At 41.1% G+C, this 230,686-nt stretch carries 217 protein-coding genes, 18 tRNA genes, 12 rRNA genes, 1 other RNA gene and 3 other annotated features (2 of these 251 only partly in view); of the genes, 185 read left to right on the top strand and 63 right to left on the bottom strand.

Annotation, left to right across the window (positions count from 1 at the left end):
* From QF028_RS28290 to QF028_RS28265, 6 genes are all read right to left on the bottom strand, one after another.
* Positions 1 to 239, bottom strand: partial view of an AMP-binding protein gene (locus QF028_RS28290; RefSeq protein ID WP_429470721.1) — the start only. 1,228 nt of this gene lie to the left of the window's left edge; the window shows 239 of its 1,467 coding nt (coding positions 1-239); the start codon lies at positions 237 to 239; its stop codon lies beyond the left edge, outside the window.
* Between the two features lie 49 nt (positions 240 to 288).
* Positions 289 to 867 carry a biotin transporter BioY gene (locus QF028_RS28285; protein WP_429470719.1) on the bottom strand — a complete coding sequence of 193 codons (579 nt, stop codon included), beginning with the start codon at positions 865 to 867 and terminating at the stop codon, positions 289 to 291.
* A gap of 264 nt (positions 868 to 1,131) precedes the next feature.
* On the bottom strand, positions 1,132 to 2,265 hold the full coding sequence (locus QF028_RS28280) for a glycerate kinase (protein WP_429470717.1): 1,134 nt from the start codon (positions 2,263 to 2,265) through the stop codon (positions 1,132 to 1,134).
* A 27-nt stretch (positions 2,266 to 2,292) separates the two neighbouring features.
* Positions 2,293 to 3,567 carry a GntP family permease gene (locus QF028_RS28275; protein WP_429470715.1) on the bottom strand — a complete coding sequence of 425 codons (1,275 nt, stop codon included), beginning with the start codon at positions 3,565 to 3,567 and terminating at the stop codon, positions 2,293 to 2,295.
* A gap of 119 nt (positions 3,568 to 3,686) precedes the next feature.
* The gene (locus QF028_RS28270; protein ID WP_429470713.1) at positions 3,687 to 4,808 is read right to left on the bottom strand and encodes a sugar diacid recognition domain-containing protein; all 1,122 of its coding nucleotides are present in this window, start codon (positions 4,806 to 4,808) and stop codon (positions 3,687 to 3,689) included.
* A gap of 411 nt (positions 4,809 to 5,219) precedes the next feature.
* Positions 5,220 to 6,188, bottom strand: coding sequence for an SIS domain-containing protein (locus QF028_RS28265; RefSeq protein WP_429470711.1), 969 nt, complete (start codon positions 6,186 to 6,188; stop codon positions 5,220 to 5,222).
* A 225-nt stretch (positions 6,189 to 6,413) separates the two neighbouring features.
* Here QF028_RS28265 and QF028_RS28260 point away from each other — a divergent pair, with 225 nt between their 5' ends.
* On the top strand, positions 6,414 to 7,142 hold the full coding sequence (locus QF028_RS28260) for a UTRA domain-containing protein (protein ID WP_429470709.1): 729 nt from the start codon (positions 6,414 to 6,416) through the stop codon (positions 7,140 to 7,142).
* A 220-nt stretch (positions 7,143 to 7,362) separates the two neighbouring features.
* On the opposite strand, the gene QF028_RS28255 is transcribed toward QF028_RS28260, so the two are convergent.
* The 6 genes from QF028_RS28255 to QF028_RS28230 form a co-directional block, all read right to left on the bottom strand.
* Positions 7,363 to 8,208, bottom strand: a complete 846-nt coding sequence (locus QF028_RS28255; RefSeq protein WP_429470707.1) for a fructoselysine 6-kinase — start codon at positions 8,206 to 8,208, stop codon at positions 7,363 to 7,365.
* An 11-nt stretch (positions 8,209 to 8,219) separates the two neighbouring features.
* The gene (locus QF028_RS28250) at positions 8,220 to 8,942 is read right to left on the bottom strand and encodes an amino acid ABC transporter ATP-binding protein (RefSeq protein WP_429470705.1); all 723 of its coding nucleotides are present in this window, start codon (positions 8,940 to 8,942) and stop codon (positions 8,220 to 8,222) included.
* Entirely contained in the window at positions 8,929 to 9,591 is a 663-nt protein-coding gene (locus QF028_RS28245) for an amino acid ABC transporter permease (RefSeq protein ID WP_429470703.1), read from the bottom strand. Before QF028_RS28245 ends, QF028_RS28250 begins: the two co-directional genes overlap by 14 nt.
* Positions 9,592 to 9,702: 111 nt before the next feature.
* On the bottom strand, positions 9,703 to 10,512 hold the full coding sequence (locus tag QF028_RS28240) for a transporter substrate-binding domain-containing protein (protein WP_429470701.1): 810 nt from the start codon (positions 10,510 to 10,512) through the stop codon (positions 9,703 to 9,705).
* Between the two features lie 395 nt (positions 10,513 to 10,907).
* The gene (locus QF028_RS28235) at positions 10,908 to 12,374 is read right to left on the bottom strand and encodes a tagaturonate reductase (protein WP_429470699.1); all 1,467 of its coding nucleotides are present in this window, start codon (positions 12,372 to 12,374) and stop codon (positions 10,908 to 10,910) included.
* Between the two features lie 175 nt (positions 12,375 to 12,549).
* Positions 12,550 to 13,428 carry an AraC family transcriptional regulator gene (locus tag QF028_RS28230; RefSeq protein ID WP_429470697.1) on the bottom strand — a complete coding sequence of 293 codons (879 nt, stop codon included), beginning with the start codon at positions 13,426 to 13,428 and terminating at the stop codon, positions 12,550 to 12,552.
* A 185-nt stretch (positions 13,429 to 13,613) separates the two neighbouring features.
* Here QF028_RS28230 and QF028_RS28225 point away from each other — a divergent pair, with 185 nt between their 5' ends.
* The 3 genes from QF028_RS28225 (at position 13,614) to QF028_RS28215 (ending at position 17,626) form a co-directional block, all read left to right on the top strand.
* Positions 13,614 to 15,119 carry a UxaA family hydrolase gene (locus tag QF028_RS28225; RefSeq protein ID WP_429470696.1) on the top strand — a complete coding sequence of 502 codons (1,506 nt, stop codon included), beginning with the start codon at positions 13,614 to 13,616 and terminating at the stop codon, positions 15,117 to 15,119.
* Positions 15,120 to 15,193: 74 nt separating this feature from the next.
* The gene (locus QF028_RS28220; protein ID WP_429470694.1) at positions 15,194 to 16,207 is read left to right on the top strand and encodes a zinc-binding alcohol dehydrogenase family protein; all 1,014 of its coding nucleotides are present in this window, start codon (positions 15,194 to 15,196) and stop codon (positions 16,205 to 16,207) included.
* A gap of 153 nt (positions 16,208 to 16,360) precedes the next feature.
* Positions 16,361 to 17,626, top strand: coding sequence for an MFS transporter (locus QF028_RS28215; protein WP_429472577.1), 1,266 nt, complete (start codon positions 16,361 to 16,363; stop codon positions 17,624 to 17,626).
* Positions 17,627 to 17,701: 75 nt separating this feature from the next.
* Here the strand turns inward: QF028_RS28215 and QF028_RS28210 are convergent, their stop codons facing one another.
* From QF028_RS28210 to QF028_RS28180, 7 genes are all read right to left on the bottom strand, one after another.
* Positions 17,702 to 18,451, bottom strand: coding sequence for a GntR family transcriptional regulator (locus QF028_RS28210; RefSeq protein ID WP_429470692.1), 750 nt, complete (start codon positions 18,449 to 18,451; stop codon positions 17,702 to 17,704).
* 186 nt (positions 18,452 to 18,637) lie between these two features.
* Positions 18,638 to 19,651, bottom strand: coding sequence for a PfkB family carbohydrate kinase (locus tag QF028_RS28205; RefSeq protein WP_429470690.1), 1,014 nt, complete (start codon positions 19,649 to 19,651; stop codon positions 18,638 to 18,640).
* Positions 19,651 to 20,301 carry a bifunctional 4-hydroxy-2-oxoglutarate aldolase/2-dehydro-3-deoxy-phosphogluconate aldolase gene (locus tag QF028_RS28200; protein ID WP_429470688.1) on the bottom strand — a complete coding sequence of 217 codons (651 nt, stop codon included), beginning with the start codon at positions 20,299 to 20,301 and terminating at the stop codon, positions 19,651 to 19,653. The genes QF028_RS28205 and QF028_RS28200 overlap by 1 nt, the downstream gene beginning before the upstream one ends.
* 91 nt (positions 20,302 to 20,392) lie before the next feature.
* Positions 20,393 to 22,030, bottom strand: coding sequence for a mannitol dehydrogenase family protein (locus QF028_RS28195; RefSeq protein ID WP_429470686.1), 1,638 nt, complete (start codon positions 22,028 to 22,030; stop codon positions 20,393 to 20,395).
* Positions 21,996 to 23,108 carry a mannonate dehydratase gene (gene uxuA / locus QF028_RS28190; RefSeq protein WP_429470684.1) on the bottom strand — a complete coding sequence of 371 codons (1,113 nt, stop codon included), beginning with the start codon at positions 23,106 to 23,108 and terminating at the stop codon, positions 21,996 to 21,998. Before uxuA ends, QF028_RS28195 begins: the two co-directional genes overlap by 35 nt.
* Before the next feature lie 21 nt (positions 23,109 to 23,129).
* Positions 23,130 to 24,152 carry a zinc-binding alcohol dehydrogenase family protein gene (locus tag QF028_RS28185; RefSeq protein ID WP_429470682.1) on the bottom strand — a complete coding sequence of 341 codons (1,023 nt, stop codon included), beginning with the start codon at positions 24,150 to 24,152 and terminating at the stop codon, positions 23,130 to 23,132.
* A 166-nt stretch (positions 24,153 to 24,318) separates the two neighbouring features.
* Positions 24,319 to 25,581, bottom strand: a complete 1,263-nt coding sequence (locus QF028_RS28180) for an MFS transporter (RefSeq protein ID WP_410886959.1) — start codon at positions 25,579 to 25,581, stop codon at positions 24,319 to 24,321.
* An 817-nt stretch (positions 25,582 to 26,398) separates the two neighbouring features.
* On the opposite strand from QF028_RS28180, the gene QF028_RS28175 reads away from it, so the two are divergent.
* Entirely contained in the window at positions 26,399 to 27,370 is a 972-nt protein-coding gene (locus QF028_RS28175; protein WP_429470679.1) for an SMP-30/gluconolactonase/LRE family protein, read from the top strand.
* Positions 27,371 to 27,589: 219 nt separating this feature from the next.
* Here the strand turns inward: QF028_RS28175 and rlmH are convergent, their stop codons facing one another.
* The 14 genes from rlmH to QF028_RS28105 all read right to left on the bottom strand — a co-directional run bounded on the left by rlmH (position 27,590) and on the right by QF028_RS28105 (position 39,346).
* Entirely contained in the window at positions 27,590 to 28,069 is a 480-nt protein-coding gene (gene rlmH, locus QF028_RS28170; RefSeq protein ID WP_214997475.1) for a 23S rRNA (pseudouridine(1915)-N(3))-methyltransferase RlmH, read from the bottom strand.
* 101 nt (positions 28,070 to 28,170) lie between these two features.
* On the bottom strand, positions 28,171 to 28,329 hold the full coding sequence (locus QF028_RS28165; RefSeq protein WP_214997474.1) for a CxxH/CxxC protein: 159 nt from the start codon (positions 28,327 to 28,329) through the stop codon (positions 28,171 to 28,173).
* Positions 28,330 to 28,479: 150 nt separating this feature from the next.
* Complete coding sequence (locus tag QF028_RS28160) at positions 28,480 to 29,724, bottom strand: S1C family serine protease (protein ID WP_429470677.1); 1,245 nt, start codon at positions 29,722 to 29,724, stop codon at positions 28,480 to 28,482.
* A 292-nt stretch (positions 29,725 to 30,016) separates the two neighbouring features.
* Positions 30,017 to 30,811: an MBL fold metallo-hydrolase gene (locus QF028_RS28155; RefSeq protein WP_429470675.1), complete on the bottom strand. Its 795-nt coding sequence runs from the start codon at positions 30,809 to 30,811 to the stop codon at positions 30,017 to 30,019.
* Between the two features lie 6 nt (positions 30,812 to 30,817).
* The gene (locus QF028_RS28150) at positions 30,818 to 31,618 is read right to left on the bottom strand and encodes a two-component system regulatory protein YycI (protein ID WP_429470673.1); all 801 of its coding nucleotides are present in this window, start codon (positions 31,616 to 31,618) and stop codon (positions 30,818 to 30,820) included.
* On the bottom strand, positions 31,605 to 32,927 hold the full coding sequence (locus tag QF028_RS28145; protein WP_429470671.1) for a YycH family regulatory protein: 1,323 nt from the start codon (positions 32,925 to 32,927) through the stop codon (positions 31,605 to 31,607). The genes QF028_RS28150 and QF028_RS28145 overlap by 14 nt, the downstream gene beginning before the upstream one ends.
* On the bottom strand, positions 32,924 to 34,750 hold the full coding sequence (gene walK / locus QF028_RS28140) for a cell wall metabolism sensor histidine kinase WalK (RefSeq protein ID WP_168241411.1): 1,827 nt from the start codon (positions 34,748 to 34,750) through the stop codon (positions 32,924 to 32,926). Before walK ends, QF028_RS28145 begins: the two co-directional genes overlap by 4 nt.
* A 5-nt stretch (positions 34,751 to 34,755) precedes the next feature.
* Positions 34,756 to 35,466 carry a response regulator YycF gene (gene yycF / locus QF028_RS28135; protein WP_098934353.1) on the bottom strand — a complete coding sequence of 237 codons (711 nt, stop codon included), beginning with the start codon at positions 35,464 to 35,466 and terminating at the stop codon, positions 34,756 to 34,758.
* Between the two features lie 195 nt (positions 35,467 to 35,661).
* Entirely contained in the window at positions 35,662 to 37,083 is a 1,422-nt protein-coding gene (locus QF028_RS28130; RefSeq protein WP_429470668.1) for a peptidoglycan DD-metalloendopeptidase family protein, read from the bottom strand.
* Between the two features lie 393 nt (positions 37,084 to 37,476).
* Positions 37,477 to 37,549, bottom strand: a tRNA-Phe gene (locus QF028_RS28125).
* Between the two features lie 7 nt (positions 37,550 to 37,556).
* A tRNA-Asp gene (locus QF028_RS28120) sits at positions 37,557 to 37,633 on the bottom strand.
* 65 nt (positions 37,634 to 37,698) lie between these two features.
* A tRNA-Glu gene (locus tag QF028_RS28115) sits at positions 37,699 to 37,770 on the bottom strand.
* Positions 37,771 to 37,806: 36 nt separating this feature from the next.
* A tRNA-Lys gene (locus tag QF028_RS28110) sits at positions 37,807 to 37,882 on the bottom strand.
* Between the two features lie 171 nt (positions 37,883 to 38,053).
* Positions 38,054 to 39,346, bottom strand: a complete 1,293-nt coding sequence (locus tag QF028_RS28105) for an adenylosuccinate synthase (protein WP_429470667.1) — start codon at positions 39,344 to 39,346, stop codon at positions 38,054 to 38,056.
* 223 nt (positions 39,347 to 39,569) lie between these two features.
* On the opposite strand from QF028_RS28105, the gene QF028_RS28100 reads away from it, so the two are divergent.
* Positions 39,570 to 39,833, top strand: a complete 264-nt coding sequence (locus tag QF028_RS28100) for a nuclease-related domain-containing protein (protein WP_429470665.1) — start codon at positions 39,570 to 39,572, stop codon at positions 39,831 to 39,833.
* A gap of 73 nt (positions 39,834 to 39,906) precedes the next feature.
* On the opposite strand, the gene dnaB is transcribed toward QF028_RS28100, so the two are convergent.
* The 8 genes from dnaB to ychF form a co-directional block, all read right to left on the bottom strand.
* Positions 39,907 to 41,262 carry a replicative DNA helicase gene (dnaB, locus tag QF028_RS28095; RefSeq protein ID WP_088084864.1) on the bottom strand — a complete coding sequence of 452 codons (1,356 nt, stop codon included), beginning with the start codon at positions 41,260 to 41,262 and terminating at the stop codon, positions 39,907 to 39,909.
* A gap of 190 nt (positions 41,263 to 41,452) precedes the next feature.
* Complete coding sequence (gene rplI, locus QF028_RS28090; protein ID WP_214997465.1) at positions 41,453 to 41,902, bottom strand: 50S ribosomal protein L9; 450 nt, start codon at positions 41,900 to 41,902, stop codon at positions 41,453 to 41,455.
* Positions 41,899 to 43,872 carry a DHH family phosphoesterase gene (locus QF028_RS28085; RefSeq protein WP_429470662.1) on the bottom strand — a complete coding sequence of 658 codons (1,974 nt, stop codon included), beginning with the start codon at positions 43,870 to 43,872 and terminating at the stop codon, positions 41,899 to 41,901. Before QF028_RS28085 ends, rplI begins: the two co-directional genes overlap by 4 nt.
* Positions 43,873 to 43,897: 25 nt before the next feature.
* Positions 43,898 to 44,842, bottom strand: a complete 945-nt coding sequence (locus QF028_RS28080) for a YybS family protein (RefSeq protein WP_429470660.1) — start codon at positions 44,840 to 44,842, stop codon at positions 43,898 to 43,900.
* Positions 44,843 to 44,966: 124 nt separating this feature from the next.
* Positions 44,967 to 45,206, bottom strand: a complete 240-nt coding sequence (rpsR, locus tag QF028_RS28075) for a 30S ribosomal protein S18 (protein ID WP_088084868.1) — start codon at positions 45,204 to 45,206, stop codon at positions 44,967 to 44,969.
* 49 nt (positions 45,207 to 45,255) lie between these two features.
* On the bottom strand, positions 45,256 to 45,774 hold the full coding sequence (ssb, locus tag QF028_RS28070) for a single-stranded DNA-binding protein (protein ID WP_168241417.1): 519 nt from the start codon (positions 45,772 to 45,774) through the stop codon (positions 45,256 to 45,258).
* A 59-nt stretch (positions 45,775 to 45,833) separates the two neighbouring features.
* Positions 45,834 to 46,121 carry a 30S ribosomal protein S6 gene (gene rpsF / locus QF028_RS28065; protein WP_088084870.1) on the bottom strand — a complete coding sequence of 96 codons (288 nt, stop codon included), beginning with the start codon at positions 46,119 to 46,121 and terminating at the stop codon, positions 45,834 to 45,836.
* Positions 46,122 to 46,459: 338 nt separating this feature from the next.
* Positions 46,460 to 47,560, bottom strand: a complete 1,101-nt coding sequence (ychF, locus tag QF028_RS28060; protein ID WP_088084871.1) for a redox-regulated ATPase YchF — start codon at positions 47,558 to 47,560, stop codon at positions 46,460 to 46,462.
* Positions 47,561 to 47,887: 327 nt separating this feature from the next.
* On the opposite strand from ychF, the gene QF028_RS28055 reads away from it, so the two are divergent.
* Together QF028_RS28055 and QF028_RS28050 are read left to right on the top strand one after the other, a co-directional pair.
* Positions 47,888 to 49,645: an SH3 domain-containing protein gene (locus tag QF028_RS28055; RefSeq protein ID WP_429470656.1), complete on the top strand. Its 1,758-nt coding sequence runs from the start codon at positions 47,888 to 47,890 to the stop codon at positions 49,643 to 49,645.
* On the top strand, positions 49,590 to 50,177 hold the full coding sequence (locus QF028_RS28050) for an N-acetylglucosaminidase (RefSeq protein WP_429470654.1): 588 nt from the start codon (positions 49,590 to 49,592) through the stop codon (positions 50,175 to 50,177). The genes QF028_RS28055 and QF028_RS28050 overlap by 56 nt, the downstream gene beginning before the upstream one ends.
* A gap of 51 nt (positions 50,178 to 50,228) precedes the next feature.
* On the opposite strand, the gene QF028_RS28045 is transcribed toward QF028_RS28050, so the two are convergent.
* From QF028_RS28045 to QF028_RS28035, 3 genes are all read right to left on the bottom strand, one after another.
* On the bottom strand, positions 50,229 to 52,235 hold the full coding sequence (locus tag QF028_RS28045; protein WP_429470652.1) for a molybdopterin-dependent oxidoreductase: 2,007 nt from the start codon (positions 52,233 to 52,235) through the stop codon (positions 50,229 to 50,231).
* Positions 52,236 to 52,318: 83 nt separating this feature from the next.
* Positions 52,319 to 52,516 (bottom strand): DUF951 domain-containing protein, encoded by a 198-nt coding sequence (locus QF028_RS28040; RefSeq protein ID WP_026568062.1) that lies wholly within the window; start codon positions 52,514 to 52,516, stop codon positions 52,319 to 52,321.
* A gap of 14 nt (positions 52,517 to 52,530) precedes the next feature.
* Positions 52,531 to 53,397 (bottom strand): mechanosensitive ion channel family protein, encoded by an 867-nt coding sequence (locus QF028_RS28035; protein WP_429470650.1) that lies wholly within the window; start codon positions 53,395 to 53,397, stop codon positions 52,531 to 52,533.
* Positions 53,398 to 53,557: 160 nt separating this feature from the next.
* Between QF028_RS28035 and yyaC the strand changes: the two genes are divergently transcribed.
* A complete protein-coding gene (gene yyaC / locus QF028_RS28030) occupies positions 53,558 to 54,178 on the top strand; it encodes a spore protease YyaC (protein WP_410886900.1) in 621 nt (206 codons plus the stop codon).
* 45 nt (positions 54,179 to 54,223) lie between these two features.
* Here the strand turns inward: yyaC and QF028_RS28025 are convergent, their stop codons facing one another.
* The 11 genes from QF028_RS28025 to rpmH all read right to left on the bottom strand — a co-directional run bounded on the left by QF028_RS28025 (position 54,224) and on the right by rpmH (position 64,364).
* Positions 54,224 to 54,940 (bottom strand): DUF554 domain-containing protein, encoded by a 717-nt coding sequence (locus tag QF028_RS28025; protein WP_429470647.1) that lies wholly within the window; start codon positions 54,938 to 54,940, stop codon positions 54,224 to 54,226.
* Between the two features lie 87 nt (positions 54,941 to 55,027).
* Positions 55,028 to 55,876: a ParB/RepB/Spo0J family partition protein gene (locus QF028_RS28020; protein ID WP_214997457.1), complete on the bottom strand. Its 849-nt coding sequence runs from the start codon at positions 55,874 to 55,876 to the stop codon at positions 55,028 to 55,030.
* Positions 55,869 to 56,630: a ParA family protein gene (locus QF028_RS28015; RefSeq protein ID WP_214997456.1), complete on the bottom strand. Its 762-nt coding sequence runs from the start codon at positions 56,628 to 56,630 to the stop codon at positions 55,869 to 55,871. The genes QF028_RS28020 and QF028_RS28015 overlap by 8 nt, the downstream gene beginning before the upstream one ends.
* 306 nt (positions 56,631 to 56,936) lie before the next feature.
* Complete coding sequence (gene noc / locus QF028_RS28010; RefSeq protein WP_429470645.1) at positions 56,937 to 57,800, bottom strand: nucleoid occlusion protein; 864 nt, start codon at positions 57,798 to 57,800, stop codon at positions 56,937 to 56,939.
* 148 nt (positions 57,801 to 57,948) lie between these two features.
* Positions 57,949 to 58,665: a 16S rRNA (guanine(527)-N(7))-methyltransferase RsmG gene (gene rsmG, locus QF028_RS28005; RefSeq protein ID WP_410886893.1), complete on the bottom strand. Its 717-nt coding sequence runs from the start codon at positions 58,663 to 58,665 to the stop codon at positions 57,949 to 57,951.
* 21 nt (positions 58,666 to 58,686) lie between these two features.
* Positions 58,687 to 60,576, bottom strand: coding sequence for a tRNA uridine-5-carboxymethylaminomethyl(34) synthesis enzyme MnmG (gene mnmG / locus QF028_RS28000; RefSeq protein WP_429470642.1), 1,890 nt, complete (start codon positions 60,574 to 60,576; stop codon positions 58,687 to 58,689).
* Between the two features lie 16 nt (positions 60,577 to 60,592).
* Positions 60,593 to 61,978 carry a tRNA uridine-5-carboxymethylaminomethyl(34) synthesis GTPase MnmE gene (mnmE, locus tag QF028_RS27995; protein ID WP_088084882.1) on the bottom strand — a complete coding sequence of 462 codons (1,386 nt, stop codon included), beginning with the start codon at positions 61,976 to 61,978 and terminating at the stop codon, positions 60,593 to 60,595.
* Between the two features lie 295 nt (positions 61,979 to 62,273).
* A complete protein-coding gene (jag, locus tag QF028_RS27990) occupies positions 62,274 to 62,900 on the bottom strand; it encodes an RNA-binding cell elongation regulator Jag/EloR (RefSeq protein ID WP_429470640.1) in 627 nt (208 codons plus the stop codon).
* Positions 62,897 to 63,673 carry a YidC family membrane integrase SpoIIIJ gene (spoIIIJ, locus tag QF028_RS27985; RefSeq protein WP_214997451.1) on the bottom strand — a complete coding sequence of 259 codons (777 nt, stop codon included), beginning with the start codon at positions 63,671 to 63,673 and terminating at the stop codon, positions 62,897 to 62,899. Before spoIIIJ ends, jag begins: the two co-directional genes overlap by 4 nt.
* A gap of 164 nt (positions 63,674 to 63,837) precedes the next feature.
* Positions 63,838 to 64,179, bottom strand: coding sequence for a ribonuclease P protein component (rnpA, locus tag QF028_RS27980; protein ID WP_214997450.1), 342 nt, complete (start codon positions 64,177 to 64,179; stop codon positions 63,838 to 63,840).
* Positions 64,180 to 64,229: 50 nt separating this feature from the next.
* Positions 64,230 to 64,364, bottom strand: a complete 135-nt coding sequence (gene rpmH, locus QF028_RS27975) for a 50S ribosomal protein L34 (protein ID WP_035446353.1) — start codon at positions 64,362 to 64,364, stop codon at positions 64,230 to 64,232.
* Between the two features lie 666 nt (positions 64,365 to 65,030).
* Here rpmH and dnaA point away from each other — a divergent pair.
* The 12 genes from dnaA (at position 65,031) to rrf (QF028_RS27915) (ending at position 79,489) form a co-directional block, all read left to right on the top strand.
* A complete protein-coding gene (dnaA, locus tag QF028_RS27970; RefSeq protein ID WP_214997449.1) occupies positions 65,031 to 66,377 on the top strand; it encodes a chromosomal replication initiator protein DnaA in 1,347 nt (448 codons plus the stop codon).
* Between the two features lie 210 nt (positions 66,378 to 66,587).
* Positions 66,588 to 67,724: a DNA polymerase III subunit beta gene (gene dnaN / locus QF028_RS27965; protein WP_214997448.1), complete on the top strand. Its 1,137-nt coding sequence runs from the start codon at positions 66,588 to 66,590 to the stop codon at positions 67,722 to 67,724.
* A 124-nt stretch (positions 67,725 to 67,848) separates the two neighbouring features.
* Positions 67,849 to 68,064: a S4 domain-containing protein YaaA gene (gene yaaA, locus QF028_RS27960; protein WP_098934341.1), complete on the top strand. Its 216-nt coding sequence runs from the start codon at positions 67,849 to 67,851 to the stop codon at positions 68,062 to 68,064.
* Between the two features lie 46 nt (positions 68,065 to 68,110).
* Positions 68,111 to 69,229: a DNA replication/repair protein RecF gene (gene recF / locus QF028_RS27955; protein ID WP_429470636.1), complete on the top strand. Its 1,119-nt coding sequence runs from the start codon at positions 68,111 to 68,113 to the stop codon at positions 69,227 to 69,229.
* An 8-nt stretch (positions 69,230 to 69,237) separates the two neighbouring features.
* On the top strand, positions 69,238 to 69,486 hold the full coding sequence (gene remB / locus QF028_RS27950; RefSeq protein WP_088084890.1) for an extracellular matrix regulator RemB: 249 nt from the start codon (positions 69,238 to 69,240) through the stop codon (positions 69,484 to 69,486).
* Between the two features lie 67 nt (positions 69,487 to 69,553).
* Complete coding sequence (gene gyrB / locus QF028_RS27945; protein ID WP_429470634.1) at positions 69,554 to 71,479, top strand: DNA topoisomerase (ATP-hydrolyzing) subunit B; 1,926 nt, start codon at positions 69,554 to 69,556, stop codon at positions 71,477 to 71,479.
* Positions 71,480 to 71,505: 26 nt separating this feature from the next.
* Positions 71,506 to 74,040, top strand: coding sequence for a DNA gyrase subunit A (gyrA, locus tag QF028_RS27940; RefSeq protein WP_429470632.1), 2,535 nt, complete (start codon positions 71,506 to 71,508; stop codon positions 74,038 to 74,040).
* 279 nt (positions 74,041 to 74,319) lie between these two features.
* A 16S ribosomal RNA gene (locus tag QF028_RS27935) occupies positions 74,320 to 75,869 on the top strand.
* Positions 75,870 to 75,972: 103 nt separating this feature from the next.
* Positions 75,973 to 76,049: transfer RNA gene (locus QF028_RS27930), tRNA-Ile, on the top strand.
* Between the two features lie 10 nt (positions 76,050 to 76,059).
* A tRNA-Ala gene (locus QF028_RS27925) sits at positions 76,060 to 76,135 on the top strand.
* Between the two features lie 228 nt (positions 76,136 to 76,363).
* A 23S ribosomal RNA gene (locus QF028_RS27920) occupies positions 76,364 to 79,298 on the top strand.
* Positions 79,299 to 79,372: 74 nt separating this feature from the next.
* Positions 79,373 to 79,489 (top strand): 5S ribosomal RNA (rrf, locus tag QF028_RS27915).
* Together the 16S, 23S and 5S rRNA genes with 2 tRNA genes alongside form the textbook arrangement of a ribosomal RNA operon.
* Positions 79,490 to 80,170: 681 nt before the next feature.
* Here rrf (QF028_RS27915) and QF028_RS27910 read toward each other — a convergent pair.
* Entirely contained in the window at positions 80,171 to 81,112 is a 942-nt protein-coding gene (locus QF028_RS27910) for a YaaC family protein (RefSeq protein ID WP_335439161.1), read from the bottom strand.
* A gap of 106 nt (positions 81,113 to 81,218) precedes the next feature.
* Between QF028_RS27910 and guaB the strand changes: the two genes are divergently transcribed.
* The 6 genes from guaB to QF028_RS27880 all read left to right on the top strand — a co-directional run bounded on the left by guaB (position 81,219) and on the right by QF028_RS27880 (position 87,927).
* On the top strand, positions 81,219 to 82,688 hold the full coding sequence (gene guaB, locus QF028_RS27905) for an IMP dehydrogenase (protein WP_215007930.1): 1,470 nt from the start codon (positions 81,219 to 81,221) through the stop codon (positions 82,686 to 82,688).
* Positions 82,689 to 82,902: 214 nt separating this feature from the next.
* The gene (locus QF028_RS27900) at positions 82,903 to 84,219 is read left to right on the top strand and encodes a serine hydrolase (RefSeq protein ID WP_429472575.1); all 1,317 of its coding nucleotides are present in this window, start codon (positions 82,903 to 82,905) and stop codon (positions 84,217 to 84,219) included.
* A gap of 199 nt (positions 84,220 to 84,418) precedes the next feature.
* On the top strand, positions 84,419 to 85,300 hold the full coding sequence (pdxS, locus tag QF028_RS27895) for a pyridoxal 5'-phosphate synthase lyase subunit PdxS (protein ID WP_215007932.1): 882 nt from the start codon (positions 84,419 to 84,421) through the stop codon (positions 85,298 to 85,300).
* A gap of 1 nt (position 85,301) precedes the next feature.
* Positions 85,302 to 85,892 (top strand): pyridoxal 5'-phosphate synthase glutaminase subunit PdxT, encoded by a 591-nt coding sequence (gene pdxT / locus QF028_RS27890; RefSeq protein ID WP_429470629.1) that lies wholly within the window; start codon positions 85,302 to 85,304, stop codon positions 85,890 to 85,892.
* Between the two features lie 57 nt (positions 85,893 to 85,949).
* Positions 85,950 to 86,173 (top strand) — a binding site (T-box leader).
* Between the two features lie 91 nt (positions 86,174 to 86,264).
* Positions 86,265 to 87,545: a serine--tRNA ligase gene (gene serS, locus QF028_RS27885; RefSeq protein WP_429470628.1), complete on the top strand. Its 1,281-nt coding sequence runs from the start codon at positions 86,265 to 86,267 to the stop codon at positions 87,543 to 87,545.
* Positions 87,546 to 87,834: 289 nt separating this feature from the next.
* Positions 87,835 to 87,927, top strand: a tRNA-Ser gene (locus tag QF028_RS27880).
* Positions 87,928 to 88,039: 112 nt separating this feature from the next.
* Here the strand turns inward: QF028_RS27880 and QF028_RS27875 are convergent.
* The 3 genes from QF028_RS27875 to QF028_RS27865 form a co-directional block, all read right to left on the bottom strand.
* On the bottom strand, positions 88,040 to 88,735 hold the full coding sequence (locus QF028_RS27875; protein WP_374193784.1) for a deoxynucleoside kinase: 696 nt from the start codon (positions 88,733 to 88,735) through the stop codon (positions 88,040 to 88,042).
* Positions 88,736 to 88,750: 15 nt separating this feature from the next.
* Positions 88,751 to 89,398, bottom strand: a complete 648-nt coding sequence (locus QF028_RS27870) for a deoxynucleoside kinase (RefSeq protein WP_215007943.1) — start codon at positions 89,396 to 89,398, stop codon at positions 88,751 to 88,753.
* Between the two features lie 198 nt (positions 89,399 to 89,596).
* Positions 89,597 to 90,883 (bottom strand): glycosyl hydrolase family 18 protein, encoded by a 1,287-nt coding sequence (locus QF028_RS27865; protein WP_429470625.1) that lies wholly within the window; start codon positions 90,881 to 90,883, stop codon positions 89,597 to 89,599.
* A gap of 257 nt (positions 90,884 to 91,140) precedes the next feature.
* Here QF028_RS27865 and tadA point away from each other — a divergent pair, with 257 nt between their 5' ends.
* The 22 genes from tadA (at position 91,141) to rsmI (ending at position 108,174) form a co-directional block, all read left to right on the top strand.
* On the top strand, positions 91,141 to 91,656 hold the full coding sequence (gene tadA, locus QF028_RS27860) for a tRNA adenosine(34) deaminase TadA (RefSeq protein WP_429472573.1): 516 nt from the start codon (positions 91,141 to 91,143) through the stop codon (positions 91,654 to 91,656).
* Positions 91,657 to 91,732: 76 nt separating this feature from the next.
* Positions 91,733 to 91,997, top strand: an RNA gene (gene ffs, locus QF028_RS27855) — signal recognition particle sRNA large type.
* A gap of 145 nt (positions 91,998 to 92,142) precedes the next feature.
* Complete coding sequence (dnaX, locus tag QF028_RS27850) at positions 92,143 to 93,831, top strand: DNA polymerase III subunit gamma/tau (protein ID WP_429470623.1); 1,689 nt, start codon at positions 92,143 to 92,145, stop codon at positions 93,829 to 93,831.
* Between the two features lie 31 nt (positions 93,832 to 93,862).
* On the top strand, positions 93,863 to 94,183 hold the full coding sequence (locus QF028_RS27845; protein ID WP_168245863.1) for a YbaB/EbfC family nucleoid-associated protein: 321 nt from the start codon (positions 93,863 to 93,865) through the stop codon (positions 94,181 to 94,183).
* Positions 94,184 to 94,200: 17 nt separating this feature from the next.
* Entirely contained in the window at positions 94,201 to 94,797 is a 597-nt protein-coding gene (gene recR, locus QF028_RS27840; protein WP_088084902.1) for a recombination mediator RecR, read from the top strand.
* 21 nt (positions 94,798 to 94,818) lie between these two features.
* Positions 94,819 to 95,037: a YaaL family protein gene (locus QF028_RS27835; protein WP_066249193.1), complete on the top strand. Its 219-nt coding sequence runs from the start codon at positions 94,819 to 94,821 to the stop codon at positions 95,035 to 95,037.
* Between the two features lie 87 nt (positions 95,038 to 95,124).
* The gene (locus tag QF028_RS27830) at positions 95,125 to 95,388 is read left to right on the top strand and encodes a pro-sigmaK processing inhibitor BofA family protein (RefSeq protein WP_088084904.1); all 264 of its coding nucleotides are present in this window, start codon (positions 95,125 to 95,127) and stop codon (positions 95,386 to 95,388) included.
* Positions 95,389 to 95,681: 293 nt separating this feature from the next.
* A 16S ribosomal RNA gene (locus QF028_RS27825) occupies positions 95,682 to 97,231 on the top strand.
* 103 nt (positions 97,232 to 97,334) lie between these two features.
* Positions 97,335 to 97,411: transfer RNA gene (locus QF028_RS27820), tRNA-Ile, on the top strand.
* Between the two features lie 10 nt (positions 97,412 to 97,421).
* Positions 97,422 to 97,497, top strand: a tRNA-Ala gene (locus QF028_RS27815).
* Between the two features lie 228 nt (positions 97,498 to 97,725).
* Positions 97,726 to 100,660, top strand: a 23S ribosomal RNA gene (locus QF028_RS27810).
* Between the two features lie 76 nt (positions 100,661 to 100,736).
* Positions 100,737 to 100,853, top strand: a 5S ribosomal RNA gene (rrf, locus tag QF028_RS27805).
* Positions 100,854 to 101,077: 224 nt separating this feature from the next.
* Entirely contained in the window at positions 101,078 to 101,281 is a 204-nt protein-coding gene (locus QF028_RS27800) for a sigma factor G inhibitor Gin (protein WP_168241442.1), read from the top strand.
* Positions 101,282 to 101,425: 144 nt separating this feature from the next.
* Entirely contained in the window at positions 101,426 to 102,865 is a 1,440-nt protein-coding gene (locus QF028_RS27795) for an aminotransferase class I/II-fold pyridoxal phosphate-dependent enzyme (protein ID WP_429470621.1), read from the top strand.
* A gap of 32 nt (positions 102,866 to 102,897) precedes the next feature.
* Positions 102,898 to 103,533: a dTMP kinase gene (tmk, locus tag QF028_RS27790; RefSeq protein WP_429470619.1), complete on the top strand. Its 636-nt coding sequence runs from the start codon at positions 102,898 to 102,900 to the stop codon at positions 103,531 to 103,533.
* A 127-nt stretch (positions 103,534 to 103,660) separates the two neighbouring features.
* Positions 103,661 to 103,990, top strand: a complete 330-nt coding sequence (locus tag QF028_RS27785; RefSeq protein ID WP_088084908.1) for a cyclic-di-AMP receptor — start codon at positions 103,661 to 103,663, stop codon at positions 103,988 to 103,990.
* Between the two features lie 46 nt (positions 103,991 to 104,036).
* A complete protein-coding gene (gene holB / locus QF028_RS27780) occupies positions 104,037 to 105,044 on the top strand; it encodes a DNA polymerase III subunit delta' (protein ID WP_429470617.1) in 1,008 nt (335 codons plus the stop codon).
* Positions 105,037 to 105,864: a PSP1 domain-containing protein gene (locus QF028_RS27775; protein ID WP_088084910.1), complete on the top strand. Its 828-nt coding sequence runs from the start codon at positions 105,037 to 105,039 to the stop codon at positions 105,862 to 105,864. Before holB ends, QF028_RS27775 begins: the two co-directional genes overlap by 8 nt.
* Before the next feature lie 13 nt (positions 105,865 to 105,877).
* On the top strand, positions 105,878 to 106,249 hold the full coding sequence (gene yabA / locus QF028_RS27770; RefSeq protein ID WP_168241447.1) for a DNA replication initiation control protein YabA: 372 nt from the start codon (positions 105,878 to 105,880) through the stop codon (positions 106,247 to 106,249).
* A 48-nt stretch (positions 106,250 to 106,297) separates the two neighbouring features.
* Positions 106,298 to 107,047 (top strand): tRNA1(Val) (adenine(37)-N6)-methyltransferase, encoded by a 750-nt coding sequence (locus QF028_RS27765; protein ID WP_429470614.1) that lies wholly within the window; start codon positions 106,298 to 106,300, stop codon positions 107,045 to 107,047.
* On the top strand, positions 107,037 to 107,324 hold the full coding sequence (locus tag QF028_RS27760; protein ID WP_429470612.1) for a GIY-YIG nuclease family protein: 288 nt from the start codon (positions 107,037 to 107,039) through the stop codon (positions 107,322 to 107,324). Before QF028_RS27765 ends, QF028_RS27760 begins: the two co-directional genes overlap by 11 nt.
* Positions 107,302 to 108,174, top strand: a complete 873-nt coding sequence (gene rsmI, locus QF028_RS27755) for a 16S rRNA (cytidine(1402)-2'-O)-methyltransferase (protein WP_215000067.1) — start codon at positions 107,302 to 107,304, stop codon at positions 108,172 to 108,174. Before QF028_RS27760 ends, rsmI begins: the two co-directional genes overlap by 23 nt.
* Positions 108,175 to 108,266: 92 nt before the next feature.
* Here rsmI and QF028_RS27750 read toward each other — a convergent pair whose 3' ends face one another.
* The gene (locus QF028_RS27750; protein WP_176525588.1) at positions 108,267 to 108,557 is read right to left on the bottom strand and encodes an AbrB/MazE/SpoVT family DNA-binding domain-containing protein; all 291 of its coding nucleotides are present in this window, start codon (positions 108,555 to 108,557) and stop codon (positions 108,267 to 108,269) included.
* Between the two features lie 478 nt (positions 108,558 to 109,035).
* On the opposite strand from QF028_RS27750, the gene metG reads away from it, so the two are divergent.
* The 124 genes from metG (at position 109,036) to rpsI (ending at position 217,038) form a co-directional block, all read left to right on the top strand.
* A complete protein-coding gene (metG, locus tag QF028_RS27745) occupies positions 109,036 to 111,003 on the top strand; it encodes a methionine--tRNA ligase (RefSeq protein WP_215000065.1) in 1,968 nt (655 codons plus the stop codon).
* 185 nt (positions 111,004 to 111,188) lie between these two features.
* Complete coding sequence (locus QF028_RS27740; protein WP_429470610.1) at positions 111,189 to 111,956, top strand: TatD family hydrolase; 768 nt, start codon at positions 111,189 to 111,191, stop codon at positions 111,954 to 111,956.
* Between the two features lie 235 nt (positions 111,957 to 112,191).
* Positions 112,192 to 113,373 carry a ubiquitin-like domain-containing protein gene (locus QF028_RS27735; protein WP_429470608.1) on the top strand — a complete coding sequence of 394 codons (1,182 nt, stop codon included), beginning with the start codon at positions 112,192 to 112,194 and terminating at the stop codon, positions 113,371 to 113,373.
* 211 nt (positions 113,374 to 113,584) lie between these two features.
* Positions 113,585 to 114,145, top strand: a complete 561-nt coding sequence (rnmV, locus tag QF028_RS27730; protein ID WP_215000059.1) for a ribonuclease M5 — start codon at positions 113,585 to 113,587, stop codon at positions 114,143 to 114,145.
* The gene (gene rsmA, locus QF028_RS27725) at positions 114,138 to 115,016 is read left to right on the top strand and encodes a 16S rRNA (adenine(1518)-N(6)/adenine(1519)-N(6))-dimethyltransferase RsmA (RefSeq protein WP_429470606.1); all 879 of its coding nucleotides are present in this window, start codon (positions 114,138 to 114,140) and stop codon (positions 115,014 to 115,016) included. The genes rnmV and rsmA overlap by 8 nt, the downstream gene beginning before the upstream one ends.
* Before the next feature lie 109 nt (positions 115,017 to 115,125).
* Entirely contained in the window at positions 115,126 to 116,010 is an 885-nt protein-coding gene (yabG, locus tag QF028_RS27720; protein ID WP_429472570.1) for a sporulation peptidase YabG, read from the top strand.
* Positions 116,011 to 116,218: 208 nt separating this feature from the next.
* Positions 116,219 to 116,482, top strand: coding sequence for a biofilm formation stimulator Veg (gene veg, locus QF028_RS27715; protein ID WP_066249244.1), 264 nt, complete (start codon positions 116,219 to 116,221; stop codon positions 116,480 to 116,482).
* A gap of 122 nt (positions 116,483 to 116,604) precedes the next feature.
* Positions 116,605 to 116,790 (top strand): small, acid-soluble spore protein, alpha/beta type, encoded by a 186-nt coding sequence (locus QF028_RS27710; protein ID WP_410889028.1) that lies wholly within the window; start codon positions 116,605 to 116,607, stop codon positions 116,788 to 116,790.
* Positions 116,791 to 117,065: 275 nt separating this feature from the next.
* Positions 117,066 to 117,935: a 4-(cytidine 5'-diphospho)-2-C-methyl-D-erythritol kinase gene (gene ispE / locus QF028_RS27705; protein ID WP_410889030.1), complete on the top strand. Its 870-nt coding sequence runs from the start codon at positions 117,066 to 117,068 to the stop codon at positions 117,933 to 117,935.
* A 56-nt stretch (positions 117,936 to 117,991) separates the two neighbouring features.
* Positions 117,992 to 118,819: a pur operon repressor gene (gene purR, locus QF028_RS27700; protein ID WP_429470603.1), complete on the top strand. Its 828-nt coding sequence runs from the start codon at positions 117,992 to 117,994 to the stop codon at positions 118,817 to 118,819.
* A 199-nt stretch (positions 118,820 to 119,018) separates the two neighbouring features.
* A complete protein-coding gene (locus QF028_RS27695) occupies positions 119,019 to 119,393 on the top strand; it encodes a RidA family protein (protein ID WP_168241459.1) in 375 nt (124 codons plus the stop codon).
* 153 nt (positions 119,394 to 119,546) lie between these two features.
* Complete coding sequence (gene spoVG, locus QF028_RS27690) at positions 119,547 to 119,837, top strand: septation regulator SpoVG (protein ID WP_003347151.1); 291 nt, start codon at positions 119,547 to 119,549, stop codon at positions 119,835 to 119,837.
* A 206-nt stretch (positions 119,838 to 120,043) separates the two neighbouring features.
* Complete coding sequence (glmU, locus tag QF028_RS27685; RefSeq protein WP_429470600.1) at positions 120,044 to 121,417, top strand: bifunctional UDP-N-acetylglucosamine diphosphorylase/glucosamine-1-phosphate N-acetyltransferase GlmU; 1,374 nt, start codon at positions 120,044 to 120,046, stop codon at positions 121,415 to 121,417.
* 23 nt (positions 121,418 to 121,440) lie between these two features.
* Entirely contained in the window at positions 121,441 to 122,397 is a 957-nt protein-coding gene (locus QF028_RS27680; RefSeq protein ID WP_214717310.1) for a ribose-phosphate diphosphokinase, read from the top strand.
* Between the two features lie 159 nt (positions 122,398 to 122,556).
* Entirely contained in the window at positions 122,557 to 123,186 is a 630-nt protein-coding gene (locus QF028_RS27675; protein ID WP_429470598.1) for a 50S ribosomal protein L25/general stress protein Ctc, read from the top strand.
* A 174-nt stretch (positions 123,187 to 123,360) separates the two neighbouring features.
* Positions 123,361 to 123,921 (top strand): aminoacyl-tRNA hydrolase, encoded by a 561-nt coding sequence (gene pth / locus QF028_RS27670; RefSeq protein WP_098933560.1) that lies wholly within the window; start codon positions 123,361 to 123,363, stop codon positions 123,919 to 123,921.
* A 145-nt stretch (positions 123,922 to 124,066) separates the two neighbouring features.
* Positions 124,067 to 124,297, top strand: a complete 231-nt coding sequence (locus tag QF028_RS27665; protein WP_168241463.1) for an anti-sigma-F factor Fin family protein — start codon at positions 124,067 to 124,069, stop codon at positions 124,295 to 124,297.
* A 96-nt stretch (positions 124,298 to 124,393) separates the two neighbouring features.
* Complete coding sequence (mfd, locus tag QF028_RS27660; protein ID WP_429470595.1) at positions 124,394 to 127,939, top strand: transcription-repair coupling factor; 3,546 nt, start codon at positions 124,394 to 124,396, stop codon at positions 127,937 to 127,939.
* 239 nt (positions 127,940 to 128,178) lie between these two features.
* A complete protein-coding gene (gene spoVT, locus QF028_RS27655; RefSeq protein WP_214717308.1) occupies positions 128,179 to 128,715 on the top strand; it encodes a stage V sporulation protein T in 537 nt (178 codons plus the stop codon).
* A gap of 162 nt (positions 128,716 to 128,877) precedes the next feature.
* Entirely contained in the window at positions 128,878 to 130,488 is a 1,611-nt protein-coding gene (locus tag QF028_RS27650; RefSeq protein ID WP_429470593.1) for a putative polysaccharide biosynthesis protein, read from the top strand.
* A gap of 2 nt (positions 130,489 to 130,490) precedes the next feature.
* Positions 130,491 to 131,957, top strand: coding sequence for a nucleoside triphosphate pyrophosphohydrolase (gene mazG / locus QF028_RS27645; RefSeq protein ID WP_429470591.1), 1,467 nt, complete (start codon positions 130,491 to 130,493; stop codon positions 131,955 to 131,957).
* 18 nt (positions 131,958 to 131,975) lie between these two features.
* A complete protein-coding gene (locus tag QF028_RS27640) occupies positions 131,976 to 132,251 on the top strand; it encodes an RNA-binding S4 domain-containing protein (protein ID WP_088084933.1) in 276 nt (91 codons plus the stop codon).
* A 76-nt stretch (positions 132,252 to 132,327) separates the two neighbouring features.
* A complete protein-coding gene (yabP, locus tag QF028_RS27635; protein ID WP_168241468.1) occupies positions 132,328 to 132,630 on the top strand; it encodes a sporulation protein YabP in 303 nt (100 codons plus the stop codon).
* Positions 132,627 to 133,259, top strand: coding sequence for a spore cortex biosynthesis protein YabQ (gene yabQ / locus QF028_RS27630; RefSeq protein WP_429470588.1), 633 nt, complete (start codon positions 132,627 to 132,629; stop codon positions 133,257 to 133,259). Before yabP ends, yabQ begins: the two co-directional genes overlap by 4 nt.
* 13 nt (positions 133,260 to 133,272) lie before the next feature.
* Positions 133,273 to 133,656 (top strand): FtsB family cell division protein, encoded by a 384-nt coding sequence (locus tag QF028_RS27625; protein WP_429470586.1) that lies wholly within the window; start codon positions 133,273 to 133,275, stop codon positions 133,654 to 133,656.
* A 95-nt stretch (positions 133,657 to 133,751) separates the two neighbouring features.
* Positions 133,752 to 134,189 (top strand): S1 domain-containing RNA-binding protein, encoded by a 438-nt coding sequence (locus tag QF028_RS27620; protein WP_215000039.1) that lies wholly within the window; start codon positions 133,752 to 133,754, stop codon positions 134,187 to 134,189.
* Positions 134,190 to 134,633: 444 nt separating this feature from the next.
* Positions 134,634 to 137,108 carry a stage II sporulation protein E gene (gene spoIIE / locus QF028_RS27615; protein WP_429470584.1) on the top strand — a complete coding sequence of 825 codons (2,475 nt, stop codon included), beginning with the start codon at positions 134,634 to 134,636 and terminating at the stop codon, positions 137,106 to 137,108.
* Positions 137,109 to 137,202: 94 nt separating this feature from the next.
* Positions 137,203 to 137,940 (top strand): VWA domain-containing protein, encoded by a 738-nt coding sequence (locus QF028_RS27610; RefSeq protein ID WP_429470582.1) that lies wholly within the window; start codon positions 137,203 to 137,205, stop codon positions 137,938 to 137,940.
* Positions 137,909 to 138,922: a serine/threonine protein kinase gene (locus QF028_RS27605; RefSeq protein ID WP_429472568.1), complete on the top strand. Its 1,014-nt coding sequence runs from the start codon at positions 137,909 to 137,911 to the stop codon at positions 138,920 to 138,922. The genes QF028_RS27610 and QF028_RS27605 overlap by 32 nt, the downstream gene beginning before the upstream one ends.
* 199 nt (positions 138,923 to 139,121) lie before the next feature.
* On the top strand, positions 139,122 to 140,507 hold the full coding sequence (gene tilS / locus QF028_RS27600) for a tRNA lysidine(34) synthetase TilS (RefSeq protein ID WP_429470580.1): 1,386 nt from the start codon (positions 139,122 to 139,124) through the stop codon (positions 140,505 to 140,507).
* 25 nt (positions 140,508 to 140,532) lie between these two features.
* Entirely contained in the window at positions 140,533 to 141,078 is a 546-nt protein-coding gene (gene hpt / locus QF028_RS27595) for a hypoxanthine phosphoribosyltransferase (RefSeq protein WP_168241473.1), read from the top strand.
* A gap of 125 nt (positions 141,079 to 141,203) precedes the next feature.
* A complete protein-coding gene (ftsH, locus tag QF028_RS27590; RefSeq protein ID WP_410889046.1) occupies positions 141,204 to 143,144 on the top strand; it encodes an ATP-dependent zinc metalloprotease FtsH in 1,941 nt (646 codons plus the stop codon).
* A 110-nt stretch (positions 143,145 to 143,254) separates the two neighbouring features.
* Positions 143,255 to 144,040: a type III pantothenate kinase gene (locus QF028_RS27585; RefSeq protein WP_410889047.1), complete on the top strand. Its 786-nt coding sequence runs from the start codon at positions 143,255 to 143,257 to the stop codon at positions 144,038 to 144,040.
* Between the two features lie 14 nt (positions 144,041 to 144,054).
* Positions 144,055 to 144,933: an Hsp33 family molecular chaperone HslO gene (gene hslO / locus QF028_RS27580; protein ID WP_429470577.1), complete on the top strand. Its 879-nt coding sequence runs from the start codon at positions 144,055 to 144,057 to the stop codon at positions 144,931 to 144,933.
* A 33-nt stretch (positions 144,934 to 144,966) separates the two neighbouring features.
* Complete coding sequence (locus QF028_RS27575; protein WP_429470575.1) at positions 144,967 to 145,860, top strand: peptidyl-prolyl cis-trans isomerase; 894 nt, start codon at positions 144,967 to 144,969, stop codon at positions 145,858 to 145,860.
* Positions 145,861 to 146,008: 148 nt separating this feature from the next.
* The gene (gene cysK / locus QF028_RS27570) at positions 146,009 to 146,938 is read left to right on the top strand and encodes a cysteine synthase A (protein WP_215000024.1); all 930 of its coding nucleotides are present in this window, start codon (positions 146,009 to 146,011) and stop codon (positions 146,936 to 146,938) included.
* 145 nt (positions 146,939 to 147,083) lie between these two features.
* A complete protein-coding gene (gene folP, locus QF028_RS27565) occupies positions 147,084 to 147,926 on the top strand; it encodes a dihydropteroate synthase (RefSeq protein WP_410889053.1) in 843 nt (280 codons plus the stop codon).
* Positions 147,919 to 148,278 (top strand): dihydroneopterin aldolase, encoded by a 360-nt coding sequence (gene folB, locus QF028_RS27560; protein ID WP_214717294.1) that lies wholly within the window; start codon positions 147,919 to 147,921, stop codon positions 148,276 to 148,278. Before folP ends, folB begins: the two co-directional genes overlap by 8 nt.
* Positions 148,279 to 148,280: 2 nt before the next feature.
* Positions 148,281 to 148,808 (top strand): 2-amino-4-hydroxy-6-hydroxymethyldihydropteridine diphosphokinase, encoded by a 528-nt coding sequence (folK, locus tag QF028_RS27555; RefSeq protein WP_429470572.1) that lies wholly within the window; start codon positions 148,281 to 148,283, stop codon positions 148,806 to 148,808.
* Entirely contained in the window at positions 148,760 to 148,966 is a 207-nt protein-coding gene (locus QF028_RS27550; RefSeq protein ID WP_429470570.1) for a helix-turn-helix domain-containing protein, read from the top strand. The genes folK and QF028_RS27550 overlap by 49 nt, the downstream gene beginning before the upstream one ends.
* A 27-nt stretch (positions 148,967 to 148,993) precedes the next feature.
* The gene (gene dusB / locus QF028_RS27545) at positions 148,994 to 149,995 is read left to right on the top strand and encodes a tRNA dihydrouridine synthase DusB (protein ID WP_429470568.1); all 1,002 of its coding nucleotides are present in this window, start codon (positions 148,994 to 148,996) and stop codon (positions 149,993 to 149,995) included.
* 190 nt (positions 149,996 to 150,185) lie between these two features.
* The gene (lysS, locus tag QF028_RS27540) at positions 150,186 to 151,670 is read left to right on the top strand and encodes a lysine--tRNA ligase (RefSeq protein ID WP_429470566.1); all 1,485 of its coding nucleotides are present in this window, start codon (positions 150,186 to 150,188) and stop codon (positions 151,668 to 151,670) included.
* A gap of 350 nt (positions 151,671 to 152,020) precedes the next feature.
* Positions 152,021 to 153,570, top strand: a 16S ribosomal RNA gene (locus tag QF028_RS27535).
* 204 nt (positions 153,571 to 153,774) lie between these two features.
* A 23S ribosomal RNA gene (locus tag QF028_RS27530) occupies positions 153,775 to 156,709 on the top strand.
* A gap of 74 nt (positions 156,710 to 156,783) precedes the next feature.
* Positions 156,784 to 156,900 (top strand): 5S ribosomal RNA (gene rrf, locus QF028_RS27525).
* Between the two features lie 9 nt (positions 156,901 to 156,909).
* A tRNA-Val gene (locus QF028_RS27520) sits at positions 156,910 to 156,985 on the top strand.
* 174 nt (positions 156,986 to 157,159) lie between these two features.
* Positions 157,160 to 157,235: transfer RNA gene (locus tag QF028_RS27515), tRNA-Thr, on the top strand.
* Between the two features lie 156 nt (positions 157,236 to 157,391).
* A tRNA-Lys gene (locus QF028_RS27510) sits at positions 157,392 to 157,467 on the top strand.
* Between the two features lie 14 nt (positions 157,468 to 157,481).
* Positions 157,482 to 157,566, top strand: a tRNA-Leu gene (locus tag QF028_RS27505).
* Between the two features lie 14 nt (positions 157,567 to 157,580).
* Positions 157,581 to 157,655: transfer RNA gene (locus QF028_RS27500), tRNA-Gly, on the top strand.
* A 9-nt stretch (positions 157,656 to 157,664) separates the two neighbouring features.
* Positions 157,665 to 157,753 (top strand) — tRNA-Leu (locus tag QF028_RS27495).
* 22 nt (positions 157,754 to 157,775) lie between these two features.
* A tRNA-Arg gene (locus QF028_RS27490) sits at positions 157,776 to 157,849 on the top strand.
* A 5-nt stretch (positions 157,850 to 157,854) separates the two neighbouring features.
* A tRNA-Pro gene (locus tag QF028_RS27485) sits at positions 157,855 to 157,931 on the top strand.
* A gap of 20 nt (positions 157,932 to 157,951) precedes the next feature.
* Positions 157,952 to 158,027: transfer RNA gene (locus QF028_RS27480), tRNA-Ala, on the top strand.
* 184 nt (positions 158,028 to 158,211) lie between these two features.
* Positions 158,212 to 159,761, top strand: a 16S ribosomal RNA gene (locus tag QF028_RS27475).
* A gap of 203 nt (positions 159,762 to 159,964) precedes the next feature.
* Positions 159,965 to 162,899: ribosomal RNA gene (locus tag QF028_RS27470) — 23S ribosomal RNA — on the top strand.
* 74 nt (positions 162,900 to 162,973) lie between these two features.
* Positions 162,974 to 163,090: ribosomal RNA gene (gene rrf / locus QF028_RS27465) — 5S ribosomal RNA — on the top strand.
* Between the two features lie 517 nt (positions 163,091 to 163,607).
* On the top strand, positions 163,608 to 164,069 hold the full coding sequence (locus QF028_RS27460; protein WP_088084955.1) for a CtsR family transcriptional regulator: 462 nt from the start codon (positions 163,608 to 163,610) through the stop codon (positions 164,067 to 164,069).
* A gap of 27 nt (positions 164,070 to 164,096) precedes the next feature.
* Positions 164,097 to 164,645, top strand: coding sequence for a UvrB/UvrC motif-containing protein (locus tag QF028_RS27455; protein WP_215000181.1), 549 nt, complete (start codon positions 164,097 to 164,099; stop codon positions 164,643 to 164,645).
* A 1-nt stretch (position 164,646) separates the two neighbouring features.
* On the top strand, positions 164,647 to 165,717 hold the full coding sequence (locus tag QF028_RS27450; RefSeq protein WP_168241487.1) for a protein arginine kinase: 1,071 nt from the start codon (positions 164,647 to 164,649) through the stop codon (positions 165,715 to 165,717).
* A 17-nt stretch (positions 165,718 to 165,734) separates the two neighbouring features.
* Positions 165,735 to 168,176 (top strand): ATP-dependent protease ATP-binding subunit ClpC, encoded by a 2,442-nt coding sequence (gene clpC, locus QF028_RS27445; RefSeq protein ID WP_429470563.1) that lies wholly within the window; start codon positions 165,735 to 165,737, stop codon positions 168,174 to 168,176.
* A gap of 104 nt (positions 168,177 to 168,280) precedes the next feature.
* On the top strand, positions 168,281 to 169,663 hold the full coding sequence (gene radA, locus QF028_RS27440; RefSeq protein WP_429470561.1) for a DNA repair protein RadA: 1,383 nt from the start codon (positions 168,281 to 168,283) through the stop codon (positions 169,661 to 169,663).
* Between the two features lie 3 nt (positions 169,664 to 169,666).
* Positions 169,667 to 170,740: a DNA integrity scanning diadenylate cyclase DisA gene (disA, locus tag QF028_RS27435; protein WP_215000177.1), complete on the top strand. Its 1,074-nt coding sequence runs from the start codon at positions 169,667 to 169,669 to the stop codon at positions 170,738 to 170,740.
* A gap of 206 nt (positions 170,741 to 170,946) precedes the next feature.
* Complete coding sequence (locus QF028_RS27430) at positions 170,947 to 172,035, top strand: PIN/TRAM domain-containing protein (RefSeq protein ID WP_215000175.1); 1,089 nt, start codon at positions 170,947 to 170,949, stop codon at positions 172,033 to 172,035.
* 211 nt (positions 172,036 to 172,246) lie between these two features.
* Positions 172,247 to 172,930, top strand: coding sequence for a 2-C-methyl-D-erythritol 4-phosphate cytidylyltransferase (gene ispD / locus QF028_RS27425; RefSeq protein WP_429470558.1), 684 nt, complete (start codon positions 172,247 to 172,249; stop codon positions 172,928 to 172,930).
* A gap of 2 nt (positions 172,931 to 172,932) precedes the next feature.
* Positions 172,933 to 173,415, top strand: coding sequence for a 2-C-methyl-D-erythritol 2,4-cyclodiphosphate synthase (ispF, locus tag QF028_RS27420; protein WP_088084963.1), 483 nt, complete (start codon positions 172,933 to 172,935; stop codon positions 173,413 to 173,415).
* Positions 173,416 to 173,529: 114 nt separating this feature from the next.
* On the top strand, positions 173,530 to 174,987 hold the full coding sequence (gene gltX / locus QF028_RS27415) for a glutamate--tRNA ligase (RefSeq protein WP_429470556.1): 1,458 nt from the start codon (positions 173,530 to 173,532) through the stop codon (positions 174,985 to 174,987).
* A 46-nt stretch (positions 174,988 to 175,033) separates the two neighbouring features.
* Positions 175,034 to 175,283 (top strand) — a binding site (T-box leader).
* Positions 175,284 to 175,511: 228 nt separating this feature from the next.
* Positions 175,512 to 176,180, top strand: a complete 669-nt coding sequence (gene cysE / locus QF028_RS27410; protein WP_214716660.1) for a serine O-acetyltransferase — start codon at positions 175,512 to 175,514, stop codon at positions 176,178 to 176,180.
* Positions 176,161 to 177,558: a cysteine--tRNA ligase gene (gene cysS / locus QF028_RS27405; RefSeq protein ID WP_429470554.1), complete on the top strand. Its 1,398-nt coding sequence runs from the start codon at positions 176,161 to 176,163 to the stop codon at positions 177,556 to 177,558. Before cysE ends, cysS begins: the two co-directional genes overlap by 20 nt.
* A 3-nt stretch (positions 177,559 to 177,561) precedes the next feature.
* Positions 177,562 to 177,981, top strand: a complete 420-nt coding sequence (locus QF028_RS27400; RefSeq protein WP_429470552.1) for a Mini-ribonuclease 3 — start codon at positions 177,562 to 177,564, stop codon at positions 177,979 to 177,981.
* 1 nt (position 177,982) lies between these two features.
* Positions 177,983 to 178,729 (top strand): 23S rRNA (guanosine(2251)-2'-O)-methyltransferase RlmB, encoded by a 747-nt coding sequence (gene rlmB / locus QF028_RS27395; RefSeq protein ID WP_088084968.1) that lies wholly within the window; start codon positions 177,983 to 177,985, stop codon positions 178,727 to 178,729.
* Between the two features lie 2 nt (positions 178,730 to 178,731).
* Positions 178,732 to 179,241, top strand: a complete 510-nt coding sequence (locus QF028_RS27390; protein WP_214716663.1) for an NYN domain-containing protein — start codon at positions 178,732 to 178,734, stop codon at positions 179,239 to 179,241.
* A gap of 69 nt (positions 179,242 to 179,310) precedes the next feature.
* A complete protein-coding gene (sigH, locus tag QF028_RS27385; protein WP_429470550.1) occupies positions 179,311 to 179,961 on the top strand; it encodes an RNA polymerase sporulation sigma factor SigH in 651 nt (216 codons plus the stop codon).
* 109 nt (positions 179,962 to 180,070) lie between these two features.
* Positions 180,071 to 180,217 carry a 50S ribosomal protein L33 gene (gene rpmG, locus QF028_RS27380; protein WP_215000161.1) on the top strand — a complete coding sequence of 49 codons (147 nt, stop codon included), beginning with the start codon at positions 180,071 to 180,073 and terminating at the stop codon, positions 180,215 to 180,217.
* Positions 180,218 to 180,264: 47 nt separating this feature from the next.
* The gene (secE, locus tag QF028_RS27375) at positions 180,265 to 180,447 is read left to right on the top strand and encodes a preprotein translocase subunit SecE (RefSeq protein WP_088084972.1); all 183 of its coding nucleotides are present in this window, start codon (positions 180,265 to 180,267) and stop codon (positions 180,445 to 180,447) included.
* Positions 180,448 to 180,582: 135 nt separating this feature from the next.
* A complete protein-coding gene (nusG, locus tag QF028_RS27370; protein WP_429470547.1) occupies positions 180,583 to 181,119 on the top strand; it encodes a transcription termination/antitermination protein NusG in 537 nt (178 codons plus the stop codon).
* Between the two features lie 234 nt (positions 181,120 to 181,353).
* Complete coding sequence (gene rplK, locus QF028_RS27365) at positions 181,354 to 181,779, top strand: 50S ribosomal protein L11 (RefSeq protein WP_007085303.1); 426 nt, start codon at positions 181,354 to 181,356, stop codon at positions 181,777 to 181,779.
* A gap of 102 nt (positions 181,780 to 181,881) precedes the next feature.
* Positions 181,882 to 182,580 (top strand): 50S ribosomal protein L1, encoded by a 699-nt coding sequence (gene rplA / locus QF028_RS27360; RefSeq protein WP_088084974.1) that lies wholly within the window; start codon positions 181,882 to 181,884, stop codon positions 182,578 to 182,580.
* Between the two features lie 53 nt (positions 182,581 to 182,633).
* Positions 182,634 to 182,781, top strand: a sequence feature (ribosomal protein L10 leader region).
* Between the two features lie 33 nt (positions 182,782 to 182,814).
* Positions 182,815 to 183,315 carry a 50S ribosomal protein L10 gene (gene rplJ / locus QF028_RS27355; RefSeq protein WP_098933847.1) on the top strand — a complete coding sequence of 167 codons (501 nt, stop codon included), beginning with the start codon at positions 182,815 to 182,817 and terminating at the stop codon, positions 183,313 to 183,315.
* A gap of 58 nt (positions 183,316 to 183,373) precedes the next feature.
* Positions 183,374 to 183,733 carry a 50S ribosomal protein L7/L12 gene (gene rplL / locus QF028_RS27350; RefSeq protein WP_098933846.1) on the top strand — a complete coding sequence of 120 codons (360 nt, stop codon included), beginning with the start codon at positions 183,374 to 183,376 and terminating at the stop codon, positions 183,731 to 183,733.
* Between the two features lie 105 nt (positions 183,734 to 183,838).
* On the top strand, positions 183,839 to 184,441 hold the full coding sequence (locus tag QF028_RS27345; RefSeq protein ID WP_429470544.1) for a class I SAM-dependent methyltransferase: 603 nt from the start codon (positions 183,839 to 183,841) through the stop codon (positions 184,439 to 184,441).
* A gap of 252 nt (positions 184,442 to 184,693) precedes the next feature.
* Positions 184,694 to 188,251, top strand: coding sequence for a DNA-directed RNA polymerase subunit beta (rpoB, locus tag QF028_RS27340; RefSeq protein ID WP_429470542.1), 3,558 nt, complete (start codon positions 184,694 to 184,696; stop codon positions 188,249 to 188,251).
* Positions 188,252 to 188,467: 216 nt separating this feature from the next.
* Complete coding sequence (gene rpoC, locus QF028_RS27335; protein WP_429470540.1) at positions 188,468 to 192,067, top strand: DNA-directed RNA polymerase subunit beta'; 3,600 nt, start codon at positions 188,468 to 188,470, stop codon at positions 192,065 to 192,067.
* Between the two features lie 246 nt (positions 192,068 to 192,313).
* The gene (locus tag QF028_RS27330) at positions 192,314 to 192,562 is read left to right on the top strand and encodes a 50S ribosomal protein L7ae-like protein (RefSeq protein ID WP_429470538.1); all 249 of its coding nucleotides are present in this window, start codon (positions 192,314 to 192,316) and stop codon (positions 192,560 to 192,562) included.
* Positions 192,563 to 192,663: 101 nt separating this feature from the next.
* Positions 192,664 to 193,086: a 30S ribosomal protein S12 gene (rpsL, locus tag QF028_RS27325; protein WP_026565517.1), complete on the top strand. Its 423-nt coding sequence runs from the start codon at positions 192,664 to 192,666 to the stop codon at positions 193,084 to 193,086.
* Between the two features lie 40 nt (positions 193,087 to 193,126).
* Positions 193,127 to 193,597, top strand: coding sequence for a 30S ribosomal protein S7 (gene rpsG / locus QF028_RS27320; RefSeq protein ID WP_098933842.1), 471 nt, complete (start codon positions 193,127 to 193,129; stop codon positions 193,595 to 193,597).
* A gap of 48 nt (positions 193,598 to 193,645) precedes the next feature.
* The gene (fusA, locus tag QF028_RS27315; RefSeq protein WP_214716671.1) at positions 193,646 to 195,724 is read left to right on the top strand and encodes an elongation factor G; all 2,079 of its coding nucleotides are present in this window, start codon (positions 193,646 to 193,648) and stop codon (positions 195,722 to 195,724) included.
* A 131-nt stretch (positions 195,725 to 195,855) separates the two neighbouring features.
* The gene (gene tuf / locus QF028_RS27310; protein WP_088084983.1) at positions 195,856 to 197,043 is read left to right on the top strand and encodes an elongation factor Tu; all 1,188 of its coding nucleotides are present in this window, start codon (positions 195,856 to 195,858) and stop codon (positions 197,041 to 197,043) included.
* Between the two features lie 432 nt (positions 197,044 to 197,475).
* The gene (gene rpsJ / locus QF028_RS27305; protein ID WP_066094693.1) at positions 197,476 to 197,784 is read left to right on the top strand and encodes a 30S ribosomal protein S10; all 309 of its coding nucleotides are present in this window, start codon (positions 197,476 to 197,478) and stop codon (positions 197,782 to 197,784) included.
* Positions 197,785 to 197,823: 39 nt separating this feature from the next.
* Positions 197,824 to 198,450: a 50S ribosomal protein L3 gene (gene rplC / locus QF028_RS27300; RefSeq protein ID WP_429470534.1), complete on the top strand. Its 627-nt coding sequence runs from the start codon at positions 197,824 to 197,826 to the stop codon at positions 198,448 to 198,450.
* Between the two features lie 29 nt (positions 198,451 to 198,479).
* Positions 198,480 to 199,103 (top strand): 50S ribosomal protein L4, encoded by a 624-nt coding sequence (gene rplD, locus QF028_RS27295; protein WP_168241503.1) that lies wholly within the window; start codon positions 198,480 to 198,482, stop codon positions 199,101 to 199,103.
* Complete coding sequence (rplW, locus tag QF028_RS27290) at positions 199,103 to 199,387, top strand: 50S ribosomal protein L23 (RefSeq protein WP_066249400.1); 285 nt, start codon at positions 199,103 to 199,105, stop codon at positions 199,385 to 199,387. Before rplD ends, rplW begins: the two co-directional genes overlap by 1 nt.
* 29 nt (positions 199,388 to 199,416) lie before the next feature.
* Positions 199,417 to 200,247, top strand: coding sequence for a 50S ribosomal protein L2 (gene rplB, locus QF028_RS27285; protein ID WP_088084986.1), 831 nt, complete (start codon positions 199,417 to 199,419; stop codon positions 200,245 to 200,247).
* Positions 200,248 to 200,307: 60 nt separating this feature from the next.
* Positions 200,308 to 200,586: a 30S ribosomal protein S19 gene (rpsS, locus tag QF028_RS27280; protein WP_026565526.1), complete on the top strand. Its 279-nt coding sequence runs from the start codon at positions 200,308 to 200,310 to the stop codon at positions 200,584 to 200,586.
* A 17-nt stretch (positions 200,587 to 200,603) separates the two neighbouring features.
* On the top strand, positions 200,604 to 200,945 hold the full coding sequence (gene rplV / locus QF028_RS27275; protein ID WP_088084987.1) for a 50S ribosomal protein L22: 342 nt from the start codon (positions 200,604 to 200,606) through the stop codon (positions 200,943 to 200,945).
* Positions 200,946 to 200,948: 3 nt separating this feature from the next.
* Positions 200,949 to 201,605: a 30S ribosomal protein S3 gene (rpsC, locus tag QF028_RS27270; RefSeq protein ID WP_214716672.1), complete on the top strand. Its 657-nt coding sequence runs from the start codon at positions 200,949 to 200,951 to the stop codon at positions 201,603 to 201,605.
* A gap of 2 nt (positions 201,606 to 201,607) precedes the next feature.
* The gene (rplP, locus tag QF028_RS27265; RefSeq protein WP_026565529.1) at positions 201,608 to 202,042 is read left to right on the top strand and encodes a 50S ribosomal protein L16; all 435 of its coding nucleotides are present in this window, start codon (positions 201,608 to 201,610) and stop codon (positions 202,040 to 202,042) included.
* A complete protein-coding gene (rpmC, locus tag QF028_RS27260) occupies positions 202,032 to 202,232 on the top strand; it encodes a 50S ribosomal protein L29 (RefSeq protein ID WP_007085282.1) in 201 nt (66 codons plus the stop codon). The genes rplP and rpmC overlap by 11 nt, the downstream gene beginning before the upstream one ends.
* Positions 202,233 to 202,254: 22 nt before the next feature.
* Positions 202,255 to 202,518 (top strand): 30S ribosomal protein S17, encoded by a 264-nt coding sequence (gene rpsQ / locus QF028_RS27255; RefSeq protein ID WP_088084990.1) that lies wholly within the window; start codon positions 202,255 to 202,257, stop codon positions 202,516 to 202,518.
* Positions 202,519 to 202,558: 40 nt separating this feature from the next.
* Positions 202,559 to 202,927 (top strand): 50S ribosomal protein L14, encoded by a 369-nt coding sequence (gene rplN / locus QF028_RS27250; RefSeq protein ID WP_026565532.1) that lies wholly within the window; start codon positions 202,559 to 202,561, stop codon positions 202,925 to 202,927.
* A gap of 35 nt (positions 202,928 to 202,962) precedes the next feature.
* Entirely contained in the window at positions 202,963 to 203,271 is a 309-nt protein-coding gene (gene rplX / locus QF028_RS27245) for a 50S ribosomal protein L24 (protein WP_168245868.1), read from the top strand.
* 28 nt (positions 203,272 to 203,299) lie between these two features.
* A complete protein-coding gene (gene rplE, locus QF028_RS27240; protein ID WP_088084992.1) occupies positions 203,300 to 203,839 on the top strand; it encodes a 50S ribosomal protein L5 in 540 nt (179 codons plus the stop codon).
* Between the two features lie 24 nt (positions 203,840 to 203,863).
* Positions 203,864 to 204,049 carry a type Z 30S ribosomal protein S14 gene (locus tag QF028_RS27235; RefSeq protein ID WP_034676107.1) on the top strand — a complete coding sequence of 62 codons (186 nt, stop codon included), beginning with the start codon at positions 203,864 to 203,866 and terminating at the stop codon, positions 204,047 to 204,049.
* A 29-nt stretch (positions 204,050 to 204,078) separates the two neighbouring features.
* A complete protein-coding gene (rpsH, locus tag QF028_RS27230; protein ID WP_168241507.1) occupies positions 204,079 to 204,477 on the top strand; it encodes a 30S ribosomal protein S8 in 399 nt (132 codons plus the stop codon).
* Positions 204,478 to 204,508: 31 nt separating this feature from the next.
* The gene (gene rplF / locus QF028_RS27225) at positions 204,509 to 205,045 is read left to right on the top strand and encodes a 50S ribosomal protein L6 (protein ID WP_215000142.1); all 537 of its coding nucleotides are present in this window, start codon (positions 204,509 to 204,511) and stop codon (positions 205,043 to 205,045) included.
* Positions 205,046 to 205,077: 32 nt separating this feature from the next.
* Positions 205,078 to 205,440 (top strand): 50S ribosomal protein L18, encoded by a 363-nt coding sequence (gene rplR / locus QF028_RS27220; protein WP_098262320.1) that lies wholly within the window; start codon positions 205,078 to 205,080, stop codon positions 205,438 to 205,440.
* 24 nt (positions 205,441 to 205,464) lie between these two features.
* Positions 205,465 to 205,977: a 30S ribosomal protein S5 gene (gene rpsE, locus QF028_RS27215; protein ID WP_088084996.1), complete on the top strand. Its 513-nt coding sequence runs from the start codon at positions 205,465 to 205,467 to the stop codon at positions 205,975 to 205,977.
* Between the two features lies 1 nt (position 205,978).
* On the top strand, positions 205,979 to 206,161 hold the full coding sequence (gene rpmD, locus QF028_RS27210) for a 50S ribosomal protein L30 (RefSeq protein ID WP_088084997.1): 183 nt from the start codon (positions 205,979 to 205,981) through the stop codon (positions 206,159 to 206,161).
* A gap of 32 nt (positions 206,162 to 206,193) precedes the next feature.
* Positions 206,194 to 206,634 carry a 50S ribosomal protein L15 gene (gene rplO / locus QF028_RS27205; protein WP_168241509.1) on the top strand — a complete coding sequence of 147 codons (441 nt, stop codon included), beginning with the start codon at positions 206,194 to 206,196 and terminating at the stop codon, positions 206,632 to 206,634.
* Positions 206,634 to 207,929, top strand: coding sequence for a preprotein translocase subunit SecY (gene secY, locus QF028_RS27200; protein WP_215000140.1), 1,296 nt, complete (start codon positions 206,634 to 206,636; stop codon positions 207,927 to 207,929). The genes rplO and secY overlap by 1 nt, the downstream gene beginning before the upstream one ends.
* Positions 207,930 to 207,986: 57 nt before the next feature.
* Positions 207,987 to 208,634: an adenylate kinase gene (locus QF028_RS27195; protein WP_215000138.1), complete on the top strand. Its 648-nt coding sequence runs from the start codon at positions 207,987 to 207,989 to the stop codon at positions 208,632 to 208,634.
* On the top strand, positions 208,634 to 209,380 hold the full coding sequence (map, locus tag QF028_RS27190; protein WP_429470525.1) for a type I methionyl aminopeptidase: 747 nt from the start codon (positions 208,634 to 208,636) through the stop codon (positions 209,378 to 209,380). Before QF028_RS27195 ends, map begins: the two co-directional genes overlap by 1 nt.
* Before the next feature lie 192 nt (positions 209,381 to 209,572).
* Positions 209,573 to 209,791 carry a translation initiation factor IF-1 gene (infA, locus tag QF028_RS27185; protein ID WP_007085268.1) on the top strand — a complete coding sequence of 73 codons (219 nt, stop codon included), beginning with the start codon at positions 209,573 to 209,575 and terminating at the stop codon, positions 209,789 to 209,791.
* Positions 209,792 to 209,829: 38 nt separating this feature from the next.
* Positions 209,830 to 209,943 carry a 50S ribosomal protein L36 gene (rpmJ, locus tag QF028_RS27180; RefSeq protein ID WP_000868344.1) on the top strand — a complete coding sequence of 38 codons (114 nt, stop codon included), beginning with the start codon at positions 209,830 to 209,832 and terminating at the stop codon, positions 209,941 to 209,943.
* Between the two features lie 24 nt (positions 209,944 to 209,967).
* Positions 209,968 to 210,333 (top strand): 30S ribosomal protein S13, encoded by a 366-nt coding sequence (gene rpsM / locus QF028_RS27175; RefSeq protein ID WP_026565543.1) that lies wholly within the window; start codon positions 209,968 to 209,970, stop codon positions 210,331 to 210,333.
* A gap of 22 nt (positions 210,334 to 210,355) precedes the next feature.
* Entirely contained in the window at positions 210,356 to 210,745 is a 390-nt protein-coding gene (gene rpsK / locus QF028_RS27170) for a 30S ribosomal protein S11 (protein ID WP_075689916.1), read from the top strand.
* 176 nt (positions 210,746 to 210,921) lie between these two features.
* The gene (locus QF028_RS27165) at positions 210,922 to 211,866 is read left to right on the top strand and encodes a DNA-directed RNA polymerase subunit alpha (RefSeq protein WP_088085002.1); all 945 of its coding nucleotides are present in this window, start codon (positions 210,922 to 210,924) and stop codon (positions 211,864 to 211,866) included.
* Between the two features lie 64 nt (positions 211,867 to 211,930).
* Positions 211,931 to 212,293 (top strand): 50S ribosomal protein L17, encoded by a 363-nt coding sequence (gene rplQ, locus QF028_RS27160; protein WP_168241513.1) that lies wholly within the window; start codon positions 211,931 to 211,933, stop codon positions 212,291 to 212,293.
* A 408-nt stretch (positions 212,294 to 212,701) separates the two neighbouring features.
* The gene (locus QF028_RS27155) at positions 212,702 to 213,541 is read left to right on the top strand and encodes an energy-coupling factor ABC transporter ATP-binding protein (protein WP_429470520.1); all 840 of its coding nucleotides are present in this window, start codon (positions 212,702 to 212,704) and stop codon (positions 213,539 to 213,541) included.
* Positions 213,517 to 214,386: an energy-coupling factor ABC transporter ATP-binding protein gene (locus QF028_RS27150; RefSeq protein WP_429470518.1), complete on the top strand. Its 870-nt coding sequence runs from the start codon at positions 213,517 to 213,519 to the stop codon at positions 214,384 to 214,386. Before QF028_RS27155 ends, QF028_RS27150 begins: the two co-directional genes overlap by 25 nt.
* On the top strand, positions 214,383 to 215,180 hold the full coding sequence (locus QF028_RS27145; RefSeq protein WP_429470516.1) for an energy-coupling factor transporter transmembrane component T family protein: 798 nt from the start codon (positions 214,383 to 214,385) through the stop codon (positions 215,178 to 215,180). Before QF028_RS27150 ends, QF028_RS27145 begins: the two co-directional genes overlap by 4 nt.
* A gap of 12 nt (positions 215,181 to 215,192) precedes the next feature.
* Positions 215,193 to 215,933: a tRNA pseudouridine(38-40) synthase TruA gene (gene truA / locus QF028_RS27140; protein WP_429470514.1), complete on the top strand. Its 741-nt coding sequence runs from the start codon at positions 215,193 to 215,195 to the stop codon at positions 215,931 to 215,933.
* Between the two features lie 254 nt (positions 215,934 to 216,187).
* Positions 216,188 to 216,625 carry a 50S ribosomal protein L13 gene (rplM, locus tag QF028_RS27135; RefSeq protein ID WP_088085008.1) on the top strand — a complete coding sequence of 146 codons (438 nt, stop codon included), beginning with the start codon at positions 216,188 to 216,190 and terminating at the stop codon, positions 216,623 to 216,625.
* A 20-nt stretch (positions 216,626 to 216,645) separates the two neighbouring features.
* Positions 216,646 to 217,038, top strand: coding sequence for a 30S ribosomal protein S9 (gene rpsI, locus QF028_RS27130; protein ID WP_215000111.1), 393 nt, complete (start codon positions 216,646 to 216,648; stop codon positions 217,036 to 217,038).
* Positions 217,039 to 217,143: 105 nt separating this feature from the next.
* Here rpsI and QF028_RS27125 read toward each other — a convergent pair whose 3' ends face one another.
* Positions 217,144 to 217,605 carry a hypothetical protein gene (locus QF028_RS27125; protein WP_429470512.1) on the bottom strand — a complete coding sequence of 154 codons (462 nt, stop codon included), beginning with the start codon at positions 217,603 to 217,605 and terminating at the stop codon, positions 217,144 to 217,146.
* A 258-nt stretch (positions 217,606 to 217,863) separates the two neighbouring features.
* On the opposite strand from QF028_RS27125, the gene QF028_RS27120 reads away from it, so the two are divergent.
* The 8 genes from QF028_RS27120 to QF028_RS27085 all read left to right on the top strand — a co-directional run bounded on the left by QF028_RS27120 (position 217,864) and on the right by QF028_RS27085 (position 225,303).
* On the top strand, positions 217,864 to 219,846 hold the full coding sequence (locus QF028_RS27120) for a PQQ-binding-like beta-propeller repeat protein (protein WP_429470510.1): 1,983 nt from the start codon (positions 217,864 to 217,866) through the stop codon (positions 219,844 to 219,846).
* Between the two features lie 229 nt (positions 219,847 to 220,075).
* Positions 220,076 to 220,168, top strand: a complete 93-nt coding sequence (gene pqqA, locus QF028_RS27115; RefSeq protein ID WP_429470508.1) for a pyrroloquinoline quinone precursor peptide PqqA — start codon at positions 220,076 to 220,078, stop codon at positions 220,166 to 220,168.
* A 56-nt stretch (positions 220,169 to 220,224) separates the two neighbouring features.
* Positions 220,225 to 220,464, top strand: a complete 240-nt coding sequence (locus QF028_RS27110) for a hypothetical protein (RefSeq protein WP_429470506.1) — start codon at positions 220,225 to 220,227, stop codon at positions 220,462 to 220,464.
* Positions 220,454 to 221,386, top strand: coding sequence for a pyrroloquinoline quinone biosynthesis protein PqqB (pqqB, locus tag QF028_RS27105; protein WP_429472565.1), 933 nt, complete (start codon positions 220,454 to 220,456; stop codon positions 221,384 to 221,386). The genes QF028_RS27110 and pqqB overlap by 11 nt, the downstream gene beginning before the upstream one ends.
* A complete protein-coding gene (gene pqqC, locus QF028_RS27100; RefSeq protein ID WP_429470504.1) occupies positions 221,386 to 222,126 on the top strand; it encodes a pyrroloquinoline-quinone synthase PqqC in 741 nt (246 codons plus the stop codon). The genes pqqB and pqqC overlap by 1 nt, the downstream gene beginning before the upstream one ends.
* A 21-nt stretch (positions 222,127 to 222,147) precedes the next feature.
* A complete protein-coding gene (gene pqqD / locus QF028_RS27095; protein WP_429472563.1) occupies positions 222,148 to 222,486 on the top strand; it encodes a pyrroloquinoline quinone biosynthesis peptide chaperone PqqD in 339 nt (112 codons plus the stop codon).
* Entirely contained in the window at positions 222,467 to 223,609 is a 1,143-nt protein-coding gene (gene pqqE, locus QF028_RS27090; protein WP_429470502.1) for a pyrroloquinoline quinone biosynthesis protein PqqE, read from the top strand. Before pqqD ends, pqqE begins: the two co-directional genes overlap by 20 nt.
* 497 nt (positions 223,610 to 224,106) lie before the next feature.
* Positions 224,107 to 225,303, top strand: coding sequence for an MFS transporter (locus QF028_RS27085; protein ID WP_429470500.1), 1,197 nt, complete (start codon positions 224,107 to 224,109; stop codon positions 225,301 to 225,303).
* 180 nt (positions 225,304 to 225,483) lie between these two features.
* On the opposite strand, the gene QF028_RS27080 is transcribed toward QF028_RS27085, so the two are convergent.
* Entirely contained in the window at positions 225,484 to 225,918 is a 435-nt protein-coding gene (locus QF028_RS27080; protein ID WP_215009951.1) for a CBS domain-containing protein, read from the bottom strand.
* Positions 225,919 to 226,248: 330 nt separating this feature from the next.
* On the opposite strand from QF028_RS27080, the gene QF028_RS27075 reads away from it, so the two are divergent.
* The 4 genes from QF028_RS27075 (at position 226,249) to QF028_RS27060 (ending at position 230,159) form a co-directional block, all read left to right on the top strand.
* Positions 226,249 to 226,530, top strand: a complete 282-nt coding sequence (locus QF028_RS27075; RefSeq protein WP_429470498.1) for a hypothetical protein — start codon at positions 226,249 to 226,251, stop codon at positions 226,528 to 226,530.
* Positions 226,531 to 226,977: 447 nt separating this feature from the next.
* Positions 226,978 to 227,766: a glucose-1-phosphate cytidylyltransferase gene (gene rfbF / locus QF028_RS27070; protein ID WP_429470496.1), complete on the top strand. Its 789-nt coding sequence runs from the start codon at positions 226,978 to 226,980 to the stop codon at positions 227,764 to 227,766.
* 42 nt (positions 227,767 to 227,808) lie between these two features.
* Positions 227,809 to 228,909 carry an NAD-dependent epimerase/dehydratase family protein gene (locus QF028_RS27065; RefSeq protein ID WP_429470494.1) on the top strand — a complete coding sequence of 367 codons (1,101 nt, stop codon included), beginning with the start codon at positions 227,809 to 227,811 and terminating at the stop codon, positions 228,907 to 228,909.
* Entirely contained in the window at positions 228,906 to 230,159 is a 1,254-nt protein-coding gene (locus QF028_RS27060; RefSeq protein WP_429470493.1) for a UDP-glucose dehydrogenase family protein, read from the top strand. Before QF028_RS27065 ends, QF028_RS27060 begins: the two co-directional genes overlap by 4 nt.
* A gap of 128 nt (positions 230,160 to 230,287) precedes the next feature.
* Here QF028_RS27060 and QF028_RS27055 read toward each other — a convergent pair whose 3' ends face one another.
* Positions 230,288 to 230,686, bottom strand: the 3' portion of a protein-coding gene (locus QF028_RS27055) for a serine/threonine protein kinase (RefSeq protein ID WP_215009954.1). Its footprint extends 171 nt past the window's final position; only the last 399 of its 570 coding nucleotides appear in the window; the start codon falls outside the window, past its right edge; its stop codon occupies positions 230,288 to 230,290.

Here is a 230,686-nt window from a genome sequence, read left to right as displayed (position 1 = left end):
GGAACAGCAATCCAACCTGCCTTGGAAGCTCCTGCAAAGAGCTGTAGGAAAGGGATACCGTTTGGCAAAAGGATTCCTATTGTTTTATTTTCTAAATGAAGAGAATGAAGCCAGTTCGCTGTTTGATTAATTAATTCATACCATTCTTGATAACTGATTTGTTGATGATTCGTATGGATTGCGATTTTGTTTGGGGATATTTTTTCGAAAGTCTTATATGATTCTGTAATATTTCCCATGATATATCTCCTCTATAAAAAAGAGACACATTCTAGTGCCTCTTAAGATTTAGATATTTTTAGATAAATGATTGGAATAACTTGTTGCTAATGAGCGTGAAAAAAATGGGTGTTTTCTTAGTCTGTAAACTAAAATGGAAGCTAGTATGGCTTTTAAGACATCCCCTGGGATATAAATTAAACTTAACTGAACAGCTTTTAAAAGAGGAATGTCCATCATAAATGCTTGGACAGGAATTCCAATTAAATAGATTAATAGAATTCCAACTGTCAGATTAATAAATAAAATATGTTGTATTTTTAAAGTTTGAAAACGTGATAGTAGATAACCAATACAGAAAGCCGTAATAGGCCATGAAATTATATAACCAACACTTGGTCCGACAAATACACTTAGCCCACCTCTTCCTCCAGATAGAAGAGGCACTCCAGCTGCGAGAAGTAATAAAAAGATCGTTTGGCTCATCGCCCCTAATCTTGCTCCCAATACGCCTCCCGCAAGAAGGACACCTAGAGTTTGTAATGTAATGGGAACTGGTGTAAAAGAAAGCATAATAGGCGGAACTACTCCTAGAGCACCCATGACAGCGGCAAACACTGCTACAAAGGTAATTTCCTTAATTTTCATTCTTATATCTCCTTAAAATCAATATGTACTATTTACAACTATGATACTAATGAATCTCAAATTAAATGTCAACCGAATTTTGAATCCAGTTAACACTTAAAACATTATTATTCAAAATAGTATGGATTTTTTATTGATAGTAAATTTACAGGCAAGGAAATTCAGTATTTATGTAAAAAATCACGGCATCATATTAAATACGGTTTACCCAATTAAAAAAGCAGCTATACTCAGCTGCTTTTTACTACTTATTTAAAATTCCATTTATTTTTTCATTTTAAAAACAGCAGCTATATTCGACGCGGTTGTCTCGACGTATTCTTCTGCATGTTTAAAGGCATCTTCTAATAATATCACCCCAGGGACAATGCTGAATATCGCATCAATACCATATTCATGAACAACATAACTATCCTTCGAAACGTTTCCGGCGATTCCGACAACAGGGACTCCATATTTTTTAGCTGTTTTAGCAACCCCAATTGGAGTTTTGCCAAAGATGGTTTGTCCGTCAATCTTCCCTTCTCCAGTGATAACCAAATCGGCGTCCTTGACGATGTGGGATAAACCAGTGGCTTCGATAACAATTTCGACGCCCAGCTTCAATTCTGAAGGTAGAAAGGCCAATAGTCCTCCGCCAAGGCCGCCAGCAGCACCCGCACCAGGTACGTCGTTAATTTTTTTACCAAGATCTCGTTCGACAACAGCAGCAAAATGACCAAGATTTTTATCCAGTTCTGCTATCATTTCTAGAGTAGCTCCTTTTTGTGGCCCGAAGATAGCAGAAGCTCCCTTTTCGCCCGTTAGCGGATTATCTACATCACATGCTACCTCGATTTTAATCGGTGCTAAGCGCGGGTCAAATTCTGACAGATTAATAGAGGCTAAGTGGTAAAGAGCGCCGCCTCCTTCTCCAATTTCCATTCCATTCTTATCAAGCAGACGTGCTCCAAGGGCTTTTGCCATTCCGGCACCACCGTCGTTTGTCGCACTCCCGCCGATCCCAATAATGATATGGTTAACACCATGATCAAGAGCAGCAGCAATTAATTCACCTGTCCCCTTAGTCGTTGTTACAAGGGGATTTCGTTTCTCAGCTGGTACTAGGTGTAAACCAGAAGCGGCAGCCATCTCAATTACAGCCGTCGTTTTATTGCCAAGGATTCCAAAGAAGGCATCTACTGGATCTCCCAGTGGTCCCGTTACAGTTTTAGAAATAATTTCACCGCGAGTTGCATCTACTAAAGACTGGACCGTGCCTTCTCCTCCGTCGGCCATTGGTACTTTTATATATTCAGCATTAGGAATAACCCGTTTAAAACCTTTTTCAATCGATTCCGCTGCCTCAAGTGCGGATAAACTTTCTTTAAATGAATCCGGCGCAATGACAATCTTCATCTTTTTCCCTCTCCTGTCTATTTGATGTTATCCAAACAAATGAAATACACCATAAATTAAGGTAGAAATAATAGCTAACGTTAAACCAACTAGTGTTTCATATGGAATTACTTTTAGGCGTTCTTTAATTTCCATGTTGACACTTCCGCCTGTAGCATGGAAGAAGCTGCCGTGTGGTAAGTGGTCTAAAACGGTTGCACCTGCATGAATCATAGCAGCACCTGCAATAGCGGAAACACCCATTCCTAAGATCGTCGAACTAAATACTTGGCTGGCTACAGCTGTACCAGCAGTTGTAGAAGCAGTTGCAGCTGACATAAAGATACCGGATACCGGTGCAAGAACATAACCTGGGAGGCCAAGTGCATTTAATCCTTCGATTAAAACATCTTTTAATCCAGAATTAGCGATAATACCTGCAAGAGTACCTGTTCCAAGGAGCATGATTGCCACACCGGTCATTTTCCCCAAGCCTGAAATAGCATACTCGTTTACCTTTCTTCCTCTGCCCATCACGATTGCACCAACAATACCTCCAACAGGTAAAGCAATCATCGGGTCAATACTAATATCGAACAGTGGTCTTAAGGCTAATAAAATAATCGTCACAATTGGCGCAATTAGGGCCGGTAAAAAAGAAGGCAGCGGCCCGCCGTTATGAGATTGAATTTCTTGTGCTTGAACGGTCGAACCCTTTTTCACCAGTTTTTTAGCAAGGAAATACGTGACAACAAGCCCGAAAATTGCAGGAATGATTCCAGCAGCCATAATGGATGTTAATGGAACTTTAAAAGCATCCGAGGCAGCAATAGCATTTGGGTTTGGTGACATAATGTTTCCGGCTTTTCCTCCACCAATCATTGCTAATAAAATAGCGGTTTTCGAAATGCCAGCCCTCTTGGCAATCGCAAGAGCAATGGGAGAAACTGTAATAACAGCAACATCAATGAAAACACCTACTGCTGTTAAAATCATCGTTGCTATAGCTAAAGCAAGTAACGCTCTCGTTTCACCTAGTTTTTTAACAATTGTTTCCGCAATAACAGCGGCAGACCCAGACTCGATGAGAACGCCAGCTAAAACACCCGCTGCCAAAATTCTTAATACGGCTGGAATAATACCTTTAGCCCCTTCCATCATTAAGGTTACGGTATCGGTAATATCTACTCCGCCAACAAGACCACCAACTAACGCACCGGCAATCATCCCATAGACAGGAGAAACTTTCTTTAAAATTAAAATGATGGCAATAACTAATGCTACAACTGCACCTAAAGCGCTTACTTGAATATGTCCATCCACTTATTTATACCCCCTTGTTGTTTGTACCACCATTGTAAGCGTTCTCCAAGTCACTTACATTGTTCCTCCAATCAAAAAAAGACCTAGTTTTGCTAGGCCTTTTTGTGCATTTGCACAATTTATTTCACTTGATTTTGTAAAAAAGATAGATAAAGCTCAAGTAAATCCTTTACTTTACGCGGATCCTTGTTTGTCAGTTCTGTAATACGGTCCAAACGGTATCTGAGCGTGTTACGATGTATAAATAACCGTCCAACCACTTTATGGTTGTCTCCATTCTCCTCAACATAAACCTTTAACGTATCAAGTAGTTCTCCTTTTTTATCATGCTGTTTCAATTGTTCAATATAAGGACCAATCTCGTCGCTAATACCATATTGATTGACCCGTGCTAGGAAAACAGGCAGTTTATAATCCTCGTAAAAATAAATTTTTTTATTTGGGTCCAGTTTTCCACCAACACTCGAAGTATATATTGCCTTCCGATAAGACTTAGCTATTCCATCAATGGTTGGATGATAACTGCCAACCGAAATGTTACAGTCTAATTTTTGATATTTTTCTAAGCCCTCAGCCCATTTTTCCATTTGTTGTAAAGTTTTGACTGATTCCCACTCTGATTCTTTTATGCTTACTTTTTTTAATAGAACCATATAATCCGGTTGCATTACATATAAGTCAGCTTTATCCAGTTTATCTCGGATCCATTTGTATCCTTTTGAATTATTTCCAAATGTTAGAAGAATTGCAACGCATGGAATGTCTAAATCTATTCCAAGCCGCTTTATCCTTTCAAAATAAAGGGAATTTAACTGATCCACTCCGTGCAGCAGCTGACCAGTAAGTTCTTCTTTTAATCGTTCATCCCACTGCATTTCATCGATTAATACTGCTTGTTCAAGGATCATTTCTGCTGCCATTTTTACTAATTCCCCGTAGCTACGGATTTCATCAGGTGCTCCCGTAATTCCAATGACACCCACCACCTTGCCACGGAACTTAATAGGAAGGTTAATTCCTGCCCTGACACCGTGAAGTTGTTCCGTTTCGTCTTCACTGATTTCAAATTCTGTTTGGGTTTCTATAACTCTTACAGCACCTTCATGAATAGTATCTATCCTTCTCTTATCACCTGATCCAATAATAACCCCTTTCTCATTCATGACATTAATATTTCGGTTGATGATTTTCATCGTTCGATTTACAATTTCCTGAGCCAAGGATTGATCTAAAAATCTCATATAAAACCCTCTTTTAAAGGGGGGCAAGTACCCCACACTGCATTAAAGTATTAAGGAACAAAAAAATACGGTTGGTAAAATCATAAAATGTTTGATAACTATCAAGTAATATTTAACCAATCCTCTGTGGGGATAGCAAGGATTCATTTGATATTTTAATCATTTATAGCTTCAGGAGTTTTTCTTATTCGATTTAGGAATCTAAGTAAAGCTATGAAAAGACGTGATGGAATCTTTGGGAGTATAATACACAGATATTTCGTTAATTAAGTAGAAAAGGATCAAAGCTCTTGATAAATCAAGTCTCTCCTTTTAGGTTATAAAAAAGAGATCCATTCATAAAAAAATATAAAAACTGGTATTAAATATTAATACCAGTTTTTTGAAAAAAAATATAACAAATACGTCAGGTTAGTATTCTAACTTCCACATGTATCTTCTTTTTGTAAGTGGATGATTTCTAACTATAGCTAATTGTTCTGCATACACACGTAATACACCTGAGATTAACATTGGGTTAAAGTAATCAACTACTTCTTTTGCAATGGCAGATCCTAGGCCAAAGTCTTTTGCATCTACGACAGTTGTTTTAGCATCGAATCTATTTAGGAACTCAAGTGCGCGTGAATCCATATCCCTTGTTCTGCCATCATTCATCAATAGTAGGAATGGTACATCTTTGTCTACGATTTCGAATGGCCCGTGGAAGAATTCCCCATCGTGGAATGTTCCTGAGTTGATCCATTGCATTTCCATTAGTAAGCAGATCGAGAAAGAGTATGCTACTTCATGAGTTGCACCGCTGCTCATTACATAAATGGTTTGATCATCTTTGTAAGCATCTGCAAATGCCTTTGCTTGTGGAAGCACAGATGATACGGCATTTTCGATTAAGTCATAGATTTTAGAAAATCCATCTTGCATTTTGCTGTAGTGCTCATAGCCTTCAAATTGATTCAGGATTTCAGCTGCTAGACCTAATACCTTGGTCATCTTCTCCATTTTCGCTGCATAATTAGCTGCCCAGCCATGGTAAACAACATAATCCGCATCTTTTGTAATCGCAGAACCTTCTTCATATGTAACAGCAATTACATGTGCGCCTAATTCTTTTGCTTTTGTCGTAGCTGCAACAGTTTCTGGAGTAGATCCACCTAGAGAACAAGTAATAACAATGCTGGTGTCATCCACAGATACTGGAGTCGCATAATTGAATTCATTTGCTGTGAATAAGCTGACACGAAGTTGTTTGGAATTAGCCTCTAGGAAATACTTTGCAGGATATAATTCTGCTTTAGAAGCACCGCAGCCTACAAAATGAACACTCTTTATTTCCGGTTGTTTTTCCTTAATTTCTGAGATGATATAATTTAATTCCATTTTTTCTCCTCCAATTAAGTTCTATTATATATTATAACGTTATATAACATTATATTAATACTCAAGTGTAAAAATGTCAACTATAATTCTGAAAATTAGTAATATAAAATTCAAACGGTCATAAAAGTTAATGTATTTTAAGAATATTAAAACAATATATACATTAAAGTCACTTTTGTTATATAATATTATATAACGACTTATTGTTTGAAAGGAACATATACAATGAAATTAAACAATTCTATTTCAACACCTTTATATGACCAATTAAAACAAATCATTAAGGATTCGATTCTGCAAGGAATTTATAAACAAGGTGAGAGGCTCCCTAACGAAGCAGAATTATGTGAGATCTATGGTGTCAGCCGAATAACAGTTAGGAGAGCCATTCAGGAGTTGACCGAGGAAGGTCTTCTAGAACGCAAACAAGGAAAAGGTACATTTGTCATGCGGACTAAACTCGCAAGGGAATTAGTTTCAGTTGATGGTTTTACTGACTTTAACAAACAGTTAAGAAAAAGTCCTTCAAAGCGGATTCTTGTTTGCGAGGAAATTAAAGCTTCTCCTGAAATAGCGGAATCTCTTCGAATTGCCATTAACGCACCTGTATTAAGGCTCGTCCGACTAATGTTTATGGATGACTACCCTTTTACCCTTGATGAAACTCATTACTCCTTAGAGCGCTTCCCTGATTTAGCCAGTCACTTCCTTGAAAATATATCAACCTATGATGTTTTAAAAAACATTTATAACGTTAACATGAATTCCAGTTCTGCCCATAAAATCATTACGGTTGTCCCGGCTACAAGTCTAGAAGCTGAATATTTAGATTGTGATATTGGTGATACAGTATTTAATATCGATAAAATCATATACGATGAAAGCAAAATCCCGATTCATACTTCTAACTTTAAAACACGAACTGAATTAATTGCTTTAACGATCACAACTTAAATGGATCTGTAAACTTCTCTGTCAATGGCAGAGAAGTTTCCTTATTCCATTCAACAAAACAGGTATCGTTTATAACGATACCTGTTTTGTTGAAGATTTATAGATTAATATTCTAGTTTCCACATATATTTCTCCTTAATTTGTCCCACGATATAATTTAGTTCCACTTGTTTCTCCTCCCATAATCTTTATTTTTATAAAACCTTTAATTAATGGGTCCTTACTCATATTCCTTTCCGTAACCAAAGGAGCCGTCAACCAGGCATTGCTGGGATGAGAAATCGGCTGCTTTCTCCAGGCTCTTTGTAATGATTTGGTCTTGATCAAAAATGCCTTCTTTGATTTGGCCTATGTAGTTCACCATAAAGCAAGTAATGAAAGAATCGCCTGCTCCCATTGTGTCGGTTGCTTTAACAAGCTTTGGTTCCTGCACGTAGAATTTGGCACCGTCGAATAATAGAGCCCCTTTTTCCCCCATGGTGCATAGCACCAATTTACAGCCCATTTTTGTCACCTTTAACATCAGATTAAGCATCTCATCTATCCTTAAATGACTGCAGGAAAAATAAGCATAATCTACAAATGGAACAATTTCATTCACTTGATTTTCTGTAAAATCGGATGAAAAGTCGAAGCCGATGGGGACACCCAATTCTTTAAGCTTCTGCAATTCCGGTTCTGTAAATCCATAAAGGCCTGTGTGGACTAAATCAAATTCTTTGATATAGTTCAAATCAGCAGCGGTTAAATTTAATCCATGTTCCCGTAATACACCGCAGCGGTTGCTTCCTAAAAACACCCGGTCTCCGTCTTTTAAGGTAACTCTTGCACAGCCATTCTCTCCGTCATAAACCTTACAATGACTGATATCCAATCCAATTTGCTGGATACTTTCCTGTACATGTGCTGCTTCTCGGTCTGTTCCAAATGCACCTAGAAAGGCTGCATCCACTTCAAGCCTTTTGGCGTAGACGGCAAAATTCAGTGCATTTCCTCCTGGATACATGGTACGAATGTGTTCATATTTATCTACGACATTGTCACCTAATCCAATTACTTTCATCATTAAAACCTCACTTATAACACCTTTGATAAGAAATCAATAGTTCTTGGGTGCGTTGGATTTTCGAAAAACTCCTTCGGGTTATTTTCTTCCATAATCTTCCCTTGATCAATGAACAGAATTCGATCGCCCACTTCTTTTGCAAATCCCATTTCATGTGTGACAACGACCATGGTCATTCCTTCTTTGGCAAGGTCTTTCATTACAGCCAAAACCTCTCCAACCATTTCAGGATCTAAAGCAGATGTAGGTTCATCAAATAACATGACCTCAGGCTTCATCGCAAGCGCTCTTGCGATGGCAATTCGCTGCTGCTGGCCGCCGGACAAGGAGGATGGATAAGCGTCTATCTTTTCCAATAGGCCAACCTTTTTTAATAGCTCTACCGCTAGGTTCTTTGCTTCTGCAGGCTTCATTTTTTTTACTTTAATGGGAGCGTGGCAGATATTTTGACAAACCGTTTTATGAGGAAATAAATTAAACTGCTGGAATACCATTCCCATTTTTTCCCTCACTTTGTCAATACTGACATTCTTTGCTGTAATATCTTGTCCATTCACCAGAATGCTTCCGCCTGTTGGAGTCTCCAATAGGTTGAGACATCTTAGGAACGTACTTTTACCTGAGCCTGAAGGACCAATGACAACCACTACTTCACCCTTTTTGATCGTGACATCGATTCCTCTTAAAACTTCATTTTTTCCAAAACTCTTATGTAAATCCTTAACGGTTATCACTAGTCTTCAACCTCCTTTCAACAATCCCCAGTAATCTCGACAAAGTAAATGTCAGTACTAGGTAGCCAAGAGAGGCTACGAGGATTGGTTCCAATCCTAATGCCGTATTTCCTCTAACGATGGTTGTTTTATACATCAGCTCAGCCACACCGATAACAGAGACGATAGAAGAATCCTTGATGCTTCCGATAAACTGATTACCCAGGGCTGGTAAAATGTTTTTAAATGCTTGAGGCATAATAATATCGAACATCGCTTGTCCTTGATTCATCCCCAAACTTCTTGCAGCTTCCATTTGACCCTTGCTAACAGCTTCAATACCGGAGCGAATTGTTTCAGAAATATAGGCAGCAGCATTAAGCGATAAGGCGATTGCACCTACCGCCAAATCCGGAATATCACTTCCATTAAAAAGAGCAGGTACTCCAACATAAATAATATAAATTTGAGCAAGAAGCGGTGTACCTCTTACAAATTCAACATAAATGTCCCCAATTAACTTAACGATTTTATATCTGGAACGTCTTAAAAGGGTTAAGGCAACACCAAGAATACTTCCTAATACCACCGCAATTACAGCTAGGATGATGGTTATATAGATCCCTGTTAAAAAAAATTGATAATAGGTTCCAAGAAATGAAAAATTCAATTGACTCCCCCCTTTTAAAATGGTTTTTACGAGCTCATCAAACCGATATGATACAAAGGTAAGAAATAAACTTTCTTTTGTATCATATCGGGGCAATTATTTGGAACACCGTTAATTTTGTTTTACTTTTGACATTGCGTCTGTTAACCACTTTTCATATTCAGGTTTTGTTCTTTCAATCGTCTTATTAATCTGATCCATAACTTCTTTATCTGTACCATTAGGCATGGCAATAGCCGCCCCTGCTGTATCGTCATCAAATAGTAGTTCAGTTAATGCTATACTAGGGTTGCTTTTAACAAGAAGTTTAGCAGTTGGGCGATCCACCAGTACTGCGTCTACTTTGTTAGCTGCCAAATCCATAGCTAATTCAGTAGATTTCCCTAATAATTTTAACCCCGCATTTGGAAATTCTTTTTCTACTATTTGTTCTTGTACAGAAGATTTAATCGCAGCAATTCTTGCTTTCCTCAAATCGTCATTTGATGTAAACTTGTCCAATTCTTTTTTACGGACTACCATTACGTGTCTATCTTTATAGTACACATTAGTGAAGTCTGCATTTTTTTCTCTTTCCTCTGTTGGACTGATAGCTGAAACAATCATGTCAATTTTTCCGGCTTGAAGAGCTACTAATAAACCATCGAAATCCATATCTTTAATTTCATATTTAACACCTAAATCTTTTGTTACTTCATCGATTAACTTAATATCAGAACCAATAATTTTATCTTTTCCACCGTCAACGGCGTGAAACTCATATGGAGGTGTAGCGGCCATCATACCAACAACAATTTTCCCTTTTTCCTTTATTCCGTCCTTTGCTTCAGCCTTTTCAGATGTTCCACAACCTGCTAATGAAATAGTGAGAAGAGCACTTAATGCAATCCCAGTTACTGATTTTAAAATTCCCTTTTTCATTTTTTCCATCCTCCTTAGTATTTCTCTTCAATTTTTTTACTATTATAGAATATTAATACAATTCATAAAAATCAATAACGTTATATAACATTATATTAATAACTTAGTCGAACAATGTCAACAATTATTCTGAAAATTATTAATTAAAAGTCTTGTAAGCGTTTTGTTTTTAAGTATTATCTCCTAAAAAATACCACAATGACCAAAAAAACTTTCAATTTTGTGGGATCATCTTATATTTTTCCGATATAGAGAATATATTAGTAAATATATTAATTCTCACTACAATGATATAATCTCCCGTTATCTATGTTTCTATTTTTGAAAAAACCTTTTAACAAAGACAAAAAGCCTCCCTGCATTCAACCATAGGGGGCTAGTTAGATATCAATTTATTATGTGGCATTCAATTTAGTAACCTCTTTAATAGCTTCTTTCATCCCATCATTTTCAATTTTAATGAGATAATTCGTCACAGCTTCTGTTAACATTGGCACATTATTTAGGTCCATACCCCAAACTTTTTCATATGCAAGTACAGACGTAACAATTTGTTTTAGACCACTCTCTGTATTGCCATAGTTTTCCCATAAGGATTTATATAAATCTAAAATATCTTGATCATCCTGCAGTTGTATTTCTTCACCCCCTCTTTTTCCCTTGTAGTAACTGATTAAGGCGCTAAGGGAGAAGGTTAATTTTTTGGGAAGTTCCTTCTTCTTGTCCAGATATTCAAGCAATGACGGTAAATCTCTTGTTTTAAACTTAGACATCGAGTTTAAGGCAATGCTGCTCAAATAGTGATTTACAAATGGATTCATAAACCTTTCAAGCACAGCTTCTGCAAAAAGCTTCAATTCTTGTTCCGGCAAATCTAAAACAGGAATAATTTCTTCATAAATTAACTCTTCCACAAACTTCTTGGTTATTTCATTTGTAACGGCTTCACCCACTGTGTCTAATCCGTATAAATAAGCGACAGGAGTCATGGCAGAATGGGCACCATTTAGAATTCTGACTTTACTTGTCCGATATGGAGCCATATCGCTGACAAATTTAACATTAAGACCTGCTTTATCAGTTGGAAATTCCTCTTTAATCCAATCTGGACCTTCAATGACCCATAAGTAGAATTGTTCTCCTACGACAACAAGATCATCTTGATATCCTAATTCTTCCGTGATTTCATTAATGGTGTCACTTGGATAACCAGGAACAATTCGATCGACAAGGCTGCAACAGAATGTATTGGCTTCAAGGACCCAATGAACAAATTCTTCTCCCAAATTCCAAGCGTGCGCATGTTGAAGGACGATTTTCTTCAGTTTTTCGCCATTTCGATCAATTAACTCACAAGGAATAATGATAAATCCTTTGTTTTTTTCTCCTTCGAATGCTTTAAAGCGGTGGTATAAAAGAGCTGTTAATCTACCCGGATAACTTTTCTGCGGTTGATCGTCCAATTTATCATTTTCCTCAAAATAAATTCCAGCCTCGGTTGTGTTGGAAATGATAAATCTTAATTCAGGGTTTTCTGCCAGCTCTAAATACTGGGAGTAATCTGTATAAGTGTTAATTCCCCTGCTGATACAATTGATCACGCTATGCTCTCTAACCGCTTGCTTGTTCTTGATTCCTTGCAGGTAAAGTGTGTATAACCCGTCTTGTTCATTTAATTTATGAACCGTTCCATGATCTCTTGGCTGAACGACTACTACACTGCCATTAAAATTTGCTTCTTTATTCATTTTGTCGATTTTCCAATCAACAAAGGCCCTTAAAAAATTTCCCTCACCAAACTGTATGACCTTTTCTGGATATTCCCTGTAATCAGCCCATGTTTCCTTTGTTAATTTTTGCATTTACTTAATCCACTCTTTTCATTAAAATCTGAAAGCGTTAACAATATATGATTATATTTTATCATCAATAAAAGGAATAAAAATGACAGGTTTTGCTGTGTTTATATCCGATTTTGATATGAAGGAACAAAAAAAAAACACAGGTGATGATCCTGTGTTTTTTTCCGCTAAAGTGCTAATGAGCGCGGACTATTTTATGCTCTTTTCGAAAACTTGCTGGAGTTATATTGATATATTTCTTAAAGATTCTATGAAAATGGGTCATGCTTTCGAAGCCGCATATTTCTGCGATATACGATACAGAATGATTGGTTTCTAATAAAAGTTCTTTGGCTTTAATGATTCTTTTGGAATTCAAATACACCGTCAATCCCATCCCGGTTGTTTGTTTAAATACTCGGCTGAAATGAGAGGTACTGACAAGAGCCTGGCTCGCTAGTTCGGTTAGGTTTAAGGGCTGGCTTATATTGCTATTAATATAGACTAAAATTTCTTTGACCCACTCAGGTCCGTAGGTGTTCCTTTCGATTAAGTGCTGTTTATTATCCGTGTGGGCACGAAATAAATCAAGAATAATCTGATGAACAATCAGTAAAGAAGCATGCTTATTACCCAGTTGGTTATTTTCCATTTCTTGATAAATTTTTAAGAGCTGCTCTTCCATCTTTTTTTGATTGTCCTGTGGAAGAGCTATGTTAAAATTTTTCACCTTTTTTGCCCTCTCAAACAAATTTAAAAAAGAAAAAGCATCATCTATTAAAATATTATAAATTAACGTCGGGCTGAAAAAAATGATGGTAGATGTAACTGGTTCATCCTTATCAGGCATTGCACGATGAATCGTATCGTTTGGGATAAGAAATACATCACCTTGCCGCATGTCATAGAAATTGTCATCAATGAAAAAAGTCCCTTTTCCGCTATAGACATAAACAATTTCATAGTAGTCGTGAATATGATCAGACAATTCCTTCTGCGGGCTTTTCGTATCTCGGTAAATAAAAGAAAAAGGAAACAGTATATTGTTGTTTGAAACTTTTTGAACAGTTCTCATATAGCTCATCACCCAAAGTTATCTTATATCAAAAAATGGTACAAATAAAGCAAAACATGTAATTTATATTTCGATTCTTGTTGATTAAGATAAAAGGAAGCAAATGATAGAGATAAGCATACCTAAAAATGAAAGGGTTTTCTTCTCTTCGTTTACAAAATTTTTAAAGGCTGGGAGGAAAATGAATGAGTACAGTAGTGCAATTGCATTCCAAAGACGACGTTGTCATTTCCTTGCATGAGATCCATCAGGGCGAGAATCTTCAGATTCAAACCGAAAAAAACGGCATAATCAATATTACTATTCAAGAGGATATCCCAAAAGGGCATAAAATTTTAGTCCGCCCTGTAATTAAAGGGGAGGATGTTCTCAAGTTTGGTTATTCAATTGGTAAGGCAAAGAGGGACATTTCTGTTGGGGAATGGGTACATATCCACAATCTGGAGACTGGTTTAAAGGGAATCTTGGATTATACCTATCAACCTATCAGCCAACAGGAAGTCAAAAAAGAATCGGAGCATACATTCCAGGGATATCTTCGTGAAAACGGAGAAGCCGGAATCAGAAATGAAATCTGGATTATCAATACGGTAGGCTGCATTAATAAAACATGTGAAGTACTTGCTAAAATGGCGAGTGAAAAGTTTAAGGATCGCGGAATTGATGGAATCTATCATTTCTCCCATCCTTTTGGTTGTTCCCAATTAGGGGATGATTTGTCTAATACACAAAAGCTGTTAGCAGCTTTGGCCCAACATCCAAATGCAGCCAGTGTCTTGATTGTTGGGCTGGGGTGCGAAAATAACCAAATTGAATCTTTTAAAGAGGTGATTGGTGAATATCCTCCAAATCGAATGAAATTCATGAAGTCCCAAGAAGTCGAAAATGAATTAGAGACTGGTTTAAGTTTAATGGAAGAATTAGTGGAGTATGCAGAACAATTTAAACGCCAGCCGGTACCTGTTTCAAAGCTGAAAATAGGATTGAAATGCGGCGGCTCTGATGGTTTTTCTGGTATTACAGCAAATCCGTTAGTAGGAGCGGTATCTGACTTAATTGTTGCAGATGGTGGAACAACGATTTTGACAGAAGTTCCTGAGATGTTTGGAGCAGAAACAATCCTGATGAATCGGGCGGAAAATGAGGAGATCTTTAATAAGATTGTTCACTTGGTGAATGATTTTAAACAATATTTTATTCGTCATGATCAGGAGATTTATGAAAACCCTTCACCTGGAAATAAAGCAGGCGGGATCAGCACACTGGAGGAAAAATCCCTTGGCTGCACACAAAAAGGGGGACACGCTGTCGTTGTTGATGTAAGTTCATATGGTGAACGCGTAATAAAACCTGGATTGAATTTAATCAACGCACCAGGAAATGATCTTGTCTCTGTTACCGCATTAGCAGCTGCTGGAGCTCATATCGTATTATTCACGACTGGACGGGGAACACCATTTGGCGGACCGGTACCAACTGTGAAGATAGCTACAAATTCTGATTTAGCCAACCGCAAAAAGAATTGGATTGACTATAATGCAGGACAGTTGATCGAGGGAAAAACCATAGATGAACTGAAAATTGATTTATTCCAATATATCCTTGATCTTGCATCAGGAGAAAAGAAGACCAATAATGAAAAGTTTGGTTTTAAAGAAATTAGTATTTTCAAAGACGGTGTAATTTTATAAGATAAATAAATTTCCAAAATTGGGAAGTATGATAGGTTTGAATTATCTGAAAAGTTAAAGGAGTGTCATTCCAAATGAAAAGTATTGTTTGTGAACAACCGAATCAATTTAAAATGGTTGAAGTTGAACGGCCAGAGCTTAAAACGGGAGAAGCTTTAGTCCGCATCCGCCGCATTGGTATTTGCGGAACTGATTACCATGCGTACAGAGGAAACCAGCCTTTTTTCAGCTATCCCCGTACACTCGGTCATGAACTTTCTGGTGAAATTGAATCGATCGATGAAAACCCTGCTGGCTTAAAGGCAGGGGATCAAGTATCAGTCATTCCGTACATGGAATGTGGTGAATGTATTGCCTGCAGAAATGGAAAAACGAATTGCTGTACAGATATGAAAGTCTTGGGTGTCCACATTGAAGGCGGAATGAGTGAATGGATCACAGTCCCTTACAATCATTTAGTCAAAACAGAAGGGCTGACACTGGACCAGTCTGCGATGATAGAACCTTTAAGTATTGGAGCACATGCCATTAGACGTTCTGAACTCAAGCAGGGAGCGTTCGTTTTAGTAATCGGTGCAGGTCCTATTGGTTTAGGTGTCATGGCTTTTGCTAAGCATGAAGGGGCAAAAGTGATCGCAATGGATGTAAACGAAGAACGTCTAGCGTTTTGCCGTGAATGGGCCCGTGTGGATTATACTGTGAACGCTTTGGATAACCCGGTGGAGAATTTGATGGAGATCACAAAGGGAGAAATGCCTACTGTTGTATTTGATGCGACAGGAAATATTAAATCCATGACCGATGCATTCAACTATCCTGCACATGGCGGGAAATTAATCTATGTTGGTTTAACTAAGGGTAATATTTTGTTCGATGACCCTGATTTCCATAAAAAAGAACTTACCTTAATGGGAAGCCGCAATGCTACTCGGAAAGATTTTGAATATGTAGTGAATGCCGTTCGAAGTGGTGGAGTTGATATCGAATCGTATATTACACATCGTGCAAGCTTTGATGAAATGATCAATCAATTTGAAGAGTGGTTAACCCCAGAGGCCAAGGTAATTAAGGCGATTGTCGAAGTGTAAAAAGTGATATGGGGGTGCAAATGATTCCCTTAAAGAATCATTTGCACATGATCAAGGAAATTAGAAAGTCATTTAAAAGAACAATTGGGATGATTTAGATATTATAAGAAAGCGCTGACAAAATTTTAGGGGGGTAAATAAATGTTATCAAAAATGTTCACAAAAGATAAACTACCTGTAATGATCTTATTATTCATAGCTGGTGTAATCAATTATTTAGACCGTTCTGCATTGTCCATTGGTGCTCCATTTATTAAGGAAGATTTATCATTATCAGCAACACAAATGGGAATCATTTTTAGTAGTTTTTCTGTTGGATATGCCATTTTCAACTTTATTGGCGGAATGGCCTCTGATAAATACGGTGCGAAACTTACTTTGTTTGTTGCGATGATCGTTTGGTCATTATTTAGCGGTGCAATTGCACTAGCCGTTGGATTTACAAGTTTAATTGTCATTCGTGTTTTATTTGGAATGGGTGAGGGCCCGCTTTCGGCAACAATCAGTAAAATGGTCAATAACTGGTTCCCAGCTGACCAACGTGCGTCTGCTGTTGGTTTAACGAATAGTGGCACACCTCTTGGTGGAGCCATTTCAGGACCAATTGTAGGCTTTATCGCCATTACATTCAGCTGGAAGATATCCTTTCTTTTTATTATGGTTTTAGGTCTTGTTTGGGCAATATTTTGGTGGAAATTTGTTAAAGAAAAACCTGCTGCATCTGCGGAAAAGTCAACTGTTGTAAAAAACAACAAGGTTCCACAGGAAAAACGTCCATTAACCTTTTATTTGAAACAGAAAACAGTATTATTCACAGCATTTGCATTCTTTTCCTATAACTACATTTTATTCTTCTTCTTAACTTGGTTTCCAAGTTATTTGGTAGATGCTCGTCACATGGATGTTAAGGAAATGAGTGTTATAACCATGATTCCATGGATTGTCGGATTTATCGGACTAGCCTCTGGCGGATTTGTTTCAGATTTTGTTTTCAAAAAATTTACAAATAAAGGTGTATTGTTCTCAAGAAAAGTTGTACTTGTAACTTGTCTATTTATTTCAGCTGTTTGTATCGGAGGGGCTGGTCTTGTAACAACAACAGTCAGTGCGGTAACATTGGTCGCGTTTTCAGTATTCTTCCTATATTTGACAGGTGCAATATACTGGGCAATTGTCCAGGATGTTGTTGAGCAAAGCAGTGTTGGATCTGTAGGTGGATTTATGCACTTTTTAGCGAACACAGCTGGAATTATAGGACCGGCTTTAACTGGATACCTTGTTGATAGATCTGGTTCATTTACATCTGCGTTTTTACTTGCAGGCGGATTGGCAATCTTTGCTTCCTTATCTGTAATCCGTTTTGTTCGTCCCATTAAGTATCCCAGCACTAACACGAAATCCGTAAAAATAACAGTATAACATTTAACGAAAAAATCGACAGGTGCAGCCCTGTCGATTTTTTCGTTAAATGATTAGGTACCCTATGAGGTCTAGTTAAGAAGTAAAATAGTCAGAATGCATTTCTATTACTTCTGGTAATTCGTCTTTTTTATGGCTAAAATGGTACTGCAATAATTTCTCTGTTTCCTCCTCGTTATTGGAAAAAACGGCTTTAAGAATACTTTGATGTTGACTTACCACATTTTCCATATGGTTTGGTGTCTTTAACTCTAAGTATCGCATCCGATTCAAATGACCTCTCATTTGTGACACAACAGAAATTAATGTTTGGTTTTCAACTAGTTCTAAAAAAAGTTGATGAAATATCTCATCCAACTGCAGGAATTCTATACTTTCTCCCTTTAAAGCGGCTTTTTGTTGTTTTTTAATTAATTCAATCGCTTTTGCTTCAATACCTTTTTGACGTAAATCATCGGAATTCCAGTTTCTGGCTACTGATTTGAAAGCACTTATTTCCAAACTTTCTCTTACAAACCTGGCTTCTTCCACTTTCTTTACTGATATTAAAGCAACTCGTGCACCTCGCTGTGGAATTATTTCAAGTAATTCTTCTTGCAGAAGCATTAAAAAGGCTTCGCGAACAGGCGTACGACTTACTCCTAAAGTAGCAGCCAGTTCACTTTCCGATAACATTTGCCCAGGCCTAAAGTTTAACGTAATAATTTCTTCCCGGATTTTAGTATAGGCTTTTTTTCCAAGTGTTTTTCTGTCATTTGTGGTGATACTTTTAAGACTCAATATGAAACCCCTTATTCTTTTGTTATTTAGTATTCTTTTATACAAAATTTTACTTCTGCAAGTTACTGAAGTCAACAGAACAACAGAACTCTTACCTAATAAATGATTTTGCATTTAATGCGATAGTAAACTATTTAATTGACGCATTGGATAACATAAATAAATAACCTACTCCACCAAAAGCGGTGAAATAGGCATTTCGATAGTCCCTCGATCAATTGATTTCAACTTTTAGCGGACAATTTTCCCTGGACCATTGTTTGCAAAAGCAGCAACCTCATCTACTGAAAATACATTGCAATCACCATGTACTGAATGCTTTAAGACAGATGCTGCGGTTGCAAACGAAACAAGTTCCTGGGGAGGGACATTTTCTAGAATTCCATGTAAAATACCTGCTGCAAAAGCATCACCGCCGCCTACCCGATCAACGATGTGATCAATCTGGAAGATCTTTGATTGGTATAACTCCCCGCCAGTGAAATAGTTTCCTTGCAGCGTATTGGTTGAAGCAGAAATAATAGTTCGGAACGTTGAACTGATCGACCGAATGTTTGGATACAATTCGATCATTTTTGAATAATAATATTTCAACTTATCCTCTTTGGACAAGGAATGATCAGCTTGATCTAGGCCGAGAATATAAACGGCATCCAATTCGCCGAAGGAGCATATCTCAACAAATGGAAGTAATGTTTTAAACGTATCTGCTGCTTCTCGCTGGCTCCAAAGTTTTGCCCGGTAATTAAAATCAAAGCTGGTAAGTACCCCTTTTTCCTTCGCTTTTTTAAGCGCAAGCAACGTAAGTTCCTTTAAGCCTGGGGATAGTGCCGGGGTAATTCCGGTAACATGAAAGAGTACAGCCCCTGAAAAAACTTCATCAAAATCGATTTCATCTGGTCTAAGCATCGAAAAACTGGAGTACTTCCTGTCATACGTCACTTGGGAATTTCTTTGTCCTACTCCAGTTTCCAGATAGTAGGAACCTAACCGTTCCCCGCCTTTAATCAGATAGTCAGTATGGACATCGTAAGATTTCAATTGTTTCTCAACAGCTATTCCCAATGGATTTTCCGGTACTTTACTAACAAAATAGACGTCATGTCCAAAGTTTGAAAGTGAAACGGCTACATTTGCTTCTGCACCGCCATAATGCATCCTAAGCTGTTCAGCTTGAAAAAGCCGTTTACCGTTATCTACGGAAAGGCGAAGCATAATTTCTCCAAGTGTAACTATTTTTTTCATCAGTAGTTCCCTCTTGCTTCTTGTACTTTTTGGACATATTGCTTTGCATTTTCAGTAATTTTGTCATAATTCCCTTGTTTGGCTGGTGCCACTAAATTTCCACCCACACCGACAGCCACACAGCCATTTTTTATCCATCTATCCACATTATCTAGGTTGACTCCGCCAGTCGGCATAATGTTCACATGTGGAAGAGGAGCTTTTACAGCTGTGACAAAGTCAGGACCGAATGCATTTCCAGGAAATAGCTTAACAATATCGACCCCAGCTTCTAACGCATGCTTCATTTCGGTAATAGTCATGCAGCCCGGCATATACGGTATTTGATAGAGATTACATAGTTTTGCTGTATCTGCATCAAATGCCGGACTAACGACAAACTGTGCACCGGCAAGAATCGCGATCCTTGCTGTCGTTGCATCAAGAACCGTTCCGGCTCCAATGACGACATCATGATTTTCACCATAAATAGAAACTAATTCTTTGATTACTTCATCAGCACCTTGTACAGTGAAGGTAACCTCAATCCCTTGAATGCCGCCTTCTACACATGCTTCTGATATTTTAATGGCTTCTTCCTTGGAATCTGCTCTTACAACAGCTACTACCCCACATTCGGATATTCTCGATAATACGTTTAGCTTTTTCATTATTTTCCCCACCTTTAATTTATTCCTTTTCCAACGGCAGATATTAATAATAGGAAATGGGCATGAGAAACTTCTCATAGCCCATCCGCTCCTAACCAACCGTGATTTTTTTCTTATCTGAAAGACAATACCTCTCCAAAGTACGGCGGACGGCACCGGTACCTGCAAGCATGTCATAAAACATGGACTCAATCTTTTCGCCCAACCCTATCTCATACAAATTAACTCCAAAGATAGCTTCATTGGACAGAATTAAATTTATGTTAGATGTTCGGTCACCCAAAGCAACACCCCGAAGAGCCGCTTTCAGGGTCTCAAGCTGTGGGTCAGGACTTAGAGTAAAGGGCTTTCCTTCATCATCAATACCGAGGAGATAGCGGCACCACGTTGCAATTGCAAGCGGGATAGCTTTCAAATCGGCCGGATTCAGGTCCTCACTTTCTACATAGGACTTCAAAGTTTCACCGAAGCGGATTCCTACTTTTAGGGATGTGTCGCACGCGATGCGCTGCGGCGTATCCGGGATATAAGGGTTGGAAAAGCGTTCGTTCAAAACTTCATCCAGGAAGGCTTTCGGGCTGATAATTTCAGGGTTGACCACTACCTTCAATCCTTCTTGATAACCGATCATTTCTACAAATTTTCTCAGTGTTTCGTCTTTCATTTCATCTGCAATCAAAGTATAGCCAAGCAGGCAGCCGGAAACAGCCAATGCTGTATGAAGCGGATTCAGGCAAGTGGTTACCTTCATCGTTTCAATTTTGTTCACCGTTTCCCTGTCTGTAAAAATAATTCCCGCCTGCTCCATGGCTGGACGGCCATTCGTGAATTTGTCTTCTATGACAAGATATTCACTTACTTCTGCATTGACGAAAGGCGCCGTATACGTATTTTTCGGTGTGACTATGATGTCCATGCCGATAATCCCTTGGTCAAGAAGAGCTTCTTTCACCTTTTCAGATGGCCTTGGCGTAATTTTATCAATCATGGTGAAAGGGAAGGTGATCTTGCCTTCATCCTCGAGATAAGCAATAAAGCCTTCCTCCACATATCCCCTTTGGAACCATTCCTTTGCGATCGTTAAGACGGCAGCTTTGAGCTTGTCGCCATTATGTGAACAGTTATCCATACTGACGAAAGTCATCGGATATTGGCCTTTCAAATATCTGCGGTAGACAAGCGATGTTACAATGCTCATGGCATGGACCGGGTTATCCAATCCAGTTTCAAAATCTTTCTCAACCATGCCTATGAACTCTCCGGATGGATTCGTCAAGGTATAGCCTTTTTCCGTAATCGTAAAGCTGGCCATCTGCAGACTTGGATTTTCAAAAATCCCGACAAGTCGCTTAAATTCATCTTTCCTGTTAAAATCAGCTGCAATAGTGTCGACAATGCTGTTAATGACGGTCTTCTCAAAAGAGCCGTTTGCTTTCATGGTCACAAGCAGGGTCAGGTTATCATACGGCTTATTTAATCGGTCGATCATTTCAAAATCATACGTTTTCACTGCGATAATTCCGGTCTCGGCTTGTCCTTTGTTTAACAGTTTTTGATGAGCATTGGCAACAAAGCCCCTAAAAATATTTCCGGCACCAAAGTGGACCCACTGCGGCTTTTCTATCGTATTTTTGGCAACCTGGTTAAAATCAAATTGCGGAAGTTCGACTCCGATTTCTTTCCATGCTTCAGCTTCATTTACTATACTGCTTCTCTTTAACTGTAGCACTTAGCTCTCTTCCTTTCTCTTTTTCCAGGCTGTCCCAAACACCCAGCATGTACATGATTCCAAGCGCTCTGTCATACAGCCCATAACCAGGTCTGCAGTGTTTCTCTTCGCCCCAAAGGTGACGACCGTGGTCCGGACGAACATAACCTGTAAATCCATTTTCATGGTACGCTTTGATGACTTCAGCGACATCGACGCTTCCATCCTGCCCGCGGTGAGAGACTTCAATAAAATCGCCATTTTCAAACACTTTCACATTTCGGATATGTGCAAAGTGAATTCGATCATGGAATTCGCGAATCATGGCAGGTAAATCGTTCTCTGTATTAGATCCCAATGAGCCTGTGCAGAAGGTTAACCCATTGTATGGACTATCTACAAGATTAAGGAATCTTCTGATATAATCTCGATTGCGAATAATACGCGGCAATCCGAAAATCGGCCAAGCTGGATCATCCGGGTGGATCGCCATTTTCACATCATATTCTTCACATACAGGGATCACTCGTTCTAGGAAGTATTTCAAGTTGTCGAAAAGAATGTCTTCTGTCACACGCTCATAGGCTTTAAACAAGTCATCCAGCTTGGCTAAACGCTCCGGTTCCCAGCCAGGCAAGGTAAAATTACCGGCACCCTCGAGGATTTTTTTAACCATATCTTTTGGATCATCGGTAATCGCAGCTTTTTCATAAAACAGGGCATTGGAACCGTCAGGTAACTCCTTATATAGATCCGTTCTTGTCCAGTCAAAAACCGGCATAAAATTATAGCAAATCACTTTAACTCCGACTTTAGAAAGCTTTTTAATGGTATCGATATAAATATCGATATACTTATCCCTGGTAGGCAATCCGATTTTGATATCATCATGAATGTTTACGCTTTCTACTACAGCCGGGCTGAATCCTTTACTCCGAATTTGGTCCGCAACTTCTTGAATTCTTTCCATTTCCCATTCTTCCCCTGCAACCTTATCATGCAGAGACCAAACGGCTCCCATTACACCCGGAATTTGCCGAATATGGTCAAGTGTAATCGAGTCGTTCCCTTCACCATACCATCTCCATGTCATTTGCATCGATATCCACTCCTTCTAATTTTATCGTGAAAAATCTAAATGAACCTTTCTTACTGCATTTGGATTTGTTTCAATTAATTGGATCGCTTCTTTCACTTGCTCGAAAGGAAACGTATGCGTTACAAAGCTATTTATATCTATTTTTCTATTATTAAAAAGATCGATTACTTCTGGAAACTGATTCGTTTGCAATCTGGATCCACTGACTGTCAGTTCTTTTTTTGTAATCTCCAGCTGCGGAATCCCTGACTTTTCTTCACTAAATCCTAATACAACAATTCTTCCAGCAACCGATGCAAGTTGGACAGCTTGTTCGAATGTTTTTGTTGTACATACGGCATCGATGACAACATTCGCTCCCATTCCCTCGGTTAATTCATTTACTTTTTGAAAAATATCTTCTTTCAACGGATTGATCGTAAAATCGGCACCAAGGCTTTGGGCATAGGACAGCTTTTCTTCACTTAAATCTGAAATAATACATGTTGCCCCTCTATACTTTGCAACCTGCAAGGCACAAATCCCAATCGGGCCGGCGCCCATGATAAACACAACATCTCCCTGCCTGACATCCCCCCGCCAATTGGCTTGTGCCCCAATTGTAAAGGGTTCCACTAAAACCGATTCTTTCCAATCTAATGTTGGGTCAACTTTGTGAGCCATTTTTTCAGGGACAACTACATACTCCTGATAACCACCATCAATGTGGACTCCAAAAACCTTTAAATTTTGACAGACATTTTGCCGTCCAGATCGGCACGCATAGCATTCTCCACAAGTGAGAATCGGTTCGATGACAACATGATCATCTACCTTAAGGGAGGTAACGTCTTCACCAGTCTTTACTACTTGGCCAGTGACTTCATGTCCGATTACTCGCGGATAGGTAGCGACTGGTGAGGTTCCATGATAGATATGGACATCTGAACCACAGATACCAGCCATCTTCACTTGAATCAGAACCTCATTTTCATGCTGAATCTGTGGCATTTCTTTTTCAATTATTTCAAGATGCCCTGGTTTAACCACTTGTATCGCTTTCATTAATTCATACTCCTCAATACCCTTTTTCTTTTAAATACTAGTATACAAGGATAGAGATAAAAATTGAGTATACTAGTATACAAGATAGGGCATAAAATTTGATTCATTTGGAATAGCTTGATAATACTATATTTGTATACTAGCATACAAGTTATCTAACACGCTATTACATCGCTTTCTCTGTCAACTCAGCCTTATATTTTTTAGTAATAGGTTTAACAAACTTAATTACTGACAACGAAGCAAAAACCGCTAACCCTCCGGCTAATAAAAATGCGGCGGTGTAGGTGCCGGATTTCTCCACAAGGAAACCAGTTAATGTAGGACCAATGATTCCAGCGGTATTAGCCAAAAAGTGCATGAATCCTCCAACAGATCCCACGTTCTTTTGGTCGACAACGTCTTGGACGATCGCCCAATAAATCGCACCTGTCAAATATAAGAAGAAAACTGATAATGCTACTAAACTTACAGCAGCCACTGTGGTAGTAACAAGACCGGCAATCCCAATACAAACTGCAGATGTAAACAGACAAGATACCAATACTACTTTACGAGCAAATAATGCTTTTCCTACTTTTTTATACACAAAATCAGAAACCATACCGCCTGAAGCTAAACCAATGAAACCCAACACCCAAGGAATAACGGTTACGACACTCATTTCTTTAATACTTAGGCCGCGTGCATCGGTTAAGTAACTTGGGAACCAAGTTAAGAAGAAAAATAGAATATAGTTATACGCAAAGAACGCAAAAGCAGTAAATAACACCGTTTTTTGTTTTAAATAGTAAGTCAAAGGTATTTTTTCACCTGACTGATTTTGACCTGGCTTTGCAGAGCCATTATTTTCGTTACTTTCCCCAGCAGGTTTATCTTTAATAAAAATCCACCAGCATGCTGCCCAAACTATTCCAATAATCATAATGAGGACGAAAGAGATTTTCCAGCCATAATTCAAGGCAATTATCCCAACGATAGGACCGGCGATCGCTCCCCCTAGTGGTGTACCGCTATTAGCAAGCCCAATCGCAGTGGCCCGTTTATCTGAAGGGAACCAGTTGTTTATCATTTTATTGATAGTTGCCGATAACGGGCCTTCGCCCATTCCAAAAAGTACCCGAATAACAATCAAGCTGGCAAGGCTGAATACTAGCGCAATCGCACCGCTGAATAGAGACCAAACAACCATGGCTACGAACAAAGTAAGTTTTGCCCCGTATTTATCAGACGCCATTCCGCCAATAAAGTTGAAAATGGCATACCCAACAGAGAAGCTACTAAAGACGATTCCCAATTGTGTCGGTGATAAATGTAAATCTTCGGTAATAAAAGGTGCCGCTATAGAGAGAGCAGATCTGTCTAGGTAGTTCACCACGCCTGCCAAGAAAAGCATTACTAATACAACAGTTTTTCCTTTTGAAAACATACTTTAACCCCCTTATTATGTTTTTGGCTCAAATGCAACCGTTTACTTTTAATTATAAAAAAATATTAATTTTGTATATTTTAGTTTATCACTCCTTTTAATTATTAAATGTAAGCCCATTCAAAAGGTCTACATAGAGATATTAACACATCCATATACTAGTATACTAGTATCTTTTGAATTTTATTTTTGCCTTTTTTTGATATAAGCACTTTAACGGAAAATTAACAGTCAAATGCTAACCAAAATAAATTCTTACTCAACAATCCCAAGCTTTATAACAGGATGTCTGATGTATACAACATGCAATTGGCCTCATTGGTTTAGGACCTGGTAGTGAAGCAGACGCAGGCGTGAAGAGAAAGTATAAACAAAAAGAGATTAATAGAATTTAAAAAGGGATTCAAACGATTGGGTTTGAATCCCTGCCAGCTTGCTTATTTTCGGTCATCGTTTATTTACGTAGGTGCCATCCTGTATTTACAATGGTTTTACAACTGTAAAAAACCGCCTCTATTTATGGTACGGTTCACCGCACCATTTATACCTGCGGTTAATTAGGAATTATCCAACAACAAAGCAATATACAATTCCATCCAGTAGTACAATCTAAAACTCTTAGTCTAACAAAATACACATTAATTAAATAGAAGAAAAACTTACTTATTTTTTAATAATTTCAGATATTTATTTATATTGTTTATATTCGCAATATTGTGATAAGTTAAAACGATATACAGGCTCCCTGTGTAAGCAAACTGAGAGATGAATAAATAAAAGTTTAACCTTTATAGGTTAACAAGGAGGAATGTATAAAATGAAAAAAAGGGCATTAGCACTAACCGTATTAATCATACTCTCCCTTATTACTGTTACAGTCGTTGGAGCAAAGTCGTTATATGTAACAAAACCAGTGCCAAAAGGGGAAAGACATTCCATTTCAGAAATTGTCCATCCTAGTAGTAAATGGGAAAAGGTAGCTGCCGGAAGCGGATTTATGGAGGGCATTAATTTCGACCGTAGCGGAAATATTTGGATGGTTAGTCCGCCTACAGGCGAAATTATTAAGGTCGAAGACAATAAGCTTTCAATCATAGAAAAATATGCAGGGCTCCTCCCTGTAGGGGCAAAGTTTCACAAGGATGGACGCCTTTTTATCACGGATGTTACTGGAACACTCTATGCCTATGACCCTACTACTGGAGATCGCACGACCATTGTTGATTCTTACAATGGCAGCCCTTTAAAAGGACTAAATGACCTCGTGTTTGACCAAGATGGAGGACTTTACTTCACAGAGCCAATGGGTTCAAGTGCAACGAAACCAACAGGACGTGTCTTCTACTTGCCTCCGAATAGTAAAGAACCAGTACTCTTTCAAGAAGGGATTGCTTATCCAAATGGGATTGCGGTTTCAGCAGACGGTCAACGTATTTATATCTCTGAGTTCGCAACAAACCGAATTATCTCTGTACCTTCAAAGAATGCTAAAGACGCGCGTGAAACGCCGTTTGTCTTCGGCCAATTTGAAGGCGGAATCGGTCCAGATGGTTTAGCCGTCGATACGGAGGGCAATCTTTATGTAGCCCATTTCCAGGCTGGTGAAATTGTCGTACTTGATGCAAGTGGATTTAAATACGGTACCATTCGCCTGCCTAAGGATGAGGGGACTTTTACCACCAATCTGACTTTTCATAATGGATACCTTTATGTAACAGAGTCATCGAAAAATGAAGTCTGGCGTATTGAGGTCAAAAAGGAAGGTTTGCAGCCTTACGGATTACAATAGAACTAACAATGATAGAGGTTTTTATGGATAATTTATAGACAAAAAATAATAGTTTCTCCCTTCTACAAAAATCTCTCGGGTTTTCTAGGGCTGCCACAAAACATTATTGTGACAGCCCCTTTTTTTGTTGTATCAAGAAAAGAAACGTAATCAAGCACTATAATTGGGTGTTAGAAGTGATAGAATTCTATGCAAATAATTTGAAATGTAAAACTGCCTCTATTTATGGTAAGGTTCCCCCCGATTAATCCGAAACGCTCTATATATCTGCTCAACGAGTATGAGCCTCATCAATTGGTGGGGGAAGGTCATCCGCGAAAAAGAAAGCTGCTCATTCGATCTTTTTATGACTTCCTCACTTAAGCCCAATGACCCGCCGATCACAAAGGCAATCTTACTTTTTCCATAGGTAGCTAGCTTGTCTAGTGAATCAGCAAGTTCCTCGGATGAGCTTAATTTTCCCTGAATCGCTAAGGCAATTACATATGTATCCTGGCTAATCTTTGCTAAAATTCTTTCGCCTTCTTTTTGCTTTACTTGCACCATTTCCAACTCACTTAATATTTCAGGTGCTTTTTCATCGGCAACTTCAATGACATCAACTTTTGCATAGGCAGTCAGTCGTTTTAAATACTCCTCAATACCCTGTTTTAAATATTTCTCTTTCAATTTACCAACCGTAACAATCGAGATATTCACAATCCACAACCCTTTTCAACTTGATTACAAACAGCTTACAAACAAGATATCCACAGAGGTTATCCACATATTCACAATTTTTATCCACATCTTGTATGGAATCATTTGTTCGCCACCATATATACAGCTTGTTTTTCACAATATTCACAGCCTGTTGATGACTTATCCACAGGTATTTGTGATAATACTGGATATGTTTGATATTGGTCCACAATATCATCTAAGGCAATCTCCACATGTTCCTCACAGCTATAAATCATTTTTCACTTCAACCTTTCTTACACTTCATAATTAATTTTATTGTTTACTGTAAAACGTCCTGACATACGAACTGCCTCAATAACTAATACATCATAACACAAATAAAAACAGGAAAGTGAACGGTTCACTGTCCTGTTATGCCCACGCTTTTATTGAGTTGTTTCTGCTGCTAATCTTAATGTCGTTTTCTTCAACTTACCTTCACGGTAATATTTAATCTCCAATTGCTCGCCAATTTTCTTTTTCTGGTACAAATGTTTCCGAAGATCGATGACGTCGTTAATTTTTTGCCCATCCATCTCTACGATGACATCCAACTCTTGCAAGCCTGCTTGAGCGGCTGGCGAATTGGGTACGACTTGTCGTAAGGCTACACCATAATTGATTGATCGAGGCAATTTCAACGCTTCTTCTTGATAGTAGGCTGGAATTTCAGAGACTGATTTTAAATCCACTCCCATATATGGACGTTTAACCGTTCCAAACTTTTCAAGATCATCGATAATTGGCCGGGCCGAATTGATTGGGATGGATAATCCAATTCCTTCAACTGCATTTTGCGCAATTTTCATGGAGTTAATTCCGATTAGCTGGCCGGTAATATTAATTAAGGCCCCGCCGCTGTTTCCAGGATTAATGGCCGCATCGGTTTGCAGTACTTCTGCATTCCAGTCGATTAATCCATCCTGATTAATATCAACCGGAATCGTCCGCTTAAGTCCAGAGATAATTCCTTGTGTGACCGACCCTGAAAAGGTTGCGCCAAGCGGGTTCCCGATCGCGATAACGGGTTCACCCATTTTTAAACTATCGGAATCACCAAATTCAGCAACCTTTTTTATCTTGTCCGCATCGATCTCGAGGACAGCCAAATCAGTCCAGACATCACTGCCGAGCAGCTTAGCAGGGATCTTTGTCCCGTCGATCAAACTTACTTCCAGCTTTGTCGCCCCTTCAACCACATGATGGTTTGTGACAACGAAAGCTTTACCTCCAGCCTTTTTATAGACAACTCCAGAGCCAGTTCCAGCGGCTTCTTCCTCTGAATTGGCTTGATCATCTGACCAAAAGCTGGTGGACTGGATATTATTGATTCCGACAACCGCATCAGCTGCTTTTTCAACAGCCTTCGTTGTATTTGTGTTCACATCATAGGCAACCTGTTTTTGGATGATATTCTGATCATTATTATTGTTATTAGTTGATTCTACTGCATTGTTTTCATTTGTATCAATTTGGTAGGGGAGGAACCCACGATTGGATAAGGCTGGAATAGCAATGATTACTAAAATTGCCCCAAGGATCGCACCAACTACGCTGGCTAGGAAAACTCCACCCCTGTTTCCTTTCTGTTCCCTGAAGCGGTTTTGTGAATGATCATCATAATAACCCACTTTACATCATTCCTCACTTTCCGAAAAGATTGCTACCGTTTATTTTGGCTTATAATTACAATTATACTCGTTCATCTCTAAATTACTAAATAATTACCTTGTATTAATAAAAACTTACGACTTTGTTCATAGTTTTTTCATAAATAATGGACTGTTGATTTGCGCTCCAGGCGCTTCGCCTTCCGCTCCAATCAACTGAGTGTGTAAAATCAACATTTAGCTTTAAACAAAGCCTAACAAATAAAAAAAGAATGAAGTGCCTATAAAAAGGCTCTTCATTCTTTTAAAATATCTAGACAGCCGTTAAGGCTGTCGGTGTTTTCGGGTCTGTATCGTAAAGGCCAAATTGTTCGCCAACAATCAGCCCACGCTCCTGAAGGGTCTGTGTTACCGCCATTTTTGCTAAGTCCTTCATGTTATTATCCATGCTTAAATGAGCAAGATAAATTCGCTTGGTTTGATCGCCAACCACATCACTCATCGCAAAGGCTGCGTCCTCATTAGAAACGTGGCCCACATCACTTAAAATTCTTCGTTTAATATTCCATGGGTATCTGCCCATCCGAAGCATTTGAACATCATGGTTGGATTCAAAAATATACACATCTGCATTGGAGATGGTCCCCTTCATCCTGTCACTGACATAGCCTGTATCCGTGATTAAGACAAGTTTTTTTCCTCCATGATGAAAAACATAAAACATGGGTTCTGCAGCATCATGTGATACCCCGAATGATTCAATATCAACAGCACCAAAGCTCTTCACTGTTTCCATATTGAAAACAAACTTTTGCTCCGTTGGAATCGCGCCGACCGAGTGTTCCATCGCCCGCCAAGTTTTTTCATTCGCGTATACAGGCAACTGATATTTACGGGCGAGAACTCCAATTCCTTTAATATGGTCACTGTGTTCATGCGTGACAAATATTCCGGAAAGTTTACTAATATCACGGTCAATTTGCCCAAACAGTGCCTCCATTTGCTTACCGCTAAACCCAGCATCAACTAGAAACGAATGTTCATCAGACTCCACATAAAGGGCGTTCCCTGTACTCCCGCTTGCAAGAATGCTATAACTTAAAGACATGCTATTTCACTCCAATTTACTATTTTCATCGCTGTTAAATTGAATAATCTGCCCTTCAAATGCGTTCACAAACAGGCTCTCCTTACCATCGACCTCAAAGCGCCAAGTTGGTGCTAATACTTGTGAAGCAGCCAACTGGATGAGTGTGGAGTAGCCAAGCTCTACCCTGGTAATTTTACTCTTCGACTTCAACATCCCTTTCTGGTGCAAGGTTTCAATCGCCTTTAACGGCTTAAGAATTTCTTCTTTTGCTGTTAAAGTTTCCATTTCCTCCAGGAAGGTCTGTTCATAAGATACAATTTGATCAGCTTCATTCACTTTAAATGTGATCATCCCATTAATATTCTTAAACAACGGGAAATTCTCCGATCGTTGATAGTAGGTGATCGTTTGATCTTTGTTACTTTTCTCTCCAAATTGATAATCTTCTCCAAAAAGCACATTATCCGTTAAAAAGGTAGAAAGCTCTGCCGGTTCAAACTTATTAGTTAACTGGAGTGGTTTCTCTAATTTGGCATGGAGAGAGGTTGTCCCGATTCCGCTTAGAATAACAGTCTGTCCCTTAAGTTTTTTAATATCTTCTTGATTAAACATCTTAGGCTTTGCACTGAGGTATTGAGCCTTAATAGGATCCTTGGGAAGGTCCACAAATTTGATTTCATCCGCTTTCAGTTTTTCTTCAAACGAGGCCTCAGTAATCACCTCATATTTATTGGCATCACGGACTTTCATGAATTGAAATAAGAGATAAACATCTAAAATTAAGAACGTTATAATAAAAATTGTTTTAATCTTACTCCAATCCATGCTGCAATCCTCCTAGGTCTTCCATCGTAATCTGTCCCCATGTTTTATCATAGCGATAGAACCAGGCGGGTTCTAAAAGGATTAGCTTATTCTCGTCTGAATCCCTTTCCATCCGATAGCCCAAGATCATTTCTTCAAGAAGACTTGGCTTAAAGTTCTTTTTGTTTTGTAAAAATTTCAGTGCATCATGCCCCGATGGGCGTGTGACCTTTTTCATTTCCGTTGTAAGGGGAAGCTCCAAAGAAATATTTGGCCGAATATATTGATTGATTTCATCTCGGCCCCAAACCTCACTAATTTCAGCAATCCCGTTTCCGTTAAAGACAGGATAGCCTTCGATGCTGTATAAACGAAAGGTTACGGAGTGATTAAGTTCATTTTTATCAACATAGCGATAAGGGTCTGTCCAGCCGCCATGTTCATTCACAAAGTCAATACTCCGTTTGACTAAATCATAAGAGCTATTAACAAAATTCTCTTCTACGGTTGGATTGACATAGCGAAGGACGTTACTTTCGAAATTCAACGTCATTTTACTAGAATCGTTCGTATATTCCTCCCCTGAAGGGACGAAGCTTTTTTGCACAAAACTAGGGTCGTTGAAAAGTGCTTCTTTAAATTCCTCAGAATCAAGATTAACAGGCAAATATTTATAGGTTGTCATTTCTGTTTCATTTTCTGGAAGAAAAATCGTCCGCCATTCAGAAGCTTCATAGGCGAAATGACGTGGGAACTGCGCTGCATTTTTATAAATATTACGATTAAATTCACTTAAATGAGCAGAAGAAATATGACTTATATATACTTGCTGATGTTCAGTGGAAACAAAATAAACAATCCCATTTTCCTTTTCTGAATTCTCAACATTGACAATGATTCGATTGAAGGTGAAAGAAGGTATTTTTTTACCCTCAATATTTAAGACACTGCGATATAACTCAATCGGGACTTCTCCTGGAAATATAATTTCCGCATTGCCGCTGCCATGGATTAATTCCTTAATGTTTTTCACTTCGTTTGTATATTTTTTTACATCAAAAAAGGCCCAACTGCTTAATTGTTTAAGAACCTTTTCGATCTCTTCTGTGTTATTGGTTCCATAATGCTGACCCTTAACGTGAAAAAACACCTGGTCAGGCCTGACGATCTTTTGGACCTCTTGTTTTTCACTTAAGGTGACTTCAGCTACCGTTTTACTCTTTTCCATCGTTTCGTAATTAGGCTGGTAGGTCCAAAGATTCCATGTTAAAAGAATACTAACCAGAACTAAAAAGGTTAAAATTCCTGATTTAATATTTTCGTATCTCATGACCATTCATCCTCTTCAGAACGTTCATATGGGAGTGAAAAGGAAATCTTTGTTCCTTTCCCTTCCTCACTTGTTGCCCAGATTGCCCCACCATGAGCATTAACCATTTCCTTTGCAATCGCCAGACCTAGGCCCGTACCGCCTAGTTTCCGAGTTCTCGCTTTATCGACACGATAAAAACGATCAAAAATCTTTCCAATATTCTCTTTCGGAATCCCCATGCCTTGGTCTGTTACGCTGACAATAATTTTATCGTCCATCTCTTTAATCGAAAATGTAACGTTTCCGCCTTCAGGTGAATACTTTAAGGCATTTGAAATAATATTGTATAAGACCTGTGTCATTTTATCTTCATCAATTTCAACAAATATCACATGATTCGGGAGTTTTCTTTTAAAGGTGACGTTTTGTTCCTTCGACATTTCAAACCTGTCAATGATGCGGTGGAAGAAGTCGACAAAGTTTACCCATTCGATTTTCAGCCTGTAATCCGTACTATCCATTTTTGAAAGCTGGAGCAAGTCATTGACCAAGCGAATCATTCTTTCTGTTTCGGTCCGCGTCACTTCTAAAAATTCCGGAGCAATCTCCTCATCCCGCCAGGCACCATCTGCAAGAGCTTCTAAATAACTCCTCATTGTCGTTAGCGGTGTCCTAAGTTCATGGGATACATTGGCGACAAACTCTCTTCGTTCGGCGTCAATTTTTTCTTGATCCGTGATATCATGCAAAACCGCAATTAATCCATTGACAAAGCCCGTCTCTTTTTGAATCACAGAGAAATTGGCACGCAGGAAATAACGCTCGGTTTTTGTACTGTAATCTAAAATGATCGAATCCTTTTCCTCCAATAAGTCTTCGAAGGAATTGGTATCATCTAAATCTAATAACGAGACAATTGGCTGGGTCAGCACTGTTTCACGTGAAACATTCAGCATTTCTGCCGCTGGTTCATTGATTAAAATAACCCGGCCTTTCCTGTCGGTAGCAATGACACCATCCGTCATATAGGACAAAACAGATGACAGCTTCCGACGTTCCCCTTCGGTCATGGCCTGTGCTTCCTGGAGCTTTTTCGTTAAATTATTAAACGTAACGGCCAGTGTCCCGATTTCATCATTGCCATATACTTTTACTTTCCGTGAAAAATTACCCTTGGTCATCGCTAAGGCCTGCTTCTTCATATCAGCAATCGGTCTTGTGATGGTTTGGGCTAATAATATCCCTAATATAGCTGTAATCGATAAGGCAATCGCTGTCCCTGTAGCAAAAATCCCATTAATAGTTTTCATTTGTTCAAAGACATTTTCTATTTTTGCGACAAGGTAGATCGCACCAATTACTTTTTTACCAGACATAATTGGAGTAGAGAGGACCCAAATCCGATGACCTGTTTGGGGGTCGATTAATATTGCGCTTTGATCCTCTTCTAAAACCATTGATTGTTTGATTCGAAGCTCTGTTGTCCTTTGTCCAACCACCCCTTGGTTACTGGGATGTGAGGTACCAAGAATTTTAAGGGATCTGTTTTCAATCACCCGAACTTCCGAAATATCACCTGCATCAAAGTCTCTGAGGATTTTTTTGATATCCTCTTCGAGTGTTGGATCTTCAGGCGTTCTCTCTTTCTCCATTTCCTCAACCAGATTGTAGGCAAGCAAATCAACACGTTGCTTTATCGAAGTCTGGAAGTTTGTCCGTAATGTTTCTTCAAGCTGTTTGACAAAATAAACGCCGATAATTTGCATGGCTACTAAAATAAGGAGGACATAGATGATAACGAATTTTACGTTTATAGAGCGAAAGAAACCAACCTTTCTCATTCATCTTACTCCTGTTCAGGATTCCGCAAATAGTATCCAACTCCGCGGCGAGTGACAATCCACGTTGGATGACTCGGGCTGTCCTCAATTTTTTCCCGCAATCTTCTAACCGTTACATCAACGGTCCGCACGTCTCCGTAGTAATCGTAACCCCAAACCGTTTGCAGGAGGTGTTCCCTTGTCATCACTTGACCGATATGTTTAGCCAAATAGTAAAGCAATTCAAATTCACGGTGTGTAAGCTCGATTGTCTCACCGCGTTTTGAAACAACATAAGCATCAGGGTGGATAATAAGTGAACCAATCTCAATTTCATTGGTTTCGTTCTCTGCATCTGGCTGCGTCAGAATTTGCTGGTGACGGCGCAAGTTAGCTTTTACGCGCGCAATCAATTCTCTTGTACTAAACGGTTTGGTTACATAATCATCCGCACCGAGTTCAAGACCTAAGACTTTGTCAATTTCAGAGTCTTTGGCAGTCAACATAATAATCGGCATTTCATACTTCTTGCGGACTTCACGGCAAACTTCCATCCCGTCTCGTAATGGAAGCATAATATCTAAGAGGATTAAGTCAGGTTCAATTTCATCAACCAACTGGAGTGCTTCGTTTCCGTCATAAGCACAATAGACAACGTAACCTTCTTTTTTTAAGTTAAACTGTAAGATATCAGCAATTGGCTTTTCATCATCAACTACAAGAATTTTCTTTTCCATACCATATCTCCTTATCATTTAGTCGATCTAATCTATTTAACAAATGCTCTAGAAGTCATAACTATACTAGATTACTGTATCATGTTATTGGCATAAATTCACCTATAAGTACTATTTGGAAAGATCTGGGTCGTGGAGCCAGACAATTCTCTAAGAATAAAGAAAAGCCTCTAGTGCCAACTAGAGACTTACCTTTTATCTTAAATAGGAAAGTGGATTTACTAGGCTGCCATTCTTATACACTTCAAAATGCAAGTGTACACCTGTTGCATCTCCAGTAGCTCCCATTACACCTATACTAGTACCCTTTGAAACCGTCTGGCCTACCCTAACTTTGAGCGACGACATGTGTCCATATAGGGTACGGTAACCATTTTGATGGTCTATGACAATTTTATTCCCATAACCGCCGCCCCAGCCAGCAGAAACAACGACGCCATTATCGGCTGCCTTTATTGTTCTGTTGCTTGGTCTGGCAATATCAATACCTTTGTGCATTCTGCCCCATCTAGGCCCTTGTTTACTGGATACATACCCACCTACAGTCGGCCAGGCAAAGTTTCCTTCCCCACGAGACGGAATGACTTTTGTTCCTTTGATAACAATCTGATTCACAGGCTGTTCAAGGACTGTCGCATTTGACTCCACTTTCTGCACTGCTACACCATTTTTTTCAGTAATTTTATAGGTAACAGACCGTGAGCCACTTTTACCCTCTTGTTTTACCTTATTCTCACCTTTTAGCAAGGAAGAGTCTTCAACAACTGTATTTTTAAATGGAATTTCTTCCTTTTTATTTACTTCTTTATCAATAATCACTTCGATAAATGGTTTTGGAACGGTAATATTAATTTTTTCGCCAATCTTTAAGAGCGTATCCCCTTTTAGTCCGGGATTCACTGCTAAGATCTCCGCCAGTGTCAAGTCGTGGTCTTGTGCAATCATTTCGAGCACATCGCCTTCTTTAATCACATATTTCTGTTCTTCTAATGTACCTTTTTGTAAAAAGGCAACTGCTTCTTCAGCTGACATCATTTTTTGTGGAACAATATTTTCTACTGAAAAGGAAACATTTTTTGATAATCGAACGTCTAATAGACGAGACTCATTTTCTTTTAATGCTGGTAATGTCGAATTGACGGAAGCTTTTCTGGCCTTAAGTTCGGTTAATTGATCCTCCGGCACGTATTGTTGGATTAGCTTCTTCATAACTTCTTCAGCTGTATTTTGATTATCTACGTAAACAACGGGCTTACCATCAATAATAATCGCAGAGGCCTCTGTTTGAAGTTGGAATATACTCTTAATAGTTCGGACTGTTTCTTGCTTGTTTGCAGCAGAAGGAAATACTTGATATGGAATGTTTTGCACCTGTTGATCGATTTTGTTACTGTCATCGACTTTTGCAGCAATTATTTTATTTACAACAGCCTTATCTGCAATATTTCCAATATATGTACCATCCAGATATACGTCATAATCCTTGGTTGATTTTGATGTATCTGCAAAAGCAACCGGTCCGTTACTAAATGCAATCAGCGATGAAGCGATTGTAGTAGCAATCGTTATCTTAAGAAATAACTTTTTTGTTTTTGATACCTTATTGAAAAGCAGCATTTTTCCTCCCTAAACCACGGTAAAACCCTCTTAATCTAGTGTTTACCCACAAAAGAATTCCCCAGTATTTTAGACCTTCTATACTTTAACATAATTTTTTGTAAATAGATTAATAGTCTTTATACTGTAACAAAAATGTATAATTACTGACATTCACCTACATTTACGTGAAATATTCTAATTAGATTTCCGTGTTTTTCTTTTTAAAAAGCAGGGGAAAGTCCCTATTAAATAAGGGTTTTTCTAGTTCTGAAGGAGGAGGATATAATTATTACAATAATCGACAAAAACTCATGGTTCTTTTGTAAAAAAGAGGTGGTTTTATTACACTGGGATTACAATTTCAATTTTTAACTAAAAAAAGAAGCCTGCAAATGCAAGCTTCTCTTTTTATGGCTCAGGACGGAATCGAACCGCCGACACAAGGATTTTCAGTCCTTTGCTCTACCGACTGAGCTACTGAGCCACTTATATGGCGGTCTGGACGGGACTCGAACCCGCGACCTCCTGCGTGACAGGCAGGCATTCTAACCAACTGAACTACCAGACCAATATTTAATTGATTGTCAGCAAGGAAACCGTCCTTGCCAGCCTCTTACTGACAATCAAAAGCCATGACCCCTACGGGACTCGAACCCGTGTTACCTCCGTGAAAGGGAGGTGTCTTAACCGCTTGACCAAGGGGCCATATATTGAAAGTTATTTTGCAAAAGCAAAAAACTTTGGTGAGCCATGAAGGACTCGAACCTTCGACCCTCTGATTAAAAGTCAGATGCTCTACCAACTGAGCTAATGGCTCGTACTAAAAATAATTCTCTAATCATTAACTTCGTTTCAAAAACTTTGTCGTATTGTGACGACGCTTTTTATAATAGCACGGACTATCTATTCAACGCAATACTTTTTTTAAAAAAACTTTTTAAAAGATTTGAAGCCCTCTAATTAGAGGGCTCCATTAGTTAAGTAACAATTAAATTTGTCTCCATGGGCTGCGGACTACATTTGTTTGATTTCGATCTGGTCCAACAGAGAACGTAGTTAACGGAATTCCTGTAAGCTGTGTTACACGTTCCACGTAATGACGTGCATTTTCAGGTAATTCATCTAAAGTTTTAACTCCAGTAATATCCTCACTCCAGCCAGGTAATTCTTCATAGACAGGTTCGCACTGTGATAAAACCTTTAGGCTAGCAGGATATTCTGTAATCAATTCATCTTTATAACGATATGCAGTACAAATCTTCAATGTCTCAATACCCGATAGTACATCAATCGAGTTGAGGGACAGGTCGGTTAAGCCACTTACACGGCGAGCATGGCGAACTACCACACTGTCAAACCAGCCAATTCGACGAGGACGCCCAGTTGTTGTGCCATATTCACGACCAACTTCGCGGATGCGATCGCCGATTTCATCATTTAGTTCAGTAGGGAAAGGTCCATCACCAACTCGAGAAGTGTATGCCTTACACACTCCAACCACATGAGTGATTTTAGATGGTCCGACACCAGATCCAATCGTCACTCCGCCGGCTACTGGGTTAGATGAGGTCACGAATGGGTATGTACCTTGGTCAATATCAAGCATGACACCCTGTGCGCCTTCAAAAAGAACCCGTTTGCCTTCATCTAAGGCATCATTCAATACAACTGATGTATCACAAACATATTGTTTAATTTGCTGACCATATTCATAATACTCTTCTAAGATTTCTTCCTTCGTAAATCCTGTAGTCTCATAAATACGTTCGAACAAACGATTTTTCTCTTGTAAATTACGATCAAGCTTTTCTTCAAATACATCGTGTTCGAGCAGGTCAGCGATTCTAATCCCCACGCGAGCTGCCTTATCCATATAGGCAGGTCCAATCCCTTTTTTAGTCGTTCCAATTTTATTAGCGCCCTTACTTTCCTCTTCCACTGCATCTAGTTTTAAATGATATGGAAGGATGACATGGGCACGGTTACTGATACGAAGATTATCGGTTGTAACGCCCTTTTCATGTAAGTAGGCAAGTTCGGTTACAAGTGCCTTTGGATCAACAACCATACCATTACCAATTACACAAATTTTTTCCTTATAAAATATTCCTGATGGAATTAGATGTAATTTGTATGTTTCTCCACTGAACTTAATGGTATGGCCTGCATTATTTCCTCCCTGGTAACGGGCAATTGCCTCGGCATTTTCTGAAAGGAAATCGGTAATTTTACCCTTTCCTTCATCTCCCCATTGCGTCCCAACCACTACTACTGATGACATATAAGGCACCTCCAAATTAAATACGATTTTCTATTTTCCATACACAAGTTTACCAACTTTCATGGCTAAAAGCAAACAAAACACGAACGTTTTATATAAGGGTATATTATTATGTTCGTAAAATATTAATTTAGGAATCTATCAATATCGCATCCTGCAGATTTGGATATTTCTCAAATAAAATAGAATTATAGTTTCGTAAAATAATAAAAGGATGTGAAATATGATTATTAAACATCGGCAAGAGCAATCGGAAATAATAATTTTAAGATCATTAAATGTTCGAATGAGTTTATCAGATAAGGAAATAACTAACTATTTAAGTCTTAAAAAAGGATACGAAGGGGAGCAAAAGAGTGATGTCTGGTTAGAAGGGCTTTCCGAGGATTGGCTTATTATCCATGATTTATTACTTGAGTATAACAATTCTAAATTTCAAATTGATACCTTACTTATTTTGCAGGACACCATTTACCCCATTATCTAAGCCTCCACGACCAATATTCGCTATTAATCTACACACAAAAAAGGCTAGCCAAAAAAACTTGGCTAGCCTTAATCTATGCACCCGGCGGATCATTATACCGTGTCTCGAGGTTGACGAACTTATTATATTCCTTAACAAAGGCTAACGACACTGTTCCGGTCGGGCCGTTACGCTGCTTGGCAATAATAATCTCGATAATATTCTTATTCTCTGATTCTTTATCATAGTAGTCATCACGATACAAGAACGCCACGATATCGGCATCCTGCTCAATACTTCCGGATTCACGGATATCGGACATCATCGGGCGTTTATCTTGACGCTGCTCGACACCACGGGAGAGCTGAGAAAGAGCAATAACAGGAACCTTCAATTCACGTGCTAATTGCTTTAGGGAACGTGAAATCTCAGAAACTTCCTGCTGACGGTTTTCACCAGATCGTCCGCTTCCTAAGATCAGCTGCAAGTAATCAATTAATATCATGCCTAAACCATGCTCCTGCTGGAGACGGCGGCATTTGGAACGGATGTCACTGATTCGGACCCCTGGAGTATCATCGATAAAAATCCCTGAACTCGACAGGCTGCCCATCGCCATCGTCAGCTTACCCCAGTCTTCATCCGTCAGGGAACCTGTACGAAGCCTTTGCGCATCGATATTCCCCTCAGAACAAAGCATACGCATAACCAGCTGTTCGGCACCCATCTCCAGACTAAAAATCGCGACATTTTCATTCGTTTTCGTCGCCACATTGGCTGCAATATTCAAGGCAAATGCTGTTTTACCCACGGAAGGACGGGCGCCAACAATAATTAAGTCATTACGCTGGAATCCTGCTGTCATTCGGTCCAGTTCCGCAAATCCTGTTGAAATACCCGTAATGTCCCCAACACGGTTATGCATTTCCTCAATATTGTCATACGTACGCACAAGTACATCCTTGATATTATGGAAAGCACCGGCATTCTTTCGCTGCGCCACTTCCATAATACTTTTCTCCGCTTCACTTAAGAGAGCTTCCACTTCATCTTCGCGGGAATATCCATCCGAAGCAATGCTTGTTGCGGTACGAATTAATCTTCTAAGTAATGACTTTTCTTCTACTATTCTTGCATAATACTCAATATTTGCTGCTGTCGGAACAGAGGCAGCCAATTCCCCTAAATAACTAACCCCGCCTGTATCTTCAATCAGTTTGGCAGCTGAAAGCTCCTCAGTTACCGTAACTAAGTCAACTGCTTTCCCTTGATCATTTAGACTAAGCATGACATTAAATATTTTTTGGTGGGAAGCACGATAAAAATCCTCAGGAATTAATATTTCTGAAGCTAAAATCAAAGAGGCAGGTTCTAAAAAAATCGCCCCTAACACAGCCTGCTCGGCCTCTATATTTTGCGGCGGCATCCTGTCCGCATATAAGTCATTCATCTATCAAAAACCTCCTATCATGAAGAGGATGATTTATATAAAAATAGCATAAGCTCAGCAATTATCAAAGTTCTAAACTATCATATCCTATCCAAAAAAGAAAAAAGTGACCAGTTAAGACCGATCACAAGGCGTTGATTACATTTTATATTCTATCATGTTCCGCAGCGATTTCGCACTGGGAAAATTTTTATTTTACTTCGGTAACAGAAACGGTTAACGTTGCGACGACTTCATGATGGAGCTTCACCGGAACCTTTGTGTGGCCAAGCGTACGAATCGCATCCGCTAATTCCATTTTGCGTTTATCGATTTTAATACCATGTTTCTTTTGTAATTCTTCAGCAATCTGCTTCGTGGTAATCGAGCCAAATAAGCGGCCGCCTTCACCAGCTTTAGCAGTTAATTCCACCGTAATTTGATCCAATACCTCTTTTAATTTTTGTGCTTCCGCTAATTCTTCAGCTGCTTCTTTTTCTTCCTTCTTCTTAAGTGCATCCAGCGTACTGATATTCGCGTTATTGGCTTCCTTTGCTAAACCTTGTTTAATTAAAAAGTTATGGGCATAACCATCAGCTACATTCTTGACTTCGCCCTTTTTCCCTTTACCTTTCACGTCTTTTAAGAAAATTACTTTCATTCTTTTTTCACTCCTTCAAAATATTCATCAATTGCTAGCTTTAATTTACTTTCTGTTTCTGCGATCGATAAGCCACTCAGCTGTGTGGCGGCGTTAGTCAGGTGCCCTCCGCCTTTTAAGGCTTCCATAATTACTTGGACATTGATGTTTCCGAGTGACCTTGCACTGATGCCAATGACCCCTTCGCTGCGCTCGGAGATAACAAAGGAAGCAAGCACTCCGTCCATTGTTAACAATGTATCCGCTGCTTGGGCAATAATCACTTGGTCATTAAAGTCATTTGCAGTTCCTTTTGCAATGGCAATCCCATCGCGGTAAAAGGTAACAGACTCAATTAACTTGGCGCGTTTGATATATGTATCAACATCTTCTTTTAAAAACTTTTGAACGAGGATCGTATCAGCTCCATGTGCTCTTAGATAGGAGGCAGCATCAAACGTTCTTGAGCCTGTTCGTAACGTAAAACTTTTTGTATCGACGATGATTCCTGCTAACAGGGCGGTCGCTTCAATCATTTCAATTTTACCCCGTTTTGGCTGATATTCAAGAAACTCAGTCACAAGTTCTGATGTCGATGAAGCATAAGGTTCCATGTAAACAAGTAAAGGATTAGCAATAAAATCCTCACCGCGGCGATGATGGTCAATCACAACGACATGATCAATTTTATTAAGAAGCCGTTCTTCCATGACCATGGAAGGTTTATGGGTATCGACGACGACGAGCAGGGTTTTATCAGAAGCGATTTCAAGCGCCTCTTCTGGACCAATGAAATGTGAAAATAATTGCTCTTGATTGCGGATTTCCGACATGAGCCGTTTGACACCATTATCGATTTCCTGCATGTTAACAACGATATAAGCATCTTTCTGATTCATTTGGGCTACTTTATAAATGCCAATGCTAGCGCCAATCGAATCCATATCCGGATGTTTATGGCCCATGATGATCACTTTATCACTTGCCATAATTAAATCCCTTAAGGCATGCGAAATGACCCGCGCTCTAACTCTGGTTCTCTTTTCGATTGGATTCGTTTTACCGCCATAGAATTTCACCTTGCCACTTGCCAATTTAATGGCCACTTGATCGCCGCCTCTGCCTAAGGCTAAGTCCAAGCTGGATTGGGCTAAAACTCCCAATTCTGGCAGGGAAGAGACGCCTGTTCCGACGCCAATACTTAAGGTAAACGAGACGTTTTGTTTGGAAGTCATTTCTCTTACTTCATCTAGAATCGTAAATTTACCTTTTTCCAACTTCTGAAGTATTCCTTCACTAAACACAGCCATAAATCGTTCAGATGAAATTCTTTTTAAAAAGATCCCATTATCCTGCGCCCATTTATTCAGGATTGACGTCACCAAATTATTGATGCTGCCACGCATCTGGTCATCCATCCCTTGAGTAAGATCATCATAATTGTCTAAAAAGATGATCGAAATGACAGTTCGGTCATTTTGATACATTTTTTCGATTTCCTTTTGTTCCGTCACATCGAAAAAGTATAAAAGCCGTTCTTCCCGTTTATGAATCACACGGAATTTTCGTTCATGGAGCGTAATGATTTCTGTTTCTACTTCCTGTTTAATTAACGGAATCAGCGTATCTGCGACATCATAAAGTGATCTTCCGACCAAGGTATCCTCATCGAAACAAGAGGCAAGAAATGGATTGGTCCATTCGATATAATACTCATCATTAATAAGCATAATCCCGATGGGCATTTCCATCAATGCTTCTTCGCCCACTCTTTTAACCCGGTAAGAAAGGGTCGCGATATACTCTTCCATTTCTTTTCTTTGGCGGCGGTCCACAACAAACATATAGTAGAGCGGGAAGAGCATGATAAACAGCCCGGCTGCACTAATGGTCCAATTATAGAAAGACAGGGCAATGATCAATACCACTGTAACGCCTATTAACCCATAAAAAGGGTAACGAATCGACCGCTTTTCTAAAAATGCAGGCAATATTTTCAGCTCCTAGTCGTGAATCTTACTCTTTCATTTCAAATCGCTTTCGAAAATCAAAGCCTAAATCAGTAATGCCTAATAACATTATTATATAACGGACTATCGGAATCATGAAAGTAAGAATTACAACTAACACAGCAAGTCCCTTTGCAACTGACTTTTGGTGGAAAATAAAAAATAAAAGAGCCAGACCCTGAAGCATGATAAATGTCTCTAATATGTACCTGGCGTTAATTAAAACAGAATATAAGTAAGTTCCCTCATGCGGATGAAAGAGCAGCATTATCCCCAAGGCAATTAAATAATACCATAAAAGGCTTTTAGGCAGGACAAGATTGCGAAAACTGCCCCATGGCTGTACGTTCACCCCAAACCTCTTTGCAATTGGAAAGCAAATCCATTGAGTAATAAAAGAGGAAAGGATGGAAGCGAAAATCAGTGCACCTGGTGCAAGCGTTACGATTTGCTTAAGCATTAAGGCATTTTGCTTTTTTAAGAGTTCAACTTGGTCTTCTCTTCCCATTGCTTTAAGCATTGCCTCAGAGCTTTTAACTGATTCATTTAACGCTGCAGTAAGTTCATGGATAATATCGATTTTCATAAAAGCAACCATGACGACATATGAAATCACAAGGCCAGCCATAAATGTAAGGGAACTAGCAATTAATATGAACGTCCGGCTCTTGCCCTTTTGGAGCAGATAGCCAATAACAGCACCTACCGAACCATAAATCAACATTAAGCCAACTCCCATTAAAGAGCCTGCAATAAATGCAATAAATATGGCTGCTACTAAAAAGGCGGCAATCAGTTTCAGATTATTTTTAACAGAAAACATGATAAATGGCAGCGGCAGTACCAGGTTTAGGATTGATCCAACGACAGGCACATAAATCGTTATTAATAATAGCGCAGCAAAGGCCGCCAAAAGAACAGCACCCTCTGTAAGCTTGCGTACATCTTTCACTACTTCACCCCTAATTTTACAAAGCTATTCTTTAATTTTAGCGATATAAGGTGTTCTATTCAACTCTAGAGTATAACAAAAAGGCAGCAGGGATAACCCTAACTGCCTTTTTACTTATCTATTTTTATTCACCTGCAACAAATGGAAGTAATGCCATTTGACGTGAACGTTTGATTGCAACTGTTAATTTACGTTGGTATTTAGCGCTAGTACCAGTTACACGACGTGGTAAAATCTTTCCACGCTCAGAGATAAATTTCTTAAGTAAATCCACATCTTTATAATCGATGCGAGAGATACCGTTTGCTGTGAAATAACATACTTTACGGCGTTTTGCGCGACCGCCTTTACGTCCTCCTGCCATGAAAATTCCCTCCTTTATCAATTTTAGTTTATCGTTCATTTAAGGTTGTTTAGAATGGAAGGTCGTCATCGGAAATATCAATTTGACCATTACCTGCAAACGGATCCTCGTCCATTCTTTGGAAACCTTTATTCGTGTTTTGGTTTTGACGTTGTTGATTCTGATTGCCGCCGCCATAAGGATTCCCTTGAGGTTCCCTTGGTGGAGCACCGAATTGATTGTTGTCGTTTCTACCATTGCCGCCTGAAGAACCCCTAGGTTCAAGAAATTGAACATTATCTGCTACAATCTCAGTAAAATACTGACGTTTTCCATCCTGCTCGTAAGTACGAACTTGAATTCGACCATCAACACCTGCCAAGCTGCCCTTTTTCAAGAAGTTGGCAACATTTTCAGCAGCCTTACGCCAAACTACACAGTTAAGAAAGTCTGCTTCACGTTCCCCTTGGGGATTTGAAAATTGACGATTTACTGCAAGAGTAAATGTAGCAACCGCAATGCCATTTGGTGTATATTTCAGTTCAGGGTCTTTGGTTAAACGGCCAACAAGAACAACACGATTTATCATCAGAATCAACTCCTTTTTTTTCAGAAAATGTTTCACATGAAACATTTTCAAATCTATTATTAAGCTTCTTCTCTAATTACTAGATGGCGAATGATATCTTCGCTGATTTTTGCAAGACGAGAAAATTCTTGTACTGCAGCAGCTGAAGATGTTGTTTTAGTGATTTCGTAGTATCCGTCGCGGAAATCGTTGATTTCATATGCTAAACGACGCTTACCCCAATCCTTTGTTTCAGCAGTTTCCGCACCGTTATCAAGAAGAATTGTATTAAAACGCTCTACAAGAGCCTTTTTAGCTTCATCTTCAATATTTGGGCGGATGATGTACATGATTTCGTACTTATTCATCACAGTCACCTCCTTTTGGTCTAAACGGCCCATTTGGGCAAGGAGCAATTATTCATTACTCACAAGTTAAAATTATAGCATAGTTATTTAACAAAAGCAATCTCATTCACAGGATTGAGATAATTTCCAATTGTTTCAGTTTAAATTGCCTGTTGATTTCCACTCCAGGCGCTTCGCTTTCCGCGGGCGGTCCGGGGAGCCTCCTCGGCGCTTAAGCGCCTGCGGGGTCTCCCCTGTCCCGTCCTCCCGCAGGAGTCTCGCGCCTTCCGCTCCAATCAACAACAATGAGGTTTAACACAATTAAAAAAAGCTCTACAAATTCTGCAGAGCTTGAAATATTATACGTTGAAACGGAAATGGATGACGTCGCCGTCTTTTACTTCATATTCTTTACCTTCTAAACGGACCTTGCCCGCTTCTTTTGCTGCGGTATGACTGCCAGCGGCTAATAAATCTTCATAAGAAACGGTTTCGGCGCGAATAAAGCCGCGTTCAAAATCAGAGTGAATAACTCCTGCACATTGCGGTGCCTTCATTCCTTTTCTGAAGGTCCAGGCCCGAACTTCTTGAACACCTGCTGTGAAATAGGTCGCTAAGCCAAGCAAGTGATAGGCCGCACGGATTAATTGGTCAAGGCCGGATTCTTCAATGCCTAACTCCGATAGGAACATTTGCTTTTCTTCACCTTCGAGTTCAGCAATTTCCTCTTCAATCTTTGCACAAATCACGATCACTTCTGCATTATCTGCAGCAGCAAATTCGCGGACCTTTTGAACATATTCATTGTCAGAAGGATCGGCAATATCATCTTCACTCACGTTGGCTACATAAAGAACAGGCTTGATTGTTAACAGATGCAGTCCTTTAACAAGTTTCATTTGTTCTTCCGTAAAATCAACGGTACGAGCTGGTTTCTCTGCTTCAAACGCATCACGAAGCATGGAGAGGACTTCGAATTCAGCCGCTGCTTCCTTATCTTTTTGCTTAGCCAATTTTTCAACACGGTTAATCCGCTTTTCAACCGATTCCATGTCAGCAAGAATTAACTCCAAGTTAATGACTTCAATATCATCGATTGGATCGACTTTACCAGATACATGGGTAATGTTATCGTCTGCAAAACAGCGGACTACTTGGCAAATCGCATCCACTTGGCGAATATGTGAGAGGAACTTATTTCCGAGTCCTTCACCTTTACTTGCACCTTTAACAATCCCGGCAATATCGGTAAATTCAAAAGCGGTGGGAACCGTCTTTTTTGGTTGAACAAGTTCAGTTAATTTTTGCAGACGGGCGTCAGGTACTTCAACGATTCCGACGTTCGGGTCAATCGTACAGAAAGGGTAATTGGCCGATTCTGCCCCTGCCTGGGTAATTGCGTTAAATAAAGTAGACTTACCAACGTTCGGCAAACCTACGATACCAGCTGTTAATGCCATTTATTTCACTCCTCAAAAAAATAAGATCTATTTTAAATAAAATTAGTTCTGATAATAAAAAGACAAGTCTTTCACAATTATAGGCATTTCAATGTAAAAAGACAAGAATGATTAATGGTAACAACAATTAAAGAAAGCAGGTACGAAGATTTGGTTTTATGCCAATAAATGCTAAATAAAGATAAAAGGAGATCGAAATTTCAAACTAATTCCACCTCTTTCTACAAATTTTCCTATATTATTTAGTAAATATGGTAAAATTTAACACAAACTTTACTTGGTAGTTTTACTAGAATAATAGATTAATAGATATATGGAGAAGGAGTAATGAAAAAAACAAACACACAACAAGTACCTAAAAAGTCAGATGGACCCTGGATTTCAGGAAGTATTGTAAAAAAAGCCTTACTTCCGAGTTTTTGTTTTGCAGTGCTGTCTACCGTTGCTTTTGAGGAAACAATTTTTGCAGAAAAAACAAGTTCTACACAAATCAGTAGTAATAGTGTTCAGACTACCAAGTATGTAAATGTAACCAGCGGCACATTAAATTTGCGGAAAAGTACTTCGATGAGTTCAGCTATCGTCACAACTCTATCAAAAGGGATGACTGTAACCGTCTATTCTGAAACAAAGGGATGGGCCAAGGTAAGCGTGAACGGTAAAAATGGCTATGTCAGCTCGGGCTTTCTTTCATCCAAAAGTCCGACCAATATCCCCTCATCATCGACGACAACCGCCAAAACTAAATACGTAAATGTAAAAAGTGGCACGTTAAATATGCGGAATGGTACTTCAACAAGTGCATCGATTATTGTAAAACTTGCAAAAGGGACGGCGGTAATGGTTTATTCTGAAGCGAGTGGCTGGGCGAAAATTAAGGTTTATGGAAAAACGGGCTATGTAAGTTCTGCTTTTCTATCTGGTACGAGCCCAAGCAAAAATTCTAATACGAGTACATCAGCCTCTACCCCTGTGAAAACCACAAAAAAGGTTGTAAATTTTGGTGCTAGCTCTACCTTGAACCTAAGGAAAGGTCCATCAACCAGTTCAACAGTTCTTGAAAAATTAAAAAATGGAACTGAAGTAGCGGTCTATTCCGAGTCAAAGGGCTGGGCTAAAGTAAAATTCAATGGGAAAGAGGGGTATGTAAGTTCTGGATATCTTTCTACTACGAAAGTAAGTTCTACTCCTGTGAACGAAATACCGGATAAACAAACGACCATAAACAAATATGTAAATATCAACCTAGGCTCCACTCTAAATATGCGCAAAAGTGCCTCATTGAATGCATCCATTTTGATTAAATTAGCTCGTGGGGTGAAAGTCATCGTTCATTCTGAAGCAAAGGGCTGGGCTAAAATAGAAGCATATGGGCAAACGGGATATGTCCAAGCTCACTATTTATCTGAAAAAACTCCCCCTGTTGGATCGGATGCTGCGAACAATAATCATTCGGAACCGAGTAAAGAAACTACGAAGACAAAATATGTTGATGTTATTTATGGTTCCAGCTTAAATATGCGTTCTAGTGCTGCTGGGAGCGCCTCTATCGTAACAAAGTTATCAAGAGGAACCCTTGTCACCATTCTTTCCGAAGGAAATGGTTGGGCTAAAGTAGCGGCCAATGGGAAAACGGGATATGTCAGCACGCAATACTTATCACTAACTCCGCCCTTTAATCCCAATACCACTAGTGGAACCATTGATAAGGTTATTGAAAGCTATGACATTCCCTTATCTGATTTGGTACAAAAGCAGATGGCAGTTAAACCACAAACAGACAAGTCATATGATACGTACATCAGAGCTGATGGCTTAACATTAACTAGTGAAACAAGCGGGACAGTCAATGGATCGGGTTGGAATGTAAGAGGTGGTGCTGGTCCTGCCTATTGGGTAGTCGGCCAAGTGAAGAAGCAGGATACTCTACAAATTCTTGGTAAACTAAAGGGGACAGATGGGTATGATTGGTACCAAGTAAAATTTAATAAAACCTGGGTTAATGCGAGTCCGGAAGATGTTACCTATTATGTGGATCCTAATAATTTTCAAAAGAATACGGATCGATTCCCTGCAATTTCTTAAACTGTCAGTGACAGCCAATATAAGTGGTAAAGAGGTTAATGAAAGAATTCTGTCTGGAAAAGGTAGTTTGCAAGGATTAGCATCCACCTTTATTAAGGCTGGAAATACATATGGAATAAATGAACTTTACTTAATATCCCATGCTTTATTAGAAACAAATAAAGGTAAATCACAACTGGCTCAAGGCGTCCAAATTAATGGAAAAACTGTTTATAATATGTTCGGAATTGGTGCTTATGATCAAACTGCGGTCACCAGTGGGGCCCAATTTGCTTATAATGCTGGTTGGTTTACTCCTGAGAAGGCTATTCTCGGCGGTGCTCAATTTATTTCCAACGGATATATTAACGCAGGGCAGGATACACTCTATAAAATGAGATGGAATCCAGGTTCAACAGTAACAAGCGGTCGTGCAACACATCATTATGCGTCAGATATCGGCTGGGCTGCCAAGCAAGTCCACCAAATATACAATTTATATAATTTAATAGATTCTTATAAACTAGTACTAGAGATCCCGAAATATAAATAAGTCTAGTTATGAGAAAGGGGGCCGCTCTGCAGCCCCCTTTTCTCATATAAATTAATGGACCTTTTCAATATTCACGAGACAATCATATAAGGTGCTCCCAAGACCATTATCAGATGCACCGCTCGAGGTCAGGTGATTAACAGACCCACCAAACTGCATCCAAATTCCTTCATCGATATTAATGGTGTTCGGATGGGCAGCCGCTGCTATCGAAATATAGCCCTTTACTTCCCCGCGGTCATTCCAGACCCTTACAAAATCATCCTTTTGCAAACCGAGAACATCAGCAATATTTTGGGCAACCTCTACCTTCACTTTTGGTGTCACTGGGTAAAGGTGATAGTTCTGCGAGTGATTGGAGCGCATCGGATGAATGGTCAGCAGACTGTATGGATATTTTTCAGCAAGCTTCGGATTTTCCCATTTAGACTCTGCGGGTACAGCTAAGGTTAACCGTCCATCGCTGCCGTTACGTTGACCTAACTGTGCCGTGAATTCAAACTTTCCGGATGGTGTTTTAAACTTTCGGTCCTGCCATGGGATGGCGAGTACCGGCAATTCTAATGTATGCTTATCCATTAAAGTTTCTAGAGATGCACCCTTTTCTTCTAATGCTTGAAAAGCCATTCTTAGGAATTGCTGTCTTGTAAAATCAAATTCCTCACCAAAGCCAAGTCTTTTCGCTAATTCAGTCCAGATCCATAAATCCGGTTTGGCTTCACCCGGTGCTTCTACAATCTTAGGGCCATAATTCACATAATGATGATACATCGAAGAATAATAAATATCCTCTTCCTCAAAGGCAGTTGTAGTCGGTAACACATAATCGGCAAGCTGTGCGGTGTCCGTCATAAATTGCTCAATCACTACCAGCGTCGCTACGGAAGAGAAGGCTTTTTCAACCACTTGGGTGTCAGGCACCTGGGTCAAGGGATTCCCACACGTCACTACAATCATCTGAATTTCTGGGTCTATTGCCTTTAACACTTCTTCTGCCTGCTTCATAATTGAAAATTGGCGCAGCTTTTGTTTGCGAGTTGGCAGGGTCAACTCTTCAAACACGAAGCTCTGCCCAACTTGAAGGTTGGCATAATTGGCGCCGCCGCCCGCAATGCCAATATTCCCGCTGCATGCAACAAGGGCATCAATGAAGCGAATCGTATTGCCGCCATTTTTATAGCGTTGTAAGCCAAGCCCCATAAAGGTAGAAGTTGGTTTGTCCGCATAAACATGAGCTAATTTAGTGATCACTTCACGAGGGACTTCCGTCATTTCACTAATTTTTTCGATCGAGATGCTGTTAAGGAGCTGTTCAACCTCATCAAAGCCAGCGGTAAATTGCTCAATAAAGCTGCGGTCTTCTACTCCTAAACGGAGCATTTCCTTGATAATTCCCGCCGCTAATAGTCCGTCCATCCCAGGTTTAATCGATATATAGTCATCGGCAATTTTCGCCGTTGCATTAAAGATAGGGTCAATAACCACTAGTTTCGCGCCACGTTTTTTCGCTTCTAAAAGCTTTTCGTAAAAGTGCATATTTGTCCGGGCGACATTTCGTCCCCAGACAATAATATTTTTGCTGTTGTAAAGATCATCTGGTTTGTGGCTGTAAGCATCGCCAAAATCCCACTTTTGTGCTTCTATTCCTGCTCCCCAGCAGAGCGAGCCGTAAAGCTCGGTCACACCGCCATAGCAATTAAAGAAACGCTGGTCGAGGTTTTTCAATAAGCCATTATTCGCGTAGTCATGGCTGTGTAAAACAGCGGTAGAACCGTACTGTTCTTTTATTTGTTTTAATTTATCAGCAATCTCATTGAGTGCCTGTTCCCAGGAAATTTGCACAAATTGACCGTTTATCTTTTTTAATGGATGCAACAACCGTTGCGAGGAGTTTGTCCTTGTTTCGAGCATCCGTCCCCGACCGCAAATTTTCCCTTGTGTGATTGGATGGGAGGGATCTCCTTCTACTTTAGTGACCCGGTCATTTTCGACTGTTACATTAAAACCGCAGCTATCCCAGCAATTTAACGGACATGCTGCCTGATGTATTTGTGCCAATTTCCTCACCCCCTATGTGCAAAATTCTATTTCTACTTTTCTAATAAGAATAATATAATTTGGCAAAAAAAAGAAGCATAAGACTACTCCTCATGCTTCACCAAAATTTTCTTCATTTTCCTTGAAAATTCTCTCCTTGGTATGAGGACACTGTGACCACAGCCCTCACATTTGATCCGAACGTCCATCCCCATGCGGATCACCTTCCAACGATTTGTTCCACAGGGATGCTGTTTCTTCATCTCGACAACATCATTTAAGGCAAATTCTTTTTCTTCCATTGCAAAATCTCCCCTTATTTAGGTTGTTCAGACCCATACATGACCACTCTTGGATTTGGAGCTTTAATGCCATTCTCGTCTAATTGAAGCTTGATATCCCTGCGAATATTTCGAGAAACGGCCGCTTGCTTCATTGGCTGTGTTTCTGCGACAACCCGTAATACAACCTCGGTTGCACCCATTGTTTGAATTCCTAATAGCTCAGGGGCTTTAACTAACTCTTCATATTGGGCAGGCATAAACTGAATGGTATCCTCAATTACCTTTTCCGCCTTCGCTATGTCCTCACCATAGGCGATGGCAATATCAACAACGGCGATACTATTATTTATAGAGAAATTGGTTACTTCGATGATACTGCCATTTGGTAAAATATGCAGTTCCCCGGTCCAGCTTTTAATTTTTGTGGTTCTTAGTCCTATAGTTTCGACATTACCTTCATATTGTCCTATGCGAACATGATCACCGACTGAAAATTGATCCTCAAAAATAATAAAAAAGCCAGAAATAATATCCTTCACTAAACTTTGTGCACCAAAACCGACGGCTAAACCAACAACCCCAGCCCCAGCAATCAGTGCTTTTACATCAATTCCTAACACAGAAAGGATCATCATAAAGGCGATAAAATAAACCACATAAGAAAGGACATTATCCAGGAGCCTTGAGAGCGTTTCTTCACGCCGATCTGATGTATTAAGCGGAGAGAGGTTTCTAATTTTAAAAATGTTATGGATCATCAATTTTCCAATTCGAATCAAGATATTGGTAATGATTAAAATCGCAAGGATTTTTAGAAGGGCTTCCCCCATATTTAACCATGTATCTTCATTTTGAAATTTATCGATTAATTTTTGCATTCCCTTTTGTGTGAGACTCATTCAGACACCATCCTCTAATAACTTCATATTCCACATCTATTTTAGCAATTATTCTGCGCAGTTAATAGCATAATGAATTTTCCTTTTTCTCCCCAGTCCATGTATAGATTTACTGAAAATTCCGTATACTAATAAGACTTAAGGGTGAGGGAGTGACTTAATGAATCTGAAGACCAGTTTTTTTGACAGGAGGGCTAAGATGCGAATCAGCCACGATGATTTGCATGCGGCTGAAAATCTAGCTGAAGAGTTACTTGCTATGATTCCCAGTCTGACAAACCGCTCAATTGTCTTTGTATGTATTGGTACCGACCGCTCCACAGGGGATTCATTAGGACCACTTGTTGGGACACTGCTGGAAGAAAAGGGCATGAGGTCGTTTTATGTGTACGGAACATTAGATGAACCGATTCATGCTGTCAATCTTTCTGAAAAGCTAAAGGAAATCCATGCAAAACATGATGACCCCTATATTATTGGGATTGATGCTTGTTTGGGCAGGACTAAAAATGTCGGAGTCATTCAATTAGGAAATGGTCCTGTCAAACCAGGAGCCGGAGTAAACAAAGAACTTCCAGAGGTCGGAGATATACATATCACCGGCATCGTCAATGTCAGCGGGTTTATGGAGTTTTTTGTTTTACAAAACACCCGCTTAAATCTTGTCATGAGAATGGCAAAAACGATTGCCAATGGGATCCATCAAGCAAGCCTGTTATACCCTAAACAAACCTGGACGGAATTAAACTTAAATTGGCTCGAAGAAGAGAAAACAAATTAAAAGAGCAAACGGTGTTATATCCGATTGCTCTTTTATTTCCATTGATTATAAATAGTGATGATAATTATAAAGAATGGTTACGATCAGTCCCGTTACGACAATGCCAGGCAGCAGATTGGCTACTTTAATTTTCACCATTCCGGTTAAATTTAGGCCAATCGCCAAAATCATGATCCCACCCGTGGACGTCATTTCAACAATAAACTGATCCATTAATGCTTGGGGAACAAACCGGTCAATCTGGGTAGCAAACAGGGCGATCAACCCTTCATAAAGGACAACCGGAATCGCAGAAAAAATAACGCCTATCCCTAAAGTTGTCGTTAAGATTAACGCAGTAAATCCATCGATCAATGATTTGGTGTACAAAACAGCATGATCACCGCGGATGCCGCTATCAAGTGCACCAATAATCGCCATCGCCCCAATCACGAAGATGAGTGTAGCAGTGACAAACCCTTCTGAGATACTCCCTTTTCCATTGTTAGAGCCGACTTTCTGCTCAAGCCATATACCTAAGTCATTTAATTTATCCTCTAATTTGAGAGCCTCGCCGGCTACAGCTCCAACCACCAAACTAATAATAACAATGAGAAAGTTTTCACTCTTCAAGCCCATTTGCAGCCCTAAAACCATGACGGACAACCCGATGGCATACATGACTGTAACCTTCATTCCTTCTGGGATGCGATTTAACAACTTCCCAAGAAGCGTTCCAATGACTATTAACAGCCCATTTACAAGTGTTCCTAATAAAAACATCCTATTTCACCTTTTTCTTCGACCTTCGAAATATATACCTAATAAACTATCATATTTACCCAAAAAAATAAACCATCGAAAGGATGGTTATAAGGATTCATTTTGATCAAGCATTTCCAGAATTCGTTCAAGATCATCTTGTGAGAAAAATTCAATTTCAATTTTTCCTTTATTTTTATTCTGCTTAATGTTTACAGTGGTTCCAAACCGTTCACGAAGGGTGTGTTCACGTTCCTGGATAAACACATCCTTCTTCTGTTCTGGCTTTTTTGTTTCACGTGAAACATTTTCATTTAAGTGCTGAATCAGTTTTTCTAACTGACGGACACTGAGCGCTTCCTTGATGATCTTTTCCACCAATGCAGGAACTTTTGCCTTTTCCCTGAGTCCTAACAAGGCACGGCCATGTCCCATTGATATCTTAGCAGTGGATATTAACTCTTGAATGTTCGGAGGGAGGGAAAGCAGACGAACATGGTTCGCTACATGCGGCCGGCTTTTGCCTAATCGCTTCGCTACCTCTTCTTGGGTTAGCTTTAACTTTTCCATTAATGTTTGATACGCTAAACCCTCTTCGATGGGATTTAAATCTTCTCGCTGCAGATTTTCAAGAACGGCCAATTCCATCATTTGCTGCTCTGAAAGGTCGCGGACAACAGCTGGGACTGTTTCAAGCTTTGCTTCCCTTGCAGCCCGAAAACGCCGTTCACCGACAACAATTTCATACCCTCTAAGGCTTTTTCTAACGACGATTGGCTGTAAGATTCCATGTTCTAAAATAGAATCTTTTAATTCATCAATTGCCTCTTGTTGGAAGTTTTTCCGCGGCTGGTAAGGGTTGGGACGCAGTTCCTTAAGCTTGATTTCTTGAACTGTTTCTTCCTTGCCAACATCCGTAAAAATTGCGTTTAATCCCTTTCCTAAACCTTTAGCCATTTGAGACCACTTCCTTCGCTAAATCTAAATACACCTCAGCACCACGGGATTTCGAATCATAAGTAATGATTGGTTCCCCATGGCTTGGTGCTTCACTTAGGCGGACATTTCTTGGAATAATGGTTTTATACACTTTATCTTGAAAATACTTTTTTACTTCTTCAATTACTTGAAGGCCGAGATTGGTTCGAGCATCAAGCATCGTTAATAATACGCCTTCAATTTTCAAATCCTGGTTCAAATGCTTTTGAACAAGTCTGACTGTACTTAATAATTGGCTTAAGCCTTCTAACGCATAGTACTCACATTGAACAGGAATTAAGACAGCATCAGAGGCCGTTAACGCATTGATCGTCAATAAGCCTAACGATGGCGGACAGTCGATAATAATATAATCAAATTGTTCTTTGACTTCTCCAAGTGCACGTTTCAGACGAACTTCTCTTGAAATAGTCGGAACCAATTCAATTTCTGCCCCAGCCAGCTGAATTGTTGCTGGTATCACATACAAATTTTCCACCGATGTTTGTTTAATAACATCCTTTGCTTCTACATCATCTACTAAAACATCATATATGCATTGGTCAACTTCTGCCTTTTCAATACCAATCCCGCTTGTTGCGTTTCCCTGCGGGTCCGTGTCGACTAGCAGGACACGTTTCCCAATATATGCTAAGCAGGCCCCTAGGTTGACAGAGGTAGTCGTTTTACCGACTCCGCCTTTTTGATTCGCGATTGCAAGAACTTTGCCCACGATGTCACCTACCCTTTTATTCTCTCAAAGTTTTATTCTATGTTTCTATTAAATTTTATTAAAATACTAGTCATTTGGCTAATCTAAACTGAATTTATGATAGGAAAATTCCATTCCTTTATTTTAGCATGAAACAGAAAGGTTGTTGGATTTTTTCTAAAAATATTCCAAACTTCCAATTCGTTGATGTTCTTAATTTAGCGGTCAAGGGATGTATTTCATCAAACATTATAATAAAAAATTAAGTCAAAAAAAGAACCAAACTTGTGATTTCGTTTGGTTCTAGCATCTATTATTCTATTGATCTTACTTTTTCTTTGGTATGCGAATCGTAAATTGGTAGAATTCATCAAATTCTTCTTCTTCAGCATCGAGGTTAATCCCGCTGTCCGTTACCATTGTTAATGATTGACGAATGGTATTTACGGCGATTCTCATATCTTTACTGAAAGCCTTCCGTTTCGGCTTTGGCTTTTCGCTTTTTTGTTCAAGCAGTTTGACCACACGTTCCTCTGTCTGCTTGACATTAAAATTCTTATCAATAATTTCAGCCAATAGCACCACTTGTTTTTCTGGATCCTTGAGAGGGATCAGTGCACGAGCGTGGCGCTCTGTAATCATTTTATTTAACAATGCCTCTTGAATGGGCTGCGGTAATTTAAGAAGACGAAGCTTGTTAGCAACGGTTGACTGCCCTTTCCCAAGGCGTTGTGCTAATGCTTCTTGGGTTAAATTGTGCAATTCCAGCAATTTACCATACGCCATCGCTTCTTCAATCGGCGACAGCTCTTCCCGTTGTAAATTCTCAATTAAAGCAACAGAGGCCGTTTCAGTATCTGATAAATTTTTTATAATGGCTGGTGCTTCGGTCCAACCGAGCTTTTTCATCGCACGAAAACGGCGTTCCCCAGCAATAATTTCATATTGGTCAATGGAAAACTCTCTAACGACAATCGGTTGAATGATCCCATGAATGTGAATTGTTCGCGCTAATTCTTCAATTTTCTCTTCATCAAAAACCGTACGAGGCTGAAATCGGTTTGCAACAATATGGTCAATTGGAATCTTTTTTATTTCCTCGTTTTTTTCTACAATTAGCTCTTTTTCAAGCGCAACCTCTTGTTCTCCCTTATCGCCGAGGCCAAAAAAGCGTGTAAACGATTGCTTCATCCCCAACACCACCTTTACGAAACTCCCTATTACTTATTCTCTGAATACAGACATTCTTCCTGCCTAGAATAACATGTTTATTGAAAAATTGTTAGCACTCCAAATCCATTTTTATTACAATACACCACGCAAAGGAAGCGTGCTTTTCTTATTCAATCGGTGTCTTTCCCGGTGTCCCGGGCTTGCGCGGGTATTTCTTTGGCGTTTGTTTTTCCTTCTTAATGATTAAAATATTCCGCTCGCTTTCTTCCATTGGCAGTGTAAAGGTGTGCATATCTTCCAACCTTCCGCCAAGAGTGGTAATTGCCTTTTGACCCATCTCTAATTCATCTTTCGCATGGGCAGCCTTCATGGCAATAAAGTGTCCGCCTACTTTAACAAGCGGCAGGCAAAGTTCACTCAACACAGACATTCTTGCCACGGCCCTTGCCGTTACAACTTCAAAATTTTCGCGGAAATTTGGATTTACTCCAAAGGTTTCGGCGCGATCATGAATAAAATGAACATTTTCCAATTTTAATTCCTTCGCGAGATGATTTAAAAACGAAATGCGCTTGTTTAGCGAATCAACAATCGTCACTTCAATATGTGGGAAAACAATTTTTAGCGGAATACTAGGGAACCCCGCCCCCGCCCCCACATCACAAAGATGGAAAGGCTTTGTAAAATCAAAATAGAATGAAGCCGTAATCGAATCATAAAAATGCTTTAGATACACTTCAGCTTTATCGGTAATGGCGGTTAAATTCATTTTTTCATTCCACTCGACCAATGTCTCAAAGTACATTTCAAATTGGCCGAGCTGTTCACTTGAAAGGGAGATCCCTTTTTCCCTTAGGTTTGCTGCAAATTGTTCAATGATCATTCAATAATCTTCCTCACATAATTATTCATTTGAAACTCTAGCTATTTTGCCTTGTTCTAGGTACACAAGCAGGATCGAAACATCCGCTGGATTCACCCCTGAAATCCGGGATGCCTGAGCAATTGATAGCGGTTTGACTAGTTTTAGCTTCTGTCTGGCTTCTGTCGCAAGGCCTGACACCGTGTCATAATCAATATTCTCAGGAATTTTCTTATCTTCCATTTTCTTTAAGCGGTCAACCTGTTGTAGTGACTTGGTAATATAGCCCTCATATTTTAACTGGATTTCAACCTGTTCCTTCACATCTTCATCAAGGCTGACATCACTAGGAAAAATGGTTTCAAGCAGATCATAGTTCATCTCTGGTCTTTTTAATAAATCAGAAGCGCGGATTCCATCCTTTAATTCACTGCCGCCAATGCTTCGAATCAGCTCTTGAACCTCAGCAGTCGGTTTTAAGAACGTTGACTCTAAACGCTGCTTTTCAGCCTCAATTGCGTCTTTCTTTGCTAAAAATCGTGCGTATCGGTCGTCACGAATCAGTCCAATTTGATGGCCTATTTCAGTTAAGCGCAAATCAGCATTATCATGTCGTAACAGTAGGCGATACTCTGCTCTTGACGTTAACAATCGGTAGGGCTCATTTGTCCCTTTAGTGATCAAATCATCAATTAAAACTCCAATATACGCATCGGAACGACTTAAAATTAACTGGTCACGGCCAATCGCTTTTAGTCCTGCATTGATACCAGCCATGATTCCTTGTCCTGCTGCTTCTTCATAGCCGGATGTTCCATTAATTTGACCCGCTGTATACAGTCCTTCAACCACTTTAGTTTCCAGGGTTGGCCATAACTGTGTTGGCACAATCGCATCGTATTCAATCGCATATCCAGCTCTCATCATTTGCACATTTTCAAGTCCTGGAACGGTTTTAAGAATTTCCTGCTGTACATCTTCCGGTAAGCTCGTGGATAGACCCTGTACATAGACTTCCTTTGTGTGTCTTCCTTCAGGCTCAAGGAAAATCTGATGGCGCGGCTTATCATTAAAGCGGACGACCTTATCTTCAATCGATGGACAATACCTTGGTCCTGTTCCTTTAATCATTCCGGAATACATTGGAGAACGATGTAGATTGGCATCAATTAACTGATGGGTGCGTTCATTTGTATAGGTCAACCAGCATGGCAGTTGGTCCGTAATATATTTCGTTGTTTCATAGGAAAAGGATCGTGGAACTTCGTCGCCAGGCTGGATTTCTGTTTTACTATAATCAATCGTATTGCTATTAACACGCGGCGGGGTTCCAGTCTTAAAACGAACAAGGTCGAAACCAAGCTCCTCTAAATGTTCAGAAAGCTTAATCGATGGCTGCTGATTATTTGGACCACTTGAATATTTCAACTCACCAAGGATAATTTCCCCACGCAAATAGGTTCCCGTTGTAATGACGACCGTTTTTGAGCGGTAGACCGCCCCTGTCTTTGTGATAACCCCTTTAGAAACTCCTTCCTCAACAATCAGTTCCTCGACCATACCCTGCAGTAAGGTTAGATTAGGTTCTTCTTCTAGTGTTTTTTTCATTTCATGCTGGTAAGCAAATTTATCAGCCTGCGCTCTTAACGCGCGGACAGCTGGACCTTTTCCCGTGTTCAGCATTCTCATTTGGATATAGGTTTTATCAATATTTCGACCCATTTCCCCGCCCAGAGCATCTATTTCACGAACGACGATCCCCTTAGCTGGTCCGCCAACGGATGGGTTACATGGCATAAAGGCAACCATATCAAGATTGATGGTAATCATTAATGTTTTTGCGCCAAGTCTCGCAGCCGCAAGGCCCGCTTCACAGCCGGCATGGCCTGCTCCAACGACAATGACGTCATAATTTCCTGCTTCGTATTGCATGTTGTCACTCCTCTTTCTATTTCCCTAAGCAAAACTGTGAAAAAAGTTGGTCGATCAGGCTTTCGTGGACACTCTCACCGATGATTTCGCCAAGTAATTCCCACGTTCTTGTTAAATCTATTTGAACAATATCAATAGGGGTACCCATTTCGACCCCATCAATTGCTTCCTCGATTGTCTTTAAACTTTGGTGCAATAGTGCAATATGACGACTGTTTGAAACATAGGTCATATCGCCAGCATCAATCGAGCCTGCAAAGAATAACGAAGCAATCGCTTCCTCTAACTCATCGACGCCACGGTCCTCAAGGAGTGAAGTAGTGACAATCTTATGCTCTTTTGCTAACTCATTCACTTTCTCCAGGTCAATTTGCTGCGGCAAATCCGTTTTATTGACGATAACGATAACATCCATCCCTTTGACCACTTCAAAAAGCTGCTCATCTTCCATGCTTAACTTGTCAGCGTAATTTAAAACAAGCAAAATCAAATCCGCGTCTTGTAAAACTTGACGGGAACGCTCCACTCCAATTCGTTCGACAATATCCTCAGTTTCCCTAATTCCCGCCGTGTCCAACAGTCGCAATGGGACACCGCGAACATTCACGTATTCTTCAATTACATCCCTTGTGGTTCCAGGAATATCTGTCACAATCGCCTTGTTTTCGTGAACTAGACTGTTTAATAACGAGGATTTTCCTACATTCGGACGGCCAACAATCGCAGTAGACAGACCTTCTCGTAAAATTTTCCCCTGTTCCGACGTTTGCAATAGCTTTTTGATCTCTTCCCGAACAAAATGGGCCTTCTCTGCTAACATCTTATGAGTCATTTCTTCGACATCGTCATATTCTGGATAATCTATATTCACTTCCACATGGGCAAGGATTTCTAAAATCTCCTGCCGTAGTCGTCGAATTAATTTCGACAGGCGCCCTTCCATTTGTCCCAAGGCAACGTTCATCGCGCGGTCCGTTTTTGCCCTGATTAAATCCATTACCGCTTCCGCTTGGGATAAATCGATCCGTCCATTTAAAAACGCCCTTTTTGTAAACTCTCCCGGTTCCGCGAGTCTCGCTCCATTCGTTAACACCTGCTGAAGAACTCTATTCACAGAAACAATCCCGCCATGGCAGTTTATTTCAACAACATCCTCTTTTGTAAAAGTTTTTGGACCTTTCATGACAGACACCATAACTTCTTCAACCACTTGCCCCGTATTAGGGTCTATCAAGTGTCCATAGTGGATCGTATGGGTTGCTGCTTCAGTCAGCCTTTTCCCACCGATACTCCTAAATAGCTTGTCTGCTATCGGGAATGCTTCATCCCCACTCAAACGCACAATCGCAATCGCCCCCTCGCCCATCGGAGTCGATATTGCCGCAATCGTATCAGATTCCATTTCCTTCACCTCACATTAAAAAATCGGTTCATCTATATAAAAAAGATTTTTTCTCCAAAACAATAGAATACCACATCATTTTCTGTGGAAAAAGTAAACCCTCTTCCAAATAATTAATCCACAGTTCACTTCTATCTCATTATTATTTTAACTTATCCACATGTGAATAACAATAAAACGAAAAATGTGAAAAAATTCAATGTTATCAACAGGCTTACTTTTTTTAAATTCGACAAAAAAAGACACCCTATTATTCAATAGGATGCCTTTGTGATTTTGTTTTTAAGTTAAATCCTTATCTTTTTGATGCTGGAGTAATCACAATAAAGCGATGTGGCTCCGATCCATCAGAGAGTGTTTTGACGCGTTTATTATCAGATAATGCAGCATGAATCACTTTTCGCTCATAGGAAGGCATCGGTTCTAAGGTTACATCTTTTCCTGACTTAATCACCTTTTGGGCGAGACGATGTGCTAATTGAATAAGCGTTTCATTTCTTCTTTTTCGGTAATCCTCCGCGTCCAAGATCACAGTTAAATACTGATTCGAAAAACGATTTAGCACTAATTGCGTCAAATATTGAAGCGAATTTAATGTTTGACCTCTTTTGCCAATTAATAACGCAATCTTTTCACCAGTCATAATAAAATGAACATGTTTACCGTCGCGTTTGATCTCTATTTCTGCGGGCGCTCCCATCTGTTCACTTACTTGAGTTAGAAATTTCTTTGCTTCTTCAATGGGATCAATGATGACGGTTACCTTCACAATAGCGGGACGGGAACCAAAAATACCGAAAATCCCTTTTTTCCCTTGATCAATAATGTCAATATCTGTGCGGTCTTTGCTGGTTTGTAATTGAGCTAAAGCTGATTTTACTGCTTCTTCGACAGTTTGTCCTGTAGCAGTTACCTGTTTCACTTTTTTGCTCCTCCCGCATTACCGGATGCTTTTGCCATTTTCAAATCCGGTCCTTTAATAAAATAGGTCTGCACAATCATAAAAATATTTCCTACTACCCAGTACAACGAAAGCGCGGCAGGGAAACTAAAAGCAAAAACAACAATCATGATTGGCATCATCCAAAGCATCATCGCCATTTGTGGATTCTGAGCTTGTCCAGCCATCATAATTTTTTGCTGAATAAACGTGGTTATACCCGCCACTATCGGCAAAATATAGTAAGGATCTTTATCACCAAGGTCAAACCATAAGAAATTATCGTTGGCAATTTCCCTTGTTCGTGAGATGGCATGGTAGAAACCAATTAAGATTGGCATTTGTACGATTAATGGAAAACAGCCAGCCATTGGATTTACACCATGTTTTGAAAAAAGTGCCATGGTTTCCTGTTGCAGCTTTTGCTGTGTTTTTTGATCTTTAGAACTATATTTCTTTTTAAGTTCGGCCATTTCTGGCTGCAATGCCTGCATCGCTTTTGAACTTCTTGTCTGTTTGATCATTAGCGGCAAAATCGCAAGGCGGATCAGGATGGTTACGACAATAATCGATAACCCAAAACTGCCTCCGAGAATATGCGCCCCTTCTTTGATCAACCAGGATAAAGGATAGACAATGTACTCATTCCAAAAGCCTGAACTCTCCGATGTGATTGGCTTCTTAATTTCACTGCATCCTGTCAGGAACATAAATACAGAAAGTAAACCAATACCTAGTAATATTCGCTTTTTCAACCAAATTTTCCTCCTTACAATAAAGATAATGAACAATCTAGAATCAAATCTATGTACAATTTATTTTGGATGATTTCAAAGGTATTTTATCATTTCGGCAAAGGAATTGTCTTCAATATGATGCAAATATTCAACGAATTCCTTTGCAAATTATATCCTTAAAGTCACTTTTTCAAAACCTTTCCAACCTTAAGTACATGGGTCAAACTTTTTTTCACCTCAAAAAAATCCATTTCAGCTGCAGGTTTCCTGGCAATAATCACATAATCATTCCCTGGTGTTAGCTGTTCGTTCAGTTCAAAAATGGATTGTCTTACATACCTTTTAATTCTGTTCCTTGTCACCGCATTTCCAATCTTCTTACTAACTGACAGGCCAATGCGAAAATAGTCTTGTCCCTCTTTTTTTAATGAATAGATGACAAACTGCCTATTTGCAAATGAGTGGCCCTTTTGAAATGCCGCTTGAAATTCTTTATTTTTTTTAATACGCAGCTCTTTTTTCATAAAAACACCTTCAGTCGGATTAGAAAAAAGACCACTGACTTTGCAGTGGTCTATGCTGATAATACTTTTCTTCCCTTTAGACGACGACGGGCTAGAACCTTACGGCCATTAGCTGAGCTCATACGACTACGGAAGCCATGAACTTTACTGTGTTTACGGCTATTTGGTTGATATGTTCTTTTCATTATATGACACCTCCCTGAGGAATAGCTATCAAGTTTAAATGACAGTCTTACTTATTATAAAGACCTCACCATAAAATTGTCAACTACTCTTCACTATTGTTTCCATTTCCAAATTTTATTGAACATGAATTTGCTAATTTCCAGAAATTCTATATCTATAAGAAATGATCTGAACCATAAAAGCGGAATTGTTAATTTTAACTCCAAAAATTCATCCAGCCCTTTCCCCAGGAAGGTACGAATATCCTGTGGATAAATTTTCGACATTTTTTTCACATTCTACACAAGATATTGACAGGTTTTGCACAAAACATCTACTTGTGGACAATTACTGTGCACATATTGTTACAGTTGTGGATAAACTGCGAAAAGGCATTGCATATCAAGCAATTATTTGATATTATATTTGTGTTTTCACTCTGAATAACTTTATCCACAATAATACGTTATCCACAAATTGTGGATATCATGTGGATAGTTTATCCGAGGGTACTGCAGAAAGTTGTCCACAAGAGGTGGATATTGTCGAAACTCCATTTTACTTCCTTATTATTTATTATCCACATTCACTATTTCGTATATTTATAAATTAATAGGTTGTACTGACGGTATAATTAAGAAAAGCGCGTTATTTTATAAAAAAAAACAACAAAGGAGGGATATTATTTGGAGAATATTGCGGATCTTTGGCATGCTGTATTAGGCAATATAGAAAAAAAAATAAGCAAACCAAGCTTTGATACCTGGCTTAAGTCCACCAAGGCCCATTCCCTTCAAGGCGATTTGCTAATCATCACTGCTCCCAATGAGTTTGCTCGTGATTGGCTGGAAGAACGTTATTCGCAGCTAATCTCTGGGATCCTCTATGAAATTACCGGAGAAGAGCTTTCTGTTAAGTTTATCATTCCGCAAAATCAAAACGAGGGAGAAAGTGATGTCCTGCTGCCACCAAAAAAGGTAAAAAAGGACGATGACCATGGGGAATTTCCTCAGGGTATTTTAAATCAGAAATACACTTTTGATACGTTTGTTATTGGCTCAGGCAACCGTTTTGCCCACGCTGCATCACTGGCAGTTGCCGAAGCACCAGCCAAAGCATACAATCCCCTCTTTATTTATGGAGGAGTTGGATTAGGAAAAACGCACTTAATGCATGCGATTGGCCATTATGTCTTAGATCATAACCCTGCAGCAAAAGTGGTTTATTTATCATCAGAAAAATTTACAAATGAATTTATTAACTCGATTCGTGATAATAAAGCAGAGAGTTTCCGCAATAAATATCGAAATGTCGATATTTTACTTATAGATGATATTCAATTTTTAGCTGGAAAAGAATCAACACAAGAAGAATTTTTTCATACCTTCAATGCTCTCCATGAGGAAAGCAAACAGATTATTATCTCCAGCGACCGGCCGCCTAGAGAAATTCCAACGTTAGAGGACCGGCTCAGGTCACGGTTTGAATGGGGATTGATTACAGATATTACACCGCCCGATTTGGAAACAAGAATTGCTATTCTTCGCAAAAAGGCTAGAGCTGAAGGATTAGATATACCTAACGAGGTAATGCTTTATATCGCCAATCAAATTGATACAAACATCCGGGAGCTAGAAGGAGCACTGATCCGAGTGGTCGCCTATTCTTCCTTAATCAATAAAGATATTAATGCTAATTTAGCAGCAGAGGCATTAAAAGATATTATTCCAAGTTCAAAGCCTAAAGTAATAACCATTCTGGATATTCAGAAGACTGTCGGGGAACTCTTTAGTATAAAACTCGAGGACTTTAAGGCAAAAAAGCGGACAAAGTCGCTTGCCTTTCCTAGACAAATTGCGATGTACCTATCACGGGAATTAACCGATTATTCTTTGCCAAAAATAGGAGAAGAATTTGGGGGCCGCGATCATACGACTGTCATACATGCTCATGAGAAAATTTCCAAACTTCTTCAGACCGATGCCCAGCTGCAAAGGCAAATGAAAGAACTGCATGAACTATTAAAAGTTTAGGCAGTTATTGGTGTTTTTTTCTTTCAAATATGTGAATAACTTCTTTGCATTTACACACAGTCTGTCCACATGTGGATAGGCTGTGTTTCCGTTGAAATAATTCAGTTATCCACATATCAACAGGCCCTACTAGTACTTCTACTCTTTTTTTAAAAAAATATATTATGTTATTGCTATAAAAAATATGCTTAAAACGGAGGATTACATGCGATGAAATTTATCATCCAAAGAGATCGGTTAGTTCAGAGTGTTCAAGACGTTATGAAGGCTGTCACTACAAGAACAACAATCCCTATCTTAACCGGAATTAAAATCACAGCTACATCAGAGGGTGTTACCCTAACAGGAAGTGATTCCGATATTTCCATTGAATCTTTTATTCCAAAAGAGGATGCCGGTGATGAAATTATTGAATTGAGACAAGCAGGAGCCATCGTTCTCCAAGCAAAAGTATTTAGTGAAATTGTCAAAAAGCTCCCGACTGATTCGGTTGAAATTGAAGTCTTAGGCTCTCTTCAAACGGTCATTCGTTCTGGAAAATCTGAATTTAACTTGATTGGCCTGGATGCTGAAGAGTATCCTCACCTTCCACAGATCGAAGAAAATAATAAATTTCATATTGCAACAGATCTTTTAAAAGCGATGATTCGCCAAACTCATTTTGCAGTGTCCACCTCAGAAACACGCCCCATCTTGACAGGTGTAAACTGGAAGGTTGAAAACGGGGAACTAAACTGTATTGCAACAGATAGCCACCGTCTCGCGCTTCGAAAGGCGAAGATCGAAATAGCGAACAATGAAAATTATAATGTGGTCATTCCAGGGAAAAGCTTGAATGAGTTGAGTAAAATTATTGATGACAGCCATGACTTAATTGATATTGTTATTACCGAGAATCAAATATTATTTAAAGCGAAGCACTTATTATTTTTCTCAAGATTGTTAGAAGGAAATTATCCGGATACCTCTCGTTTAATTCCCAATGAAAGTAAAACGGATGTGACGGTAAATACAAAGGAATTTTTACATGCGATTGATCGGGCCTCCTTATTAGCAAGAGAAGGAAGAAACAATGTTGTCAAATTTTCGATAATTGAAGGCGGAATTATTGAAATTTCTTCAAACACTCCTGAGGTTGGGAAGGTAGTAGAGGAAATTCAAAGCGAAGCCATCGAGGGTGAAGAATTAAAGATTTCTTTTAGTGCTAAATATATGATGGATGCATTAAAGGCACTTGAAGGAACAGATGTAAAGGTAAGCTTTACTGGAGCCATGCGCCCGTTCGTCATTCGCCCGCTTCATGATGAAACGATTTTGCAATTAATATTACCCGTTCGAACATACTAAATTTAAAGAGCCTAAATCCATATGCCACCACACATTGGTGGCTTTCTTTTAGTTTCCTTTGTATCTCTGTGAAATATTTAGTAAAATAAAGTATTGAGACCATTTTAGAAACGAGGGTGACGATTTGCCTGAAAAAATTAAGATCGATACTGAATTTATTACGCTGGGTCAATTTCTTAAATTGGCTGAAGTAATACAATCAGGCGGCATGGCAAAATGGTTTTTAAGTGAACATGATATATTGATTAATGGCGAACAAGATCAAAGAAGAGGAAGAAAGCTGCGCACCGGTGACAAAATCCAAATTGCTGGTTTTGGGGAGTTTGTAATTACCGAGTAATTATCAAAATAATTACCGAGTAGCAAGGCTAAAGGATGTCGTTTGCATGTATATCGAAAAATTAGCGCTAACAAATTATCGAAACTACGAAGAATTGTTCGTAGAATTTGAAAATAAAGTAAATGTCATCCTGGGTGAAAACGCCCAAGGTAAAACAAACGTCATGGAATCTATTTATGTCTTGGCCATGGCGAAGTCGCACCGGACCTCCAATGATAAAGAACTTATTCGCTGGGACCAAGAGTATGCTAAAATAGAGGGTAGGGTTCAAAAACAACACAGCTCATTGCCGCTGCAATTAATTATTTCTAAAAAGGGCAAAAAAGCAAAATGCAATCATATTGAGCAGCAAAAATTAAGTCAATATGTAGGCAATATGAATGTGGTTATGTTTGCTCCTGAGGACCTTAACTTAGTAAAAGGCAGCCCGCAGGTCCGAAGGCGATTTATTGATATGGAAATTGGACAGGTATCGCCCATTTATTTACATGATATGAGTCAATATCAAAAAATTCTCCAGCAGCGTAATCATTTTTTGAAAATGTTACAGATCAGAAAACAGACCGATCAGACCATGCTTGAGATATTAACGGAACAATTTATCCAGATGGCTGTGAAAATTGTGGCGAAAAGGTTTGAATTCCTGCGCTTACTTCAGAATTGGGCAAAACCGATTCATCAAGGGATTTCAAGAGGCTTGGAAACGCTCGAAATTACCTATAAACCGTCAGTAGAGGTATTAGAAGATCAAAATTTGTCGAAGATGATAGCATGCTTTGAAGAAAAATTCAGCAAGGTTAGAACAAGGGAAATTGAGCGAGGTACTACGCTTTTCGGTCCCCATCGTGATGATCTGCTTTTTTATGTGAACGGTAGAGACGTTCAAACATTTGGATCACAAGGTCAGCAGCGTACCACAGCACTTTCAGTAAAGCTTGCTGAAATTGAATTGATTTCTGCTGAAATTGGTGAATATCCCATTTTACTGCTAGATGATGTTTTATCGGAATTAGATGACTATCGGCAGTCTCACTTGCTTAATACCATCCAAGGAAGGGTTCAAACCTTCGTGACTACCACAAGTGTCGAGGGAATTGACCATCAAACATTAAGGGAAGCTTCCACATTTATTGTTGAAGCTGGTGTCATAAAGAAAATTCATTGAGGTGAACCATGTATATCCATATCGGGGAAGATATTAATATTAGGGCAAGAGATATTATTTCTATCTTGGATAAAGAGAGTGCAAACAACTCGCCGCTTGTAGAGGAGTTCATCAGTCAACGTAAAGAAAAGGTAATCAATCTATCGAAAAACCCCTTTAAATCAGTCATTATTACATATGACAATGTATACTTATCCCCGATTTCTTCAGGAACTTTAAAGAAACGATCAACTCAAATGAATATACATGAATTTTGATATTTATTATTTATTTTTTAATTAACGATATAGATATACTTTTGTCAGAAGGTGCAGGTGAACAAGCATGACTTTGGAACAAAAAGCAGTCGAAGAAGCATATGGTGCGGATCAGATACAGGTTCTTGAAGGACTTGAAGCTGTTCGAAAAAGACCCGGTATGTATATTGGTTCAACAAGTGGTAAAGGTCTTCATCATCTTGTTTGGGAAATTGTTGATAACAGTATTGACGAGGCGCTGGCTGGTTTCTGTGATGAAATCAATGTCATTATTGAAGAAGACAACAGCATCACGGTAAAGGATAATGGCCGTGGAATCCCAGTTGGAATTCAGGAAAAAATGGGTAGACCAGCGGTTGAAGTCATTATGACTGTGCTTCACGCCGGCGGTAAATTCGGCGGCGGAGGATATAAGGTATCCGGAGGGCTGCATGGTGTAGGTGCGTCAGTAGTTAATGCCCTCTCCACGGAACTTGAAGTATATGTACACAGAGATGGTCAAATTTACTCAATCAAATTTGAACGCGGCGCGGTAGTTCAAGAATTAGAGGTCATTGGAACGACTGATATCACGGGTACAGTTACGCACTTTAAACCAGATGGTGAGATTTTTACAGAAACATTAGTATATGAATATGACATTCTAGCCACTAGACTTCGTGAACTTGCTTTCCTTAACAGGGGAATAAAAATCACGATTGAAGATAAGCGTGTTGAAAATAAACGCAATGAATACTACTACGAAGGCGGAATTAAATCGTATGTTGAGCATTTAAACCGCACAAAAGAAGTGGTTCATGAAGAACCGATTTACATGGAAGGAGAGCGTGACGGCATTAGTGTTGAAGTCGCACTCCAATATAACGAGGGGTATACAGATAACATTTACTCTTTCGCAAATAATATCCACACCTATGAAGGTGGAACGCATGAATCCGGTTTTAAGACTGCGTTAACAAGGGTTATAAATGATTACGCACGGAAAAATGGCTTAATCAAAGAGAATGATACCAATCTTTCTGGGGAAGATGTTCGTGAAGGTATCACGGCGATCGTCTCGATTAAACATCCTGATCCCCAATTTGAAGGACAAACAAAGACTAAATTAGGGAATTCTGAAGTGAGAACGATCACTGATACCGTTTTTGCAAGTACCTTTGATAAGTTCATGTTGGAAAATCCATCAGTTGCTAAAAAAATTGTCGAAAAAGGCTTAATGGCAGCACGTGCAAGGCTTGCTGCAAAGAAAGCTAGGGAATTAACACGCCGAAAAAGTGCTTTAGAGGTTTCTAGTTTACCTGGGAAATTGGCTGACTGTTCTTCGAAGGATCCGGCTGAAAGTGAAATGTATATCGTAGAGGGTGATTCCGCTGGCGGATCGGCAAAGCAAGGTCGTGATCGCCATTTCCAAGCGATACTGCCACTTCGAGGGAAAATTCTTAATGTAGAAAAGGCCCGGCTCGATAGAATCCTTTCTAACAATGAAGTTAGGGCGATGATTACGGCGATTGGAACAGGCATTGGTGAAGATTTTGATATTGCTAAAGCCCGTTATCATAAAATTGTCATTATGACCGATGCTGATGTGGATGGTGCCCATATTCGGACGCTTCTCTTAACGTTCTTTTACCGTTTTATGAGAAAAATCTTAGAAGCCGGTTATATTTATATTGCCCAGCCACCGCTTTATAAGGTTCAACAAGGTAAACGAATTGAGTACGCCTATAATGATAAAGAACTTGAACGGATATTTGCCATGCTCCCAGCTACTCCAAAACCGAATATCCAACGGTATAAAGGTTTAGGTGAGATGAATCCTGAACAATTATGGGAAACAACAATGGATCCTGAAAATAGAAGTATGCTGCAGGTAAGTCTTGAAGATGCGATCGAAGCTGACGAAACCTTTGATATGTTAATGGGTGAAAAAGTAGAACCACGTCGTAATTTCATTGAGGCGAATGCTCAATACGTGAAGAATTTAGATATATAAAGAAAAGGTGAAAGGAGGAAATAAGTATGGCTGAAACCCCAAATTCTCATGTTACAGAGATTAATATTAGTAAAGAAATGAAAGCTTCCTTTCTTGACTATGCGATGAGCGTTATCGTTTCTCGTGCCCTTCCAGATGTTCGGGATGGGTTGAAACCAGTTCATCGCCGGATTCTATATGCTATGCATGATCTTGGTATGCATTCAGATAAACCATATAAAAAGTCAGCCCGTATCGTTGGGGATGTTATCGGTAAGTATCACCCGCATGGTGACTCTGCCGTTTATGAAACAATGGTTCGGATGGCACAGGACTTCAACTATCGGTATATGCTTGTAGATGGACATGGAAACTTCGGTTCTGTCGATGGTGACTCAGCGGCAGCAATGCGTTATACAGAATCAAGGATGTCTAAAATCTCGATGGAATTATTAAGAGATATAAACAAAGATACCATTGATTATCAAGACAACTATGATGGCGAAGAAAGAGAGCCTGTTGTATTACCGGCCAGGTTCCCTAACCTTTTAGTCAATGGGTCGACCGGGATTGCCGTTGGTATGGCGACCAATATCCCTCCGCACCAGCTTGGCGAAGTGATTGATGCTGTGTTAGCGCTTAGTCGTGACCCTGAAATTTCGACGCAGGAGCTTATGGAAATTATCCCAGGTCCAGATTTCCCAACAGGTGGAATCATCTTAGGCCGGAGCGGTATTCGTAAAGCGTATGAAACGGGCAGAGGATCCATAACAGTTCGTGCAAAAGTAGTAATCGAACAAAAGGCAAATGGTAAAGAAGTTATCATTGTTAATGAATTACCATACCAAGTGAACAAAGCGAGATTGGTTGAAAAAATCGCTGAATTAGCCCGCGATAAAAAAATTGAAGGCATTACCGACCTAAGAGATGAATCCGATCGTAAAGGAATGCGGATTGTTATTGAGGTTCGTAAAGATGCGAATGCCAACGTCCTTTTAAATAATTTATATAAACATACAGCACTTCAAACCAGCTTTGGAATTAACACCTTAGCCCTAGTTAATGGACATCCAAAGGTGTTGACTCTTAAGCAATGCCTAGTGCATTACTTAGATCATCAAGTAGTAGTCATTCGTAGAAGGACCGAGTTTGAATTACGTAAAGCGGAAGCACGTGCCCACATCTTAGATGGTTTAAGAATTGCTTTGGATCATCTTGATGAAGTTATTAGTTTAATCCGCAGCTCACAAACGACAGACATCGCTCGTGAAGGCTTAATGACTACCTTTAATCTTTCTGAAAAGCAAGCTCAGGCCATTCTGGATATGCGCCTGCAGCGTTTAACTGGTTTGGAAAGAGAAAAGATTGAAGAAGAATATCAAAACCTTGTGAAGCTAATCGCTGAATTAAAGGCAATTTTAGCGGATGAGGAAAAGGTTTTTGAAATTATCCGCGAAGAAATGACTGAAATCAAAGAGCGTTTTAATGATAAGCGCCGGACAGAAATCGTAACTGGGGGAATTGAAAATATTGAGGATGAAGATCTAATTCCTCGTGAGAATATCGTCATTTCTTTAACCCATAACGGTTATGTTAAACGTCTTCCTGTTTCCACCTATCGTGCCCAAAGACGAGGCGGACGGGGAATCCAAGGAATGGGTACAAACGAGGATGACTTTGTTGAACACTTGATCACTACTTCAACACATGATACGATCCTTTTCTTTACAAATAAAGGGAAGGTATATCGTTCTAAAGGCTACGAAATCCCTGAATACAGCCGAACAGCGAAAGGGATACCAATTATCAATCTCCTTGGTGTCGAAAAAGGAGAATGGGTCAATGCAATCATTCCCGTTGAGGAATTTGTAGATGATTGGTTCTTATTCTTTACGACCAAAGAAGGGATTTCAAAACGGTCTCCGTTAACATCGTTTGCACATATCCGCAACAACGGACTAATTGCTCTAAGTTTACGTGAAGGGGATGAACTAATCTCTGTCCGCTTAACTGATGGCACAAAGCATATGATTATCGGTACGAAGAAGGGTATGCTGATTCGTTTCCCGGAAACGGATGTTCGATCAATGGGACGAACAGCCACTGGCGTGAAAGGCATTACGCTCGATAGTGACGATGAAGTTGTCGGAATGGAAGTATTAGAGGAAACGAATGATGTGTTAATTGTAACGAAAAATGGTTATGGTAAACGTACCAAAGCGGAAGAATACCGGATCCAAGGCAGAGGCGGTAAAGGGATTAAAACCTGCCACGTTACAGAAAAAAATGGCGACCTTGTTTCGATGCGTGCGGTGACAGGTGAAGAGGACCTGATGCTTATTACCACAGGTGGTGTCCTCATCCGAATGGATGTAGGCAGTATTTCTAAAATGGGACGTAATACTCAAGGTGTAAAGCTCATTAGTATGAAGGAAAGCGAAGATGAATTTGTTGCCACTGTGGCAAAAGTAGAGAAAGAAGAAGAAGAAGAAGAAGAAATCCTTGAAAATGATCCCAATGAAGCTGAAGGAGTCTCTCTTGAAGAAAATCATGAGGTTGAAACAAATGAGGATGTAGAATAAAAAAGTAGAAGGGGCACACAATAAATGTGCTCCTTTTCTTATGTGCATGAATTATAAAATAGAGATGTAATAGTAAGAAAGAGTTATTATATTGTTCATAGTAAAAAAGATAGAAAAACTGTTGACTTTAATTTCATCAGATGGTATATTAATTAAGTCGCTTACGGGCGATAGAGAAATTGTCCTTTGAAAACTAAACAAACAAAATCGTGCAAACAAACAAAATTTTTAGTTTCAATTAAGAAACTAAGCCAACGTAACAAAATGAGCTAATCAACTTTCTTGGAGAGTTTGATCCTGGCTCAGGACGAACGCTGGCGGCGTGCCTAATACATGCAAGTCGAGCGAACCTGCAGGAGCTTGCTCCTGTTGGTTAGCGGCGGACGGGTGAGTAACACGTGGGCAACCTGCCTGTAAGACTGGGATAACACCGGGAAACCGGTGCTAATACCGGATAATCCTTTTCCTCTCATGAGGAAAAGCTGAAAGTCGGTTTCGGCTGACACTTACAGATGGGCCCGCGGCGCATTAGCTAGTTGGTGAGGTAACGGCTCACCAAGGCGACGATGCGTAGCCGACCTGAGAGGGTGATCGGCCACACTGGGACTGAGACACGGCCCAGACTCCTACGGGAGGCAGCAGTAGGGAATCTTCCACAATGGACGAAAGTCTGATGGAGCAACGCCGCGTGAGCGATGAAGGCCTTCGGGTCGTAAAGCTCTGTTGTTAGGGAAGAACAAGTACCGGAGTAACTGCCGGTACCTTGACGGTACCTAACCAGAAAGCCACGGCTAACTACGTGCCAGCAGCCGCGGTAATACGTAGGTGGCAAGCGTTGTCCGGAATTATTGGGCGTAAAGCGCGCGCAGGCGGTCCTTTAAGTCTGATGTGAAAGCCCACGGCTCAACCGTGGAGGGTCATTGGAAACTGGGGGACTTGAGTGCAGAAGAGGAAAGCGGAATTCCACGTGTAGCGGTGAAATGCGTAGAGATGTGGAGGAACACCAGTGGCGAAGGCGGCTTTCTGGTCTGTAACTGACGCTGAGGCGCGAAAGCGTGGGGAGCAAACAGGATTAGATACCCTGGTAGTCCACGCCGTAAACGATGAGTGCTAAGTGTTAGGGGGTTTCCGCCCCTTAGTGCTGCAGCTAACGCATTAAGCACTCCGCCTGGGGAGTACGGCCGCAAGGCTGAAACTCAAAGGAATTGACGGGGGCCCGCACAAGCGGTGGAGCATGTGGTTTAATTCGAAGCAACGCGAAGAACCTTACCAGGTCTTGACATCCTCTGACACTCCTAGAGATAGGAATTTCCCCTTCGGGGGACAGAGTGACAGGTGGTGCATGGTTGTCGTCAGCTCGTGTCGTGAGATGTTGGGTTAAGTCCCGCAACGAGCGCAACCCTTGATCTTAGTTGCCAGCATTCAGTTGGGCACTCTAAGGTGACTGCCGGTGACAAACCGGAGGAAGGTGGGGATGACGTCAAATCATCATGCCCCTTATGACCTGGGCTACACACGTGCTACAATGGATGGTACAAAGGGCTGCAAGACCGCGAGGTTTAGCCAATCCCATAAAACCATTCTCAGTTCGGATTGCAGGCTGCAACTCGCCTGCATGAAGCCGGAATCGCTAGTAATCGCGGATCAGCATGCCGCGGTGAATACGTTCCCGGGCCTTGTACACACCGCCCGTCACACCACGAGAGTTTGTAACACCCGAAGTCGGTGGGGTAACCGCAAGGAGCCAGCCGCCTAAGGTGGGACAGATGATTGGGGTGAAGTCGTAACAAGGTAGCCGTATCGGAAGGTGCGGCTGGATCACCTCCTTTCTAAGGATAAAGCTGGACTTGTGAGCCAGACAAAACAGTTTGTGACACGATCTTTGTTTGTTTAGTTTTGAGAGTATAATCTCTCTTTATATTTCCGTTGTGGGGGCCTATAGCTCAGCTGGTTAGAGCGCACGCCTGATAAGCGTGAGGTCGATGGTTCGAGTCCATTTAGGCCCACCATCTTCATAACGGGGCCTTAGCTCAGCTGGGAGAGCGCCTGCTTTGCACGCAGGAGGTCAGCGGTTCGATCCCGCTAGGCTCCACCAAAATCGTTCTTTGAAAACTAGATAATCGTAATGAAGAAGTCAATGTAAGAACCGAGTCAATGCCATTTTAGTTTTCTCTCTTATGTAAGTAAGAGAATAACCAAGACAAATTAGCAGCGAGAAGGTCGAGGAAGCAAGCGAGCGAAGACCGGAGCGTACCCTAATGTACGTGAGGATCTGAGAGAGCGCGGCTGACGAAGAGATTCGAAGCTGATCATTTGTCGATCAGGTTAAGTTAGAAAGGGCGCACGGTGAATGCCTTGGCACTAGGAGCCGATGAAGGACGGGACTAACACCGATATGCTTCGGGGAGCTGTAAGTAAGCTTTGATCCGGAGATTTCCGAATGGGGGAACCCACTGTTCGTAATGGAACAGTATCTTTACCTGAATACATAGGGTATGGAAGGCATACCCGGGGAACTGAAACATCTAAGTACCCGGAGGAAGAGAAAGCAAACGCGATTCCCTGAGTAGCGGCGAGCGAAACGGGACATAGCCCAAACCAAGAGGCTTGCCTCTTGGGGTTGTAGGACACTCAACATGGAGTTACAAAGGAACGGGGTAGATGAAGCGACCTGGAAAGGTCCGTCATAGAAGGTAAAAACCCTGTAGTCGAAACTTCGTTCCCTCCTGAGTGGATCCTGAGTACGGCCGGACACGAGAAATCCGGTCGGAAGCAGGGAGGACCATCTCCCAAGGCTAAATACTCCCTAGTGACCGATAGTGAACCAGTACCGTGAGGGAAAGGTGAAAAGCACCCCGGAAGGGGAGTGAAATAGTTCCTGAAACCGTGTGCCTACAAGTAGTTAGAGCCCGTTAATGGGTGATAGCGTGCCTTTTGTAGAATGAACCGGCGAGTTACGATCCCATGCAAGGTTAAGTTGAAGAGACGGAGCCGCAGCGAAAGCGAGTCTGAATAGGGCGTATGAGTATGTGGTCGTAGACCCGAAACCAGGTGATCTACCCATGTCCAGGGTGAAGTCCAGGTAACACTGGATGGAGGCCCGAACCCACGCACGTTGAAAAGTGCGGGGATGAGGTGTGGGTAGCGGAGAAATTCCAATCGAACTTGGAGATAGCTGGTTCTCTCCGAAATAGCTTTAGGGCTAGCCTCACGTAGTAAGAGTCTTGGAGGTAGAGCACTGTTTGGACTAGGGGCCCTCATCGGGTTACCGAATTCAGACAAACTCCGAATGCCAAAGACTTATCCGTGGGAGTCAGACTGCGAGTGATAAGATCCGTAGTCAAAAGGGAAACAGCCCAGACCACCAGCTAAGGTCCCAAAGTATACGTTAAGTGGAAAAGGATGTGGAGTTGTTTAGACAACCAGGATGTTGGCTTAGAAGCAGCCACCATTTAAAGAGTGCGTAATAGCTCACTGGTCGAATGACTCTGCGCCGAAAATGTACCGGGGCTAAACGTATCACCGAAGCTGTGGATTGACATCTTAGATGTCAGTGGTAGGAGAGCGTTCTAAGGGCGTTGAAGCTAGACCGTAAGGACTGGTGGAGCGCTTAGAAGTGAGAATGCCGGTATGAGTAGCGAAAGATGAGTGAGAATCTCATCCACCGAATGCCTAAGGTTTCCTGAGGAAGGCTCGTCCGCTCAGGGTTAGTCGGGACCTAAGCCGAGGCCGAAAGGCGTAGGCGATGGACAACAGGTTGATATTCCTGTACCACCTCTTTATCGTTTGAGCAATGGGGGGACGCAGGAGGATAGGGTAAGCGCGCTGTTGGATATGCGCGTCTAAGCAGTTAGGCTGAGAAGTAGGCAAATCCGCTTCTCGCGAAGGCTGAGCTGTGATAGCGAGGGAAATTTAGTACCGAAGTTCCTGATTCCACACTGCCAAGAAAAGCCTCTAGCGAGATAAAAGGTGCCCGTACCGCAAACCGACACAGGTAGGCGAGGAGAGAATCCTAAGGTGAGCGAGAGAACTCTCGTTAAGGAACTCGGCAAAATGACCCCGTAACTTCGGGAGAAGGGGTGCTTTTTGAGGTGAATAGCCTCGAAGAGCCGCAGTGAATAGGCCCAGGCGACTGTTTAGCAAAAACACAGGTCTCTGCGAAGCCGCAAGGCGAAGTATAGGGGCTGACGCCTGCCCGGTGCTGGAAGGTTAAGAGGAGGGGTTAGCTCACGCGAAGCTCTGAATCGAAGCCCCAGTAAACGGCGGCCGTAACTATAACGGTCCTAAGGTAGCGAAATTCCTTGTCGGGTAAGTTCCGACCCGCACGAAAGGCGTAACGATCTGGGCACTGTCTCAACGAGAGACTCGGTGAAATTATAGTACCTGTGAAGATGCAGGTTACCCGCGACAGGACGGAAAGACCCCGTGGAGCTTTACTGTAGCCTGATATTGAATTTTGGTACAGCTTGTACAGGATAGGTAGGAGCCTGAGAAGCCGGAGCGCTAGCTTCGGTGGAGGCGTCGGTGGGATACTACCCTGGCTGTATTGAAATTCTAACCCGCACCCCTGATCGGGGTGGGAGACAGTGTCAGGTGGGCAGTTTGACTGGGGCGGTCGCCTCCTAAAGAGTAACGGAGGCGCCCAAAGGTTCCCTCAGAATGGTTGGAAATCATTCGCAGAGTGTAAAGGCACAAGGGAGCTTGACTGCGAGACCTACAAGTCGAGCAGGGACGAAAGTCGGGCTTAGTGATCCGGTGGTTCCGCATGGAAGGGCCATCGCTCAACGGATAAAAGCTACCCCGGGGATAACAGGCTTATCTCCCCCAAGAGTCCACATCGACGGGGAGGTTTGGCACCTCGATGTCGGCTCATCGCATCCTGGGGCTGTAGTCGGTCCCAAGGGTTGGGCTGTTCGCCCATTAAAGCGGTACGCGAGCTGGGTTCAGAACGTCGTGAGACAGTTCGGTCCCTATCCGTCGTGGGCGCAGGAAATTTGAGAGGAGCTGTCCTTAGTACGAGAGGACCGGGATGGACGCACCGCTGGTGTACCAGTTGTTCTGCCAAGGGCATCGCTGGGTAGCTATGTGCGGACGGGATAAGTGCTGAAAGCATCTAAGCATGAAGCCCCCCTCAAGATGAGATTTCCCATAGCGCAAGCTAGTAAGAACCCTGAAAGATGATCAGGTTGATAGGTCAGAGGTGGAAGCGTGGTAACATGTGGAGCTGACTGATACTAATCGTTCGAGGACTTAACCAATTTTTAAGGCATACTCATTTTACAACTTCTTCTGCATTATCTAGTTTTGAGGGAATGATTCCTCAATTAAATAGTCTGGCAGCAATGGCGAGAAGGTCACACCCGTTCCCATACCGAACACGGAAGTTAAGCTTCTCAGCGCCGATGGTAGTTGGGACACGCGTCCCTGTGAGAGTAGGACGTTGCCAGGCACATCTAAGAACAACTCATTTTTGGGTTGTTCTTTTTGTAATGTGGAGAAACTTGTTTAGTGTTAGAAGATTAGGGTTTTTACCATGCCCGTTAATGAGTAAAATGTCCATCGGAGGGGTTCCGAAGGACAAAATCCCACCAGTGGACAGGAAAAATGTCTATCGGAGGGGTCACGAAGGACAAAACCCCACAAGTGAACAAGAAAAATGTCTATCGGAGGGGTTCCGAAGGACAAAGCCCCACAAGTGGACAGGAAAAATGTCTATCGGGAGGGGTTCCGAAGGACAAAACCCCACAAGTAAACATGGAAAATGTCTATCGGAGGGGTTCCGAAGGACAAAGCCCCACAAGTGAACAGGAAAAATGTCTATCGGAAGGGTTCCGAAGGACAAAGCCCCACCAGTGGACAGGAAAAATGTCTATCGTAAAGGTTCCGAAGGACAAAACCCCACAAGTGAACAGGAAAAATGTCCATCGGAGGGGTTCCGAAGGACAATGCCCCACAAGTGGACAGGAAAAATGTCTATCGGAGGGGTTCCGAAGGACAAAGCCCCACAAGTGGACAGGAAAAATGTCTATCGGGAGGGGTTCCGAAGGACAAAACCCAGATAAAAACACCTAAAAGAGGATGTCCAAAGGCGGGGCTTTATTTGACAACCTCTTTTTTTATATAAATTATACTATCCCATCAAATACTGATAAATCAAAAAGGGTCCTTTCTGCATGGTGACATCAAGAAAAGAACATATGAATGGATAATCCTGATTGGGCATCATTTTGGTCAACTCACTCCACCATTCCGTTTCATAGCGGGCGATCATACTTAAATTGTAAAGCAATAAATAATGGACCAATAGTTCTGGGAAATTGAAATAGTTCTCTTTATTCAGAGGCAATGCAAAGGTTTCATTCTCAATATTATATTTAAGTGGAGAATTTCCAAAAAGAGAAGTCGTGTTCATCGAAAATGCCAGACCATCATTTGAAAATTCCACTCCTTTTTCAAACTTAGATGTCAAAAATTCCTTAAACCGATTTTCTGTCATATGAAAATGATCTAATACGGTTTCAGGTACAAAAAACTGTTTTTGATCCGTTTGTAACTTAATAAATGTCCTTTTCCCTTCAAGTAAAAAGAATAAATCATCCAGTTCTGGTATTAGCTGTAGTAATTCCTCCATAATGACTTTCTCCCCTTCCAATTGTTTCATGTGAAACAATTTTTCAGAGATGAAGGGGAAAAGTCCATTTTTTTGAAATTTAACTTCGTCTTGAAAGAAATGATAATTCTGCTTCTTCCTTTTCCTTGTCGAAACTCCGTGTGCTAAAACCGCCGTTGTTTCTGGATAAGCAGGATCAATGGTTAATATACATGCTTTAATTAAATGGACGAGACCATAAAAAAGTAAAATTGGTTTTATAATAAGAGGAGAGCTTTCTGCTTGTTGATAATAAATTTGTCCGTGTTCAAGATAATAAAGAAAGGCATAACAATTTTCATAGCTTTTTTGTTCAGGATTCTCGATCTGACGCTTTTGGTAACAACCTTTTAAAAAGCGTTGGCAGTATTCTGCCGAAAAGAAGCAAGAGTAGCTTTTCCAATCTTTATATTCAATACCCAAGACTATATCACCTTTTTCAGAAGAATCAGACTAATACTTATTCCTTGACAGTATTTTATCCAATTGATAACCTACAAATAATATTTTTTTCCTGGGGGCCATAAAAATGTGGGAAAGTAAATTTTCAAAAGAAGGTTTAACGTTTGATGATGTATTATTAATTCCTGGTAAATCTGAGGTATTGCCAAGAGATGTAAACATGCAAGTGGAATTATCACCAAGTGTAAAGCTGAACATTCCAATCATAAGTGCTGGGATGGATACAGTAACAGAATCAGAAATGGCTATATCAATGGCTCGCCAAGGCGGTTTAGGGATCATTCATAAAAATATGACCATTGATCAGCAAGCGGAGCAGGTTGAAAAGGTAAAGAGATCGGAAAGCGGGGTTATTACTGATCCATTTTTCCTAACACCAGAGCACCAAGTGTTTGACGCGGAGCATTTAATGGGAAAATATCGTATTTCCGGAGTACCAATCGTAAATAACTTTGAAGAACAAAAGCTTATCGGTATTATCACCAATAGGGATCTTCGCTTTATTCAAGACCAAGATTATTCATTTAAAATTTCTGACGTAATGACCAAAGAGAAACTTGTCACAGCCCCAGTCGGAACGACGTTAAAAGAGGCAGAGAAGATTCTGCAGCGCTACAAAATTGAAAAACTTCCGCTTGTAAATGAGCAGGGTGTTTTAAAAGGGCTAATAACAATTAAAGATATCGAAAAGGTTATTGAATTTCCAAACTCCGCTAAGGATAGCCAAGGACGTTTATTAGCCGGAGCTGCGGTCGGTGTAACAAGCGACACAATGAAACGTGTGGATATGCTGGTAAAAGCGAATGTCGATGTGATTGTCCTCGATACAGCCCATGGACATTCAAAAGGTGTCCTCGATATGGTAAAGGAAATCAGAACTGCGTATCCTGACCTAACCATTATTGCTGGAAACGTGGCAACAGCTGAAGGAACCAAAGCCTTAATTGAGGCAGGAGCAGATGTGGTAAAAGTAGGAATTGGACCTGGTTCTATTTGTACGACAAGGGTTGTAGCAGGTGTTGGTGTTCCGCAAATTACCGCTGTTTATGATTGTGCATCAGAAGCGCTCAAGCATGGTAAAACGATTATTGCTGATGGCGGCATCAAATACTCTGGTGACATCGTGAAAGCCCTGGCAGCTGGTGGACATGCTGTTATGCTTGGCAGTCTATTGGCTGGGGTAACAGAGAGTCCAGGTGAGACAGAGATCTTCCAAGGACGACGTTTTAAGGTATATCGTGGCATGGGTTCCGTTGCAGCGATGGAAAAAGGTTCTAAAGACCGCTATTTCCAAGAAGATAATAAAAAGTTCGTTCCAGAAGGAATTGAAGGACGGATTCCATATAAAGGGCCGTTAGCAGAAACCATTTATCAGCTGATCGGCGGCCTCAGGTCAGGAATGGGCTATTGTGGAACTAAAGACCTTGAGGAATTAAGGATGAAGGCACAATTTATTAAAATGACCGGTGCGGGTCTTAGAGAGAGTCATCCACATGATGTCCAAATCACAAAAGAGGCTCCAAATTACTCGCTATAATCATTAAAACAGAGAAGCGTGACTTCTCTGTTTTTTTTATGTAAAAAGGCCTAGGAATGTTTGCGAAACTTTCAAAAATAGCCATAAGATGGTTCATAGCTCCGTCTATGATTTGCCATAGAGTTATGTTAAAATAACCAAAGTGTATAAATTCTTGGAGGGCGTTAAAGTGAACAAACATTTTTATAGGAAATGTATTGCCAGTGCTATGGCAATGATTATGTTTTTTGGACTATTTGCTGGTGTTGATATAGCGAAGGCAGACGCAGCATTAAATGTGAATGCAGATGGAGCTATTTTGGTTGATGGAGAAACGGGCAAGATTTTATATGAAAAGAATGCTGACAGTCCATTAGGAATTGCCAGTATGACGAAAATGATGACTGAGTATCTTTTACTCGATGCTGTAAAACATGGAAAGGTGAAATGGGATCAGGAATATACAGTAAGTGATCTTGTTTATAAAATCTCACAGCCGACTGGTTTATCTAATGTCCCATTGCGCCTTGGTGAAAAATATAATGTTCGAGAATTATATGAAGCAATGGCTATTTATTCTGCAAATGGAACAACCATTGCTCTAGCAGAAGTCATTGGCGGTACGGAAACCAATTTTGTGAAAATGATGAATGACAAGGCAAAAAAATTAGGATTGAAAAATAGTAAATTTGTAAACTCCACCGGTTTGAATAATAAAGATTATAACGGTGATCAACCAGAAGGAACAGGAGCAGATGAAGAAAACGTTATGTCCCCTCATGACGTGGCGACATTAGCTTTTCATCTCATTAATGATTATCCAGATGTTCTAAAAACGGCTAGTACGCCTAAAAAGGTATTCCGAGAAGGAACAGAAGATAGAATAGAAATGCAAAACTGGAACTGGATGCTGCCATCATTGGTTTATGGTTATCAAGGCATGGATGGGCTAAAAACAGGTACCACTGATTTTGCAGGCTACTGTTTTACAGGGACAGCAAGCCGTGATGGTAAACGATTTATAACTGTTGTTCAAAATGCTAAGGATATTAGCGGCAAAAACGATGGTTATAAGGCACGCTTTAGTGAAACGAAAAAAATGCTGGATTATGCTTTCAGCAATTATACGAAGGAAAAGCTTGTTCCTAAACATTATCAAGTAAAAGATCAGAAAACCGTTCCTGTTGTTAAAGGAAAAGAGGATCAAGTAAAAATCTATACGAAATCAGCTATAAATATGATGATTCAGAATGGCGGAAAAAAAGATTATAAACCAGTCCTTGTACTGGATAAAAAGAAACTGAATAAAAACGGTGAGCTAACCGCACCAATTAAAAAAGGTGAAACGGTTGGTTACTTAACAGTTGCACCAAAAAATGGAGGAAAAGTTAAGTTCTTAACAGCAGCAGGTCAACAAAAGGTCAATGTTGATGTGATTGCTGCAAATGATGTAGAAAAGTCAAACTGGTTTGTGTTAATGATGAGAGGCATCGGTAGTTTTTTTGGTGATGTCTGGCATGGAATTTCTACTGCTGTTAAAGGATGGTTTTAATTTAATTTAAACAGTAGAACCTCTAGGTGGTAATAATAGGATGTACGCAAAATGGATTCTTGTCTTGACAGGAATCCTTTTTTGTTGCTTTAATGTTTTTATGGGGTTAAAATAATTCCGACTAAATTAATAAAGATTTCTGAAAAATTATGAGAAAATTTTTCTTAATATTAAAAGAAATAATTAGGGGGATTTAGAAATGATAACAGGTACTGATCTCGTAAAACGTGGTATGGCTGAAATGCAAAAGGGCGGCGTCATCATGGATGTTGTTAATGCAGAGCAGGCGAAAATTGCTGAAGAAGCAGGAGCAGTAGCAGTAATGGCTTTAGAGCGTGTTCCTTCAGATATCCGCGCGGCTGGCGGTGTGGCAAGAATGGCAGACCCTAGAATCATTGAAGCAGTTATGGGTGCTGTGACGATCCCTGTAATGGCTAAAGGAAGAATTGGACATATTGTAGAAGCGCGCATTCTTGAAGCAATGGGTGTTGACTATATCGATGAGAGTGAAGTTTTAACACCTGCTGATGAAGAATACCATTTAAATAAAAGAGATTATACTGTACCGTTTGTATGCGGCTGTCGTGACCTTGGTGAGGCTGCCCGCAGGATTGGTGAAGGAGCATCTATGCTTCGTACAAAAGGCGAACCAGGAACAGGTAATATTGTTGAAGCAGTCCGCCATATCCGTAAGGTAAATGCTCAAGTCCGTAAAGTTGTTGCAATGAATGAGGACGAGCTTATGACAGAAGCAAAGCTATTAGGTGCACCATATGAAATCCTCTTAGAAATTAAACGCATTGGCAAGCTGCCAGTTGTTAACTTTGCTGCTGGAGGTGTGGCAACACCTGCTGATGCTGCGTTAATGATGCAATTAGGAGCGGACGGTGTATTTGTTGGTTCTGGTATCTTTAAATCAGAAAACCCAGCGAAATTTGCTAGAGCGATTGTTGAAGCAACTACACATTATCAAGACTATAAATTAATTGCTGAACTTTCAAAGGATCTTGGAACACCAATGAAAGGGATCGAAATTTCATCACTAGCACCTGAAGCACGCATGCAGGAGCGTGGATGGTAAGATGATTAGAATCGGCGTTCTTGCTCTACAAGGGGCGGTCCGTGAACATATGAGCTCGATAGAAGCATGTGGTGTAGAGGCCGTCGCAATCAAAAGAAAAGAAGAACTACAAGAAGTGGATGGCCTCATTCTTCCTGGCGGAGAAAGTACAGCAATGCGACGTTTAATTGACAAATATGATTTTATGGATGCCCTTAAAGAATTTGCTCAAGAAGGGAAACCTATGTTCGGAACCTGTGCGGGGCTCATTTTATTAGCCAAAGATCTTGTTGGCTATAACGAGTCACACATCGGTGTAATGGACATTAAGGTGGAACGTAACTCGTTTGGACGCCAAGTTGACAGCTTTGAGGCGGACCTTGCGATTAAAGACGTCGCTGAAAGCTTCCCAGCAGTATTTATTCGTGCACCGCACATCGTTGAGGCGGGAGAGAATGTTGAAATTCTGTCCAAGCATAATGACCGCATCGTGGCCGCACGGGAAGGACAATTTCTAGGCTGTTCCTTCCATCCTGAGTTGACGAATAATCATGGCCTTACGGCGTACTTCGTCGAGATGGTGAAGGAAGCTAAGGCTAAACATCTGGTATAATTGGGTTGCATTTGGTTTATAATTATAGTAATTTAAAATTACAAAATCTAAATAAAGATTAAAGCAATGAGAGGAACTAGTAACAGGAGATTCATTCTCTAGAGAGCCGGTGGTTGGTGTGAACCGGTGGATGAAGCTTGTGAATCCCTCCTCGAGCAAGGTGCGGAACACCTCCTCATGAGGTTAGTAAGTACTTTCGGTAGAAACCGTTAACGTTTTTTCGAGGTGGACAGTTTTTTCTGTCAACCAGGGTGGTATCGCGAGTAACTCTCGTCCCTGTATTAGGGGCGGGAGTTTTTTTATTTTTAAGCGGATGCGCCCGTGAAGCAAGTCTAATCTAAAATATTTTTATAAAAAAGGAGCGCTGTTATTATGCTAGATATTAAAGTGTTAAGAGCTGATTTTGAAGATGTAAAAGCAAAACTTCAAAAGCGTGGAGAAGATTTATCTGCTCTCGACCAATTTGAAGAACTCGACCAAAGAAGACGCGAATTGATTGTGGAAACAGAAAAGTTAAAAAGCCGCCGAAATGAGGTTTCCCAGCAGGTTGCTTCTTTAAAGCGTGAAAAGCAGGATGCCGATCACTTAATTAAAGAAATGCGTGAGGTTGGTGACCAGATCAAAACGTTTGATGATGAATTACGAGTGGTTGAAGAGTCATTAGAGCTTTTGATGTTGAGCATTCCGAATATCCCGCATGAAAGTGTTCCAGTTGGTGAAACTGAGGATGATAATATTGAAATTAGACAGTGGGGCAAGGTGCGTGAGTTTGAGTTTGAAGTCAAGCCTCACTGGGATGTTGCTGATCAACTAGGTATTCTGGATTTTGAACGAGCTGGTAAAGTAACTGGAAGCCGTTTTGTCTTTTATAAAGGGTTAGGAGCTCGTTTAGAACGTGCATTAATGAGCTTCATGTTAGACCTCCATGTTGATGAGCATGGCTATACAGAGATATTACCGCCGTATTTAGTCAACCGGGCAAGCATGACGGGAACTGGCCAGCTTCCTAAGTTCGAAGAAGATGCGTTTTTGATTGAAAATGAAGATTACTTCTTGATTCCAACAGCAGAGGTACCTGTTACCAATCTTCATCGAGATGAGATTTTAAGCGGCGAGGAATTGCCGATCCGCTTCGCCGCATACAGTGCGTGTTTCCGCTCTGAGGCTGGCTCTGCGGGCCGTGATACACGAGGCTTGATTCGTCAGCATCAATTTAACAAAGTTGAACTTGTAAAGTTTGTTAAGCCTGAAGATTCTTATCAGGAACTGGAAAAGCTGACAAATGACGCTGAACGGGTATTACAATTACTTGAACTGCCATACCGTGTGTTAAGCATGTGTACAGCTGACCTTGGCTTTACCGCAGCAAAAAAATTTGACATTGAAGTTTGGATTCCAAGCTATGGAACTTACCGAGAAATTTCTTCTTGCAGTAATTTTGAGGCCTTCCAGGCAAGGCGGGCAAATATTCGCTTCCGTCGTGAACCAAAGGCTAAACCAGAGCATGTACACACCTTAAATGGTTCTGGCCTCGCGATTGGCCGCACGGTGGCTGCCATTTTAGAAAATTACCAGCAAGCCGATGGCAGTGTCGTGATTCCTACGGTTTTACGTCCATATATGGGCAACCGCGAAGTCATTAAGCCAATGTGAAATTAAAGCTGTGTTAAAGCTAAATGTTGATTTTACACACTCTGTTGGTTGGAGTGGAATGTGCGAGACTCCTGCGGGAGTACGGGACAGGGGAGACCCCACAGGCGCGAAGCGCCGAGGAGGCTCCCCGGAACGCCCGCGGAAAGCGAAGCACATGGAACGGAAATCAACAGGCAAGTTTAACAAAGCTAAAATTACAAAAACTGAACAGACCAAAAAATTGTCCAGTTTTTTTATTTAGTATGTTGACATAGTAAAAACAATATGGTAAATTAGTTTTTGTTGATACGGAGGAATACCCAAGTTTGGCTGAAGGGATCGGTCTTGAAAACCGACAGGCGGGTCATACCGCGCGGGGGTTCGAATCCCTCTTCCTCCTCCATTAATATTTTACAATCGCGCATAAAAACTGGAGATAATGGTTCGTTACAGTACATGTAACGGATTTTTTTTATGCTCCGAAAAATAAAGGACATAAAAAAACACATACTGGATTACCCAATATGTGCTGTTCTCATATTTAATATTTCTTGTAGTTTATCTTCAACCGCACGGCAGACCTTAGTGGCATCTTCTTCACTTTTTACGACGTCTGTCGTATCCATATCAATCACTAATACTTCACTTGCTGCATACTGATTCATGACCCACTCATCATAACCCTTCCAAACCTCGAAGTAGTATTCCTTCAGCTCAGGGTTTATTTCAAAGCTTCGACCGCGCGCCATAATCCGATCAATTACCGTATCGAACGAACCTTTAAGGTAAACCATTAAATCTGGCGCTTTCCTTGGAAGTTCATTTAGTTCTTCAAGCATATTTTCAACTAGGTCTTCGTAAATTTTAAATTCCAAATCTGATATTCTGCCTAATGATTTATTTACATAAGCAAAATACCAATCTTCATATATGGAACGGTCCTGAATGGTGTAAACAGGCTCTCTCCAACTGACGCACTCCTTAACCGTTTTAAAGCGTTTATTTAAGAAGAATAATTGAAGAAGGAAAGGAATTCTTCTTGCATCTAACTCTTCAGGTGTCAGTTCGTAATAGAGCGGTAGAATCGGATTGTCATCCACCGATTCATAAAACACTTTACTATCTATTCCTCTATTTTGAAAGTGTGCATTCAATGTGTCTGCAACACTTGTTTTTCCAAGACCTATCATACCACCAATTACGATACTCACTAACATTCCCCTGTTCTATAGTGTTTTAGTCCAGCTGCTTTTTTTTAATGCTAATGATAACTGACCAATAATATGGTTTAAATCATGTTCATTTTTTACAAAATCCAATTCATCTCCACTGAAACGAAGAACTGGTATTTCAGGATGTTCTTTTTCAAAGATCATCATTGTTTCTTCATAGTCAAGCGATAACTGCTCTAAATATAAGGGGCTGATATTTTTTTCGACTTCACGCCCTCTTACTTTGATGCGTTTTAACAACGTGTCTAGGCTTGCATTCAGATAAATAATCACGTTAGGCTTCGGCATATCCTCGGTAAGGATTTGATAAATTTTATAGTATTTTTGATACTCGTTCCTGCTTAATGAACGCTTAGCAAAAATTAAATTCTTGAAGATATGATAATCCGCTACGACGGATTGCTTTTGGCTTAAGAAATGGGTATTGATATCCCCTAATTGCTTAAAGCGATTGCAGAGGAAAAACATTTCCGTTTGAAAACTCCACTCCTCAATATTTTCATAGAATTTCCCTAGAAATGGATTTTCATCAACAATCTCTTTTAGTAATGCAAATTCGAATTGCGCTGAAATGGCTTTAGCGAGAGATGTTTTGCCAACACCTATCGGCCCTTCAACGGTAATAAAGGGTGTATCCCCCATTGCAAGTCCTCCTTCTCCAACTGCCTACACTCTATGTTTCACCAGATAAACTGGTTATTTAGTACCGTAAAACAGGCAAAGACTATTTTATCATAATCTCACTCAGGAAGGGATAAGGAATATTTAGAAGTAATCCGTTTTATGTCGAATATATGAAAAAACTGCCGAATGAGGGCAGTTTTTGTAGAATAAAAATAGTTAAGTCCCACGTTTGGTGACATTGAAATTGTCCACGATCAACAGCCAGTTTTGCGGGAAAGCTAGCCCAAGCTTCCAATAGCTCATTCCCCTAATATTTAACTCTTTAATTAAGTCAAACTTTGCCTGGATCGAGCGGGCATCCTCGAACCAAACCTCATGCTGCTTCCCGGCATCGGTATATCTAAAAAATGGGGCCTGGGCTTTGGTGTCATATTGTATCGGGACATTGTGGCTTGCGGCCAGCTGTATCGCCTGCTGTGGGCTCACTGCCTTCGCCACTGACCCCGGCACGAATGGCAGTGTCCAATCATAGCCATACAGGTTCTGTCCCATCATAATTTTATTTGCTGGAATATCAGTTATCGCATACTCCAATACTCTTCTTACTTGATCAATGGGCGAAACAGCCATCGCAGGGCCGCCGCTATAACCCCATTCATAGGTCATAATGACGACAAAGTCAGCAATTTCCCCGTGGGCCTTATAATCATGCCCCTCATACCATTTCCCTTTTTGGGTTGCACTAGTCTTTGGGGCAAGGGCGGTTGACATGAGCCAGCCTTGACGCGAGAATCTTTGTTTTGCTTTTCGTAAAAAGCGATTATAGGCCTCGCGGTCAGCAGGGCGTAAAAACTCAAAGTCAAAGTGAATATCACGGAAGCCATACTTATTGGCAGTGGTGACAATATTGTTAAGAAATTTATCTTGAATGGCTGTATCATTCAAAAGAATCCGACCGAGTTCATCGTTAAACTGGTCATTTTCTTGATTGTTAATAACCATCATTAAGACATTTCGATTGGCTTTAGCGATGGCAGGAAAGTTATTAAGTAATGGTTCTTTCAAGGTACCATCGCGCCGCGCTTGAAAGCTAAAGGGGGCTAAATACGTGAGATAGGGTGCGGCCTCACGGGCACTGGTTTCTAGGATAGGGGCTACAGTGGTGCCGCGCGGTTCAACGTACGCGTTAAACTCTGCGTTTCTTTTTTTACCTTGAGGTATATAGAGACGAAAGCCTACATTAAGTGGTTGATTTACATTAATCCGATTGATGGTGGCCAGCTGTTGATAGGGGACGCCAACCTTTCTTGATATGGAGAATAAGGAATCACCTGGCTGCACGAAGTAAAAGTGACCGATGATTGGAATGACAAGCGACTGTCCGATAACTAGATTGTTTGGATTGGGTAAATCATTGGCCTCAACGATATCTTGAACAGTTGTATGATAAGTCCTAGCGATTGTAGTTAAGGATTCATTCCTTTTTATCACATGGATTTGCATCCTAATACCTCCTTGGCAAATATGCGTTGCAACTATTTTATGAGGGAGGGAGCGGATAAATGATATAATGCTGATAAATTACATCTGTACTAGGGTGCATCCTTGCCTTTAAGACATTCTCTATCATCGTTAAGGCGTACTGATAAGTCAATAATTTTATGTAAATCAGCCTGCCAAAAATTATAATGGTCGTTAATTAAGATGACCGGCAATTTTTTTTCGTTAAATTGAGTTTTTAAAGGGGAAATATGATGACAATTGAGCGCATGCAAGATGAAGATTTTATGAGAGAAGCAATAAAGGAAGCTGAAAAAGCAGAAGAGCTGAAAGAGGTGCCGATTGGAGCCGTTATTGTAATAGAAGGAAAGGTTGTTGCTCGGGCCCACAATTTACGCGAGAACGAGCAAAATGCCATCGCCCATGCTGAACTATTAGCGATTGATCAAGCCTGCAAGGAACTGCGCTCATGGCGCCTTGAAGAGGCTGTCCTTTATGTAACGTTAGAGCCTTGCCCAATGTGCGCAGGGGCAATCATGTTATCAAGGGTTAAACGAGTCGTTTATGGTGCGGCTGACCCTAAGGGCGGCTGTGCGGGTACACTTATGAACCTCTTGGAGGATGAGCGCTTCAACCATCAGAGTGAGGTTATCGGCGGTGTATTAGAAAAAGAGTGCGGGCAAATACTCTCCGACTTTTTTCGAAAAATAAGAGAGCGGAAAAAGCTCGAGAAAAAAGTGCAAAAGGATGAACTTACAAAAACTGACAGTGAATAGTCATTGCTTTTTTCCAAGAATATTTGTATACTAAGAAAGCGTCATAGAGACGCACTAAACTTTGGTATCAACTTTGCCGTGCTAGGTGGGGAGGTAGCGGTGCCCTGTACCCGCAATCCGCTCTAGCGGGACTGAATCCCTTCCCGAGGCTAACGACCTGTAGGGTCTGCCTTAAGTAAGTGGTGTTGACGCCCGGGTCCTGCGCAATGGGAATCCATGAACCATGTCAGGTCCGGAAGGAAGCAGCATTAAGTGGACGCTCCCATGTGCCGCAGGGTTGCCTGGGCCGAGCTAACTGCTTAAGTAACGCTTATGGGCGTTAGTCGACGGAAGGTGCACGGCTGTTATATTACATAAATTAACTCATCTCAGAATTGGGATGAGTTTTTTTGTACATTCAACTAGATTCATTTTGTAAAAACCAAAATGGTTAAGGTATAATAAGAAAAGTAGAAAGCTGAAAAATTTGAAGGGGGCGATTGTCAATTGGCTTATCAGGCTTTATACCGTGTTTGGCGGCCTCAAACATTTATTGATGTAGTAGGACAAGAACATGTAACCAAGACATTGCAAAACGCCCTGCTTCAACAAAAGATCTCTCATGCATATCTTTTTTCAGGACCGAGAGGAACAGGGAAAACAAGTGCGGCTAAAATATTAGCAAAGGCGATTAATTGTGAACGTTCGCCGGTTTCAGAGCCATGTAATGAGTGTGCTGCCTGTCTCGGAATCACCAATGGGACAATATCGGATGTGCTGGAATTTGACGCTGCTTCGAACTCACGTGTGGAGGAAATGCGTGATGTTCTTGATAAGGTCAAATTTGCACCTACTTCGGTTAATTATAAGGTCTATATTATTGATGAAGTACATATGCTATCCATTAGCGCATTCAATGCATTGTTAAAAACATTAGAAGAACCGCCAAAGCATGTGATTTTTATTTTGGCAACGACAGAACCTCATAAAATCCCCTTAACCATTATTTCAAGATGTCAGCGCTTTGACTTTAGAAGAATTACTGCTGGAGCAATCGTCAAACGGATGAAATTAATCGTTGAGGAAACTGGGGTTAATTGTGATGAGCGAGCCCTGCAATTGATTGCCCGGGCAGCAGATGGCGGGATGCGTGATGCGCTCAGTTTATTAGATCAGGCCATATCGTATAGCCAGGACCAGGTGTCCATTGAGGATGCCTTAACTGTAACCGGATCAGTATCGCAGGGGTTTTTGAATAAGCTGGCCCTAGCCTTTCGGGAAAAGGATGTTGCGAGCGGGTTAGAAGCACTGGATGAACTTTTATTTCATGGAAAAGACCCAATGCGCTTTATTGAGGATTTTATTTTATTTTATCGTGATATGCTGCTTTATAAAACAGCACCAAACCTTGAAGAATCCCTTGAAAGAGTGATGCTTGATGATGATTTTCGAATCATGGCTGAAACCATCTCAATGGAGCAGATTTATCAGCTCATCGATCTCTTGAATAAAACTCAACAAGAAATGCGCTGGACCAACCATCCAAGAATTTTCCTTGAAGTAGCAATCGTTAAGTTATGTCAAATGGAAGTTAAACACACAGAGCAAGCAAATCCAGCACAAATTGAACAATTAATAACAAGAATCGGCCAGCTTGAGACAGAACTGCAGCATTTAAAGGAAACTGGTGTGGCGGCAGTCCCGCAAGATACAGCAACACAAGCGCAGAAGTCTGCGCCAAGGTCTTCTAAAAAGACATTTCAACCTGCAGTTGGAAAAATCAATGAAGTATTAAAGCAGGCAACGAAAAGCGATCTAAATGTCATCAAAGCCAATTGGGGCGAATTGCGGGCAAGTCTTTTAAAATCACAAGCCGCCCTGTTAAACGATGCAGAGCCAATTGCAGCGTCCTCAACTGCTTTTATTATAAAATTCAAGCATGAGATGATTTGTCAAATGGCAATGAATCGTGCGGATTTTCTTGATGCTGTGATCGCCGCATTATATAAATTAACCGGCAAAAGATTCATCCTTTTAGGTGTTCCTGAAGACCAGTGGCTGCCAATTCGCGAAAACTTTTTGAATAGTCATGAGGGTGCTGAAGGAGAAACCAGCGAAGCACCTAAGGAAGAAGAACCACATATTGCCGAGGCGAAAAAAATATTTGGCGAAGAATTTGTGGAAATTATTGATTAAATAACTAATTAAATGGAGGTAGATGGTAATGATGCGTGGTGGCGGAATGGGAAATATGCAAAATATGATGAAACAAATGCAAAAGATGCAAAAGGAAATGGCGAAAGCACAAGAAGAATTAGGTGAAAAGAAGATTGAAGGATCTGCTGGCGGCGGGATGGTCACAGTAGTGGTAACCGGTCATAAGGAAGTTGTCGATGTAATTATCAAACCAGAGGCAGTCGATCCGGATGATATCGAAATGCTTCAAGACCTTGTTTTAGCTGCAACAAATGATGCTCTTAAAAAGGTAGAAGAGTTAACAAACAGTACGATGGGGCAATTTACAAAAGGAATGAACCTTCCTTTTTAGGAGTGGAATAGCAAAAGATGCATTATCCTGAACCAATATCTAAGCTGATTGACAGCTTTATGAAGCTGCCAGGTATCGGCCCAAAAACGGCCGGTCGTCTGGCTTTTTTTGTCCTAAGTATGAAAGAGGATACGGTGCTTGATTTTGCTAAAGCACTAGTGAATGCCAAACGAAATCTAACCTATTGTTCTGTCTGTGGTCATATCACGGATCAGGATCCATGTTATATTTGTGAGGACCAACGACGGGATAGAAGTATCATTTGTGTCGTCCAAGATCCTAAAGATGTGATAGCGATGGAAAAAATGAAGGAATTCAACGGTTTGTACCATGTTCTGCATGGGGCGATTTCCCCGATGGATGGGATAGGTCCTGAGGATATCAATATCCCTGACCTCTTAAAACGTCTTCAGGATGAAACAGTTACTGAAGTGATCCTAGCGACTAACCCTAATATCGAAGGGGAAGCAACCGCGATGTACATTTCACGTTTGTTAAGGCCATCAGGGATTAAAACGACAAGAATTGCGCATGGGCTTCCTGTTGGCGGGGACCTTGAATATGCGGATGAGGTAACCTTATCTAAAGCGATTGAAGGCCGGAGAGAATTTTAAAAAGACGCGGAGGAATCAGTCATGTTTTTTCAGCGTAAAGGTCGGCTGCGTAAGGAGTATAATGAAAAGCTCTTAATGCAGTTGAATAGATATAAAGAACATTGGCAGCAAGAAAAGCTGCTGTTGGAAAAAAGTTTTGATCCTTCCGAAGAGGTGATTTGCCAAACAAAAATTGCTGAGGCAAAATATATCTTTCTATTAAGAGAAGCAAAGCAGCGGAATGTTACCTTAATGAGATAAAAACTAAGCTATTTCTTTTTTTAGGTCTATCTTTATCAACTTGTACATAAGTTGAAACAAAGTGACTTAAGAAGGGGGATAGCTTTTTTGGAACCAATTATCGTAATATCCATCCTCGGAGGGCTCATACTTATCCTTTTATTTACGGGTGCTCCTTTTAAGCCCGCTCGATTGGTTGGACAGGCTGCTATTAAATTAGTCATTGGAGCGCTATTTTTATTCTTCTTAAATGCTGCGGGTAACCGCTATGGAATTCATGTGCCGATTAATTTTGCTACATCGGCTATTTCAGGATTTTTAGGAATCCCGGGTCTAATCGCTTTAGCTGCTATTCAACATTGGGTACTCTAGTCCTAAAACCGCTGAAAAAAAGCGGTTTTTCTTTTTGAAAAACAAATTTATAAAAAAGTATTGACCAATCCTTTTATATGCTGTAATATATGAAAAGTCGTCACAGAGACGATGAAATGAAAATGAAAAAAGTTGTTGACTTCTGGTTGATAACTTGATAAGATAATAAAGTCGCTTTTAGGCGATAGAGAAATTGTTCTTTGAAAACTAAACAAACAAAATCGTGCAAACAAACAAAAATTTTAGTTTCAATTAAGAAACTAAGCCAACGTAACAAAATGAGCTAATCAACTTTCTTGGAGAGTTTGATCCTGGCTCAGGACGAACGCTGGCGGCGTGCCTAATACATGCAAGTCGAGCGAATCAACAGGAGCTTGCTCCTGTTGATTAGCGGCGGACGGGTGAGTAACACGTGGGCAACCTGCCTGTAAGACTGGGATAACACCGGGAAACCGGTGCTAATACCGGATAATCCTTTTCCTCTCATGAGGAAAAGCTGAAAGTCGGTTTCGGCTGACACTTACAGATGGGCCCGCGGCGCATTAGCTAGTTGGTGAGGTAACGGCTCACCAAGGCGACGATGCGTAGCCGACCTGAGAGGGTGATCGGCCACACTGGGACTGAGACACGGCCCAGACTCCTACGGGAGGCAGCAGTAGGGAATCTTCCACAATGGACGAAAGTCTGATGGAGCAACGCCGCGTGAGCGATGAAGGCCTTCGGGTCGTAAAGCTCTGTTGTTAGGGAAGAACAAGTACCGGAGTAACTGCCGGTACCTTGACGGTACCTAACCAGAAAGCCACGGCTAACTACGTGCCAGCAGCCGCGGTAATACGTAGGTGGCAAGCGTTGTCCGGAATTATTGGGCGTAAAGCGCGCGCAGGCGGTCCTTTAAGTCTGATGTGAAAGCCCACGGCTCAACCGTGGAGGGTCATTGGAAACTGGGGGACTTGAGTGCAGAAGAGGAAAGCGGAATTCCACGTGTAGCGGTGAAATGCGTAGAGATGTGGAGGAACACCAGTGGCGAAGGCGGCTTTCTGGTCTGTAACTGACGCTGAGGCGCGAAAGCGTGGGGAGCAAACAGGATTAGATACCCTGGTAGTCCACGCCGTAAACGATGAGTGCTAAGTGTTAGGGGGTTTCCGCCCCTTAGTGCTGCAGCTAACGCATTAAGCACTCCGCCTGGGGAGTACGGCCGCAAGGCTGAAACTCAAAGGAATTGACGGGGGCCCGCACAAGCGGTGGAGCATGTGGTTTAATTCGAAGCAACGCGAAGAACCTTACCAGGTCTTGACATCCTCTGACACTCCTAGAGATAGGATTTTCCCCTTCGGGGGACAGAGTGACAGGTGGTGCATGGTTGTCGTCAGCTCGTGTCGTGAGATGTTGGGTTAAGTCCCGCAACGAGCGCAACCCTTGATCTTAGTTGCCAGCATTCAGTTGGGCACTCTAAGGTGACTGCCGGTGACAAACCGGAGGAAGGTGGGGATGACGTCAAATCATCATGCCCCTTATGACCTGGGCTACACACGTGCTACAATGGATGGTACAAAGGGCTGCAAGACCGCGAGGTTTAGCCAATCCCATAAAACCATTCTCAGTTCGGATTGCAGGCTGCAACTCGCCTGCATGAAGCCGGAATCGCTAGTAATCGCGGATCAGCATGCCGCGGTGAATACGTTCCCGGGCCTTGTACACACCGCCCGTCACACCACGAGAGTTTGTAACACCCGAAGTCGGTGGGGTAACCGCAAGGAGCCAGCTGCCTAAGGTGGGACAGATGATTGGGGTGAAGTCGTAACAAGGTAGCCGTATCGGAAGGTGCGGCTGGATCACCTCCTTTCTAAGGATAAAGCTGGACCTGTGAGCCAGACAAAACAGTTTGTGACACGATCTTTGTTTGTTTGGTTTTGAGAGTATAATCTCTCTTTATATTTCCGTTGTGGGGGCCTATAGCTCAGCTGGTTAGAGCGCACGCCTGATAAGCGTGAGGTCGATGGTTCGAGTCCATTTAGGCCCACCATCTTCATAACGGGGCCTTAGCTCAGCTGGGAGAGCGCCTGCTTTGCACGCAGGAGGTCAGCGGTTCGATCCCGCTAGGCTCCACCAAAATCGTTCTTTGAAAACTAGATAATCGTAATGAAGAAGTCAATGTAAGAACCGAGTCAATGCCATTTTAGTTTTCTCTCTTATGTAAGTAAGAGAATAACCAAGACAAATTAGCAGCGAGAAGGTCGAGGAAGCAAGCGAGCGAAGACCGGAGCGTACCCTAATGTACGTGAGGATCTGAGAGAGCGCGGCTGACGAAGAGATTCGAAGCTGATCATTTGTCGATCAGGTTAAGTTAGAAAGGGCGCACGGTGAATGCCTTGGCACTAGGAGCCGATGAAGGACGGGACTAACACCGATATGCTTCGGGGAGCTGTAAGTAAGCTTTGATCCGGAGATTTCCGAATGGGGGAACCCACTGTTCGTAATGGAACAGTATCTTTACCTGAATACATAGGGTATGGAAGGCATACCCGGGGAACTGAAACATCTAAGTACCCGGAGGAAGAGAAAGCAAACGCGATTCCCTGAGTAGCGGCGAGCGAAACGGGACATAGCCCAAACCAAGAGGCTTGCCTCTTGGGGTTGTAGGACACTCAACATGGAGTTACAAAGGAACGGGGTAGATGAAGCGATCTGGAAAGGTCCGTCATAGAAGGTAAAAACCCTGTAGTCGAAACTTCGTTCCCTCCTGAGTGGATCCTGAGTACGGCCGAACACGAGAAATCCGGTCGGAAGCAGGGAGGACCATCTCCCAAGGCTAAATACTCCCTAGTGACCGATAGTGAACCAGTACCGTGAGGGAAAGGTGAAAAGCACCCCGGAAGGGGAGTGAAATAGTTCCTGAAACCGTGTGCCTACAAGTAGTTAGAGCCCGTTAATGGGTGATAGCGTGCCTTTTGTAGAATGAACCGGCGAGTTACGATCCCATGCAAGGTTAAGTTGAAGAGACGGAGCCGCAGCGAAAGCGAGTCTGAATAGGGCGTATGAGTATGTGGTCGTAGACCCGAAACCAGGTGATCTACCCATGTCCAGGGTGAAGTCCAGGTAACACTGGATGGAGGCCCGAACCCACGCACGTTGAAAAGTGCGGGGATGAGGTGTGGGTAGCGGAGAAATTCCAATCGAACTTGGAGATAGCTGGTTCTCTCCGAAATAGCTTTAGGGCTAGCCTCACGTAGTAAGAGTCTTGGAGGTAGAGCACTGTTTGGACTAGGGGCCCTCATCGGGTTACCGAATTCAGACAAACTCCGAATGCCAAAGACTTATCCGTGGGAGTCAGACTGCGAGTGATAAGATCCGTAGTCAAAAGGGAAACAGCCCAGACCACCAGCTAAGGTCCCAAAGTATACGTTAAGTGGAAAAGGATGTGGAGTTGTTTAGACAACCAGGATGTTGGCTTAGAAGCAGCCACCATTTAAAGAGTGCGTAATAGCTCACTGGTCGAATGACTCTGCGCCGAAAATGTACCGGGGCTAAACGTATCACCGAAGCTGTGGATTGACATCTTAGATGTCAGTGGTAGGAGAGCGTTCTAAGGGCGTTGAAGCTAGACCGTAAGGACTGGTGGAGCGCTTAGAAGTGAGAATGCCGGTATGAGTAGCGAAAGATGAGTGAGAATCTCATCCACCGAATGCCTAAGGTTTCCTGAGGAAGGCTCGTCCGCTCAGGGTTAGTCGGGACCTAAGCCGAGGCCGAAAGGCGTAGGCGATGGACAACAGGTTGATATTCCTGTACCACCTCTTTATCGTTTGAGCAATGGGGGGACGCAGGAGGATAGGGTAAGCGCGCTGTTGGATATGCGCGTCTAAGCAGTTAGGCTGAGAAGTAGGCAAATCCGCTTCTCGCGAAGGCTGAGCTGTGATAGCGAGGGAAATTTAGTACCGAAGTTCCTGATTCCACACTGCCAAGAAAAGCCTCTAGCGAGATAAAAGGTGCCCGTACCGCAAACCGACACAGGTAGGCGAGGAGAGAATCCTAAGGTGAGCGAGAGAACTCTCGTTAAGGAACTCGGCAAAATGACCCCGTAACTTCGGGAGAAGGGGTGCTTTTTGAGGTGAATAGCCTCGAAGAGCCGCAGTGAATAGGCCCAGGCGACTGTTTAGCAAAAACACAGGTCTCTGCGAAGCCGCAAGGCGAAGTATAGGGGCTGACGCCTGCCCGGTGCTGGAAGGTTAAGAGGAGGGGTTAGCGCAAGCAAAGCTCTGAATCGAAGCCCCAGTAAACGGCGGCCGTAACTATAACGGTCCTAAGGTAGCGAAATTCCTTGTCGGGTAAGTTCCGACCCGCACGAAAGGCGTAACGATCTGGGCACTGTCTCAACGAGAGACTCGGTGAAATTATAGTACCTGTGAAGATGCAGGTTACCCGCGACAGGACGGAAAGACCCCGTGGAGCTTTACTGTAGCCTGATATTGAATTTTGGTACAGCTTGTACAGGATAGGTAGGAGCCTGAGAAGCCGGAGCGCTAGCTTCGGTGGAGGCGTCGGTGGGATACTACCCTGGCTGTATTGAAATTCTAACCCGCACCCCTGATCGGGGTGGGAGACAGTGTCAGGTGGGCAGTTTGACTGGGGCGGTCGCCTCCTAAAGAGTAACGGAGGCGCCCAAAGGTTCCCTCAGAATGGTTGGAAATCATTCGCAGAGTGTAAAGGCACAAGGGAGCTTGACTGCGAGACCTACAAGTCGAGCAGGGACGAAAGTCGGGCTTAGTGATCCGGTGGTTCCGCATGGAAGGGCCATCGCTCAACGGATAAAAGCTACCCCGGGGATAACAGGCTTATCTCCCCCAAGAGTCCACATCGACGGGGAGGTTTGGCACCTCGATGTCGGCTCATCGCATCCTGGGGCTGTAGTCGGTCCCAAGGGTTGGGCTGTTCGCCCATTAAAGCGGTACGCGAGCTGGGTTCAGAACGTCGTGAGACAGTTCGGTCCCTATCCGTCGTGGGCGCAGGAAATTTGAGAGGAGCTGTCCTTAGTACGAGAGGACCGGGATGGACGCACCGCTGGTGTACCAGTTGTTCTGCCAAGGGCATCGCTGGGTAGCTATGTGCGGACGGGATAAGTGCTGAAAGCATCTAAGCATGAAGCCCCCCTCAAGATGAGATTTCCCATAGCGCAAGCTAGTAAGAACCCTGAAAGATGATCAGGTTGATAGGTCAGAGGTGGAAGCGTGGTAACATGTGGAGCTGACTGATACTAATCGTTCGAGGACTTAACCAATTTATAAGGCATACTCATTTTTACAAACTTCTTCTGCATTATCTAGTTTTGAGGGAATGATTCCTCAATTAAATAGTCTGGCAGCAATGGCGAGAAGGTCACACCCGTTCCCATACCGAACACGGAAGTTAAGCTTCTCAGCGCCGATGGTAGTTGGGACACGCGTCCCTGTGAGAGTAGGACGTTGCCAGGCACATCTAAGACAACCTGAAAAGGTTGTTTTTTTGTTTGTCATCTGTAAGGACAATGACAATAGTAAAAAAGTACGAAGTGTTTTCAAAGAAATTACAAATAGACATACACCCAATTGCTAATTGTTACATAATATATTAATTAAGATGACGGGGAAAAGATTATTCGAAAAATTGTATACAAATAGGCGCGTAAGGGCAGAATGGATGTATGGAGGTGGAGGGATTGAGTTCATTATTAGCACAGAAGTATCATGAGGAAACGTGCGTTATTTGTGAAAATCAAAAACCAAGAGGCATACATCTATACACTTCATTTATTTGTACAGAATGCGAAAATGATTTAATACAAACAGATACAAAGGATCCAAAATATAAATACTTTCTCAAACAACTGAAAAAAATAACCACACCAGAAATTTTTTCATAAAAGTCCATTATGGGCTTATTTTTTTGCATTCATATGAGATTGGGCACTGATTTTTTGTTAGAATGAAGTGAAACTTCCAGCAATGGGGGGTTCTTGCCTGCTAATATGGCTGGATAAACGAAGCTCTTAGAAGGAAGTAAACAAATGAATAATCAATTAAAAACACCTTTGTATGATGTATTAATCGACCATGTCAAAAAGAACCCTATTTCCTTTCATGTCCCTGGACATAAATATGGTACTATAAATCAACCAGAAGCAAATCGCTATTTTAAGCAGATTTTACAAATTGATGCGACGGAGTTATCGGGTTTAGACGATCTGCATTCGCCAGAAGGGGCAATATTAGAGGCTGAATCACTATTAGCTAGCCTATATCAAACCAAAAAGAGTTATTTCCTTGTGAATGGCTCAACCGTAGGGAATCTAGCAATGATTATGGCATCCTGCTCAGAAGGAACAAACGTTCTTGTTCAAAGAAATTGCCATAAATCCATTTTAAATGGACTTAGCTTGGCAAAAGCTGACCCCGTGTTTCTCGAGCCTGAATTTGACCAGGAGTGGAAAGTCCCTTCTGGTATACGTATAGATACGGTTAAAGAAGCTATTAACTTATATCCGGATGCAAAAGCACTCATTTTGAGTTATCCGAACTACTATGGAATGGGATATGATTTACAAGAAATAATCAAAGAAGCACATCTGCATGATATCCCTGTGTTAGTGGATGAGGCACATGGACCACATTTTATCCTGGGAGCTCCTTTCCCGCCCTCAGCCCTTCAATTGGGTGCAGATGTTGTGGTTCAATCAGCACATAAGACGCTCCCCGCGATGACGATGGGATCCTTTTTACATGTGAATAGCCAGTTGATTAATGGCAATAAGGTAAAGGAATACTTAGCCATGTTCCAATCAAGCAGCCCGTCCTATCCGATTATGGCATCCTTGGACCTGTCCAGAAATTATTTAGCTACATATAAACCAAACGATTTAACCTTTCTTTTGAATGAAGTTCAACGCTTTAAAGAGATGTTGGCGGAAATTCCGGCAATCCGGGTGTTAGAATACCCAAATGATAACGGCGATCCTTTAAAATTAACTATCCAGTCCCGCTCAGGGTTAAATGGCTTTGAGCTCCAAAGAAGATTAGAAGAGGTATCCATTTATACAGAATTAGCCGATCCAAATAATGTGCTCTTTATTCTTCCTTTATTAAAAGAAGGACAAAGCTTTCCTTTGGAAGAAGCGGTCCTGAAAATTAAGAAGGCGCTAGCTGGTTTACCTTTAAATGATGCTGAAGAGGTGTTTGAGGTGGCTAGTCAAAAAATCTCAACGTTAGCGATCCCATTTAAAGAAATGGGTAATTTAATGGTAAAAGAGGTAGATATAACTGCAGTGATAGGTGAGGTATGCGCCGAAACGATTATTCCATACCCCCCGGGTATTCCCTTGCTGATGAAGGGTGAAAGGATAACAAAAGATAAACTCAGTCAACTCGCCAGCCTGTTAAAATCTGGAGCTAGATTTCAAGGCGGCGCACGATTAAAAGATGGTCTTATAAAGACCTTTTACACAGCTTAAGAGATAGATACAGTTTTGGAGGTTTTATTTAAATGGATAAAGGAATATTTATAACATTTGAGGGCCCGGATGGCGCGGGAAAGTCAACAATTATTAACATGGTAGCCCAGCAGCTTGAAAACGTACTCCTAACGCGAGAACCAGGCGGGATTGATATCGCTGAACAGATTCGTGCAGTGATTTTAGATAAAGAAAATACTGCGATGGACCCGCGGACAGAAGCCTTACTCTATGCTGCTGCAAGAAGGCAGCATTTGATAGAAAAGGTGAAACCAGCCTTAGCAGAGGGGAAAATCGTGTTGTGTGACCGGTTTGTTGATAGTTCTTTGGCTTACCAAGGCTATGCACGCGGGTTAGGAATTGATGAAGTTTTTGCAATCAACCAATTTGCGATTGAAAATTTGATGCCTGAGTTAACCATCTACTTTGATATCAAACCAGAGTTAGGCTTAAAGCGGATCAACAAAAATAAAGGCAGAGAGATTAATCGATTGGATTTAGAAAACCTGGAATTCCACCAAAAGGTTAGCACAGGATATCATCTATTAATCGAACGCTTTCCAGATAGAATTCAGTCTATTGATGCTTCCGGCACAGTGGAAGAGGTTTTTCAAGAAACCCTAAAAATAATAGTAGAAAAATTAGCAAAAAGGAAGCCTTCCCTGTAAGGCTTTTTTTTATCCTAAAATAAATATGTAGCCTTCCCTGCCATTACGAATGTAAGGAACTCTGTTACCTGTTATAATATAGGAAACAACAAAACTAGAATGGGATAAAAAAGAGAGGGTGGTTCGGATGAAACTGATCATAGCTGTTGTACAGGACCAGGATAGCAATCGGTTATCAAAGGCACTAGTAGATAACAATTTTAGGGCAACAAAACTAGCGAGTACAGGTGGATTTCTGAAGTCAGGTAACACGACCTTTATGATTGGTACTGAGGATATTCGCGTGGACCGAGCCCTCCAAATTATTAAGGACAACTGCAGATCCAGAGAACAGTTAGTTGCCCCTGTTTCACCGATGGGTGGAAATGCAGACTCGTATGTCCCATATCCCGTTGAAGTTGAGGTTGGCGGGGCAACCGTATTTGTCCTTCCAATTGAGCAATACATGCATTTTTAATCATAGTGAATGTCGGTTAATTTTATAAAGTAAGAGAGTGATGAGCTTGGTAAAATCATGGGAACAGCTAGAAGAGCTTCAGCCAACTGTGTTAAACATGTTAAAAAACAGTTTAGTGAAAAATCGAGTGGCCCATGCGTACCTTCTTGAGGGTATTAGAGGGACAGGTAAGCGGGAAATTGCGTTGTTACTAACGAAGTCCCTATTTTGCGAGTCCATCATTGATCGTTATAAACCTTGTGAAGAATGCAATAATTGTCGTCGAATCAATCATAGCAACCATCCTGATGTTCATATTGTGGAGCCGGATGGATTATCCATTAAGGTTGACCAAATCAGAAGCCTGCAGGTTGAGTTTTCCAAAAAGGGATTAGAATCTTTGAAAAAGGTTTATTTGCTTATCCATGCAGATAAAATGAGTGTCAGTGCATCCAATAGTTTACTGAAATTTTTAGAAGAACCTAATCCCGGGACAGTTGCCTTTCTATTAACAGAACAGCCGCAGAAAATTCTACCAACGATCCTTTCGAGGTGCCAAATACTAACAATTCATCCATTATCACCTTTAGTTATGATTAAACAATTGGTGGAAAACGGCGTAGAACCGCTAAAGGCTCCGTTACTTGCTCAATTGACCAATAGCTTGGATGAGGCACATAAATTAAATGTCGATGAATGGTTTGCACAAGCTCAAAAAATAGTGGTAAAATTATATGAGGTGTTGAAAAAAAATCCGTTGGAGGCTATGGTAACGCTTCAGACTGAATGGTTTCCACACTTTAAAGATAAAGAACAAATTCACCGTGGTTTAGACCTTTTACTTCTTATTTTTAAGGATTTACTATATATACAATTAGATAGGCAGGAGCAAATTGTTTTTCGAGAGGAAAATGAACGGCTGCAACAATTTGCACTGCAAACATCTGGACGGCGCATATCGGATCAAATGTCAGCTATTCTTGATGCAAAAAGAAAGCTTGAGAGGAATATGAATCCTCAGCTGATGATGGAACAGCTTGTGTTAAAATTGCAGGAGGGATCTTCATTTGTATGATGTTGTAGGAGTACGCTTTAAAAAGGCGGGGAAAATCTATTATTTTGATCCAGGGGACCTCTCTATAGAAAAAGATGACTTTGTGATTGTCGAAACAGTTCGTGGAGTTGAGTATGGTAAAGCAGTCATCGCTCGCAAACAGGTGGAGGAGCATGATGTTGTCCTTCCACTAAAAAAAGTGGTGAGAATTGCCGACCCGAAGGATCGAATGATTGTTGAAGAGAATAAGCAAGCCGCAAAGGAAGCTTATGAAGTTTGTAATGAAAAAGTGAATGAGCATCAACTGGATATGAAACTAGTCGATGTTGAATATACATTTGATCGAAATAAAGTCATCTTCTACTTTACGGCTGATGGAAGAGTTGATTTCCGTGAGCTTGTGAAGGATTTAGCAGCTATTTTTAGGACGAGAATTGAATTACGCCAGATTGGTGTCCGCGATGAAGCGAAGATGCTTGGTGGTATCGGTCCCTGTGGGAGAATGTTATGCTGTTCGACCTTTTTAGGGGATTTCGATCCAGTTTCGATAAAAATGGCGAAGGATCAAAACCTTTCACTGAATCCTACAAAAATATCTGGATTATGCGGCAGGCTGATGTGTTGTTTAAAATATGAAAATGATGAATATGAATCTGCTAAAGCATTGCTGCCGGATTTAGGGGAATTCATTGAAACACCACAGGGTAGAGGAAAAGTAGTAGGATTAAATATATTAGAGCGGGTACTGCAGGTTGAACTAAAGGAACAGGATCGAGTTCTGGAGTATACCTTGGAGGAAATCAATAAAGAAGGTGCCTTTTCTATACAATCCACAGATTAACGAGGTGGAAGACGTGGATAAAAAAGAAATATTTGAATCAGTAAGTAATATGGAAACACAAATTGGCCATCTTTACCAGCAGCTGGGGGAATTAAAGCAGCATTTAGCCGAAATACTAGAAGAGAATCATTATTTAAAGCTTGAAAATGAACATTTGAGACGCCGTTTAGATGTAACGACTGAAGCGGAAAAAAAGGTAACAGAGAATAAAAAGGGGGCAGTCCTGCCCGAGTCTCCGGGGGTAAAGCCATTTGATGTTGGGGAAGGATATGATAACCTCGCCCGACTCTATCAAGAAGGGTTTCATATCTGTAACCTTCATTTTGGAAGTTTACGCAAGGAAGGCGATTGTTTATTCTGTCTTTCCTTTCTTAATAAGAAATAACCTTAAGAGGCTGACAAAAATCAGCCTCTATTTTCATACATTTAGGGGATGGATAATTTGGTTAACTTGAAGGAAGATGAACGGTTAGATTATTTATTAGCGGAAAACTTAAGGATTATCCAAAGTCCGTCTGTTTTTGCCTTTTCCCTTGATGCCGTTTTACTTGCAAGATTTGTATATGTTCCGATTCAAAAAGGGAACTTAATTGACCTCTGCAGCGGGAATGGTGTCATCCCTTTATTTTTAAGTACACGAACAAAGGGCCAGATTACTGGTGTTGAAATACAGGAACGGCTTTACGATATGGCGGTAAGAAGCATTGAATATAATGGACTAGAACCCCGACTGCAAATGATTCATGGTGATATCAAGGATATGCCAAAACAGCTGGGCCATGGGCAATTTGATGTCGTCACTTGCAATCCCCCGTATTTTACAACGCCGTCAAAGGAAGAGATGAATCCCAATGAACATCTAGCGATTGCCCGTCATGAAATTCTTTGTACACTAGAGGATGCGGTCAAGGCTTCAAGTCAATTGGCTAAACAAGGCGGCAAGGTGGCTTTTGTACACCGACCGGGGCGACTGCTGGATATCATTACATTGATGAGACAATATCGGCTTGAACCCAAACGGATTCAATTTGTCTATCCGAAGAAGGGGAAAGAGGCTAATACGCTTTTAATTGAGGCAATTAAGGATGGCAGTCCGGATATAAAAATTTCTCCCCCGTTATTTGTTTATAATGATGACAATGAATATACACCAGAAATTAGAGAGATTTTATATGGAGAATAGCGATCACTATTTTTATGTTCTTACCTGTAAGGACGGTAGTTTATATGGTGGATATACGAATAATCTTGAACGCCGGATTAAGCTACATAATGAAGGAAAAGGGGCAAAATATACGCGGGGCAGAGGTCCGGTCGAACTTACATACTATAGAAGCTATGAAAATAAAGGGGACGCGCTGAGGGCAGAATACTCCTTTAAGCAATTAAGCAGGAAGAAAAAAGATGAATTTTTAATGAAAGAAACAGGTGATGTGCATGTGGCAGCAAAAAAGCTTTGAGAATGAAGCTACGAAAGGGATCTTATATCTTATTCCCACACCAATTGGCAATTTAGAAGATATGAGCTTCCGTGCGATTCGACTATTAAAAGAGGCAGACTTAATTGCTGCAGAAGATACAAGAAATACAAAGAAGCTTTGTAATTACTTTGAAATTGGAACACCTGTTGTAAGTTATCACGAACACAATAAAGATACGAGCGGCGATAAATTGATTCAAAAAGTAAAGGAAGGGTTAAAGATTGCGCTGGTAAGTGATGCGGGTATGCCTGCCATTTCAGATCCAGGTTATGAGCTGGTCGCAGCGGCCATAGAAGAAAAGGTAACAGTCGTTCCGTTACCAGGTGCAAATGCTGCCCTAACATCATTAATTGCTTCCGGTTTAGTGTGCCAGCCCTTTTACTTTTTTGGTTTTTTGAATCGAAACAAGAAAGAAAAGCGGGCGGAGTTAGAACACTTAAAGTGGCAGTCAGCTACGTTAATCTTTTATGAATCACCACATCGCCTAAAAGAAACGCTTTCGATTATGTCAGATGTCCTCGGTAACCGGAAGATCGCAATTTGCAGGGAGTTAACAAAAAAGTATGAGGAATTTATTCGCGGATCGATCGAAGAAGTAATCGCTTGGACCACGCAGGATGAAATCCGCGGAGAGTTTTGCTTGATTGTTGAGGGGACGGATCAGCAACAAGAGGAAGAACCAAGCTGGTGGCACAATTTAACGCTTGAAGAACATGTAAATCATTATATTTCTGAAAAAAATATCCCTTCGAAGGAAGCGATCAAACTAACAGCGAAAGATCGTGACATAAATAAAAGAGAAGTGTATCAGGCCTATCATGTCGAATAGATAGAGCTTAAGTGGGATACACCGCTGAACGTTTGTTTCCGCTTTTCAAAGAAAAAAAGCTCCAGCACTAATTGAAGTGCCGGAGCTTTCTATTATTTTACTAATTCAAAGTTGTTTTGGATTTCTTGTAATAACTGTTCTGCACCTTCACGGCTAAGAATCAATTTACCGCCAGCAAGAGTTAAATTATCATCAGATACTTCTCCTGTAACTTGGCAAGTCATATTTGGCTTGTATTTCTTTAGGATAATACGCTCATCATCAACGTAAATTTCAAGAGCATCTTTTTCAGCGATACCAAGAGTACGTCTTAATTCGATTGGAATAACCACACGGCCTAGCTCATCAACTTTACGAACAATACCAGTAGATTTCATTTTTATGATCTCCTCTCACATTTGCACTTATTTTTCTCTATCTATTTATTCGTCATTATTCGACAAAATTTTCATAACTTAATAATACAAGAAATTCCCATATCCGTCAATAATTTTTATTTTGAAAAATAATAGTAAATTTATTCAATTAAGGTGATCGTTGATTTAACAACGTTTTTTCTGAAAATTACCTATATTTAGCAGTGGATAATGCTATTGGATTGTTGATAAAACAACTGTTCAATTCGATATTTCTTCGACAAACTTCAACATAAATTGATGCGATTGAACTATATATCCTTCGCAGGAATTGAAGCCTTTATGGGTGTAATAGGAAAATATGAAAAAATAAAGGAATCAGGTAAAAGAGCGCCTCCTTGCACAAAAGTTGGTTTTTCGGTATATTTTGAGGATAGAAGCGGGAAAAAAGAGGCAATAATGGTTAAATAGAGCTTTGGACTCGCAAACTAGCGGAGGGATTAAGATGGAGAATAAATTAAAGACTTTTTACCTAACGACACCGATTTACTATCCAAGCGGTAATTTACATATTGGGCATGCTTATACAACTGTTGCAGGTGATGCAATGGCCCGTTATAAGCGGATGCGCGGCTATGATGTTATGTACTTAACTGGAACGGATGAGCATGGGCAGAAAATTCAAAGGAAAGCTGAAGAAGCAGGGATTACTCCGCAGCAGTATGTCGATGAAATTGTCGATGGAATTAAAGAATTATGGAAAAGACTCGATATTTCTTATGATGATTTTATCCGAACAACGGATGAAAGACATAAACAAGTCGTTGAAAAGATGTTTGCGAGACTGCTTGAACAAGGTGATATTTATCTCGATCAGTATGAAGGCTGGTACTGTACACCATGTGAATCCTTTTATACCGACCGTCAGCTAACGAATGGAAATTGTCCGGATTGTGGCCGTCCGGTGGAAAAGGTTAAAGAAGAATCATACTTTTTTAGAATGAGTAAATATGTAGATCGTCTTTTGCAGTACTACGAGGAAAATCCCGATTTCATCCAACCGGAATCTCGAAAAAATGAAATGATTAATAACTTTATCAAACCTGGCCTAGAGGATCTTGCTGTTTCAAGGACAACGTTTGATTGGGGGATCAAGGTGCCGGGGAATCCAAGGCATGTTATTTATGTTTGGATTGATGCCCTTTCCAACTATATTACGGCACTTGGTTATGGAACAGATAATGATGCAAAATATTTAAATTACTGGCCAGCTGATGTTCACTTAATGAGTAAGGAAATTGTACGTTTCCACACCATCTATTGGCCAATTATGCTAATGGCATTAGATATTCCACTGCCCAAAAAGGTATTTGCCCATGGCTGGCTGTTGATGAAGGATGGAAAAATGTCCAAATCGAAAGGGAATGTGGTTGACCCTGTCACCTTAATTGATCGCTATGGTCTAGATGCGCTCCGCTATTATTTATTAAGAGAAGTTCCGTTTGGGGCGGATGGCGTCTTTACACCGGAAGGATTTGTCGAAAGAATCAATTTCGACCTAGCCAATGATTTAGGTAATCTTTTAAATCGTACGGTCGCAATGATTGAAAAATATTTCAACGGTGTTATACCTGATTATTCCGGCTCTATTGGGGAATTTGATGCATCACTGCTGCAAGTTAACCAGGATACAGTAAATGTATACGAAGATGTAATGGAGAAGATGGAGTTTTCAGTAGCGTTATCTACAATTTGGCTGCTAGTCAGCCGTACCAATAAATATATTGATGAAACAAAACCATGGGCTTTAGCGAAGGATGAGGCGAATCGCGAGGTACTTGCTAGTGTAATGGCTCATCTGGCCGAATCCTTACGAAGAATTGCGATTTTACTGCAGCCATTCCTAACACGTACACCGAATTCCATCTTTACGCAGTTGGGTATTCAGGATGAGAGCCTTAAAACATGGGAAAGCCTCACTGATTTTGGTGTCATACCAAGCGGAACAAAGGTAGAAAAGGATGCACCGATATTTCCAAGACTTGAAATTGCTGAGGAAGTAGAATTTATTAAGACGAAAATGCAGGGTTCTGCTCCAGCAGTTGAAGAAGAGAAAGAAGTAAAGCCAGAAGAAAAACCTGAAGAAATCGACGAAATTGCGATTGACGATTTTATGAAAATTGATTTGAGGGTAGCCGAAGTTGTTCAAGCAGAGCCTATTAAAAAGGCGGATAAATTGCTTAAGCTTCAGCTTGATTTAGGGTATGAAAAGCGTCAGGTCGTTTCTGGAATTGCCCAATATTATAAGCCGGAAGAATTAGTTGGTCGAAAGGTCATTTGTATTACCAACCTAAAACCAGTTAAACTTCGTGGTGAACTTTCACAGGGAATGATCCTAGCAGGTTCAAAAGATGGTCAACTTTCGCTTGCAACCGTCGATCAAACATTACCGAATGGTTCCAAGGTGAAATAAAGGTTAATAACTTTACAAGAAAAGCGCCTGCACAAGGCGCTTTTCAATGTTACACGTGGAACATTTTTCGAGACATTTCTTTTTATTACTTGGTTATTGTTGAATATTGGCATTTCTAACGCGAATAAGAAAATGTTAGCGAAAAATAAAATTCTTTTTGAAAAAAATGGTGAAGGAGCAAAACTATGCTATTTGATACCCATGTACATTTAAATGATGACCAATATAACGAAGATTTAGATGAAGTAATCTCTAGGGCTCAAAGTGAGGGAGTCACTAATATGGTTGTGGTCGGGTTTGACCGCAAGACCATTCAAAAGGCGATGGAATTAGCTGATAGCTATGATTTTATCTTTGCCTGCATTGGGTGGCATCCCGTTGATGCGATCGACATGACCGAGGCGGATTTACGATGGATAGAGGAATTAACTGCCCATCCAAAGGTAGTTGCGATCGGTGAAATGGGCTTGGATTATCATTGGGACAAATCTCCAAAGGATATTCAGAAGGAAGTTTTTCGAAAACAAATCAGACTTGCTAAAAAGGTTATTCTTCCAATCGTGATTCATAATCGCGAAGCAACAGCTGATATTGTGGAAATTTTAAAGGAAGAAGGAGCGGAAGAAGTAGGCGGGATTATGCATTGCTTTAGCGGCAGCCCTGAAGTAGCGAAGGAATGTGTGAAAATGAACTTTTATATTTCTCTTGGAGGCCCTGTAACCTTCAAAAATGCCAAAAAGCCGAAAGAAGTAGCTGCTGAAATTCCACTCGATAAACTATTAATAGAAACAGATTGCCCATATTTGGCTCCCCATCCCTACCGAGGGAAAAGAAATGAGCCTAGTTATGTAAAATTAGTAGCTGAACAAATTGCCGAAATAAAAGGATTGACAATCGAAGAAGTGGCGGAAGCAACGACACGAAATGCTAAAAAATTATTCGCCATAAAATGATAGGGGATTTTGTCGAAGCTGGTGGAAGCTTGTCTTATATTTTAGCGATAACAAAAAGTTCTACATGTCTCCTTTTCTACATAGGATAACCGTGTCGATAAGTTTATCTTTGCAATTTTCTCAACTTTGTGCATAATTAGAAATACCTTCGTACAGTATGCAAAGATTAACAGCCGACAGCATGGTTCATTAATCTCTCTAAGAAAAGGAGGCGTTTTTCATCGTATTCAAAAACATGAAAAACCTGTTTTCCAAGTCTTTGAGCCGGAAGACATTGACCATTGCTTTTGCTAGTTTCGTAGTTTTGCTAACAACTCTTGGTATTCTTTTTTACGAAGGATCAAAGAAAACTGTTGCCATCACTCTTAACGATCAGCAAAAGGTCGTGAAAACACATGCAGATACCATCAAAGAATTATTAGATGAATTGGATGTATCCACCCGCTCACAAGACTATTTGCAACCTAAGGCGAATGCAAAGGTGAAGGACCACCTGAAAGTCGTATGGAAGCAAGCTAACCAGGTTCACATTGTCAAGGACAACGAGAAAAAAACGATCTGGACGACAGCTGATACAGTGGCTGAACTCCTAAAAGAGCAGAAAATTGTTTTGAGCAAACATGACCAAATCTCACCAAGACCGCAAGCGGCAATACAAGATAAGATGAAGATTGGAATAAAAGAAGCATTTCATCTTACATATGTTGACGGCGGTAAAAAGCAACTAGTTTGGGCCACTTCGGCTACGGTCGCTGACTTTTTATCACAACAGGGAATTCAGTTAAACACACTAGACCGAGTTGAACCGTCATTAACAGAAACCATCTCAGAGAATGGTGTTGTTAACGTCATTCGAGTAGAAAAAGTCACCGATGTAGTGGAAGAACCTGTTCAATTTGCTGTAGTAACCAAAAAGGATGAAAGTTTAGAAAAAGGCAAAGAAAAGACGATTACCGAAGGCAAGCACGGTCGCGTTTCTAAACAATATGAAGTCCTAATTGAAAATGGCAAAGAAGTAACTAGAAAATTAATTAGTGAGCAGAAGATTGCAGAAAAGCAAGATAAAGTTGTGGCTGTCGGAACGAAGGATTTATCGTTACAAGTTTCACGTGGTGCAGATGAGTCGGGACAGGAGTTCTACGTTACTGCAACTGCTTATACAGCGTATTGTAATGGCTGTTCAGGTAGAACAGCAACGGGACTTAATCTCCGTGCTAACCCGAACATGAAGGTAATTGCCGTTGACCCAAGGGTTATTCCGCTGGGGACAAAGGTGTATGTTGAAGGCTACGGCTATGCTGTAGCAGCTGACACCGGAGGGGCAATTAAAGGATATATCGTTGATTTATTCATGCCATCCAATCAGGATTGCTACCGCTGGGGACGCAAAAAAGTAAAGATTAAAATTTTAAATTAGTTTACAATTTGCAGAGGGTCCTATCCTCTGCATTTTGCTTTTTTCATAAATTTCTTTATACTAACATCGAATACATATTGATAAAATGCTTCATCTTTATTTTACTTTATTGTATGAATGGATTCAATAATATAGACGATGTACATTACAAAAATGTTTCAAGTTTTTTTCATTTTTTATTTTTTTTATTACGGAGGCTCACACTTTTAAAATGAAGATTAAAGAAATTATAGTTGTGGAAGGTAAAGACGATACTACAGCGATTAAACGGGCAATCAATGCAGATACAATTGAAACAAATGGTTCAGCTGTAAATGAAACCACCATTGAAAAAGTAAGGCGTGCTCAACAGTCCCGAGGAGTAATTATTTTTACGGATCCTGATTTTCCTGGTGAAAAAATTAGAAAGACGATCGCTGAGGCTGTTCCTGGTTGTAAACACGCATTTTTAACGAAGGAAGCAGCTATGGGAAAAGCAGGGGAAAGCCTCGGTGTGGAACATGCCAGTCCTGAAGCCATCCAAGAGGCGCTTAAGGATGCCCAGACCATGCATGAAACGTTTACAGAGGAAATAACGCAAGAGGATCTACTTACAGCTGGCCTTATCGGTGGTGAAGGGGCTAAAGAAAGAAGAATCATGTTGGGGAAAATTTTAAAAATTGGTTATACCAATGGAAAACAGCTTCATAAGCGCTTAAATGTATTCCAAATCAGTAAGCAGGAATTCTCTGAAGCACTAAGGGTTGTAAGTCAGGAGGAACTACATGAATAAAGATATAGCTACACCGGTAAGGACAAAAGATATTCTTAAAAAATACGGATTTTCATTTAAAAAGAGCCTTGGTCAAAACTTTTTAATTGATACAAATATCTTGAAAAAGATTGTTAGCTTTGCGAATTTAACAGAAGATTCTGGTGCGATTGAAATCGGACCAGGAATTGGTGCGCTTACTGAGCAGTTGGCCCGCACAAGTAAAAAGGTCGTCGCTTTCGAGATCGATCAACGTTTATTACCAATCTTAAATGATACCCTATCACCCTATCCCAATGTAAAAATTATACATAACGATGTATTAGAGGCAGATGTGGCTGAAGTCATTAGAGAAGAATTTAATGATATGGACGATATCATGGTGGTTGCTAATTTACCTTATTATGTTACAACGCCGATTATCATGAAGCTTCTTGAAGAACATTTGCCTATTCGCGGGATCGTGTGTATGCTCCAAAAAGAGGTGGCAGACAGGATTTCTGCACGGCCAGGGACGAAGGACTATGGCTCTCTTTCAATCGCTGTTCAGTATTATACAGAGGCAGAAACAGTGATGATCGTTCCAAAAACGGTTTTTGTGCCGCAGCCGAATGTGGATTCTGCCGTCATCAGATTAACCAGGAGGGAGAATCCCGCTGTTACGGTTACAGATGAAACATTCTTTTTTCAAGTGACCAGGGCCAGCTTTGCACAACGAAGAAAAACCCTGCTTAATAACTTAACAAGCCAGCTGCCCGAGGGAAAGCAAAAGAAAGAAGACATCCTCCACGCCTTAAGTGCAAGCGGAATCGATCCTGCTAGAAGAGGAGAGACCCTTTCCTTAGAGGAATTTGGCCGCTTAAGCGAAGAATTATATCCGTTTTTCCAATAGACCCTTTTTAAAGGGTCTATTTTTTTTCACAATAAAGCAAAGGTTTGCATAGCCTATGAGAGAAACTTTATTTAAAGGCCCTTTTGCTGGTCTTATTGGAGTGACGGCAGTGGATATAAAATTAATGGATATTGTCGGCAGGCGTTCGTATAATTGTGACATTCTATTTCGCGTGATAGATGTTCGAAAAATAAACGACCAGAAATTTGCAGTCCTATACGGAGAAGACTTTCGCCTTGTGGCAGACGCACCATACGAAGATTTGGTCGTCATCGACGATAATCAAAGAGTCAGATTGAAGAATGAATACCGGACGCTAGAGGAACAGTCTTTTAAGCTGTTTAAACAGGATGTTGAATTAATCAAGAACCGTCAGGAATATGAAGCGACCGGAGGATATGTAAAACCAAGTAATTATTTTCAAATGCCTGGGAAGGTTCTCCATCTGGATGGTGATTCATCCTATTTGAAGAAATGTATGACACTGTATGAAAAAGTGGGAATCCCTGTTTTAGGTATACACTGTAATGAAAAAGAGATGCCAGAAAAAATAGGGGAATTGATTGATTTATATCGCCCAGATATTCTTGTTATTACTGGACATGACGCGTATTCAAAGGCAAAAGGAAAAATGACGGATATTAATGCATATCGCCATTCCAAACATTTTGTCCAAACGGTCAAGGAAGCACGAAAAAAGATTCCCCACTTAGATCAGTTGGTTATTTTTGCAGGAGCATGTCAATCGCACTTTGAATCATTGATTCATGCTGGGGCAAATTATGCCAGTTCGCCCTCAAGAATTAACATCCACGCCCTCGACCCAGTCTATATTGTCGCCAAAATCAGTTTTACACCTTTTATGGAAAGAATTAATGTCTGGGACGTGTTAAAGAACACATTAACAGGTGAAAAGGGACTTGGAGGAATTGAAACAAGAGGAGTGTTACGAACGGGAATGCCTTATCGGCCAATCCAAGAAGAGAATGAATAAGCCTTTGCTGTCCGATAAGGCTTATTTTTTTTATTTCTGAGCCGATACATATTCCCATGCAAATAAGGTAACGATAAAAATGTTGAAATTTAGAAGAAAAAGTAGAATAAAAAATATTGACAATCTTTTTGTTTGACTGATATAATTTATGTTTTTGTTTGACATGACTATGTCAGTGTGTTATACTTTACACAGTGAGGTGGACCGAATGCCAAAAACCTTAGCCGATATTAAAAAGGCTCTTGACACAAATTTAGGGAAAAGATTACTGCTTAAAGCCAACGGAGGACGCAGAAAGACGATTGAACGTTCCGGTGTTTTAGCTGAAACTTATCCATCTGTTTTTGTTATTGAATTAGATCAGGATGAAAACTCATTTGAACGTGTTTCTTACAGCTATGCAGATGTATTAACAGAAACAGTTCAAATTACTTTCTACGAAGATGCATCAGGACATTTAGCCTTAAATTAGAATATAAGCAATACACAGCAGTAAACATTTGTTTACTGCTTTTTGCTATTTTAAAACAGTTTCATGAAAACTCTATATCTATCCCATACTAACAATGCTGTAGTATGAAGGGGGTTGTTTAGATGGGCAGAAGAAGAGGGATTATGTCCAGTCACTTTAAAGAGGAGCTTGCGAAAGAGCTTGGCTTTTATGATGTCGTTCAAAAAGAAGGATGGGGCGGCATCAAGGCAAAGGATGCAGGGAATATGGTTAAGCGTGCCGTTGAACTTGCACAAGAACATTTGGCTAATCAGGGTCCTAGAGTTTAACTTATAAATAAGTCACTTCCGCTTTTGATATTAATCAATCACATACTTCAGCGAGACCAGAGGACAATCTCCTCTGGCTTTCTTTTTCTCCAATTTATGACCCTTTTCTTATAAATCTAATAATAAAATATGAAATTTGATAGGATTTATCATATCTCACGTCTTAGTTTTATCATTTTGTGGTAAAATAGGACAAAATGTGGATTTCCGGACTAAGAAAAGTGGAAGCGCCCGTTTAGCGCTGGAACTGGACAATAAAGAAGTAGGTGGACGTAGTGAAGCTTTTAGTAAAAGCCCCGGCCAAAATAAATTTAGCATTAGATGTTTTACACAAACGATCAGACGGTTTTCATGAGGTGGAGATGATTATGACCACAATTGATTTGGCTGACCGGGTTGAATTATCGTTATTAAACGATGATAAAATACATATTCATTCTCACAATCGCTATGTCCCTGATGACCAGCGTAACTTAGCCTTTCAAGCTGCACAGCTCTTGAAGGATCGATTTAATGTAAAAAAAGGTGTGCTGATTTCGATTGAAAAAACGATTCCCGTTGCGGCTGGACTTGCGGGGGGAAGCAGTGATGCTGCTGCCACTTTAAGAGGTTTAAATAAACTCTGGAATCTCGGTTTAACAATGGATGAATTGGCCGAACTAGGAAGCGAAATTGGATCAGATGTTTCATTTTGTGTCTATGGAGGTACTGCCTTGGCAAAGGGCAGAGGGGAAATGATTACCGAATTACCTGCCTCGCCGACATGTTGGGTGATCCTTGCGAAGCCCTTTATTGGGGTTTCAACAGCTGAAGTATACCGAAGACTAGATACCAATAAAATGACCCATCCAAACATTCGGGGAATGATTGAAGCGATAAATGAACATGATTACCAAAAGGTATGTACAAACGTGGGGAATGTTTTAGAAGATGTTACCTTAAATCTTCACCCTGAAGTTGCGTTAATAAAAGAACAAATGAAGCGTTTTGGTGCAGATGCCGTATTAATGAGCGGCAGCGGTCCAACTGTTTTTGGAATTGTTCAGCATGATTCAAGAATGCATCGAATTTATAATGGATTAAGAGGATTCTGTGACCAAGTATTTGCGGTCCGCATGTTAGGGGAACGGCACTCACTTGATTAAAAACGTACGAAAATGGTATTCTATAATTAGAATATTCGTGTTTTTGGGGGCATGTTATGAAATTTCGCCGCAGTGAACGTTTGATTGATATGACAAATTATTTACTAGATCATCCTCGGCAACTAGTTCCGCTAACTTTTTTTGCAGATCGTTATTCATCTGCGAAATCATCGATTAGTGAAGATTTGGGTATTATCAAAGAGACGTTTGAAAAAAGAGGAATTGGGACCATACAAACAGTGCCAGGGGCTTCAGGCGGGGTAAAGTTCTTTGTAAAAGTAAGTCAAGAAGCAGCAGCACCTTTTATCAATGAATTGTGTGAATTAATTGCTAAACCTGACAGGCTCTTACCTGGTGGATATTTATATTTAACTGATATATTAGGGGATCCTCAAGTAGTGCAAAACGCGGGCCGCATTATTGCCTCTGCCTATACAGATGCAAAAATTGACGTGGTCATGACCGTTGCTACAAAAGGAATTCCTCTTGCCTATGCTGTAGCAAGTCAGTTGAATGTTCCAGTTGTCATCGTCCGAAGAGATAGTAAAGTAACGGAGGGACCGACAGTAAGTATTAATTATGTGTCCGGTTCAACCAAAAGAATCCAAACCATGGTCCTTTCAAAACGGAGCATGAAACAGGATTCACGGGTCCTTATTGTCGATGATTTTATGAAGGCTGGCGGAACAGTCATGGGAATGATCAGCATGCTTGAAGAATTTAATGGGCATCTGGCTGGAATTGCAGTTTTAGTAGAGGCAGAAAAAATTCAGGAGCGTCTAGTCGATGAATATATTTCCCTCGTCCAGTTATCTGATGTAAATGTGAAAGAAAAAAAGATTAATGTTCAAGCTGGAAATTACTTTACTAAATGGCTGTGTTAGTAATTATTGTTGATTTTCTAACCCTGTTGATTGGAGCGGAAGGCACGAGACTCCTGCGGGACTAGCAGGTCAGGGTGAGACCCCACAGGCGCGAATGCGCCGAGGAGGCTCACCGACCGCCCGCGGAAAGCGAAGTGCCTGGAGCGGAAATCAACAGGCAAGTTTAACACAGCCTAATAAATAGATGGAGGGAATTAGGATGAAAACAGTTCAAACAAATCAAGCACCGGCGGCTATTGGCCCATACTCGCAAGGAATTACCGTAAATAATATGTTCTATAGCTCAGGGCAAATTCCATTAACAGCTGATGGAGCCTTGGTAACAGGCGATATTAAAGAACAAGCTCACCAAGTTTTTCAAAATTTACAGGCAGTTTTAACAGCTGCTGGTGCGTCTTTTGAAACAGTCGTTAAGACAACTGTATTTATTAAAAATATGGATGATTTCGCTTCACTAAACGAGGTATATGGTGAATATTTCTCGATCCATAAACCCGCTCGTTCGTGTGTCGAGGTTGCCCGCTTACCAAAAGATGTTTTAGTTGAAATTGAAGTTGTCGCACTGGTTAAATAATTTAGTTAATTTCTGTTAATTTACTCCTGTGTTTACAATTGTTCACTATTTTGCCCTAAATTTTCTAAAATATTTTGAATATAAAGAAGGATTTCTGAAAAAGTTGTTGAATTTAATTACTTAGCTTTTTATATCAGAAAAGGGTGTGAGCACATGGAAGTAACTGACGTAAGATTACGCCGAGTTAATACGGATGGACGCATGAGAGCGATTGCATCAATCACTTTGGACAATGAGTTTGTTGTTCATGACATTCGTGTTATTGACGGGAACAACGGTTTATTTGTAGCTATGCCAAGCAAACGTACTCCAGATGGAGAATTTCGTGACATTGCGCATCCAATTAATTCAGGAACGCGCGGTAAAATCCAAGAAGCTGTTTTGGCTGAGTACCACCGTCTAGGTGAATTAGAAGTAGAATTTGAAGAAGCCGGAGCTTCCTAAGGATTTTTACAACTAGGGCCTTTCTTCTATGAAGGCTCTTTTTATTGTTTTTAGTTAATCCCCTCCCCTTTATTCCCTCCATTCTTATTTACTCATAAATTAACTCATTATTACAAAATTAGACTATTCCCTCACATACCTTGAAAAGAGCGCCCATTTACGTTAATATTTTTAATGGATAAAAAGGTTAATTGGAGGACTTGAACATGCATAATCGTTATGCTGTGATTTTGGCTGCAGGGCAAGGAACGCGGATGAAGTCAAAGCTTTATAAAGTATTACACCCGGTATGCGGAAAACCAATGGTACAACACGTGGTTGACCAAGTAATGAAGCTTAATATACAAGAAGTTGTCACAATTATTGGTCATGGGGCAGAAATGGTGCAAGCACAGCTGGGCGATAGCAGTCGGTATGCTCTACAAGATCAGCAGTTAGGTACTGCCCATGCTGTTAGTCAGGCACAGAGCCTGCTCGAAGGGAAAGCAGGAGTGACGATTGTTGTTTGTGGGGATACTCCTCTAATCAAAGCTGAAACGATGGAGTCTCTGTTTAAACATCATGAAGAGTTAGCTGCAAAAGCTACCATCCTCACAGCGAGAATTGAAGACCCAACAGGATACGGCCGAATCATTCGTAATAAAAAAGGCTTAGTTGAAAAAATTGTTGAGCATAAAGACGCCTCTGAAGAGGAAAGAAAGATTAATGAAATCAATACTGGTACTTATTGCTTCGATAATCTTGCATTATTTGAAGCCTTAAAGAACGTTTCAAATGAAAATGTTCAAGGGGAATATTATTTACCAGATGTGATAGAAATTCTAAAAAATCAAGGGGAAGTTGTCACAGCTTTCCAAACAGATGAATTTGAAGAAACATTAGGTGTGAATGACCGCGTGGCTTTAGCGGAAGCAGAACGAATTATGCGTGGCCGTACGAATGCAGCACATATGCGGAATGGGGTAACGATTATTGATCCGGCGAACACCTATATAGAAACAGAGGTTGAAATAGGGCAGGATACAGTTATCTATCCAGGAACGATGATCAAAGGCAAAACAGTGATTGGAGCAGAATGTCAGATTGGACCAAACGCTGAAATCGTTTCGTGTGAAATTGGCGCTGAAACGGTAATCCGTCAATCAGTTGCCCATAATAGCTCGATCGGTGCTCAAGTCAACATTGGGCCATTTGCCCATATTCGTCCAGAATCAGCGATTCAGGATGAAGTGAAGATTGGCAATTTTGTCGAAATTAAAAAGGCTGTCTTTGGAAAAGGAAGCAAAGCCTCCCATCTAAGCTATATTGGTGATGCTGAAGTAGGTTCCAATGTAAACATTGGCTGTGGCTCGATTACAGTGAATTATGACGGTAAAAATAAATTCTTAACAAAAATAGAAGATGGAGTCTTTATTGGCTGCAATTCAAATCTAGTTGCTCCTGTTACGATTAAGAAGGGTGCATATGTGGCCGCTGGTTCAACGATTACAAAAGATGTACCAAGTGAGGCCTTATCGATTGCCCGGGCAAAGCAAGTGAATAAGGAAAATTACGTTCAAAAGCTTAATCTAAAGAAATAGGCTAAGAAATTTAGGAGGCTATTATGTCGAATCAATATTTAGACCCAAATCTTAAGGTATTTAGTTTAAATTCCAATCGTCCCCTTGCAAGAGAAATTGCTAAAGTCATCGGTGTAGAATTAGGTAAATGTTCTGTCACCAGATTTAGTGATGGAGAAATCCAAATCAATATTGAAGAAAGTATTCGTGGTGGTGACGTTTATGTCATCCAGTCGACTAGCCAACCTGTTAATGAAAATATTATGGAATTATTAATCATGATTGATGCATTAAAAAGGGCCTCTGCTAAAACGATTAATATTGTGATGCCATACTATGGCTATGCACGTCAGGATCGTAAGGCACGTGCTCGTGAGCCGATTACAGCTAAATTAGTGGCAACCCTGCTTGAAACGGCAGGAGCCACTCGTGTGATCTGTCTTGATCTGCACGCACCACAAATTCAAGGATTCTTTGATATTCCTACGGATCATTTAATGGGTGTACCTATTTTAGCTGACTATTTTAAAACTAGAGAATTCAATGGCGATATTGTCATCGTTTCTCCAGACCATGGCGGGGTAACAAGAGCTCGGAAATTAGCGGAACGGATGAAAGCTCCAATTGCTATTATCGATAAACGCCGCCCAAGACCAAATGTCGCTGAAGTAATGAATATCGTAGGTAACATTGAAGGGAAAACGGCGATTTTAATTGATGATATTATCGATACAGCTGGAACCATTACACTCGCTGCGAACGCTTTAATTGAAAACGGCGCATCAGAAGTTTATGCTTGCTGTACCCATCCGGTCTTATCGGGTCCTGCAATCGAAAGAATTCAAAATTCAAAAATTAAAGAATTAGTGATCACTAATTCCATTGCACTTCCAGAAGAGAAAAAGATTGATAAGATTATTAACTTATCTGTAGCACCACTGCTTGGTGAAGCGATTATTCGTGTTCATGAGGAACAATCAGTAAGTACTTTGTTTGATTGATGATAAGAATGAAGGGTCTGGCCTCTTTGGTCAGATCCTACTTTTGCTTATGTATAGTTACCTATTTTGGAACAAACAGTTCAAAAAAATGTTTAGACCGCCCTCTTTTGGGGCATTTTTATATAGACAGTTTTTGATAAAATAGGAGGGTAATTAAACATGAGTACTGTACTACAGGCAAAAGAACGGAAGGAATTCCGTCATTCCGCACTAAAGAAAATTAGAACCAGTGGAAATATACCCGCTATTATTTATGGTAACAAGATGGACAATAAGCCGGTTTTTGTTAGTTCAGCTGACTTAACAAAAACAATCCGCCAAGTGGGAAGAAATGGAGTTATTTCGTTAGATGTGGAAGGCAGCAAACAAGACGTTATCTTAACTGAATATCAAGAGGATTCGTTTAAAAAAGAGATACTTCACGTTGATTTCTTAGCAGTTGATAAATCCTCAAAGATTAATGTAGATGTAAGACTTGTTCTAGTGGGTGAGGCTGCAGGTGTAAAAGATGGCGGTGTCTTACAGCAGCCAATTCACCAAATATCGATTACTTCGACTCCAGATAATATTCCGCAGCAAATTGAAGTGGATATTGCTAACCTGCAAGTTGGCGAAACCGTAACTATGGGTGATATTCCTTCAGCAGGTGCATTTACGATCAACCATGAGGACGATGAAGTTGTCGCATCTATCCTTCCACCAAAGCAAGAAGAGGAAATTAATGCAGGTGAACAACAAGCACCGGGACATCCTGATAATGAAGAAGGAAGAGAGACCACTCCGGAATAGAAAAGCAATCGCGCTTGGGCTAGACAATGTTCCAAGCACAATGTAAATTAAGAGTTGGAAGGCGTAATCTTCTTCAGGTTACGTCTTTTATCGCATTAAATATTTATGGGAGAAAAATCTATGTTTCGTAAAATATTTAAAAGGTTGGCTAAGCCAGAAGAGGTGGGACCCCAGATGAAGTTAATCGTTGGTTTAGGTAACCCAGGAAAACAATATGACCAGACGAGGCACAATATTGGTTTTGAAGTCATTGATGCTCTATCGAGTAAATTTGCGATCCCACTTAACCAGTCCAAATTTAAAGGACTATATGGGATTGGTTTTTATAGTGGTGAAAAAGTAATTTTATTAAAACCGCTTACTTATATGAATTTATCTGGAGAATCAATCAGAGCTGTGATGGATTATTATGATATTGACATAGAAGATCTGCTTGTAATTTATGATGATCTTGATTTGCCGGTCGGAAAGATTAGACTTCGACAAAAAGGGAGCCCTGGCGGACATAATGGGATTAAGTCCACAGTAGCCCATCTTGGAACACAGCAGTTCAACAGAATAAGGATTGGAATTGACCGCCCTCAACCTGGAATGAGTGTGCCTGATTATGTTCTAGGACGTTTTCATCCGGACGAAAAGGCTCCAACTGAGGATGCAGTGAAGAAAAGTGCAGAAGCCTGCTCGGCATGGCTGGAAAAGCCCTTCTTACAGGTCATGAATGAATATAATCAGTAAATTGTTCATGACACAAGCCATTGTTTCATACAATAAAGCATTAAAACGAAATGGAAGGATCATCATACGAGCGGTTAATCTAATGAATAAGTTCCTCCTAGTAGGTTAATACTAATAAGGAATCCTAGATTAGGGAGGGACAGGCGTGGCTATCCATTACCATTGTCGTCATTGTGGTACCAAACTTGGTTCAATTGATAAAGCATCGATTCACAGCGAAAGCCTCGGTCTTCATAAATTAACAGATCAAGAAAGACTGGAAATGGTTGCGTATGACTCGTCCGGCGATATTCACATCACAGCCATTTGTGAAGACTGTCAGGAAGCTTTAGAGCGGAATCCAGATTACCATCAATACGATTTCCTTATTCATTAACCAGCTTTGGAGTACCGTCCAAAGCGTTTTTCTATTTATAATTTACTAACATAAGAACGTTTTAATATGAATTTTGTTGAGGAGGGAGGAGAAACCTTGAAAGCTTTAAAATCGTTATTTCTAAAGCAGGAAGATGTCCATTCCGTGATCGCGGGAGTGGAAGAGGGATTAAAGGAACAGTTGATTGCAGGGTTATCGGGTTCGTCAAGAACAGTTTTAACCGCTTCTATCTACGAACAAACGCAAAGGCCGATCATGCTCGTCACCCACAATCTATTACAAGCACAAAAACTCTATGATGATATTGTCAATCTATTAAGTGAGAAAGATGTTTTTCTTTTTCCAGCCAATGAGTTAATTGCTGCTGAGATGAGCATTGCCAGCCCGGAATTAAAAGCCCAAAGAATTGAAGCTTTAAACTACTGGAGCAAGCATAATAAAGGAATATTAATTGTCCCAATTGCAGGGTTAAAGAAGATCGTACCTCCTAAGTCTTTATGGAAAGAATACCAGCTCTCGTTAAAATTAGGGGAAGATATAACAATCGAGAAAACCTTAAATACTTTTGTAAAAATGGGTTATATCCGAGCGGAAATGGTCACAACTCCAGGGGAATTTAGTGTAAGAGGCGGGATCATTGATATTTATCCGCTTACCGAAGCAAATCCGCTGCGAATTGAATTATTCGATACTGAAATTGACTCGATTCGTTATTTCTCGCTTGATGATCAACGTTCAAAAGAGAAGGTTTCAGAGGTTCATATTGGACCAGCAACAGAAGTAGTGTTAGAGGCAGACAATTATAGCCGCATTATTGATCATCTTGAAACCGGATTAGGTAAAAGTCTTCGAAAACTAAAAGATGATAAAGCAAAAATGCAGCTATCGCAAAATATAAGTTTTGAATTGGAGCAGTTAAAAAACGGTCAAAAGCCTGACCAAGTCTTTAAATACCTTTCACTAGCCTACGATAGGGCTGCTAGTTTACTAGACTATCTGCCAAGCAATGGCCTTGTGTTTATTGACGAAATAAGCCGAGTTCAAGAGATGAATGATTCCTTAGTAAAAGAAGAGGCAGAATGGTATACAAGCTTACTTGGCACAGGCCAGATTATCCATGATTTACATATTTCCCATGACCTTTCAGTTCTGCTGCAAAAAAGAGAATTACCGATTGTTTATATGTCCTTGTTTCTGCGTCATGTCGCCAATACAAGTCCGCAAAATATTATTAATGTCTCCTGTAAGCAAATGCAAAACTTTCATGGGCAAATGCATTTATTAAAGGCAGAGATCGACAGGTGGAAGAAAAGCAATTATTCTATTTTATTTCTAGGACCGGATGAAGAGCGGGTAAAAAAATTAGAGCGTGTACTAGAGGACTATGAAATTACTGCAAGTTTGACGAAGGGTGAACAGCAGCTGTTACCTGGCCGGGTTCAGATTATGAAAGGAAACCTGCAAACGGGCTTTGAACTGTCGATCCAGAAAATAGCTGTGATTACCGAAGAAGAATTATTTAATAAACGGGTCAAAAAATCTACTAACCGTCAAAAACTATCAAATGCTGAAAGAATTAAGAGTTACTCAGAGCTTAAAATCGGTGATTATGTTGTTCACGTGAACCATGGAATCGGTAAGTATTTAGGAATTGAAACGCTGGTCATTAATGGAATTCATAAGGATTATCTCCATCTCCGTTATCAGGGGACAGATAAACTTTATGTTCCAGTTGAACAAATTGACCTGGTCATGAAGTATGTCGGTTCAGAAGGAAAAGAGCCAAAAATTTATAAACTGGGCGGAACGGACTGGAAAAAGGTTAAGAAGAAGGTTCAATCCTCTGTTCAAGATATTGCCGACGATTTAATCAAATTATATGCGGAGCGGGAAGCTGCTGTGGGTTATGCCTATTCGCCTGATGGCGATATGCAAAGAGATTTTGAAACATCGTTTGCTTACCAAGAAACAGATGATCAGTTACGCTCGATTCATGAGATTAAGAAGGACATGGAAAGACCACGTCCGATGGACCGCCTTCTTTGCGGCGATGTAGGTTATGGAAAAACAGAGGTAGCTATTCGCGCGGCCTTCAAGGCAATCGCAGATGGGAAGCAAGTCGCCTTTCTTGTGCCCACAACCATTTTGGCTCAGCAGCATCATGAAACATTAAGGGAGAGATTTCAAGATTATCCGATTAATATTGGCCTATTAAGCCGTTTCCGCTCGAAAAAACAGCAGACGGATACCATTAAAGGTTTAAAAGCAGGTACGATTGATATTGTCGTAGGAACACACCGCCTGCTTTCAAAAGATATTGTTTATCGTGATTTAGGGTTGCTGATTATTGATGAAGAGCAGCGGTTTGGAGTTACCCATAAGGAAAAAATTAAGAAATTAAAAACGAATGTCGATGTGTTAACTTTGACAGCAACGCCAATCCCTAGAACTCTTCACATGTCGATGCTCGGAGTCCGAGATTTATCGGTTATCGAAACACCGCCTGAAAATCGTTTTCCTGTCCAAACCTATGTGATGGAATATAATGGATCTCTGGTGCGGGAAGCGATTGAAAGGGAACTAGCCCGCGACGGACAAGTCTACTTTTTATATAACCGAGTGGAAGACATTGAACGCAAAGCTGAGGAAATATCGATGCTTGTCCCCGATGCGCGCGTGGCCTTTGCCCATGGTCAGATGACAGAAAATGAATTAGAAGCGGTGATGATTGGCTTTTTAGCTGGCGAATTTGATGTTCTTGTTAGTACGACCATTATTGAAACAGGTGTGGATATTCCGAATGTTAATACATTAATAGTCTTTGATGCGGATCGCATGGGGCTCTCTCAGCTGTATCAGCTCCGTGGCCGTGTGGGAAGGTCCAATCGTGTTGCCTACGCCTATTTCACCTATCGAAAAGATAAAGTATTAACAGAAGTCGCTGAAAAACGCCTTCAAGCGATCAAGGAATTTACTGAATTAGGTTCAGGATTTAAAATTGCGATGCGCGATTTATCGATAAGAGGGGCAGGAAATTTACTAGGGGCCCAGCAGCATGGATTTATAGACTCCGTCGGTTTTGATCTTTATTCGCAAATGTTGAAAGAAGCGATTGAAGAGCGAAAGGTTAACATCGGCGTGCCTGGAGCAGCTGTAAAAAAATCAGTAGAAATTGACCTTGAAATTGATGCCTACATTCCGGATACATATATTAAGGATGGGCATCAAAAAATAGAGATGTACAAACGTTTTAGAGGGGCCGAGACTCTTGCAGATATTGAAGAGCTTGAAGCGGAAATGTTGGACCGGTTTGGTGAATATCCGGATGAGGTTTCCTGCCTATTCCAAATCGCTGAAATGAAGGTTTATGCCCTTTTAAATGGGGTGGAACAAATTAAGCAGCTAAAACAGGAAATAACCATTTTAGTGAATGAACAGGTTACCAACACGATTGATGGAAGTAAGATTTTTCATATTGGAAGCCAATTTGGCCGAAATGTTACCCCTGGAATGGAAGGTCCTAGGCTGAAAATTGTGATCAAGGTCAAGGATTATAAAACCTCACAATGGCTGAATATTGCCTTTGAAATGGTTAAGGGACTGTCCCAAGCAAAAAAGGGTCATGAAAATCCAGTAAATTAACTGGATTCCTCTAAACATTGGTAGAAAGTGGCCCGCTTGTTGGTTTGCCCGAGCAATTCACTGGAATCCTGCTTTATCCAATTTCGGATAATTGTTATATATTTGAAAAATTATAACGTTTATGTATAGAACTTTCCAGATGAAAGATACTAAGTTCAAAGTTGGTGATGATTACAATAAAAGGAAAAACCGTCATCGCCAAGTTGAATAATCATCAGATGAAAGTGAGGCAACATTGGATGAAAGCAACTGGAATAGTTCGTCGAATCGATGATTTGGGTCGTGTTGTCATTCCTAAAGAAATACGCAGAACTTTGCGTATCCGCGAAGGGGATCCGTTAGAGATTTTCGTTGATCGAGACGGAGAAGTCATCTTAAAAAAGTATTCACCTATAAGTGAATTAGGTGATTTTGCCAAAGAATATGCGGAAGCACTTTTTGATAGCCTCGGGAACCCTGTGTTAATTTGTGATAGAGATACCGTTATTGCAATGGCAGGCGGTTCTAAGAAAGAGTACTTAAATAAAAATATTAGTGATGTAGTTGAAAAAACAATGGAAGAACGAAATTCATTGCTGTTCACTCAAAAGGGTGATATCGCCTTAGTGGATGGAAATGAAGAAGCAATAACTTCATATACGATCGGCCCTATTATTGCAAATGGTGATCCAATCGGGGCAGTTATCATTTTTTCTAAAGAAGGAACTCTTGGCGAAGTGGAGCAGAAGGCTGTTGAAACAGCAGCTGGTTTCTTAGCTCGACAAATGGAGTCATAAAAGAACTAATCCTATTTAACAAATTTTAAAAAGACAGCCATTGCTGTCTTTTTTATTTAGTTTAAAAGGGAACTCCCCATGATATAATTACCTTCGAGTTTGTATTTTCTGTCTAGCTCCAGCGCTAAACGGGCGCTTGCGCTTTTCTTAGTAGGTGAATGAATGAAGTCTGTAAATCAATCAAAGGCTCTGTTTAGAGGAGCCTTTATTCTAATGCTTGCGGCCCTTATTACAAAAATTTTAAGTGCCTTTTATCGAATTCCTTTTCAAAACATTGTCGGAGATATTGGCTTTTACATATATCAGCAAGTATATCCGTTTTATGGGATAGCCATTGTCCTTTCGACGACAGGCTTCCCAGTCGTCATTTCAAAGCTCTATGCGGAGCAGAAACAAAAAGGTGATGACGAAAAATCCCGCCTGCTTCTTTTTGTATCCTTTATTTATTTGCAATTATTTGGTTTTATCTGTTTCCTTATTCTTTACTTTGGTGCAAAAGCAATCGCTGTTTGGATGAATGACCCCCATCTCTCGATTCTATTAAGGGTCGTCTCGATTGTGTTTCTGTTGTTCCCAATGATGTCGATTCTGAGAGGCTATTACCAAGGGATTGGGGACATGGTCCCAACGGCACTATCACAGGTGGGGGAACAAACCACACGAGTATTGACGATTCTCTTTTTGGCCTCTCTTTTTATAGAAAAGGGTTATTCCCTCTATCTTGTCGGCGGTGGGGCCATGTTTGGTTCGATTACCGGCAGTATGATCTCAGGAATTATCTTGTTTATGTTTCTATGGATACGTAAAGAATGGAAGGTAGTAGCACCAAGGCAAGGAATGTTTCAAAGATATGCAAACGATGCAAAAAAGATCTTTAAGGCCCTTGTCTATCAGGGTCTCACGATTTGTATTAGCGGAATGCTCATGATATTTATCCAATTAGCCGATGCTTTGAATCTCTACTCCCTGCTGGTTGGAAGCGGGATTGATAGAGACGTGGCTAAAAGTCTTAAGGGGATATTTGACCGTGGACAGCCATTAATCCAGTTAGGAACCATTGCTGCCACCTCCATGTCTTTAACCCTTGTTCCCTTAATCACTAGAGAGCGGTTGGCTGACAAACCTGAATTTTTACAACACAAAATTCAAGTAGCTCTTAAAGTGAGTATCATTTTCGGTTTAGGTGCCTCTTCAGGTCTATGGGCGATCATTAAACCGACTAACACGATGCTGTTTGAAAATGAAGCTGGTTCAGCGGTGTTAGGGGTATTGAGTTTTGTGATCTTGTTTACGTCGCTAACCGCAACGATTATCGCCATTATGCAGGGCATGGGTGTGCTGCTATTTCCTGCCATCGCAGTTGCATGTATATTTCCGTTAAAATATATCCTAAATGTTTATTTGGTACCCTTATATGGAACAATGGGTGCTGCCATTTCATCACTTATTTCGCTGGGAATGGTCACAGCACTGCTATTCATTCAATTTAAAAAAGTTGTTCGGATCTCGCTATTCTCCCTTCACTTTTGGAGAACGATCATAATGGCCACCGCATCGATGGTCCTCTTTTTAAAGGTTTATTTATATATGTTCGGCTCGGATGATTATGGTCGAATCGAAGCTGTCTTTCAATCGTTAAGCGCGGTAATCGTTGGTGGTTTCCTCTTTTTATTGATTATTATAAGAGGCAAAGTCTTTCGTGAGGAAGAATTGGCGCTATTTCCATTTGGAAGTACATTAATAAAATTATTGGCCCGAAAGGATAGGAATTAACAATGGTAAGAAGGATTGAAATTCTAGGTTTAGGTGCAGGAGATTTGGAACAACTTCCTGTTGGTGTATATAAGAAGTTACTTAAATCAAACTCGTTATTTTTGCGGACGAAGGAACATCCGGTGGTCTCTGATTTGGAGAAAGAAGGATTAAGGTATACTTCATTTGATTCAATCTATGAAAAACACGATCAATTCGAGGAAGTATATGAAGAAATTGTCGAGACGCTGTTGCAAAAGGCAGAAAGCGAGACGATTGTTTATGCCGTCCCAGGACATCCACTAGTAGCAGAGCGGGCTGTGCAGCTTCTTTTGGCGTATGGTCCAACAAGGGATATTGAAATAAGCATTGGCGGCGGACAAAGTTTTATTGATGCCTTATTTACCTCGTTAAAGATTGACCCGATTGAAGGGTTTCAGTTACTTGATGGGACATTACTCAACGCAGCACAACTGCAAATTGACCAACATATGATTGTGAGCCAAGTATATGACCAATTTGTTTCCTCTAACGTTAAATTAACCTTAATGGAAAAATTACCAGATGATTATCAGGTTTATATCGTTACAGCGGCAGGGAGCAGTCAAGAAATAATCGAAAAAGTTCCATTGTTTGAATTGGACCGAAATGTATCGATTAACAATCTGACGTCCGTTTATATTCCGCCAGTGAAAGAGGAACAAATCCTATTGAAGAATTTTTCAAAATTAAGGGAAATTATTGCTGAACTTAGGAGTCCAACTGGCTGCCCGTGGGATAGAGAGCAAACCCATGAATCCTTAAAAAAATATTTAATAGAAGAAACCTACGAAGTAATTGACGCAATTAACCATGAAGATATTGACCATTTAATCGAAGAACTGGGCGATGTACTGCTTCAGGTCATGCTCCATGCCCAAATCGGTGAAGATGATGGTTATTTTTCGATTGATGACATTATTGAAGGTTTATCAGCGAAAATGATTCGCCGCCATCCCCATGTGTTTGGAAATGGTCAGGCGGATAATGCCGAGGAAGTAGTAAGAAACTGGCAAGAAATTAAGAAGTTAGAAAAGGGTGAAGTACCTGCTTCGTTACTTGAAGGAGTGTCAATGGCCCTGCCGAATTTGTTAAGAGCGTATGAATTGCAAAAGAAAGCGGCAAAGGCTGGCTTTGATTGGCAGGAAATCACACCTGCGTTAGAGAAAGTGAAAGAAGAACTCGAAGAATTTGTGAATGAATTAGACGGAACAGACGAGGGCATGGCACGGGCTAAGGGGGAATTTGGCGATTTACTATTTGCGTTTGTCAATGTTGCCAGGTTCTTAAAGATCCATCCAGAAGAAGCATTGTTCGAAACGAATGAAAAGTTTACACGCCGTTTTCAATTTGTCGAGGAAAAAGTAAAGGACAGTGGCAGGACTTTTGAAGAACATACACTGGAACAACTCGACCTATACTGGGACGAAGCAAAATTATTAGGACTTTAGAAAAAGGGGAGTTTACGCATGCGTCTAGATAAATTTTTGAAAGTATCGCGATTAATCAAAAGAAGGACTTTAGCAAAAGAGGTGTCTGATCAAGGGAGAATCGAAATTAATGGGAAAGAGGCCAAGGCTTCTTCAACAGTTAAAGTCGGGGATGAATTAACAATCCGACTGGGGCAAAGAAAAGTTACCGCAAGGATTGACCGGATCCAGGATACCACCCGCAAAGAGGAAGCAGCAGAGATGTATACGATTATCAATGAAGAAAGAATTGGCTCCACAGAATTCCCAATGTAGTAACCGAGTTCTAATTTTCAAATCCTTCACATAAATTGTATCAAAAAGGTTGTACAAATGATTGTGAGGGATGTTAATGAGCCAGTATTATGATAATAATCCAACAAAGAGCAGTGTTCCAGACCATGACGTCATCATGAGAGGCAGAAAACTTCTTGAGATTACCGGTGTCAAGCAAGTGGAGAGTTTTGATAATGAAGAGTTTTTATTAGAAACATCGATGGGATTTTTAGCAATCAAAGGACAAAATTTGCAAATGAAAAATCTCGATGTAGAAAAGGGGATTGTTTCGATTAAGGGGAAAATTTTTGATTTAGTTTACCTTGACGAACAGCACGGGGAGAAAGCTAAAGGGTTCTTTAGTAAGTTATTCCGATGACCCTCTCGACTCAATTTATTACGTTGCTTTCAATGATTGGAATGGGCTCGTTATTCGGCGCCATGTTCGATACCTATCAGCGGTTTTTAAATCGGCCGAAAAGGAAGCAGTGGATTGTATTCTTTAATGATTTATTATTTTGGATGATCCAAGCGGTGATCATATTTTACACGTTATTTTTAGTGAATAATGGGGAATTAAGATTTTATATCTTCCTCGCGCTTGTTTGTGGATTTGCCGCCTACCAGAGTTTATTTAAAGGAATTTACCTTCACTTGCTTGAGGTATCGATTAAAACAACGATAGCTGTCATCCGCTTTATAAAAAAGGCTTTCCATCTCCTGATTTATAAACCAATCTTGGGTCTTATTCAGCTAATTATTATCATTATCATTTCAATTGGCAGGGGGCTTTTAACTCTTGTTAGATTTATGGGTAAGGTTTTACTATTTATCCTAAAGATTATTTTTGTACCGTTCCAAAAAATTATGTTAATTTTTTGGAAACTTTTGCCGAAAGGTCTTAAAAAATCCGTCGAGAAGTTATATAATAAAACGGCAGGAAATTTTCACAAAATCAGGAATTATATAAGTAAGATGATAAATAGATGGAAAAAACCAAAAGAGTAAGGCGGTGAGGGAAATGGGAGCAGAACAAAAGAAAAGTGTGTCAAAGATCCAGACAACGTATGTTAAACAGCAGGAGTATGCAGAAATTGCCTCAGCTAGGAAAAAGAAATTATTAGCAAGGCGGCTGTCGATGTTTTTGGTTTTGGCCAGTATTCTCTCTTATGTAATGATTTCCAGCACCATTTCCCAAACTGCTAAACTCAAGGCAAAGATTGCTCAAAAGAAGGAACTTAATCACCAATTAACAGACTTAAAGAATCAACAGGATATTCTCAATGAAAATATTATTAAATTAAATGATGATGATTATATTGCAAAGTTAGCTAGAAAAGAATATTTCTTCTCTGAGAAAAATGAAATTATTTTTACGATCCCTGATGAAAAAAAGGGGAAATGAACCAATTTGTAGCCATATTGACACTGATTTTTTTCTTTTTGTATAATATAGAGTAAGATTGATTTTTTATACTTTTAAGGAGGAACATTCTTTTTATGTCAATTGAAGTAGGCAGCAAGTTACAGGGGAAGGTAACAGGAATTACTAATTTTGGAGCGTTTGTGGAGCTGCCGGGTGGCTCAACAGGACTCGTACACATCAGCGAGGTTGCGGACAACTATGTGAAAGATATTAATGATCATTTAAAGGTTGGCGACCAAGTTGAGGTAAAAGTCCTCAATGTTGAGAAGGATGGGAAAATTGGACTGTCGATTAAGAAAGCGAAGGATCGACCAGAGACGCAGCAAAGGTCCCATTCAAACTCACAATCACAACGTCCTCGTCAGGGTAGAAACAACGATCGCAATACTGCTAAGCCGGAAAATTTTGAAACCAAAATGGCAAAATTTTTAAAAGATAGTGAGGATCGTTTATCTTCCTTAAAACGGCACACGGAGTCCAAGCGTGGAGGAAGAGGAGCTAAGCGGGGGTAAACTTGCTGTTAACTTTTATTAGAATAAGAGTGGCCTTACTCAATATCTATAAATCTAAGACAGGACTAAATGGCCTGTCTTTTTTTGTTTTTCAAAAATAATGGCTGTGTTAACTTGGCTGTTGATTTCCGCTCCAGGCGCTTCGCTTTCCGCGGGCGGTCCGGGTAGCCTCCTCGGCGCTAAGCGCCTGTGGGTCTCCCCTGCCCCGTCCTCCCGCAGGAGTCTTCGCGCCTTCCGCTCCAATCAACTTGGCTAAAAAAATCAACAATGACCTTAAATACAGCCAAAATAAAAAAGACACCCAACGACACTAATTACTATTATTTGAATGATAATAGTGAAAACAGTCGAACGATTCTTTTTGCTTGTTCACTAATTTGACAAACTTTTCTGACTATTAATTTTATAATTATCTGAACGATGAAAGAATAGGGAGTGTGATTTATGGAAAAGACAAATGCTAGTTTCATAGAACCAGTCAGAGAAGTTAATCTTCATTCATCGAAATGGGCTTTGCAGAGTGGAATGAAAAAAGTTCAACTAATGCTAGAGTCCTTTTTCATAAAAAAGGGGTACCTGTTATTAATGGTGGGTTTTTTGCTGGGACGGGCCTTGATTTTGGCAAAGTTGACTCCGTTTTGCCTTCCCTTTTTTGCCTCTGTTTATTTAATTAAACGAGATCGGGCACCGCTTGCCTTGATCGGATTGATTATCGGTGCAGTGACCATTTCGCTAACAAATGCGGCTTTTACCTTCGTAGTTACGCTCAGCTACATGGTAGTTTTCCGAATATGTAAGAAATGGTTAAGGAATGAAATGAAATCGACACCTTTTATTGTCGGTATTGTGCTTGGGCTGGGGAAACTGGCTGAAGCGTTTATACTTTCACAGCAATTGACACTATATGATTTAATGATGGTCGGAGTTCAAACAAGTCTTGCTTTTATTTTGACGTTAATTTTTTTACAAAGTATCCCATTGCTAACCTTTAATAAAAGGAGACAATTGTTAAAAACGGAAGAAATCGTTTGTCTAATCATTATGCTCGCTTCGATTATGACGGGGACAATTGGCTGGAAGGTTTATGACCTATCGGTTGAGCATATTATGTCGAGATACCTAGTATTAGTGTTTTCTTTTATAGCTGGTGCAACAGTCGGTTCGACAGTGGGGGTCGTCACTGGGTTAATTTTTAGTCTTGCTAGCGTATCTAGTTTTTACCATATGAGTTTACTTGCTTTTTCAGGTGTCTTGGGAGGCTTGATGAAGGAAGGTAAAAAAATAGGTGTTTCAATTGGATTATTTATCGCTACGCTCCTAATTGGCATGTATGGGGAAGGCGGAGGGTCCATCCTGCTTACTGTATTGGAGTCAGCAGCGGCCATCTTCTTATTCCTCTTAACACCTCAGGTATTAACTTCTCGATTAGCAAAGTATATCCCTGGTACACCGGAGTACACAGCAGAGCAGCAAAAATATATGCGTAAGATGCGCGATGTTACGGCACAGCGGGTTTCACAATTCTCTAATGTCTTCCATGCCTTGTCCAAAAGCTTTTCACAAATGGAGATCCAACCAAAAGAAGAGCAAAATGAACGTGAAATGGATTACTTTATGAGTAACGTAACCGAAAAAACTTGCCAAACATGCTTTAAGAAGGATCAATGCTGGGCGAACAATTTTAATACAACCTATGCCTATATGGAAGAAATTATTCATGAAATGGATCAAAACGACGGGAATATTTCTACTAAACTATCGCGAGAATGGGAAAAGATTTGTACACGATCAAAAAGAGTGTATGAATCGATTGGGCAAGAATTAACGTTTTTTCAAGCCAATCAAAAGTTGAAAAAGCAGGTTCAGGAAAGCCGCAGACTTGTTGCGGATCAATTGTTAGGTGTGTCTGAAGTGATGGATAATTTCGCGAAAGAGATCCAACGGGAAAGAGAAAACCACCACAAGCAGGAAGAACAAATTATGGAGGCCATGCAATCGTTCGGAATCCATATAGAACAAGTGGAAATCTATAGCCTCGAGCAAGGAAATGTCGATATTGAGATGTCTTTGCCATTTTGCGATGGCCATGGTGAATGTGACAAATTAATAGCACCGATGTTATCAGATATTCTCGGGGAAACCATTGTCGTTAATAAGGAAGAATGTGCAACCGTACCGAATGACCTTTGCCGTGTGACATTTAGATCATCAAAGGCGTTTACGGTAGAAACAGGAGTCGCCCATGCTGCCAAGGATGGGGGCCTTGTATCGGGAGACAGCTATTCGACCATTGAACTCGGATTAGGAAAATATGCGATAGCCATTAGTGATGGAATGGGAAATGGCGAGAGAGCCCATTACGAGAGTAAAGAAACACTGCTCCTATTACAAAAAATCCTCCAATCAGGAATCGAGGAGAAAGTAGCGATTAAATCTGTTAACTCGATCCTATCGCTCCGGACGCAGGATGAAATTTTTTCTACATTAGATTTAGCGATGATTGATCTGCAAAATGCTTCAGCCAAGTTCCTTAAGATTGGATCTACACCAAGCTTTATTAAAAGAGGGAGTAAGATTATTAAAATTCAGGCAAGCAATCTGCCAATAGGGATGATTCAAGAATTTGAAGTGGATGTGGTCAGTGAACAACTAAAAGCTGGAGATTTACTAATTATGATGAGCGATGGGGTGTTTGAAGGTCCCTTGCATGTAGAAAATTATGATTTATGGATGAAAAGAAAATTACAAGGATTAGAGACAGATAATCCGCAGGAGATAGCTGATTTAATTCTCGAGGAAGTCATTCGATCGAGATCTGAAATCATCCATGATGATATGACTGTGACCGTAGCGAAAATAAAACATAATACACCGAAATGGGCCTCCATTCCTGTTCCCAAATTGAAACGGCAGGCCTAATAGAGTATTTTACACCGTCTCTCATTAAAATATGTATAAATCATTTAGATCCCGTCGAAAATGGTACCAATACATGTTGTGAAGGGAGAAGGTTATGTATACAGGGAAAATTCGCCAAATTTTACTAATTACCGATGGATGTTCCAATCAAGGGGACGATCCAATTGCCATGGCTGCACTAGCGAAAGAACAAGGAATCACTGTTAATGTCATCGGTGTGATGGAGCAGGATACCATTGATGAAAAAGGAATGACCGAAATTGATGGGATCGCGATGTCAGGCGGGGGAGTCAGTCAGATTGTCTATGCCCAGCAGCTCTCACAAACGGTGCAAATGGTAACCCGTAAGGCGATGAACCAAACCATTCAGGGTGTGGTTAACCGTGAATTGCAACAAATTTTGGGACGTTCGCAAACAATGGAAGACCTCCCGCCTGAAAAACGGGGGGAAGTGATGGAGGTTGTCGATGAATTAGGGGAAACTGTCGAATTAGAAGTGTTGATTCTTGTCGATACAAGCGCAAGTATGAAACACAAACTCCCGACAGTTAAAGAAGCCCTGCTTGACCTTTCTCTAAGCTTGAACGCTCGAACAGGAGATAATCAATTTTCGGTATATGTATTTCCCGGGAAAAAGAAAGATGTCGAAAAATTGCTGGATTGGACACCTAAACTGCAAACTCTGACAAGTGTATTCTCCCAGTTGTCCACTGGAGGAGTAACACCGACAGGACCAGCGTTACGGACAGCGCTATCCTCTTTCGAAGAAAAACAATCCCTAAGGAGCCTGCTTTCACGTGATGATGAATCATACTTTGAAGAGTCAATGTAAGGTAAGCCAAGGGACAATCATTTCAGGGAAATGGCATTTAAAAAAGTATAAAATTATTAAGGAACTTGGATTTGGAGCAAACGGGGTGGTCTACCTTGCTGAGCATAATAGCACTCAAGTCGCTTTAAAAATGAGTGATAATGGTATGTCAATCACTTCTGAGGTAAATGTTTTAAAATCCTTAGCAAAGGTCCAGGGACCCCCAACCCTTGGACCTTCTTTGCTTGATGTCGATGATTGGCAGAGTAATAACGGACGCATTTCCTTTTATGTGATGGAATATATCCAAGGACCAGACTTTTTAACTTTTTTACAACAAAAGGGGAAATCCTGGACAAGTGTTTTATTTTTGCAGCTTTTAAATGATTTAGACAAGCTTCATGAAAATGGCTGGGTATTCGGGGACCTAAAGCCAGAAAACTTAATCGTCACAGGTCCTCCTCCAAAAATAAGATGCATTGATGTTGGCGGCACGACCATTCAAGGAAGAGCGATTAAGGAATTCACGGAGTTCTATGACCGCGGTTATTGGGGACTAGGGTCTAGGAAAGCTGAGCCTTCCTATGACCTGTTTGCAGTGGCAATGATTATGATTAATACCGCCTATCCCAAAAGATTAACGAAAACCAGTGGAGGAATATCGCAATTAAGAGATGCGATCCGACAGAAGCCGGAACTGCTAGCGTGGGAAAAGGTCATCCTAAAAGCACTTCAAGGCCATTATAGCAGCGCTAAACAAATGAGAGCAGACTTATTAGATCTTATGGTCGATAAAAAAGTGCCCGATCCGCTATTAAAGCCCATTGGTCCGACCAAACCTTCCCAAAAACAGCCGCCCCGGCCAGATTCAAAAGGGAACCAGCCTGTAACAAGGCAGCACTATCGGAAAAAGAAAAAAAAGAGTGGCTGGATGGAATTTTGGTTAATAGCGATCGTGTTAGGTCTTTTATATGGATGGTACACATTTAATAAATTGCTGTAATTGTTGAAACTATTCTCAAGGTCATTCGTATAAGAAGAAAGGTTATTTAATACGTAGTTCTTTAAGAGGATAAATAGGAAAAATTTCTAAGGATTTTGTAATGCCAATGCTTTGATAGTTTATTCGAAAAAGTGGTAGACTAATGTTATTCTAAACGTTTTAATGCTTTAAACTTTGTTTTAAGAAAGAGTGCAATCATATGTTGGAATCTAAGGTCAAGGCCTTTCTTAGTCACCAGGGATTCAGATTAGAATCCAAAAAGATTGTCATTGGTGTTTCGGGAGGCCCGGATTCGCTAGCGCTGCTTTACTTTTTGCTCGCGGAAAAAGAGAAACAAAACCTTTCCCTAGTTGTAGCCCATGTAGACCATATGTTTCGTGGTCAGGAGTCCTATGAGGATGCGCTGTTCGTCAAAGCATTTTGTGAACAGAATAATCTTCCGTTTGAGATGACTCGCGTCAATGTCCCAGAAATTATGGAAAGCACAGGAAAAAGTTCGCAAATCGCCGCAAGAGATGTAAGGTATGAGTTTTTTTCGAAGATTATGGAAAAGTATCAGTATCGATTTTTAGCCCTTGCACATCATGGTGATGATCAAATCGAAACCATGCTAATGAGATTAACAAGAGGCAGTGCGGGACTGGCTCGAGCGGGTATTCCTTTTTCGAGGCCATTTGAACAGGGAACCATTTTTCGTCCATTTTTAGGATTGGAAAGGGCTGATATTCAGGAATATTGCCTAAATCATAACCTAAGCCCGCGAATAGATCCGAGTAACGAGAAAGGGATCTATAGTAGAAATCGCTTTCGAAAAGAAGTTGTCCCTTTTTTAAAAAAGGAAAATCCACATGTGCATGAACATTTTCAACGGTTTAGCGAGGAATTAAAAAGTGATGAAACCTTTCTTCTGGAGTTAACTGTCCAACGAATGAATACAGTTATGACAAAAAAGGAAGAAAGTGAAATTACCATTGACATTAAACGCTTTCTTGAAGTGCCTATACCTTTACAAAGGCGAGGGATTCAACTAATATTAAACTATCTTTACAAAGAAATACCAGCTTCATTATCTGCCGTACATATCGATCAAGTATTTTTCATAATTAATCATCCTCACCCATCAGGTCAACTTGATTTGCCCAATGGTTTAAAAGTTTCCCGTTCCTATCATTCCCTTTCCTTCCAATTTCAACCGACCGAGGTTGAGTCATATCATTTTGAAATGACAGAGCCTGGAACGATTTTATTGCCAAATGGCGGGGAAATTAGCAGCAAATATATGGAGGGGGGCATTCCAACGGTAAGTCCATACACTGCCGTGTTTCATACAAGCAGTATTCAGTGGCCGATTATCATTCGTTCAAGGAAAATGGGTGATCGGATGACAATTAAGGGAATGCAAGGATCGAAAAAGTTAAAAGCCATATTTATTGATCAGAAAGTACCAGTTCATGATCGAAATATGTGGCCTGTACTCACCGACAAAGAAGGTTCTATTATCTGGCTTCCAGGTTTAAAAAAATCTTCTCTTGAAGGCATAGATTACTCAGCTAAACAATATATACTATTCAAATATCAAAAGTAACGATCTTCTAGGGGGCACATTTAGAATGAAACAGGATATTGAAAAGGTCTTAGTAACAGAAGAAGAGATTCAAATTAAAATCCGGGAGTTAGCGGGACAGTTAACGGAAGAGTATCAGGATCGATTCCCGCTTGCCATAGGTGTTCTAAAAGGTGCAATGCCGTTTATGGCTGATTTATTAAAACGGATGGATTGCTACCTTGAAATGGACTTTATGGATGTTTCCAGCTACGGAACTGGGCTTGTTTCTTCCGGAGAAGTAAAAATCCTCAAGGACCTAGATACATCTGTAGAAGGCAGAGACATTCTAATTATCGAGGATATAATCGATAGCGGTCTCACACTTAGTTATTTGGTTGACCTATTTAAATATCGGAAAGCAAAATCGATCAAGATTGTAACATTGCTCGATAAACCAACTGGTAGAAAAAGTGCAATTAAAGCTGATTATGTTGGTTTTATTGTGCCAGATGAATTTGTTGTTGGATATGGCTTGGATTATATTGAAAAATATCGAAACCTTCCATATATCGGTGTCTTAAAACCTGAAGTATACAGCAATAATCTTTAAGATACTTATTAGCTCATTCCTAAAGCAACATATAAAGCTTTAAGCATGAGGGTAATTCCTTGAATTAGTAATATTTTCTATGATACCATTTAGTATAGTTTGCCTATCGTGGGAGGAGGTAAGAGATGAATCGGATTTTCCGTAATACCATCTTTTATTTATTGATATTTTTAGTCATTATTGGTGTGGTGAGTTTCTTTAATGGAAGCAATGAACAAACAGATCATATTTCATATGATAAGTTTGTAACGCAATTAGAAAATGGCGAAGTGAAATCATTTTCAATGCAGCCTGAACGAGGCGTTTATGAAGTTCGTGGTGAGTTAGAAGCGAAAAGTAAAAAATTCATAACCTATATTCCAAACAGCGAAAAGATTCTTGACCGAATTGATAAAGCTGATTCTAAAGTGGAAGTAATGCCTGCCAAGGAAACAAGCGGATGGGTGACTTTCTTTACATCGATTATTCCGTTTGTGATTATCTTTATTTTATTTTTCTTCTTACTAAACCAAGCCCAAGGCGGCGGCAGCCGTGTGATGAACTTTGGTAAATCTAAGGCGAAGCTTTATAATGATGATAAGAAAAAGGTTCGTTTTAGAGATGTAGCTGGTGCGGATGAAGAAAAAGCAGAATTAGTTGAAGTGGTAGAATTCTTAAAGGATCCGCGGAAATATGCCGAACTGGGTGCCCGTATTCCAAAAGGAGTGCTTCTAGTAGGCCCTCCGGGTACTGGTAAAACATTGCTTGCTAGAGCCACTGCAGGAGAAGCTGGCGTTCCGTTTTTCTCGATAAGCGGTTCAGATTTCGTTGAAATGTTTGTCGGGGTCGGAGCTTCCCGTGTTCGTGATCTATTTGAAAATGCCAAGAAAAATGCACCTTGTATTATTTTTATTGATGAAATTGATGCAGTTGGACGTCAACGTGGCGCTGGACTAGGCGGCGGACATGATGAACGTGAGCAAACCTTGAACCAATTGCTTGTTGAGATGGATGGTTTTGGGGCAAATGAAGGAATTATCATTATTGCTGCTACAAACCGTGCCGATATTTTGGATCCAGCCCTTTTACGTCCTGGTCGTTTCGACCGACAAATTACCGTGGACCGTCCGGATGTGATCGGACGTGAAGCAGTACTTAAAGTACATGCACGTAATAAACCGTTAGATGAATCTGTAAACTTAAAGAATATTGCGATGCGTACACCAGGCTTTTCTGGTGCTGACTTAGAAAACTTATTGAATGAGGCGGCATTAGTTGCAGCCCGAAGCAGTAAGAAGAAAATCGATATGGAAGATATTGATGAAGCGACCGACCGGGTAATTGCTGGGCCTGCTAAAAAGAGCAGGGTTATTTCCCAAAAAGAACGTAATATCGTTGCATTCCATGAGGGCGGCCATACGGTAATTGGTTTGGTGCTAGATGAAGCCGACATGGTCCACAAAGTTACCATCGTTCCTCGTGGGCAGGCAGGCGGATATGCTGTCATGCTGCCTAGAGAAGACCGTTACTTTATGACGAAGCCTGAGTTGCTTGATAAAATTGTTGGTTTACTCGGTGGGCGTGTGGCGGAAGAGATTGTCTTTGGTGAAGTAAGTACTGGAGCCCACAACGATTTCCAACGCGCTACGGGAATTGCTCGTAAGATGGTAACTGAATATGGGATGAGTGATAAGCTTGGGCCGCTTCAGTTTGGTCAAGGTTCAGGCGGTCAGGTATTCTTAGGCCGTGACATTCATAATGAGCAAAATTATTCCGATGCGATTGCTTATGAAATTGACTTGGAAGTGCAAAGAATTATCAAGGAATGCTACGCTCGAGCTAAAGTCATTCTCACTGAAAATCGTGACAAGCTTGATCTCATTGCAAAGACACTTCTTGAAGTTGAAACCCTTGTTGCTGAACAAATTAAATATTTAGTTGACCATGGTCATATGCCAGCGCCTAATGTCGCTTTAGAAGCCGTTAAAATCGGTCCGAAAAAAGTAGAAGACGTGAAGGTTAATATCAATACGAAAAAGGATGAGGTTGAGCCGCTTAACCCTCCTAATGAAACAGATAATAAATAAATAGTCGAAAGAGTGCTTCATTGAAGCGCTCTTTTTTTTTATCAAAAAACATATTTATGTTATTATGTTTTCAGTATAGAAGAGAATAATCTGAAAAGTGAGTGATAGATGTGATTTTCGTATTTGATGTAGGGAATACCAATATTGTTCTGGGTGTTTATGATCGTGAGGAACTTAAATATCATTGGCGTGTAGAAACAAATAGAAATCGTACGGAAGATGAGTTTGGAATGAACATTAAAGCATTGTTTGATCATGTTGGCCTCTCTTTTTCAGATATTGATGGCATTATTATTTCCTCTGTTGTTCCACCAATTATGTTTGCGCTGGAAAGAATGTGTCAAAAGTATTTTCATGTGAAGCCGTTCGTTGTTGGACCAGGGATTAAAACGGGTTTAAATATTAAATATGAAAATCCAAGAGAAGTTGGGGCGGACAGAATTGTTAATGCTGTTGCCGCTATCCACGAATATGGCAGTCCCTTGATTATTGTCGATTTTGGAACCGCAACAACTTATTGTTATGTGAATGAGGAACGCCAATATATGGGTGGTGCGATTGCCCCGGGAGTGGGTATTTCAACAGAGGCCCTTTATTCGAGAGCGTCAAAATTGCCGAGAATTGAAATAGCCCGCCCTGAAGGGGTAATCGGCAAAAATACCGTGGCGGCGATGCAGGCTGGTATTGTCTACGGGTATGTAGGACAGGTAGAGGGCATCGTAAAGAGGATGATGGAGCAAAGCGAGAAGAAGCCAACGGTGATTGCGACAGGCGGACTAGCTAATTTAATTGCCCAAGAATCAACCATTATTGATATTGTTGATCCATTTTTAACTTTAAAAGGTTTACAGCTTATCTATAAGAGAAACGTGGATATCCTAAAGAATAACAGCTAGAAGGGGGTTTATAAATGAAGGATTATCTAGTAAAAGCACTTGCCTATGATGGCAATATTAGAGCCTATGCCGTTCGTACAACAGAAACGGTAAGTGAGGCGCAAAGGCGCCATCAAACCTGGCGGACGGCATCAGCTGCACTCGGCCGCACGATGACCGCAGGGGTAATGATGGGGGCTATGCTAAAGGGTGAGGATAAATTAACAATTAAAATCAACGGTGGCGGCCCGATTGGCCCAATTGTTGTTGATAGCAATGCTAAAGGGGAAGTCCGCGGGTATGTAACCAACCCAGAAGTTGATTTTGAATCAACTGAAAATGGCAAGCTTGATGTCCGCCGCGCGGTCGGTACTGAAGGGACACTTGCGGTTGTCAAGGATGTGGGTCTGCGTGACTTTTTCTCTGGACAGGTTCCGTTGGTATCAGGTGAATTAGGAGAAGACTTTACGTATTACTTTGCGACCTCTGAGCAAACTCCTTCTTCGGTTGGTGTCGGTGTTTTAGTAAATCCCGATGATAGCATTTTGGCAGCAGGCGGGTTTATTTTTCAATTAATGCCTGGGACACCGGAACGCATCATTTCAAATCTGGAAGAAAGATTAAAAACCATTGAGCCCATTTCCAAATTAATTGAACGAGGTTTAACACCAGAACAAATCCTCGAAGAGCTTTTTGGAAAAGAGCAAGTAAAGGTCTTAGAAACGATGCCAGTGGGCTTTGAATGTAATTGCTCTAAAGAACGCTTTGCCAATGCGATTGTTGGCTTAGGGGCAGCAGAGATCCATGCCATGATTGAAGAAGATGGACAGGCTGAGGCTCATTGTCACTTTTGCAATGAAAAGTACCTCTTTTCGAGCGATGAATTAGAAGAACTGAAAAAGGATGCAAAGTAAGGTGCTTACGCTTTTCTGATTGGGGGAGAGACGTTGGGGAGGAAGCAACTTTGGATGGTTATTGCGGCCCTGATCATGGTTAATTGCCTAACAATCGCCTTTTTTTTATCAAAGGCAAATCTGGCAGGTGGAGCAGTAATGAATGAAGAGGCAGTTGCAACAGTCGGAAAAAAAACAATCCTAAGACAAGAATGGCTGAATGAACTAGAAGCTAGATATGGAAAAGATGTTTTAAAAGAAATGGTCGATCAAAAGGTCATAGAGGAAATGGCAGCGAAATATAAAATTAAAATAACCAATCAAGATGTTGAACGTGAATATAGAATGCTGCAAGCCACCTATAATTCTTTGAGTAAACAGAGCGTAAAGAATGAAGAGAAGTGGAAGGAACAAATCCGAAGCAACCTCCTTTTAGAGGAACTTTTAACAAAAGATGTCGAGGTTTCAAACGATGAATTAAGTAACTATTATAAAAAAAATAAAGAGCTTTTTCATGTGCCGCCTGCCTTTCATTTATCACATATTGTTGTGAGTACAGAGGAAGAAGCAGACCAGGTCTTACAGGAATTAGCACAAGGTTCGGACTTTTCGACATTAGCGATGGAACGTTCGATTGAGGAATTTTCTGCTAATGAAGGCGGAGATATAGGATACCTTAGTGAGGAAGATGAACGCTACCCGGTCCAATATATCCAAATAGCTAAGGAATTAAAGAAAGGCGCCTACAGTATGCCAATCAAGGTAGACCAAGGTTATGCGATCATTAAGCTAGAAGGAAAAATAAATGGAAAGAAATATTCCTTTGAAGATGTAAAAGAGCAAATTCGGCGCCAAATTGCTCTAGAACAAATGAAATCCCCAGCTGCTGCTTCTACTTTTTGGAAAGATGCTCAGGTGGATTGGTTTTACGGTAAAGAAGGAAACTAAAAACACAGATGTTATTACTGTGTTTTTTCATTCTAAAATTTGAAATATTGTAAAAATAGCCGAACAAAACGATTGACAAACTAAGTATAAAACTGGTAAATTAAATTATATAAATCCAATCAAATTACTCGGAATAGGGGTGCTCTAAATGGTTCGTGTTGCAAATTCAGTTGCCGATCTAGTCGGTCAAACGCCTATCGTTAAATTAAACAGATTAGTAGATGAAAATAGTGCAGAGGTTTATTTAAAACTTGAATATTTTAATCCTGGAAGCAGTGTAAAGGATCGTATCGCTTTAGCTATGATTGAAGCAGCAGAAGAACAAGGTTTAATTAAACCTGGTGTTGATACCATTATTGAGCCTACAAGTGGAAATACTGGAATTGGACTAGCTATGATTGCTGCTGCAAAAGGTTACAAGGCCGTTTTTGTTATGCCTGAAACGATGAGTTTGGAAAGAAGGAATCTACTTCGTGCTTACGGTGCGGAACTTGTGTTAACACCTGGTCCAGCTGGTATGAAGGGTGCTATTGCTAAGGCAGAAGAATTAGTACAGGAACATGGTTATTTCTTACCGCAGCAATTTAAGAACCAAGCGAATCCTGAAGTTCATAGAAGAACAACAGGTAAAGAAATCGTTGAACAAATGGATCAATTAGATGCATTTGTTTCAGGAATCGGAACTGGAGGAACGATCTCTGGAGCAGGAAGTGTTCTTCGTGAAAAATTCCCTGAAATAAAAATCGTTGCTATTGAACCAACAGATTCACCTGTTCTTTCTGGCGGATCACCTGGCCCGCATAAGCTCCAAGGTCTTGGAGCAGGATTTATTCCAGAAACCTTAAATACTGATATTTATGATGAAGTGATTCAAGTTGGAACGGAAGATGCTTTTGCTGCAGCAAGACGTGCAGCTAAAGAAGAAGGAATTCTTGGTGGTATTTCTTCAGGAGCAGCAATCCATGCTGCATTAGAAGTTGCGAAGAAACTTGGAAAAGGTAAAAAGGTTCTAGCAATTATTCCTGATAACGGTGAACGTTATTTAAGTACAGTGCTTTACCAGTATGATGCTGAATAAATAGTAAAGTGGAAACGCCGCTGGGCGTTGAAATTAGACAATTAAAGAGAGGCGTCGGCTTACCGATGCTTCTTTTTTTTGTAAACTAATTAAGATTTCATGTATGATAAAAAGAGTGAAAAAAGCCTGTATAGGAGGATTAGGTATGAGAGCAACTCAAGAACAAATCAAATGTGGACCATATACCTTGGATAGTAGTAAAAAAACCATTATTATGGGCATTTTAAATGCAACTCCAGATTCCTTTTCAGATGGCGGCAAATTTAATCATGTTGAAATGGCTGTGGAACGAGCAAAAGAAATGGTCGCAAATGGGGCTGATATCATTGATATCGGCGGTGAATCGACACGGCCTGGCTTTGCAGCGGTTCCCCTCGAGGAAGAACTCAAACGGGTAATCCCGGTAATTGAGGCTATCGCTAAGCATGTCGATGTACCAATCTCGATTGATACGTATAAGGCAGAAGTGGCAAAGCAGGCGATTGAAGCAGGCGCCCATATAATCAATGATGTATGGGGGGCAAAAGCCGATGAAAAAATGGGTCAAGTTGCTGCAGACTACGGTGTTCCAATCGTGCTTATGCATAATCGTCATGACCGAAACTATAAGGTTTTCATGAGAGATGTCATTAATGATCTTTATGAAAGTATAACGATTGTCAAAAATGCAGGTGTAACGGATGAAAATATTATTCTCGACCCTGGTATCGGTTTTGCGAGAGATTACCAAGAAAATCTGCTAACAATGCAGAATTTAGATACATTTGTTAAACTGGGCTATCCAGTATTATTAGGGACATCCAGAAAAACAATGATTGGACAGGCATTAGATCTTCCAGTTCACGAAAGAATGGAAGGTACAGGAGCAACGATTTGTTATGGAATCCAAAAGGGCTGCCACATAATACGTGTTCACGATGTTAAGGAAATGAGCAGGATGGCAAAAATGATGGATGCCCTAATGGGAAAGGGTGAACTGATTGGATAAAATTTATGTCAATCGAATGGAGTTTTACGGCTACCATGGTGTTTTCCCGGAAGAGACTCGGCTGGGACAGCGATTTGAGGTTGATTTATCCGTTTCCCTTGATTTAAAAAAAGCAGGCGAAACAGATGAACTGGAGCACTCAGTAAATTATGCTGAGTTATACCAAGTATGTAAGGAAATAATCGAGGGGCAGCCGTATAAGTTAGTCGAAGCTGTTGCAGAAAGCATTGCTTCAAACGTCCTGATGGGGTTTCCACTTGTATCCGAGGTTACAGTAACCGTGATTAAGCCAAATCCGCCGATTTCGGGCCATTACAGGTCTGTTGCAGTAGAAATTACAAGGAGAAGATAAAAGTGGAAAACACAGCATTTATTGCCCTTGGATCGAATCTAGGAAACCGATATGATAATTTAACGAGTGCAATCAAAAAATTAACAAGCTATTCTGATCTTCACTTGGTAAATTACTCCTCTATTTACGAAACAGATCCGGTTGGCTATGAAGACCAAGACTTATTTTTGAATATGATAATTGAGATTCAGACGGCATTAAGTCCAATGGAAATGCTGGACTTATGCTTAAAAATCGAATTGGAACTTGGGAGAAAAAGGGAAATAAAGTGGGGTCCGCGAACAATAGACCTTGACATTCTTACCTTTAACCAAGAAAATATTGAAAGCGAGAGGCTCATAGTTCCACATCCGAGGATGTTAGAACGGGCTTTTGTAATTATTCCACTTTTAGAGATCATTCACGACAGTCCATTTTTAAAGATAAATAAATTGCTTGAATCATCGTTAGAAGAATTACCTGATAAAGAAGGAGTCCGAATATGGAAGCGGAAAAATGGGGAAGACGGATTCGTGCCTATCGGAAGCTAAAGGGCTTTACACAAGAAGGCTTTTCGAAGGAACTAGGTGTATCTGTATCAATCTTAGGAGAGATTGAAAGAGGAAATCGCCTGCCTGCAGTTGACCTGCTTGAGAGAATTGCGTATTCATTAAAAATAAGTATAGATGATTTAACTCCTAAGGAATAAGTTCATCAAAGAATAGGAGGTAGTTTCATGTTGAAAATTGGCGAAATTGAAATGAAGAATCCAGTGGTTTTAGCTCCAATGGCTGGGGTATGTAACTCTGCATTCCGTCTAACGGTGAAAGAGTTCGGTGCTGGTTTAGTTTGTGCAGAGATGGTAAGCGATAAAGGTATCGTTTATAAAAACGAAAAAACAATGAATATGCTCTACATCGATGAGCGTGAAAAACCGCTTAGCTTGCAAATTTTTGGCGGCAAAAGGGAAACGCTTGTCGAAGCAGCCAAATTTGTTGATAAGAATACCAATGCCGATATTATCGATATTAATATGGGCTGCCCTGTTCCAAAAATCACTAAATGTGATGCGGGAGCGAAATGGCTTCTTGATCCAAATAAAATCTACGAGATGGTTTCTGCGGTAGTTGCGGAAGTGGAAAAGCCTGTTACAGTGAAAATGCGGATGGGCTGGGATGAACAGCATATTTTTGCTGTTAAAAATGCCCAAGCAGTCGAACGCGCAGGAGGAAAGGCTGTGTCGCTTCATGGTCGAACGCGTGTTCAAATGTATGAAGGAAAAGCTAACTGGGATATCATCCGTGAAGTAAAGCAAAACCTTAACATTCCGTTAATTGGGAATGGGGACGTCCAGACACCACAGGATGCCAAACGAATGCTCGAGGAAACTGGTGTGGACGGAGTCATGATTGGAAGAGCTGCATTAGGAGATCCATGGATGATTTATCGTACCGTACAATATTTAGAATCTGGGATATTAATGCCTCAACCAACTGTTAGAGAAAAGATTGATGTATGTATTCTTCATCTTGACCGCTTAATCGCTCTGAAAAATGAAAATATTGCGGTTCGCGAAATGCGCAAGCATACTGCTTGGTATTTAAAAGGGGTCCGCGGCAACGCTAAAGCTCGTAATGCCATTAATGAGTGTGAAACAAGAGATCACTTAGTGACATTATTAAACGACTTAGTGTTAGAAGTTGAGGAAAAAGAACAAAGTCAGTTGATTGTAGGGTAAATTTGTCACTTAAAGTGTCTTTTTCTATACTAATTGGATGCTGCCAGTGAAATAACTGGCAGTTTTTATTTTATTAAGATCTTTTTTGATGTCTGAAACTATAAGTTTGTGTAAAATAATAAAGTATGTAGAAAAATGGATAGATTAATAAAAGCATTTTACATAATAAATGATTATTGGAGTGGATTTTATGAGTCAGGAAGATTTAAATGACCAATTAAGGGTCAGACGTGAAAAAATGAACACCATGCGCGAAAATGGTCTTGATCCATTTGGTAAGCGTTTTGACCGTTCACACAATACAAATGAATTGATTGAGCAATATGGAGAACTAGAAAAAGAAGACATCGAAGCAAAAAACATTTCTGTTTCTTTAGCAGGCCGAATTATGACGAAGCGTGGAAAAGGTAAAGCAGGTTTTGCGCATGTTCAAGATTTAACGGGTCAAATTCAAGTATATGTTCGTCAGGATGCTATTGGTGAAGAGAATTACAAACTATTTGATACCGCTGATCTAGGGGATATTATTGGGGTAACTGGAACATTATTTAAAACAAAAGTGGGCGAGCTATCCGTAAAGGTAGAAAACTTTGTGTTCTTAACAAAGGCATTGCGTCCGCTGCCTGATAAGTTCCATGGACTTAAAGATGTAGAACAGCGCTACCGTCAGCGTTATTTGGATTTAATTATGAGCCAAGAAAGTAAGGCGACATTTATTGCGAGAAGCCGTATTATTCAATCGATGCGTCGTTATTTAGATGACCATGGTTATTTAGAAGTTGAAACACCTATGATGCATTCTATCGCTGGGGGTGCGTCCGCACGTCCGTTCATTACGCATCATAATGCTCTCGATATGCCGTTGTTTATGAGGATTGCCATTGAGCTTCACTTAAAGCGGTTAATTGTCGGGGGGCTAGAAAAGGTTTATGAAATTGGCCGTGTATTCCGGAATGAAGGGGTCTCTACCCGTCATAACCCAGAATTCACAATGATTGAACTTTACGAAGCCTACGCAGATTATCGCGATATCATGAGTCTTACTGAGAATTTAATCGCCCACATTGCTAAAGAAGTAGTTGGTTCCACTACAATTCAATATGGGGATTATGAAGTAGACCTTAAACCGGAATGGAAAAGACTTCACATGGTTGATGCCATCAAAGAATACACGGGTGCAGATTTCTGGAAAGAGATGAGTGTGGAAGAGGCTCGTGAACTTGCTAAAGAACATGGTGTCGAAATTAATAACAACATGCTTTATGGTCACATTGTAAATGAGTTCTTTGAGCAAAAAGTAGAGGAAAAGTTAATCCAGCCTACGTTTATTTACGGCCATCCAGTAGAAATTTCGCCGCTTGCGAAGAAAAATGATGAGGATCCGCGATTTACAGATCGTTTTGAATTATTTATTGTAGCGCGTGAACATGCAAACGCGTTTACAGAGCTTAATGATCCGATTGATCAAAGAGAACGTTTCGAAGCGCAATTAAAAGAACGCGAACAAGGGAATGACGAAGCCCATATGATGGATGATGACTTCGTTGAAGCTCTGGAGTATGGTATGCCGCCTACTGGAGGATTAGGAATCGGAATAGACCGCGTAGTTATGCTGCTGACTAATTCACCATCTATCCGCGACGTACTGTTATTCCCGTTAATGCGTCATAAGTAATATCTTTAGAAAGTGCCGGTGCCACTGGCACTTTTTTTAATGCTTTTAGCCTTGAAGAGTTAGAATATTTTTACTTTGTAATTTTATATAAAAAAATAATAAATACTATTGCACTAGGTCTTTAATGGTGGTATATTAATATCTGTTGCTGCGAGGCAGTGATGACAAGATAAAAAAAATAAAAAAAGTTATTGACTTTACATTGATAACTTGGTAAGATTATAAAGTCGCTTTTAGGCGATAGAGAAAATTGATCTTTGAAAACTAAACAAACAAAATCGTGCAAACAAACAAAATTTTTAGTTTCAATTAAGAAACTAAGCCAACGTAACAAAATGAGCTAATCAACTTTCTTGGAGAGTTTGATCCTGGCTCAGGACGAACGCTGGCGGCGTGCCTAATACATGCAAGTCGAGCGAACCAATAGGAGCTTGCTCCTGTTGGTTAGCGGCGGACGGGTGAGTAACACGTGGGCAACCTGCCTGTAAGACTGGGATAACACCGGGAAACCGGTGCTAATACCGGATAATCCTTTTCCTCTCATGAGGAAAAGCTGAAAGTCGGTTTCGGCTGACACTTACAGATGGGCCCGCGGCGCATTAGCTAGTTGGTGAGGTAATGGCTCACCAAGGCGACGATGCGTAGCCGACCTGAGAGGGTGATCGGCCACACTGGGACTGAGACACGGCCCAGACTCCTACGGGAGGCAGCAGTAGGGAATCTTCCACAATGGACGAAAGTCTGATGGAGCAACGCCGCGTGAGCGATGAAGGCCTTCGGGTCGTAAAGCTCTGTTGTTAGGGAAGAATAAGTACCGGAGTAACTGCCGGTACCTTGACGGTACCTAACCAGAAAGCCACGGCTAACTACGTGCCAGCAGCCGCGGTAATACGTAGGTGGCAAGCGTTGTCCGGAATTATTGGGCGTAAAGCGCGCGCAGGCGGTCCTTTAAGTCTGATGTGAAAGCCCACGGCTCAACCGTGGAGGGTCATTGGAAACTGGGGGACTTGAGTGCAGAAGAGGAAAGCGGAATTCCACGTGTAGCGGTGAAATGCGTAGAGATGTGGAGGAACACCAGTGGCGAAGGCGGCTTTCTGGTCTGTAACTGACGCTGAGGCGCGAAAGCGTGGGGAGCAAACAGGATTAGATACCCTGGTAGTCCACGCCGTAAACGATGAGTGCTAAGTGTTAGGGGGTTTCCGCCCCTTAGTGCTGCAGCTAACGCATTAAGCACTCCGCCTGGGGAGTACGGCCGCAAGGCTGAAACTCAAAGGAATTGACGGGGGCCCGCACAAGCGGTGGAGCATGTGGTTTAATTCGAAGCAACGCGAAGAACCTTACCAGGTCTTGACATCCTCTGACACTCCTAGAGATAGGAATTTCCCCTTCGGGGGACAGAGTGACAGGTGGTGCATGGTTGTCGTCAGCTCGTGTCGTGAGATGTTGGGTTAAGTCCCGCAACGAGCGCAACCCTTGATCTTAGTTGCCAGCATTCAGTTGGGCACTCTAAGGTGACTGCCGGTGACAAACCGGAGGAAGGTGGGGATGACGTCAAATCATCATGCCCCTTATGACCTGGGCTACACACGTGCTACAATGGATGGTACAAAGGGCTGCAAGACCGCGAGGTTTAGCCAATCCCATAAAACCATTCTCAGTTCGGATTGCAGGCTGCAACTCGCCTGCATGAAGCCGGAATCGCTAGTAATCGCGGATCAGCATGCCGCGGTGAATACGTTCCCGGGCCTTGTACACACCGCCCGTCACACCACGAGAGTTTGTAACACCCGAAGTCGGTGGGGTAACCGCAAGGAGCCAGCCGCCTAAGGTGGGACAGATGATTGGGGTGAAGTCGTAACAAGGTAGCCGTATCGGAAGGTGCGGCTGGATCACCTCCTTTCTAAGGATAAAGCTGGACCTGTGAGCCAGACAAAACAGTTTGTGACACGATCTTTGTTTGTTTAGTTTTGAGAGTACAATTCTCTCAAAGCTTTTTTTAATCGTTCTTTGAAAACTAGATAATCGTAATGAAGAAGTCAATGTAAGAACCGAGTCAATGCCATTTTAGTTTTCTCTCTTATGTAAGTAAGAGAATAACCTTTTAGGTTAAGTTAGAAAGGGCGCACGGTGAATGCCTTGGCACTAGGAGCCGATGAAGGACGGGACTAACACCGATATGCTTCGGGGAGCTGTAAGTAAGCTTTGATCCGGAGATTTCCGAATGGGGGAACCCACTGTTCGTAATGGAACAGTATCTTTACCTGAATACATAGGGTATTGAAGGCATACCCGGGGAACTGAAACATCTAAGTACCCGGAGGAAGAGAAAGCAAACGCGATTCCCTGAGTAGCGGCGAGCGAAACGGGACATAGCCCAAACCAAGAGGCTTGCCTCTTGGGGTTGTAGGACACTCAACATGGAGTTACAAAGGAACGGGGTAGATGAAGCGATCTGGAAAGGTCCGTCATAGAAGGTAAAAACCCTGTAGTCGAAACTTCGTTCCCTCCTGAGTGGATCCTGAGTACGGCCGGACACGAGAAATCCGGTCGGAAGCAGGGAGGACCATCTCCCAAGGCTAAATACTCCCTAGTGACCGATAGTGAACCAGTACCGTGAGGGAAAGGTGAAAAGCACCCCGGAAGGGGAGTGAAATAGTTCCTGAAACCGTGTGCCTACAAGTAGTTAGAGCCCGTTAATGGGTGATAGCGTGCCTTTTGTAGAATGAACCGGCGAGTTACGATCCCATGCAAGGTTAAGTTGAAGAGACGGAGCCGCAGCGAAAGCGAGTCTGAATAGGGCGTATGAGTATGTGGTCGTAGACCCGAAACCAGGTGATCTACCCATGTCCAGGGTGAAGTCCAGGTAACACTGGATGGAGGCCCGAACCCACGCACGTTGAAAAGTGCGGGGATGAGGTGTGGGTAGCGGAGAAATTCCAATCGAACTTGGAGATAGCTGGTTCTCTCCGAAATAGCTTTAGGGCTAGCCTCACGTAGTAAGAGTCTTGGAGGTAGAGCACTGTTTGGACTAGGGGCCCTCATCGGGTTACCGAATTCAGACAAACTCCGAATGCCAAAGACTTATCCGTGGGAGTCAGACTGCGAGTGATAAGATCCGTAGTCAAAAGGGAAACAGCCCAGACCACCAGCTAAGGTCCCAAAGTATACGTTAAGTGGAAAAGGATGTGGAGTTGTTTAGACAACCAGGATGTTGGCTTAGAAGCAGCCACCATTTAAAGAGTGCGTAATAGCTCACTGGTCGAATGACTCTGCGCCGAAAATGTACCGGGGCTAAACGTATCACCGAAGCTGTGGATTGACATCTTAGATGTCAGTGGTAGGAGAGCGTTCTAAGGGCGTTGAAGCTAGACCGTAAGGACTGGTGGAGCGCTTAGAAGTGAGAATGCCGGTATGAGTAGCGAAAGATGAGTGAGAATCTCATCCACCGAATGCCTAAGGTTTCCTGAGGAAGGCTCGTCCGCTCAGGGTTAGTCGGGACCTAAGCCGAGGCCGAAAGGCGTAGGCGATGGACAACAGGTTGATATTCCTGTACCACCTCTTTATCGTTTGAGCAATGGGGGGACGCAGGAGGATAGGGTAAGCGCGCTGTTGGATATGCGCGTCTAAGCAGTTAGGCTGAGAAGTAGGCAAATCCGCTTCTCGCGAAGGCTGAGCTGTGATAGCGAGGGAAATTTAGTACCGAAGTTCCTGATTCCACACTGCCAAGAAAAGCCTCTAGCGAGATAAAAGGTGCCCGTACCGCAAACCGACACAGGTAGGCGAGGAGAGAATCCTAAGGTGAGCGAGAGAACTCTCGTTAAGGAACTCGGCAAAATGACCCCGTAACTTCGGGAGAAGGGGTGCTTTTTGAGGTGAATAGCCTCGAAGAGCCGCAGTGAATAGGCCCAGGCGACTGTTTAGCAAAAACACAGGTCTCTGCGAAGCCGCAAGGCGAAGTATAGGGGCTGACGCCTGCCCGGTGCTGGAAGGTTAAGAGGAGGGGTTAGCGCAAGCGAAGCTCTGAATCGAAGCCCCAGTAAACGGCGGCCGTAACTATAACGGTCCTAAGGTAGCGAAATTCCTTGTCGGGTAAGTTCCGACCCGCACGAAAGGCGTAACGATCTGGGCACTGTCTCAACGAGAGACTCGGTGAAATTATAGTACCTGTGAAGATGCAGGTTACCCGCGACAGGACGGAAAGACCCCGTGGAGCTTTACTGTAGCCTGATATTGAATTTTGGTACAGCTTGTACAGGATAGGTAGGAGCCTGAGAAGCCGGAGCGCTAGCTTCGGTGGAGGCGTCGGTGGGATACTACCCTGGCTGTATTGAAATTCTAACCCGCACCCCTGATCGGGGTGGGAGACAGTGTCAGGTGGGCAGTTTGACTGGGGCGGTCGCCTCCTAAAGAGTAACGGAGGCGCCCAAAGGTTCCCTCAGAATGGTTGGAAATCATTCGCAGAGTGTAAAGGCACAAGGGAGCTTGACTGCGAGACCTACAAGTCGAGCAGGGACGAAAGTCGGGCTTAGTGATCCGGTGGTTCCGCATGGAAGGGCCATCGCTCAACGGATAAAAGCTACCCCGGGGATAACAGGCTTATCTCCCCCAAGAGTCCACATCGACGGGGAGGTTTGGCACCTCGATGTCGGCTCATCGCATCCTGGGGCTGTAGTCGGTCCCAAGGGTTGGGCTGTTCGCCCATTAAAGCGGTACGCGAGCTGGGTTCAGAACGTCGTGAGACAGTTCGGTCCCTATCCGTCGTGGGCGCAGGAAATTTGAGAGGAGCTGTCCTTAGTACGAGAGGACCGGGATGGACGCACCGCTGGTGTACCAGTTGTTCTGCCAAGGGCATCGCTGGGTAGCTATGTGCGGACGGGATAAGTGCTGAAAGCATCTAAGCATGAAGCCCCCCTCAAGATGAGATTTCCCATAGCGCAAGCTAGTAAGAACCCTGAAAGATGATCAGGTTGATAGGTCAGAGGTGGAAGCGTGGTAACATGTGGAGCTGACTGATACTAATCGTTCGAGGACTTAACCAATTTATAAGGCATACTCATTTTACAACTTCTTCTGCATTATCTAGTTTTGAGGGAATGATTCCTCAATTAAATAGTCTGGCAGCAATGGCGAGAAGGTCACACCCGTTCCCATACCGAACACGGAAGTTAAGCTTCTCAGCGCCGATGGTAGTTGGGACACGCGTCCCTGTGAGAGTAGGACGTTGCCAGGCGGTATATATGGAGGATTAGCTCAGCTGGGAGAGCATCTGCCTTACAAGCAGAGGGTCGGCGGTTCGAGCCCGTCATCCTCCACCATATTTACCTTTTTTACATTATGCCGGGGTAGCTCAATTGGTAGAGCACGACCGAATAAGCTTCCTGAATGAACTTCAGCATACTGACCGAGCTGCTGCTTGCATAAGCTTTCTGAGGTCAGGATGACGGTAACAATACCAGCGTGTTCAAACTTAATATATTTCCATACTTTACGCCGGGGTAGCTCAATTGGTAGAGCAACTGACTTGTAATCAGTAGGTTGGGGGTTCAAGTCCTCTCGCCGGCACCATTTTTCTTTCATCTTATGATGAGCCATTAGCTCAGTTGGTAGAGCAGATTGCGTACTTCATTGAAGGAGCTTCTGCGGGCAATCTGCTCAAAAGAACGTAAGTTCTTTTGAGCATCTGACTTACGCTAATAAAAGATTAGGAAATCATCTTACGATGAGCCATTAGCTCAGTTGGTAGAGCATCTGACTTTTAATCAGAGGGTCGAAGGTTCGAGTCCTTCATGGCTCACCATTTTAAATGAATATGCGGGTGTGGCGGAATTGGCAGACGCACCAGACTTAGGATCTGGCGCCGCAAGGCGTGGGGGTTCGACTCCCTTCACCCGCACCATTTAATTTTCATATGCGGAAGTAGTTCAGTGGTAGAACATCACCTTGCCAAGGTGGGGGTCGCGGGTTCGAATCCCGTCTTCCGCTCCAATTTTTTAAGCCGGGGTGGCGGAACTGGCAGACGCACAGGACTTAAAATCCTGCGGTAGGTGACTACCGTACCGGTTCGATTCCGGTCCTCGGCACCATTTAAGTTAATTAAATTCATATGCGCCCTTAGCTCAGCTGGATAGAGTGTTTGACTACGAATCAAAAGGTCGGGAGTTCGAATCTCTCAGGGCGCACTTAACGGGAAGTAGCTCAGCTTGGTAGAGCACTTGGTTTGGGACCAAGGGGTCGCAGGTTCGAATCCTGTCTTCCCGACCATTCTTCACTTATAACTATATGGGGCCTTAGCTCAGCTGGGAGAGCGCCTGCTTTGCACGCAGGAGGTCAGCGGTTCGATCCCGCTAGGCTCCACCAAAAATTTTAATTATTTTATTGACATAGCATTAACACTCTGTTAATATAATAAAGTCGCACAAACGACATGAAATTGTTCTTTGAAAACTAAACAAACAAGACGTGTAAACAAACAAAAAATTATTAGCGAATCTTTCGTAAGAAAGTGAAGCTAAGCCAACGTAACAAAATGAGCTAATCAACTTTCTTGGAGAGTTTGATCCTGGCTCAGGACGAACGCTGGCGGCGTGCCTAATACATGCAAGTCGAGCGAATCAATAGGAGCTTGCTCCTGTTGATTAGCGGCGGACGGGTGAGTAACACGTGGGCAACCTGCCTGTAAGACTGGGATAACACCGGGAAACCGGTGCTAATACCGGATAATCCTTTTCCTCTCATGAGGAAAAGCTGAAAGTCGGTTTCGGCTGACACTTACAGATGGGCCCGCGGCGCATTAGCTAGTTGGTGAGGTAATGGCTCACCAAGGCGACGATGCGTAGCCGACCTGAGAGGGTGATCGGCCACACTGGGACTGAGACACGGCCCAGACTCCTACGGGAGGCAGCAGTAGGGAATCTTCCACAATGGACGAAAGTCTGATGGAGCAACGCCGCGTGAGCGATGAAGGCCTTCGGGTCGTAAAGCTCTGTTGTTAGGGAAGAACAAGTACCGGAGTAACTGCCGGTACCTTGACGGTACCTAACCAGAAAGCCACGGCTAACTACGTGCCAGCAGCCGCGGTAATACGTAGGTGGCAAGCGTTGTCCGGAATTATTGGGCGTAAAGCGCGCGCAGGCGGTCCTTTAAGTCTGATGTGAAAGCCCACGGCTCAACCGTGGAGGGTCATTGGAAACTGGGGGACTTGAGTGCAGAAGAGGAAAGCGGAATTCCACGTGTAGCGGTGAAATGCGTAGAGATGTGGAGGAACACCAGTGGCGAAGGCGGCTTTCTGGTCTGTAACTGACGCTGAGGCGCGAAAGCGTGGGGAGCAAACAGGATTAGATACCCTGGTAGTCCACGCCGTAAACGATGAGTGCTAAGTGTTAGGGGGTTTCCGCCCCTTAGTGCTGCAGCTAACGCATTAAGCACTCCGCCTGGGGAGTACGGCCGCAAGGCTGAAACTCAAAGGAATTGACGGGGGCCCGCACAAGCGGTGGAGCATGTGGTTTAATTCGAAGCAACGCGAAGAACCTTACCAGGTCTTGACATCCTCTGACACTCCTAGAGATAGGAATTTCCCCTTCGGGGGACAGAGTGACAGGTGGTGCATGGTTGTCGTCAGCTCGTGTCGTGAGATGTTGGGTTAAGTCCCGCAACGAGCGCAACCCTTGATCTTAGTTGCCAGCATTCAGTTGGGCACTCTAAGGTGACTGCCGGTGACAAACCGGAGGAAGGTGGGGATGACGTCAAATCATCATGCCCCTTATGACCTGGGCTACACACGTGCTACAATGGATGGTACAAAGGGCTGCAAGACCGCGAGGTTTAGCCAATCCCATAAAACCATTCTCAGTTCGGATTGCAGGCTGCAACTCGCCTGCATGAAGCCGGAATCGCTAGTAATCGCGGATCAGCATGCCGCGGTGAATACGTTCCCGGGCCTTGTACACACCGCCCGTCACACCACGAGAGTTTGTAACACCCGAAGTCGGTGGGGTAACCGCAAGGAGCCAGCCGCCTAAGGTGGGACAGATGATTGGGGTGAAGTCGTAACAAGGTAGCCGTATCGGAAGGTGCGGCTGGATCACCTCCTTTCTAAGGATAAAGCTGGACCTGTGAGCCAGACAAAACAGTTTGTGACACGATCTTTGTTTGTTTAGTTTTGAGAGTACAATTCTCTCAAAGCTTTTTTTAATCGTTCTTTGAAAACTAGATAATCGTAATGAAGAAGTCAATGTAAGAACCGATCAATGCCATTTTAGTTTTCTCTCTTATGTAAGTAAGAGAATAACCTTTTAGGTTAAGTTAGAAAGGGCGCACGGTGAATGCCTTGGCACTAGGAGCCGATGAAGGACGGGACTAACACCGATATGCTTCGGGGAGCTGTAAGTAAGCTTTGATCCGGAGATTTCCGAATGGGGGAACCCACTGTTCGTAATGGAACAGTATCTTTACCTGAATACATAGGGTAATGAAGGCATACCCGGGGAACTGAAACATCTAAGTACCCGGAGGAAGAGAAAGCAAACGCGATTCCCTGAGTAGCGGCGAGCGAAACGGGACATAGCCCAAACCAAGAGGCTTGCCTCTTGGGGTTGTAGGACACTCAACATGGAGTTACAAAGGAACGGGGTAGATGAAGCGATCTGGAAAGGTCCGTCATAGAAGGTAAAAACCCTGTAGTCGAAACTTCGTTCCCTCCTGAGTGGATCCTGAGTACGGCCGGACACGAGAAATCCGGTCGGAAGCAGGGAGGACCATCTCCCAAGGCTAAATACTCCCTAGTGACCGATAGTGAACCAGTACCGTGAGGGAAAGGTGAAAAGCACCCCGGAAGGGGAGTGAAATAGTTCCTGAAACCGTGTGCCTACAAGTAGTTAGAGCCCGTTAATGGGTGATAGCGTGCCTTTTGTAGAATGAACCGGCGAGTTACGATCCCATGCAAGGTTAAGTTGAAAAGACGGAGCCGCAGCGAAAGCGAGTCTGAATAGGGCGTATGAGTATGTGGTCGTAGACCCGAAACCAGGTGATCTACCCATGTCCAGGGTGAAGTCCAGGTAACACTGGATGGAGGCCCGAACCCACGCACGTTGAAAAGTGCGGGGATGAGGTGTGGGTAGCGGAGAAATTCCAATCGAACTTGGAGATAGCTGGTTCTCTCCGAAATAGCTTTAGGGCTAGCCTCACGTAGTAAGAGTCTTGGAGGTAGAGCACTGTTTGGACTAGGGGCCCTCATCGGGTTACCGAATTCAGACAAACTCCGAATGCCAAAGACTTATCCGTGGGAGTCAGACTGCGAGTGATAAGATCCGTAGTCAAAAGGGAAACAGCCCAGACCACCAGCTAAGGTCCCAAAGTATACGTTAAGTGGAAAAGGATGTGGAGTTGTTTAGACAACCAGGATGTTGGCTTAGAAGCAGCCACCATTTAAAGAGTGCGTAATAGCTCACTGGTCGAATGACTCTGCGCCGAAAATGTACCGGGGCTAAACGTATCACCGAAGCTGTGGATTGACATCTTAGATGTCAGTGGTAGGAGAGCGTTCTAAGGGCGTTGAAGCTAGACCGTAAGGACTGGTGGAGCGCTTAGAAGTGAGAATGCCGGTATGAGTAGCGAAAGATGAGTGAGAATCTCATCCACCGAATGCCTAAGGTTTCCTGAGGAAGGCTCGTCCGCTCAGGGTTAGTCGGGACCTAAGCCGAGGCCGAAAGGCGTAGGCGATGGACAACAGGTTGATATTCCTGTACCACCTCTTTATCGTTTGAGCAATGGGGGGACGCAGGAGGATAGGGTAAGCGCGCTGTTGGATATGCGCGTCTAAGCAGTTAGGCTGAGAAGTAGGCAAATCCGCTTCTCGCGAAGGCTGAGCTGTGATAGCGAGGGAAATTTAGTACCGAAGTTCCTGATTCCACACTGCCAAGAAAAGCCTCTAGCGAGATAAAAGGTGCCCGTACCGCAAACCGACACAGGTAGGCGAGGAGAGAATCCTAAGGTGAGCGAGAGAACTCTCGTTAAGGAACTCGGCAAAATGACCCCGTAACTTCGGGAGAAGGGGTGCTTTTTGAGGTGAATAGCCTCGAAGAGCCGCAGTGAATAGGCCCAGGCGACTGTTTAGCAAAAACACAGGTCTCTGCGAAGCCGCAAGGCGAAGTATAGGGGCTGACGCCTGCCCGGTGCTGGAAGGTTAAGAGGAGGGGTTAGCGCAAGCGAAGCTCTGAATCGAAGCCCCAGTAAACGGCGGCCGTAACTATAACGGTCCTAAGGTAGCGAAATTCCTTGTCGGGTAAGTTCCGACCCGCACGAAAGGCGTAACGATCTGGGCACTGTCTCAACGAGAGACTCGGTGAAATTATAGTACCTGTGAAGATGCAGGTTACCCGCGACAGGACGGAAAGACCCCGTGGAGCTTTACTGTAGCCTGATATTGAATTTTGGTACAGCTTGTACAGGATAGGTAGGAGCCTGAGAAGCCGGAGCGCTAGCTTCGGTGGAGGCGTCGGTGGGATACTACCCTGGCTGTATTGAAATTCTAACCCGCACCCCTGATCGGGGTGGGAGACAGTGTCAGGTGGGCAGTTTGACTGGGGCGGTCGCCTCCTAAAGAGTAACGGAGGCGCCCAAAGGTTCCCTCAGAATGGTTGGAAATCATTCGCAGAGTGTAAAGGCACAAGGGAGCTTGACTGCGAGACCTACAAGTCGAGCAGGGACGAAAGTCGGGCTTAGTGATCCGGTGGTTCCGCATGGAAGGGCCATCGCTCAACGGATAAAAGCTACCCCGGGGATAACAGGCTTATCTCCCCCAAGAGTCCACATCGACGGGGAGGTTTGGCACCTCGATGTCGGCTCATCGCATCCTGGGGCTGTAGTCGGTCCCAAGGGTTGGGCTGTTCGCCCATTAAAGCGGTACGCGAGCTGGGTTCAGAACGTCGTGAGACAGTTCGGTCCCTATCCGTCGTGGGCGCAGGAAATTTGAGAGGAGCTGTCCTTAGTACGAGAGGACCGGGATGGACGCACCGCTGGTGTACCAGTTGTTCTGCCAAGGGCATCGCTGGGTAGCTATGTGCGGACGGGATAAGTGCTGAAAGCATCTAAGCATGAAGCCCCCCTCAAGATGAGATTTCCCATAGCGCAAGCTAGTAAGAACCCTGAAAGATGATCAGGTTGATAGGTCAGAGGTGGAAGCGTGGTAACATGTGGAGCTGACTGATACTAATCGTTCGAGGACTTAACCAATTTATAAGGCATACTCATTTTACAACTTCTTCTGCATTATCTAGTTTTGAGGGAATGATTCCTCAATTAAATAGTCTGGCAGCAATGGCGAGAAGGCCACACCCGTTCCCATACCGAACACGGAAGTTAAGCTTCTCAGCGCCGATGGTAGTTGGGACACGCGTCCCTGTGAGAGTAGGACGTTGCCAGGCAAATCTAAGACAACCAGAAATGGTTGTCTTTTTGCTATGAGGAGAAACTTGTTTAGTGTTAGAAGATTAGGGTTTTACCATGCCCGTTAATGAGTAAAATGTCCATCGGAGGGGTTCCGAAGGACAAAACCTCGCAAGTGAACAAGGAAAATGTCTATCGGAGAGGGTCCGAAGGACAAAACTGCACAAGTGAACAGGGAAAATGTCTATCGGAGGGCTTCCGAAGGACAAGACTCCACAAGTAAACAGGGAAAATGTCTATCGTAAATGCTCTAAATGACAAAAGGTTACTGATAAAAGGGTCATTCCCAAATACAAATCAAAGACAGCCAAAAAGGTTGTCTTTTTTGTGTTCTCATTTTTATTCAACCACCCCACCCCTACATATTTTAACTAATGTAGGTTTCACAATAGCGAGATTTGGAGAAAATCATTAGTAGTGAATCGTTGCATCTACATAAAAAATTCAGTATAATTTAGTCAAATATAGTCAAAGTCAGAGAATGGGGGTGGGAAGATGAGAAACATCTCTGATATTATTGAAAAATATCTTAAACAAGTATTGGAATTAAGTGAAAAGGATCTTGTTGAAATTAAACGAAGTGAAATCGCTGATAAATTTCAATGTGTACCATCTCAAATAAATTATGTAATCAATACCCGTTTTACAATTGAAAGAGGATATATTGTGGAGAGTAAACGGGGCGGTGGCGGGTATATAAGGATTATGAAGGTTCAATCCCATGACTTGGCCCATTTAATTGATCAATTGCTCTCACTAATACAAGGCAGGGTTAGTCAAACGAGTGCAGAAGATGTCATTTTAAGGCTCGTACAAGAAGAAATTATTTCACAGCGGGAAGCGAAAATTATGTTAAGTGTAATCGATCGTTCCGTTCTTTATATTGATCTTCCATACCGAGATGAATTAAGAGCAAGAATGCTAAAAGCGATGTTAACATCTTTAAAATATAAATAAATTTTTTTCTGAGTAAGAGGTGAAAGTATGATTTGCCAAGAATGTAATCAAAGACCTGCAGCGCTTCATTTTACAAAAATCATTAATGGTGAAAAGACTGAAGTACATCTTTGTGAAAAGTGTGCTCAGGAAAAGGGAGAAATGTTCATTTTTAATGGGGAATCTGGTTTTGCTTTTAATAATTTATTAGCAGGATTATTAAATATTGATCCGAACTTTCAAAAGCCTAGCCAAAGTCCCTTCCACCAGGAGGAGATTCTTCAATGCGCTTCTTGTTCAATGACCTTTCCACAGTTTTTAAAGGTAGGCCGCTTTGGATGTTCCCATTGTTACGAAGCGTTTAAAGAACAACTTATACCAGTTTTAAGACGACTTCATAGTGGGAACTGGACACATAATGGGAAAATACCGAAGAGAATTGGTGGAGGCATCCATCTTCGTAAACAAATTGAAGAATTGAAAAGTAATCTAAAGGAATCAATCCAAAATGAAGAATTTGAAAAGGCGGCAGAGATTCGTGATGAAATACGAAAGTTGGAGAAAAATTTAGCAGCCAGCCACGAGGGAGGGGAATAACATGTCGCTTGAGCGATTTCTAAATCAAGCTGTCAGCTCCTGGATGAGTGCGGAAGGACCGGATTCAGATATTGTCCTTAGCTCCCGTATTCGTTTGGCTCGTAACTTTGATGCATATAAATTTCCAACCCTTTTTTCACATGAAGAAGCAAAATTGATTATTGAAAATATGGAAGAAATTTTAAAACAGTCTCCTATTCAAAAGTTTGGCCAAATGGAATTGTTGAAAATTGAAGAATTACAACCGCTCCAAAAAAGAGTATTAGTTGAAAAACATTTAATAAGCCCTCATCTAGCTGAAGATTCACCATATGGGGCAGTTATATTAACCGAAAATGAAGAAGTTAGTATTATGATTAATGAAGAGGATCATATCCGGATTCAATGCTTGTATCCAGGTTTGCAATTATCTGAAGCGTTGGATGCTGCGAATGAAATCGATGATTGGCTTGAAAGTAATATTCAATACGCATTTGATGAAAAACACGGCTATTTAACCAGTTGTCCTACAAACGTTGGAACAGGTCTCCGTGCTTCGGTCATGATGCACTTGCCAGGGTTAATGTTAACACAGCAAATTAATAAAATTATTCCTGCAATTCACCAATTAGGTCTTGTTGTTAGAGGAATTTATGGTGAAGGTAGCGAAGCATTAGGTAATATATTTCAAATTTCTAATCAGATCACACTTGGTAAATCAGAAGAGGACATTGGCCGTGACCTAAGAGGGGTTGTAAGTCAACTCATTTCACAAGAAAGGTCGGCCCGTGAAGCATTACGAAAAACTTCGAACATACAATTAGAAGACAGAGTGTTCAGATCATTAGGTGTGTTATCTAATAGCCGAATTATTGAATCGAAAGAAGCAGCTAGATGTTTATCTGATGTTCGGCTTGGAATAGATATGGGTTATATTGATAAAATGCCTAAGACAATCTTAAATGAATTAATGATACTGACCCAGCCAGGATTCTTACAGCAATATGCTGGGGGTTCATTAAGACCACATGAAAGAGACATCAGACGGGCAGCATTAATTAGGGAACGAATAAAAATGGAGCAAGAAAAATAGGTGGGGAGGAAGAGAATATGATGTTCGGCCGTTTTACTGAAAGAGCGCAGAAAGTTCTAGCTTTAGCACAAGAGGAAGCGATTCGTCTTGGTCATAACAATATTGGAACAGAGCACATTTTATTGGGGTTAACTCGGGAAGGGGAAGGGATTGCTGCGAAAGCCCTTTATGGACTTGGTTTAGGTTCTGAAAAAATCCAAAAAGAAGTAGAAAATTTAATTGGCAAAGGACAGGATGCTTCTCAAACCATTCACTATACTCCAAGAGCTAAAAAGGTCATTGAATTATCGATGGATGAAGCACGAAAATTAGGACATTCCTATGTAGGGACCGAGCATATTCTCCTTGGCTTAATCCGAGAAGGAGAAGGGGTTGCTGCACGAGTACTTAATAATTTGGGAGTTAGTTTAAATAAGGCAAGACAGCAAGTGCTTCAACTATTAGGAAGTAATGAGTCTGGCGGGCATCAAGGCGGGGCATCAGCAAGTGCTAACACGCCGACGCTAGATAGCCTTGCACGGGATCTAACGTCAATTGCCCGTGAAGGTAGCCTGGATCCTGTTATTGGACGCGGTAAGGAAATTCAACGTGTGATTGAAGTATTAAGCCGACGGACTAAAAATAACCCGGTATTAATTGGAGAGCCTGGTGTAGGTAAAACAGCCATAGCAGAAGGACTCGCCCAACAAATTGTCAATAATGAAGTCCCTGAAATACTGCGTGATAAACGAGTAATGACGCTTGATATGGGGACAGTAGTAGCAGGGACAAAATACCGTGGTGAATTTGAAGATCGTTTGAAAAAAGTCATGGATGAAATTCGCCAAGCAGGAAATATTATTCTTTTCATCGATGAGTTGCATACATTGATTGGTGCGGGTGGTGCAGAAGGGGCTATTGATGCTTCCAATATTTTAAAGCCATCGCTTGCTCGTGGAGAACTCCAATGTATTGGAGCAACCACACTTGATGAATATCGAAAATATATCGAAAAAGATGCCGCTTTAGAACGACGTTTCCAACCAATTCGTGTTGATGAACCAACAGCGGAAGAATCGATCCAGATTTTAGAAGGTTTACGTGACCGCTATGAAGCCCATCACCGTGTCTCCATTACAGATGAAGCGATTAAGGCAGCTGTTAAACTGTCAGACCGCTATATCTCTGATCGCTTCCTGCCAGATAAAGCGATTGATCTAATCGATGAAGCAGGTTCCAAGGTACGGCTTCGTTCCTTTACCACTCCACCTAATTTAAAAGAATTAGAAGTGAAGCTTGAGGAAGTACGAAAGGAAAAAGATTCTGCAGTCCAGAGTCAAGAATTTGAAAAAGCGGCTTCTTTACGGGATACGGAGCAGCGTTTGCGTGAACAACTAGAGGAAACAAAGAAGAGCTGGAAGGAAAAGCAAGGGAAAGAAAACAATGAAGTAACAGTTGAAGATATTGCAAGTGTTGTTTCAAGTTGGACCGGTGTACCTGTTTCCAAGCTTGCTCAAACAGAGATGACAAAGCTGCTAAATTTAGAGGAAGTTCTCCATTCTCGTGTCATTGGCCAGGAGGAAGCTGTTAAGGCAGTATCTAAGGCAGTCCGTCGTGCTAGAGCAGGATTAAAAGATCCAAAACGGCCAATTGGTTCCTTCGTTTTCTTAGGACCTACTGGTGTAGGGAAAACAGAATTAGCCCGTGCCCTTGCGGAAGCCATGTTTGGTGACGAGGATGCGATGATTCGGATTGACATGTCCGAGTATATGGAGAAGCATTCTACCTCTCGTCTAGTTGGTTCTCCGCCAGGATATGTCGGCTATGAGGAAGGCGGACAATTAACAGAGAAGGTTCGTAGAAAGCCATATTCCGTTGTTTTACTTGATGAAATTGAAAAGGCACATCCAGACGTATTTAATATCCTTTTGCAGGTTCTAGAGGATGGCCGTTTGACTGATTCAAAAGGAAGAACAGTAGATTTCCGTAATACCGTCTTGATTATGACATCCAATGTTGGTGCTGAAGCCTTAAAACGGAACAAGTATGTGGGCTTTAATATTCAGGATGGCGAACAGGATTATAAAGACATGAAGGGGAAAGTAATGGGTGAATTAAAGAAAGCCTTCCGCCCTGAATTCCTGAACCGTATTGATGAAATTATTGTTTTCCATGCGTTGGAGAGAAAGCATCTTGAAGAGATTGTAACTTTACTTTCAGAGCAGTTAATTAAACGCTTAAAAGAGCAAAATATTTCTTTAGAATTAACTTTAGCAGCGAAGGAAAAAATTTCTCAGGAAGGTTATGACCCTGAGTATGGGGCAAGACCATTGCGCCGTGCGATTCAAAAGCATATTGAAGACCGACTTTCAGAGGAATTATTAAAAGGAACATTATTAACAGGTCAGCATGCGGTGATCGATGTTGATAATGGAGAATTTATTGTTCGAATGGAAGAGAAAACAAGTTTGGTAAAATAGGAATGTAATCAATTGATGCAATACCATGAGAGGTACACGTGAATAAAGCTAAACCGTGTGCCTCTTTTTTCATTTATTTGTGCGCAAGAGAGGATCGAAGGAGAATGGCAAAACGTAAGACAAAGTTTATGTGTCAGGAGTGCGGGTATGAATCTCCAAAGTGGATGGGGAAATGCCCTGGCTGCGGTGAATGGAATAAGATGGTCGAGGAAGTTGAAGTAACTGGTGCAACAAGAAGAGGGGCATTCGCCCATTCCCAAGGCGGATCAGGACTATTAGCCAAACCAATGCCGATCAATTCTATTGAAATGGAGAATGAACCAAGGATTCAAACGGACTTAAATGAATTAAACCGGGTACTTGGCGGGGGTGTGGTCAAGGGATCCTTAGTGCTGATTGGCGGAGACCCTGGAATCGGTAAATCAACGCTTCTGTTACAGGTATCATCACAATTAGCTAATAAAGGAAATAAGGTTTTATACATATCTGGTGAGGAATCATTACGGCAAACAAAGCTTCGTGCGGAGCGATTAGGAATATCCTCTGAAAATCTCCTCGTTTACTCTGAAACGAATCTTGAGGAAATTAACCGGACCATCGATAGTACAAATCCAAGCTTTGTCATCATTGATTCTATCCAAACTGTATTTCATCCAGATGTAACAAGCGCACCTGGGAGTGTCTCACAGGTGCGTGAGTGTACCTCGGAATTAATGAGAATAGGGAAAACCAAAGGGATTGCGATCTTTATTGTTGGACACGTAACGAAAGAAGGATCGATAGCCGGCCCTAGACTGTTAGAGCATATGGTGGATACCGTCCTCTATTTTGAAGGAGAAAGACATCATACCTATCGGATTTTACGGGCAGTTAAAAACCGTTTTGGTTCAACCAATGAAATGGGAATCTTTGAAATGAAAGAATTCGGTCTTGAAGAAGTGGCAAATCCCTCCGAAATATTTTTAGAAGAGCGTTCACGGGGTGCTGCTGGCTCAACGGTGGTCGCATCGATGGAAGGGACAAGACCGGTCCTCGTTGAAATTCAAGCGTTAATTTCCCCCACTAGCTTTGGTAACCCAAGAAGAATGGCAACTGGAATTGATCATAACCGTGTGCCACTTTTGATGGCAGTTTTAGAAAAACGGGTTGGGATGCTCCTTCAGAATCAGGATGCATACCTAAAAGTTGCTGGTGGCGTAAAATTGGATGAACCAGCAATTGATTTAGCGGTGGCTGTCAGTATTGCTTCCAGCTTTAGAGATAAACCCACAAGACCAACCGATTGTATTATCGGAGAAGTCGGGTTAACCGGTGAAGTAAGAAGGGTTTCAAGGATTGAGCAGCGTGTCCAGGAAGCGGCCAAGCTAGGATTCGAGCGAGTTATTCTCCCTGCTAATAATCTTGGCGGCTGGAAGGGCCCAAACGGAGTTGAACTCATTGGTGTGAAGTCAGTGAGCGAAGCATTAAAAGCAGCGTTAGGAGGGTAGCAGATGGAGAGTAAAAAGCTTGGTGAGCATACCGTAAGTGAAGTTTTACAGTTCCTTGCACCTGGTACACCCATTCGCGAGGGAATCGACAATGTGCTCCGTGCGAACACAGGCGGCCTTATTGTCATTGGTTTTAACGAAAAGGTAAAAAGTATCGTTGACGGCGGCTTTGAAATCAACTGCCCATTTTCGCCCAGCTTTTTATATGAATTAGCAAAAATGGACGGGGCCATCATCCTCAATGAATTAGGAAATAAAATTCTCTTTGCCAATGCCCAGTTAGCCCCTGATTCCGATATACCTTCTTCTGAAACAGGGATGCGGCACCGCACAGCAGAAAGGGTAGCGAAACAAACAAAAGCCCTAGTGATTGCCATTTCCCAAAGGAGAAATGTCATTACCCTGTATCAAGGGAATTTTCGCTATGCATTAAAAGATATTGCGGTAATTTTAACTAAAGCCAATCAAGCCATTCAGACGCTTGAGAAGTATAAAACCGTTTTGGAACAAAGTATCAGCAATTTGAGTATCCTAGAGTTCGAGGAGTCCGTAACCTATAACGATTTTTTACTTGTTCTCCATCGTTTTGAAATGGTCTTAAAGATTAAGAATGAACTTCTAACCTATTTACATGAGTTAGGAACAGAAGGCCGTCTCATTCGTTTACAATTGAATGAAATATTAACAGATCTCGAAGACGAAACCATGCTCATTATTAAAGATTATGCCTTCGACAGAGACATCAAGGCCAGAGAAGTAATTGGACGGATGCAGTCCATGGCAACGAGCGGTACCATTGAGGATATGGTCTTATTAAAATTGATGGGATACCTTGGCTATGTGCACCTGGATGAGAATAAAAGTCCGCGCGGCTACAGAATTCTTAATAAAATTCCAAGACTTCCATCCATCATTATTGAAAATCTCATCAGCAGTTTTGGTGAGCTTTCAAAAATAATAACCGCAACAGTGGAAGAACTTGATGATGTGGAAGGAATCGGGGAAGTTCGTGCCAAAAAGATTAAGGAAGGCTTTAAATTGATAAAAGAGCGGTTATACACCGACCGCCATCTATAAAAGCAATTATATTTAGGTTCCTAAAAGTTAAAAAAATCCAATTGTTTGACACAAAAATTTTCCAATGCTACCCTATGGGGAGAATCTTCAACCTATTAATTTTCACTAACAAACTAAATTTAATACGTTTTGTAATCGAAAAATAATCTGTAAATTAAGGTTTCATTTCCATGAATATGTTTATAATGAATAGAGGAGGTGAAGGAATGTTAAAACGTATTGTGCAGGCTTGCTTCCTCATTATAGGTGGTACGCTTGGTATTTTGTTATTACCGGAATTGTTCAATTTACTTCATATCAATGACATTCCCTTAATTAACAACTCGTATATCACTGCTATTATAGGTGCTATTATTTTTTATCTTATTACCTTTTGGGCAGTAGATTATGTTTTTAACTTTATTAAATGGGCTGAAGATTCTTTAGTGAAAGTTCCTGTAACAGATGTCCTTTTTGGAAGTGTAGGTCTAATCTTTGGATTGTTGGTTGCGTTTTTAATCGGCTTTGCCCTGAATGCTGTGCAAGTCCCAATATTAAATGCTGTGGCTCCGATATTACTGACCATTTTGTTTGGTTATCTCGGCTTTCAGGTGGGCTTCAAGAAAAGGGATGAACTTTTAGGTCTTTTTGGAAACCGCGGTAACAAGAAAAAAACCAGTGATGAAGAGAATGATAAGGAAGTTAATCATCCTTTGAAAATATTAGATACGAGCGTTATCATTGATGGGCGCGTTGCTGATATTTGTCAGACCGGATTTTTAGAAGGAACGATTGTTATTCCACAGTTCGTCCTTGAGGAATTACAGCATATTGCCGATTCTTCCGATGTGTTGAAACGAAATCGCGGCCGCAGAGGCTTGGATATATTAAACCGAATTCAAAAGGAACTCGCCATAAAGGTAGAAATTTATGAAGGCGATTTTGAGGAAATTAGTGAAGTGGACTCAAAGCTCGTTAAATTAGCTAAAATAACCAATGGCATCTTGGTCACGAATGATTTTAATCTGAATAAAGTCTGTGAATTGCAAAATGTATCTGTGTTAAACATCAATGATTTAGCAAATGCCGTCAAACCTGTTGTCCTTCCTGGTGAGGAATTAACCGTTCAAGTCATTAAGGATGGAAAAGAATATCATCAAGGCGTTGCTTATTTAGATGACGGAACGATGATTGTGGTTGAGGAAGGTAGAGAATATATCGGGAAAAGAATCGAGGTTCTCGTAACGAGTGTTCTCCAGACATCGGCAGGACGAATGATATTTGCCAAGCCCAAATTATTAGAAAAAGCACTGTAGCTTAAAAAGCGGAAGCGCCTTGCTCAGGGGCGACAAGCATAAGACGAGCCGGCGGGAAGGTCGTTCTTTGACCTTCCCGCTGGATTGGCTTATGACCTCGAGCCCCTAGGCGCTCCTCAGAAAAGCTAACGCTTTTCTTTCGTGCGAGGCTTCGCTCCGAAGCATAATCTTATGGAGCTAGATTTGATATTAGATAGAGTGGGGTAATGATATGACCTACCAAGTCATTCTCCCGGCAGCGGGCCAGGGAAAAAGAATGGGAGCAGGGAAAAATAAGCTTTTATTGGAACTTAACGGTATTCCTGTTCTAATCCATACATTAAGGGTGTTTGAACAGGATGAAGCTTGCAGCGGGATTATTTTAGCCATTCATCCACAGGATAAACCAGAATTTAAAGTGTTACTCGATCGGTATAATGTGACGAAGGTAAACAACTTAGTACCGGGTGGAAATGAACGTCAGGATAGCATTTATAATGCTCTTAAATCAGTCGAAACCGACGGGATTATCCTTGTGCATGATGCGGCGCGTCCTTTTATCTTAAAAGAACATATCCACCGTTTAACTGAAATGGCTGAAGAAACAGGTGCAGCCATTTTGGGAGTGCCGGCAAAAGACACCATGAAAAAGATAAATGATGGTGTGGTCGTTGAAACTGTCGAACGTTCAAGCTTGTGGGCTGTTCAAACCCCACAAGCTTTTCGCATTTTGCTGCTTAAGGAAGCGTATGAAAAGGCCGAAAAGGATCACTTTCTGGGAACCGATGATGCTAGTTTGGTTGAGCGGCTTCACTATCCTGTTGCGGTAGTAGAAGGCGATTACGATAATATAAAACTAACGACACCAGAAGATTTGTTCTTTGCTGAAGCAATATTGAAAAAAAGGGGTTTTTAATGATGTTTCGAATTGGTCAGGGCTTTGATGTTCATCAATTAACAGAAGGGCGCCCGCTAATCATTGGTGGGATTACAATCCCTTATGAAAGGGGTTTGCTAGGTCATTCAGATGCTGATGTGTTATTACATACGGTCTCCGATGCCTGTCTTGGTGCGATTGGGGAAGGCGATATTGGCAAACACTTTCCGGATACCGATCCAAATTTTAAAGATGCTGACTCCGCGAAACTGATGGAGCATGTATGGCAATTGGTGAAAAATAAAGGGTACGAGCTTGTGAATGCCGATTGTACAATTATTGCTCAACAGCCCAAGATGGCACCCTATATTGAGCAAATGCGCGGTAGGATTGCGGAATTGCTAGAGGCAGCACCTGAACAAGTTAATGTAAAGGCGACAACAACAGAGAAGCTAGGCTTCACTGGCAGAGGGGAAGGCATTGCCTCCCAGGTAGTTGTATTGTTAAAAAAGGTTAACAATTAACCTTTTACAGTGAACGGCACAATGATACAATAAATCAGATAAAAACATATAGTAAAGCTGTCTAGCTCCAGCGCCTAGGGGCTTTTGCTTTTCGAGAATGGAGGCATTATAGTTATGTCAAACGAAGTTCGTGTAAGATATGCTCCAAGTCCAACGGGACATTTACATATTGGAAACGCCCGTACTGCATTATTTAATTATTTATTTGCACGCCATCATGGCGGGAAATTTATTATCCGAATTGAAGATACCGATAAAAAGCGGAATATTGAAGGCGGAGAAGAAAGCCAGTTAAAATATTTAAAATGGCTTGGGATGGATTGGGACGAGGGTGTCGACGTTGGCGGCGAATACGGTCCATATCGCCAATCTGAGCGTAATGATATTTATGAAACCTACTACAACCAATTATTAGCAAATGGCCATGCCTATAAATGTTATTGTACAGAAGCTGAAATCGAAGCAGAGCGGGAGGCCCAGAGCGAAAGAGGAGAAACACCTCATTATTCCGGTAAATGCCGCCATTTAACCGATGAACAGCGCCGTCAATTTGAAAGCGAAGGCCGTCAGCCAAGCATCCGCATCCTCGTACCTGAGGGGAAAACCTATACGTTTGATGATATGGTCAAAGGCAGCGTTTCGTTTGAATCGGAAGGGATGGGTGATTGGGTCATCATTAAAAAGGATGGCACCCCAACCTATAACTTTGCTGTAACGATTGATGATTATTTAATGAAAATCTCTCATGTGCTCCGTGGCGATGATCATATTTCTAACACGCCAAAGCAATTGATGGTCTATGAAGCATTAGGCTGGGAGCCGCCAGTTTTTGGACACATGACTTTGATTGTCAATGAAAGCCGCAAAAAGTTAAGTAAGCGTGATGAGTCCATCATTCAGTTTATTGAACAATATGAAGAATTAGGTTATATCCCAGAAGCACTCTTTAACTTTATTACACTACTCGGCTGGTCGCCGGCAGGTGAAGAAGAAATTTACTCTAAGAACGAGTTTATTGAAATATTTGACGCGAATCGCCTATCCAAATCGCCAGCATTATTTGATAAGCAAAAGCTGTTGTGGATGAATAATCAATATATGAAAAAAATTGAGGTGAACCGTGTAGTTGATCTGGCTATGCCTCACTTAATTAAAGCAGGCCGAATAAGTGAAAGCATGACAGATGAACAGTATCAATGGCTCCAAGGACTTGTAGCTCTTTTACAGGAAAAAATGAGCTTTGGTGCTGAAATCGTGGAATTATCAGATATGTTCTTTCAAGAGGATGCTATCTATGAAGAAGATGCAAAGGAAATATTAACCGGGGAAACTGTTCCAGAAGTGTTAAGGGCATTTTCACATGAACTTGACCAACTGGAAAGCTTCCGGGCTGATGGTATAAAGGCAGCCATGAAGGCAGTTCAAAAGTCGACCGGTCAAAAGGGGAAAAATCTATTTATGCCAATTCGAGCGGCGGTAACAGGCCAAACACATGGACCAGACCTGCCAATGGCAATTGAACTCTTAGGTAAAGATAAGGTTCAAACGAGAATTAATAAAATTATTAGTTAACATTGGAGAAGAAATGTAATATAGTAGAGTAAACAATTATATAGTTACTAAAGTGTAGAAGAGGATAAGTAAAAAAAGGATGCTTTAAAGAGAAAACCATCACCGGCTGAAAGTGGTTTAAGCCTCTCGTTTTTTGAAATGCACCTCTGAGCCCTGTTTCGAAAAGAGTCAACTTCTAGTAGAAATGGGCGGAACCTATCCGTTAACAGGTAGAGTGAGACCCATATTAAGCTTTCCGTTACCAAAACGAGCTTTTCGGTCTAATCAGAGTGGAACCGCGCATAAGCGTCTCTGTCGTTAAGACAGAGGCGCTTTTTTGTTTCTAAGAAGATATATAACTTTGAACTTAGATAACAGTCTAGCGCAAGCGGCCCAGTGGCTAGTGTACTTCGCCCTTTTCCCTACGATAAGTCAACATCGGATCGCTTACCGCTCTCCGTGTTTCCTTTATCTCAGTCAAAGTGCTCCAGTCCATACGCCGCTAAACGGGCGGCTTACGCTTTATAAAAAGGGGGAGAATGGTAATGTTCAAGAAGTTGAGGGAGGACGTTGAGGTTGTTTTTGAACAAGATCCTGCGGCAAGAAGTCATTTAGAAGTCATCTTAACGTATTCAGGCTTGCATGCCATTTGGTCACATCGACTCGCGCATGCACTCTTTAATCGGAAATTCTATTTTCTAGCCAGGGTTATTTCACAAGTAAGCCGCTTTTTTACCGGAATTGAAATTCATCCTGGGGCAAAAATAGGCAGAAGATTTTTTATTGACCATGGTATGGGCGTTGTTATAGGGGAAACGTGCGAAATTGGGGATAATGTAACTATATATCAAGGGGTAACACTTGGTGGAACGGGTAAAGAGAAAGGAAAGCGGCATCCGACGATTAAGGATAATGTCCTGATTGCCACAGGTGCAAAGGTACTTGGTTCGATAACCGTGGGAGAAAATTCCAAAATTGGCGGCGGCTCAGTAGTATTAATAGAAGTCCCCCCTAACTCAACGGTAGTTGGGATTCCAGGGAGAGTGGTGATCCAGGATGGTAGAAGAATTACAAGAGACTTGAATCACTGTGACTTACCAGACCCTGTTGCCGACCGCTTAAGAGAAATGCAAAATGATTTGGATAAGTTAATGCACGAACTCGAAGAATTAAAAGGAGAAAGGATAAAAGTCAATGGCCATTCAACTTTATAATACACTAACGCGCAAAAAGGAAACCTTTGTACCGCTTGAAGAAAGAAAAGTGAAAATGTATGTTTGCGGTCCGACGGTCTATAATTATATTCATATTGGTAATGCACGTCCGGCAATCGTTTTTGATACGGTTCGGCGCTATTTGGAATATCGCGGCTATGATGTTCAATATGTTTCCAATTTTACCGATGTCGATGACAAATTGATTCGTGCTGCCAATCAATTAGGAGAAAGTGTTCCTGCGATTGCGGACCGATTTATCAATGCTTATTTTGAAGATGTGACGGCATTAGGCTGCCAAAAGGCAGATGTTCATCCACGGGTAATGGAAAACATGGACATTATCATTGATTTTATTAGTCAATTAGTCGAAAAAGGCTACGCTTATGAATCTGCAGGGGATGTTTATTTCCGGACAAGAAAATTCGATGAATATGGTAAGCTATCGCATCAATCCATTGATGACCTGCAGGTAGGTGCAAGAATTGAAGTCGGTGATAGGAAACAAGACGACTTAGACTTTGCCTTATGGAAAGCGGCCAAGGAAGGCGAAATCTTCTGGGAGAGTCCGTGGGGACTTGGCCGGCCGGGCTGGCATATTGAGTGCTCGGCAATGGCGAAAAAGTATCTTGGCGAAACCATTGACATTCATGCCGGTGGACAGGATTTGACCTTCCCGCATCATGAAAATGAAATTGCCCAATCAGAAGCACTGTCAGGAAAGTTATTTTCTCGTTACTGGATGCACAATGGCTATATCAATATTGATAATGAAAAAATGTCTAAATCATTAGGAAACTTTGTCCTTGTTCATGACATTATTAAAAAACATAATCCGCAAGTGTTACGGTTTTTTATGTTATCCGTTCATTACCGCAATCCGATTAATTACAGCGAGGAATTACTGGAGAGTACGAAAGCAGCATTTGAACGCATAACCACCTCTTATCAAAACTTAAAGCATCGGAAAGAAGCGAGTACTGACTTAACAAGTTCGAATCAGGTATGGTTTGAAAGTATTGCAAAAAGGCAAGAAGAATTTATTGAGGCAATGGATGATGATTTCAATACAGCTAAAGCGATTTCCGTTTTATTCGACCTTTCAAAACTGGCTAATTATTATCTTTTAGAGAAAAATACAGCTGTAGAAGTCATTGATTCCTTTACAAAACATTTTGAAAAGTTATTCCATGTCTTAGGGCTGACATTTGAAAAAGAAGAAATGCTCGATGAAGAAATCGATGCGCTGATTGAAAAGCGAATCCAAGCTCGAAAAGACCGTAATTTCCAATTGTCTGACCAAATAAGAGATCAGCTAAAGGAAATGAATATTATTTTAGAAGATACACCGCAGGGTACAAGGTGGAAAAGAGGCTAATTCATGCTTGAATATGAAAATACAGTGGATGTTAAACAATTGAATAGTCTCGCTCTTGCCTACATGGGTGATGCGATTTATGAAACCTATGTAAGGCGCCACCTCCTCTATAGCGGTAAGGTAAGACCGAATCACTTACACCGCACTGGAACCAGTTACGTGTCAGCAAAGGCTCAAAGCCAAATTCTCTTTCAAATGATGGATCATAAACTGCTTGATGAAGAAGAATTAGCGGTGGTTATGCGCGGTAGAAATGCGAAATCAGGCACTGTTCCTAAAAATACAGATGTCCAAACTTATCACTATAGTACAGCATTTGAAGCATTGATGGGTTATCTGTATTTAACGGGTAAAAAAGAACGTTTAGAAGAGCTTATTAGCAGGGCATTTTCATATGTGGAGCAAAGAAAGGAGGAACGCTAGGATGGAACAACAAGAATATATTGTTGGCAAAAATCCAGTCATCGAAGCGCTTAAATCAGAAAGGGATATTAATAAAATATTAATTGCCGAAGGATCGCAGCGTGGCCAAATGCAGCAAATTACGCAATTAGCCAAAGAAGCAAATGTGATTGTTCAATTTGTTCCTAAGAAAAAAATTGACCAAATCGCGGATGAAAATCATCAAGGAGTTCTTGCCTATGTTGCTGCCTATCAATATGCGGAAATGGATGATTTGTTTGCAGCAGCAGAAAAGAAAAATGAACCGCCATTCTTTTTATTGCTGGACGAAATTGAGGATCCTCATAACCTTGGGTCGATCATGAGAACGGCCGATTCAGTCGGTGCTCATGGCATCATTATTCCAAAGCGTCGGGCTGTCGGCCTAACAGCAACAGTTGCCAAAGCTTCGACAGGTGCGATTGAATATATCCCAGTGGTCCGTGTCACTAATATGGCGCGAACCATCGATGAACTTAAGGAACGAGGTATATGGATTGCCGGAACAGATGCAAAAGGCAAAGATGATTACCGAAGATTAGACGGGACGCTGCCACTAGGCTTGGTGATTGGCAGTGAAGGAAAAGGAATGGGAAGACTGATCCGCGATAAATGTGATTTTCTCATCCATTTGCCAATGGTTGGTAAAGTAACCTCGTTAAATGCTTCTGTTGCGGCGGCTTTACTGATGTATGAGGTATATCGAAAACGACACACACTTGAGGGATAGTAATGGATATCCTGCTTGTGGACGGTTACAACATCATCGGAGCCTGGCCTGAACTAAGAGCTTTAAAGGATCATGATTTACCTGCTGCACGGGACCGCTTAGTGGAAAGAATGGCTGAATACCAAGCCTATTCAGGCTTCCGTGTGATAGTGGTATTCGATGCCTATTATGTACAAGGGACGGAAAAGAAGTATAAAAATCATAAAATCGAAGTTATCTTTACGAAAGAAAATGAGACGGCAGATGAGCGGATTGAAAAAATGGCCATTAGTTTAAGTAATCGAAGAACACAAATTCATGTAGCGACTTCCGACTTTACAGAGCAATGGGCTATTTTTGGACAAGGGGCATTAAGGAAGTCTGCACGTGAATTGCTCATTGAAATGTCTTCGATTGAAAGAGGCATCGAAAAGAAAGTGAAAACCATTCAAGAAAAAAGACCCGTTTCTAAAATAAAGATGAGTGCGGAAATGGCAGAAATTTTCGAAAAGTGGCGCAGAGGACAAAAGTGAACGTGGACTAATAAAAAATTGTCATGTATACTATTACTATCTATGCTTGTTCGGTGGAGGGGATCTACTTTGAGTACGGACTTCGGAACAAAGATCAACCAGCAGTTCCTGATAATGGAAGACGAAGGAATTGTTGATTTAGTGCACCAAGGTGATAGTGAAGCATTGGATTATTTAATCCATAAGTATCGTAATTTTGTACGTGCAAAATCAAGGTCCTATTTTTTAATCGGTGCAGATAAAGAAGATATTGTCCAAGAAGGTATGATTGGACTGTATAAGGCAATTCGTGACTTTCGGGAGGACAAGCTTACCTCCTTCAAGGCATTTGCAGAGCTTTGTATAACTCGTCAAATCATTACCGCAATTAAAACCGCCACAAGGCAAAAGCATATCCCATTAAATTCATACGTTTCATTGGACAAGCCAATCTACGATGAAGAATCGGACCGAACATTAATGGATGTTTTGTCAGGAACAAAGGTTCTTGACCCAGAGGAACTGATTATTAATCAGGAAGAATTTGACCATATCGAAGTGAAAATGACTGAATTATTAAGTGATTTAGAAAGGAAGGTATTGGCTCTCTACTTAGATGGTCAATCATACCAAGAGATTTCTGAAGAGCTAAACCGCCATGTGAAATCAATTGATAATGCTCTGCAGCGTGTCAAAAGAAAGCTGGAAAGATATTTAGAACTTCGTGAATTTTCACTTTGATGATTAAATATGTCATATAATTGAACCGTTTCCAAGGGTTATTGACAATAATTAGGACTCATGTTACATTTTTAAGGATATAATAGAAAATTGGGTAAAGGTGTCGACTATGAGTAAAAAAGTAATCCTTTCCTGTGCTGCTTGCGGCTCGCGAAATTATTCGACGATCAGCAAGCAGACACAAACAGAGAGATTAGAATTGAAAAAATTCTGCAAAACCTGCACCACCCATACCATTCATAGAGAAACGAAATAATGATCATAGATTTTTGCAGATATTTATAGATTTTGGGGGTTACAGAAATGCAGCGCATAACTAAATTCTTCAGTGATATTTTCCGTGAGATGAGAAAAGTTAGCTGGCCAAAACGTGGGGAACTAACTCGCTCAACGCTTACTGTACTATCGACCGTAGTCTTTTTTGCAGCGTTCTTTGCGGTTCTAGATTTAGGGATTTCAAAATTGATTCGCTTAATTCTTGAATAATAAATCCACTTTCATGGTATAATGGTGATTAATAAAGGAATTTTTATCTAAAGCCCGTTTCACGGGTTTTTTGTTTGTTCAAAAAATAGTCTTTGAATAAGAAATAGGGAGGGACGGACGTTCAAGTCCTCTTAAATGGAAAAAAATTGGTATGTTTTACATACTTACTCAGGTTATGAAAATAAGGTAAAAGCGAATTTAGAAAAACGAGTCGAATCGATGGGTATGACAGATAAGATTTTCAGAGTAGTTGTCCCTGAAGAAGAAGAGACTGAGATCAAAAATGGCAAGACAAAAGTAGTAAAGCGCAAAGTGTTCCCTGGTTATGTATTAGTTGAAATTGTGATGACTGATGATTCTTGGTATGTGGTTCGGAATACCCCGGGTGTAACAGGCTTTGTCGGTTCATCTGGAGGTGGATCGAAGCCCACGCCATTGCTTCCAGAAGAAGTTGTCGTTATTTTAAAACGCATGGGCGTTTCCGAAAATCGCATCGATGCCAATTATGAAATTGGTGAAACGGTTCGCGTAAAGGAAGGTCCATTTGCTAACTTTACTGGGTCTGTGGAAGAAATGGATAAGGATCGCGCAAAACTGAAGGTTCTTGTCAATATGTTCGGACGTGACACCCCGGTAGAACTGGATTTCACACAAATCGAGAAGCTAGATTAAGACAAGCAGAAGCGCCTCAATTGCGGCGATATTCAAAGAAAATAATGTTATATTGTAAAAAAACTTGAAATCATTTTTAAAAAGTGGTAATATTTCATAGGTCAGTATGTCTCCACTGTGAGACAAGACTTATGTTAAGTTCTTTATGATCAATAGATAAAGACAGATGCCTGAGTGGGAGGATTCCTAACGGATTCCTATTACCACATCACGGACTTTAAGGAGGTGTGTCTCGTGGCTAAAAAAGTAATTAAAGTCGTTAAATTACAAATTCCTGCTGGGAAAGCAAACCCTGCGCCACCAGTTGGTCCTGCACTAGGTCAAGCCGGTGTTAATATCATGGGATTCTGTAAAGAATTTAACGCTCGTACAGCAGATCAAGCTGGTTTGATCATTCCTGTTGAAATCACGGTATTTGAAGACCGTTCATTTACATTTATTACGAAAACTCCTCCTGCTGCCGTTCTTTTGAAAGTAGCAGCTGGAATCCAGTCTGGTTCTGGTGAACCAAACCGTAATAAAGTAGCAACAGTAAAGCGTGATACAGTACGCGAGATTGCGGAACAAAAAATGCCTGACCTAAACGCAGCTAGCGTTGAAGCAGCAATGCGCATGGTCGAAGGTACTGCACGCAGCATGGGTATCGTCATCGAAGACTAATTCATGTAACTGTTCGTGTTGAATGAGTGGGGTTGCGTTTCTGCGCAACCTTTATTCGTGGGAGAGTAATTCGCTAAAACCACAATCTAGGAGGAAATAAAAATGGCTAAAAAAGGTAAGAAGTATTTAGAAGCTTCAAAGCTTGTAGATCGCCTAAAGGCATATCCAATTGCAGAAGCAATTGATCTTGCTAAAAAAACAAACTTCACTAAATTTGATGCAACTCTAGAAGTAGCATTCCGTTTAGGTGTTGACCCTAAGAAAGCTGACCAACAAATCCGTGGTGCAGTTGTACTTCCAAACGGAACTGGTAAAACGCAACGCGTTCTAGTTTTCGCTAAGGGTGAAAAAGTAAAAGAAGCAGAAGCAGCTGGTGCTGATTATGTAGGTGATGCAGAGTACATCAACAAAATCCAACAAGGTTGGTTTGAATTTGATGTAATCGTAGCAACTCCCGACATGATGGGTGAAGTTGGTAAACTTGGTCGTGTATTAGGACCTAAAGGTTTAATGCCAAACCCTAAAACAGGTACAGTTACATTTGATGTGACTCGTGCGATTAATGAAATTAAAGCTGGTAAAGTTGAATACCGCGTTGACAAGTCTGGTAACATTCACGTGCCAATCGGTAAAGCATCTTTCGAAAACGAGAAGCTTGTTGAAAACTTCAACACTATCTTTGAAACTATGGTAAAAGTGAAACCATCTGCAGCAAAAGGTACTTACATGAAGAACGTAACTGTTGCTTCAACAATGGGACCTGGCGTTAAAGTTGATCCTTCATCTGTAGCAGTTAAATAAATTTTACCAATTGACAATCTAGAATAGATTTTATATAATCTATTTTGTTGTTTAAAATAATAACATTTGTACTGTAGACAGCAGGTGCGCATAAACGCTTAATTTCCTGCCGAGGTAATGCGATAGAATTGGCTGAACTTGTTCAGCTGTTGTATGCTGCCTCCATGTCACCGATTGATATGGAGGCTTTTATTTGCCTGGTATAAATGTAGACATTCTACAGGAGGTGTAAAGATGAGCAGTGTAATCGAATTAAAGAAACAAATCGTTGATGAAATTACTGATAAGTTAAAAGCTAGTGTTTCTACTGTTGTTGTTGATTATCGTGGTCTTTCAGTTGCAGAAGTTACTGAACTTCGTAAACAACTTCGCGAAGCAGGCGTTGAATTTAAAGTTTACAAAAACTCAATGGTTCGCCGTGCGGCTGAAGCTGCTGAACTTGCTGGATTAAACGCTGCATTAACAGGCCCTAACGCAATTGCGTTCAGTACTGAAGATGTAGTAGCACCAGCTAAGATCTTGAATGACTTTGCGAAAAAACATGAAGCACTTGAACTTAAAGCGGGTGTAATTGAGGGAAACGTTGCAACAGCCGAAGAAATTAAAGCTCTTGCAGACCTACCATCACGCGAAGGTTTACTATCTATGTTACTCAGCGTACTACAAGCTCCAATCCGCAACCTTGCTCTTGTTACAAAAGCAGTTGCAGAACAAAAAGAAGAACAAGGCGCATAAGTTAGCCTGAATACGCACATCAAATAAATTTGAACGAAAACTAAGGAGGAAATTTATCATGACTAAAGAACAAATCATTGAAGCAGTTAAAACTATGACTGTTTTAGAACTTAACGATCTAGTAAAAGCAATCGAAGAAGAATTTGGCGTAACTGCTGCAGCTCCAGTTGCAATGGGTGGCGCAGCTGTAGCGGCTGTTGAAGAACAAACTGAATTTGATGTAATCCTAGCTAGCGCTGGCGATCAAAAAATCAAGGTTATCAAAGTTGTTCGTGAAATCACTGGTCTTGGACTTAAAGAAGCAAAAGACCTTGTTGACAACACGCCAAAAGCTGTTAAAGAAGGCGTTTCTAAAGAAGAAGCTGAAGAAGTTAAAGCTAAACTTGCTGAAGTTGGAGCAAACGTTGAAGTTAAGTAATAATCTTATAAAAAAGCTCGCTGTATAAGCGGGCTTTTTTTGCCTTAACTAAATTTTTAGTCCTCGTTTATCTTCAATTATTAATATTCCTCGGAGGTGAGTCAGTTGTCTGAACACTACTATTCTCGAACGCAGAAGGTTGAAAGTGACCCGAAATTTTGGGATTACACTTTAAAAAATAACCAGTTCCGTTTTAAAACGGATAACGGTGTTTTTTCAAAAAGAGAAGTAGATTTCGGCTCACGTTTATTAATTGAGTCTTTTGAAATGCCGAATGCAGATGGATTACTCCTGGATGTAGGTTGCGGCTATGGACCAATAGGTCTTTCGATTGCGAAATCTTACCATGATCGTATGATACATATGATTGATGTTAATGAACGGGCAATTGCTTTGGCGAAGGAAAATGCAGAACTTAATCGGATAGAGAACGTTAAGATATATGAAAGCGATCGTTTGCTGAATGTAAAAGAAAACACGTTTGCTGCTATTTTAACAAATCCACCGATTAGAGCGGGGAAAAACACGGTTCATGATATTTTTGAACAAAGCTTCGAGCATCTTACATCTCAGGGTGAGCTCTGGGTTGTTATTCAAAAGAAACAAGGAGCACCATCCGCAATTGAAAAATTAAATAATTTATTTAATCACGTCGAAACTATTGACAAATCCAAAGGTTATTTTGTCATAAAGGCACAAAAAAGTTGACTTGAAAATGTCACTATGATAGCATTATAAAATGCCATCATAATAATTTCCGAATTATTCCTTAAAACACTGAATTTCAGTGTATAAAAAAGGGATATTAAGGAAATGATGACAAAATAATAGTCAAAATGTGAAAATGTGGTTTTTAGTAAAAAACCCTTTTTCTTTTTGTTTATTGGAAAGGAAGTAAAATTCTGATCCATAAACGCTTATAGATTTTAATAATAACGCTTGATTTGAGGGGTGAATCAGTTGACAGGTCAACTAGTTCAGTATGGACGACACCGCCAACGAAGAAGTTACGCACGAATCAGTGAAGTTTTAGAATTACCAAATCTTATTGAAATCCAAACCTCTTCCTATCAATGGTTTCTTGATGAGGGTTTGCGTGAAATGTTCCAGGATATTTCACCAATAGAAGACTTTACTGGTAACCTATCACTAGAATTTATTGATTACAGCCTTGGCGATCCAAAGTATTCTGTTGAAGAATCAAAAGAACGGGACGTTACATATTCTGCTCCATTACGTGTAAAAGTACGTCTTGTAAACAAAGAAACAGGCGAAGTAAAAGATCAAGATGTTTTTATGGGTGATTTTCCACTTATGACTGAAACGGGTACGTTTGTCATTAACGGGGCAGAACGTGTTATCGTTTCACAATTAGTGCGTTCTCCGAGCGTATACTTTAGTGGAAAACTCGATAAAAATGGAAAACGTGGCTACTCGGCTACTGTCATTCCGAACCGCGGCGCTTGGCTGGAATATGAAACAGACGCCAAAGATGTCGTATATGTGAGAATAGATCGTACTCGGAAACTGCCCGTTACGGTTCTTTTGCGTGCACTTGGCTTCGGTTCTGATCAAGAAATCATCGAATTGATCGGTGATAACGAGTATATTCGCAACACATTAGAGAAGGACAATACAGAAGGTGTTGACAAAGCGCTTCTAGAAATTTACGAGCGACTTCGTCCGGGTGAACCCCCTACTGTTGAAAACGCAAAGAGTCTATTAATTTCGCGTTTCTTCGATCCAAAGCGATATGATCTTGCGAATGTAGGTCGTTATAAAATTAATAAAAAGCTTCATATTAAAAATCGGTTATTCAACCAGCGCCTAGCAGAATCCCTTGCGGATCCTGAAACGGGCGAAATCATCGCTGAAAAGGGAACAGTTCTAGACAGGAGAAACCTGGATAGAGTCTTACCAGCCTTGGAAAAGAATATCAACTTCAAAGGCTTCAATCCTTATGGCGGCGTGGTAGATGAAGAGATTACTCTTCAGGACATTAAGATTTATGCTCCTGGCGATGAAAATGAAAAAGTCATTAATGTTTTAGGTAATGCCTATGTTGCCGAACCAATTAAAAATATTACACCTGCTGATATCATTGCATCTATTAGCTACTTCTTTAATTTACTGCATGGTGTAGGCGATACAGATGATATTGATCATCTTGGTAATAGACGTCTTCGTTCTGTAGGAGAACTCTTACAAAATCAGTTCCGTATTGGATTATCCCGGATGGAACGTGTTGTTCGCGAAAGAATGTCAATCCAAGATGCTGCTACGATTACACCGCAGCAATTGATCAATATCCGTCCAGTTATTGCTTCGATTAAAGAGTTCTTTGGAAGCTCTCAGTTATCGCAGTTCATGGATCAAACCAACCCGCTTGCTGAATTAACACACAAGCGTCGTCTATCTGCCTTAGGGCCTGGTGGTTTAACGCGTGAGCGTGCCGGGTTCGAAGTTCGTGACGTTCACTACTCCCACTATGGTCGTATGTGTCCGATCGAAACGCCAGAGGGTCCGAACATTGGTCTGATTAACTCGTTATCATCTTATGCAAAAGTAAACCGTTTTGGGTTTATTGAAACACCTTACCGTCGTGTCGACCCTGATACAGGGAAAGTTACGAGTCGGATTGATTACTTAACTGCTGATGAAGAAGATAACTATGTTACAGCCCAAGCGAATTCTCGTCTGAGTGATGATGGTTCATTCGTCGATGAAGATGTTGTTGCTCGTTTCCGTGGTGAAAACACGGTAGTTAAACGTGAACGAATTGATTATATGGATGTATCACCAAAGCAGGTTGTGTCTGCGGCAACAGCGTGTATCCCATTCCTTGAAAACGATGACTCTAACCGTGCCCTGATGGGTGCGAACATGCAGCGTCAAGCAGTACCGCTTATGCAGCCAGAAGCTCCTAGAGTTGGAACGGGTATGGAATACGTATCCGGTAAAGACTCAGGTGCTGCGGTTATCTGTAAGCACGAAGGTATTGTTGAGCATGTAGAAGCACGTGAAGTATGGGTGCGTCGCATTAATGTTGTTGATGGTCAAGAGGTTAAAGGTAATCTTGATAAGTACCGTATGTTAAAATTCATCCGTTCCAATCAAGGAACATGTTATAACCAACGTCCAATCGTTGCTGTGGGCAACCGCGTAACAAAAGGCGAAATTCTTGCTGATGGTCCATCAATGGAACTTGGTGAATTAGCTCTTGGACGCAACGTCCTTGTTGCCTTTATGACATGGGATGGCTATAACTATGAAGATGCGATTATTATGAGTCAACGTCTTGTTAAAGATGATGTATACACATCTATCCATATCGAAGAATACGAGTCAGAATCTCGTGATACAAAGCTTGGACCTGAAGAAATTACACGTGATATTCCAAACGTGGGCGAAGATGCCCTTCGCAACTTGGATGAGCGTGGAATTATCCGTACGGGTGCGGAAGTTAAAGACGGAGACCTCCTAGTTGGTAAAGTTACGCCAAAAGGGGTTACTGAATTAACTGCTGAAGAACGTCTTTTACACGCGATCTTTGGTGAAAAGGCACGTGAAGTTCGTGATACGTCCCTACGAGTTCCACATGGCGGCGGCGGGATTGTTCTTGATGTAAAAGTCTTTAATCGTGAAGATGGCGATGAACTGCCACCAGGTGTGAATCAACTGGTCCGCGTTTATATCGTTCAGAAGCGTAAGATTTCTGAGGGAGATAAAATGGCGGGACGTCATGGTAACAAAGGGGTAATCTCTCGTATTTTACCGGAAGAAGATATGCCGTTTTTACCAGATGGTACACCTGTTGATATCATGTTAAATCCACTGGGCGTACCTTCACGTATGAACATTGGACAGGTGCTTGAACTTCACCTTGGGATGGCAGCTCGCTACCTAGGTATTCATGTCGCTTCTCCTGTATTTGATGGAGCGCGTGAAGAAGATGTTTGGGGAACGATTGAAGAAGCAGGAATGGCTCGTGATGCGAAAACGGTCCTTTATGATGGCCGTTCTGGGGAACCATTTGATAACCGTGTTTCTGTGGGTGTCATGTATATGATTAAACTCGCACACATGGTCGATGATAAACTCCATGCCCGTTCAACTGGTCCTTACTCACTTGTTACGCAGCAGCCATTGGGCGGTAAAGCTCAATTTGGCGGACAGCGCTTTGGTGAGATGGAAGTTTGGGCACTTGAAGCATACGGAGCAGCATACACACTTCAAGAAATTCTTACTGTTAAATCAGATGACGTTGTTGGTCGTGTGAAGACATATGAAGCGATTGTTAAAGGTGAGAATGTTCCGGAACCTGGTGTTCCTGAATCATTCAAAGTATTAATTAAAGAACTTCAGAGTCTCGGAATGGATGTAAAAATTCTTTCTGGTGATGAAGAAGAAATTGAAATGCGCGATACGGAAGATGATGATGACTTACAACAAGTTGATACGTTAAACATCGTTCCTGAGCAAGCATTTGAATCAGAAAAAGTCGGTTCAAAAGAGTAATAATATATGCTAGTTGGAGTGCAATCTGCACTCCAACTAAACTTGATTCCTAGCTGCAGCGCGCAACCCCTCGAGGTCATAAGCCAAAATCCTCCAGAAGGCAAAAGTCGCCTTCTTGCGGATTTCGTCTTATGCTTGTCGGGGCTAAGACGCGCGCTTCCGCTTTATAACGCAATAAGGGTAAAACCTGGAGATATCAAAAGGGAGGTAGGCCCCTTGCTGGATGTTAATAATTTTGAGTATATGAAGATTGGTCTTGCTTCACCGGATAAAATCCGTTCATGGTCTTTCGGAGAAGTCAAAAAACCAGAAACGATTAACTATCGTACATTAAAGCCTGAAAAGGATGGCTTATTCTGTGAACGAATTTTCGGTCCAACGAAGGATTGGGAATGTCATTGCGGGAAGTACAAGCGTGTACGTTATAAAGGTGTTGTTTGTGACCGCTGTGGTGTGGAAGTAACTCGTGCTAAAGTTCGTCGTGAACGAATGGGGCACATCGAGCTTGCTGCACCAGTATCACATATATGGTACTTTAAAGGAATTCCAAGCCGAATGGGACTTGTTTTAGACATGTCTCCTAGGGCTTTGGAGGAAATCATCTACTTTGCTTCTTATGTAGTGACGGAATCCGGAGATACAGCTCTTGATAAAAAACAGCTATTATCTGAAAAAGAATATCGGGCATACCGTGAAAAGTACGGAAACAAATTCCAAGCTGCCATGGGTGCAGAAGCAATTAAAAAACTTCTTTTTGATATCGATTTAAACAAGGAAGTAGACGCCTTAAAAGAAGAATTAAAAAGTGCACAAGGTCAGCGTCGTACGCGTGCGATTAAACGCCTTGAAGTGCTGGAAGCATTCCGTGGTTCTGGAAATGAGCCTTCATGGATGATTCTTGACGTTCTTCCAGTTATACCTCCTGAACTTCGTCCAATGGTTCAATTGGATGGGGGGAGATTTGCGACATCTGACTTAAACGATCTTTACCGTCGTGTAATAAACCGTAATAACCGCTTAAAGCGTTTGTTAGATTTAGGTGCTCCAAGTATTATTGTTCAGAATGAAAAACGGATGCTTCAAGAAGCAGTTGATGCCTTGATTGATAACGGCCGCCGCGGGCGTCCAGTAACAGGCCCAGGTAACCGTCCATTGAAGTCACTTTCCCATATGTTAAAAGGAAAGCAGGGCCGTTTCCGTCAAAACTTGCTTGGAAAACGTGTAGATTATTCTGGACGTTCCGTTATCGTTGTAGGACCGAACTTAAAAATGTATCAGTGCGGACTTCCTAAAGAAATGGCGTTAGAACTATTTAAGCCATTTGTTATGAAGGAACTCGTTGAAAAGGGCTTAGCGCATAACATCAAATCTGCAAAACGTAAAATAGAAAGAGTATCTCCAGATGTGTGGGATGTACTTGAAGATGTAATCAGAGAGCATCCGGTATTATTAAACCGTGCCCCTACATTGCATAGATTAGGGATTCAAGCATTTGAACCAACACTTGTTGAAGGCCGTGCGATTCGTCTTCATCCTCTTGTATGTACAGCATATAATGCGGATTTTGATGGTGACCAAATGGCTGTTCACGTGCCGCTTTCATCAGAGGCACAAGCAGAAGCACGTTTATTAATGCTTGCAGCACAAAATATCTTAAACCCTAAAGATGGTAAGCCAGTTGTTACTCCGTCTCAAGACATGGTTTTAGGTAACTATTACTTAACATTGGAAAGAGATGGCGCTGTCGGTGAGGGAATGATTTTTAAAGACACAAACGAAGCAGTCATTGCTTATCAAAACGGCTATGTTCACATGCATACACGTGTAGCTGTCCATGCGGGCTCATTAGGAAATGAAACATTCACAGAAGAACAAAATAATAAGTTATTAATCACAACGGTTGGTAAACTTATTTTCAATGAAATTCTGCCAAAATCATTCCCTTATATTAATGAACCGACAAGGGACAATTTAGAAGTTGAGACACCTAAAAAGTATTTTGTCGAAAAAGGTGAAGACATTAGGGCGAAAATTATTGAAATGCCTTTGGTTGAACCATTTAAGAAGAAAATACTTGGGAATATCATTGCTGAAGTATTCAAGCGTTTCAAGATTACCGAAACGTCAAAAATGCTTGACCGCATGAAGGACTTGGGCTTTAAGCATTCAACGAAAGCAGGACTTACAGTTGGTGTAGCTGATATTGTCGTACTTCCTGAAAAGCAGGAAATTCTTAAAGAAGCACAAGGTAAAGTAGATAACGTTTTGAAGCAGTTCAGACGTGGTCTAATTACTGAAGATGAGCGTTACGATCGTGTTATTGCGATCTGGAGTGCCGCAAAAGACACCATTCAAGGTAAACTAATGAAATCCCTGAATAAATCGAATCCAATCTTTATGATGAGTGATTCCGGTGCCCGTGGTAACGCATCTAACTTTACCCAGTTAGCTGGTATGCGTGGTCTGATGGCCAACCCGGCTGGGCGAATTATTGAATTACCGATTAAATCAAGTTTCCGTGAAGGATTAACCGTATTAGAGTACTTTATCTCCACTCATGGTGCGCGTAAAGGTCTTGCTGATACTGCGCTTAAAACGGCTGACTCTGGTTACTTAACACGTCGTCTTGTTGACGTTGCACAGGATGTTATTGTCCGTGAAGATGATTGTGGAACAGATCGTGGCTTTATAATCAGTGCATTAAAAGACGGAACTGAAATTATCGAAGGATTGGATGAACGTCTAATTGGCCGTCATGCACGAACTGCGATTAGACATCCAGAAACCAAGAAAGTACTTGTTCCTGAAAATGGCTTGATTACTGAGGATTTAGCAGAAATTATTGTCGAAGCAGGTATTGAACAAGTAAAAATCCGGTCTGCGTTTACATGTAATACCCGTCATGGTGTATGTAAGAAGTGTTATGGCCGTAACTTGGCAACTGGTCAAGAGGTTGAGGTTGGTGAATCTGTAGGTATTATTGCAGCGCAATCCATCGGTGAGCCGGGTACACAGTTAACAATGCGTACTTTCCATACAGGTGGTGTTGCGGGAGACGATATTACTCAAGGTTTACCGCGTATCCAAGAGATTTTTGAAGCCCGTAACCCTAAAGGTCAGGCTGTTATCACTGAAATTGAAGGTGTTGTTGTTGGGATTAATGAAGGTCGTGATCGCCAACATGAAATTGTTGTTCAAGGTGAAGTTGAATCACGCACTTACAATGCTCCATATACAGCACGCTTGAAAGTGGCAGTAAATGATCATGTCGCTCGTGGTGAAGAACTAACTGAAGGTTCGATTGATCCGAAAGAGTTAATCAGAGTAAAAGATGTTACCTCTGTTCAAGAGTACCTATTAAAAGAAGTACAAAAGGTTTACCGTATGCAAGGGGTAGAAATTGGTGATAAGCACGTTGAAGTAATGGTCCGTCAAATGCTGCGCAAGGTTCGTGTGGGGGATGCTGGTGAAACGGATGTTCTTCCAGGAACGCTTCTTGATGTCCATCAGTTTACTGATGCGAATGAAAAGGCATTGTTAGCTGGCAAATTACCGGCTACAGGTCGTCCAGTATTACTTGGTATTACCAAAGCGTCGCTTGAAACTGATTCATTCCTATCTGCAGCATCGTTCCAAGAAACAACAAGAGTTCTTACCGATGCAGCTATCAAAGGTAAACGTGATGAATTACTAGGTCTAAAAGAAAATGTTATTATCGGAAAGCTGATTCCGGCTGGAACAGGAATGCCGCGTTATCGTAAAGCTGAGCCTGTACTCCGTGATACCACTTCTGAAGAAACAGTTACTATTGATTAATAAAATATGGTTAATGTCTAGCTCCTGCGCCTAGGGGCTCGAGGTCATAAGCCAATCCGTCGGGAAGGTTATAAAGCAACCTTCCCGTCGGCTCGTCTTATGCTTGTCGCCACTGATCAAGGCGCTTGCGCTTTTCGTTATTCCTTATTTTAAGAAATTATTTAAAGTCGTGTTGACATCTATTTGTAAAGATGGTACTATATCAAAGGTGCTCCTATTCACCTGATACTTTGGAGGATATGAATTATGTCTTATGAAAAAGTATTGCAGGCACAAAAGTTCGTTATAGGAACAAAACAAACAGTCAAAGCACTTAAAGATGGTAATGTGCGAGAGTTGATTATAGCAAATGATGCTGATGCGAAAGTAACAGCAGCAGTTGTTAAAGAAGCTCTTGATATAAATGTTCCTATCCTATATGTTGACTCGATGAAAAAACTCGGGAAGGCATGCGGGATTGAAGTTGGTGCTTCAACTGTTGCAATTATCAGCTAAAAGCGTTTTTGTAGATAGCAAGTCTGCAAAAACTTTGTTTTTGCGAAAAAATGAACCACCTGGATGTGTGGGCTTACAAATAATGAAGGGAGGAAACACAAATGCCAACTATTAACCAATTAGTGCGCAAGCCTCGTCAATCTAAAGAGGAAAAGTCAAAATCACCTGCGTTAAATAAAGGTTATAACAGCTTCAAAAAATCACAAACGAATGTATCATCACCACAAAAACGCGGTGTATGTACTCGTGTTGGTACAATGACACCAAAGAAACCAAACTCAGCGTTACGTAAATATGCGCGTGTACGTTTGACTAATGGTATTGAGGTAACAGCATACATTCCTGGTATTGGACACAATCTTCAAGAGCACAGCGTTGTTCTTATCCGTGGAGGACGTGTAAAGGATTTACCAGGGGTACGTTATCACATCGTCCGTGGAGCACTTGATACAGCTGGTGTAAACAACCGTATGCAAGGACGTTCTAAATACGGTACAAAGAGACCAAAAGCAGCTAAGAAATAAAACAACTTAAATAGAAGCTTCTTTGAAAGGAGGAAATATAATGCCACGTAAAGGTCCTGTAGCAAAAAGAGACGTGTTACCAGATCCACTTTATAACTCTAAATTAGTTACTCGTTTAATCAACAAAATGATGGTTGACGGTAAAAGAGGTAAATCACAAGAAATTCTTTACTCTGCGTTCGATACAATTCGCGAACGTACTGGCAAAGAGCCGATGGAAGTTTTTGAAGCAGCTCTTAAAAACATCATGCCTGTACTTGAAGTAAAAGCTCGCCGTGTAGGTGGTGCTAACTACCAAGTTCCAGTTGAGGTGCGTCCTGACCGCCGTTCAACTCTAGGTCTTCGTTGGTTAGTGAATTATTCACGTAACCGTGGAGAAAAAACGATGGAAGAGCGTTTAGCTAATGAAATCATGGATGCAGCTAACAACACTGGTGCATCTGTTAAAAAGCGTGAAGATACACACAAAATGGCAGAAGCAAACAAAGCGTTTGCTCACTATCGTTGGTAATCTAACCTTCAATATAAAAACTTTCAAACTAGGAAGGAGAAAGACCCAATGGCAAGAGAGTTCTCCTTAGCAAACACTCGTAATATCGGTATCATGGCTCACATTGATGCCGGTAAAACGACTACCACTGAGCGTGTTCTTTATTACACTGGTCGTATCCATAAGATTGGTGAAACACATGAAGGTGCATCTCAGATGGACTGGATGGAGCAAGAACAGGAACGCGGAATTACAATCACTTCCGCTGCAACAACAGCACAATGGCATGGCCATCGTGTAAACATTATCGATACACCAGGACACGTAGACTTCACAATCGAAGTTGAACGTTCACTTCGTGTACTCGATGGTGCGGTAGCTGTACTAGATGCACAATCAGGTGTTGAACCGCAAACTGAAACAGTTTGGCGTCAAGCAACCACTTACGGTGTACCACGTGTAGTTTTTGTTAACAAGATGGACAAAATCGGAGCAGATTTCTTATATTCTGTAAAGACATTACATGAACGTCTTGGTGCAAATGCACATCCGGTACAATTACCTATCGGCGCTGAAGATCAGTTTGAAGCAATCATTGACCTTGTGGAAATGAATGCTGTATTCTACGCAGACGACTTAGGTGAAAACATTGAAGTACGTGAAATTCCTGAAGAATATCGTGCTCAAGCTGATGAATACCGTGAAAAGTTAGTTGAAGCTGTGGCAGAGTTAGATGAAGAATTAATGGAAAAATACCTTGGTGGCGAAGAAATCACTAAAGAAGAGCTAAAAGCAGCGATTCGTAAAGGTACTGTTAATGTTGAATTCTACCCAGTCATTTGCGGGTCAGCTTTCAAAAACAAGGGTGTTCAGTTAATGCTTGATGCAGTAATTGATTATCTTCCATCTCCATTAGATGTACCAGCTATTAAGGGTACTCTACCAGATACGGATGAAGAAATTGAGCGTCACTCAAGTGACGAAGAGCCATTCTCTGCACTTGCATTTAAAGTTATGACTGATCCTTATGTTGGTAAATTAACATTCTTCCGTGTTTACTCTGGTACTTTAGAGTCTGGATCATATGTTCAAAACTCGACTAAAGGCAAGCGTGAGCGTGTTGGACGTATCCTACAAATGCATGCAAACAGCCGTCAGGAAATTTCAAAAGTTTATGCTGGAGATATTGCTGCTGCTGTTGGTTTGAAAGATACGACTACTGGTGATACACTTTGTGATGACAAAAACCTTGTTATCCTTGAGTCAATGGTATTCCCAGAGCCTGTAATCCAACTTTCAGTTGAACCAAAATCAAAAGCAGACCAAGATAAAATGTCTAATGCACTGCAAAAACTACAAGAAGAAGACCCATCTTTCCGTGCACATACTGACCAGGAAACTGGACAAACCATTATTGCTGGTATGGGTGAACTTCACCTTGATATTATCGTTGACCGTATGCGTCGTGAATTTAAGGTTGAAGCTAATGTAGGTGCTCCGCAGGTTGCATATCGTGAAACTTTCCGTTCTTCTGCATCAGTTGAAGGCAAGTTCGCACGTCAATCTGGTGGACGTGGACAGTACGGACACGTTTGGATTGAATTCTCACCTAATGATGAAGGTAAAGGATTCGAGTTTGTAAACGGTATTGTTGGTGGTGTTGTTCCTCGTGAATACATCCCTGCAGTACAAGCTGGTCTTGAAGATTCACTTGATCGCGGTGTTCTTGCTGGATATCCTTTAGTGGATATTAAAGCAAGACTATTTGATGGATCATACCATGATGTTGACTCATCAGAAATGGCATTTAAAATTGCTGCTTCAATGGCATTAAAAAATGCTGCTTCTAAATGTAGTCCAGTAATACTTGAACCTATCATGAAGGTTGAAGTTATTATCCCTGAAGAATATTTAGGTGATATCATGGGGCAAATCACAGCCCGTCGTGGTCGTGTTGAAGGAATGGACGCACGAGGTAACGCTCAAGTAGTTCGTTCAATGGTTCCGCTATCTGAAATGTTTGGTTATGCTACATCTCTTCGTTCAAGTACACAAGGTCGTGGAGTATTCTCTATGCACTTTGATCACTATGAAGAAGTACCAAAATCAATTTCGGAAGAAATTATTAAAAAAAGTAAAGGTGAATAATTGATTTTCACCTTTTGATAAAGTATAACTACAATTGTAAGCAGTGGAAGCCGTGAGTTTGGGACAGCCTTATTCACGGCTTACATAAAAAATTAAAATTAAATTTTTATAATTTAGAGGAGGATTTCCTAATGGGTAAAGCTAAATTCGACCGTTCAAAGCCACACGTTAACATTGGTACAATCGGACACGTTGACCATGGTAAAACAACTTTAACAGCTGCAATCACTTCTGTTCTTGCTAAATCAGGTAAAGCAGAAGCACGTGCATATGATCAAATCGATGGTGCACCAGAAGAAAAAGAACGTGGTATCACAATCTCTACTGCACACGTAGAATATGAAACAGATGCTCGTCACTATGCACACGTAGACTGCCCAGGACACGCTGACTATGTTAAAAACATGATCACTGGTGCTGCGCAAATGGACGGCGGTATCCTAGTTGTATCTGCAACTGACGGCCCAATGCCACAAACTCGTGAACACATCCTTCTTTCACGTCAAGTAGGTGTACCATACCTTGTTGTATTCATGAACAAGTGTGACATGGTTGACGATGAAGAGCTTCTTGAATTAGTAGAAATGGAAATTCGTGATCTATTATCAGAATACGACTTCCCTGGCGATGACACTCCAGTTATCAAAGGTTCTGCACTTAAAGCATTAGAAGGCGAAGCTGCGTGGGAAGAAAAAATCAATGAACTTATGACTGCGGTTGATGAGTGGATTCCAACACCAACTCGTGACACTGACAAACCTTTCATGATGCCAGTTGAGGATGTATTCTCAATCACTGGTCGTGGAACAGTTGCTACTGGACGTGTTGAGCGTGGAGTAGTTAAAGTTGGGGATGTAGTTGAAATCGTAGGTTTCACTGAAGAGCCAAAATCTACTACTGTAACAGGTGTAGAAATGTTCCGTAAGCTTCTTGATTTCGCTGAAGCTGGTGACAACATCGGTGCCCTTCTTCGTGGTGTAGCACGTGAAGATATCGAACGTGGTCAAGTATTGGCTAAACCAAAGTCAATCACTCCACACACAAAGTTCAAAGCACAAGTTTATGTATTATCAAAAGAAGAAGGTGGACGTCACACTCCATTCTTCTCAAACTACCGTCCACAATTCTATTTCCGTACTTCTGATATTACAGGTATCTGTATGCTTCCAGAAGGTACTGAAATGGTTATGCCTGGCGACCACATCGAAATGACTGTTGAACTTATCGCTCCAATCGCAATCGAAGAAGGAACTAAGTTCTCTATTCGTGAAGGTGGACGTACAGTAGGTTCAGGTTCAATCACTACAATCACTGAGTAATTAGAAACTGCAGCTCCTTTGGTGCTGAGTGAATAATTATTAAACATATAAAAAGCAGGTGGGTGACGATCCATCTGCTTTTTTATTGTTTTAAAAAGGGTTTTAGATCGAGTTTCTTCTATATAAATATATTCATAATATTCGCATCGCAACTTTTATATTAGGATATTTCTGGAGATTGATAATAATAGTTGATAAAGTGTATATCAGCCGCTATAATAGGAAAAGTGTTCGAAACAGAAGCATAAAAAAAAATCGTAATAAGTGTTGCGTTTGTTTTATGTTTTATGTATAATAGACAATGTTGGTCTTTGACTGCGATGATGTGGAAGGTTGCTGACACACCCGGCCGCTTTGCCATGGCGAGTGTGTGAGGGAAATTTTCACTGAGAATGTCTATTTAGAAAATAGGCGAATAAAGGAGGGAAAATAATGGCAAAACAAAAAATTCGTATCCGTTTAAAAGCGTATGATCACAGAATCCTTGATCAATCTGCAGAAAAAATCGTTGAAACAGCAAAACGTTCTGGTGCGGCTGTATCTGGTCCAATTCCGCTACCGACTGAAAAAACTATTTACACGATTCTGCGTGCGGTTCATAAATACAAAGATTCACGTGAGCAATTCGAACAACGGACACATAAGCGTCTAATCGACATCGTTAACCCAACTCCACAAACAGTTGATGCGTTAATGCGTTTAGATTTACCATCTGGTGTTGATATCGAAATTAAACTTTAATCAAAATAAATGATAAATAATCTAGGAGGTGTGACTTAAATGACCAAAGGAATCTTAGGAAGAAAGATTGGTATGACTCAAGTATTTGCTAGTAACGGTAACTTAATTCCTGTAACTGTAGTTGAGGTAGCTCCAAACGTAGTTCTTCAAAAGAAATCAGTTGACAGCGATGGATATGTTGCAGTTCAAGTTGGTTTTGAAGATAAACGTGAAAAGTTAGCTAACAAACCAGAAAAAGGCCATGTTGCTAAAGCAAACACTGCTCCTAAGCGCTTCGTTCGCGAATTCCGCGGAGATGACTTAGCAAGCTATGAAGTTGGTCAAGAAGTCAAGGTTGATATTTTCGCTGCTGGAGATATCGTAGATGTAACAGGAATCTCAAAGGGTAAAGGTTTCCAAGGTGTAATTAAGCGCCACGGACAATCACGCGGCCCAATGGCCCACGGTTCACGTTACCATCGTCGTCCTGGTTCAATGGGACCAGTTGCTCCAAACCGCGTATTCAAAGGTAAATTATTACCAGGTCGTATGGGCGGAGAACAAATCACTGTACAAAACCTTGAAGTCGTTAAGGTTGATACAGAGCGTAACCTACTTTTAATCAAAGGTAATGTACCTGGCGCTAAAAAAGCTCTATTAAAAATTAAAGGTGCGATTAAAGCATAGTCACTTTTTAAGAAAGGAGGAACAAAGGAATGCCTAAAGTAGCATTATTAAACCAAACTGGATCACAAGTTGGAGATATCGAACTTAATGATTCTGTATTTGGTATTGAGCCTAACCAGCACGTATTATTTGAAGCAATTGTTATGCAAAGAGCTTCATTACGTCAAGGAACTCATAAAACTAAAATTCGTTCTGAAGTACGCGGCGGTGGTCGTAAGCCATGGCGTCAAAAAGGAACTGGACGCGCTCGTCAAGGGTCAATCCGTTCTCCACAATGGCGCGGAGGTGGTACTGTATTCGGTCCAACACCACGCAGCTACAGCTATAAATTACCGAAAAAAGTGCGTCGTTTAGCAATCAAATCTGCGCTTTCTTCTAAAGTATTAGAAGAAAACATTTTAGTGTTAGATATCTTAGCTATCGATACTCCAAAAACAAAAGATTTCAAAACAGTTTTAAACGGTCTTTCTGTTGAGAAGAAAGCATTAATCGTTACAGCTGACCTTGATGAAAATGTAGCACTTTCTGCTCGTAACATTCCTGGTATCACAGTAGTAACAGCAGATGGAATTAACGTATTAGATGTTGTTAATCATGAGAAATTGATCATGACTAAAGCAGCGGTCGAAAAAGTAGAGGAGGTGCTTGCATAATGGATGCACGCGATATCATTAAGCGCCCCGTTATCACTGAACGTACTACTGACCTAATGGCTGAGAAAAAATATACTTTTGAAGTTGATGTTCGAGCTAACAAAACTCAAGTTAAAGATGCGATTGAAGAAATCTTTAGCGTTGATGTTGAGAAAGTAAACATCATGAACTACAAAGGTAAATTTAAGCGTATGGGAAAATTCGGTGGTTACACAAATAAACGTCGTAAAGCAATTGTAAAATTAACTACTGATAGCAAAGAAATCGAATTCTTTGAAGCATAAGAGCCTATCAAGAAGAGGAGGGAAATAAAATGGCGATTAAAAAGTACAAACCTACCTCCAATGGTCGTCGCGGAATGACTACTTCTGATTTCGCAGAAATCACAACTAGCACTCCAGAAAAATCTCTATTAGCACCTGTAAAGAGAAAAGGCGGCCGTAATAACCAAGGTAAGTTAACTGTTCGTCATCAAGGTGGCGGTCATAAACGTCAATACCGTTTAATTGACTTTAAACGTAACAAAGATGGCATACCTGGACGCGTTGCTACGATCGAATACGATCCAAACCGTTCTGCAAATATCGCGTTAATCAACTACGTGGATGGAGAAAAGCGTTATATCTTAGCTCCTAAAAACCTAGTAGTTGGATTGGAAGTAATGTCTGGCCCTGAGGCTGATATTAAAGTGGGTAACGCACTTCCACTAACAAACATTCCTGTTGGTACAGTAGTACACAACATCGAGTTAAAACCAGGAAAAGGCGGCCAGTTAGTTCGTTCTGCTGGAACAAGCGCACAAGTACTTGGTAAAGAAGGAAAATACGTATTAGTACGTTTAAATTCTGGTGAAGTTCGTATGATTCTTGCTGAATGCCGTGCAACAATCGGTCAAGTAGGTAACGAACAACACGAATTAATTAACATTGGTAAAGCAGGACGTAATCGTTGGTTAGGCAAGCGCCCAACTGTACGTGGATCTGTTATGAACCCTAACGATCACCCACACGGTGGTGGTGAAGGACGTTCACCAATCGGACGTAAGTCACCAATGTCTCCATGGGGTAAACCAACTCTTGGTTACAAAACTCGTAAAAAGAAAAACAAATCAGATAAGTTTATCGTACGTCGTCGTAAAAAATAACGTGATTCTCCTACGGTTCAAAGAAAGAACCGTAGAACAGTCACGAAGGGAGGTTCCTTCATGGGTCGCAGCTTAAAAAAAGGACCATTTGTTGATGATCATTTAATGGTTAAGGTAGAAAAGTTGAACGAGACTGAAAGCAAACAAGTTATTAAAACTTGGTCACGCCGTTCTACAATCTTCCCACAATTTATTGGCCACACTATCGCTGTATATGATGGTCGCAAACACGTGCCTGTATATGTTACTGAAGACATGGTAGGACACAAGCTTGGAGAATTTGCTCCAACTCGTGCTTACAAGGGCCATGGTAATGATGACAAGAAAACAAGACGTTAAGAGAGGAGGGCATCCAAATGCAAGCTAAAGCTGTTGCAAGAACAGTTCGTATTGCTCCTCGTAAAGCACGTTTAGTCGTAGATTTAATTCGAGGAAAGCAAATTGGTGAAGCTGTGGCGATTTTAAATCTCACACCTAAGGCTGCTTCTCCAATTGTGGAAAAAGTATTAAAATCAGCTATGGCAAACGCTGAGCACAACTATGAGATGGACGTTAACAACCTAGTTGTTGCACAAGCATTTGTTGACGAAGGACCAACGTTGAAACGTTTTCGTCCTCGCGCAATGGGCCGTGCAAGCCAGATCTTAAAGCGCACTAGCCACATCACAATCGTATTATCAGAAAAGAAGGAGGGATAAGCTGTGGGTCAAAAAGTAAATCCTGTCGGTTTGCGTATTGGAATCATCCGTGATTGGGAATCTAAATGGTACGCAGGCAAAGACTTCGCTACTCTTTTACACGAAGACCTAAAAATTCGTGAATACATCACGAAGCGTTTAAAAGATGCTTCTGTTTCTAAAGTAGAAATCGAACGTGCTGCAAACCGTGTAAACGTAACAGTGCATACAGCTAAGCCTGGTATGGTTATTGGTAAAGGCGGTACGGAAGTTGAAGCACTTCGTAAAGCACTAAATCAATTAACTGGCAAACGTGTTCACATCAATATCCTTGAAATCAAGAGAGCTGACCTTGATGCGAAACTTGTTGCTGAAAATATTGCTCGTCAATTAGAAAACCGTGTATCTTTCCGTCGTGCACAAAAGCAAGCAATTCAACGTGCTATGCGCGCTGGTTCAAAAGGTATTAAAACACAAGTATCTGGTCGTCTTGGCGGTGCAGATATCGCTCGTGCTGAACATTACAGCGAAGGAACTGTTCCACTTCATACTCTTCGCGCAGATATCGACTATGCTACTGCTGAAGCCGATACTACTTATGGTAAGTTAGGCGTAAAAGTATGGATCTATAAGGGAGAAGTCCTTCCTACTAAGAAGAAAAATGCGGAAGGAGGCAAATAATCATGTTATTGCCAAAACGCGTAAAATATCGCCGTCAACACCGTGGTAACATGCGTGGTAACGCAAAAGGCGGTACTGAAGTAACATTCGGTGAATTCGGCCTACAAGCATTAGAAGCTTCATGGATCACGAATCGTCAAATCGAAGCAGCACGTATTGCGATGACACGTTACATGAAACGTGGCGGTAAAGTTTGGATTAAAATTTTCCCTCACAAGCCTTATACTGCTAAACCTCTAGAAGTACGGATGGGTTCCGGTAAAGGGGCACCTGAAGGCTGGGTAGCTGTTGTTAAGCCTGGAAAAATCATGTTCGAAATAGCTGGCGTTTCTGAAGAAATCGCTCGTGAAGCACTTCGACTTGCAATGCACAAACTTCCTGTTAAGTGTAAGTTTGTTAAACGAGAAGAAATTGGTGGTGAATCAAATGAAAGCTAATGAACTTCGTGACCTAACCACTGCTGAAATTGAACAAAAAGTAAAATCTTTAAAAGAAGAACTTTTCAACCTTCGCTTTCAATTGGCGACAGGACAACTTGAAAACACTGCTCGCATTCGTGAAGTACGCAAAGCGATTGCACGTATGAAAACAGTTGTTCGTGAAAGAGAAATCAGCGTTAACAAGTGATTATTGAAGGGAGGTTCACACAATGAGTGAACGTAACCAACGTAAAGTTTACACAGGACGCGTTGTTTCTGACAAGATGGATAAAACAGTAACGGTTCTTGTTGAAACACAAAAAAAGCATCCTTTATATGGTAAACGCGTTAAGTACTCTAAAAAGTATAAAGCTCATGATGAGCAAAACGAAGCAAAAATCGGCGATGTAGTACGTATCATGGAAACTCGTCCGCTTTCAGCTACTAAGCGTTTCCGTTTAGTTGAAGTTGTAGAAAAAGCAGTTATTATTTAATTGTTCGGATTAAGCTTCATTCCGAAGGGAGGTTACACACATGATTCAACAAGAATCACGTTTAAAAGTTGCTGACAACTCTGGTGCTCGTGAGGTATTAACGATAAAAGTTCTTGGTGGTTCAGGTCGCAAGTTTGCTGGTATTGGTGATGTTATCGTCTGTACAGTAAAACAAGCAACACCAGGTGGCGTTGTTAAAAAAGGTGACGTTGTTAAAGCAGTTATTGTTCGTACAAAGAGCGGTGCTCGTCGACCTGACGGTTCATACATTCGTTTTGATGAAAACGCATGTGTAATTATCAAAGATGATAAGAGCCCACGCGGTACTCGTATCTTCGGACCAGTTGCCCGTGAACTTCGCGACAACAACTTTATGAAAATCGTTTCTCTAGCTCCAGAAGTACTATAATTTAAATTCAAATGCCTTTAAGGAGGTGCTTAATGATGCATGTGAAAAAAGGTGACAACGTAAGAGTCATCTCTGGAAAGGATAAAGGCAAAACAGGGGTAGTCCTTGCTGCTTATCCTAAAGATAGCCGTGTACTAGTAGAAGGCGTGAACATTGCAAAGAAACACTCAAAACCTTCTCAAGTGAATCCACAAGGCGGTATCATCAGCTTTGAGGCTCCAATTCATGTATCGAACGTAATGCCTATCGATCCTAAGTCTGGTAACCCGACTCGTGTAGGTTCCACTACGGTAGATGGCAAAAAAGTACGCGTAGCAAAATCCGGTGAAATTTTAGATAAATAGTTTAAAATTAAGAAGGGAGGTACAATAAGTGAACCGCCTAAAAGAAAAATTTGTTAAAGAAGTTACTCCTGCTCTTATGAGCAAGTTCAACTATAAATCAGTTATGGAAGTTCCTAAACTTGATAAAATCGTCGTGAATATGGGCGTTGGTGACGCAGTTGCAAATGCAAAGGCACTTGATAATGCCGTTGAAGAACTTTCAACGATCACAGGTCAAAAACCAGTCGTGACACGTGCGAAAAAATCTATCGCTGGCTTCCGCCTTCGTGAAGGTATGCCAATCGGTGCAAAAGTTACACTTCGCGGTGAGCGCATGTACGAATTCTTGGATAAATTAGTTTCTGTTTCTTTACCTCGTGTACGTGACTTCCGTGGTATTTCTAAAAAAGCATTCGACGGTCGCGGTAACTATACATTGGGAATTAAAGAACAATTAATTTTCCCTGAAATTGATTACGATAAAGTAAGCAAGGTTCGTGGTATGGATATCGTTATCGTAACGACTGCTAAAACTGATGAAGAATCTCGTGAACTTTTAACTCAATTTGGAATGCCATTCCAAAAGTAATCGTTAAATAATGGAGGCGAAAACGTGGCTAAAAAGTCAATGATTGCGAAACAAAAGCGCACGCCTAAATATGCAGTACAAGAGTATACACGCTGCGAACGTTGTGGCCGTCCACACTCTGTATACCGTAAATTTAAGCTTTGTCGTATTTGTTTCCGCGAATTAGCGTACAAAGGACAAATTCCTGGTGTTAAAAAAGCTAGCTGGTAAAACCCAAGTCTGGGAAGGAGGTAAAAATAATGGTCATGACAGATCCAATTGCTGATATGCTTACTCGCATTCGTAATGCGAATATGGTGCGTCACGAAAAGTTAGAAGTGCCTGCTTCTAATATGAAAAAAGAAATTGCTGAAATTTTAAAGCGCGAAGGTTTCGTACGTGACGTCGAATTTATCGAAGACAACAAACAAGGTATCATCCGTATCTTCTTAAAATACGGTGCTAGTAATGAACGTGTTATTACTGGTCTTAAGCGCATAAGCAAGCCTGGACTTAGAGTTTACGCAAAATCAACTGAGGTACCACGCGTTCTTAACGGTCTTGGTATCGCATTAGTATCAACATCACAAGGTGTTATTACAGATAAAGAAGCTCGTGCAAAACAAGTCGGCGGAGAAGTATTAGCTTACGTTTGGTAATTGAGCTTTTGAATGAATGGAGGTGCACTAAATGTCTCGCGTAGGAAAAAAACCAATTGTTATTCCAGCAGGAGTTACAGTTACTTTAAATAATAGTACTGCTACAGTTAAAGGACCTAAAGGTGAACTTACTCGTACTTTCCATCCTGATATTACTATCAACGTGGAAGAGAATCTTGTAACAATCACTCGTCCTTCTGACGTGAAAGAACACCGCGCATTACACGGAACTACTCGTGCCGTGCTTGCGAACATGATTGAAGGTGTATCCACTGGCTTCACTAGAGGCTTAGAGTTAATCGGGGTTGGTTATCGTGCTCAAAAGCAAGGTAACAAACTTGTATTAAACGTTGGATACTCTCATCCAGTTGAGATCGAACCTGAAGCGGGCCTTGAAATCGAGGTACCTGCAAATACTAAAATCGTTATCAAGGGTACTGACAAAGAACGTGTTGGTGCTTTAGCAGCGAATATTCGCGGAGTACGTCCTCCTGAGCCTTATAAAGGTAAAGGGATCCGTTACGAAGGTGAATTTGTTCGTCGCAAAGAAGGTAAAACTGGTAAGTAATGCCTCATAGGTAAACGAAAGGAGTGACGTAAATGATTACGAAGCTTGATAAAAACGCTACTCGCAAGAAAAGACATGCTCGTGTTCGTGCGAAACTTAGCGGAACTTCAGCTCGTCCACGTCTAAATGTGTTTCGTTCTAACAAACATATTTATGCTCAAATAATTGATGACATTAATGGAGTAACTTTAGCAAGTGCTTCTACTTTAGATAAAGACTTTACTTTAGAATCAACTAATAATGTTGAAGCTGCTAAAATGGTCGGAGAATTAGTTGCTAAACGTGCGGTAGAAAAAGGTATCACTTCTATTGTCTTTGATCGTGGCGGATACCTATACCATGGACGTATTCAAGTATTAGCTGATGCTGCCCGTGAAAACGGCTTACAATTCTAAAAGACAAAGGAGGGACACAAAAAGATGCGTCGTATTGATCCAAACAAACTTGAACTAGAAGAACGCGTAGTCACGGTTAACCGTGTTGCGAAAGTTGTTAAAGGTGGACGTCGTTTCCGCTTCACAGCCCTTGTTGTTGTAGGCGATAAAAACGGTCACGTTGGTTTCGGTACTGGTAAAGCTCAAGAAGTACCTGATGCTATTCGTAAAGCCATCGAAGATGCAAAGAAAAACTTAATAGAAGTAGCTATGGTTGGAACTACCATTCCTCACCAAGTAATCGGACGTTTTGGTGCTGGTGAAATTCTTCTAAAACCTGCTTCAGAAGGTACAGGAGTTATCGCTGGTGGTCCAGTTCGTGCGGTTCTTGAGTTAGGCGGAGTAGCTGATATCCTTTCTAAGTCATTAGGAACAAATACTCCTATTAACATGGTTCGTGCAACAATTGATGGTTTAAAACAATTGAAACGTGCTGAAGACGTAGCTAAACTACGTGGAAAATCAGTAGAAGAACTGTTAGGATACGGGGGGAAATAAAATGGCGAATAAACTATTAGTTACCCTCACTCGCAGCGTAATTGGCCGTCCTGGCGATCAACGTGAAACAGTTAAAGCTTTAGGATTACGTAAATTGAATCAAACAGTTGAGCATCAAGATAATGCTGCTATTCGCGGTATGATTACCAAAGTTGCTCACCTTGTAACAGTTAAAGAACAATAATTTATTGTTTTCTTTCATAAGGAGGTGCCAATATGAAACTTCATGAACTAAAACCTGCTGAGGGTTCTCGTAAAGATCGTAAGCGTCTAGGACGCGGTATCGGTTCTGGTCAAGGAAAAACTGCCGGTAAAGGTCATAAAGGTCAAAACGCTCGTTCGGGTGGCGGTGTACGTCTAGGTTTTGAAGGTGGTCAAACACCTTTATATCGTCGTTTACCAAAACGCGGATTTACAAACTTCAGCCGTAAGGAATATGCAGTTGTAAATCTTGATGCTTTAAACCGCTTTGCTGAAGGTACAGAAGTTACTCCAGAACTTCTTATCGAATCAGGTGTAGTTAGCAACGAAAAAGCAGGAATCAAAATTCTTGCAAAAGGGAACGTAGAGAAAAAGTTGACTGTCAAAGCTCACAAATTCTCCTCTGCTGCTAAGGAAGCGATCGAAGCTGCTGGTGGAAACACTGAGGTGATCTAATGTTCCAGACAATCTCCAATTTTATGCGCGTGGGTGAGATAAGACGGAAGATCATATTCACCCTTTTAATGTTAGTCGTATTTCGATTAGGTACATTTATCCCAGTGCCCAATGTAAATGCAGATGTACTTGCAAATCAAGATAAGCTTAGTGTTTTCGGAATTTTAAATACTTTTGGCGGTGGAGCATTAAAACAATTCTCCATCTTTGCAATGGGTATCATGCCATATATCACTGCTTCGATCATAATACAGCTCCTGCAAATGGACGTTGTACCTAAGTTTACGGAATGGTCTAAGCAGGGTGAATCAGGTCGTCGTAAGATTGCTCAAATCACTCGATATTTCACAATTGTGCTTGGTTTTATCCAAGCATTAGGTATGTCCTACGGTTTTAATAATTTAGCCAGCGGTCAACTGATTGAAAATCCTGGAATTGCTACGTATCTGCTTATTGCAGTTGTCTTAACTGCAGGTACAGCATTTTTAATGTGGTTAGGGGAGCAGATTACTGAAAAAGGTGTTGGTAATGGAATTTCTATTATCATCTTTGCCGGTATCGTTGCTGGAATGCCATCAACTATTAATCAAATTTATGTACAGCAATTTGAGAATGCAGGAGAGGCATTATTCTTACGTATTGTTACTGTAGTGTTAATAGCACTTGCTGTTGTGGCTATTGTAGTAGGAGTTATTTTTATCCAACAAGCAAATCGTAAGATACCTATTCAATATGCTAAACGTGTGGTTGCTGGACGTAATCCTGTCGGAGGACAATCCACTCACATGCCATTAAAAGTTAATGCTGCGGGAGTAATTCCTGTAATCTTTGCAGTTTCATTCATTGTAACACCAAGAACGGTTGCATCATTTTTTCCAACTAATGATGTAACACTTTGGATTACAAAAGTATTTGATTATTCTCATCCAATCGGGATGACGTTATATGCTGCGTTAATTATCGCGTTTACTTATTTCTATGCATTTATCCAAGTTAACCCTGAACAAGCAGCGGAAAACTTGCAAAAGCAAAGCGGCTATATTCCAGGGATCCGTCCAGGAAAGAGCACGCAAGAATACTTAACACGCGTCTTATATCGTTTAACTTTTGTTGGTGCACTCTTCCTAGCTTTGATTGCTGTATTGCCTATGTTATTTATTAATTTAGCCAATCTGCCGCAATCGGCTCAAATCGGTGGAACAAGTTTGCTAATCGTTGTCGGTGTAGCATTAGATACGATGAAACAACTTGAAGCACAATTAGTTAAACGTCACTATAAAGGGTTTATAAAGTAAAGGTTTTGGGGGCCACTGCTCCCTAAAACCAATTTATAGCACGAGGGGGGAACACGTGTGAATTTAGTATTAATGGGGCTTCCGGGTGCCGGAAAAGGTACTCAAGCTGAAAGAATCGTCGAAAATTACGGCATCCCTCATATCTCTACTGGAGATATGTTCCGTGCAGCGATGAAAGAAGGAACAGAACTAGGTTTACAAGCGAAATCATTCATGGATAAGGGCGAACTTGTTCCTGATGAAGTAACAATCGGTATTGTTCGTGAACGATTAAGCAAGGAAGATTGTCAAAAGGGATTCCTTTTAGATGGCTTTCCTAGAACTGTACCTCAAGCAGAGGCGTTGGAAAATCTTTTAGTTGATTTAAATAAAAAAATTAACTATGTAATTAATATTAATGTCGATAAGGATTTATTAATGGAACGTTTGACAGGGCGTCGTATTTGTAAAGAATGTGGTTCTACGTATCATTTAGTTTTTAATCCTCCAAAACAAGAGGGCGTATGCGATCGTTGCGGCGGTGAGTTATACCAAAGAGCGGATGATAATGAAGAAACTGTTCAAAATCGTTTAGACGTGAATATCAAACAACAAGAACCATTATTAACTTTTTATGAAACAAAAGGTTATCTTCGCACGATTGATGGTCAGCAGGATATTAACAAGGTATTCGCTGATATCGAGCAATTACTTGGGGGCTTATAATGATCTTTTGCAAAACCCCTAGGGAAATTGAAATCATGCGCGCGGCCGGGCGGATTGTGGCCCTTACCCACCAAGAGTTACAAAAACATGTAGCTCCTGGGATTACCACAAAGGAATTAGACATGATTGCTGAAGAATTTATTCTCTCACAAGATGCATTTCCTTCGTTTAAAGGGTATAATGGTTTTCGCGGCAGCATTTGTACAAGTGTGAACGAAGAACTTGTTCATGGAATTCCTGGTAATCGTGTTCTCAATGAAGGAGACATTATTAGTATTGATATCGGTGCTAAGTATGAAGGTTATCATGGTGATTCAGCTTGGACCTATGCTGTAGGAGAGATTGATGATAATTCCCAGCATTTGCTGAAGGTAACAGAGGAATCTCTTTATCTAGGCATAAACGAAGCAAAACCGGGCGAGCGACTCTCGAACATCTCCCATGCGATTCAAACGTATGTGGAAGCAAATGGCTTTTCTATTGTACGCGAGTATGTAGGACACGGAGTAGGGCAAGACTTACATGAGGAACCTCCTATTCCACATTTTGGTCCACCAAACAATGGTCCGCGTCTTATGCCTGGAATGGTACTTGCTATTGAACCGATGGTAAATGCCGGAAGCCGATATGTGAGAACATTGACTGACAATTGGACAGTTGTAACTGTTGACGGCAGGCGTTGTGCGCATTTCGAGCATACGGTTGCGATCACTGATGCAGGATTTGAAATCTTAACCAAATTATAAATTTGTGCGGATTTCAATAGTTGTTGTCGATTCTGGTCCGTTTTTAGGTAATTTGTAATATTTACTGAGGACAGAATGCTGCTCAATATGTTAGAATTGAAAGGTTGCATGACGACATACGAGCGAATAGCTTTGCTTGCTCTACCTAGTTTGAATAAACGCAATCCTGAAAAGAGAAGGGAAACGAGATCGATGGCCAAAGATGATGTAATTGAAATTGAAGGTAAAGTCATTGAAACATTGCCAAATGCAATGTTTAAGGTAGAATTAGAAAACGGTCATACCGTGCTAGCGCATGTTTCTGGTAAAATACGAATGCATTTCATTCGGATCCTTCCGGGTGACAAAGTGACTGTTGAGCTTTCTCCATATGACTTAACACGCGGAAGAATTACTTACCGCTTTAAATAATGCTTGCACTCCGTACTACTAAGGAGGTTAGGATAATAATGAAAGTAAGACCATCTGTTAAACCGATCTGCGAAAAGTGTAAAGTTATCCGTAGACGCGGAAAAGTTATGGTTATCTGTGAAAACCCTAAACATAAACAAAAACAAGGTTAATTTTGAAGGAGGTGCGCATTTTCTATGGCACGTATTGCTGGTGTAGATATTCCACGTGAAAAACGTGTAGTTATCTCTTTAACTTACATTTATGGAATTGGTAAAAATACTGCACAAAAAGTACTAGCAGAAGCTGGTGTTTCTGAAGATACACGTGTACGTGATTTAACAGAAGACGAATTAAACAAAATCCGTGACATCATCGACAAATTAAAAGTTGAAGGTGACCTTCGCCGTGAAATTTCTCTTAACATTAAGCGTTTAATGGAAATCGGCTGCTACCGCGGATTACGTCATCGTCGTGGTTTACCAGTTCGTGGACAAAATACGAAAAACAACGCTCGTACACGCAAAGGTCCTCGTAAGACTGTAGCGAACAAGAAGAAGTAATCGGTAAAGGAGGTTAATTTAAATGGCGCGTAAAACGAATACACGTAAACGTCGTGTTAAAAAGAATATTGAAGCTGGTATCGCTCATATCCGTTCAACATTTAACAATACGATTGTAACAATTACTGATGTACATGGTAATGCAATTTCATGGTCAAGTGCAGGTGCGCTTGGATTTAGAGGTTCTCGTAAATCCACACCATTTGCTGCACAAATGGCGGCTGAAACAGCAGCTAAGACTTCCATTGAACATGGTATGAAAACTTTAGAAGTTACTGTTAAAGGACCTGGTGCAGGACGTGAAGCTGCAATCCGTGCTCTTCAAGCTGCTGGTCTAGAAGTAACTGCAATTAAAGACGTTACACCTGTTCCTCATAATGGATGCCGTCCACCAAAACGTCGTCGTGTTTAATTTTTCTGTATAGATTTTGTATCATGCGTCTATAATGGGATATGATACTAATTTTTTGCACTCTTACAGAAGATTTATTCCAGTTGTTGTGCACAAAACGGGAACTTATACATGGGGACTTTTAATTAGCAAATATGCTGATTTAGAGTTTCGACGTTTTGAAGGAGGGTTATTTGATGATCGAAATAGAAAAACCAAAAATCGAAACGATTGAGATCAACGATGATGCTAAGTATGGCAAATTCATCGTAGAGCCACTTGAGCGTGGATATGGTACCACTTTGGGTAACTCCTTACGTCGTATCCTATTATCTTCACTCCCAGGTGCCGCGGTTACATCGATTCAAATCGATGGGGTACTTCATGAGTTCTCAACAATTGAAGGCGTCGTGGAGGATGTAACATCCATCATTTTAAACATTAAAAAATTAGCTTTAAAAATCTACTCTGATGAAGAGAAGACGCTTGAGTTTGATGTACAAGGTGAGGGTCCAGTTTTAGCTGGCAATATTACTCATGATAGTGATGTTGAGGTTTTAAATCCTGAGCTTCATATTGCAACATTAGCTGCAAATGGTCATCTTCGCATGCGTTTGACTGCTAGACGTGGACGTGGATATACACCGGCTGTTCAAAACAAAAGAGAAGATCAACCGATAGGTGTTATTCCAATTGATTCTATTTTCACGCCAGTTTCTCGTGTACAATTTCAAGTAGAAAACACACGTGTTGGTCAAATGTCTAATTTCGACAAGCTCACACTTGATGTTTGGACAGATGGAAGCACTGGGCCAAAAGAAGCGATCGCTCTTGGATCCAAAATTTTGACCGAGCATTTGAATATTTTCGTTGGTTTAACTGATGAAGCTCAAAATGCTGAAATCATGATTGAAAAAGAAGAAGACCAAAAAGAAAAAGTTCTTGAAATGACTATTGAAGAACTAGATCTTTCTGTTCGTTCTTACAATTGCTTAAAGCGTGCTGGAATCAACACTGTTCAGGAATTAGCTAATAAGACTGAAGAAGATATGATGAAAGTTCGTAACTTAGGCCGTAAATCACTTGAAGAAGTGAAGGCAAAACTAGAAGAGCTTGGATTAGGCTTGCGTAAAGACGACTGATTTGTTTACCGTTATACACATGCGTTAATCCGTTTAATGACTTCAACAAAGGAGGGAACCCTTCATGGCATACAGAAAGTTAGGACGCACAAGTGCACAGCGTAAAGCTATGCTACGTGATTTAACTACAGATTTAATTATCAATGAGCGCATTGAAACAACAGAAACTCGTGCGAAAGAAATTCGTGTGACTGTTGAAAAAATGATCACTTTAGGTAAACGTGGTGATTTACACGCTCGTCGTCAAGCTGCTTCATATGTTCGTAACGAAGTTGCTGATGCTGAAAATAATACAAGTGCAATACAAAAACTTTTCGCTGATATCGCTCCACGTTATCAAGAGCGTCAAGGTGGATACACTCGTATTATGAAACTTGGACCACGCCGCGGTGACGGTGCACCAATGGTTATTATCGAGTTAGTTTAATATAGCTTTAACAGACAACAAGGGCGCTGGACAGTTTACAAACAAACTTGTTCTTTGCCCTTTTTCTGTAAATGAATTTTATATCAAGATGACCCAAGCCAAAAAAGAGTGTTATGATGAGCGTAACTCCAATTCATTGGAGAAAATCTAAAAGTTTTACTTGATTTCATCTAGCTTTTCTACGTGACTTGATTTCTTGTATCTTTTATCATCTCGCAGCTATTGGTGCGCAGATTGAAATTAATAAATACGTCTCGTCTAGCTCATGCACCTCCTCTCATTTCTTTTATAGAAATTCCTTACATCGCAGTTTAAAGCGAAACTGCATAGGGACGAGGTGCAGGCTTTTTTTTATATGTAAAAGTAATAATGAGCAGAGAATTGTTTAGCTGAGAGGAGGAATTATCTGTGAAAAACTCGATTGTATCTCTTAATGGAGTATCTTTTCAATATGACGCACAAGAACGTTATGCTTTGAACAATGTTTCTTTTGATATATATGAGGGAGAATGGCTCGCGATTGTCGGTCATAATGGGTCAGGAAAATCCACGATGGCAAAACTCCTAAATGGGCTGCAATTTCCACAAACAGGTGAGATTACAGTTTGCGGAATAAAGCTGGATGAAGAGTCAATTTGGGATATCCGTAAAAAATTAGGGATGGTCTTTCAAAACCCTGACAATCAGTTTGTTGGAACGACAGTACAGGATGATGTGGCTTTTGGTCTAGAAAATAACGGCATTCCTAGAGACGAAATGGTCACAAGGGTCGAGGATTCGTTAAAGAGAGTTAAGATGGATAAGTTTCTATATCAAGAGCCCCACCATCTATCAGGCGGACAAAAGCAACGTGTGGCAATAGCTGGTGTACTAGCTTTACGGCCATCGATCATCATACTTGATGAGGCAACTTCCATGCTGGATCCAAGAGGCCGCGAAGAGGTATTAGAGACCGTCCGATTATTAAAAGAAGAGAAATCATTGACCGTTATCTCGATTACACATGATTTAGAAGAGGCGGCTAAGGCGAATCGAATCATCGTCATGAACAAAGGGGAGGTCTTCCGGGAGGGTACACCTGAAGAGATTTTCTCTATGGATGAACAATTGGTTCAGTTAGGGTTAGATATTCCTTTTTCAGTGAAAATGACGAAAGCTTTAAGGAATGATGGAATCGATCTATCTAGGCACTATTTATCGGAAGAAGAGTTGGTGAAAGAGTTATGGACATCTCGCTCAAACATGTAGATTATCGTTATCAAGTCAATACTCCTTTTGAACGACTGGCCATTGAGGATGTGTCTATTGATATTCCTTCAGGTGTGTATATGGCGATTATTGGTCATACCGGTTCAGGGAAATCAACAGTCCTGCAGCATTTAAACGCTCTCCTTCAACCAACAAAAGGAACAGTAGTAATTGGTGAACATGAAATTAAAGCTTCGCAAAAAAATAAGAACTTAAAAAAGGTCCGGCAAAAAGTTGGCATCGTCTTTCAATTTCCTGAACACCAATTATTTGAAGAGACGGTGGAAAAAGATATTATTTTTGGGCCGTTGAATTTTGGGGTTTCTGAATCAGCAGCAAAGGAAAGGGCACGGGTTGCTTTAAAACAAGTGGGTCTAGAGGAAGATATACTAAATAAATCACCGTTTGACCTCTCTGGTGGACAAATGCGCCGCGTCGCAATTGCAGGAGTACTTGCAATGGAGCCCGATGTTATTGTCCTGGACGAGCCTACTGCGGGATTAGACCCAAGAGGCCGAAAAGAAGTTATGGATATGTTCTTTTCTCTTCATAAGGAAAGAAAGCTCTCTACCATTCTTGTTACACATAGTATGGAAGATGCTGCTAGATATGCAGACCAAATTGTGATCATGCAGCAAGGGAAGGTTGCCAATAAAGGGACACCAGAAGAGATTTTCTCCGCACCGACTGAGCTCGTTGAAATGGGACTTGATGTTCCTGAGGTCGTTCGGTTTCAACTGAAGCTTGAGGAGAAACTTGGCATGAAATTTGAGAAAATCTTTCTAACCATTGATGAGTTGTCAGCTGCTGTTACTAAGGTATTAAGTAGAGGTGTTCACTCATGATGGAAAAAATGATTTTTGGGCGCTATGTCCCGGCAGATTCTATTATTCATAAAATGGACCCTCGTTCAAAATTAATGATCATCTTTCTATTTGTTTGTGTTATTTTTTTAGCAAACAATGTCGTAACCTATGCACTTATTGGAATTTATACTTTTTTAATGCTTGGATTGTCGCAGGTCCCTGTACGCTTTTTATATAGCGGTCTTAAACCAGTCATCTGGCTCGTTCTTTTTACCTTAGTGCTGCAACTTTTTTTTACGAAAGAAGGTACCCTTTTATTTGAACTAGGTCCAGTAAAAATTTACGAGGAAGGGGTCAGACAGGGGATTTTTATTTCCTTGCGATTCTTTTTCTTAATTTTAATGACGTCGTTGTTGACGTTAACCACCACCCCTATTGAGATTACCGATGGCCTTGAAACGCTGTTACATCCTTTAAATAAGGTCCGCTTCCCTGTCCACGAAATGGCATTAATGATGTCTATTTCCTTAAGGTTCATTCCTACACTTATGCAGGAAACGGATAAAATAATGAAGGCGCAAATAGCCCGTGGCGTTGAGTTTGCTAGCGGCCCTTTTAAGGAACGCATTAAAGCCGTCATTCCACTGCTTATCCCATTGTTTGTCAGTTCCTTTAAACGAGCGGAGGAATTAGCAATCGCTATGGAGGCTAGAGGATATCAAGGCGGGGAAGGAAGAACAAAATACCGGGAATTATCCTGGAAAATAACTGATTCCTTACAGATGGGGATATTAGTCCTTCTATCGATCCTACTATTTTTATTACGTTCATAATGGAGCGAAACCATGGCAAGGTATAAATGTATTATTTCCTATGACGGGTCGGGCTTTTCCGGCTATCAGGTCCAACCAAATAAGCGAACCGTACAGTCTGTATTAGAAGCTGTTTTATCAAAAATGCATAAGGGTGATACGGTGAAAGTCGTCGGCTCAGGTCGAACGGATGCCGGTGTCCACGCAAAAGGACAAGTTATTCATTTTGATTCACCACTACTGATTCCAGTTGACAAGTGGGAGAAAGCATTGAATTCCATGCTGCCTGAAGATATTTCCGTTCTAAAGGTTGTTACTGTCACCGAGTCCTTTCATGCTCGCTTCGACGCGAAAGGGAAGGAATATCGCTATGTTCTTCATTTATCTCAAAAAAGAGATCCCTTTCAGCGGAAATTTGCTTATCAATATCCATACCGTTTAAATTTCCAGGCGATGGAGGAGGCAAGTAAACTTTTCCTTGGTACACATGACTTTACTAGTTTTTGTGCGGCAAAGACGGAAGTAGTTGATAAAGTTCGAACGATTGAATCGATTGACTTTACACGTAAGGATGAGTTACTGACGATCCGTTTTGTTGGAAATGGCTTTTTGTATAATATGGTTCGTATTTTAGTTGGAACTTTATTAGAGGTGGGATCAGGTGAACGCAGTCCTGAAGATATTCCGATTATATTAGCCCATAAAGACCGGAGGCTATCGGGAAAGACAGCTCCAGGTCATGGTTTATATCTTTGGGAAGTCTTTTATGAATAAAATGAGCTAAACAACTTCACCTGGTGTAACATTTTCTTGACATATTGACCCGCAGGTTTTATTATATTAGATGTGCGTGTTTTTAATCCCACGATAAAGCCCCGGAAAGTCTTCATCGTGATTGAAAATATATGAATACAAACTTAACCGCACAAGGGTATTAGATGTTCATTCCCGGAACAGAATCGGACTCTAATTACTTTAAAAGTGCGAAAACAATAATCTTTTATGGATTTAAATTAGGAGGGAAACTCATGCGTACAACGTTTATGGCAAATGCCAACACTATCGAGCGTAAATGGTACGTAATTGATGCTGAGGGCAAAACTCTTGGACGTCTTGCTTCTGAAGTAGCATCAATTTTACGTGGTAAAAACAAACCAACTTTTACACCACATGTTGACACTGGTGATAATGTAATTATTCTTAATGCTTCAAAAGTAGAACTTACTGGAAAGAAATTAACTGACAAGATTTACTACCGTCACACAATGCATCCAGGTGGTTTAAAAACAAGAACTGCTCTAGAAATGCGTACTAACTATGCTGAGAAAATGATCGAGCTTGCTGTTAAAGGTATGCTTCCAAAGAATTCTCTTGGCCGTCAAATGTTTAAAAAATTACATGTATATGCTGGCAGCGAACATCCGCACCAAGCACAACAACCTGAAGTTTACGAACTTCGCGGTTAATAAAGAGGGAGGGAATTAACTTGGCACAAGTTCAATATATCGGTACAGGTCGCCGTAAAAGTTCTGTTGCACGTGTACGTTTAGTACCAGGCACAGGTAAAATTATTGTAAATAGTCGTGGAATTGAAGATTATATCCCATTTGAAGCATTACGTGTTGTTGTAAGACAACCATTAGTAGCTACTGAAACAGTTGGAAGCTATGATGTTCTTGTAAACGTAAGCGGCGGTGGATACACTGGTCAAGCTGGCGCAATCCGCCACGGTATTGCTCGCGCATTACTTCAAGCTGACCCTGAATTCCGTCCAACATTAAAGCGTGCTGGATTATTAACTCGTGATGCACGTATGAAAGAGCGTAAAAAATACGGTCTTAAAGGTGCTCGTCGTGCGCCTCAGTTCTCAAAACGTTAATCTTTTGCGAACATACAAAGACTCTCAACCATTTGGTTGGGGGTCTTTTTTTACAAATAAAAACCCCAGGCTTGGCCTAGGGATCTAAAAGTATCTTTTTTTTGGCTATTTTTTAATTTGGAAGTTAATTGTCCACTGTCCCTTTTGATTTAGAATTGCATCTGTACTAAGTGCCGCATTTGAAGTGGCAGGTATATATTGCGGCATGTTCACCTTGACCGCACCTTGATATTTCTGGCTGCTTATTTTTTTATGTTCGGCATCAATCCCTTGAAGACTATTATTCGCAATGGAAATTTCTAGGTTTTCTAACAGCCCTTTCCCGTCTTCAACCATCAAATTATCTGTTGTAGATTCTACGGTATAATACAGAATCATCTCTTGACCGTAGTTTGTGATCGCATAGTTAGTAATCGTAAGTTTGATCCCGCCATTTTCCGCGGTACCGACCGTTTTTTCCGGTGCAGCCAACGCGCTTTGGGAAGAAGTCCATGCTCCCCCAACGAGAAAGCAAAGTAATAAGACAAACCCACCCAACCGATTCGTCATTTTTGAGAAAACCTTCATTCAATCACCATCCTGAGATTCTTTAAATTCATTTCAAATATAGAATGTCTCCATATTTGGTAAATATTCCTCTCCCACCATTGTTAAAAATCATTTTGTGATTTTAATATTTTTTTGCATAATTAAGGAATCTTTTACTCAATATAGAAAAAAGAGTGAGGACCAATAAAGTAGGGTTCTCCCCGGATGGGAAAATTCAGAGGCAACCAAAAATAGAGGCAATCACTCTGGACTTATAAGCATAAGGAGGGTCTTTTTTTGAATCGTTATTTAAAAGCGATAATCGTAGCTTTATTGGCGGTAGTATTAATTGTTGGCTGTCAGCAGAAACCTGCAAAAAAGGAGAATACTGCCAATAAACAAACCACCAGTTCTGAAAAAGATAAAGGTTTTCCACTTTGGGGGTATGACTTACAACAAACTCGGCATGTCCCTTATAACAAGATTACAAAAGACAATGTGAAGGATTTAGGTATTGTCTGGCAGGCAGATTTGGCAAATTGGGATAAGAAGATTCCTAATGCCTCGGAGGATTTCCCGGTAGTGAAAGATGGTGTCATGTATGTCACGACATCAATGAACCGAGTGTTTGCTATTGATGCCTCAAATGGGAAGAAAATTTGGCAATGGACGCCGCCAAAAGATGTACTTGACCATCTTGACCATGCGGATCTAAGCCTTTTAGAGGTTGTTGCCAGCCGGGGTGTAGCAGTTGCGGAAGGAAATTTGTTTGTCCTTATTGCGGATAATCGCTTAGCCAAACTTAACGCGAAAGACGGAAAATTGATTAAAATGATCAACCTTTGGGATACAATACCAGGAGACAAGCTTGAAAACCGATATTATGAAACAATGGCTCCGATGTACTATAAAGGAACCGTCTATGTGGGAAGCAGCGGCGGTGATAATGGCATTCGCGGCTTTGTGATGGCCTATAAAGCAAGTGACTTGACGCCAGCCTGGGATGAACCCTTCTGGACAGTCCCTGAGAAGGGGGAAGGTTGGGTGAAGGGCAAATATACAGGGGGCGGAGCGGTCTGGGGAGAGATTGCTTTTGACCCGGACACTGACGTGATGTTTTTTGGCACGGGTAATCCCGCTCCTGACTTTTTTAAGAAAATCCGCCCAGGTAAAAACCCTTATACAGACTCGGTCGTTGCTCTTGAAAGTAAAACAGGCAAATTGATTTGGGCAAATTCGGAAATGGATGAGGAGGACGAATGGGATTATGATGCGGCCTCGACTCCGATGATTCTCAATGCTACGGTCAACAACAAAAAGCAAAAAATCGTCGTACACGGCGGAAAGAACGGGAAATGGTTTGCGTGGGATGCCAAATCAGGGGATACCATTTATAATGGCGTTCCATTCGTCAAAATCCAGCACACGTCACTGCCGACGGATCCAAATAAACCGGCGATGCAATGGCCGGGAGCAGAAGGCGGACAAAACTATGCTCCGGAAACCTATGATCCTAAAACCAATTATGTATTGATTCCTGGTATTAATAAGCCATCTTTAGAGGTTGCAGCGAAAGATGAAAATGAACTCGAGCAAAAAAAAGGTTTATTCCCAGGAACTGCGATAACGTTGGGGCCAAAAGGTGAAGACATATCCGGTACTATCACCGCCATTGATGTGAATACTGGCAAGCGTGCCTATCAGAATAAGACTAAACAACCAATGCGCGGAGGTTTTACAAGTACGACTACAGGACTTGCTTTTTACGGCGAATTGGATGGAACGGTAAATGCCCTTGATATTAAAACTGGAAAAGTTTTATGGAACATGAAAAGCGGCGGGGCTCAGATTATGATGGCACCGACGATTTATATGGATGGTGGTAAACAATACGTTACTTTTGTTACTGGAACAAAGGTTGTAACCTACGGACTGGGGGGGAATAAATCGGTAACTCCTGCAAAAGATCCGGGGGGCGCCGATCCAGAAGGCTCAGGGAAAACTGATAACGCCAATCATGGCAGCCACGGGAATAAAGAAAAAGATAAGAAGCAGCCGGCTGATATGAATGCTGAAGTAATTTACAAAAACAGCTGTATGTCCTGTCATGGTGGAAATCTAGAAGGAGGGGCAGGCCCTGACCTAAGACATGTTGGTGTATCCATGTCTGAAGAGGAGATATTGAATCAAATCATTAACGGAGGCGGACGTATGCCTGGAGGTCTTGTTGATAAGGATCAGGCCGAAATATTGGCAAAATGGCTGTCTCAAAAGAAGTAATTTAATAGAACCAAGACAACCTGAGTTTACGGACTCAGGTTGTTTTTTGGGGTCAAGGAGTGTTTGCATCCAAGCTTGTCCTTTTTTGCAGCATTTTGCAAAACACGGGCTTACTTTTGGACAACTTCAAGTTGAAATTCAAGTTATTTTGGTGTTTCCGCCGACATAAGATAGTTTTGAAAGGTAAAATCAGACACTCCTTTAAAAAATAATCATTATTGAAAGTGTCATGAAAGGGGGAGTTCACATGTGGATAAAGCCTGAGTACGAAATAATCAACACTTCTAGCGAGGTGACGATGTATTCCTACATCGGCAAGTAGCGCAGACTGCTTGCCTCTTGTTCATGATTTTAACCAAAACACGGAGGGTGTGCCAAATGAATCGTTACTTAAAATCAGTGATGGGTGTGATGATCGGGGGTGCTACAGCAGGTGGCTGGCTGCTTGTCGATCTCCTGCTTCCTGATCCAATAGGGGACTATTTGCTATTTATCCTGATGGCTGTGGTGAATATGGCGATAGGGTGGCAGGTTGGCAGGTTATTTGGAAAAACGCGGAAAATTGAAAAAAACAATGCCCGCATCGAAGGGAAAGGACTGAAACCAAATTCGAATTAGAGTATTAGGAGCGGCGGCCGGAGGAGGCTTTCCGCAGTGGAACTGTGCCTGTCCCAACTGTCGGGCAGTCCGCTCAGGAAACGCTTCACTTCAGCCGTTATTACAATCTTCGCTTGCGGTAACTGCCAATGAAAAGGACTGGTACCTCATCAATGCAGGACCGGATATTCTCAGGCAAATTGAATCGTTTGCTTCACTAAATGCAGGTCCAGGCATAAGAGAGACCCCTCTTGCCGGTGTTTTTTTAACCGATGCGGAGCTCGACCATACGATCGGGCTATTATCACTGCGGGAGGGCTCCAGTATGACGATTTATGGAACCAAGATGGTACGAAGCTGCTTGCACTCCGCTTTTCCGGTGTTTCCAATGCTAAAAAACTATTGTTCATGGGAATGGCAGTCTCTTGATCCAGGCCTTCGGCAAAGGGTGGGACCATTACCTGAAGGAGCAGAAGGAACTATCATCGTTGAGCCGGTTCCCGTTTCGAAAAAACCGCCGCTCTATGTTAGGTCGACCCAGGAGCTGGACTGTCAAGAAGATATTTGGGAGGTTGGACTGGTTCTTCATAATGAGGATTCGGGCAGGTGTCTTGCTTTCTTTCCTACATTAGAAAAGATCACTCCGGCTATAGAAGCTTGTTTAAAGAAAGCCGATATCCTGATGGTAGATGGAACTTTTTGGTCGGAAGATGAATTAACCGGGATGGGGGCAGCTGCTCGTGACGCAAGAAGCATGGGCCACTTACCGATCAGCGGACCATCAGGCACCTTGGAGTTATTAGCCTCCTTCCCGGCAGAGAGAAAAATTCTAATCCACATTAACAACAGCAACCCTATTTTGAAAAAGGACTCAGTGGAGAGGTATACATTGGAGCGGCTTGGAATTGAAGTGGCCTATGATGGTATGGAAATGGAGGTGTGATGATGCTGGAGCAAAAAGGGTTCTTTAGCCGTGATAAAAAAAGGGAAGAGCTTTGGTCGGCGGATGAATTCACGGGGCGGTTAAGGAATGTAGGGCGTTCTTCCTATCATGACAAACATCCATTTCATAAAGTGATGCACCAAGGAAACTTAAGCAAAGAACAGATCCGCGGCTGGGTGGCCAACCGATACTACTACCAGAAATCAGTCCCAATTAAAGATGCAGCCATCCTGTCCAATCTGCCGTCAATGGAACTGAGGCGAGAGTGGATTGGCCGTATTCTTGATCATGACGGAAGGCGTGGAGAAGATGGCGGTATTGAAGCATGGCTGCGGCTGGGAGAAGCGGTAGGATTGTCTCGGGAAGAAGTCATACGGGAGGAGTATGTTGTCCCGGGCGTTCGATTTGCCGTGGATGCCTATGTGAACTTCGCCCGGACAAAACCGTGGATTGAAGCTGTTGCCTCCTCGCTGACGGAATTGTTTTCGCCTGACCTTATCTCAAAAAGGATAAAAGTTTTTGAGCAGCTGTATCCTTGGATTGACCGTTCAGGGCTTGATTATTTTCAAAGCCGCTTGACTCAGGCACCTTGTGATTCGGATGTGGCCCTCAGACTTGTTTTAACCCAATGTCGAACAACGGAAGCACAGCAGCGAGCTGTCAACGCCTTGCGGTTCAAATGTGATGTATTATGGGCACAGCTTGATGCCATTGAAAAGGCCTATCCCCCTAAACCGTGAAATGGGAAGAATAAATGATTGGTGGTGGAGTCTATTTTTGTAGCTGACAGTCTTCCAAAACTCGCTGCAAAGGCGCGATTAAAATTTGATGAGGTGAGAGAAAAACATCTCCTTTTGCTACCGGAAAAGGTTGTAGTCCTAAACGAAACTGCAGCATCGATCCTTCGTTTATGTGACGGGAGCCGGACCGTAAACACCATCACTGAATACATCAGGACTTCTCTAATGGCAGACTCAGAAACAAGGAGTTCGGGTGCCTTGCCCGATTTGAAAACAATGGAGGCTGATATTTCCGAATTTTTACAGGAAGTAGCGGATCAGGGATGGGTGGTGATTCAGCATGAAAACGAAGAGCCATAGTGGGGTTCAACCCCCTTATTCGCTGCTTGCTGAGTTAACCCATCGCTGTCCTTTGAATTGTCCGTATTGTTCAAACCCTATTGAAATGGCTAAGGAAGCCATGGAACTTTCAACGGAGGAATGGAGCCGGGTCTTGTCCGAGGCCGCCGAATTGGGAGTAGTAGAAGTTCATTTTTCTGGCGGCGAACCGCTTTTGCGGGATGACCTGGAACCCCTTATCAGCCACGCTGCTGCTTTAGATATGTATGGCAATCTCATTACAAGCGGCATTGGCTTAACAACGGAAAAAGCGATTCGGCTTAAGGAAGCCGGTTTAGCAAATGTGCAGGTGAGCTTTCAAGCGGCAGAAGCGAAGCTTTCCGATCTTATCGGCGGATACAAAGCCTTTGAGAAAAAACGGGAAGCGGCCACTGCTGTAAAACAGGCAGAAATGCATTTGTCATTAAATGTGGTGTTACACCGAATGAATCTTGATCAGGTGGATGAGATCATTCAGCTTGCGGAAGAAATGGGAGCCGAGCGGTTGGAGCTGGCGAACACCCAGTATTATAACTGGGCGCTGCTGAATCGGGAGAAACTGCTGCCAAGCAGGGACCAGATTGAGCGTGCAAGTGCAGTCTATGAAGCCGCTAAAGCACGACTGAAGCGGAAAATGGAAATTATTTGGGTTATTCCTGATTATTATGCATCTGCACCCAAGCCTTGCATGGGGGGATGGGGAGCTATTGGTCTAACGGTAGCGCCGAATGGAATTGCCCTTCCGTGTCCAACCGCCGGGATAATCAAAGGGTTATCTTTTGAAAATGTCCGTAAGTCATCGCTAGGATATATTTGGTATGAATCAGAATCTTTTAACCGTTTCCGAGGGGAAGAATGGATGCCCAAAGCTTGTCTTACCTGTGATTTGAAGCACCAGGATGGAGGAGGGTGCCGCTGTCAGGCTTTTGCCTTAACGGGAGATGCTAATGCGACGGACCCAGTCTGCCAATGGGCACCAGAACATCATTTAATTGAAAAAGCTGTACAGGATGCCAACAGCAAACCGGTTGAATCATCATCACCCCTAATCTATCGGAGATATTCTCAGGACAGATCTGCAATAAAACGGTTATTAAAAAAATAGGGGTTGCCAAAGTGGTGCTGCAGGGGACACGTACATACCCTTTAGCACCATTTTTTTTCGCCTGTGTTCAACTTTGTATGCACAAGAGGACGAGTTTTAAGAGGTGATGTCATAGATGGAGGCTCTCTGTGCATAGGCCACAATCAATAGTGAAAAGGCGTTGGCATACCATAGGGTTTCCGGGTGACGGTAAGCCAAATACAGAATATAAATATTCCGTTTTATATTTTGAATAAGTCCCTTCTATTTACCTGCCATATCGAATCCTTCCCTTTCCAGTCCTTAAGCTTATCCCTCCATTTACCATAAATCCCATGTAAACATGTTATGCCACGGTTAACTTTGTTTGTTTATGCCTATGAATAAAGGAAATTGAGAATTGGCACCCTTTTAAGTAGAAACTGGGTAACCTAAATATTACCTATAAAAATCAAAAGGTAGTGATCAAAATGAAGTTTACAGGAATTGGTCAAATTCATCCGGTGGTCAAGCGGCTCATGCTGGTAAATTTTATTCGCAGTATTGGACAAGGCATGATGGTAGTGGAATTGGCTTTGTATCTCGATGCGCTGGGGTGGAGCACGGCAGCAATTGGCAGTGTGCTTGCTGCAGGAGGATTGCTCGGTGTTGTCGTTGCACCCTTTATAGGTGTTTATAGTGACAGGCTTGGCAGAAAACCGTTTGTCCTCATTTCTGAACTAGTTACCGCCGGATGTGCACTGGTCGGGGTATTAACCACTAACCCAATTTTATTGTCTATTGCGATTACACTTTCTGGATTTGGAAAAGCGGACGCGGGTTCACCCAGTCCATGCGCCCCTGCAGAGCAGGCCTGGCTGGCATCCTTTGTCCCAACAGCAGAACGCGGCAGAGTATACAGTTTGAATAATGCTCTCAGTTTTTTCGGAATGGGGGCGGGAGCAGTGCTAGCGGGGGCCACATCCTTTTTGAAAACTGGAGTATCTCCTTATCGCCTTCTATTCTGCTATATTCTCGTTGCATCGTTGATCACAGCCTCCACCATTTTAACCATTCAAGGAGGAGAAGCCGAAAACCGCCAAGGAAACAAAAAAGAGGGACGGAGGAATGAAGAAAAGAAAATCTTGCATGAAGAAAATGCAGCGGTATTAAAGCTTGCAGCCATTAACATACTTAATGGGATTGCCATCGGGCTGACCGGGCCGATGATGTCCTATTGGTTTTCGGCTAAATTTGGGGCAAGTCACGCTCAAATTGGCAGCACATTGGCTGTTACTTTCTTCTCGACCGGAGTTACCTCCATGTTACAAGCAAGATTATCTCATAAACATGGGACAATCCGGTCCATTGTTTTCATCCGTTTTATCGGAAGTCTGCTTTTGATTTTGATGCCCATACTATCATCATACGCACTCGTTTCTGTTATTTATATGCTTCGAACGGCTTTAAATCGAGGTACGCAGGGGGCACAGCAGGCGCTGAGTGTGAGTTTAACACGTAACCACCGGAGCGGCTTTGCGTCAAGCATTAATCTTTTTTCAATGAGGCTTCCCACCTCCATTGGGCCGTATATTACAGGCTATCTTTTTGGATTGGGTTCCCTGTCCCTGCCTTTTTACATAGCCTCATGTCTACAACTCAGTTTTGCTTATTTATACGGCAGACTTTTTTCTTCTTACGATATTCGCATGAAATCGCATGCTTCATCGGGTTGAGAGTCTTAGGTTAAAAATCAGTCCCTGGAGTTTCTGAAAAAGGCCAAAGAACATGTAGACGGTTTAATAAATATATAAATAAGTAAAAGGAGCTCTCTTTTGCTTTATAAAAATTATTAGCACAGACCAAGGGCTGATCTGTGCTAATAATTATTTTATGACAATAAAGGTAACCCCTTACTATTGTTGAGGTGCGGAAGGAGTTGAAATACTTTGTAATGCCTGTTCTGCTTCGTTTGCATATTGATTTTGTACTGCTAGATCACCTAAAGCAACCATTCCTACTATTTGTCCATTTTCGATTACCGGCAATCGGCGAATTTGCTGCTGTGCCATCAAATCTGCTGCTTGATGGACATCCATATCAGGTGTACCTTGTACGATTTGCTGTGCAGTCATGACTTGAGATACTGGTGTTTGTGGATCTTCTCCTTGTGCTGTCGTACGAAGGGTAATATCACGATCCGTTACAATTCCAACCATTTGTCTGCTGTTATTTATTACCGGGATAGCTCCGATATTATGTTCGCTCATTAACGCTGCAGCTTCCTGTACCGTCTGTGTTTCGTTAACTGTAAGAACATTTGATGTCATGATATCTCTTAATTGTGCCATGAAATTACCTCCAAATATGTTTTTCCTTTATAGGATGGGTAACAGTGGCGATATTATTAATGGTAACTTTTTTCTATATATCAGCTGCACATAAACGTCGTGTAATTAACTCATGAGAAAAGGACATTTAAATCTGGTTTTTACCAAATCAAACCTCAGTTCTCAAAACGTTAATTATCAACATTTCCAAGGCTCTCAACCATATTGGTTGGGGGTCTTTTTTATACAAAAATGGCTTTTGTCTACATTGCACAAGATGATTTGTATACGCATAATCTTTATAGAAATCCTTAATTCCTTATTAATTAGGCACTGGAGAGGAAACTTAATATGCATAATAGAAACAATAGTTCCATTTATATTATTTCAGGTCCATATGGAGTTGGTAAATCGACAGTTACAAAGTCACTTGCCCAGGAGATGGATAAAGTTGCATTAATAGAAGGTGACCAAATCAAATTAATGTTTAAAGGAAAAAACCCGCCAACGAGGGAAGAAGAGCAGTCACTTGTATGGAAAAATATCTTTTCTTTAACATGGAATTTCGTTGAAAATAATATTAATGTAATTATTGATTATGTTGTTGGTTTCCCATACACTTTTCGGATTTAAATGTAAAAATTTATTATGTTGTATTATGTGCGGATGAAAATACACTTATTTCTCGATTAAATGAAAGAGGGGATGATTTTTTAATAGATGGCTCTTTAATGTTATTATATAAACTTAAAAATTCTTCACCAAACAAAAACTATCTCTATGACACAACAAATAAACAGCCAACTGAAATTATTCATGATTTAAAAAGTCGTTTTGATCAATTTTGTCTCTAACTTTGTTTTACTAACCATTTGGATACTATAGCCTTCTCCAGTCCTTCTTATATACTTTCTCCTGCTTCAAGTAAGCCTCATTTTTACTTTCCTTTCTAAAATGTGTATTGATTGTTGGATATGCATAAACAATTTTAAAAATTAAGAATAAGTTATTAAGAAATTGACGCAGAAGTCTAATACTTGTTTATACAAAGAAGCAGAATGTCAGGAAAGGAGAGAAAATGTGAAGGTCTTAATTTTAGCTGGGGGGTTTGGCACAAGAATAAGTGAAGAAACCCATATAAAGCCGAAACCTATGATAGAAATTGGTGACAAGCCTATCTTATGGCATATCATGAAGCTTTACTCTAGTTATGGCTATAACGACTTTGTTATCTGTTTAGGGTATAAGAGCCATGTAATCAAGGAGTATTTTTTAAATTATTACCTATATAATTCTGATTTAACATTTGATTTTCAGAAGGGAAATGAATTTATTATTCACCCGAATTCGGTTGAACCTTGGAAGGTTACCTTGGTTGACACTGGCCTAAATACAATGACTGGTGGCCGAATTAAGAAAGTGCAGGATTATGTTGGTAATGAATCTTTTATGTTGACGTATGGTGACGGAGTAAGTGATGTGAATATTAAGGAATTAGTAGAATTTCATCGCTCACATGGGAAGCTGGCTACATTAACAACTACACAGCCTCAGGGCAGGTTTGGAGTTTTATCCTTGTCCAATGATCAGAAAGTAGAGAAGTTTCAGGAGAAAATACAAGGAGATGGCGGTTGGATAAATGCTGGCTTTTTTGTATTGCAGCCAGAGGTATTTAATTACCTGAACAACGGCGAACAAACCATATTTGAAAAGGGGCCATTAGAAAACCTTGCTAAGGATGGTCAATTAATGGCATATAAACATAATGGTTTTTGGTATCCGATGGATACTTTGCGGGATAAGAAATATTTACAAGAAATGTGGGAGTCCAGTAAAGCTCCTTGGAAAATATGGGATAAAAATAATTAAGAACAATAGTTTTAGTAAAAGAATGAATGTGAGGTAGAAAACTTGGATTTATATGAAAAACACAATATCTATCAGTCAGATCTTCAATATATATTTAATAATCTTGATCAGACAGAAATAGAAAAACTTAAGGATTCATCAATCCTCATAACGGGTTGCGCAGGATTCTTAGGCTATTATTTCATGTCATTTTTATCTGATTATTCTGCGCAGCTTGGTATTAAAAAGATTATTGGAATTGACAATTTTAAACTAGGTAAACCCAAATGGATTAAAGATTTAAGTAATTTAAATCCAAAGATTGAATTATACACGTTTGATATTACTGAGTTTTCATTATTTGATACTAATAAAATTAACGATGTTGATTTTATTATCCACATGGCTTCGATTGCCTCGCCAACCTTTTATAGAAAATATCCTCTTGAAACCTTGGATGCCAATGTATTAGGACTAAGAGCTTTGTTAGATTTTTATAAGGATAAAAACATTAAAGGGTTCTTGTTTTTCTCCAGCAGTGAAGTTTATGGTGATCCATTTCCGGATTACATTCCGACTTCCGAGGAGTATAGAGGAAATGTGGCTATGATCGGACCGCGCGCATGCTATGATGAGGCAAAACGATTCGGAGAGACGCTATGTTACTTATACGCCGAAAAATTTGGTATGCCCATTTCAATTGTCAGACCATTTAATAATTATGGACCCGGAATGAGACTTAATGATAAAAGGGTGCCTGCTGATTTTGCAAAAGCCATTATTGAGAATAGAAAACTAATTATGCACTCCGACGGAAATCCAACTCGAACATTTTGTTATGTTACAGATGCCATCACTGGTTATTTAAAGGCGCTACTATATGAACCATTTGACTACTTTAATATAGGAATAGATACACCTGAAATTTCAATTAAAGAATTAGCTCAGATTTATAAGGATGCAGGCTCAGCCAATTTTGGTTTTAATCAGTCTATAGAATTTAAAGAATCGGAAGAAAAGAGCTATCTAACACATAATCCCTTAAGAAGATGTCCTGATATTTCAAAGGCAAGAAAATTTTTAAACTATTCCCCAGCAATATCAATAGTTGAAGGTGTCGATCGCTTTCTAACCTTTTTGAAGGAAGAGGGTGAAATTCATTGATTACTGTAATTGGCCTTGGATTTGTTGGATTGACAACGGCTTTAGGACTTAGCGAGAAAGGGTATTATGTTTACGGTTTTGATATTGATCAAAAGAAGAAGGACCAATTAAGAAATGGTAAGATTCCCTTTTATGAACCTAATCTTAATGAAAAATTAAATAAGCACTTAAATAACGATTTTACGATTACAGATGATTTACAGGAAGCTGTAATCAACAGTGAAGTTATCTTTCTTTGTGTGGGAACCCCGAGTAAAACGGATGGTAGTGCGGATTTAGGATATATCTTGGAAGCAATTAAAAATGTAGCAGGCTATATAAAAAAGCCGGAGTTTAAAGTATTAGTGGTCAAATCAACTATTCCTCCATCCACAACAAGTGAAAGGATTAAACCGTATCTGGAGAATTTAGGTTTTAAAGTTGGTGTTGAAATTGGCCTAACCAATAATCCTGAATTTTTAAGAGAAGGATATGCTTGGGACGATTTTATGAATCCAGATCGGATTGTTATTGGCCAGGATGATGATAAAAGTGGTCAAATAGTCGAAACGATATACCAAACTTTTAATGCCCCGATTTACCGCGTTTCTTTAAATACTGCTGAATTTATTAAGTACTTATCTAACACGATGCTGGCAACTCTTATCAGTTTCGCAAATGAACAATCACTAATCGCCAGGTCTATCGGAAATATTGATATAAAAAAGGCCTTTCAGGTCTTACATCTTGATAGAAGATGGAGTGGCGCTCCAGCTAATATGTCATCTTATGTTTTCCCTGGTTGTGGATTTGGCGGCTACTGCCTTCCTAAAGATACGATGGCTTTAGTTAGTCAGTCCTTAAAGAATTCTTACACACCAGAACTATTAACAAGTACCCTAAAAGTAAATGAAGCCATTAAAGAATTTGTTGTCAGTGATGTAGAAAGAAAAGTTGAAAAGAATGAAAATATAGGAATCCTCGGGTTAGCATTTAAGCCAAATTCAAATGACATTAGGGATACACCGGCAAAAGCTATCATTCAAGGTTTGCTTCAAAAAGGTTACAACAATATTATCGCCTATGATCCTATGGCAAACGAAGAGTTTAAAGAGGTATATGGCTTTCCTATTCAATATTCTCCTAACTTATCATCACTGCTTTCAATGGCTAATCATGTTGTAATTTTAACAGCTTGGGATGAATTTATTAAAAGTGAAGAGTCGATAAAGAAAAAGAACGTTTTCGATTATCGTTATATTTACCATTAGTTAACGATTAAAATTAAAGCAATCTTAAATAACCGCGGAAAAACAAGAGAGTATAAATACAACAAACATTGAAAATAAACCAATATAAAAGTAACTCCTTATATCATTAATGGGAGTTACTTTTTTGTTTATAAATCTTTCCAATCCATAAAAGATTCCGGATCCATTTTTTTTAACTTTTCCAAAAACAATGGCAATATACCCAAAATTTTAAAACCATTAAACAATAGCTTAGGTCTAGGCTGAATCGTTCTATATGAGTTGTAATTGTCTATTACTTTTAATTGTTCTTGCTTAGTTACGATAATGTGACGCATATCCGCGTCCAATCTAGTAAACTTTAAACGCTTCATTTCATTTAGCACGAATAGAATTTCCTTTATAATATTTTCAGATAGGACCCCTCCAGACTGTAAATACTGGAGTAAAGTTGGACCCTCAAAATATTCCATAATAATATAGTTTGGCCCTACTTCATAAAGCCTTGGGATAATGGAAGACTTCTGTGCGACTTTTAATACTTCCCC

The sequence above is a fragment of the Neobacillus sp. B4I6 genome (genome assembly GCF_050434045.1).
Taxonomy (GTDB): domain Bacteria; phylum Bacillota; class Bacilli; order Bacillales; family Cytobacillaceae; genus Neobacillus.
This window is presented reverse-complemented; position numbering and strand designations above follow the sequence as displayed.

Excerpts from the sequence above, each read along its gene's own strand:
- QF028_RS28285 (WP_429470719.1), bottom strand. The coding sequence starts at position 867 with ATGAAAATTAAGGAAATTACCTTTGTAGCAGTGTTTGCCGCTGTCATG.
- QF028_RS28280 (WP_429470717.1), bottom strand. The coding sequence starts at position 2,265 with ATGAAGATTGTCATTGCGCCGGATTCATTTAAAGAAAGTTTATCCGCA.
- QF028_RS28270 (WP_429470713.1), bottom strand. The coding sequence starts at position 4,808 with ATGAGATTTTTAGATCAATCCTTGGCTCAGGAAATTGTAAATCGAACG.
- QF028_RS28265 (WP_429470711.1), bottom strand. The coding sequence starts at position 6,188 with ATGGAATTAAATTATATCATCTCAGAAATTAAGGAAAAACAACCGGAA.
- QF028_RS28260 (WP_429470709.1), top strand. The coding sequence starts at position 6,414 with ATGAAATTAAACAATTCTATTTCAACACCTTTATATGACCAATTAAAA.
- QF028_RS28255 (WP_429470707.1), bottom strand. The coding sequence starts at position 8,208 with ATGATGAAAGTAATTGGATTAGGTGACAATGTCGTAGATAAATATGAA.
- QF028_RS28240 (WP_429470701.1), bottom strand. The coding sequence starts at position 10,512 with ATGAAAAAGGGAATTTTAAAATCAGTAACTGGGATTGCATTAAGTGCT.
- QF028_RS28235 (WP_429470699.1), bottom strand. The coding sequence starts at position 12,374 with ATGCAAAAATTAACAAAGGAAACATGGGCTGATTACAGGGAATATCCA.
- QF028_RS28230 (WP_429470697.1), bottom strand. The coding sequence starts at position 13,428 with ATGAGAACTGTTCAAAAAGTTTCAAACAACAATATACTGTTTCCTTTT.
- QF028_RS28225 (WP_429470696.1), top strand. The coding sequence starts at position 13,614 with ATGAGTACAGTAGTGCAATTGCATTCCAAAGACGACGTTGTCATTTCC.
- QF028_RS28220 (WP_429470694.1), top strand. The coding sequence starts at position 15,194 with ATGAAAAGTATTGTTTGTGAACAACCGAATCAATTTAAAATGGTTGAA.
- QF028_RS28215 (WP_429472577.1), top strand. The coding sequence starts at position 16,361 with ATGTTCACAAAAGATAAACTACCTGTAATGATCTTATTATTCATAGCT.
- QF028_RS28205 (WP_429470690.1), bottom strand. The coding sequence starts at position 19,651 with ATGAAAAAAATAGTTACACTTGGAGAAATTATGCTTCGCCTTTCCGTA.
- QF028_RS28200 (WP_429470688.1), bottom strand. The coding sequence starts at position 20,301 with ATGAAAAAGCTAAACGTATTATCGAGAATATCCGAATGTGGGGTAGTA.
- uxuA (WP_429470684.1), bottom strand. The coding sequence starts at position 23,108 with ATGCAAATGACATGGAGATGGTATGGTGAAGGGAACGACTCGATTACA.
- QF028_RS28185 (WP_429470682.1), bottom strand. The coding sequence starts at position 24,152 with ATGAAAGCGATACAAGTGGTTAAACCAGGGCATCTTGAAATAATTGAA.
- QF028_RS28180 (WP_410886959.1), bottom strand. The coding sequence starts at position 25,581 with ATGTTTTCAAAAGGAAAAACTGTTGTATTAGTAATGCTTTTCTTGGCA.
- QF028_RS28175 (WP_429470679.1), top strand. The coding sequence starts at position 26,399 with ATGAAAAAAAGGGCATTAGCACTAACCGTATTAATCATACTCTCCCTT.
- QF028_RS28165 (WP_214997474.1), bottom strand. The coding sequence starts at position 28,329 with ATGATTTATAGCTGTGAGGAACATGTGGAGATTGCCTTAGATGATATT.
- QF028_RS28155 (WP_429470675.1), bottom strand. The coding sequence starts at position 30,811 with ATGTCTTTAAGTTATAGCATTCTTGCAAGCGGGAGTACAGGGAACGCC.
- QF028_RS28150 (WP_429470673.1), bottom strand. The coding sequence starts at position 31,618 with ATGGATTGGAGTAAGATTAAAACAATTTTTATTATAACGTTCTTAATT.
- QF028_RS28145 (WP_429470671.1), bottom strand. The coding sequence starts at position 32,927 with ATGAGATACGAAAATATTAAATCAGGAATTTTAACCTTTTTAGTTCTG.
- walK (WP_168241411.1), bottom strand. The coding sequence starts at position 34,750 with ATGAGAAAGGTTGGTTTCTTTCGCTCTATAAACGTAAAATTCGTTATC.
- yycF (WP_098934353.1), bottom strand. The coding sequence starts at position 35,466 with ATGGAAAAGAAAATTCTTGTAGTTGATGATGAAAAGCCAATTGCTGAT.
- QF028_RS28130 (WP_429470668.1), bottom strand. The coding sequence starts at position 37,083 with ATGCTGCTTTTCAATAAGGTATCAAAAACAAAAAAGTTATTTCTTAAG.
- QF028_RS28105 (WP_429470667.1), bottom strand. The coding sequence starts at position 39,346 with ATGTCATCAGTAGTAGTGGTTGGGACGCAATGGGGAGATGAAGGAAAG.
- QF028_RS28100 (WP_429470665.1), top strand. The coding sequence starts at position 39,570 with ATGATTATTAAACATCGGCAAGAGCAATCGGAAATAATAATTTTAAGA.
- dnaB (WP_088084864.1), bottom strand. The coding sequence starts at position 41,262 with ATGAATGACTTATATGCGGACAGGATGCCGCCGCAAAATATAGAGGCC.
- rplI (WP_214997465.1), bottom strand. The coding sequence starts at position 41,902 with ATGAAAGTAATTTTCTTAAAAGACGTGAAAGGTAAAGGGAAAAAGGGC.
- rpsR (WP_088084868.1), bottom strand. The coding sequence starts at position 45,206 with ATGGCAGGAGGACGTAAAGGCGGTCGCGCAAAACGCCGTAAAGTATGT.
- ssb (WP_168241417.1), bottom strand. The coding sequence starts at position 45,774 with ATGATAAATCGTGTTGTTCTTGTTGGCCGTTTAACCAAAGACCCTGAA.
- rpsF (WP_088084870.1), bottom strand. The coding sequence starts at position 46,121 with ATGAATAAGTACGAAATCATGTACATCATCCGCCCAAATATTGAAGAT.
- ychF (WP_088084871.1), bottom strand. The coding sequence starts at position 47,560 with ATGGCATTAACAGCTGGTATCGTAGGTTTGCCGAACGTTGGTAAGTCT.
- QF028_RS28055 (WP_429470656.1), top strand. The coding sequence starts at position 47,888 with ATGAAAAAAACAAACACACAACAAGTACCTAAAAAGTCAGATGGACCC.
- QF028_RS28050 (WP_429470654.1), top strand. The coding sequence starts at position 49,590 with ATGTGGATCCTAATAATTTTCAAAAGAATACGGATCGATTCCCTGCAA.
- QF028_RS28040 (WP_026568062.1), bottom strand. The coding sequence starts at position 52,516 with ATGGAAGAAAAAGAATTTGCCTTAAATGATGTTGTCGAGATGAAGAAA.
- QF028_RS28035 (WP_429470650.1), bottom strand. The coding sequence starts at position 53,397 with ATGAGTCTCACACAAAAGGGAATGCAAAAATTAATCGATAAATTTCAA.
- yyaC (WP_410886900.1), top strand. The coding sequence starts at position 53,558 with ATGAATCTGAAGACCAGTTTTTTTGACAGGAGGGCTAAGATGCGAATC.
- QF028_RS28025 (WP_429470647.1), bottom strand. The coding sequence starts at position 54,940 with ATGTTTTTATTAGGAACACTTGTAAATGGGCTGTTAATAGTCATTGGA.
- QF028_RS28020 (WP_214997457.1), bottom strand. The coding sequence starts at position 55,876 with ATGGCTAAAGGTTTAGGAAAGGGATTAAACGCAATTTTTACGGATGTT.
- noc (WP_429470645.1), bottom strand. The coding sequence starts at position 57,800 with ATGAAGCAATCGTTTACACGCTTTTTTGGCCTCGGCGATAAGGGAGAA.
- rsmG (WP_410886893.1), bottom strand. The coding sequence starts at position 58,665 with ATGATCATTGAACAATTTGCAGCAAACCTAAGGGAAAAAGGGATCTCC.
- mnmG (WP_429470642.1), bottom strand. The coding sequence starts at position 60,576 with ATGCAATACGAAGCAGGAAATTATGACGTCATTGTCGTTGGAGCAGGC.
- mnmE (WP_088084882.1), bottom strand. The coding sequence starts at position 61,978 with ATGGAATCTGATACGATTGCGGCAATATCGACTCCGATGGGCGAGGGG.
- rnpA (WP_214997450.1), bottom strand. The coding sequence starts at position 64,179 with ATGAAAAAAGAGCTGCGTATTAAAAAAAATAAAGAATTTCAAGCGGCA.
- rpmH (WP_035446353.1), bottom strand. The coding sequence starts at position 64,364 with ATGAAAAGAACATATCAACCAAATAGCCGTAAACACAGTAAAGTTCAT.
- dnaN (WP_214997448.1), top strand. The coding sequence starts at position 66,588 with ATGAAATTTATCATCCAAAGAGATCGGTTAGTTCAGAGTGTTCAAGAC.
- recF (WP_429470636.1), top strand. The coding sequence starts at position 68,111 with ATGTATATCGAAAAATTAGCGCTAACAAATTATCGAAACTACGAAGAA.
- remB (WP_088084890.1), top strand. The coding sequence starts at position 69,238 with ATGTATATCCATATCGGGGAAGATATTAATATTAGGGCAAGAGATATT.
- gyrB (WP_429470634.1), top strand. The coding sequence starts at position 69,554 with ATGACTTTGGAACAAAAAGCAGTCGAAGAAGCATATGGTGCGGATCAG.
- gyrA (WP_429470632.1), top strand. The coding sequence starts at position 71,506 with ATGGCTGAAACCCCAAATTCTCATGTTACAGAGATTAATATTAGTAAA.
- guaB (WP_215007930.1), top strand. The coding sequence starts at position 81,219 with ATGTGGGAAAGTAAATTTTCAAAAGAAGGTTTAACGTTTGATGATGTA.
- QF028_RS27900 (WP_429472575.1), top strand. The coding sequence starts at position 82,903 with ATGATTATGTTTTTTGGACTATTTGCTGGTGTTGATATAGCGAAGGCA.
- pdxS (WP_215007932.1), top strand. The coding sequence starts at position 84,419 with ATGATAACAGGTACTGATCTCGTAAAACGTGGTATGGCTGAAATGCAA.
- pdxT (WP_429470629.1), top strand. The coding sequence starts at position 85,302 with ATGATTAGAATCGGCGTTCTTGCTCTACAAGGGGCGGTCCGTGAACAT.
- serS (WP_429470628.1), top strand. The coding sequence starts at position 86,265 with ATGCTAGATATTAAAGTGTTAAGAGCTGATTTTGAAGATGTAAAAGCA.
- QF028_RS27870 (WP_215007943.1), bottom strand. The coding sequence starts at position 89,398 with ATGGGGGATACACCCTTTATTACCGTTGAAGGGCCGATAGGTGTTGGC.
- QF028_RS27865 (WP_429470625.1), bottom strand. The coding sequence starts at position 90,883 with ATGCAAATCCATGTGATAAAAAGGAATGAATCCTTAACTACAATCGCT.
- QF028_RS27845 (WP_168245863.1), top strand. The coding sequence starts at position 93,863 with ATGCGTGGTGGCGGAATGGGAAATATGCAAAATATGATGAAACAAATG.
- recR (WP_088084902.1), top strand. The coding sequence starts at position 94,201 with ATGCATTATCCTGAACCAATATCTAAGCTGATTGACAGCTTTATGAAG.
- QF028_RS27835 (WP_066249193.1), top strand. The coding sequence starts at position 94,819 with ATGTTTTTTCAGCGTAAAGGTCGGCTGCGTAAGGAGTATAATGAAAAG.
- QF028_RS27795 (WP_429470621.1), top strand. The coding sequence starts at position 101,426 with ATGAATAATCAATTAAAAACACCTTTGTATGATGTATTAATCGACCAT.
- tmk (WP_429470619.1), top strand. The coding sequence starts at position 102,898 with ATGGATAAAGGAATATTTATAACATTTGAGGGCCCGGATGGCGCGGGA.
- QF028_RS27785 (WP_088084908.1), top strand. The coding sequence starts at position 103,661 with ATGAAACTGATCATAGCTGTTGTACAGGACCAGGATAGCAATCGGTTA.
- QF028_RS27765 (WP_429470614.1), top strand. The coding sequence starts at position 106,298 with ATGGATAATTTGGTTAACTTGAAGGAAGATGAACGGTTAGATTATTTA.
- QF028_RS27760 (WP_429470612.1), top strand. The coding sequence starts at position 107,037 with ATGGAGAATAGCGATCACTATTTTTATGTTCTTACCTGTAAGGACGGT.
- rsmI (WP_215000067.1), top strand. The coding sequence starts at position 107,302 with ATGTGGCAGCAAAAAAGCTTTGAGAATGAAGCTACGAAAGGGATCTTA.
- metG (WP_215000065.1), top strand. The coding sequence starts at position 109,036 with ATGGAGAATAAATTAAAGACTTTTTACCTAACGACACCGATTTACTAT.
- QF028_RS27740 (WP_429470610.1), top strand. The coding sequence starts at position 111,189 with ATGCTATTTGATACCCATGTACATTTAAATGATGACCAATATAACGAA.
- QF028_RS27735 (WP_429470608.1), top strand. The coding sequence starts at position 112,192 with ATGAAAAACCTGTTTTCCAAGTCTTTGAGCCGGAAGACATTGACCATT.
- rnmV (WP_215000059.1), top strand. The coding sequence starts at position 113,585 with ATGAAGATTAAAGAAATTATAGTTGTGGAAGGTAAAGACGATACTACA.
- rsmA (WP_429470606.1), top strand. The coding sequence starts at position 114,138 with ATGAATAAAGATATAGCTACACCGGTAAGGACAAAAGATATTCTTAAA.
- veg (WP_066249244.1), top strand. The coding sequence starts at position 116,219 with ATGCCAAAAACCTTAGCCGATATTAAAAAGGCTCTTGACACAAATTTA.
- QF028_RS27710 (WP_410889028.1), top strand. The coding sequence starts at position 116,605 with ATGGGCAGAAGAAGAGGGATTATGTCCAGTCACTTTAAAGAGGAGCTT.
- purR (WP_429470603.1), top strand. The coding sequence starts at position 117,992 with ATGAAATTTCGCCGCAGTGAACGTTTGATTGATATGACAAATTATTTA.
- QF028_RS27695 (WP_168241459.1), top strand. The coding sequence starts at position 119,019 with ATGAAAACAGTTCAAACAAATCAAGCACCGGCGGCTATTGGCCCATAC.
- spoVG (WP_003347151.1), top strand. The coding sequence starts at position 119,547 with ATGGAAGTAACTGACGTAAGATTACGCCGAGTTAATACGGATGGACGC.
- glmU (WP_429470600.1), top strand. The coding sequence starts at position 120,044 with ATGCATAATCGTTATGCTGTGATTTTGGCTGCAGGGCAAGGAACGCGG.
- QF028_RS27680 (WP_214717310.1), top strand. The coding sequence starts at position 121,441 with ATGTCGAATCAATATTTAGACCCAAATCTTAAGGTATTTAGTTTAAAT.
- QF028_RS27675 (WP_429470598.1), top strand. The coding sequence starts at position 122,557 with ATGAGTACTGTACTACAGGCAAAAGAACGGAAGGAATTCCGTCATTCC.
- pth (WP_098933560.1), top strand. The coding sequence starts at position 123,361 with ATGAAGTTAATCGTTGGTTTAGGTAACCCAGGAAAACAATATGACCAG.
- spoVT (WP_214717308.1), top strand. The coding sequence starts at position 128,179 with ATGAAAGCAACTGGAATAGTTCGTCGAATCGATGATTTGGGTCGTGTT.
- QF028_RS27650 (WP_429470593.1), top strand. The coding sequence starts at position 128,878 with ATGAAGTCTGTAAATCAATCAAAGGCTCTGTTTAGAGGAGCCTTTATT.
- mazG (WP_429470591.1), top strand. The coding sequence starts at position 130,491 with ATGGTAAGAAGGATTGAAATTCTAGGTTTAGGTGCAGGAGATTTGGAA.
- QF028_RS27640 (WP_088084933.1), top strand. The coding sequence starts at position 131,976 with ATGCGTCTAGATAAATTTTTGAAAGTATCGCGATTAATCAAAAGAAGG.
- yabP (WP_168241468.1), top strand. The coding sequence starts at position 132,328 with ATGAGCCAGTATTATGATAATAATCCAACAAAGAGCAGTGTTCCAGAC.
- yabQ (WP_429470588.1), top strand. The coding sequence starts at position 132,627 with ATGACCCTCTCGACTCAATTTATTACGTTGCTTTCAATGATTGGAATG.
- QF028_RS27625 (WP_429470586.1), top strand. The coding sequence starts at position 133,273 with ATGGGAGCAGAACAAAAGAAAAGTGTGTCAAAGATCCAGACAACGTAT.
- QF028_RS27620 (WP_215000039.1), top strand. The coding sequence starts at position 133,752 with ATGTCAATTGAAGTAGGCAGCAAGTTACAGGGGAAGGTAACAGGAATT.
- spoIIE (WP_429470584.1), top strand. The coding sequence starts at position 134,634 with ATGGAAAAGACAAATGCTAGTTTCATAGAACCAGTCAGAGAAGTTAAT.
- QF028_RS27610 (WP_429470582.1), top strand. The coding sequence starts at position 137,203 with ATGTATACAGGGAAAATTCGCCAAATTTTACTAATTACCGATGGATGT.
- QF028_RS27605 (WP_429472568.1), top strand. The coding sequence starts at position 137,909 with ATGATGAATCATACTTTGAAGAGTCAATGTAAGGTAAGCCAAGGGACA.
- tilS (WP_429470580.1), top strand. The coding sequence starts at position 139,122 with ATGTTGGAATCTAAGGTCAAGGCCTTTCTTAGTCACCAGGGATTCAGA.
- hpt (WP_168241473.1), top strand. The coding sequence starts at position 140,533 with ATGAAACAGGATATTGAAAAGGTCTTAGTAACAGAAGAAGAGATTCAA.
- ftsH (WP_410889046.1), top strand. The coding sequence starts at position 141,204 with ATGAATCGGATTTTCCGTAATACCATCTTTTATTTATTGATATTTTTA.
- hslO (WP_429470577.1), top strand. The coding sequence starts at position 144,055 with ATGAAGGATTATCTAGTAAAAGCACTTGCCTATGATGGCAATATTAGA.
- cysK (WP_215000024.1), top strand. The coding sequence starts at position 146,009 with ATGGTTCGTGTTGCAAATTCAGTTGCCGATCTAGTCGGTCAAACGCCT.
- folP (WP_410889053.1), top strand. The coding sequence starts at position 147,084 with ATGAGAGCAACTCAAGAACAAATCAAATGTGGACCATATACCTTGGAT.
- QF028_RS27550 (WP_429470570.1), top strand. The coding sequence starts at position 148,760 with ATGGAAGCGGAAAAATGGGGAAGACGGATTCGTGCCTATCGGAAGCTA.
- dusB (WP_429470568.1), top strand. The coding sequence starts at position 148,994 with ATGTTGAAAATTGGCGAAATTGAAATGAAGAATCCAGTGGTTTTAGCT.
- lysS (WP_429470566.1), top strand. The coding sequence starts at position 150,186 with ATGAGTCAGGAAGATTTAAATGACCAATTAAGGGTCAGACGTGAAAAA.
- QF028_RS27460 (WP_088084955.1), top strand. The coding sequence starts at position 163,608 with ATGAGAAACATCTCTGATATTATTGAAAAATATCTTAAACAAGTATTG.
- QF028_RS27455 (WP_215000181.1), top strand. The coding sequence starts at position 164,097 with ATGATTTGCCAAGAATGTAATCAAAGACCTGCAGCGCTTCATTTTACA.
- QF028_RS27450 (WP_168241487.1), top strand. The coding sequence starts at position 164,647 with ATGTCGCTTGAGCGATTTCTAAATCAAGCTGTCAGCTCCTGGATGAGT.
- clpC (WP_429470563.1), top strand. The coding sequence starts at position 165,735 with ATGATGTTCGGCCGTTTTACTGAAAGAGCGCAGAAAGTTCTAGCTTTA.
- radA (WP_429470561.1), top strand. The coding sequence starts at position 168,281 with ATGGCAAAACGTAAGACAAAGTTTATGTGTCAGGAGTGCGGGTATGAA.
- disA (WP_215000177.1), top strand. The coding sequence starts at position 169,667 with ATGGAGAGTAAAAAGCTTGGTGAGCATACCGTAAGTGAAGTTTTACAG.
- QF028_RS27430 (WP_215000175.1), top strand. The coding sequence starts at position 170,947 with ATGTTAAAACGTATTGTGCAGGCTTGCTTCCTCATTATAGGTGGTACG.
- ispD (WP_429470558.1), top strand. The coding sequence starts at position 172,247 with ATGACCTACCAAGTCATTCTCCCGGCAGCGGGCCAGGGAAAAAGAATG.
- ispF (WP_088084963.1), top strand. The coding sequence starts at position 172,933 with ATGTTTCGAATTGGTCAGGGCTTTGATGTTCATCAATTAACAGAAGGG.
- gltX (WP_429470556.1), top strand. The coding sequence starts at position 173,530 with ATGTCAAACGAAGTTCGTGTAAGATATGCTCCAAGTCCAACGGGACAT.
- cysE (WP_214716660.1), top strand. The coding sequence starts at position 175,512 with ATGTTCAAGAAGTTGAGGGAGGACGTTGAGGTTGTTTTTGAACAAGAT.
- cysS (WP_429470554.1), top strand. The coding sequence starts at position 176,161 with ATGGCCATTCAACTTTATAATACACTAACGCGCAAAAAGGAAACCTTT.
- QF028_RS27400 (WP_429470552.1), top strand. The coding sequence starts at position 177,562 with ATGCTTGAATATGAAAATACAGTGGATGTTAAACAATTGAATAGTCTC.
- rlmB (WP_088084968.1), top strand. The coding sequence starts at position 177,983 with ATGGAACAACAAGAATATATTGTTGGCAAAAATCCAGTCATCGAAGCG.
- QF028_RS27390 (WP_214716663.1), top strand. The coding sequence starts at position 178,732 with ATGGATATCCTGCTTGTGGACGGTTACAACATCATCGGAGCCTGGCCT.
- rpmG (WP_215000161.1), top strand. The coding sequence starts at position 180,071 with ATGAGTAAAAAAGTAATCCTTTCCTGTGCTGCTTGCGGCTCGCGAAAT.
- secE (WP_088084972.1), top strand. The coding sequence starts at position 180,265 with ATGCAGCGCATAACTAAATTCTTCAGTGATATTTTCCGTGAGATGAGA.
- nusG (WP_429470547.1), top strand. The coding sequence starts at position 180,583 with ATGGAAAAAAATTGGTATGTTTTACATACTTACTCAGGTTATGAAAAT.
- rplA (WP_088084974.1), top strand. The coding sequence starts at position 181,882 with ATGGCTAAAAAAGGTAAGAAGTATTTAGAAGCTTCAAAGCTTGTAGAT.
- rplJ (WP_098933847.1), top strand. The coding sequence starts at position 182,815 with ATGAGCAGTGTAATCGAATTAAAGAAACAAATCGTTGATGAAATTACT.
- rplL (WP_098933846.1), top strand. The coding sequence starts at position 183,374 with ATGACTAAAGAACAAATCATTGAAGCAGTTAAAACTATGACTGTTTTA.
- QF028_RS27330 (WP_429470538.1), top strand. The coding sequence starts at position 192,314 with ATGTCTTATGAAAAAGTATTGCAGGCACAAAAGTTCGTTATAGGAACA.
- rpsL (WP_026565517.1), top strand. The coding sequence starts at position 192,664 with ATGCCAACTATTAACCAATTAGTGCGCAAGCCTCGTCAATCTAAAGAG.
- rpsG (WP_098933842.1), top strand. The coding sequence starts at position 193,127 with ATGCCACGTAAAGGTCCTGTAGCAAAAAGAGACGTGTTACCAGATCCA.
- fusA (WP_214716671.1), top strand. The coding sequence starts at position 193,646 with ATGGCAAGAGAGTTCTCCTTAGCAAACACTCGTAATATCGGTATCATG.
- tuf (WP_088084983.1), top strand. The coding sequence starts at position 195,856 with ATGGGTAAAGCTAAATTCGACCGTTCAAAGCCACACGTTAACATTGGT.
- rpsJ (WP_066094693.1), top strand. The coding sequence starts at position 197,476 with ATGGCAAAACAAAAAATTCGTATCCGTTTAAAAGCGTATGATCACAGA.
- rplC (WP_429470534.1), top strand. The coding sequence starts at position 197,824 with ATGACCAAAGGAATCTTAGGAAGAAAGATTGGTATGACTCAAGTATTT.
- rplD (WP_168241503.1), top strand. The coding sequence starts at position 198,480 with ATGCCTAAAGTAGCATTATTAAACCAAACTGGATCACAAGTTGGAGAT.
- rplW (WP_066249400.1), top strand. The coding sequence starts at position 199,103 with ATGGATGCACGCGATATCATTAAGCGCCCCGTTATCACTGAACGTACT.
- rplB (WP_088084986.1), top strand. The coding sequence starts at position 199,417 with ATGGCGATTAAAAAGTACAAACCTACCTCCAATGGTCGTCGCGGAATG.
- rpsS (WP_026565526.1), top strand. The coding sequence starts at position 200,308 with ATGGGTCGCAGCTTAAAAAAAGGACCATTTGTTGATGATCATTTAATG.
- rplV (WP_088084987.1), top strand. The coding sequence starts at position 200,604 with ATGCAAGCTAAAGCTGTTGCAAGAACAGTTCGTATTGCTCCTCGTAAA.
- rplP (WP_026565529.1), top strand. The coding sequence starts at position 201,608 with ATGTTATTGCCAAAACGCGTAAAATATCGCCGTCAACACCGTGGTAAC.
- rpmC (WP_007085282.1), top strand. The coding sequence starts at position 202,032 with ATGAAAGCTAATGAACTTCGTGACCTAACCACTGCTGAAATTGAACAA.
- rpsQ (WP_088084990.1), top strand. The coding sequence starts at position 202,255 with ATGAGTGAACGTAACCAACGTAAAGTTTACACAGGACGCGTTGTTTCT.
- rplN (WP_026565532.1), top strand. The coding sequence starts at position 202,559 with ATGATTCAACAAGAATCACGTTTAAAAGTTGCTGACAACTCTGGTGCT.
- rplX (WP_168245868.1), top strand. The coding sequence starts at position 202,963 with ATGCATGTGAAAAAAGGTGACAACGTAAGAGTCATCTCTGGAAAGGAT.
- rpsH (WP_168241507.1), top strand. The coding sequence starts at position 204,079 with ATGGTCATGACAGATCCAATTGCTGATATGCTTACTCGCATTCGTAAT.
- rplF (WP_215000142.1), top strand. The coding sequence starts at position 204,509 with ATGTCTCGCGTAGGAAAAAAACCAATTGTTATTCCAGCAGGAGTTACA.
- rplR (WP_098262320.1), top strand. The coding sequence starts at position 205,078 with ATGATTACGAAGCTTGATAAAAACGCTACTCGCAAGAAAAGACATGCT.
- rpsE (WP_088084996.1), top strand. The coding sequence starts at position 205,465 with ATGCGTCGTATTGATCCAAACAAACTTGAACTAGAAGAACGCGTAGTC.
- rpmD (WP_088084997.1), top strand. The coding sequence starts at position 205,979 with ATGGCGAATAAACTATTAGTTACCCTCACTCGCAGCGTAATTGGCCGT.
- rplO (WP_168241509.1), top strand. The coding sequence starts at position 206,194 with ATGAAACTTCATGAACTAAAACCTGCTGAGGGTTCTCGTAAAGATCGT.
- secY (WP_215000140.1), top strand. The coding sequence starts at position 206,634 with ATGTTCCAGACAATCTCCAATTTTATGCGCGTGGGTGAGATAAGACGG.
- map (WP_429470525.1), top strand. The coding sequence starts at position 208,634 with ATGATCTTTTGCAAAACCCCTAGGGAAATTGAAATCATGCGCGCGGCC.
- infA (WP_007085268.1), top strand. The coding sequence starts at position 209,573 with ATGGCCAAAGATGATGTAATTGAAATTGAAGGTAAAGTCATTGAAACA.
- rpmJ (WP_000868344.1), top strand. The coding sequence starts at position 209,830 with ATGAAAGTAAGACCATCTGTTAAACCGATCTGCGAAAAGTGTAAAGTT.
- rpsM (WP_026565543.1), top strand. The coding sequence starts at position 209,968 with ATGGCACGTATTGCTGGTGTAGATATTCCACGTGAAAAACGTGTAGTT.
- rpsK (WP_075689916.1), top strand. The coding sequence starts at position 210,356 with ATGGCGCGTAAAACGAATACACGTAAACGTCGTGTTAAAAAGAATATT.
- QF028_RS27165 (WP_088085002.1), top strand. The coding sequence starts at position 210,922 with ATGATCGAAATAGAAAAACCAAAAATCGAAACGATTGAGATCAACGAT.
- rplQ (WP_168241513.1), top strand. The coding sequence starts at position 211,931 with ATGGCATACAGAAAGTTAGGACGCACAAGTGCACAGCGTAAAGCTATG.
- QF028_RS27150 (WP_429470518.1), top strand. The coding sequence starts at position 213,517 with ATGGACATCTCGCTCAAACATGTAGATTATCGTTATCAAGTCAATACT.
- QF028_RS27145 (WP_429470516.1), top strand. The coding sequence starts at position 214,383 with ATGATGGAAAAAATGATTTTTGGGCGCTATGTCCCGGCAGATTCTATT.
- truA (WP_429470514.1), top strand. The coding sequence starts at position 215,193 with ATGGCAAGGTATAAATGTATTATTTCCTATGACGGGTCGGGCTTTTCC.
- rplM (WP_088085008.1), top strand. The coding sequence starts at position 216,188 with ATGCGTACAACGTTTATGGCAAATGCCAACACTATCGAGCGTAAATGG.
- QF028_RS27125 (WP_429470512.1), bottom strand. The coding sequence starts at position 217,605 with ATGAAGGTTTTCTCAAAAATGACGAATCGGTTGGGTGGGTTTGTCTTA.
- pqqA (WP_429470508.1), top strand. The coding sequence starts at position 220,076 with ATGAAAGGGGGAGTTCACATGTGGATAAAGCCTGAGTACGAAATAATC.
- QF028_RS27110 (WP_429470506.1), top strand. The coding sequence starts at position 220,225 with ATGAATCGTTACTTAAAATCAGTGATGGGTGTGATGATCGGGGGTGCT.
- pqqC (WP_429470504.1), top strand. The coding sequence starts at position 221,386 with ATGATGCTGGAGCAAAAAGGGTTCTTTAGCCGTGATAAAAAAAGGGAA.
- pqqE (WP_429470502.1), top strand. The coding sequence starts at position 222,467 with ATGAAAACGAAGAGCCATAGTGGGGTTCAACCCCCTTATTCGCTGCTT.
- QF028_RS27085 (WP_429470500.1), top strand. The coding sequence starts at position 224,107 with ATGCTGGTAAATTTTATTCGCAGTATTGGACAAGGCATGATGGTAGTG.
- QF028_RS27080 (WP_215009951.1), bottom strand. The coding sequence starts at position 225,918 with ATGGCACAATTAAGAGATATCATGACATCAAATGTTCTTACAGTTAAC.
- QF028_RS27075 (WP_429470498.1), top strand. The coding sequence starts at position 226,249 with ATGCATAATAGAAACAATAGTTCCATTTATATTATTTCAGGTCCATAT.